Annotated in this window: 129 protein-coding genes and 11 pseudogenes (1 of these 140 only partly in view); 76 read left to right on the top strand and 64 right to left on the bottom strand. The window is 71.3% G+C overall.

From position 1 onward, the window contains the following. Positions 1–110: 110 nt before the first annotated feature. The 3 genes from ACZ470_RS13765 to ACZ470_RS13755 form a co-directional block, all read right to left on the bottom strand. Positions 111–545, bottom strand: coding sequence for a DUF2267 domain-containing protein (locus ACZ470_RS13765; RefSeq protein ID WP_468427069.1), 435 nt, complete (start codon positions 543–545; stop codon positions 111–113). Between the two features lie 68 nt (positions 546–613). Further along, positions 614–1,009 carry a DUF2267 domain-containing protein gene (locus ACZ470_RS13760; RefSeq protein ID WP_468427068.1) on the bottom strand — a complete coding sequence of 132 codons (396 nt, stop codon included), beginning with the start codon at positions 1,007–1,009 and terminating at the stop codon, positions 614–616. A 99-nt stretch (positions 1,010–1,108) separates the two neighbouring features. After that, complete coding sequence (locus tag ACZ470_RS13755; protein ID WP_468427067.1) at positions 1,109–1,540, bottom strand: Hsp20/alpha crystallin family protein; 432 nt, start codon at positions 1,538–1,540, stop codon at positions 1,109–1,111. 127 nt (positions 1,541–1,667) lie between these two features. Between ACZ470_RS13755 and ACZ470_RS13750 the strand changes: the two genes are divergently transcribed. The 3 genes from ACZ470_RS13750 to ACZ470_RS13740 all read left to right on the top strand — a co-directional run bounded on the left by ACZ470_RS13750 (position 1,668) and on the right by ACZ470_RS13740 (position 8,268). After that, a complete protein-coding gene (locus ACZ470_RS13750; RefSeq protein ID WP_468427066.1) occupies positions 1,668–2,354 on the top strand; it encodes a type III effector protein in 687 nt (228 codons plus the stop codon). Between the two features lie 396 nt (positions 2,355–2,750). Continuing rightward, on the top strand, positions 2,751–7,925 hold the full coding sequence (locus ACZ470_RS13745; protein WP_468427206.1) for a DUF6531 domain-containing protein: 5,175 nt from the start codon (positions 2,751–2,753) through the stop codon (positions 7,923–7,925). Positions 7,926–7,962: 37 nt separating this feature from the next. Then, positions 7,963–8,268 carry a hypothetical protein gene (locus tag ACZ470_RS13740; protein ID WP_468427065.1) on the top strand — a complete coding sequence of 102 codons (306 nt, stop codon included), beginning with the start codon at positions 7,963–7,965 and terminating at the stop codon, positions 8,266–8,268. Positions 8,269–8,362: 94 nt separating this feature from the next. On the opposite strand, the gene ACZ470_RS13735 is transcribed toward ACZ470_RS13740, so the two are convergent. After that, positions 8,363–8,800, bottom strand: a complete 438-nt coding sequence (locus tag ACZ470_RS13735) for a VOC family protein (protein WP_468427064.1) — start codon at positions 8,798–8,800, stop codon at positions 8,363–8,365. A 183-nt stretch (positions 8,801–8,983) separates the two neighbouring features. On the opposite strand from ACZ470_RS13735, the gene ACZ470_RS13730 reads away from it, so the two are divergent. Both ACZ470_RS13730 and ACZ470_RS13725 read left to right on the top strand, forming a co-directional pair. Then, positions 8,984–9,151: a hypothetical protein gene (locus tag ACZ470_RS13730; RefSeq protein ID WP_468427063.1), complete on the top strand. Its 168-nt coding sequence runs from the start codon at positions 8,984–8,986 to the stop codon at positions 9,149–9,151. Further along, positions 9,133–10,191, top strand: a complete 1,059-nt coding sequence (locus ACZ470_RS13725; protein WP_468427062.1) for a radical SAM protein — start codon at positions 9,133–9,135, stop codon at positions 10,189–10,191. The genes ACZ470_RS13730 and ACZ470_RS13725 overlap by 19 nt, the downstream gene beginning before the upstream one ends. Positions 10,192–10,209: 18 nt before the next feature. Here ACZ470_RS13725 and ACZ470_RS13720 read toward each other — a convergent pair whose 3' ends face one another. Further along, positions 10,210–11,136 carry a helix-turn-helix transcriptional regulator gene (locus ACZ470_RS13720; RefSeq protein ID WP_468427061.1) on the bottom strand — a complete coding sequence of 309 codons (927 nt, stop codon included), beginning with the start codon at positions 11,134–11,136 and terminating at the stop codon, positions 10,210–10,212. A gap of 56 nt (positions 11,137–11,192) precedes the next feature. Here ACZ470_RS13720 and ACZ470_RS13715 point away from each other — a divergent pair, with 56 nt between their 5' ends. Further along, complete coding sequence (locus ACZ470_RS13715; protein ID WP_468427060.1) at positions 11,193–11,756, top strand: NIPSNAP family protein; 564 nt, start codon at positions 11,193–11,195, stop codon at positions 11,754–11,756. A gap of 59 nt (positions 11,757–11,815) precedes the next feature. On the opposite strand, the gene ACZ470_RS13710 is transcribed toward ACZ470_RS13715, so the two are convergent. After that, positions 11,816–12,412: a TetR family transcriptional regulator gene (locus tag ACZ470_RS13710; RefSeq protein ID WP_468427059.1), complete on the bottom strand. Its 597-nt coding sequence runs from the start codon at positions 12,410–12,412 to the stop codon at positions 11,816–11,818. A 93-nt stretch (positions 12,413–12,505) separates the two neighbouring features. Between ACZ470_RS13710 and ACZ470_RS13705 the strand changes: the two genes are divergently transcribed. From ACZ470_RS13705 to ACZ470_RS13695, 3 genes are read left to right on the top strand one after another with little or no spacing between them, the layout of a single operon-like run. Continuing rightward, on the top strand, positions 12,506–13,438 hold the full coding sequence (locus ACZ470_RS13705; RefSeq protein ID WP_468427058.1) for a zinc-binding dehydrogenase: 933 nt from the start codon (positions 12,506–12,508) through the stop codon (positions 13,436–13,438). 26 nt (positions 13,439–13,464) lie between these two features. Next, positions 13,465–14,001 (top strand): DUF3500 domain-containing protein, encoded by a 537-nt coding sequence (locus ACZ470_RS13700; RefSeq protein ID WP_468427057.1) that lies wholly within the window; start codon positions 13,465–13,467, stop codon positions 13,999–14,001. Continuing rightward, on the top strand, positions 13,998–14,483 hold the full coding sequence (locus ACZ470_RS13695; RefSeq protein WP_468427056.1) for a YjfA family protein: 486 nt from the start codon (positions 13,998–14,000) through the stop codon (positions 14,481–14,483). Before ACZ470_RS13700 ends, ACZ470_RS13695 begins: the two co-directional genes overlap by 4 nt. Before the next feature lie 19 nt (positions 14,484–14,502). Here ACZ470_RS13695 and ACZ470_RS13690 read toward each other — a convergent pair whose 3' ends face one another. Together ACZ470_RS13690 and ACZ470_RS13685 are read right to left on the bottom strand one after the other, a co-directional pair. Then, a complete protein-coding gene (locus ACZ470_RS13690; RefSeq protein ID WP_468427055.1) occupies positions 14,503–15,651 on the bottom strand; it encodes a chymotrypsin family serine protease in 1,149 nt (382 codons plus the stop codon). Positions 15,652–15,843: 192 nt separating this feature from the next. Then, positions 15,844–16,410, bottom strand: a complete 567-nt coding sequence (locus ACZ470_RS13685; protein ID WP_468427054.1) for a TetR/AcrR family transcriptional regulator — start codon at positions 16,408–16,410, stop codon at positions 15,844–15,846. Between the two features lie 77 nt (positions 16,411–16,487). Between ACZ470_RS13685 and ACZ470_RS13680 the strand changes: the two genes are divergently transcribed. Continuing rightward, complete coding sequence (locus ACZ470_RS13680) at positions 16,488–17,183, top strand: alpha/beta fold hydrolase (protein WP_468427053.1); 696 nt, start codon at positions 16,488–16,490, stop codon at positions 17,181–17,183. Between the two features lie 31 nt (positions 17,184–17,214). Here the strand turns inward: ACZ470_RS13680 and ACZ470_RS13675 are convergent, their stop codons facing one another. Further along, complete coding sequence (locus ACZ470_RS13675) at positions 17,215–18,144, bottom strand: ADP-ribosylglycohydrolase family protein (RefSeq protein WP_468427052.1); 930 nt, start codon at positions 18,142–18,144, stop codon at positions 17,215–17,217. A 9-nt stretch (positions 18,145–18,153) separates the two neighbouring features. Continuing rightward, positions 18,154–18,603 carry an SRPBCC family protein gene (locus ACZ470_RS13670; RefSeq protein ID WP_468427051.1) on the bottom strand — a complete coding sequence of 150 codons (450 nt, stop codon included), beginning with the start codon at positions 18,601–18,603 and terminating at the stop codon, positions 18,154–18,156. A gap of 46 nt (positions 18,604–18,649) precedes the next feature. Here ACZ470_RS13670 and ACZ470_RS13665 point away from each other — a divergent pair, with 46 nt between their 5' ends. After that, positions 18,650–19,297, top strand: coding sequence for a TetR/AcrR family transcriptional regulator (locus tag ACZ470_RS13665; RefSeq protein WP_468427050.1), 648 nt, complete (start codon positions 18,650–18,652; stop codon positions 19,295–19,297). 227 nt (positions 19,298–19,524) lie between these two features. Here the strand turns inward: ACZ470_RS13665 and ACZ470_RS13660 are convergent, their stop codons facing one another. The 8 genes from ACZ470_RS13660 to ACZ470_RS13625 all read right to left on the bottom strand — a co-directional run bounded on the left by ACZ470_RS13660 (position 19,525) and on the right by ACZ470_RS13625 (position 29,809). Next, positions 19,525–20,040 (bottom strand): GNAT family N-acetyltransferase, encoded by a 516-nt coding sequence (locus ACZ470_RS13660; protein WP_468427049.1) that lies wholly within the window; start codon positions 20,038–20,040, stop codon positions 19,525–19,527. Between the two features lie 358 nt (positions 20,041–20,398). Then, positions 20,399–24,241 carry a tetratricopeptide repeat protein gene (locus ACZ470_RS13655; protein ID WP_468427048.1) on the bottom strand — a complete coding sequence of 1,281 codons (3,843 nt, stop codon included), beginning with the start codon at positions 24,239–24,241 and terminating at the stop codon, positions 20,399–20,401. A 643-nt stretch (positions 24,242–24,884) separates the two neighbouring features. Further along, on the bottom strand, positions 24,885–26,711 hold the full coding sequence (locus ACZ470_RS13650; RefSeq protein ID WP_468427047.1) for a glycoside hydrolase family 3 protein: 1,827 nt from the start codon (positions 26,709–26,711) through the stop codon (positions 24,885–24,887). Between the two features lie 337 nt (positions 26,712–27,048). Next, entirely contained in the window at positions 27,049–27,504 is a 456-nt protein-coding gene (locus ACZ470_RS13645) for a hypothetical protein (protein ID WP_468427046.1), read from the bottom strand. Positions 27,505–27,880: 376 nt separating this feature from the next. Beyond that, a complete protein-coding gene (locus ACZ470_RS13640; protein ID WP_468427045.1) occupies positions 27,881–28,291 on the bottom strand; it encodes a DUF6069 family protein in 411 nt (136 codons plus the stop codon). Next, on the bottom strand, positions 28,288–28,899 hold the full coding sequence (locus ACZ470_RS13635; RefSeq protein WP_468427044.1) for a TetR/AcrR family transcriptional regulator: 612 nt from the start codon (positions 28,897–28,899) through the stop codon (positions 28,288–28,290). The genes ACZ470_RS13640 and ACZ470_RS13635 overlap by 4 nt, the downstream gene beginning before the upstream one ends. A 56-nt stretch (positions 28,900–28,955) precedes the next feature. Next, positions 28,956–29,237, bottom strand: coding sequence for a hypothetical protein (locus tag ACZ470_RS13630; RefSeq protein WP_468427043.1), 282 nt, complete (start codon positions 29,235–29,237; stop codon positions 28,956–28,958). Positions 29,238–29,242: 5 nt separating this feature from the next. Then, a complete protein-coding gene (locus tag ACZ470_RS13625; RefSeq protein ID WP_468427042.1) occupies positions 29,243–29,809 on the bottom strand; it encodes an RNA polymerase sigma factor in 567 nt (188 codons plus the stop codon). Positions 29,810–30,099: 290 nt separating this feature from the next. Between ACZ470_RS13625 and ACZ470_RS13620 the strand changes: the two genes are divergently transcribed. Continuing rightward, on the top strand, positions 30,100–30,990 hold the full coding sequence (locus ACZ470_RS13620; RefSeq protein ID WP_468427041.1) for an aminoglycoside phosphotransferase/kinase family protein: 891 nt from the start codon (positions 30,100–30,102) through the stop codon (positions 30,988–30,990). Positions 30,991–31,035: 45 nt separating this feature from the next. Here the strand turns inward: ACZ470_RS13620 and ACZ470_RS13615 are convergent, their stop codons facing one another. After that, the gene (locus ACZ470_RS13615; RefSeq protein WP_468427040.1) at positions 31,036–31,479 is read right to left on the bottom strand and encodes a hypothetical protein; all 444 of its coding nucleotides are present in this window, start codon (positions 31,477–31,479) and stop codon (positions 31,036–31,038) included. Positions 31,480–31,963: 484 nt separating this feature from the next. Here ACZ470_RS13615 and ACZ470_RS13610 point away from each other — a divergent pair, with 484 nt between their 5' ends. The 4 genes from ACZ470_RS13610 to ACZ470_RS13595 all read left to right on the top strand — a co-directional run bounded on the left by ACZ470_RS13610 (position 31,964) and on the right by ACZ470_RS13595 (position 36,397). Further along, positions 31,964–32,482, top strand: coding sequence for a hypothetical protein (locus tag ACZ470_RS13610; protein WP_468427039.1), 519 nt, complete (start codon positions 31,964–31,966; stop codon positions 32,480–32,482). 102 nt (positions 32,483–32,584) lie between these two features. Then, positions 32,585–34,102: an ABC1 kinase family protein gene (locus ACZ470_RS13605; protein ID WP_468427038.1), complete on the top strand. Its 1,518-nt coding sequence runs from the start codon at positions 32,585–32,587 to the stop codon at positions 34,100–34,102. A gap of 80 nt (positions 34,103–34,182) precedes the next feature. Continuing rightward, positions 34,183–35,256 (top strand): polyprenyl synthetase family protein, encoded by a 1,074-nt coding sequence (locus ACZ470_RS13600; protein ID WP_468427037.1) that lies wholly within the window; start codon positions 34,183–34,185, stop codon positions 35,254–35,256. A 55-nt stretch (positions 35,257–35,311) separates the two neighbouring features. Then, a complete protein-coding gene (locus ACZ470_RS13595) occupies positions 35,312–36,397 on the top strand; it encodes a terpene synthase family protein (RefSeq protein WP_468427036.1) in 1,086 nt (361 codons plus the stop codon). Between the two features lie 7 nt (positions 36,398–36,404). Here ACZ470_RS13595 and ACZ470_RS13590 read toward each other — a convergent pair whose 3' ends face one another. Then, positions 36,405–37,913, bottom strand: a complete 1,509-nt coding sequence (locus ACZ470_RS13590) for an MFS transporter (RefSeq protein ID WP_468427035.1) — start codon at positions 37,911–37,913, stop codon at positions 36,405–36,407. Between ACZ470_RS13590 and ACZ470_RS13585 the strand changes: the two genes are divergently transcribed. Then, the gene (locus tag ACZ470_RS13585) at positions 37,912–38,871 is read left to right on the top strand and encodes a helix-turn-helix transcriptional regulator (RefSeq protein WP_468427034.1); all 960 of its coding nucleotides are present in this window, start codon (positions 37,912–37,914) and stop codon (positions 38,869–38,871) included. The genes ACZ470_RS13590 and ACZ470_RS13585 overlap by 2 nt on opposite strands. Before the next feature lie 438 nt (positions 38,872–39,309). Here the strand turns inward: ACZ470_RS13585 and ACZ470_RS13580 are convergent, their stop codons facing one another. After that, a complete protein-coding gene (locus ACZ470_RS13580) occupies positions 39,310–40,299 on the bottom strand; it encodes an NAD(P)H-dependent oxidoreductase (protein ID WP_468427033.1) in 990 nt (329 codons plus the stop codon). 169 nt (positions 40,300–40,468) lie between these two features. Here ACZ470_RS13580 and sigJ point away from each other — a divergent pair, with 169 nt between their 5' ends. Together sigJ and ACZ470_RS13570 are read left to right on the top strand one after the other, a co-directional pair. Beyond that, positions 40,469–41,416, top strand: coding sequence for an RNA polymerase sigma factor SigJ (gene sigJ / locus ACZ470_RS13575; RefSeq protein WP_468427032.1), 948 nt, complete (start codon positions 40,469–40,471; stop codon positions 41,414–41,416). 227 nt (positions 41,417–41,643) lie between these two features. Next, complete coding sequence (locus ACZ470_RS13570; RefSeq protein WP_468427031.1) at positions 41,644–42,306, top strand: 4'-phosphopantetheinyl transferase family protein; 663 nt, start codon at positions 41,644–41,646, stop codon at positions 42,304–42,306. On the opposite strand, the pseudogene ACZ470_RS13565 reads toward ACZ470_RS13570, so the two are convergent. The 3 genes and pseudogenes from ACZ470_RS13565 to ACZ470_RS13555 form a co-directional block, all read right to left on the bottom strand. Beyond that, positions 42,284–43,081 (bottom strand): annotated as a pseudogene (locus ACZ470_RS13565) (pentapeptide repeat-containing protein); the annotation flags it as partial. The gene ACZ470_RS13570 and the pseudogene ACZ470_RS13565 overlap by 23 nt on opposite strands. Positions 43,082–43,601: 520 nt before the next feature. Beyond that, a complete protein-coding gene (locus tag ACZ470_RS13560) occupies positions 43,602–45,026 on the bottom strand; it encodes an amidase (protein WP_468427030.1) in 1,425 nt (474 codons plus the stop codon). Positions 45,027–45,139: 113 nt separating this feature from the next. Further along, complete coding sequence (locus tag ACZ470_RS13555) at positions 45,140–45,898, bottom strand: thioesterase II family protein (protein WP_468427029.1); 759 nt, start codon at positions 45,896–45,898, stop codon at positions 45,140–45,142. Between the two features lie 365 nt (positions 45,899–46,263). Between ACZ470_RS13555 and ACZ470_RS13550 the strand changes: the two genes are divergently transcribed. Genes ACZ470_RS13550 through ACZ470_RS13500 form a run of 11 tightly spaced genes read left to right on the top strand, consistent with a single transcriptional unit; the run spans position 46,264 to position 120,208 of the window. Continuing rightward, the gene (locus ACZ470_RS13550) at positions 46,264–60,087 is read left to right on the top strand and encodes an SDR family NAD(P)-dependent oxidoreductase (RefSeq protein ID WP_468427028.1); all 13,824 of its coding nucleotides are present in this window, start codon (positions 46,264–46,266) and stop codon (positions 60,085–60,087) included. Next, entirely contained in the window at positions 60,084–81,863 is a 21,780-nt protein-coding gene (locus tag ACZ470_RS13545; RefSeq protein WP_468427027.1) for an amino acid adenylation domain-containing protein, read from the top strand. Before ACZ470_RS13550 ends, ACZ470_RS13545 begins: the two co-directional genes overlap by 4 nt. A gap of 20 nt (positions 81,864–81,883) precedes the next feature. Then, complete coding sequence (locus ACZ470_RS13540) at positions 81,884–95,752, top strand: SDR family NAD(P)-dependent oxidoreductase (protein WP_468427026.1); 13,869 nt, start codon at positions 81,884–81,886, stop codon at positions 95,750–95,752. Then, positions 95,749–103,299 carry an amino acid adenylation domain-containing protein gene (locus ACZ470_RS13535; protein ID WP_468427025.1) on the top strand — a complete coding sequence of 2,517 codons (7,551 nt, stop codon included), beginning with the start codon at positions 95,749–95,751 and terminating at the stop codon, positions 103,297–103,299. Before ACZ470_RS13540 ends, ACZ470_RS13535 begins: the two co-directional genes overlap by 4 nt. Then, the gene (locus ACZ470_RS13530; RefSeq protein ID WP_468427024.1) at positions 103,296–112,475 is read left to right on the top strand and encodes an amino acid adenylation domain-containing protein; all 9,180 of its coding nucleotides are present in this window, start codon (positions 103,296–103,298) and stop codon (positions 112,473–112,475) included. The genes ACZ470_RS13535 and ACZ470_RS13530 overlap by 4 nt, the downstream gene beginning before the upstream one ends. Positions 112,476–112,522: 47 nt before the next feature. Next, the gene (locus ACZ470_RS13525; protein WP_468427023.1) at positions 112,523–112,777 is read left to right on the top strand and encodes an acyl carrier protein; all 255 of its coding nucleotides are present in this window, start codon (positions 112,523–112,525) and stop codon (positions 112,775–112,777) included. 1 nt (position 112,778) lies between these two features. Then, on the top strand, positions 112,779–114,014 hold the full coding sequence (locus ACZ470_RS13520) for a beta-ketoacyl synthase N-terminal-like domain-containing protein (RefSeq protein ID WP_468427022.1): 1,236 nt from the start codon (positions 112,779–112,781) through the stop codon (positions 114,012–114,014). 5 nt (positions 114,015–114,019) lie between these two features. Next, complete coding sequence (locus ACZ470_RS13515; RefSeq protein ID WP_468427021.1) at positions 114,020–115,282, top strand: hydroxymethylglutaryl-CoA synthase family protein; 1,263 nt, start codon at positions 114,020–114,022, stop codon at positions 115,280–115,282. Continuing rightward, positions 115,270–117,495: an enoyl-CoA hydratase/isomerase gene (locus tag ACZ470_RS13510; RefSeq protein WP_468427020.1), complete on the top strand. Its 2,226-nt coding sequence runs from the start codon at positions 115,270–115,272 to the stop codon at positions 117,493–117,495. The genes ACZ470_RS13515 and ACZ470_RS13510 overlap by 13 nt, the downstream gene beginning before the upstream one ends. A 4-nt stretch (positions 117,496–117,499) precedes the next feature. Further along, positions 117,500–119,368 carry an ACP S-malonyltransferase gene (gene fabD / locus ACZ470_RS13505; protein ID WP_468427019.1) on the top strand — a complete coding sequence of 623 codons (1,869 nt, stop codon included), beginning with the start codon at positions 117,500–117,502 and terminating at the stop codon, positions 119,366–119,368. 36 nt (positions 119,369–119,404) lie between these two features. Beyond that, the gene (locus ACZ470_RS13500; protein WP_468427018.1) at positions 119,405–120,208 is read left to right on the top strand and encodes a hypothetical protein; all 804 of its coding nucleotides are present in this window, start codon (positions 119,405–119,407) and stop codon (positions 120,206–120,208) included. Between the two features lie 184 nt (positions 120,209–120,392). On the opposite strand, the gene ACZ470_RS13495 is transcribed toward ACZ470_RS13500, so the two are convergent. Beyond that, positions 120,393–120,956 carry a GNAT family N-acetyltransferase gene (locus ACZ470_RS13495; RefSeq protein ID WP_468427017.1) on the bottom strand — a complete coding sequence of 188 codons (564 nt, stop codon included), beginning with the start codon at positions 120,954–120,956 and terminating at the stop codon, positions 120,393–120,395. Positions 120,957–121,059: 103 nt separating this feature from the next. On the opposite strand from ACZ470_RS13495, the gene ACZ470_RS13490 reads away from it, so the two are divergent. After that, positions 121,060–121,545 carry a WapI family immunity protein gene (locus tag ACZ470_RS13490; RefSeq protein WP_468427016.1) on the top strand — a complete coding sequence of 162 codons (486 nt, stop codon included), beginning with the start codon at positions 121,060–121,062 and terminating at the stop codon, positions 121,543–121,545. Between the two features lie 117 nt (positions 121,546–121,662). On the opposite strand, the gene ACZ470_RS13485 is transcribed toward ACZ470_RS13490, so the two are convergent. Next, positions 121,663–122,805 (bottom strand): serine hydrolase domain-containing protein, encoded by a 1,143-nt coding sequence (locus ACZ470_RS13485; RefSeq protein WP_468427015.1) that lies wholly within the window; start codon positions 122,803–122,805, stop codon positions 121,663–121,665. Between the two features lie 314 nt (positions 122,806–123,119). After that, the gene (locus ACZ470_RS13480) at positions 123,120–124,199 is read right to left on the bottom strand and encodes an alkene reductase (protein WP_468427014.1); all 1,080 of its coding nucleotides are present in this window, start codon (positions 124,197–124,199) and stop codon (positions 123,120–123,122) included. A 347-nt stretch (positions 124,200–124,546) separates the two neighbouring features. On the opposite strand from ACZ470_RS13480, the gene ACZ470_RS13475 reads away from it, so the two are divergent. Further along, positions 124,547–124,978: a MarR family winged helix-turn-helix transcriptional regulator gene (locus ACZ470_RS13475; protein WP_468427013.1), complete on the top strand. Its 432-nt coding sequence runs from the start codon at positions 124,547–124,549 to the stop codon at positions 124,976–124,978. A gap of 157 nt (positions 124,979–125,135) precedes the next feature. Here the strand turns inward: ACZ470_RS13475 and ACZ470_RS13470 are convergent, their stop codons facing one another. Beyond that, positions 125,136–126,614, bottom strand: coding sequence for an MDR family MFS transporter (locus tag ACZ470_RS13470; protein WP_468427012.1), 1,479 nt, complete (start codon positions 126,612–126,614; stop codon positions 125,136–125,138). Positions 126,615–126,750: 136 nt separating this feature from the next. Then, entirely contained in the window at positions 126,751–127,104 is a 354-nt protein-coding gene (locus tag ACZ470_RS13465; RefSeq protein WP_468427011.1) for a DoxX family protein, read from the bottom strand. A 391-nt stretch (positions 127,105–127,495) separates the two neighbouring features. Between ACZ470_RS13465 and ACZ470_RS13460 the strand changes: the two genes are divergently transcribed. Together ACZ470_RS13460 and ACZ470_RS13455 are read left to right on the top strand one after the other, a co-directional pair. Next, on the top strand, positions 127,496–128,623 hold the full coding sequence (locus tag ACZ470_RS13460) for an LLM class flavin-dependent oxidoreductase (RefSeq protein WP_468427205.1): 1,128 nt from the start codon (positions 127,496–127,498) through the stop codon (positions 128,621–128,623). Further along, positions 128,620–129,252 (top strand): CE1759 family FMN reductase, encoded by a 633-nt coding sequence (locus ACZ470_RS13455; protein ID WP_468427010.1) that lies wholly within the window; start codon positions 128,620–128,622, stop codon positions 129,250–129,252. The genes ACZ470_RS13460 and ACZ470_RS13455 overlap by 4 nt, the downstream gene beginning before the upstream one ends. A gap of 36 nt (positions 129,253–129,288) precedes the next feature. Here ACZ470_RS13455 and pqqB read toward each other — a convergent pair whose 3' ends face one another. From pqqB to pqqC, 4 genes are read right to left on the bottom strand one after another with little or no spacing between them, the layout of a single operon-like run. Continuing rightward, positions 129,289–130,188: a pyrroloquinoline quinone biosynthesis protein PqqB gene (gene pqqB, locus ACZ470_RS13450; protein WP_468427009.1), complete on the bottom strand. Its 900-nt coding sequence runs from the start codon at positions 130,186–130,188 to the stop codon at positions 129,289–129,291. Then, complete coding sequence (gene pqqE / locus ACZ470_RS13445; RefSeq protein ID WP_468427008.1) at positions 130,185–131,279, bottom strand: pyrroloquinoline quinone biosynthesis protein PqqE; 1,095 nt, start codon at positions 131,277–131,279, stop codon at positions 130,185–130,187. The genes pqqB and pqqE overlap by 4 nt, the downstream gene beginning before the upstream one ends. After that, positions 131,272–131,595 (bottom strand): pyrroloquinoline quinone biosynthesis peptide chaperone PqqD, encoded by a 324-nt coding sequence (gene pqqD / locus ACZ470_RS13440; RefSeq protein WP_468427007.1) that lies wholly within the window; start codon positions 131,593–131,595, stop codon positions 131,272–131,274. The genes pqqE and pqqD overlap by 8 nt, the downstream gene beginning before the upstream one ends. After that, the gene (gene pqqC, locus ACZ470_RS13435; RefSeq protein WP_468427006.1) at positions 131,592–132,332 is read right to left on the bottom strand and encodes a pyrroloquinoline-quinone synthase PqqC; all 741 of its coding nucleotides are present in this window, start codon (positions 132,330–132,332) and stop codon (positions 131,592–131,594) included. Before pqqC ends, pqqD begins: the two co-directional genes overlap by 4 nt. An 865-nt stretch (positions 132,333–133,197) precedes the next feature. Between pqqC and ACZ470_RS13430 the strand changes: the two genes are divergently transcribed. Next, positions 133,198–135,693, top strand: a complete 2,496-nt coding sequence (locus ACZ470_RS13430) for a SpoIIE family protein phosphatase (protein WP_468427005.1) — start codon at positions 133,198–133,200, stop codon at positions 135,691–135,693. Between the two features lie 18 nt (positions 135,694–135,711). Here the strand turns inward: ACZ470_RS13430 and ACZ470_RS13425 are convergent, their stop codons facing one another. Beyond that, a complete protein-coding gene (locus ACZ470_RS13425; protein ID WP_468427004.1) occupies positions 135,712–136,476 on the bottom strand; it encodes a hydrolase in 765 nt (254 codons plus the stop codon). A 474-nt stretch (positions 136,477–136,950) separates the two neighbouring features. Then, a complete protein-coding gene (locus tag ACZ470_RS13420; protein WP_468427003.1) occupies positions 136,951–137,625 on the bottom strand; it encodes a lytic polysaccharide monooxygenase auxiliary activity family 9 protein in 675 nt (224 codons plus the stop codon). A 902-nt stretch (positions 137,626–138,527) separates the two neighbouring features. Between ACZ470_RS13420 and ACZ470_RS13415 the strand changes: the two genes are divergently transcribed. Next, positions 138,528–139,298: a calcium-binding protein gene (locus ACZ470_RS13415; RefSeq protein WP_468427002.1), complete on the top strand. Its 771-nt coding sequence runs from the start codon at positions 138,528–138,530 to the stop codon at positions 139,296–139,298. Positions 139,299–139,521: 223 nt separating this feature from the next. Continuing rightward, complete coding sequence (locus tag ACZ470_RS13410) at positions 139,522–140,352, top strand: tetratricopeptide repeat protein (RefSeq protein WP_468427001.1); 831 nt, start codon at positions 139,522–139,524, stop codon at positions 140,350–140,352. An 86-nt stretch (positions 140,353–140,438) separates the two neighbouring features. Here ACZ470_RS13410 and ACZ470_RS13405 read toward each other — a convergent pair whose 3' ends face one another. Then, positions 140,439–140,747: an ATP-binding protein gene (locus ACZ470_RS13405; protein WP_468427204.1), complete on the bottom strand. Its 309-nt coding sequence runs from the start codon at positions 140,745–140,747 to the stop codon at positions 140,439–140,441. Between the two features lie 411 nt (positions 140,748–141,158). On the opposite strand from ACZ470_RS13405, the pseudogene ACZ470_RS13400 reads away from it, so the two are divergent. Both ACZ470_RS13400 and ACZ470_RS13395 read left to right on the top strand, forming a co-directional pair. Continuing rightward, positions 141,159–141,692, top strand: a pseudogene (locus ACZ470_RS13400) (MMPL family transporter); the annotation flags it as partial. Between the two features lie 328 nt (positions 141,693–142,020). Further along, positions 142,021–142,548, top strand: a complete 528-nt coding sequence (locus ACZ470_RS13395; RefSeq protein ID WP_468427000.1) for a peptidoglycan-binding domain-containing protein — start codon at positions 142,021–142,023, stop codon at positions 142,546–142,548. Here the strand turns inward: ACZ470_RS13395 and ACZ470_RS13390 are convergent. Then, positions 142,530–142,838 (bottom strand): hypothetical protein, encoded by a 309-nt coding sequence (locus tag ACZ470_RS13390; protein ID WP_468426999.1) that lies wholly within the window; start codon positions 142,836–142,838, stop codon positions 142,530–142,532. The genes ACZ470_RS13395 and ACZ470_RS13390 overlap by 19 nt on opposite strands. After that, positions 142,831–143,028, bottom strand: a pseudogene (locus tag ACZ470_RS13385) (hypothetical protein); the annotation flags it as partial. The pseudogene ACZ470_RS13385 and the gene ACZ470_RS13390, both read right to left, overlap by 8 nt. A gap of 72 nt (positions 143,029–143,100) precedes the next feature. Between ACZ470_RS13385 and ACZ470_RS13380 the strand changes: the two are divergent. The 3 genes and pseudogenes from ACZ470_RS13380 to ACZ470_RS13370 form a co-directional block, all read left to right on the top strand. Next, positions 143,101–143,410: pseudogene (locus ACZ470_RS13380) on the top strand (helix-turn-helix domain-containing protein); the annotation flags it as partial. 164 nt (positions 143,411–143,574) lie between these two features. After that, the gene (locus tag ACZ470_RS13375; RefSeq protein WP_468426998.1) at positions 143,575–144,255 is read left to right on the top strand and encodes a hypothetical protein; all 681 of its coding nucleotides are present in this window, start codon (positions 143,575–143,577) and stop codon (positions 144,253–144,255) included. A gap of 122 nt (positions 144,256–144,377) precedes the next feature. Then, positions 144,378–145,004 carry a nucleotidyltransferase family protein gene (locus ACZ470_RS13370; RefSeq protein WP_468426997.1) on the top strand — a complete coding sequence of 209 codons (627 nt, stop codon included), beginning with the start codon at positions 144,378–144,380 and terminating at the stop codon, positions 145,002–145,004. A 339-nt stretch (positions 145,005–145,343) separates the two neighbouring features. Here the strand turns inward: ACZ470_RS13370 and ACZ470_RS13365 are convergent, their stop codons facing one another. Further along, positions 145,344–145,763, bottom strand: coding sequence for a hypothetical protein (locus tag ACZ470_RS13365; protein WP_468426996.1), 420 nt, complete (start codon positions 145,761–145,763; stop codon positions 145,344–145,346). Between the two features lie 135 nt (positions 145,764–145,898). Next, positions 145,899–146,519: a CGNR zinc finger domain-containing protein gene (locus ACZ470_RS13360; RefSeq protein WP_468426995.1), complete on the bottom strand. Its 621-nt coding sequence runs from the start codon at positions 146,517–146,519 to the stop codon at positions 145,899–145,901. A gap of 212 nt (positions 146,520–146,731) precedes the next feature. Between ACZ470_RS13360 and ACZ470_RS13355 the strand changes: the two genes are divergently transcribed. From ACZ470_RS13355 to ACZ470_RS13335, 5 genes are all read left to right on the top strand, one after another. Next, the gene (locus ACZ470_RS13355) at positions 146,732–147,034 is read left to right on the top strand and encodes a carboxymuconolactone decarboxylase family protein (RefSeq protein ID WP_468426994.1); all 303 of its coding nucleotides are present in this window, start codon (positions 146,732–146,734) and stop codon (positions 147,032–147,034) included. 135 nt (positions 147,035–147,169) lie between these two features. Then, positions 147,170–148,120 carry a pyridoxamine 5'-phosphate oxidase family protein gene (locus tag ACZ470_RS13350; protein WP_468426993.1) on the top strand — a complete coding sequence of 317 codons (951 nt, stop codon included), beginning with the start codon at positions 147,170–147,172 and terminating at the stop codon, positions 148,118–148,120. Positions 148,121–148,140: 20 nt separating this feature from the next. Then, entirely contained in the window at positions 148,141–148,608 is a 468-nt protein-coding gene (locus tag ACZ470_RS13345) for a nuclear transport factor 2 family protein (RefSeq protein ID WP_468426992.1), read from the top strand. A 182-nt stretch (positions 148,609–148,790) separates the two neighbouring features. Continuing rightward, positions 148,791–149,264 (top strand): hypothetical protein, encoded by a 474-nt coding sequence (locus ACZ470_RS13340; protein WP_468426991.1) that lies wholly within the window; start codon positions 148,791–148,793, stop codon positions 149,262–149,264. A 351-nt stretch (positions 149,265–149,615) separates the two neighbouring features. Further along, positions 149,616–150,362, top strand: a complete 747-nt coding sequence (locus ACZ470_RS13335; RefSeq protein ID WP_468426990.1) for a dienelactone hydrolase family protein — start codon at positions 149,616–149,618, stop codon at positions 150,360–150,362. Between the two features lie 54 nt (positions 150,363–150,416). Here ACZ470_RS13335 and ACZ470_RS13330 read toward each other — a convergent pair whose 3' ends face one another. Both ACZ470_RS13330 and ACZ470_RS13325 read right to left on the bottom strand, forming a co-directional pair. Then, positions 150,417–150,860, bottom strand: a complete 444-nt coding sequence (locus tag ACZ470_RS13330) for a hypothetical protein (RefSeq protein WP_468427203.1) — start codon at positions 150,858–150,860, stop codon at positions 150,417–150,419. Between the two features lie 79 nt (positions 150,861–150,939). Then, the gene (locus tag ACZ470_RS13325; RefSeq protein ID WP_468426989.1) at positions 150,940–151,569 is read right to left on the bottom strand and encodes a hypothetical protein; all 630 of its coding nucleotides are present in this window, start codon (positions 151,567–151,569) and stop codon (positions 150,940–150,942) included. Between the two features lie 333 nt (positions 151,570–151,902). Between ACZ470_RS13325 and ACZ470_RS13320 the strand changes: the two are divergent. Then, positions 151,903–152,055 (top strand): annotated as a pseudogene (locus ACZ470_RS13320) (IS1380 family transposase); the annotation flags it as partial. Positions 152,056–152,508: 453 nt separating this feature from the next. Continuing rightward, the gene (locus ACZ470_RS13315; RefSeq protein ID WP_468426988.1) at positions 152,509–153,222 is read left to right on the top strand and encodes a Crp/Fnr family transcriptional regulator; all 714 of its coding nucleotides are present in this window, start codon (positions 152,509–152,511) and stop codon (positions 153,220–153,222) included. Positions 153,223–153,235: 13 nt separating this feature from the next. Here ACZ470_RS13315 and ACZ470_RS13310 read toward each other — a convergent pair whose 3' ends face one another. After that, the gene (locus ACZ470_RS13310; protein WP_468426987.1) at positions 153,236–153,754 is read right to left on the bottom strand and encodes a Pycsar system effector family protein; all 519 of its coding nucleotides are present in this window, start codon (positions 153,752–153,754) and stop codon (positions 153,236–153,238) included. Between the two features lie 217 nt (positions 153,755–153,971). Here ACZ470_RS13310 and ACZ470_RS13305 point away from each other — a divergent pair, with 217 nt between their 5' ends. The 4 genes from ACZ470_RS13305 to ACZ470_RS13290 all read left to right on the top strand — a co-directional run bounded on the left by ACZ470_RS13305 (position 153,972) and on the right by ACZ470_RS13290 (position 160,680). Further along, complete coding sequence (locus ACZ470_RS13305; protein ID WP_468426986.1) at positions 153,972–154,817, top strand: hypothetical protein; 846 nt, start codon at positions 153,972–153,974, stop codon at positions 154,815–154,817. Further along, positions 154,814–159,346: a hypothetical protein gene (locus tag ACZ470_RS13300; protein ID WP_468426985.1), complete on the top strand. Its 4,533-nt coding sequence runs from the start codon at positions 154,814–154,816 to the stop codon at positions 159,344–159,346. The genes ACZ470_RS13305 and ACZ470_RS13300 overlap by 4 nt, the downstream gene beginning before the upstream one ends. Further along, positions 159,343–160,287 (top strand): tetratricopeptide repeat protein, encoded by a 945-nt coding sequence (locus tag ACZ470_RS13295; protein ID WP_468426984.1) that lies wholly within the window; start codon positions 159,343–159,345, stop codon positions 160,285–160,287. The genes ACZ470_RS13300 and ACZ470_RS13295 overlap by 4 nt, the downstream gene beginning before the upstream one ends. Positions 160,288–160,365: 78 nt before the next feature. Next, complete coding sequence (locus ACZ470_RS13290) at positions 160,366–160,680, top strand: DUF2742 domain-containing protein (RefSeq protein ID WP_468427202.1); 315 nt, start codon at positions 160,366–160,368, stop codon at positions 160,678–160,680. Here the strand turns inward: ACZ470_RS13290 and ACZ470_RS13285 are convergent. After that, positions 160,575–161,423 (bottom strand): alpha/beta hydrolase, encoded by an 849-nt coding sequence (locus tag ACZ470_RS13285; protein WP_468426983.1) that lies wholly within the window; start codon positions 161,421–161,423, stop codon positions 160,575–160,577. The genes ACZ470_RS13290 and ACZ470_RS13285 overlap by 106 nt on opposite strands. Before the next feature lie 203 nt (positions 161,424–161,626). After that, complete coding sequence (locus ACZ470_RS13280) at positions 161,627–161,872, bottom strand: hypothetical protein (RefSeq protein WP_468426982.1); 246 nt, start codon at positions 161,870–161,872, stop codon at positions 161,627–161,629. A 133-nt stretch (positions 161,873–162,005) separates the two neighbouring features. Between ACZ470_RS13280 and ACZ470_RS13275 the strand changes: the two genes are divergently transcribed. Then, a complete protein-coding gene (locus tag ACZ470_RS13275; protein WP_468426981.1) occupies positions 162,006–162,785 on the top strand; it encodes a hypothetical protein in 780 nt (259 codons plus the stop codon). 586 nt (positions 162,786–163,371) lie between these two features. On the opposite strand, the gene ACZ470_RS13270 is transcribed toward ACZ470_RS13275, so the two are convergent. Continuing rightward, positions 163,372–164,292 (bottom strand): NADP-dependent oxidoreductase, encoded by a 921-nt coding sequence (locus ACZ470_RS13270; protein ID WP_468426980.1) that lies wholly within the window; start codon positions 164,290–164,292, stop codon positions 163,372–163,374. Positions 164,293–164,965: 673 nt separating this feature from the next. On the opposite strand from ACZ470_RS13270, the gene ACZ470_RS13265 reads away from it, so the two are divergent. The 8 genes and pseudogenes from ACZ470_RS13265 to katG all read left to right on the top strand — a co-directional run bounded on the left by ACZ470_RS13265 (position 164,966) and on the right by katG (position 174,371). Further along, positions 164,966–167,089: a HEAT repeat domain-containing protein gene (locus ACZ470_RS13265; protein WP_468426979.1), complete on the top strand. Its 2,124-nt coding sequence runs from the start codon at positions 164,966–164,968 to the stop codon at positions 167,087–167,089. Between the two features lie 467 nt (positions 167,090–167,556). After that, positions 167,557–168,168: a hypothetical protein gene (locus tag ACZ470_RS13260; protein WP_468426978.1), complete on the top strand. Its 612-nt coding sequence runs from the start codon at positions 167,557–167,559 to the stop codon at positions 168,166–168,168. Positions 168,169–168,528: 360 nt separating this feature from the next. After that, complete coding sequence (locus tag ACZ470_RS13255) at positions 168,529–168,714, top strand: hypothetical protein (protein WP_468426977.1); 186 nt, start codon at positions 168,529–168,531, stop codon at positions 168,712–168,714. 223 nt (positions 168,715–168,937) lie between these two features. Further along, positions 168,938–170,002 carry an alkene reductase gene (locus tag ACZ470_RS13250; protein WP_468426976.1) on the top strand — a complete coding sequence of 355 codons (1,065 nt, stop codon included), beginning with the start codon at positions 168,938–168,940 and terminating at the stop codon, positions 170,000–170,002. 253 nt (positions 170,003–170,255) lie between these two features. After that, positions 170,256–170,669: pseudogene (locus ACZ470_RS13245) on the top strand (carbohydrate kinase family protein); the annotation flags it as partial. A 3-nt stretch (positions 170,670–170,672) separates the two neighbouring features. After that, the gene (locus ACZ470_RS13240; RefSeq protein WP_468427201.1) at positions 170,673–171,266 is read left to right on the top strand and encodes an orotidine 5'-phosphate decarboxylase / HUMPS family protein; all 594 of its coding nucleotides are present in this window, start codon (positions 170,673–170,675) and stop codon (positions 171,264–171,266) included. Positions 171,267–171,335: 69 nt separating this feature from the next. Then, positions 171,336–171,698: pseudogene (locus tag ACZ470_RS13235) on the top strand (SIS domain-containing protein); the annotation flags it as partial. Positions 171,699–172,181: 483 nt separating this feature from the next. Next, a complete protein-coding gene (gene katG / locus ACZ470_RS13230) occupies positions 172,182–174,371 on the top strand; it encodes a catalase/peroxidase HPI (RefSeq protein ID WP_468427200.1) in 2,190 nt (729 codons plus the stop codon). Positions 174,372–174,496: 125 nt separating this feature from the next. Here the strand turns inward: katG and ACZ470_RS13225 are convergent, their stop codons facing one another. Further along, positions 174,497–175,417, bottom strand: coding sequence for a hypothetical protein (locus tag ACZ470_RS13225; protein WP_468426975.1), 921 nt, complete (start codon positions 175,415–175,417; stop codon positions 174,497–174,499). Between the two features lie 577 nt (positions 175,418–175,994). On the opposite strand from ACZ470_RS13225, the gene ACZ470_RS13220 reads away from it, so the two are divergent. Further along, the gene (locus ACZ470_RS13220) at positions 175,995–176,234 is read left to right on the top strand and encodes a hypothetical protein (RefSeq protein ID WP_468426974.1); all 240 of its coding nucleotides are present in this window, start codon (positions 175,995–175,997) and stop codon (positions 176,232–176,234) included. Between the two features lie 17 nt (positions 176,235–176,251). Here ACZ470_RS13220 and ACZ470_RS13215 read toward each other — a convergent pair whose 3' ends face one another. Beyond that, on the bottom strand, positions 176,252–177,103 hold the full coding sequence (locus tag ACZ470_RS13215) for a helix-turn-helix domain-containing protein (RefSeq protein WP_468426973.1): 852 nt from the start codon (positions 177,101–177,103) through the stop codon (positions 176,252–176,254). A gap of 94 nt (positions 177,104–177,197) precedes the next feature. Here ACZ470_RS13215 and ACZ470_RS13210 point away from each other — a divergent pair, with 94 nt between their 5' ends. Continuing rightward, complete coding sequence (locus ACZ470_RS13210; RefSeq protein WP_468426972.1) at positions 177,198–177,956, top strand: SDR family oxidoreductase; 759 nt, start codon at positions 177,198–177,200, stop codon at positions 177,954–177,956. Positions 177,957–177,976: 20 nt separating this feature from the next. Continuing rightward, complete coding sequence (locus tag ACZ470_RS13205) at positions 177,977–178,750, top strand: SDR family NAD(P)-dependent oxidoreductase (protein WP_468426971.1); 774 nt, start codon at positions 177,977–177,979, stop codon at positions 178,748–178,750. A 114-nt stretch (positions 178,751–178,864) separates the two neighbouring features. Here the strand turns inward: ACZ470_RS13205 and ACZ470_RS13200 are convergent. Beyond that, a pseudogene (locus ACZ470_RS13200) lies at positions 178,865–179,104 on the bottom strand (dihydrofolate reductase family protein); the annotation flags it as partial. A 190-nt stretch (positions 179,105–179,294) separates the two neighbouring features. After that, positions 179,295–179,834: a GNAT family N-acetyltransferase gene (locus ACZ470_RS13195; protein ID WP_468426970.1), complete on the bottom strand. Its 540-nt coding sequence runs from the start codon at positions 179,832–179,834 to the stop codon at positions 179,295–179,297. Between the two features lie 179 nt (positions 179,835–180,013). Between ACZ470_RS13195 and ACZ470_RS13190 the strand changes: the two genes are divergently transcribed. Further along, a complete protein-coding gene (locus ACZ470_RS13190; protein WP_468426969.1) occupies positions 180,014–180,583 on the top strand; it encodes a DUF3885 domain-containing protein in 570 nt (189 codons plus the stop codon). 588 nt (positions 180,584–181,171) lie between these two features. Here the strand turns inward: ACZ470_RS13190 and ACZ470_RS13185 are convergent. Together ACZ470_RS13185 and ACZ470_RS13180 are read right to left on the bottom strand one after the other, a co-directional pair. Then, on the bottom strand, positions 181,172–181,417 hold the full coding sequence (locus tag ACZ470_RS13185; protein ID WP_468426968.1) for a hypothetical protein: 246 nt from the start codon (positions 181,415–181,417) through the stop codon (positions 181,172–181,174). A 13-nt stretch (positions 181,418–181,430) separates the two neighbouring features. After that, positions 181,431–182,120 (bottom strand): TNT domain-containing protein, encoded by a 690-nt coding sequence (locus ACZ470_RS13180; RefSeq protein WP_468426967.1) that lies wholly within the window; start codon positions 182,118–182,120, stop codon positions 181,431–181,433. A gap of 418 nt (positions 182,121–182,538) precedes the next feature. Between ACZ470_RS13180 and ACZ470_RS13175 the strand changes: the two genes are divergently transcribed. Continuing rightward, positions 182,539–183,438: a DUF8189 domain-containing protein gene (locus tag ACZ470_RS13175; protein ID WP_468426966.1), complete on the top strand. Its 900-nt coding sequence runs from the start codon at positions 182,539–182,541 to the stop codon at positions 183,436–183,438. A gap of 173 nt (positions 183,439–183,611) precedes the next feature. Continuing rightward, on the top strand, positions 183,612–184,208 hold the full coding sequence (locus ACZ470_RS13170) for an isochorismatase family protein (protein WP_468426965.1): 597 nt from the start codon (positions 183,612–183,614) through the stop codon (positions 184,206–184,208). 140 nt (positions 184,209–184,348) lie between these two features. Here the strand turns inward: ACZ470_RS13170 and ACZ470_RS13165 are convergent, their stop codons facing one another. From ACZ470_RS13165 to ACZ470_RS13135, 7 genes are all read right to left on the bottom strand, one after another. After that, a complete protein-coding gene (locus ACZ470_RS13165; protein ID WP_468426964.1) occupies positions 184,349–184,702 on the bottom strand; it encodes a hypothetical protein in 354 nt (117 codons plus the stop codon). 674 nt (positions 184,703–185,376) lie between these two features. Then, positions 185,377–186,870 carry a class I adenylate-forming enzyme family protein gene (locus ACZ470_RS13160; RefSeq protein ID WP_468426963.1) on the bottom strand — a complete coding sequence of 498 codons (1,494 nt, stop codon included), beginning with the start codon at positions 186,868–186,870 and terminating at the stop codon, positions 185,377–185,379. Continuing rightward, positions 186,863–188,407 (bottom strand): NAD(P)-binding domain-containing protein, encoded by a 1,545-nt coding sequence (locus ACZ470_RS13155; protein WP_468426962.1) that lies wholly within the window; start codon positions 188,405–188,407, stop codon positions 186,863–186,865. Before ACZ470_RS13155 ends, ACZ470_RS13160 begins: the two co-directional genes overlap by 8 nt. Before the next feature lie 49 nt (positions 188,408–188,456). Beyond that, entirely contained in the window at positions 188,457–189,800 is a 1,344-nt protein-coding gene (locus tag ACZ470_RS13150) for a cation:proton antiporter (RefSeq protein WP_468426961.1), read from the bottom strand. A gap of 64 nt (positions 189,801–189,864) precedes the next feature. After that, positions 189,865–191,235 (bottom strand): cytochrome P450, encoded by a 1,371-nt coding sequence (locus ACZ470_RS13145; protein WP_468426960.1) that lies wholly within the window; start codon positions 191,233–191,235, stop codon positions 189,865–189,867. After that, positions 191,232–192,302: an alpha-hydroxy acid oxidase gene (locus ACZ470_RS13140; RefSeq protein ID WP_468426959.1), complete on the bottom strand. Its 1,071-nt coding sequence runs from the start codon at positions 192,300–192,302 to the stop codon at positions 191,232–191,234. Before ACZ470_RS13140 ends, ACZ470_RS13145 begins: the two co-directional genes overlap by 4 nt. After that, entirely contained in the window at positions 192,299–193,876 is a 1,578-nt protein-coding gene (locus tag ACZ470_RS13135) for an NAD(P)-binding domain-containing protein (RefSeq protein ID WP_468426958.1), read from the bottom strand. Before ACZ470_RS13135 ends, ACZ470_RS13140 begins: the two co-directional genes overlap by 4 nt. Positions 193,877–193,939: 63 nt before the next feature. On the opposite strand from ACZ470_RS13135, the gene ACZ470_RS13130 reads away from it, so the two are divergent. Further along, positions 193,940–195,457, top strand: coding sequence for an aromatic amino acid ammonia-lyase (locus ACZ470_RS13130; RefSeq protein WP_468426957.1), 1,518 nt, complete (start codon positions 193,940–193,942; stop codon positions 195,455–195,457). Here ACZ470_RS13130 and ACZ470_RS13125 read toward each other — a convergent pair. Next, positions 195,435–196,691 (bottom strand): sensor histidine kinase, encoded by a 1,257-nt coding sequence (locus ACZ470_RS13125; protein WP_468426956.1) that lies wholly within the window; start codon positions 196,689–196,691, stop codon positions 195,435–195,437. The genes ACZ470_RS13130 and ACZ470_RS13125 overlap by 23 nt on opposite strands. Beyond that, positions 196,688–197,368 carry a response regulator transcription factor gene (locus ACZ470_RS13120; RefSeq protein ID WP_468426955.1) on the bottom strand — a complete coding sequence of 227 codons (681 nt, stop codon included), beginning with the start codon at positions 197,366–197,368 and terminating at the stop codon, positions 196,688–196,690. Before ACZ470_RS13120 ends, ACZ470_RS13125 begins: the two co-directional genes overlap by 4 nt. A gap of 387 nt (positions 197,369–197,755) precedes the next feature. On the opposite strand from ACZ470_RS13120, the pseudogene ACZ470_RS13115 reads away from it, so the two are divergent. After that, a pseudogene (locus ACZ470_RS13115) lies at positions 197,756–197,984 on the top strand (hypothetical protein). 308 nt (positions 197,985–198,292) lie between these two features. Then, positions 198,293–198,700 carry a hypothetical protein gene (locus ACZ470_RS13110; protein ID WP_468426954.1) on the top strand — a complete coding sequence of 136 codons (408 nt, stop codon included), beginning with the start codon at positions 198,293–198,295 and terminating at the stop codon, positions 198,698–198,700. 822 nt (positions 198,701–199,522) lie between these two features. Here ACZ470_RS13110 and ACZ470_RS13105 read toward each other — a convergent pair. Both ACZ470_RS13105 and ACZ470_RS13100 read right to left on the bottom strand, forming a co-directional pair. Next, positions 199,523–200,434: a hypothetical protein gene (locus ACZ470_RS13105; RefSeq protein WP_468426953.1), complete on the bottom strand. Its 912-nt coding sequence runs from the start codon at positions 200,432–200,434 to the stop codon at positions 199,523–199,525. Beyond that, positions 200,431–201,468 (bottom strand): SPFH domain-containing protein, encoded by a 1,038-nt coding sequence (locus ACZ470_RS13100; RefSeq protein ID WP_468426952.1) that lies wholly within the window; start codon positions 201,466–201,468, stop codon positions 200,431–200,433. Before ACZ470_RS13100 ends, ACZ470_RS13105 begins: the two co-directional genes overlap by 4 nt. A gap of 79 nt (positions 201,469–201,547) precedes the next feature. Between ACZ470_RS13100 and ACZ470_RS13095 the strand changes: the two are divergent. Together ACZ470_RS13095 and ACZ470_RS13090 are read left to right on the top strand one after the other, a co-directional pair. After that, positions 201,548–202,066 (top strand): annotated as a pseudogene (locus tag ACZ470_RS13095) (serine hydrolase); the annotation flags it as partial. A gap of 70 nt (positions 202,067–202,136) precedes the next feature. Beyond that, positions 202,137–202,487 (top strand): transposase, encoded by a 351-nt coding sequence (locus tag ACZ470_RS13090; RefSeq protein ID WP_468426951.1) that lies wholly within the window; start codon positions 202,137–202,139, stop codon positions 202,485–202,487. 476 nt (positions 202,488–202,963) lie between these two features. On the opposite strand, the gene ACZ470_RS13085 is transcribed toward ACZ470_RS13090, so the two are convergent. After that, positions 202,964–203,236, bottom strand: coding sequence for an Atu4866 domain-containing protein (locus ACZ470_RS13085; protein ID WP_468426950.1), 273 nt, complete (start codon positions 203,234–203,236; stop codon positions 202,964–202,966). 61 nt (positions 203,237–203,297) lie between these two features. On the opposite strand from ACZ470_RS13085, the pseudogene ACZ470_RS13080 reads away from it, so the two are divergent. The 3 genes and pseudogenes from ACZ470_RS13080 to ACZ470_RS13070 form a co-directional block, all read left to right on the top strand. Then, positions 203,298–203,922, top strand: a pseudogene (locus tag ACZ470_RS13080) (amidohydrolase family protein); the annotation flags it as partial. Between the two features lie 61 nt (positions 203,923–203,983). Then, the gene (locus tag ACZ470_RS13075; RefSeq protein WP_468427214.1) at positions 203,984–204,124 is read left to right on the top strand and encodes a hypothetical protein; all 141 of its coding nucleotides are present in this window, start codon (positions 203,984–203,986) and stop codon (positions 204,122–204,124) included. A gap of 892 nt (positions 204,125–205,016) precedes the next feature. Beyond that, positions 205,017–205,045, top strand: partial view of a PP2C family protein-serine/threonine phosphatase gene (locus ACZ470_RS13070; RefSeq protein ID WP_468426949.1) — the beginning only. 1,192 nt of this gene lie beyond the right edge of the window; only the first 29 of its 1,221 coding nucleotides appear in the window; its start codon is at positions 205,017–205,019; its stop codon lies beyond the right edge, outside the window.

Raw genomic sequence — 205,045 nt, 5'->3', positions numbered from 1 at the left:
TTCTTCCCCCCCCCTCCCTCCCCCTTTTTTTTTCCTTTTCTCCCCCCCCCCCCCCCCCCCCCCCCCCCCACGGCCACGGGCGTGCCGTGGTGGTGGAAGGACCGGCCCGCCTATGCGGCTCGGGTGAGTTCGGCACGGCCGAACAGGAGCGCGTAGCCGGAGGGGAGTTGGCGCAGGATACGGGTGAGGAGATCGGGGCCGGCGTAGGCCGCGACGGCCGAGAAGACGGAGCCGGTGTCCCAGCGGGTGGTGGCCTGGGAGGCGCCGGCGCGGGCGGCGAGGTCCTTGACGAAGGCCCAGCCGGTCAGCGGCTGGGTGTCGGGGATCTGGGCGGTGAGGATGCGCGCGGCTTCGACGGGGAGGCGGGCGGCGAGCTCCACGCGTTCGTCGCCGGTCAGCTGGCGTCCCAGTCCGCCGAGGACGAGGCGGACGGCTTCCGCGGCCTTCTCACGGGTCGGGTAGGCGCCGTCGTAGCGGACCTTCTCCAGCATCTGCTCGTACGCCCTCCCGTAGGAGTGCTGGAGTGGCGCGCTCTGGTCGGACATCACTGCGGTGGTTGCCTTTCTGTCACCAGGGTAGTGGTGGCCGGTGTGCGGTCACCGGGGGTGGGTGGTCAGGTGGGCTGAGGGCGGCCGAAGAGCAGGTCGTAGCCCGCGGGGAGCTGGAGCAGGATCTGCGTGAGGAGGTCGTCGCCGGCGGCGTCCGCGGCCGTGGACAGGACGGCGCCGACGTCCCAGGCCGCGGTCTGTTCGCTGGCCCCTTCGATCCAGGCCGCGGTCGCGCGTACGAACCGCTCGGGTGACAGCGGCTCGGCGCTCTGCAGCGGGTTGAGCAGGATCAGTGCGAAGTCGTCCGGCAGGCGCGCCGCCAGCTGGGCGCGTACCTCGCCGACCAGGTGCGCACCCAGCAGGGCGAGCACCACGCGGGCCGCGCGTTCGGCCTCCTGCGGGGTGTCGTACTCACCGCGTTCCTTCACATGGTCGAGGAACGCTTCCCGTCGCACAGTCACGTCGGCCGCCACCTTCTTCGGTCCACGGGGCGGAGGACGGGCGAGAGGGGGAGATCGGATACCCGTCCTCCGCGGCTGTTCAGCCCTTGTCCGTCCGGCTCAGCCGGCGATCTCCTTGCGGCCGGAGCCGACGCCGATGGCGATCTTGCGGGGCTTGGCGCGCTCGGCGATCGGGATGCGCAGGGTGAGCACGCCCGCTTCGTAGTCGGCCTGGATGTGCTCGGTGTCGAGAGTGTCGGCGAGCACGATCTGGCGGGAGAACACGCCCAGCGGCCGCTCCGACAGCTCCATCTGTACGTCGTCGGCCTTCGTCGCGGGCCGGCGCTCGGCCTTGACGGTCAGCATGTTCCGCTCGACGTCGATGTCGATCGCCTCGGCGGTGACGCCGGGGATGTCGAAGGCCACCACGTACTGGTCGCCCTCGCGGTAGGCGTCCATCGGCATCGGCGACGGCCTCGACCAGGTGCCCGGACCCACCAGCTGCTGTGCCAGCCGATCCAGCTCACGGAAGGGGTCAGTGCGCATCAACATCGTGAAACACCTCCAGCGGTTTCGGGCAGTTGCTGCCAATGCGCCTCACTGACACCGTTGTAACATGTCATCGAATGGATGACAAACAAGATGTCGTCGAAACGATGACTCGCCCAGGGAGGTGCTCATGACCCAGGCCGACCAGCCGGCGGCGGCCGGCGCCGACGCGCCGAATCCGGCGTCGTTCTTCGCCGCCGCGGCAGCCCTTGAAGCCATAGACGACGCCCTGAACGCCGCCCGGCACGAGGTGCCCGGCCCGTCCGGGACCCACGAGGTCGGCCCGGAGCAGGCCCTGGCCTCTCTCGTGCTGCTGCGGCGGGTCCGCGAGGAACTCGCCGGATGGGAGACCGGCCTGATCGAAACCGCCCGGAAGGCGGGTGCCAGCTGGGCGGACCTCGCCCACCCCCTCGGCGTCTCCAGCCGCCAGGCCGCCGAACGCCGCTATCTGCGGGGCCGCCCCGGTCCCGCGGGAACCACCGGCGAACAACGCGTCCAGGCCACCCGCGAGCGCCGTGCCGCCGAGCGCACCACCGCCGTCTGGGCCCGCCGCAACGCGGCCGACCTGCGCCGCATCGCCGGCCGGATCAGCGCCCTCACCGACCTGCCCACCGCTGCCCGCCACCCGCTCAGCCAACTCCACGAGGCCCTCGCCCACGACGACCCCGCCGCCCTCATCCACCCCCTCAACGCCACCCGTGCTCACCTGACCCCCGCCCATCCCGAACTCGCCGCCCAGCTGGACGCCTTGACGAGCTCCGCCGCGAACCCGGCGGCCCCGGACCGGCCGGATCCCGCGGAGCGGCAGGACTCGTAGAGCGATGCCGGTCGGCAGTCGGCGTGGCGGTCGGCCGGTGCAACATCGTCGCGTCCACGCCAACTTGAGCGCCCGCCCGTCCTCGCCCACTCCCGTGACCAGGCGCTTCCCCTCGGATTCACTTCGGCCTCGCCGCCGTAATCCAGCCGCATTTCACACCGCGCGTTACTGCGGACCCTTGGTGGATCAAGATCAACGAGTCTCTGCTCACTGCCGCCTCACAGGTGATTCACCATGCGCACACAAGCGCGAAGACTCGTCACGGCCTTCCTGGCCTTCGTCCTCCTCGCCATAGCGGGCGCCACCGCCCCGTCCTCGGCGGCGCCCCGGGACCGGCCGGGCGGTGCCCCGGTCGAGGCCCGTACGGCCGCCGATCTGCCCAAGCCGCCCAAGGCCATGACGCTGGCCGAGCGCCGCAAGCAGGTCGCGAAGGACCGGCACGAACGGTCGCCCATGCGCGACTACATGAACGCACCCGACCGGAAGCCGAAGGACAAGCCCCACAGCCGGCCGGACAAGAACCGCGTCGAACGCGGCCCCGCCGCCGAGTCGAAGGTGGCCCTCCAGCCCCTCGTGGCGGCGGCCGAGAACCCGACCTGGGTGTCGTCCTGGGCCACCGCCTATCCGGGCATGCTGTCGATCGGTGGGCAGGTGAAACTGCCCAAGGCCGGGTCGTCGTACACCGGCATGTGGCTGTACGTCCTCGACGAGGGCGGCTCACCCGTCGTCCAGCAGGAGATCAAGAGGGCCACCGACGATCCCAGCGGCGACACCCCGGACACCGGCGCCTGGTGCTACGACTGGTGGTCGAGCAACTCCTACCCCACCGACCAGTGCTTCTGGTGGGCCGGAAGCGAACTGGGCGGAATCCTGGCGGACGGCAAGAAGTACTACGCCTGGGTCTTCCTCACCAGCGCCGACGGCACGTCCAGCCCGGGCGGTACCACCTCGCCGCTGGTGGAGGCCTTCTACACACCCGGCATCCCCGGCGCGGCGGCGGGCATCTGCACCTGTTACGCCCAGGCCCACCGCGCCGACCCGGTCAACACGGCGACCGGCATGTTCTTCGAGCAGCTCACCGACGCCTCACTGGTGAGCCCCGGGGTGCCGCTGACCCTGGAGCGCACCTACCGCTCGGACTCGACCGCCACCGGCCTGCTGGGGCGCGGCTGGGCGACGCCGTTCGACGCCCGGCTGACCCTCGCGACAGGGAAGGCGACGTACCGGACGGGTGACGGCGCGTCATTCGTGTTCACACAGGCGAGCGACGGCACCTACACCGCCCCGGCGGGCACGACGGCCAAGCTGACCAAGGGCACGAGCACCTACACGATCACCACCCCGGACCACACCGTGCGCACCTTCGACAGCGCCGGTCTGCTGACCTCCGTGGTCGGCGCGGCGGGCAAGGGCCTGAGCCTGACGTACGCGTCGGGCAGGCTCGCCTCCGTCAAGGACGCCGCCGGCCGCACCACCTCCTTCACGGCCGGCACCGACGGACTGCTGTCCAAGGTGGGCCTGCCGGACGGCACTTCGGTCTCGTACGGCTACACCGCAGGCCTGCTGACCTCGGTCACCGACCCGGCCGGCCGGACATCCTCGTACGCCTACGACACGAACAAGCGGCTGTCCTCCTACACCGACCCGGCGGGCGGCAAGGTCACCAACGTCTACGACACCACGGGCCGCATCAAGTCCCAGACCGACCAGAACGGCAAGACCACCACGTTCACCTGGGACGGCAGGAGCGAGTCGCACACCACCGCGCCCGACGGCGGCGTATGGACCGACGTCTACGCCAGCAACGTCCTGATGGAGACGATCGACCCGTACGGGAAGAGCATCACCTACGACTACGACCGTCACCTGCGCCCCGCCGCCATCACCGACCAGCGCGGCAACACCACGGAGATGACGTACGACACCGCGGGGCGGATGCTCACCCGCACCGCCCCGGCCGCGCTCGGCTACAAGGAGAGCTGGGGCTACGACACCGCGGGCAATCTCACCAGCCACACCGACGGCCGCGGCAACAGGACGACGTACGCGTACAGCGCGAACCGCCTGGTGTCGGCGACGGACCCGCTGGGCGGCAGGACCGCCTACACGTACACCGCGCTCGGCGCACTGGCGACCGTGACCAGCCCGCGCGGCAAGGTCACCACCTACGGGTACGACACCGCGGGCAACCGGACGTCGGTCACCACGCCGCTGGGCGAGAAGACGACGTTCACGTACGACAAGGCGGGTCGCGTACTGACCAGGACGGACCCGCGCGGGAACGTCTCCGGCGCCGACCCGGCCGCGTACACCACGAAGTACACCTATGACGGCCGTGGTCTGCTCAGCTCGGCCACGGACGCCCTGGGCCGTACGACGACCTACGAGTACAACGGCGCCGAGCAGTTGGCGTCCGTGCGCAACCCGGCGGGCGACACCGTCACGCTCGGCTACGACGACGCGGGGAACCCGACCCGCACCACCGACCCGGCGGGCAAGTCCCTCACCCGCACCTACGACGCGAGCGGACGGCTCGCCTCCGAGACCGACGCGGCCGGGGGCAGGACCACCTACACGTACGACAAGGTGGGCCGACTGCTCAGAAGCGTCTCGCCGCGCGGGAACGTCTCCGGCGCCGACCCCGCTGCCCACACCACGTCCTACGTCTACGACGCCGCCGGAAACCTCATCCAGACCACCGGGCCCACCGGCGCGACGACGAAGACCACCTACGACGCGATCAACCGCCCGCTCGTGGTCACCGACCCGCTGGGCCGCACCACCGGCTACACCTACGACGCCAACGACAACGTCACCAGGACCACCGACGCCGCGGGCAAGGCCACCACCGCGGCCTACGACAAGAACAACCGCCTCAGCAGCAGCACGGACCAACTGGGCAAGACCACGACCTACGCCTACGACGCCGACGGTAACCTGCTCAGCCGCACCTCCCCGCTCGGCCACAAGGCGAGCTGGACCTACGACGGGGACGGCCGCCAGGCCACCGCGGTCGATCCGCGCGGCAACGCCGTCGGCGCCGACCCCGCCCAGTACACGACGACGTACGGCTACGACCCGGCCGGCAACCCCACCAAGGTCACCGACCCGCTCGGCGGGGTGACCACCACCGCCTACGACGCCGTGGGCAAGGTCGTCGAGCGCGAGGACGCCGACGGGCGCACCACCTCCTACGGCTACGACGAACTCGACCAGCTGACCAAGGTGACCGCCCCCGACGGCGCGGTCACCACCTACGGCCACGACAACGTCGGCAACCTCGTCCGGCGCACCGACGCCAACGGCCACGTCACCGCGTACGGCTACGACGCGGTGCACCGCCTCACCTCGGTGACCGACCCGCTGGAACGGAAGACGACCTACGCGTACGACGCGGACGGCAACGTCACCGGGAAGACCACGCCCCGCGGCACCACCGGATACACGTACGACCCGCGCGGTCTGCTCACCAAGGTCGACTACTCGGACACCACGCCCGACGCGACCTTCGGCTACGACGCCGCCGGGCAGCTCACCTCCCGCGCGAACTCCAAGATCTCCGAGGATTTCGTCTACGACGCGGTCGGCCATCTGACCAAGACGCGCGGCTTCGCCTACACCTACGACGCCGCCGGGCGGATGCTCACCCGCAAGTACTCCGACGGCAACACCATCACGTACACGTACGACGCCGACGGCCGCACCGCGACGATGGCGGCGGACGGCAAGACGACCACGTACACCTGGGACCCGGCGGGCCATCTGGTCAGATCGGCCCTGCCCAACACCGAGACGGAGGACCGCACATACGACCGGGCGGGCCGGGTCACCGCGGTGACCGCGAGCAAGGCGGGCACCACGGTCACCAGGACGGCGCTGACGCTGTCCCCGGCGGGCCTGCCCTCGCGCGTCGACGTCACCCGGGCCGGTGTCGGCACCGGCGGCTACGACCTCACCTATGACGCGGCCGGCCGGCTCACCTCCGGCTGCTTCCCGCAGCCCTGGGTCACCGGCTGCGCCGCCTCCCGCACCACGTCCTACACCTACGACAAGGTCGGCAACCGGCTGACCTCCACCCTCGGCACCGTCTCGACCAGCTACGCGTACGACGCGGCCGACCAGCTGACCTCGACCACCACCGGAACCACGACCACCGCCTTCGACCACGACGCCGAGGGCAACCGGACCAAGGCCGGCGCCGACACCTACACCTACGACCTGGCCGGACAGATCTCCGCCGCCACCGTCGGCGGCACCGCCCACACCTACGACCACGACGCCAGCGGCAACCAGGTCGCCACCCTCAAGGACGGCGCGGTCACCCACCGCACCCAGTGGGACCCCAACGCGCCGCTGCCGATCCTGGCCACCGAGTACGACAGCGCCTGGACGGTCAAGCAGTCCTACCGCTACGACCCGCTCGGTCAGCCCACCGCCACCAAGACCGGCACCGGCGCGCTCTTCTACTACCACCACGACACCCAGGGCTCCCCGGTCGACGTCGCCGGCAGCACCGGAACCCTCCACCAGCGGTGGGCCTACGACTCGTTCGGCACCCGCGTCCTGAACACCACCACCAGCGGCGCGCCCGCGAGCACCCCGTCGTACACCGGCGCCCGGTACGAGACCACCACCGGCAATCTCGACCTGCACGCCCGTCAGTACGACACCGACACCGGCCGCTTCACACGGCCCGATCCGGCCGCGCGGGACCTGACGACGCCGTACGTCTCCGCGTACGCCTACGCCGACAACGTCCCCAGCGTGCTCACCGACCCCAGCGGTCTGACCCCCGACGACCCGAACGACGACCGGGTCGACAGCTTCGGCGAGGCGCTCGGCATCTTCGGGGACGCCTTCGTCGACGTCGCCAAGTCGCCGTTCGTGTTCCTCGGGGACCTGGAGAACGCGTTCACCGGCGAGAACGGCGGCGCGGGCGCGTTCATCGACAAGTACCTTCCCGTCCGGCCCGCCTACCGGCTCTACCGCGCCGAGTACATGCTCCGGCAGCAGGGCTGCGACGCGCTCGCCGATCTGTACGCCGAGACCGCCGACGAACTCGCCCAGCAGCTGGTCCTCACCGGGGTCGGCGGACTGACGGGGTGGCGGCGGACCGCGGTGGCCACCGAGCGGGAGCTCCAGTCCGGCGGCTCGGCGTTCCGCCGGCCGCGCAGCGAGATGGACTTCGAGCTGGAATGGGCGGACCACGCCTACAACGCGATCCGTGCCGACGCCCAGCTCGACCGGGTGGCGCAGACAGCGGCGTCGCGCGGCTATTCCGCGGCCGACATCAATCAGATCTACAACCACCTGTTCATCGAATCGCACCAGCTCGACGCGGGTATGATGCGATTCGACGCCAATCCGCGCATCGCCAGGGCGTGGGAACGCCTCCAGAACGGAAATCCGCACCCCAGCGATTTCGATCTGCTGGCGCATGAATTGTACGAGTCGAACTGGATGCGCCAGCACGGCGACCAGAACTATCGCCGCGCCCACCAGGCAACCCTGGACGCCGGCCACACCTGGGACGAGCATGCGCCCGCGGCGGACGGTATAGGATTCCGGTGATCGAAGACCTGGCGCGAGCGAAACTGGTGGAAAGTCCGTGACAGCATCACTGACGTGCAGGAGGATCCTTACGTTCGAATCGGGATCCGTCTACGCCTGGGAAACCGCGGAAGGCGCCACCGGGAACATTCTCATCGACCCGGAGGAATCGGTCGCCCGCCCCTGCACACCGGAAGGGAAAATCCTCGGCGACATGCTTCTCGACAAAAGCGTCGGAAACGTGGATAACCCCGACCCGGACCCGAAAATCCGCCGCGCTTTCCTGATCGCGGCATCGGTGATCTTCCAGGAGGGAAAGCGGCAGGGACAACTGCCTGACAGGATCACGCGCACCTACTGGTAGACGCCACGTCACCACCCGAGAGGCCGAGCTCTCCCGGAGCCCGGCCTCTCGGCTTTCCACTTCGGACCCCTGGAGGAATGGACCGGGGCAGCGGTCAGTTCTTCTTCAGCTCCTCGGCCAGCATCACCAGGATGCCGCTGGGACCGCGGAGGTATGTGAGCTTGTAGAGATCCTGATAGGTCGCCACACCGCGCAGCGGACGGCATCCGTGCTTTGCGGCCGCCTCAAGGGCCTTGTCGATGTCGTCGACCGAGAAGGCGACGCGATGCATGCCGATCTCGTTGGGGCGAGTGGGCTCCGTCTCGATCGCTTCGGGGTGGATGTACTCGAAGAGCTCGAGGCGCCCCTGACCGTCCGGCGTCTGGAGCATCGCGATGTTGGCGTGATTGCCGTCGAGGCCGACGGCGGTTTCGGTCCATTCACCACTGACCGTGTCACGGCCGATGACCGTGAGGCCGAGGTCGGTGAAAAAGGAGATCGTTGCTTCGAGGTCGCGCACGGCGATTCCGACGTTCTCAAGTTTGATGCCCATGCGGTGCATGCTAGCGAGCCGGGCCGGTTTGGTGCTTCCGGCAAGGACGCGGCCGCAATCCGGCCGACCGGGCCGGGCCTCCCTCCGTCACCCGTTTGCCCGGCAGGGGTCGCGACCCCTCGGACCGCGCGCAAGGATCGGTGCCGCAAGCTTCTGCCATCCCCTGCCCGTAGGAGACGCACCATGGCCGAGAAGGAGCCCACGAAGCCCGCGAGCGGCGTGGAGATCGACGACGAGGGACGCATCATTCTCGGTCCCGAGATCACGGAGAGGTTGGGGGGCCTCACTCCCGAGATCGCTCGTCGCCGACCCGTGATCAACATCAACTGCCCGTGCACGCGCGAGATGTAGTCCGCCCGCCGGGGACCGTATTCGAGGAAGAACTCGCCGCGGCGCTGACGGACGAGTCCCTCCACCTGATCCTGCTGCCCACGGAGCAGTGCAACTTCCGTTGCACCTACTGCTACGAGGACTTCCAGATCGGGCGCATGGCCGACGACACCGTGACGGGCGTCAAGCGGCTCGTGGGCCGACGGCTGCGTGGGCTCCGGCAGTTGAACGTCTCCTGGTTCGGCGGGGAGCCGCTGTTGGCCCGGACGGTGGTGGAGGACATCTCCTCGTTCATCGTCGACGCGGTCGCCGCCGCGCCGGAGACGCGGTACGCCGCGGACATGACGACCAACGGCTACCTGCTTGATGCGGAGAGAGCCCAGGAGCTGGCCCGGCTGGGGATCGGCTCGTACCAGATCTCCCTCGACGGCCCGCAGGAGGTCCACGACACCACGCGGCTGAGGGCCGACGGCGGCGGATCGTTCGAGCGCATCTGGCGGAATCTGCTGTCCATCCGCGACAGCACCGCCGAGGTCCGCGTCCTTCTGCGCCTCCATCTGACCCCGTCGAACCTCCCGTTCATGCAGGAGTTCGCCTCTCGGGTGCGCGACACCTTTCTGGGCGACAGCCGCTTCTCCGTGCACTTCAAGGCGGTGGAGCGGTTGGGCGGACCCCATGACGAGGAACTCGAGGTCCTCGCGCACGAGGTCCGGTCGCGGGTACAGGAAGAACTCGGAGCCCTCGTGCGGACCGAGGGCGCGCCGGGCTCGAACGCCCCGGGGGAGGGGGCCTGTTACGCGGCACGCCCGAATTCCCTGGCGATCCGCGCCGACGGCACCGTCGCCAAGTGCACGGTGGCCCTGGGCGATCCCCGTAACACCGTGGGCCGGATCATGCCCGACGGGACGCTGCGCATCGACGGCGACCGCTTCGCCCCCTGGGTGCGGGGCTGGGCCGCCGAGGACCGGGCCGCCGTGCGGTGTCCGTACGTCGGTCTGCCGTCAGACGGGCAGCGCCTTCTTCAGATCGGGCCTCGGCGTCCCTCCACGGTGTCCGGCTGATCGCCGGCGCCTTCGGCGTCAGTCGTCGTAGCGGGTGGCCAGGGCCCGTACGGTCGCGGCGATGCGGTCGCGGAGTTCGGCCGGCGCCACGACGTCGATGTCGGTGCCCAGCCGCAGGAATTCCCCGTGTGCGTGGTCGATCGACTCGATCGGTATCCGGGCCTCCGTCCATCCGTCGCTCGTGGGCGTCACCCCGAGACGGCGGGCACCCTCCGGAGTGAGCCGCACCAGGGCTTCCCCGGTGTGGAGCCGGGCCCGGAAGTCGGCCAGGTAGCCGTTCCAGTGGGCGGCCAGGTCGAACCCGTTGGGAGCGGCGAATTCCTCCGCCGTCCGGAGGTCGAGGATCTGGTCGACCCGGTAGGTGCGGATGCCGGACGGGCCACCCGCGACCAGATACCAGCGGCCCGCCTTGAGCACGAGCCCGTACGGCTCGACCCGCCGCTCGATCTCTTCCGGCGCCCGCCACCGCCGGTACCGCAGGACCACTGCCCGCCGCTGCCACACCGCGGCGGCGACCGCGGTCAGATGGGGCGTACGGTCGGCGTCGCCGTACCAGCCGGGCGCGTCGAGCAGGAAGCATTCCTGGATCCGCGTGGCATGCTCACGCAGCTCCTCGGGAAGAGCGGCCCGTAGCTTGAGCTGGGCGGCGGCGAGCGCCTCACCGAGGCCGAGGTCGGCGGCGGCGCCGGGAAGCGCGGCGAGGAACGCGGCCTGCGCCTCGCCCGCGGTCAGTCCTGTGAGCCGGGTCCGGTACCCGTCGACCAGCCGGTAGCCGCCCGCGTGTCCGGCATCGCCGTACAGCGGGATGCCGGCGGCGCCGAGCGCCTCGACGTCCCGGTAGACCGTACGGACGGAGACCTCCAGTTCCTCCGCCAACTGCCGCGCCGTCATCCGGCCCCGGTTCTGGAGCAGGAGGAGCAGGGTGACCAGCCGGCTCGCGCGCATGCCGCTCAGTATCCCCTGACAGCGGATGTCAGGGGACCGTCCCTAATCTGCGGCGCATGACAATCGTCGAACTCCGGCAGTACACCCTCCGACCCGGAGCCCGGGAGACCCTGATCGAGCTGTTCGAGCGCGAGTTCGTGACCGGACAGCAGGCGGTCGGCATCACCGTCGGCGGCCGGTTCCGCGACCTGGACGACCCGAACCGCTTCGTCTGGCTGCGCGCCTTCCCCGACATGGCCGGTCGCCGACGCTCGCTGGAGTCCTTCTACACCGGCCCGGTCTGGCGGAGGCACCGCGACGCGGCCAACGCCACCATGACCGACAGCGACGACGTCCTGCTGCTGCGCGGCCCGGGCTTCACGCCTCCGCCCGGCGCCCGTGAGGTGCTCGCGACCGTCTGCCGTCCGTCCGGGGCGGCCGCCTTCGACGCGTACGCCGCCCGGCACTTGAACCCGGGCCACGCCTTGCACCGCACCGAGCACGCCGAGAACGACTACCCCCGCCTGCCGGTCCGCACCGGGGAGGACGTCCGGGTCTGGTTCGGACCGGCGGAACCACCGCCCTGGCCGAGCCGGCGACTGCGGCTCGAACCGGTGACGGCGGCGGCGACTTCCGCGTAGTCCTCGAGAATGTGCAGCAGGTGAGGCAGCGGGACCCCTGTTCGACGGACCCCCGTCGACTAGACCTCGATGCCCAGGCTCCGGGGCATGACGGCGAAGGCGTGTCGCACGCACCCGGGCAGTTCTCCGGGGGAGCAGTGGGGCAGCCACTCGTCCAGCGCACAGCGCCACGTGGCCACACAGAACTCGGTGAGCAGCCGCACCTCGAGGCTGTCCGGGACGCCGAGCCGACGGGTGATCTCGGCCTGGATCTCGGCGCAGTGCCGCAATGAGTGCCCGTTCAGGGCCGGCGATCGCTCGATCAGTCTCAGGGTGGCCGGGAAACGCGAGTACCAGTCCTCGTCCATGCGGTCGAGCGTGGTCAGCATCGCATCCCGGAACACGTCGGCCAGTCGTCCGGACTTCTCGGTCCCGTCCAGGACCAGCAGGTAGGTGCTCCAGAGCTCCTTGACGGCCGTGAGTGCCACGTCCTCCTTGGAGCGGAAGTTGCGGAAGAAGGTCCGCCGCGACACCTCCACCGTCTCGAGGAGCGCATCGAGCGGCGTGTCGTCGAAGCCTCGCTCAGTGAACAGCGAGACGGCCGTTTCGGCCAGGGCCTGGCGGGTGCGCAGCTTCTTGCGCTCGCGCAACGAGGTGGGCTGTGGGGCGGTCGTCATCCACGCCAGCCTAACGGACACGCTCGTTCCAGGCATGTGCTTCAATGAGGCAAACGCTACTCTGTGGCACTTTGATGCGGAGGAGACGGACCTATGCGGGCACTCGTCGTGGACCACAGCGCGGCAGCGCACCTCTCGCTGGTCGAAGCGGCCGATCCGACACCCGCACCGGGCGAGGCCCTGGTGCGGGTCGAAGCGGTGTCGCTGAACTACGGAGAGGTCAAGGGCGCCACCGACCCGACGACACCGGACGGCACCGTGATCGGCTGGGACGCGGCGGGTGTGGTGGTCGAGGCGGCGGCCGACGGAACGGGGCCGGCCGAGGGGACCCGCGTCGTCACCCTGGGCGAGGCGGGCTGGGCGGAACTCCGTGCGGTTCCGGCCGCCCTGCTCGGTGTGGTGCCGGACGACGCCGACCTCGGCGCCGTCAGTACGGTGCCGGTTGCCGGGCTGAGTGCCCTGCACGTGGTGCGCGGCTTGGGCCCGGTCCTCGGCCGCCGAGTGATGATCACCGGCGCCTCCGGCGGGGTCGGCCGCTACGCGGTGCAGCTCGCCGCCCGTGCGGGGGCGGAAGTCGTGGCGATCAGCCGGAATCCCGCCCAGGCGGACGATCTGCGCTCGCTGGGCGCGCACGAGGTCCACGCCGATCCGGCCGCCGTGGACCGGCCCGTGCGCGCGGTGCTGGACAACGTCGGCGGTCGGCACCTGGTGGACGCCTTCGCTGCTCTTGAGGCCCACGGCGTGCTGGTGAGCGTGGGCCGGTCGTCCGAGGCCGAGGTGGTTCTCCCGCCCGAGGCGTTGCTGGGCAACGACGGGCGGCACGACAGGTCCATCCGCACGTTCTTCCTGTTCGGCGACCCGGCGACGGACTTCTCCGCCGACCTGACCTGGCTGGCCTCCGAGGTCGTCGCCGGGCGCCTCGACCCGGGAATTCGGTGGCGGGGCCCTTGGACCCGCTACGACGAGGCGGTGGAGGCTCTGATCGGCCGCCGCTTGCACGGCAAGGCGGTACTGGACATCCACTGACCCGTCGGCTGCGACACGGTCTGTGCATGCGCCATGACTTGGTGATACCGGCCCGCTTCCGGGGACTTGGAGCCGGCGTGGCCCGTGGTGACAGCCGCCCAGCGGCTGAGGCGATGTCAGGTGCGGGCGGGGCGACGGCGGTCGCCACGACCGGCGCCGCCTCCGCCTGGCTGAGCACTCCGAACCACGACCAGCTGTCCCTCGCGGCGTACGCCGCGCACTACTACCGGATTCACGGCCCCGGCATCCTCGCCGAGTACAACGACACCCAGCGAAACGGCAACCACGCCCACTCGGTGTGGCGCGACCCGCACACGGACTTCGGCTTGAACGAGCCGGCCGAACACCGCGCAGGCACATGCACCCGCCCTCACCGACGTACGGCAGGGGACGGGGTCGCCCGGGGTGAACAGGATGGCCGCCGCATGACCCCCGGGGCGATGGGTGCGCGTTCAACAACACGTCGCGGGGCACCGGTTGCACCCCATGGTCGGCGGGTGTGTCCTGGGATTCCGGGAGTTGGTCTCCCACGCACCACCCCTCACCGGAAGGGACCGTCATGATGAGCACACGCCGCCCGGCGGCGGCGCTCGCCGCGGTGCTGATCACAGCGGCGACCGCCTCAGCCGTCTCCGCCCCCGCACAGGCCGCGCCGGGAGCGGCGGCGGGGACACCGGCGCAAGCACCGGCGACCTGCTTCGCCACCTCGTGTGAGGGCCTCGACCCCATCGAGACCCACTGCGTCGATGACGCCGTGACGATCGACGACGTCGCACTGGACGGCCGCATCGTACGACTGCGGTACAGCGCGCAGTGCCGGTCGGCCTGGGCACAGCTCTGGTTCGGAAAGCCGGGTGACAGGGCCTACGTGCGCACCGTGGGCAACGGGCAGACCGTGGCCGTACGGAGCATCACGGTCATGCCCGGTGACGGGGCCAGTGTGTACACGCCCATGGCGAACGACAAGGACCTGAAGGCCACCGCGTGCACGGAGTTCGACCACCTTCCCGGCGACACCGGAACGAAGTGCACGATCTTCTTCTGAGATGCGGACCGGGTGGGTTTCAGGCCGTGATGAAGACGTCGAGGGCCTGGGTGACGATGTCGATGGGGTTCGCGAAGCTCCTGGACCCGTTCGTCTCCCCGGCGAAGACCAGGCCCACCGGATGACGGATCAGGTCCAGGGTCCACACGATCGCACCGGAGTCGCCCAGCGCGGTGAAGGGACCGGCGTCCCCCTCGATGACGATCGAACCGGAGAAGAACGCCTGGGCGCCCGAGGGGTATCCCGCCCAGTGCGAGGCGCCCACTTCCCGGACGCGGCCCGTCGTCACCTCCGTCGTCCGACCGCTCTTGCCGACGGGCATGTCCACCGTCGCCGCCGTGGTCGTCGAGCTGATGGGGATCTCGAGCGGGCCGAACGGCGTAGGCGTCAGAACCCTCGGGCTGACATTGGTCGCGACCGCCCACGCCGTCGCGCAGTCGACGACGTTGACCGGGCCGCCGAACTCCACCGGCACGAAGCGCTCCAGGACCGCCACGAGGTCCGACTCACAGTTGCCGAAGTCACCGGAGGCCGGCTGGACGACGCAATCGCCGAGCGAACCCTGGTTGCTGTTGGCGAGGATGTGGTTGCAGCCGATGATGAGCGCACGCATGTCCCGGGGGGCCGACCGGCCCGTGGACAGACAGCCCAGCGTGCCGAGGTTGAGCGCGTTGGGCACGCTCACGAGCGAGATTCCCCCGGGCGCCGGGCGCTGCCTGAAGGTGAACGACTGCGCCAGGATCGGGCCGGTGACGACCGGAACGACGGGGACGCCCGACGAGGCGGCCGCCCGTATCCCCATGCGCTCCACCAGGACCGCTTCGACGTCCTCGGGATTCCTCGGCCGCTCCAGGTAGACGGTGAGGGTCCATTGCCCCGGCTCGACGGCATCGTGCCGCGCCACGAAGTCCGACGGCCTCGCCCGCCCGATGCCGACGCCCTGGATGTTGGTCGTCTCGGTCAGTTGCTCGGGGGACTTCACCCCGCTGCGTTCGTCCCCTTGGCCGGTCAGCGTCTCCTCGATCCCGGCTCGCGCCTCCAGCAGATCGGCCGGGAACACGTCCGGGTCGGGGGCCACTCGGTCCGGCAGATCCCCCAGGTTCCTGATCTCCGCCTGTTCGCCCGACCGTGCGAAGTCGTCCGGTGGCGGTTGCGTGGTCCGTGGCACGGGACACCTCCTGCCACCCCCACTGCCGATGCTCGCACAGCCGAGGGGACCGCGCGCGGCGGCGGAACGAGGCACCGCGTTCAGTGGGGTGACGGTATCGGGTCCAGTGCGTTGGACTCGTCCTCGGAGGACTGCGCCACTCCGCAGTCGGCGGCGAGCGGCATGGCGGCAGCCGGGAGAAGGAGCACATTTTCAAGTTCCGTGAGCCCGGGACGAGTTGTCGAGCGAGCCGAGGAAGTCACGGAAGGCCTGGTCGGTGCGCGCTGTGTCGCCGGTGGCGTCGAGGTCCATCAGGAGACCGCGGATGACAGCGAGCACGAGCGTCGCGAGATCCGGCCGGCCGATGCTGCGCAGACCGTCCTCGAGCGGCCCGAGCCAGTCGGTCGTCGCCGTGCGCCGGAAGTCGGGCCACAACTGCTGCTCGGCACTCTCGCGCAGCCGACCGAACATGCGCAGGTACGGCCGCCCATCCGGGCCGGTGATGGAGGTCCAGGCGCGCTCCAGTGTGGCCGTGTAGGGCTCCTCCGGTCGCGCCCGCAGGAGGTCGCCGAAGGTGTCGAGTTGACGTTGGCGCGCCCGCACGAGGACGGCCCTGAGCAGGGCGTCGCGGGTGCCGAAGTGATAGATCAGCATGCGTGCCGAGGTACCGGTGGCGGTGGCCAGCGGCTCGAGCCGGTCGGGGAGGCCGTGCGCGAGAGCGTGATCGGCGCAGGCGTCGAGCAGCCTCTCCTTGATGTGCGGTTGCGGTCGTCTGCCCACGCCCCTCACTTTTTCACGTAATAAACGTTACGTCTACCGTGGTCGAGTAGGCAGTCGAGGCACACATGGAGGCAACGATGAGGGTCGTGTTCGTGCACGGGGCGTGCGTTCGGGACGGGTCGTGGTGGTGGCACCGCACCGCAGAGCTACTGCGGGAGCGAGGCGTGTCGAGCGTGGCCCCGGCGCTGCCGAGCTGCGGTGAGGCGGACCTGCCCGGCGGGGCAGGCGGTCCTGGGCTGTCCGAGGACGTCGCCGCGGTGCGGCAGGTGCTGCGGACCGGAGACGAGCCGACCGTCGTGGTCGCGCACAGCTACGGCGGCATCGTCACCGCGGAAGCCGCCGCGGGGATCGAGTCGGTACGTCACCTGCTGCTGATCTCCAGCTACCTGCCCGAGGTCGGGCAGAGCCTGTCGGAGTTCGGGGACGGCGACCCCGCCCCGTTCCTCGACGTCGACCCCGACGCCGGCACCTTCGGGGTGCGCCCCGAGCTGCTCGTGGAGACGTTCCTCCAGGACTGCGACCCGGAGGTCCAGGCGCAGGCGGCGGACCACCTCGCCCGGCAGAGCGTGCGGGTGACCGGGCAGCCGGTCGGGGCGGCCGCATGGCAGCAGGTGCCCTCGACGTATCTCGTCTGCGCGCAGGACCGCGGCACTCCGCCGCGCCTCCAGCGCGAGTTCGCCCGGCGGGCCGACAGCGTCGTCGAACTCGACACCGGCCACCACCCGTTCCTGTCCCAACCCGCCGCGGTCCGGGACCTGCTGCTGAGCCTGTGACGACAGCCGCGTACGCGCCGGGCCGGGGCGTTCAGCCTGCGAGGCGGTGCGCGAGGTCGAGCAGATCCGCCAGGCGCAGCACCCGTCCGTCGAAGCCCGGGAGCGGGACATGGAGCGGCCGGGTCCAGGGGGCGGGGATCGCGTCCAGCCCGTAGTACGCCCCCGCGAGTCCTCCGGTCACCGCGGCGACGGTGTCCGTGTCACCGCCGAGGTCGATCGCCGCGCGTATCGCCTCCTCGAAGCCGGTGGTGGTGCGCAGGGCCCAGACGGCGGAGCCCAGGCAGGGCCAGACGGCACCGTTGAACTCGGTCGCCTGATCGGGGTGCCAGTCGGGCGCGAGCACTGTGGCGTAGCGGTCGCGGTGGTCGGGGTGGACACGAGTCAGGATGTCCGGGAGCGCGGTGAGGGGGTCGGTGTCCTCGAACGTGACACGGATCAGTTCATGGAAGATCGCGGTGCCTTCCCAAGCCGCGCGGTCCCCGTGGGTGAGGGCGGCGATGCGGCGGGCCGCGTCCATGGTGGCTTCCTGGCCGGCGGCCGCGAAGTGGACCGCGGAGGTCGATGCCCGCATCAAGGAGCCGTTGCCCGCCGCTCGTCGGTTGACCTGGAAATGGATGGCGGCGGCGAGGTCCCAGGGCATGCCGTTCGTCAGGACGTCCTCGGTCTGCAAGCCGATGTCCTTCGGTTCCGATGCCGCCCACCGCTGAAAGCGGGCGAAGATGTCCGGCAGATCCAGCCCGCCCCGCTCCAGCAGCGACTCCCCGACCAGGACGGCCATCTGCGTGTCGTCAGTGGCCTCGCCGGGATCCCAGCCCCCGCCTCCGCACATCTCGCCACCGGCACCGGGCGCGGGAAACCGTGCGGAGAACGCTCCCCGGGGACCGAACTCGAAGGGGCCGCCCAGGGCGTCACCCACCGCTGAGCCGACGACCGCGCCGGCGGCCCGCTGGATCCGCTCCATCCGCGTAGGCTATCCGTGCCGCGCCAGCTCGGTGGCCAGGCGTCGCATGACCGTGCGGTTGGCGCGCCGCATCGTGATCCGCACGACGGGGGACAGCAGTCGGTCGGCGAGCGGGGCGCTCACCCAGGCGTAGGTGAACGAGATGTGGGCCCCGCCGGTGGGCAACGGCTCGATGGCATAGGTGCCGTGGGCCAGGCGCCGACCACCCGCGCTGACGTTGCGTTCGACGATGCGCCGAGGCGCGTCGGCGTCGACGACCTCGATGCTGACGTCGGTCTTCGTGCCGCCCAGCGCGGCGGTGACCGCGGCGCACGAGCCGATGCCGCGGGGCGGGCCGCTGTAGCGCCAGTTGGACAGGTAGTGGTTGGTGAACCGCTCGTGGTGGGCCATGACATCGAGGAAGTCGTAGACCTGCTCGGGCGTCTGAGGCACGTCGATCGACACGGTGACAGGCTGCATGTACCACAAGGTACATGCGGCATGTACCGATTGGTACACTCGCGATGTGGTGACAGCGGACGACTCGCATTCCGAGGGGGAGCCCAAGCGAGGCACGCCCGGGGACCGGCGCGCGCGACTGGTGGACGCTGCCGTCGACCACGTCGCCGCACACGGCATCGCCGATCTGAGCCTGCGCGGCCTGGGCGCCGCGATCGGCGTCAGTCATCGCATGCTGATCCACTACTTCGGCTCCAAGGAACAGCTGCTCGTCGAGATCGTCCGGAGGTCGGAGCGACGCCAGCGCGAGGTGCTGTCCCGGCTTCGCCTCGAGCCCGGCCTCTCGCCCGCCGATGTCGCGCGGCTGCTGTGGCGGCAACTGACGGACCCCGGGGTGGCCGGTCAGGAGAGGCTCTTCTTCGAAATCTGCGGGCAGGCGCTGCGGGGCCGTCCCGAGGCCGCCCCGGTCCTCGAAGGGCTCGTCAACGACTGGCTGGAGCCGCTCGTCGCCGCCGAGGTCGAGGCAGGGGCGGACCCCGCCTTGGCCCGCAACCGGGCCAGGCTGGGACTCGCCACCGTCCGCGGACTGCTGCTCGACCTGCTCGCCACCGGTGACCGGGCCGGCGTCGACTCGGCGATGGAGGAGTTCCTCCGGCTGTACTACGGCTCCGACTCTTCAGCAACAACCCTTCGCCGGACCGGATCGCCGGGCTGACTGACCCGCTTCACCGAAGAAGGAAGCGTCCGGCCACGGGTCACTCGTGGCCGGGAGTACGCGGCGCGGATGCTCCATGCGGGAGAGCCAGGTGGTGAGCAGCGTTTCGAGCGACTCGGCCTCGGTGGGTGTCAGTAGATCCAGCAGGTCTGGCCCTGGTCCTGGCCGGAGTCGTCCTGGGCAGACCCAAACGGGCGGGCGGACGCGACGTGAGGGCGACTCTGTGATCAGCGGTGGCCGCTCCGCGGCTGGGGCGCCAGGTCGCGCTGATACCAGGTGCCCGTCTCGCCGTCGAGGTGGGCGGGGTCGGCCGGGCCGACGGGTACGAACCCGGCCTTGGTCAGCACCTTCCGCGATGCTGTATTCCGGTGGGTCACGGCCGCCCGCAGTGTGCGCAGCCCGTGCCGGGCCGCCGCCAGTCGGCACAGTTCCCCGACGGTCGTGGTCGCCACGCCGCGGGCGGCGACGTGCTCCGCGACCCGGTAACCGAGTTCCGCGCCGCCGTCCTTGATGTCGACCAGATTGAACCTGCCGAGTACGGAGCCGTCCTCGGCGACGAGCACGTGGAAGGCGCAGATACCGGCCTCCTGCTCGGCCAGCAAGGCGTTGAACCGGTCGGTGAACCGGTCGAAGAAGTCGTCCCCGCGGTCGGGGACCGAGGCGGCGAAGTAGGTGCGGTTCGCCAGCTCGAAGGCCAGGACCGCCTGGGCGTGACCGGCACGAAGTTGCTTCAGCTCGGGCATTGCCCGACCGTACCCGGATGGTGCGCTGGGGGCACCTGCTTTCTTTCGGCGCCGGACAGCCCGTGCCGACTCGGAGGTGACGGTCCGTCACGCCGTCAGAAGTTCGCCGGTAACGGGGATTTCGGGGGTGTCCGTGTTGGTGACGATGCCCAGACGGGGCCTCGCGGGCCCGGGTGCCACTGGCCACCGGACAGGTGAAGGAGCGCGACGTTGGGGTTCATCCGCACTTGATTCCTTCCCATGCGGATCCCGGCCGTCTCGACCGGTTCACCAGTCGTAACGACGACGCGGCTGATCGGCATGGGGGGAGCCACGGTGAACCATCGGCACGTCAGTTGATCGGCTACTCCGATGGAGTTCACTCCGCGGGCCGCTGACAGCGGAGGGCGGCCTGCACAAGGGCGGCCCCGCGCAGATCGTCCTGGACGTCCTCGGCGGCGGAGGCGAGTCGGGTGAACGTCGTGATCGCCTCGTCGATGGCCGTCGTCGCCCGCTCGATGTCGGTGCCCGCGGCGGCGCGGATCGCCGCGAACACGTATTGAGCACGGGCGTGAGGCGTCACGTCGCCAGTACGCGCGGCGAGCGCGCCCAGCGTCGTGACGGCCTCCTCGCTGTGCGCCAACGCGTCGTCGACGCGGTCCAGCGCCTGCTCCAGAGGCGCCAGGCCGGCAAGGACGACCGCCCGTTGACGGAGCAGGCTGTAGTGCGTGGTGGGGCTGAGGGACGGGAGGCGTCCGTCCTGGGTCGCGGCCAGGAGACGTTCCTGGGCGGTCACCTGGTCCCGGTACAGGGCAACGGCCTCCTCGAGCCGGCCCTCCTCGACCAGGGACGCCGCCCTCTGGGCGAGCACCTCGGTCGCGAAGTCCACACTCTGATCAGGGAGCAGGGTTTCGGTCAGGAGGCCGCGCTCCCGGGCGGCGCGCACCAGGGGATGCTCGGGTTTCGGCCGGGGCGGGGGCGGCGCCTCGCTGGACGAATCCCCGCGGACGCTGCTGATGCGCCACCAGCGCTGGGCGTCGGTGACCCGGCCGTCCCGCATCCGGTGATCCGCCAGGGACCGCATGGCCTCGGCGTGTCCCGACTCGGCGGCACGCTCGAAGGCGGTCTCGGCCTCGATGGGGCGGCCTTGCTCCGTCATCAGCAGGCCCAGCCGGTGATCACCGTCGGGATCGCCGGCCTGTGCGGCGGTGCGGAACCAGTGTTCGGCCGTCAGGAGGTCCCCGTCGTTCCACATGGCCGCGCCCAGTGACACCATGGCGTTCGTCGCGCCCGCTTCGGCGCCTTGGCGGAACCAGCGCCGTGCCGTCTCCCGGTCATCCAGTTCCCAGTGCAGAACCCCCAGGTCGTGGCACCCGGCGGTGACACCGGCGGCGACGGCCCGGGTCCACCAGGCCTTTGCCTCCGCCGTTCGCCCGAGATCCCGGAACACATGACCCAGGTTGTACATCGCCTCGGGCAGCCCGGCCTCGGCCGCGCGGCGGTAGAACCCGGCCGCCTCGACGGGGTGGCCGGCCTTCACCAGGCGCACGCCCTCGTTGAAGGCGTTCACCATCTCGGCGTCGCGTGGGGCGGGGGTCGGCGGACCGTCGGTGACGCCGAGGGCCCGAAGGTTGCTCCGGGCGGTCTCCAACGGAGACGCGTATGCGTCGGAGACGAGCATCAGCCGTTCGTAGAGCTCGACCGCCTCACGCAGTGGTGCCACCGCGTCGTCCCGGCCCACCTGCGCGAGTACTGCTCCTTGACTCGCGAGCGCGTGCGCCAGAACGGCCCCATGGGCGACGCGGTCGGCCCGGAACAGCTTTCTGGCCAGCCGCACGGCCTCCTCCGCCGCGTCGACCGCCTCCTCGTCCCGGCCGACGTCGGACAGCCGACCCGCGTAGTTCAGCAGGGACAAGCTGAGGTCGGAACTGTGGCCCTGTGGGTTCACCGCGACCAGATCGCGGCGGATATTCACTGCCTCCTCGGTGAACCGCAGTGCCTCGGCGCCGTGCTGGAGCCGGAAGTGTGCGCTGCCGAGGTTGGTCAGCGCCCGCGCCAGACCCGGCAGATGTGTCTGCCGGGCGGCGTCCGTCAACTCCCGGTACTTGGCCACGCTGCTGGTGAAGGCATCCAGCGCGGCCTGGTTTTGGCCAACGGCGATGAGCCGGGTGCCGAGTCCATTGAGCGCGAACGCGAAGCGCGGGGGGTCGGCCAGGTCGGTGCCCGACAGCGCGTGGTGGAGAGCGACGGCTTCCTGGGCGGCCTTCAGCGCCGCAGTGCGCTGCCCCGTGTTCTGCAGCTGGTTTCCGTAGTTGGCCAGGGCCAGAGCCAGCTGAGGCCGGCACTCCTGCCGCCCCTCGCGCACCGACGCGCGCAGCAGTTCGGTCGCCTGTCGGGTGAAGCCCACGGCCTCTTTGTGCCGCCCCAGGTCCGAGAGATAGCCGCCGATGTCCATCGTGCACAGCGCGACCTCGCTTCCGTACGTCCGCGGGTCGAGTTCCTCGAGTCGGTGCAGGGCGGCGAGAGCGTTGACGTTGGCGCGGATCGCCTCTTCCTTGCGCCCGGAGTACGCCAGGCGCACACCGAGCCGGGAGTACCAGGAGGCGGCATCCTGAAGCCGGGTCGTGTGGTCCACACGTTCCCGGACCAGCCGGTCGGTCACCGCCGCCGTGCCGACGTCCAGCTCGACCTGACGCCCCTCGGGCAACCGCATCTCGATGTCGAACAGTACGTCGGTGTCGACGTAGGTGGCCTCGCTGAGAGCGACCAGGGCCGCGCTGCCCGCCCGGACGGCGATGTCCGGTCGTTCCCCGAGCAGCGCGCTCAGCGCCGCGCCGACATGCGGCCAGCGATCGGCGGCCGACGCGAGTACCGTGACCGTGCGGCCCGCGGAAGCGGGAACCGGCGATTCCGGCTCGTCGATGCCGAGCAGGGTACGGGGCACCGTGGTGGCCCAGGGGTCCGGGTCGTAGCCGGAGATGTCATGGCCGGGCATCAGGAGGGCGACGAAGTCCTCGGCCAGCCGGTCGGGGAGGAGCGGCTCCAGCACCTGGGCCCGGTCCAAGGGCGGGTAACAGAACCGGTGGTCCGTCAGGACTCGGTCCACCGGCGTCAGTCCGAGTCGATCGAGCCGGGCGACACCATGGTCGTACGGGACCGCGCCGCCGAGGACCGCGGCGAACACCGCGCGTGCCATCACCGTCGGCGAGGTGTCGAACTCCTCTCCCTGGAGCCGCGAACCGTAGAGCCGACGCCACCCCATGCGCTCACGGTCCAGCAGGTACGCGGCGATGCCCTCGACACTGTCCGGCATCGGGCCCCCGGGCCAGCGGGCGTTGAGCGCCGCGACGAGGGCGGCCATGTGCAGCGTCAGCACCTGACCGTAGGCGCGACCGTCGAGTCCTCGTACGCTCTCGGTGACCGGGCCGGTCACGCCCAGCACCGCGCCGAACCGGTCACGGGCGGTTGTGAACGCCCGCTCGCGGTCCGGCACGGTGTCGGCGAACTGGCCCAACGGCAGATCCGTCACCGCGGCGCCGAGCGACCGCAGTTCCCCCCGTAACGCAGCCCACCACTGCACCGTCCGGCCGATCAGCAGCACCCGCACGGCCGGACCGTCCAGCAGCGGATCACGCAGCAGTTCCAGCAACTCCGGGTGCGCCCAGCGGTCGGCGTAGTCCACGACCACCAACAGTCCGTGGGAACCGTTACCGCCCGGCTCCTCGCCGGGGCGCTCGGCGGTGGCGTGGTGACGGGCCTGCACCACCTCCCACCCGGCAGCGGCCGACAGCTCGGCGAACCGCGCCGCGAGCCGCGTCTTCCCCTCACCACCGGGGCCGTGGAGCAGGAGAGCGGACAGCGCGGCGGTACCGGCGTCGCGCCAGTCGGCCAGCGCGGCCAGTTCCTCCTTCCGGCCGTCGAACGGGACGATCTGGCTGCGCGCGTCGAGCAACCGGCTCGGCTGGTCGGCGAACCGGTCGACGTCCACCACTGGTGCGAAGGAGAACCGCTCAAGCCGGTACGCCGGCGCTGCGGCGGTGGGGGTCACGTTGATGTGCAGCACACCGGAGTTGGCGATCCCACCGTGGTCGGCCTGCGCGGGTCCTGTTCCGGACACCTGGACGGAACCGCCCGGGGCACTGCCGGCGCCCGGTGCGGGCCCCCGGTACCCGGTTGCTGCCGTGCCTCCGGACTCGGCCGTGGCCTTCCCGGTGTCGCGCACGTCGGTCCTTTTGCGAGCCTTTGCTGTCCAGCCCCACCGACGCCTGTCCGGTGCGGTCATGCGGCCCCCTTTCGACGCAAGGCGTCACCCGGCCGCCCTTGGTCGTCGGCACTCCGGTCGTTCGGGCGGTCAGCCGGTGTAGTCGACACCGCTGACGGCTCTGCTTCCGGCACCGTCCGCCGTCGGATCTCCCGTCCTCACCGCCCTGGCCGACCCGTTGCCCCTTCCCGCCCGACGCCGGATACCCGAGACAGCGATTCCCCCGCGGCTCGCCCGTGGCTGTCCCGTCCTCACCGCGGTGTCGTCCGTACGGCGGTCCGAAGACTGGAACAGTGCCCACACCAGGGCGCCCACACCCACGGCGGCCTGAACCGATGCCCCGACCAGCTGTCCCGCATCAGGACCGTTCAACAGCCAGACCAACGGCGTCGAGACGACCACGACCGCCGCCAGCACGCTGACCGTGATTTTCCACCCCTGCGTCACGCCACCCCTCCCGCACCCCAGCCCCCGGCCACGCACGACGGACCGCGCTGTCCGTGGTAACACGACGTTACCGTCTGTCACAGCACGCATCAACGCGGTGTCATGGGTTCCGGTTCCTCCTTGGTGCGGGGCCGAAATCTGCGCGGGGGCGCGGATGTCAGTCGTCGTACGACAGGCCGTGCCCGGTGGGGAAGAGGACCTTGGCCGGGTCGTCGGCCCGCTGGATGGGCACGGGCAGCTTGCCGCGCGGTTCGACCCGGCCGGCGATCACCCGGGCGGCGGCGCGTAGTTCGGTCTCGGTCCAGCAGTAGGAGACCAGTGAGGCGGGGACGTTGCCGAGGTGGGCGATGTCGTAGGGGTTGCGCACCGCGAGGTGGACGACGGGGACGCCCGTCGCGAGCAACCGGGAGACCAGGGTGCGCTGGGCGCTGGTGGCGCTGACGTTGTCGGTGGTGACCACGACCGCGTCCCGCCCCTGTGTGGCGGCCACGGCCTCGTCGATCTTCGCCGCGTCGGGCGCCCGGCCGGTGGCGAGGTGGGTGGTGGTGTAGCCGAGTTCGTCGAACGCGCCGGCCAGCTCGGGCACCGTGGTGCGGGTGTCGTCGGTCGGGAAGGCCGGGCTGGCGCCGACCACGAGCAGCTTCTTCTGTCTGCGGCGCAGCGGGAGCGCTTCGTCCTCGTTGACCAGCAGGGTGGTGGTGCGCTCGGCGATCCTGGCTGCGGCGAGCCGGTGCTTGCGGGCGCCGACGACCCGGTCGACCTCCCTCGGGGAGACGTAGGGGCTGCCGCTGAGCAGGCCGACCTTGTCCTTGATCCGCAGGATGCGCAGCACCGATTCGTCGAGGCGGTCCTCGGTGATCTCTCCGCTGCGGACGGCGGCCAGGACGCCGTTGTAGGCGACGTCGATGTTCGGGGGGAACAGCAGTTGGTCGGCGCCGGCCTTGAGGGCGAGGACGGGCACGCGGTCGTCGCCGTACTTGGTGCGCACGCCGGCCATGTTGAGGGCGTCGGTGACGATCACGCCGTCGAAGCCGAGTTCGTCGCGCAGCACGCCCTGGAGGATCGTGGGCGACAGGGTGGCCGGTTCGTTGCTGGGGTCGAGCGCGGGGACCTGGAGGTGCGCGGTCATGATCGAGTCGACGCCGGCGGCGATCGCGGCCTTGAAGGGCGGGGCGTCGATGCGGTCCCACTCCTCGCGGGTGTGGGTGATCACGGGAAGTCCGGTGTGGCTGTCCTGCCCGGTGTCTCCATGTCCCGGGAAGTGCTTGGCGCAGGCCACGACGCCGGCCTGCTGATAACCCGTCACCTGCGCCGCCACCATGCGGCCGACCTCGTGGGCGTCGGCGCCGAAGGAGCGGACGTTGATGATGGGGTTGGCCGGATTGACGTTGACGTCGGCGACCGGGGCGAAGTTCTGATGGATGCCCAGGGCGGCGAGTTCGGTGCCCGAGATACGTCCGGCGGTGCGCGCGTCGGAGAGCGAGCGGCCCGCACCGAGCGCCATCGCGCCCGGCAGCTGGGTGGCGCCGCTGCCGATGCGGACGTTGACCCCGTGCTCCTGGTCGATGGAGATCAGGGACGGGATGGGGGTGGGCAGGGCGAGCGAGGCCCGCTGCACACCGTTCGTCAAGTCCGCCACCTGGCGGGGGTCCTGGATGTTGTTCGCCCAGCCGTGGAAGTAGATGACACCGCCGATGTGGTACTTGGCGATGAGCTCGGCCACGGTGCGGACACCGAGTTCCCTGAGGTTGCGGTCCTGGTCGAACTGGCTGGGAGAAGTCGCCGACGTACCGTAGAAGTACGGCACGAACAGCTGGCCGATCTTCGCCTCGATGCTCATCCTGGAGATGATCTTCTTGAGGCGGTCGTCGCGCTTGTGCGCGACCGCGGGGGTGGCCGCCACGCCCACGACACCCGTCGCACTCGCGGCGACCACGGTCGCGGAGGCGAGAACGGTTCGTCTGGACAGACTCCGGTCCTGCATGCGGACATGCTCCTTCCAGCCTTGCCCATCAAGGGAATTGAAGGAAACGCCAAGGACTCCGAACAGCGGGAAACGTAGCCCGCGGCTCACGGCAGGGCAAGAGGTCTAGACAAAATAGGTCTAGACAAAGCGAGGACTCTCCCGCCGTGTGTGTGGGTTCCCTGAGCAGCGCTGATACGTGAGACACGCCGCTTCCTGTGGCCGGCAGTCGCGCCGGATCTTCCACGTCATCTGTTGCGTGCCCCCCTGACCCGACCGCCGCGGCCGCGACACCCGAACCGGCCGACCAAGCCGGGCATCGGCACGGGCGCGCGCCTGCGGCGGACGACCGCCCGGCTCAAACGCCGGTTCCCTCTTGGGCTTTCCGGAGTTTCACGCGCAGCCACTCCGGGATGTTCTTCTCCTCACGAGGAAATCGCTTCAGGTCCTCGACGAAGCTCGCGGGAGTAATGTCCATAGGGAAGTTCGGTTCGGATTCGTAGTCGAAGTGCGTCTCGCACTTCAGGGAACTGTGAACCGTGAAGGTTGCCGTGAACCACGTTCCCACGCCTTCCTGATACATGCCACGGCGCAGTCTCATCAACGCACGCACACTGGTCAGCGGGACGTCGTTCACCTGCGTACTCGTGCCGTCGACCATCGTGACGCCCAGCTCGTAACTGCTTGTGCCACCGGCCGCCACATACGTGAACTCGGCCTTGGACCAACCTCCTGGAAGCCACCGCACAAGTCCTTGCGTGACGTCGTTCACGTACTGTGACTGCTCGTCGAGTCCTATCTGGAGACCTGCCACTGCCAGCCTTCTTACGGAGGATTCGCCAGGACCCGTCGGACCCTAACATCGCGGGCAGTCGTGACGCCGGTCAGCGCCGAGTCACATTCCTTCGCTTCCGCAAGGGCCTTCTTGATCGATCAACCTCCACCTAAGACTGTGCCCTACGTGGTGAGGCGGATGAGCCCCTCGTGCAGCCTGTCCAGCAGCGCCTCATCATCCGCAGCAGTGCGGCGGGCAGTAACGATCACGAGCCGGACTGTAGTACGGGACACCGACACCCCTTCTCCCAGGGCCCGCCAGGCTCAGACCGCCAGCTGTACCGGCTCCGGCCGGGCGGACGTCGGGCAGGGCTGCCTCCATCTGATGCTGTTGGCGGCGCACTTGGTGCCAGCGGTCATCTCCTGGCGGCTTCGACCGGTGTCTCGGGTGACCTGCCGGCCAGACCCGGGATCAGCACCGCCGCCACCGCCGCGTGCATCAGGGCGAGGGTGACGCGGGTGCCGCCGTCCATGCCGTCGCCGAGGAGCGGCAGGAAGGACACGGCCAGTACGGCGACGGCCACGCCGGTCCAGATGGCGCGGGCGCGCCGCGCCTTGAAGCGCTCCAGGGCGGCCAGCAGTCCCCAGCCGGACAGCGACGCGAGCAGGGCGACGACCGCCACGGGCGCGGCGCCGATGTCGAGCGTCTGCTCGCCGTCGGCGATCCGCAGCCGGTGTCCAAGGAGTGGGTCCGCGGCCAGCCACACCAGGACGGGGGCCAGGACGGCCAGGGCCGTAACCCTCATGCGCCTTCCCCTCGCGCTCACTTGGCGCCCCCCGAGAGCGCCCCGTGCAGGAAGACCTCCACCAGCTCCTGCGAGGTCAGGTCGGGCTCGTCCTCCGTACGCGGCTGGGTGAAGAGCAGTCCGAAGAAGAGGGCCGCGATCTGCTCCGGTGGCCGACGGAGGGCGGCCCTGTCGGGCTCCAGCAGCTCGGCGAGGGCCGCGCGGATGCGGGTCGTCGACTCGTCGCGGCCCGCGCCGCGTACCGGGCCGGGGTGCTTGCCGCCGCGATGCCCGAGCGAGCCGGCGATCGCGCCCATTCGGGACATGTGCGCTTGCAGCGCCTCCGCCGCCTCCGCGAGCCGGTCGGGCAGCGGCTGGGACACGTCGATCGCGTCGAGCTCGCGGACCGCGTGCTCGGGGGAGAGCGCCTCGGCCATGCAGGCATTCAGCAGCTCGTCCTTGTCGGCGAAGACCCGGAAGATCGTTCCCTCGCCGATGCCCGCGGCGCGGGCGATCTTCGCCGTCGTCACCGCGGCGCCGTACTCGGCGATCAGCGGGATCGCCGTCCGAATGATCATTTCGCGGCGCTGCTCCGGCGACATGGCGGGGGCGCGGCGGCGGGTGGTCTGGTTCTCCTTGGGTGCTGTCATGACCCCAGGGTACGGAGTGAGTACTCACTCCGTCAATGAGTGAGTACTCACTCCGCTCACCTCTCCGGGGTGGCCCTGGTGAGGGTGCAGACGCCGTCCGCACAGTTGCGTTCCAGACGGCCGTTGGAGATGGTCTGCGCCAGGCCGACCATCCAGCAGGTGGGGCAGCCGCGGAAGGCGATCAGGCCCAGCGGGGCTGCCAGCAGGGTGGCTGGGCCGGCGACGGGCAGCAGGGCGATCGAGCCGATGATCAGTCCGAAGCCGATGATGCCGCGCGTCACGTGGCGCAGGACGGACTTGCTGGCGAAATTCCTCTCGGTCGATCTGACGGCGTTCATGTTCGTCACTGTCCTCCGGCTGTTCGGTCGGTCAGTGCCAGTGAGTGACGCAGCGCTGCGCGGGCTCTGTGCAGCCGCGACTTCATGGCGGCGTTGCTCAGGCCGAGTGATCGGGCCACGGTATGGCCCGGCAGGCCCTGGACGTCCCGCATGATCAGGACCTGCCGCTGGTCACGGGGAAGGGCACTGACTGCGGCCGCGATGCGCTCCACTTCCAGCCTGCGCAGCACCGCTTCCTCGGCGGACTGCTCCGCGCACGCCTCCGGTTCGGCCGCTGCCTCGCCCCTCCGCGCAACGAGCAGGCGCACCTGCCGGAGGCATTCGTTGCGCACGATCCGGAACATCCATGAGGCGAGCGCGCCGGTAGCCCGTAGGGTGCCGATCTTCCGGTACAGAATGATCAACGCCTCCTGCGCCGCATCCTCGGCGTCCTGCGGTGAGGCACACAGCGACATGGCGAACTTGCGCACATGTGGCTGTGATTGAACGACGACAGTGGTGAGCGAAGTGACGTCGCCGTCCTGGGCCGCCCTGATCAGCCGATCGTCCGGCCAAGGGAAACGTCGTGTCATGTGTCCGTCTCCTGAATGGAAGTAGCCATGTGTGAAGGCCTCGTCAGCTACGGCTCTTCCTCCGGCGCCTCATGAGGTGCACGCCGCACGCGCACACCAACAGCACGCCAACAACTACGATGCCAACGACCATGATGTCCTCCCGAATCCGCCGGCCCACGCGGCCGGTACAGGGACAAGAGGCGGCGGAGTCCGGAAAGGATTCACCCCGGTGAGGCCCCTCGGCGCCGGTCACCTGCTCGCAACCCATGGAAGGGAAAGCCGTGTCGGAAGACTTCGACGATCGAGCAGTGAGCGACTGGTGCCTTGAACACCTGGGGTACCCGGTCGTCGAGCGCACCTTCGCGGCGGGAAACCTGTCCGTGGTCCACGGCCTACGGCTGGCAGACGACCGCGAGGTCGTGCTGAAGATCCGCGACGACGACGCACGGCTGGGGTCCTGCACATGGGTGCAACGCCGGATGTGGCAGGCGGGCTTCCCATGCCCCCAGCCATTGACCGGCCCCTTGCCGCTGGGCAGGAAGGTCGCCAGTGCCGAGACTGTTCTGCCAGGGGGTGAGACGCCCGAACTCGCTGATTCTCCACGGCTGTTCGCCGGCCTCCTGGCCGACTTCGTGACCCGCGCCGAGGGATTCGAACCGCAGCCGCTGCTACGACCCGCCCCCGCTTGGGTCCACTGGTACCACGAGGAGGACGGCGTCTGGCCCGTCCCGGACGACCGGGACACCGACCTCAACGCCGAGCGGTGCTCCGCCACGGCGTGGGTCGATGAGCTCGGCGCGGCCGTGCGCGAGCGGCTTGAAGAGATCCGGGACACCGCCTGCGTCTTCGGGCACGGGGACTGGGACGGCCGCAATGTGAAGTTCCGCGACGGCCGGCCGCTCGCCGTCCACGACTGGGACAGCGTGGTCTACGAACCCGAGGTGGTGATCATCGGCCAGGCCGCCGCCATGTTCGAGGGCGGCCCCACCGGTGCAGGGGCCTCGATCGAACGGACGATGGCCTTCCTGGAGGAATACCAGACAGCGCGCGGACGCACGCTGAGCGACAACGAACTCCAACTGTGCTGGACAGCGGGCCTGTGGGTGCGCGCCTTCAACGCCAAGAAGTTCCACCTGGACAACTTCGACGCGCTGGCACGCGACGAAGCCGAGACGCGAATGAGGCATGCCGGGATCTGATGTAACGACGGCCGATGGCGAGGCCCAGGCCCCACGATCTGGTGATCAGCCGTCGTACCGCTTGAGGTACAACTGCTTGCCGTACTCCTGGTCCAGCCACAGGCGCCGGTCCTCCCCGAAGTCGGCCAGGCTGGGGTTGTCGAAGGTGTGTGGGTGGTCGGTGTCGGCGTTGACGTTGACGACGACGCGTTCGAGGCACCACGCGGGGTCGGGACCCACGGGCTCGAACCTCAGATAGACGGGGTAGCGATCGAGGTCGTCGGTGTCCAGCTGCGGCCTTCGCGGATCGTTGTAGGCGGGGTTCTCGACGTTGGCGTCCTCACCGAGCACGAAGGTCCAGTTGTCGCCGGTCCGGGTGCCGTTGCCGGTTCCGGAGGCGTTGAGCGCGAACTCGCGGCCGGCGATGCCCAGGAAGACCCATCCCTGTGTCCCCCCGTGCGGCACGTCGGCGGTGCGGACATGCGCCTCGATCCTCGTAATCCTTGCCATGGGAGGTTCTCCCTTCTCCCGCCGGCTTTACCCGACGAGGAATTTCTGAGTCCTTCTGGATCGATCCCCCAAGGAACGTGGCGCTGAACCTGCTCGGGATGCAGTGACCTTTTCCTTGCCGGGTCAATTGGTCTCTTCTTCGTTATTGTCAAGAATTCGCTCGATTATTTGTTCCTTGTGATCGTATTCAAGTAGAGGGTGGGGTGGCTGTGGTTGAGCCCCCTCCGAGTATCCGGCGTGCGACGGCGCACGGAACCTGCGGGGAAAAGCGCTTCGCTCAATTGAATGAACCCGTGACGGGTGGTGTTTCCGCCTGACGTCATGGGTCAGGATGAGGAAAGTCGGCAGGAAGTGACCTGGAAATTCCAGTGCGAGTGATTTCTCTCCCTTAGGTCTCGGAAAGGTGCATTACATGTCCCGTCGTCGTTCCCGTACGTCGTTCAGTCATGCGTTGCGCAGAATTGTGCGTGCCACGGAGGATCTCGTGGACGACGCCCTGGACCGGACGGGGGATTTCGAATGCGGAGTGCGGAGGTCGGTCAGCCGGGCGCTGGATGACGACGACTACGACGACCGCCGCGACCGTGATGACTACGACTGCGACGGCCGCCGCGGCCGTGACTACGACTGCGACGACTACGACGATGACGACTGGGACGGGCGCCGAGATCGTTGGCGTCGGGGCGGCCGAGGCCGTCGCCGGGGAGACGAGCCCCGTCGCCGGCTCGGACCGGACGAGGGGGAGCCCTACACATCCGGCCCCCGGCCGGGTTCGCGCCTCCGCTCGGACGACCACCCGGACAGCGACCCGGACGAACTCACTGCACTGAAGGACCAGTTGGAGCTGCTGCGGGGGCGGGTGAACAGGCGCTGGGGCGAGGAGGATCACCCAGGGGGACGGGGGAGAGTGCCGCGGGCCCGGGAGGCGCAGGACGCGGAATCCCTGAGGGACGAGCTGGCGCGGTTGGCCGATCGCATCGACCGTGTCCGCGATGAGCGCTGACCCTGGGCGGGGCCGCCGCCGGCCGTCCCCGGCCCGAATGTCGCCGGCCCGGCCGTCCCCCGACTGGGCCGGGAACACCGCGGGCGGTTCAGGGCAGGAGCGGTGAGCGCGGGTCGTGGGCGTGTGCTGATGCGGGTGCTCACTCACCTGGTCCGCCAGGAGGCGGCGCTCGCGGCCACGCCCGCGTCCGGGGCGGCGGAGACAGGGGACCCCAGGGCCGTACGCCGGGCCCGTAACGTCCGCCGTGCCCTGGAAAGCCTCGGGCCCTTCTACGTGAAGGTCGGCCAGATGCTGGCCACCCGGCCCGACATCGTGACCCCCGAGATGATCGACGAGTTCGAGAAGCTCCAGGACGAGGCGTCGCCCGCCCCCTTCAGCGACTTCGAGCCCGTCCTGCGGCAGGAGTTGGGAGCGGACTGGGTCGCGCGGTTCGGCGACTTCGACACCGAGCACCCCCTGGGCACGGCATCCCTGGCCCAGGTGTACCGCGCCCGGATGCCGAACGGCCGACCGGTCGCGGTGAAGATCCAGCGGCCCGGTGTGCGCGAGACGGTCATGGCCGACATGAAGCTCATGGGCTCTCTGTCCCGCCTCGCCTCCCGTCGGACCTGGCGCTTCAACGAAGTCATCGATGTCGAGGCCATGCTCAACGTGGTCTTCGACGCCATGCGGCCCGAACTCGACTTCGTCATGGAAGCCCGGAACATGACCGAGGCGGCCAAAGCGGCCGAGGACTTCGACTATGTTCAGGTCCCCGAGGTGGTCGAAGCCACCGGACGGGTCCTGGTGCAGAGCCTCGCTCCGGGCAAGCCCATCCGGGAAGCGGACAAGGACCAGTTCGACGCCGAGGAGCGCAAGGCCATCGGGCAGGACCTGCTGGCCTTCATGTACCGGGGCTACTTCGTGGACCGCATCTTCCACGCGGACCCGCACCCGGGGAACATCTTCGTCGCACCCGGCCACCCGGCCACCCTCATCGACTGGGGCATGGTCGGGCGCATCGACCGGCCCATGAGCACCAGCATCCTGCTACTGCTGCTCAACCTGGCGATGAACGACGGAGCCGGTACCGCCCGGGCCTGGATCGACATGGGCAGCGCCACCTCGTGGGCGAACACCTCCGCGTTCGCCGGGGACATGGCCTCGCTGGTGCCGCAGATCGCCACGGCCTCGCTGGAGGAGCTCAACTTCGGGGTGACACTCACCGCCGTGTTGCAGCACTCCACCCGCCGTGGCATCCGCACCAGCCCCATGGTCTCCATCCTGGGCAAGTCCTTCGCCAACATCGAAGGGTCCATCCGGCACCTGTGCCCGGAGCTCTCCCTCATCGACGTCTTCTCCGAGGAACTGGTCGGCATCGTCACCGACCTGGTCAAGGAGTCACTCTCTCCCCAGCAAGCAGTCCGGACCGCACTCGAAGTGATCACGGCCGGGACCGCCGCACCCCAACAGCTGCGAGGGATCACCAAGGACCTGTCCAACCGGGACATGACCATGCGGATGAACCTCAACGGCTCCCGCTCGGACCGACGTTCCACCGGCTTGCGCAGAGGAGCCGCGGACGTGTCGTTCGCGCTCGCCACCGCGATGCTCTGGAACCACTACGCCAAGGACCGTTGACCGGTGCGTCCCCCGCCCTCCAACCCCTACCCCTCACCCACTCCCGCCTGACGGCCTGCCCGCAGGGAGGAAGAACTCCCATGAGCACTGACCTCGCCCCCACGCTCGACCTCGACGCCCTCCGCGACCGCGTCGACACCGTCCTGGCCGAGTTCCTGCGCCGCCCACCGGCCGGCTTTCCCTCCCCACGGGACCACACCGGCGAACTGACCGATGCCCTCACCGATTTCGTCCTCGCCCCCGGCAAACGCATCCGGCCCCTGCTGTGCATCCTGGGCTGGCACGCGGCGGGCGGCGCGGACGGTGAGGAAAGCCTGTGGCAGATGGCGGCGAGCCTGGAGGTCTTCCACGCCTTCGCTCTGATCCACGACGACATCATCGACAACAGCCCCACCCGCCGGGGCCGCCCCAGCGTGCACCGGGCCTTCGCGTCCCGGCACCGGGCCGGGCCGGACGCCGACGCCTTCGGTGTCCATGCGGCGATCCTCCTCGGTGACCTCGCCCTGGTCTGCTCCGACGCCCTGATGAACTCGGCCGGACTGAGCACGCGACAGCGGCAGACCGTGCTGCCGCTGCTCGACGCCATGCGCGGCGAGATACTGCTGGGCCAGCACCTGGACCTGCTGGCGACCGGCCGGCCCACCGGTGACGTCGACGAGGCGATGGCCATCGCCCGCCTGAAGACCGCCAAGTACACCGTCGAACGGCCCCTGCACCTGGGGGCCGCCCTCGCCGGCGCCGACCGGGACCTGCTCGCCCTGTGCTCCGCCTACGCGCTCCCCCTGGGAGAGGCCTTCCAACTGCGGGACGACCTCCTCGGCGTCTTCGGCGACCCCACGCTGACCGGCAAGCCGGTCCTCGAGGACCTCCGCTCGGGCAAGGCCACCGTACTCATGGCCATCGCCACCCGGCGGGCCACGTCCGGGCAGCGCAGGACACTCGAGGCAACCGTCGGCCGGGCGGACCTCGGTGAGGAGGACGCCGCCGACATCCGGCGCATCCTCCAGCAGACCGGCGCCCGCGACACCGTCGAAGCCATGATCACCGAGCGGTACGACAGGGCGCTGGCCGCTCTCGACACCGACCTGCTCGCGCCGCCGACCGCCACCGCGCTACGGCAGATCGCGGATCGCGCCGCCGTCCGGACCGCCTGACCACCTCCGCCGCACACGCCGCCGCCGTGCGCCGAGTGAGAGAGGAAGAAGACCTGTGGCCGGTACGGCCGTCGACATTCCGCCCTTCTACTGCCCCATCGAATCCGCCATCCACCCCGAGGTCGCAGAGACCGAGCGGCGCGCTCTGGCGTGGATCGACCGCAGCGGTCTGTGTCGTACCCCGACCGAACGCGCCCGGTACGCCGGCACGCGCAGCGCCGACTTCTACGCCCGCTTCGCTCCGCACGCCGACCCCGACCGGCTGTGGATCGCGGCCTGCTGGGTCTACTGGGGGTTCGCCTTCGACGACGCCCGCTGCGACGAAGGGCCCTTCGCCGCCGACCCCGCGGCCTTCGCCGCGATGGCCTTCTCGGTGCACCGGGCTCTGGAGGTACCCGGACGTCTGCACTGCGCCGACCCCTACGCGGCCGCTGTGCACGACATCGGGGAACTCTTCCGCGCAGCCGCCGGCCCCGTACAGAACCGCCGCTTCCAGCAGGCCCACCGTGCCTGGCTCACCGGGGTCCAGTGGCAGATCGGCAACCGGGCCGCCAGCCGCATGCCCGATCTCGACGACTATCTCAGCATGCGCCTGCACTCGGCCGGCGGCGGCCCCACCTACGCGATGCTCGAAATCGTCAACGGCCTCGAAGTGCCGGACCGCGAGATGGACTCTCCCGCCGTCCGTGCCCTGACCGAGATGGCCATGCTGGTCGCGGCACTCGACAACGACCAGCATTCACACGTGAAGGAGGCCGGCCGCCGGCAGACGGAACAGAACATCGTCAACGTCCTCAAGACACACCACCGTTACACCCCACGCCAAGCCGTCGACGAGGCCGTCGCCCTGCGTGACGCCGTGCTGGAACGGTTCCTCGGTCTGCGCGACCAGGTCGCTCCACGCGGCGGCAGTTCCCTGCGCCATTACCTCGCCGACCTCGGGCACGGCATCCGGGGCAACATCGAATGGGGACTGCGGGTCCCCCGCTACCTCAGTCCGGACGGCACGGCGTCCGGGCTACAGGCCCGCATCCCCGCCCAGACCGCCGTCGGCCCCTGGACCGACGCCCCCCGCACCAGCCGGCAGGACCCACGGCGACTGCCGTCCATCGCGTGGTGGTGGAGCGACCTTTCGCTCTGAGCAGTCGTCAGCGCCGGGGCAGGGCGAGTGCGCAAAGGGCGAACGCGAGGGCGAATGCCGCCTGGACGAGCATGCAGACCGCCAGCGCGCTGGTGTAGGCCTGACCTGTGGGGGCTGTGGAACCGGCCAGGGCCGCACCGAGCAGGCCTCCGGCGACGGCGACACCGAGACCCATCGCGGCTTGCTGTGTGGTCTGGAGCACACCGGACGCGGCTCCCGCGGAGGCGGGAGGAACCTCGGCGATCATCGCTCCCACGAGCGGCCCGAACATGAAGGCCTGCCCGACACCGACCCCGACGAGGAGGGCGGCGAACATCCACGAGTTCAGGCCGGCACCCTGGAGGAACACGGAGACCGCCGTGATGCTCAGGAGTGCGGCTTGGACCAGTCCGCCGATGGCGAGGAGCCTGCGGAACCCGAAACGGGGCGCGAGCTTCCCCGACCATATCGACACGCCGAGGAAGCACAGGGAGAACGGCAGCAGCACGAGGGCCGCGTGCATGGAGGACCAGCCGAGCCCCGTCTGCGTGGAGATCGCGTAGAGGAACGTGAACGCGCCGAACGCGGACTGGAGCATCAACGCCATCACCAGCCCGATCCGGTAGGAGCCGAGCCGAAACAGGGGCGGCGGAACGAGCGGAACCCGGTCACCGCGGTGCAGCCGCAACTGCCGCCGCCAGAATGCCGCGAACAGCAACGGCGTCGCCCCCAGCAGCGCCCAGCACCAGACCGGCCAGCCCAGTGCGCCGCCCTGGGAGATCGGGATCATGAGTGCCAGCAGGGCCAGTCCGAGCAGTGTCGTCCCGATCAGGTCCAGCGACCGGTGGCCCGGCGCACTGGTGTCGGGCAGCCGGCGCAGCGCGGCACAGAACGCGATCACGCCCATGAGCACGCTCATCGCGAAGACCATTCGCCAGGGAGCACCGAGCAGGGGGACGGACAGCAGTACGCCGCCGAGGACCTGCCCGATCGCCGTGGCCCCGCCCGCGGTCGCGCCGAACAGCGCGACGGCGCGGGCACGTTCGGGCCCCTGGGTGGACGCCGTGATCGTCGCCAGTACCTGCGGAACCATGGCCGCGGCGGAGATCCCGGTAAGGGCCCGCGCGGTGATCAGCACGGTGATGCTCGGGGCCAGGGTCGCGACCAGGGAGAACAGGGTGAAACCGGCCATGCCGGTCAGGAAGAGCCGGCGTCGCCCGTACAGATCCCCGAGCCTGCCCCCGAGGACCATCGGAACGGCGAACCCCAACGCGTACACCGACACCACCAACGACTGTTCGGCAGCCGTGGCCCCCAGAGAAGCGCCGATGTCGGGCACGGCGATACCCGCCGCCGCGAAACTGACCACCGACAACAGCAACGCCGACAGTGTCGTCAGGAGCCGGCCCGTCCCCAGACCCGGAGCCGGAGGCTCCGACGGACCCGGTGCGGGCGGCGGCGCGGCGTGGTCGTTCTCCCTGTCAGGGACGCCTGTACGGGAGGAGGGACTGTCGTGCGGTGCGGAAGACGTGGTCATGCCGTCGATCATCAAGCGCCGCTTATCCTGGCACCAGGAGTCCATTTATGGGGGTACTGGTCACCACCTGGATACCGGGTTCTCCGTACGGGAGGATGACGAAATGAAAGAGACCAGGCCCGCCGCGATCCGGCGCGAGCTCGGTGACTTCCTCCGCAGTCGACGCGAACGAGTAACCCCGCAACAGGTGGGTCTCCCGTCCACTGGGCGACGGCGGACACCCGGGCTACGGCGCGAAGAGGTCGCCGTCCTCGCGGGGGTCGGCGTCACCTGGTACACCTGGCTCGAACAAGGCCGGCCCATCAACGTCAGCACTCAGGTCCTGCAAGCGGTCGCCCGAGCCCTGCGACTGGACGACACCGAAAGACGGCACCTGCACCGGCTCGCCGGATCACGGGTGCCGAAATCCGGGCCCGCCGAATGCGACCCGGGACTCACCGCGGCGCTTCAACCTGTTCTGGACAAGCTCGACCCGTTCCCCGCGTGCCTGCAAACGCCGTTGTTCGACGTGGTGGCATACAACCGTGCCTACCGATTTCTTTTCACCGACATGGACCTCATCCCGCCCGGTGAACGCAACTGCGCGGTGCAGTTCTTCACCGACCCCGACTGGCGCAGCCGCTACATCGACGGTGAGCTGGTTGCCGCCCGGATGGTCGCAAGAATGCGCGCCGAAGTGGGCACCGACATCGGCGCTGCCGCTGCCGGGATCGTTGACGAACTCAGGGAAAGGTCCGAGGAGTTCGCCCGACTGTGGGCTCGTCACGACGTACTGCCCCAGCAGTACGAGACGAAACGCCTCGAAAGCCCGCTTGTCGGGCAGCTCCAGCTGAACTTCGTCTCCACGAGTGTTTCGGAGACGGGACACCGGATGACCGTGATGACGCCGGCCGATGAGTCGACCGCCCTGCGTCTGACCCGGATGGCAGACCTCACTGCCGCGACTACGCGGACGTAACTTCCGACTTCAGACGGGTACAGACCCCCGTCGCCTCAGGGCGGCGGGGGTCTGCCGTGTTGTCACAGAGTGAGGCAGCCCACCAACGGAACTTCCGGAGGAACCACAACGGCGCCGGCCGGATCAGCCACCGACCCAGTCGCGCAATTGGCCATGAGGATTGGATCCGCTCTCTGGATGGATTCCAGAACCGCGACTTTTGCGGGGTCAACGACGGCAGAGGCCGCTGGGGCGGTGACCACATGGGTGCCTACGGCCGTACCCGCCAGGAGCAGGAGGGCGGTACAGCGTCGGGAAATGGACATGTGAACCTTTCCTCAGGGAGGGGAGCGGCGATGAATGTCAGTGTTCCCGGATGTGCGAGCCGTTGTCGTGTCACACCGTGCGGATGGGTGACTGCTGCTGGTCGAGCACGAGCCCGCTCAGGGCCCGCCGGTGTCACGGTTCGAGGTCGACGACCCCCTTGCCCGTCTGGATGTCCAGCGGCACGGAGACTTGGTCGTGTGTGGTCAGCCATTGGCCGTCGATCTTCCGGAAGCCGAAGGTGAACCGGACCCACATGCCGCCCGTCGCCGTTCCGTCGGGCAGTGTGCCGCTGAGGCGGCCGAAGCCGTGTGCGAACGCCACGTCCTCGCCGACCGTGGACATCAGGTCGCGCACCTCGTAGGTCACTTCCTTGAAGAGCGTGAACACGGTCGCCCAGTTCTTGAGCTTCGCGTCGATCCCCACGTGCTGGAGCGGCGGGTCGATGTCGAAGGACACGACGTCCGTCGAGTAGAACCGCCTGAGGCCCTCGAGGTCCCTGGCCTGGATTGCGTCGATCATCCCGTCGATGTGACGGCGGATCGCGGCTTCGTCCGTCTCGCGCTGTGTGGGCATGGCTGTCCGTCCTTCGGTGCTCTGGGCGACGACGTGGTCCAGCAGTGTGTCGAGGGCGCCGGCGTGATGGGCGCCCGGCTTGAGTGTCGCGTGGTCCTCGAAATCGGTGTGCAGGGACAGCGAGACCTGCGGGGGCACCGCACCCATCTGGAGGAGCTCACACAGCGCCCGCAACTGCCGGGCCGCAAGGGTGCCGCCGGCGACGCCGTAGGAGACGAACCCGACGGCCTTGTGGGCCCACTCCGCGTGCAAGTAGTCGATCGCGTTCTTGAGTACGCCGGGGATGGAGGCGTTGTACTCGGGGGTGATCATGACGAATCCGTCGAAGCGGGCGATGGTGTCCGCCCAGGCCCGGGTGTGCCCGTGCTGGTACCGCCCGGCGAGCGCGGGCAGCGGCTCGTCCAGATGCGGCAGCCGGTGGTCGAGCAGGTCGATCAGCTCGAATTCGGCGTCGCCGCGGAGGGCCGCCCGCTCGTGAACCCACCGGGCGACCTGGTCGCCCTTGCGGCCGGGGCGGGTGCTGCCGATGAGTATTCCGATCCTGGTCATCGCTGTCTCCTGAGGTACTCCGCCCGGGTTCTCCGGGCCGGTGGCGTCTCCGAGCGGTACGACGACGTGACCCCGCGGAACGTCAGGGCGAGTCGCGGAGCTGACAATCGGACGTGCTGTCTCGTCGGACCGGCGAGGGACGATCCGAGATCAGGGAGCCACCGGAACCATGACCGATCACGCGCAGCCACCACACGACGAGTCCGACGCGGGCCTGGACGCGATCATCAGCGAGCGGCGGCGGCTGGTCGGTCTCGCCTACCGGCTCCTCGGTTCCCTGGCCGAGGCCGAGGACGCGGTCCAGGAGACGTACACCCGCTGGTACGCCATGTCCCGACAGCGGCAGGACGCCATCGAGTCCCCCGGCGCGTGGCTGACGACGGTCGCCACCCGCGTGTGCCTGGACCTCCTCGGCTCGGCGCGGGTACGGCGCGAGCGCTACGTGGGCTCATGGATCCCCGAGCCGGTGCCCGAGCGGACCGACTGGATCAGCGGGCGCCCGGGCACCACCGCGACCGACCTCGCGGACCCGGCCGACCGGGTCACACTCGACGAGTCGGTGAGTATGGCGTTCCTCGTCGTCCTCGAATCCATGACCCCGGCCCAGCGCGTCGCGCTCATCCTGCACGACGTCTTCGGCTACCCGTTCGCCGAGATCGCCGCGATCACCGGCCGCACCCCGGCGGCCTGCCGCGAACTGGCCTCCGCCGCCCGGCGGCGCGTCCGCGCCTCCCTCCCCACCGAGGCCCCGGCAGCTCACCAGGCGGACCTCGTCAGGGAGTTCAAGCAGGCGTGGGACGCACAGGACATCAACGCCCTCGTCAGCCTCCTCGCCCCCGGCGCCACGTTCACGGCGGACGGCGGCGGCGTGGTCGCCGCCGCGCCCCACCCGATCGAGGGCGGCGAAGGGATCGCGCGCTACCTCACCGACCTCGCCGTCCGGGCGCCCGGCGGCCTGACGGTCCTGGAGCGCACGGTCAACGGCCGGGCCGGTCTGGTGATCGAGCACGAAGGTGTCACCGTGGCGGTGTACGCGTTCGACGTCGCCGGCGACCGCATCACGCACATCTGGGCAGTGCGCAACCCCGACAAACTCCGCCCGTGGACGGTGGGTTGACCGCAGGGCCCGGCCGCGAGCGGCGGCTTGAGCTGCTGCGCGAGCAGCCGGCGGCGGCTCCGTACGGCGGCGAGGTCATTGTGATCGACGACCCCGGGGGACCGCCGGCCAAGTCCATTGGGGGCATAGGGTGGCACCCGGTGCCGCTGTTCTGCGCGGGAGGCGATGTGTTCACTGCTACGGCGTCTGGCGGGCTTTTGGGGGGACTGCTCCCCGAGGACGTTGCCGTGGCCGAGTTGTTCGACGCCGTCGCCGGGGTCGAGCTGTTTCCGCAGGAGGCCGATGCCGTGGCCGCCGCGGTGGACAAGCGGCGGCGGGAATTCGGCGCGGTCCGGCTGTGCGCGCGCCGGGCGATGGCGCGGCTCGGTGTGGCACCCCGGCCGCTCGCGCCCGATGGACGCGGCCCGAAGTGGGCCCGCCGGGCACCGCGCTGGCCCGAGGGCTTCGTCGGCAGCATGACCCACTGCGCGGGATACTGCGCGGCCGCCGTCGCGCGCGACTCGTCCGTCGCGGCACTCGGCGTGGACGCGGAGCCCAACGAACCCGTTCCCGAGGGTGTGCGCGAGCTGATCACCCTGCCCGAGGAGCGGTCCGTACTGGAGCGGCTCGGCGCCGCCCACCCCGACGTGCACTGGGACCGTCTGCTGTTCAGCGCGAAGGAGAGCGTCTACAAGGCGTGGTTTCCGCTGACCGGGCGCTGGCTGGACTTCGACCAGTGCGCGATCACGCCCGACCCGGAGCGCGGCACCTTCACCGCGGCCCTGAAGGTGACAGGGCCGGTGGTGGGCGGGGTGCGCCTGGACCGCTTCGACGGGCGGTGGCGGGTCCGGAACGGGCTGACGGTGACCGCCGTGGCGATCCCCGCGCCTACCAGTGAGCGGGCCGGCTGAGCGTGGGAGGCAGCTTGGTGGCCGTGTCGCCGTTGGCCGCGTTCAGCTGCGCCTGGGTGAGGAACAGCGCGCCGGTGAGATCGGCACCGCGCAGGTCGGCGTCGCGGAGGTCCGCCCCGATCAGGTCGGCGTCGCGCAGATCGGCCCCGCTGAGGTCGGCGGCGATGAGGTAGGCGCCACGCAGGCTCGCCCCCCTCAGCTCGGCGCCGGTCAGCTTCGCGCCGATCAGATCGGCTCCGCGGTGGTTCTTCTTACGGCCCGGGACCTGGGCCCGGACGAGCTCACTGGCCCGCAGCAGCAACGTGTTGACCTCGCCACGCAGCGTGTTCACGTCCAGCTCGGTGATCGACTCGGCGCTACCGCGGGTCAGGCCGTCGATGTGGGCCAGCGCCCGCCGCAGCTCCTTGTGGACGGGGCGTGCCGGTGCGAGGTCGAGGGCCTCGGTGACGTACCAGAGCAGCTCGTGCAGCTGCCGCATGACGGGGAAGACCTCGAACATGGAGCGCGCCGTCTTCGGCGCCCGACGCCAGTCGGTGCCGCCGAAGGTGATCTGGGACACCTTCTGCCCGGCGCCGAAGCAGTCGAAGACGGTGCAGCCGGGGTATCCCTTGTCGCGCAGCTGCGCGTGGATGCCGCAGCGGAAGTCCGACTGGAGGTTCGAGCACGGCTGCCCGGCGGCCTTGTCGGCGGCGAAGTCGGCGGAGCGGGCGAAGGGCAGGGCCACGCAGCACAGACCGAAGCAGTTGGCACAGTCGGCCTGTAGGTCCTTGCGGTCCTGGGCAGGCTTGCCGTCGTGGGGTGTCCGGCGGTCTTCGGCCTTGCGGTCCCGGGCCTTGTGCTCCCGGGCCTTGTGCTCCGGCCTGGCCTTGCCCGCCTGTCGGCCCTTCCCGGGCTGGGCCTTGCGGTCCCGGCCGGCAGCGGCGCCCTCCTGGCCCTGACCTGCGGACGCGCCACGTCGGCGGCTCTGCGCGGAGGACGGACGCCTGCGTTCGTCCTCCTGGGACGGGCGCCCCTTCCCGCCGGCGGCAGCAGACCGCTTGCGTCCTCCGGCGGAGGACGGCTGCTTGCGGTCCTCTCCCGAGGAGGGGCGCTTGCGCCCCCCGGAGGAAGAGGCGGCTTCGTGCTGTGGCGACACTGTGCGTGCTCCTGTTGGGCGACGAGCACCGCATACCGGGGCGCTCCGAGAACGGCTTCCATTCTCGCAGACGGCGCGAGATGCCCGACCGGCCGCCGGGGAGCGCGGCCGTCCGGCGCGTGCTACCAGGTCGGGCCCGGGCATCGAGGACCCGTCGCTCTCAGTCGACGTAGACCGGCGGCTGCCGGTCCTTCCACGGCACCGCCTGTTCCAATTGGGCGGCCACCTGGAGCAGCAGATCCTCTCGTCCATGGGCGGCGACGAACTGGACGCCGATGGGCAGGCCCTCCCGGCTCTGCCCCAGCGGCAGGCTGAGCGCGGGGTGGCCGGAGACGTTGAAGGCAGCCGTGAAGGGCCCGTGGGCGAAGATGCGGCGCAGCCAGGAGCGCGCGGTCTGGCCGGGGGCGTCGTAGGCCAGGGTGCCGTGCGGTGCCGGAAGGGCGGCCAGCGTCGGGGTGACCAGCAGGTCGTGGTCGAGGAAGAAGCGCCCCATGGCCCGGGTCACGCGGTTCTGGGCCTCCATCGCCGCCAGCACGTCGAGCGTCGTGAACGCCTCGGCCTCGGCGAGCACCGCACGCGACACGGCCTCCAGCGCGGCCGGGTCCGGGCGGCGGGGGGCGCCCCTGAGGACCGCTCCGCCCGTGGACACGACGCTGAGCATGGCCGCCTCGACGATGTCGTCGGCGTCGATGCCGGGCCTTTCCTCGGCCACCGAGTGCCCGATCCACTCCAGCACCTTGCCGGCGTTCACCGTGACCTCGGCGACCTGGCGGTCGACCCGGGTGCCGGACGACGGCGTGGTGGCGAGGGCCACCCGCAGCCGGCCGGGGTCGGTACGCATGGCCTCGGCGAAAGGACGCGCGGGGGCCGGCGCCCGGTACTTGTCGCCGACCGGTGGCGCCGAGACCGCGTCCAGCAGACGGGCCGTGTCCCGCACGGACCGGGTGAGAGCGAACTCCACGAGCTGCCCGAACGCGGCCTCACCGGTGAGCGGGCCGCACGGGGTGCGGCCGAGGCTCGGCTTGAGGCCGACGAGCCCGCAGCATGACGCGGGTACGCGGATCGACCCGCCGGCATCGTTGGCATGGGCCACCGGCACGGCACCGGCGGCGACGAGCGCGGCCGCCCCGCCGCTGGACCCGCCGACGCCCCGGCCCGGGTCCCACGGGTTGCGTGTCACGCCGTACCGCGCGGATTCGGTCGCGAAGCTCAGGCCGAATTCGGGAGCGGTGCTCTGGCCCAGCGCCACCAGCCCCGCCGCCCGGAAACGGGCCATCAGGTCGTGGTCGACGGCGGCCACGGCCCCCTGGATGCTGCGACTGCCCAGAGTGAACGGAACCCCCTGCGCGAACGGGCCGCTGTCCTTGATCACGAAAGGGACTCCGGCGAACGGGCCGCCGGGATCGTGCACGAGGGCCGGTTCGAAGAGCGGGCGGGTGAGGGCGCCGAGTTCCGGGCCGACCTGGTCCAGGGCGCGGCGGGCGGCCTCCTCGACCTCGTTCGCGGTCACCTCGCCCGCCCGGATGAGGTCGCTCAGGCCGACCGCGTCCAGCGAGGCGTATTCATGCAGTTCCAGCGGTCCCACTCCTCGACTCCGTGACCGACGTCAGCCTGACACACGGCGCCGCGCGGTCGCGGACCGGGTGCAGGGGCGCAGGGGTGCCGACGGTCACCGCGCCGCCGGTTGCCCCGTCGGTGTCAGCGCGTGCTCGTGGCCGCGATGTGGTCGCGGATCTCCTTCCGTACCGCGTCCGCGTGGTCGTCGAGGAAGAAGTGACCGCCGCGGAAGACCCGCATCCGGAAGTGCGCCGAGGTGTGCCGCGCCCAGAGTTCCACGTCGCCGACGTCCGCGACGGGGTCGGCGTCCCCGGTCAGGGCGACGATCGGGCAACGCAACGGGGGAGCCGACGGATTGTGGTAGCGCTCGATGGCCCGGTAGTCGCTCCGGATCGTCGGCAGCACCATGCGCAGCAGCGTCTCGTCGGCGAAGACCTGGGCGTTGGCGGCGTTGAGCTTCTTGAGCTCGGCGACCAGTTCCGCGTCGGTGGCGAGATGCATGCGCTCCTCGCGGCGGAGCGAGGGCGCGCGCCGCCCCGAGGCGAACAGGCCGAGCGGCACCACCCCGCGCCGCTCCAGCCGGAGTGCGACCTCGAACGCCACGGCGGCCCCCATGCTGTGGCCGAAAAGGACCAGCGGGCGGTCGGACCAGGGAACCAGATCGTCGACGAGTTGGTCGGCGAGCGCGGGCACGTCCTCGACGCAGGGTTCGCCGAGGCGGTCCTGTCGCCCGGGGTACTGGATCGCCAGCACGTCCGCGTCCGGAGACATCGCCTGGGAGAGCGGGTGGTAGTACGTGGCGGCGCCGCCCGCGTGCGGGAAGCAGACCAGGCGGACGGCGGCATCGGGCGCCGGGTGGAACCGTCGGATCCAGGCGCTCCTCTTCGACGGTTCGGCCACGGTCTGTTCCCTTCTTCGTCACAGTGCCGCCCTGACGGACCTTCAACACAGGGCTTGAGCCGGGCGAAAGTCCTGGCGACGACGGTCACCTTAGAGGGTGTGCGGGGAGAGGCCCGCCTCCCGGGGGGAGCTTGACTGATCTGTGGGGGGACATGAATACTCGGTGAGCCGTCAACGGCAGGGGGGCGTGTTCACCCTTGCGGTGAACATTTTTTGTTCAGGTGGTTTCACCTTCAACGGCGAGAAAGACGGTCGTTCGGACTCCGTGACAGGAGCCCGGCGCACGGGGGACGGGCTATCTCACCATGCTTCACCAGCACCATGCGTTGATTCGGCGTGCGGTCGTTTCCGACCTCACCCGGCTCATGGAACTCGAGGAGCTGTGCTGGCCTCGGGAGTTGCGGGTTTCACGCGGCACCATCGAGCGCCGGCTGGCCGTCAATTCGGCCGGGCAATTCGTCATCGAGACCGATGACGGCGTGGGCGGGGTCATCTACTCGCAGCGCATCGCCGACGTCGGCGAGCTGGGCTCCGCACGGTTCGACACCGCGGACCGGCTGCACCGCGCGGACGGTGCCGTCGCCCATGTGCTGTCCCTGAACATCGACCCCCGCATGCAGAGCCTCGGCTACGGGGACGCCCTCCTGGAACACCTCCTGACGTGGTGTCATGAGGAGGCGAAGGTCCGGACCGCGGTCGGCGTCACCCGCTGCCACGACTTCGCGCGGCACCCCGGCTGGGAGCTCGCCCAGTACATCAACGCCCTCAACGGGCAAGGGCGTTGCCTGGACACCGTGCTGAGGATGCACCAACTGCACGGCGCCGAGATTCGCCGACTCGTGCCGGATTACCGGCCCGCCGACACCGTCAACCAGGGAAACGGCGTCCTGGTCGAATACGACCTCAACGGCCGCCGGGAGCGGGTCCGTCAGTTGGCGAGCACCGCAGCCGAAAAGACCGCCGACATTCCTATTCCTCCACTTGAGGCACTGGCCGACGAGGTGCGGGAATTCCTGGTGGCGACGGCGGGTGCCGCGGCATCGGACCGGTCCGGTGAACTCCTCCTGGAAATCCCGTTGTTCGAGCTGGGAATCGACTCGGCGAGCCTTCTCGATCTCCAGGAAAGGATCGAGGGCCAATACGGCGTCCAGCTCGGAACGCTGTTCTTCTTCGAGTGCAACACGGGCTCGAAAATCGTGGATTATCTCGACGGTCTCCGGGAGGAAACCGATCCGGATCAGCAGGACGTCGGCAATGCACCGGCACCGGACGGGCAGGACATCGCGATCGTCGGCATGGCCTGCCGGCTGCCCGGAGGCATCGACCACTACACCGAACTCTGGCGCCTCCTCGCGGACCGCGGCTCGGCCGTGGGGCCGCTGCCCGACGGCCGCTGGCAGTGGCCCGAGGGCATCGGCCCGGACACCCACCCGGGCATCGACCGGGGCGGGTTCGTCACGGACGGGGACTGCTTCGAGGCCGGGCTGTTCCGGATCACGCCCAACGAGGCCCGCCGCATGGACCCCCAACAGCGCTGGATGCTGGAGCTGAGCTGGGCCTGCCTGGAGGACGCCGGACGCGCGCCGAGCGCCGTCGCGGGCGCCTCGATCGGCGTGTTCATCGGCGCCAGCGGCTCGGACTACCAGCGCGTCATGGACACCCGTCGGCTCCCGGTGCGCGCGCACGGCGGGCTGGCCACCTCCATGGCGATCATCGCCAACCGGGTCTCCTACTTCTTCGACCTGCGCGGACCGAGCATCCAGGTGGACACCGCCTGCTCCAGCTCCCTGGTCGCCGTCCACCAGGCCGTCCGGGCACTGCGCGCCGGCGAGTGCGAGGCCGCCCTGGTCGGCGGGGTGAACGTGCTCTGCCATCCGGCGGCGAGCGTCGCCTACCACCAGGCGGGCATGCTCTCGCCGGACGGCCTGTGCAAGACCTTCGACGCGGGTGCCAACGGCTATGTGCGCTCCGAGGGCGGAGTGGTCATGCTGCTCAAGCCGCTGGCCGCCGCGCTCGCCGACGGCGACCACGTGCACGCCGTGATCAAGGGCAGCGCCACCAACCACGGCGGCCAGGCGGGCGGACTCACCGTGCCCAGCGCGCCGATGCAGGCGAGCCTCGTCTCCGCGGCGCTCGCCGACGCGCGCATGACAGCCGCCGACGTGACGTACGTCGAGGCCCACGGCACCGGCACCGCGCTCGGCGACCCGATCGAGGTCCAGGGCCTCAGCCGCGCCTTCGCGGGCAGCACCACCCCGTGCGGGCTCGGCTCCGTCAAGACCAATCTCGGTCATCTCGAGGCCGCCGCGGGCATCACCGGGCTCCTGAAGATCGTCCTGTCCCTGCGTCACGGGCGACTGCCCGCGTCCCTCCACTACGAGCGCCTCAACCCCAAAGTCGCCCTCGACGGGACGCCGTTCTCCATAGTCGACCGCCTCCGTGACTGGCCGGCCGCGGCGGACGGTGTGCGCGTCGCCGGAGTGAGCAGCTTCGGCTCCGGCGGCAGCAACGCCCACGTGATCGTCGCGGAGCCCCCGGCGCCCCAGGCCCGTCCCGCCACCACCAGGACACCGGAAACCCCCGTGGCGGTCGTACTCTCCGCGGAGAGCGACGAACTCCTTGTCCGCCAGGCCGATTCGCTCCTCGCCCACCTGCGCACCACCCGGCCCGGGCCGGCCGCGCTGCGGGACCTGGCCCACACGCTCCAGGTCGGACGGGCACCCCTGACCGAGCGGCTGGCGCTGCTCGCCGCCGACCCCGCGGAACTCGAAACCCTGCTCACGCGCGTGGTCTCCGGTGAGCGGGTGGCAGCGCCCGCCGGTTTCCGCGGCCGGGCCAGGCGCACCGGCCGCGCCACCGCACCGGCCCCGGACGGGCGGGACGCGGCCCGGCTGGCCGAGGACTGGGTGCAGGGCGCGGCCGTCGACTGGTCGGCGCTGTACCGGGACGGCGTGCCGCCCCGTCGAATACCCCTGCCGACGCACGTCTTCGCCCGGACCCGCTACTGGCTGGACACCGAGGAACCCGCGCGCCCGGCGGGCGGAGGCCACCCGCTGCTGACCTCCACGGCGACCGGTGAGGACGGTGTGCGGACGTACGAGTCCGTCTTCACCCGGCAGGACTTCTTCCTGCGCGACCACCGCGTCCAGGGCGAGCCGGTCCTGCCCGCCGTCGCCTACCTGGAGCTGGCGCGCGAGGCCGTCCACCGTGCACTCCCGCCCTCGGCCGACGGTACGTCCGTACGCCTGGACGACGTGGTGTGGTCGCGTCCGGTCGTCGTCGGCGACGCCCCGCGCACCGTCCACACCACCGTGACGCACGACGCCGACGGCCGGGCCGCCTTCGAGATCCGCACCACCGGCCCCGACGGCACGACGGACACGGTGACGCACTCACGCGGACGAGGATCGCGCGCCGCGAGCACCCACGACCCCCTGGACCTGGCCGCGCTGACGGCCCGTACGGGCACGGCGGTGCTCGGCGCGGACGAGTGCTACGACGCCCTGCGCGCCGCCGGGCTGGACTACGGCCCCGCCCACCGGGCACTGCGGGAGGTGCGACTGGGGGAGCGGGAGGCGCTGGCGACCCTGGTCGTACCCGACTGTGTGGCGGCGACCGCCGGCGACTACGTGCTGCACCCCAGCGTGCTCGACGGCGCGCTCCAGGCGGTGTACGCGCCGGAGATCCACGCCGCCCGGCCCGACGCGGACGGGCGGACGCCCGCATGGACGGCGCCGCTTCCGTTCGCCCTCGACTCCCTGGAGGCACGGGGCACCACTCCCGCCACCGCCTACGCGTGGGTGCGCGAGGCCGCCGGCTCCTCGGACGACGTACGGCGCTGGGACATCGACCTCTGCGACGAGCACGGCCGGGTGTTCGCGGCGCTGCGCGGCTACTGCGCGCGCCGCCGCCCCGATTCCGCACCGCGGGCCACCGAGCGGGTCACGCTGCTCCGGCCGACGTGGAGCGAGCGCCCCGCCGCCCCGGACCGGGGGCCCCGCTACACCGCGCGGACGGTGCTGGCCTGCGGCTTCGAGGAACGCCTGGCGGAACTCCGCACACTGGCCCCGCACCTCACCTTCCTCGACCCGGACGAACCGGGGACCGGTGCCGCGTCGGACGTCCCGGCCGACCCGCCGACCCGGCCCGAACAGGCCGTCGCCGCACGGGCGATCCGGCTGTTCCAGGCGCTCAAGGGCATCCTGCTGGGCAGGCCCGCCGGCCCGGTGCTCGTGCAGGTACTGGTCCCGGCCGACGGGACCGGGCGCCTGCACGAGGCGTTGTCCGGCCTGCTGCGGACGGCACAGCTGGAGAACCCGGCACTGGTGGGCCAGCTCCTGTCCGTGCCCGCCGATGCCACGGCGGCCGCCCTCGCCACGATCCTGGACGACGACAGCCGTTCCCCGCAGGACCGGCGGGTGCGCCACGAGGACGGACGACGGCACGTCCTCGGCTGGGAGCCCCTGACCGCGCGGACGGCGGACGGCACCGCGGACGTCCCGTGGCGGGAGCGGGGCGTGTACCTCGTCACCGGCGGCGCCGGCGGCCTGGGCCTCGTGTTCGCCGCGGAGATCGCCCGCCGGGCGCCCGGCGCGGTGCTGTGCCTGACCGGCCGCTCCCCGCTCACCGCGGACAGGGAAGCGCGGCTCGCGGCCCTGCGCGACGCGGGCGCGACCGTCGAGTACCACGTGCTGGACGCCGCCGACCGGCAGGGCACCCGGGACCTCGTCGCCGGTCTCGTGGGCCGCTTCGGCGGTCTGCACGGGGTGCTGCACTGCGCGGGCGTGCTCCACGACGCCTTCCTGCTCAAGAAGTCGGCGGCGGAGTTCGGCCGGGTCCTGCGCCCGAAGCTGGACGGCGCGGTCGCCCTGGACGAGGCCACCCGGGACACGGAACTGGACTTCTTCGCCCTGTTCTCGTCGATCATGGGCACGACCGGCAACGTCGGCCAGGGCGACTATGCCGTGGCCAACGCCTTCCTCGACGCCTTCGCCCACCACCGGGACGAGCTGGTCCGGTCCGGCTCCCGCAGCGGCCGTACCGTCGCCATCGGCTGGCCGCTGTGGGAGAGCGGCGGCATGGGCGCGGACGACACCACACGCGACGCGCTCCGGGTACGCACGGGCCTCGCGCCGATGACGAGCTCGGCCGGCGTGGCGGCCTTCCACCACGCCCTCGCCTCGGGCGAGCCGCAGGTGCTCGTCGGCGCGGGGGACGAGGCGGCACTGCGCGCCCTGCTCGACGGCGCGCCCGAGACCGAGCGGGCCGATGCCTCCGAAGGCGGCACCCGCCCCGAACTCACCGAGGAGACCCTCGCACTGCTCCGGCAGACGCTGGCCCGCGTCACGGGACTGGCCGCGGACGGGCTCGACGCGGACGAACTCCTCGGCGCCTACGGGATGGACTCCATCCTGGCGACCGAGCTGACCGCCGCACTGGAGTCCACCTTCGGACCGCTGCCCAAGACGCTGATGTTCGAGTACCACACGCTGTCCGAGCTGGCCGGCTACTTCCTCGAACGACACCGGCCCGTGCTGGAGAAGTCGTTCACCCCGTCCGGCGCGGCCCCCGAGACCGCCCGCGAACCGCTGCCGGCCGCCGCCGAGCGGACGGCCGCACCCGAGCCCACACAGCCGGCACCGTCCGCCCTGGACATCGCGATCATCGGGGTGTCCGGCCGTTACCCCGGGGCCCGTGACCTGGGCGAGTTCTGGCGGAACCTGCGCGACGGCCGCGACTGCGTCACCGAGGTGCCCGAGGACCGCTGGGACTGGCGCGCCTACTACAGCGAGGACCGCACCGAGCCCGGGCGCCACTACAGCAAGTGGGGCGGCTTCATCGCCGAGGTCGACCGCTTCGACCCGCTGTTCTTCAACATCTCGCCGTACGAGGCCGACTTCCTGGACCCGCAGGAACGGCTGTTCCTGGAGCACGCCTGGTCGGCCCTGGAGGACGCCGGGCACACCCGCGAGGACCTGCGGCGCATCGACGGGCAGGTCGGCGTGTACGCGGGCGCCATGTGGAACCAGTACCAACTGCTGTTCCGGAACGGCGCCAACCCGAGCGCGGTCGGCAGCAGCTTCGCCGGCGTCGCCAACCGGGTCTCGTACGTGATGAACCTCCACGGACCGAGCATGACCGTGGACACGATGTGCTCCAGCTCGCTGACGGCTCTGGAGCTGGCCTGCCGGGACCTGCGGGACGGCCGTACCAGGCTGGCGTTCGCGGGCGGGGTCAACGTGACCGTCCACCCCAACAAGTACCTGAGCCTCAGCGCGGGCCAGTTCATCTCCGGAAAGGGCCACTGCGAGAGCTTCGGCATCGGCGGGGACGGCTACATCCCGGGCGAGGGCGTGGGAGTCGTCGTACTGAAGCCGCTGCGCGACGCCGAACGCGACGGCGACCACGTCTACGGCGTCATCAAGGGAATCGGCATCTCGCACGGCGGCCGCACCAACGGCTACACCGTGCCCAACCCGCGCGCCCAGAGGGCGGCCGTCGCCGACGCGCTGCGCGGGGCCGGGGCCGACCCCCGCGCCGTCAGCTACATCGAGGCGCACGGCACCGGCACCAAGCTGGGCGACCCCATCGAGATCACCGCGCTCAGCCAGGCGTTCGGCGAGGACGCCGAGCGGCAGTACTGCCTCCTCGGCTCGGTGAAGTCGAACATCGGCCACTGCGAGAGCGCGGCGGGCATCGCCGGACTCACCAAGGTCCTGCTGCAACTGGAACACGGCCGGATCGCCCCCTCGCTCCACTCCCGCACGCTCAACCCCGACATCGACTTCGCCGCGACCCCGTTCGTCGTCAACCAGGAACTGCGCGAGTGGGAACGGCCCGTCGTCGACGGCCATGTCCGGCCCCGGCTCGCCGGTGTCTCGTCGTTCGGCGCGGGCGGCTCCAACGCGCACGTGCTGGTGGAGGAGTACACCGACCGACGCCCGGCGCCGCCCTCCGGGCAGCCCGCGCTGTTCCCGCTGTCCGCCAGGGACACGGACCGCCTGCGCGCCTACGCGGCTCAACTGCTGAGGTTCGTACGGGAGAAGGAAGCCGACCCCGGTACGGCCGTGCCCGCCGACCTGGCCTACACCCTCCAGGTCGGGCGCGAGGCCATGGACGAGCGTCTCGCGATCGTGGCCGCCACCTGGGCGTCGCTCGCCGACAAGCTGGAGCGGTACCTCGCGGGCGACGGGGACATCGAGGACGTGGCCGGCGGCAACGCCAAGCGGGATCGCGACACCCTGGCCTCGCTCCTGCCCGCCGAGGAACTCACCCGGACCGCACGGCGGTTGCTGGAGCGGGGCGAGCTGTCCCGCCTCGCGGGCCTCTGGGTGCGCGGCGCGTCGGTCGACTGGCGCGGAGCGCACATCGTCGGCGCACCGCGCCGGATCAGCGCACCGACCTACCCCTTCGCCCGGGACCGGCACTGGGTGCCGGAGGCGCTCGCGGCGAGCGCGACCGCGACCCCGGCCGAGCCCGCTGCCACCCCCGCCGAACCCGCCCGTGGCGAGGTCCGTTTCCTCACCAAGCGGTGGCGCCCGGCGCCGCACTCCGCGCCGCCGCAGGGCGACCCGGCCGCCTTCGTCGTCGTCCTGCACGACGCCGCCACCGCGCCCCTGGCCGCCGCGCTGGCCCGGCTCTGCGACGGCGCGACCCTGGTGGAGACGGGCCCGGACGCCGAGCAGCGGCTCGGACGCGCGGCCGAGGACTGCTCCGCCTGGATCGACCTCACCGGCCTGTCCCCGCACGACCGGCCCGGCGAGTCGCTCGCGCCGCTCCAGACGCTGCTCACCGCCAAGGCGGCGCGCGACCTGCGGCTGCTGTACGTGACCCAGGGACTGGAAGCCCACCCGCGCACCCGGACCGACCTGGCCGGCGCATCGCGCGCCGGGCTCTACAGGATGCTCCAGAGCGAGTACGGCGGTCTCGTCTCACGCCATGTCGACCTGGACCCCGCGGTGTCCGGCGACGAACGGCTGGCGGCCGTCATCCGTCGCGAACTGGACGAAGCCGACGACGAGGTGGAGGTCTGCCACCGGGACGGCGTCCGCTACGCCCCCGTGCTCCGCGACCTCGAACCGGCCGCGCCGACCGCTGCCCCCACCCCCTTCGCCGAGGACGAGGTGCTCCTGGTGACCGGCGGCACGCGCGGCCTCGGGCTGCTGTGCGCGCGGCACCTGGTGCGGCGCCACGGCGTCCGGCGGCTCGTGCTCACCGGCCGGGACCCGCTGCCCCCGCGCCACCTGTGGGACGACCCGGACGCCTGCGCACCCGCCGCGCGCGGCAAGATCCGCGCCGTACGGGACCTCGAGGCCGAGGGCGTCGAGGTGCGGGTGCTCGCGCTGCCGCTCGACCGGGGCGACGAGGTCGCCGCGGGCCTGCGCGCCGTGGAGGACTCGATGGGCAGGATCGCCGGTGTCGTCCACGCGGCCGGACTGGTCGACACGGAGAACCCGGCGTTCGTCCGCAAGTCCGTCGCGGGCATCGCCCGGGTCGTCTCCCCGAAGACCGAGGGCACCCGCAACCTGCTGGCCGCCCTGGACGCCTCGGCGCCGCGCTTCGTGCTCCTGTTCTCCTCCGTCTCCGCGGCCGTGCCCACCCTGGGCGCCGGGCAGAGCGACTACGCCATGGGCAACGCCTACCTGGACTACGTGGCCCAGGCGCACGAAGGAACCCTGCCGGTCACGAGCATTCAGTGGCCCAGCTGGCGCGACACCGGATTCGGTGAGGTCACCAACCGGGCCTACACCGACACCGGCCTGCTCAGCATCACGGACGGCGAGGGCCTCGCCCTCCTCGACGAGATCCTGACGACCAGGCGCGCCCCGGTCGTCATGCCGCTGGTCGTCGACGCCGCCCGTTTCGAGCCCGCCGCTCTGCTGAGCCCCGCGCGCCGCCCGGCCGTAGCGCCGGCCCCTCGTCCCGCCCCGCACCCCGCCGACTCCGCGCCCGCCCTCGACGGCGGCGACTCCGCGCCGGCCGAGCGGCTCATGGCGTTCCTCGGCGAGACCTTCGAGGCCGAACTCCGACTGAAGCCCGGGGTGCTCGACGCGCGCACCTCCTACGCCGACTACGGCGCCGACTCGATCCTGCTGGCCCAGGTGCTCCAGAGGATCCGGCGACGCCTGGATGTCACTCTGGACCCCTCGGCGCTCCTCGAGCACCCCACGCTGGAGGACTTGACGGCCTGGCTGCTCGACGCGCACGAGGCGGAGGTGACCGCCGCGTTCGGAGCCCCGGGCGCCGTCGCGGAGGGGGTACCCGCCTCGCCGGCCACCGCGCCGCGAGCCGCGCAGTCCCCGGAGGCCGCGCGCCCGGCCGCGGACCCCACACGCCCCGCGCCCGTCGCCGTCGTCGGCATGGCCTGCCGCCTGCCCGGCGCACCCGACCTCGCCGCCTATTGGGACCTGCTGTCCGAGGGCAGGTCCGCCATCCGCCCGGTCCCCGACGACCGGTGGGGGAGCCCTGCCGGCTTCGCGGCCGGAGTCGTCGACGACGTGTACGGCTTCGACCCGGGCCACTTCATGCTGCGCCCCGAGGACGTACGGGCCATGGACCCGCAGGCGCTCGTGCTGCTGGAGGAGACCCTCAAGGCGATCCACCACGCGGGATACCGGCACGAGGACCTCGACGGCAGCAACACCGGTGTGTACGTCGGGGCCCGCGGCCGAGGCCGTGCGGAGGCCGGGCTGCTGGACGCGGCCCGCAACCCGATCATGGCGGTCGGCCAGAACTACCTGGCGGCCAACATCTCCCAGTTCTTCAACTGGCAGGGCCCGGCCATGGTCCTGGACACCGCCTGCTCCTCCTCGCTCGTGGCCATGAAACTGGCCACCGACGCCCTGGCCGCGGGCTCTGTCGACATCGCCGTGGTGGCGGGCGTCAGCCTGCTGACCGACCCCTCGGACCACGAGCTGTTCCGGCGCCGCGGTCTGCTGCGCGAGGACGGCGCGTTCCACGTGTTCGACCGCCGTGCGGCCGGGATCGTCCTCGGCGAGGGCGCCGGTGTGGTGGTCCTCAAACCGCTCGTGCAGGCGGAGCGGGACGGGGACACGGTGTACGCGGTGGTCGAGGGCATCGCCGTCAACAACGACGGACGTACCGCCGGCCCCGCCACGCCCAACCTCCAGGCGCAGCAGCAGGTGATGCGCGACGCGCTGCGCCGGGCGGGCCGCTCTCCCGGACAGCTGCCCTACCTGGAGACCAACGGCTCCGGCTCCCAGCTGACCGATCTGCTCGAACTGAAGGCCGTCCAGGCGGTCTACGGTGCCGCCGCGTACGACGCCCGCCCCGTGCTGCACCTCGGCTCCATCAAGCCCAACATCGGACATCCGCTGTGCGCGGAGGGCATCGCCGCCTTCATCAAGGTGGCGCTGATGGTGCACCACCAGCGCCTGGTGCCCTTCCTCTCGGGGCAGCAGCCGATGGAGCACTTCTCCCTCGACGCGGCCGGCCTCGCCTTCCCGCGCCGGGCCGAGGCGGCCGACCTGCCGTACGCGGCGCTCAGCAGCTTCGCCGACGGCGGCACCAACGGGCACGTCGTCGTCGGCCGGTACAGCGCCGCTCCCGGCGCGGCGCGCCGAGGGCCGGTGGCCCCTCCGGAGCTGACGCGCACCGACGTCCGCACGGCTGCCCCTGTCGAGCACGACAGCGCCACCACCGTGTGGATCAGGCGCCTCGAACCCGCGCACCCGCTCGTGGACCACCACCGGGTCCACGACCGCCGCCTGCTGCCCGGACTGGCCTGGATCGACCTGCTCTACCGGTGCTTCGCCGAGTCCGGCGAGGCACCCGAAGGGCTCGAACTGCGCAACCTCTCCATCCACCGTCCGCTCGCGGTGGACGACACGGCCGTGGACCTCCGGATCGAGGCCCGCCGGGACACCGGGGACAGTTGGCGCATCGAGGCCGGTGACGCCGCCGGTCGCTTCATCACCGCCTGGATGCACCGCGTGGCTCCCACGCCGTACGACGAGCGTGCCCGAATCCCCGAGGACGCCACGGTCAGGAGCCTCGACGAGGTGTACCGCGGCTACCGGGAGCTGGAACTGGTCCATTCGGGCCCCATGAAGGCCCACGGCACGGTCGCCGACACCTCCGGGGCCGTGTGGGTGCGGGCCGACGCGGGGCAGGGGGAGGACCCGGAGGACCACCTCTTCCACCCGGCGCTGATCGACGGCAGCGCGGTCGCGGCCACCGACGCCCTCGCCGGACCGTCCCGCGGCGAGTCACGCCTGTTCCTGCCGCTGTTCTACAAGTCCTTCCGGGCGTCCGGGCCCCTGGGGGACGCCTGTGTGACGCGGATCCGCCGGGACACGGCCGTCCTGCGCGCGGAACTCCTCACCTTCACCATGGAGTTCTTCGACGCCGACGGGCGCAAGGTCGGCGAACTGGCGGAGTACACCGGCAAGGCGGTGCGCCAGGCCGGCCACATCAACCCCGCCCGTGGAGACGCCGGCCCGGTCCTGCGGCCCGCCGCCACCGCGCCCACAGTGGTGGAAGCCGATGGCCGCCCGGTCCTCGAAGCCGTCCGGTCCGTGGTCGCCGAACAACTCGGCGTCCCCGCGGACCAGATCTCCACGACCACGAGCTACTACGAGCTCGGCCTGGACTCCGCGAAACTGCTCCAGGGGGCGACCCGCCTGGAGGAGACGCTGGGCACGCCGCTCTCCCCGACGCTGCTGTTCGAACACCCGACTGTGGCCGAGCTGGCCCGGCACCTCGTCGGTGCGCACCCGGTCACGGTGGCCGGGGCGCCGACGTCCGCCGCCGTGGCGACGGACGGTGGCGGTGACGTCGAAGAGCGGATCCTCGACGCGAGCACAGCCGGCGACATCGCCGTCATCGGCATGGCCGGACGCTATCCCAAGGCCCGCAGCCTCGCGGAGTTCTGGGAGAACCTGAGGACGGGACGGGACTGCGTCACCGAGGTCCCCAAGTCCCGCTGGGCGCACGGCGACACGCCGGACGGCTCACCCTGGGGCGGGTTCCTCGACGACGTCGACTGCTTCGACGCCGGATTCTTCGGCATCCCGGCGGACGAGGCCGCTCTCCTCGACCCACAGGAACGCCTGTTCCTGGAGGTCTGCTGGGAGACGGTCGAGGACGCCGGATACACCCCGGCCGAACTCTCCCGCGCCCGCGGCACGGGCCCGCGGCGCGCCGTGGGCGTGTACGTCGGCGTGATGCACCAGGACTACGCCCTGCTCCAGGAGGATGCGGTGCGCCGGGGGCAGCGCATGCCCCTGGCGTTCAACGCGGCGACCGTCGCCCACCGCGTCTCGCACGTCTGCGACTTCCACGGACCGTCCCTGGCCGTCGACACGGTGTGCGCCTCGTCGCTCAGCGCCGTGCACCTCGCCGTCGAGGCCCTGCGCCGCGGCGAGTGCGAGGCGGCGCTCGCCGGCGGGGTCAACCTGTCCCTGCATCCGGCCAAGTACCGGACGTACGGCGGACTCGGGCTGCTCGCACAGGACCGGCCGGCCCGCTCCTTCGGCGCCGGCGGAGACGGCTACGTCCCGGCCGAGGCCGTGGGGGCCGTGCTGCTGAAGCCGCTGGAACGGGCGCTGCGGGACGGTGACGCCGTCTACGCGGTGATCAAGGGCAGCGCGGTCAACCACTCCGGGCGCACCCCCGGCTTCCGGGTGCCCTCGGCGGCCGCGCAACAGGCCGTGATCACCGACTGCCTCGACCGGGCCGGCGTCGATCCGGCCTCCCTCGGCTGCGTGGAGGCGCACGGCACCGGTACGGAGATCGGCGACCTGATGGAGGTGCAGGCCCTTCAGCGTGCCTTCGGCACGCGGACGGAGCGGACCGGCTTCTGCTCCCTGGGTTCGGTGAAGTCCGCCATCGGGCACGCCGAGGCGGCCGCCGGCATCGGCAGCCTGACCAAGGCCGTGCTCCAGCTCCACCACAGGACGCTGACCCCGCTCGTCCGGGCGGAACGGGACAACCCGTACCTCGATCTCGACGGCTCACCGTTCCGGCTCCAGACGGAGGCCGAGGAGTGGACCGCCGGGACGTCCGGGGCGGGGTCGCCGCGCCGGGCGGGCGTCAGCGCCTTCGGCGCCACGGGCGCCAACGCCCATGTCGTCCTGGAGGAGGCGCCCGTCATCGCCGGACCCGGCGATGACACCGTCACGCCCGCCGCCGTGCTCGTCCCGCTGTCCGCCAAGGACGAGGACCGGCTGCGCGCCTACGCCGGGCGCCTGCTGGACTTCCTCGACGCACGGGACCACATCGACCTGGCGGCCCTCGCCCACACCCTCCAGACGGGCCGTGTGGCGCTGGAGGAGCGCCTGGTGCTGGCGGCCCACGACCTCGACGGGCTGCGGGACGCCCTGCGCGGCTTCCTGCGGGGCGCGCGGCCCGCGAATCTGTGGCGGGCCCGCACCGAGGATCCCACGGGGGAGACGCGGCTGCTGGACGAGGACGACGTCCTCGACGACCTGGTCTCCCGGTGGTCCGCGCAGGGCCGACTGCGCAAGATCGCCGAGCTGTGGCTGGAGGGCTACGACGTCCCCTGGCACCGCCTCCACAGGACCCCGCCGCACCGCCTCCACCTGCCCACCTACCCGTTCGCCAGGGAGCGCCACTGGATCGCCGGGGACGCACCGGCCGCGTACCCCCTGTCGCAGCGGGAGCAGCTGCCGGAACCGCCGCACCCGGCCACCCTCACGGCACCCACAGCCGCGGACACCGAGGACCGTCCGTCCCAGGCACCCGTGGCCGGCCCGGTCTGGCGTCTCGCCGCCACCGGCGAACCCCTCCCGGCGCGGGTGGAAGCGTCCGCCGAAGAACGGGCGCGCGGTTTCGTGCGGCAGCTGCTCGCGGTCCAACTCGGCCGCGCCGCCGAGGAGATTCCCGTGCACACGGGCTTCCTGGACCTGGGCCTCGGCTCGCTGGGAGCCGTCCGGCTGACCCGGGAGCTGGCCGCGACCATCGCGCCCGGCTTCGTACCGAGCACGCTCTTCGAGCACACCACGGTCGCCGCGCTCGCCGCCCACCTCACCGGCGCCCACCCGGACCGGGTGGCCCGGCTGGTCCCCGACGACCCGGGACCGCGGCCGGGCCCGGCACCGGCCACCCCGCGCCCCGAAGTCCTCGGCCTGCTGGAACGGCTGGGAACGGGCGCCCTGGACCTCGAAGACGCGATAGCGCTCCTCGACGCAGAGAGAAGCACGAAGTGAAGCACGAACTGAGCGCCCTGATCGCCGACTACCGGGCCGGGAAGATCAGCGAAGCCGAGGTCGGCGACCTGCTGAGGCGGCTCAGGCGGGGGGCACGGACGTACCCGCTCACCGAGGGCCAGCGCGGCCTGTGGGCGTTGCAGCAGGCGTTCCCCGACGCCACCGCCTACAACGTGCCGCTGTGCTTCCGCGTGCGCGGCCTGGACACCGCGGCGTTCCTGCGGGCATGGCGTGCCGTGGCCGAGGCCCACCCGGTGCTCACCACGGTGCTCGGCGGTGACGCGGACGGGCCGCACCAGTCGGTCGACCCCGACCGTGCGCCCGACTTCGCCGAGGTGGACCTGTCGGCCCTCCCGGACGCCGAAGCGCTCGCCGCCGTCGAACGCGAGCACAAGCGCCCGTTCGCGACGGACGGCGAGGCGCTGGTCCGGATCCGCGTCTTCACCCGACCGGCGGACGAGTCGATCGTGCTGGTCGGCGTCCACCACATCGTCTTCGACGGCACCTCGGCCCGCGTCCTGACGCGGTCGCTGTTCGAGGCGTACGAGCGCGTCCTGGCCGGAGCCGATCCCGCCCCGGCGGTACCGGCGGCGCACTTCCACGACTTCGTGGAGCGGCAGCGGGCCACCCTTCCCGCCCGGCGCGCCGAACTGCTCGCCCACTGGCGGCAGAAGCTGGCGGGCCCGTTGCCCACGCTGAACCTGCCCACCGACCGGCCGCACGGCCAGGTGGTGGACCGGTTCGCCGGGGACACCTGCTTCACCGGCCTGCCGGCCGCGCCGGCGGCGGGGATCGCGGAATCGGCCGCCCGATGGGGTGTGACACCCGCGGCGCTGATGCTCGGCGCCTACGGGGCCGTGCTGGCCACCTACTCGGAGGACCGGGAGTTCGTCGTCGGCGTGCCCGTGAACGAGCGTACGGACGAGGCACTCGCCGACGCCATGGGATTCATGATCAACATGGTCCCCGTGCGGATGCGCCTCGCCGACGACGAGCCCTTCCGGGAGCTGGTCGGCCGGGTACAGCGTGACCTGATCGACGGGATGCAGCACAGCTACCCCTTCGCCGCCTTGGCCGCCGAACTGCCGCAGACACCCGCCCCGGACCGCTCCCCGGTCTTCCAGACGGCCTTCGTCTACCAGGACGTCCTGGACGGCATCGAGGGCCCCGGCCTGCCGTACGAGCTGCTCCACGAGGTGCACCAGGAAGGCGAGTACGAGCTGTCGGTGGAGGCGTGGCGCACCGACGACGGCTACACACTGCACTGGAAGTACCACCCCGAGCTGTACTCGCGGGACTTCGTCGAGCGGTTCGCGGACCGCTACACGCGCCTGCTCCGGACCGTGACCGGCGAGCCGGCGGTCCGGGTCGGCGAGCTGCGCCTGATCGCCGACGAGCCCGTCACACCCCAGGACGACGGCCCGTGCGTGCACGACATGGTCGACGCGGCCGTGCGCCGCCACCCCGACGCCGTCGCGGTCGAGGCCGACGACGAGGTCCTGACCTACGCCGAACTCGGCCGCCGCAGCGACGCCCTGGCGGCGCACCTGGTGGCACGCGGCGTACGTCGGGGCGATCTGGTGACCGTCCTGATGGACCGGTCCGCGGCCGTCGTCGTGGCGCTTCTCGGCATCCTCAAGGCCGGCGCGGCCTACGTCCCCCTCGACCCCGAACTGCCCGCCGCCCGCCTGTCCGACATCGTCACCGACAGCGGTACGACCCTCGTCGTCACCCAGTCCCGCCACAAGGAGCAGGCCCGCGCCCTCCTCACCGGCACGGGCGTCCCGGCCGACGGCGGCATCCTGGTGTTGGACGAGCAGCGCGCCGAACTCGCCGAGGCCGCGGCCCGGGGCGAGCGCGCGCAGGTCCGGGTGACCGAGTCCGACCTGGCGTACGTCATCTACACCTCCGGGAGCACCGGGAAGCCCAAGGGCGTGATGATCCCGCACCGCGGCTTCACCAACCTGCTGTGCTCGCTGGCCGAAGAGCCCGGCCTGGACCGTACGGACACGCTCTTCGCCGTCACCACGATCAGCTTCGACATGGCCCAGGTGGAGCTGTTCCTGCCGCTGGTGCGCGGCGGACGCTGCCATGTCTGCGACAGCGCGACGCTCAAGGACGTCGACCTGCTCAAGGAGCGCATCGCGCGTGTGCGGCCGACCGTCATGCAGGCCACCCCGGCCGCCTGGAGCATGCTCTTCCACTCCGGCTGGCGCAACCCGGAGGGGCTGCGGGCCTTCTGCGGCGGCGAGGCCCTCTCCCGCACGCTCAAGGAACAGTTCCTGAGCACCGGCACCGAGCTGTGGAACCTCTACGGTCCGACCGAGACGACGGTGTACTCCACCGGCACACTGGTGCGCGCCGACGCCCCGATCACCATCGGGCGGCCCCTCGCGAACACCGAGGCGCTCATCCTGGACGAACGGCTGCGGCCGGTGCCCGCCGGCGAGAGCGGGGAACTGTGCATCGCCGGCACGGGACTCGCCGACGGCTACGTGAACCGCCCCGAGCTGACCGCGGAGCGGTTCGTGGACCGTCCCACCGCGCTCGGCGGCCGCATCTACCGCACCGGTGATCTGGCCCGCTGGACCGACGACGGCGAGATCGAGTACCTCGGGCGGCTGGACTTCCAGGTGAAGATCCGTGGCTACCGCATCGAACTGGGCGACATCGAGTACCACCTGGGCCGGCACGAGGACATCGCCCAGTGCGTCGTCGTCGCGCGCGGCGAGGACGCGGCGAGGCATCTCGTCGCGTACTACGTACCCGCCGGTGAGCGGGAGGGCAGCGCGGCCGCCCTGAAGGAGCATCTCCGGGCGAGCCTTCCGGCGTACATGGTCCCCGACCACTACGTCGCGCTCGACGCCGTCCCGCTGACGGGCAGCGGCAAGGTCGACCGCAACGCGCTGATGCGTCGGGAGATCTCACGCGCACCCCGGCCGGACCGGAACGCCCCGCCGCAGCCTTCCGCCGTCTCGCCCTCCTCGCGTGCCGAGACCGAGCAGCGCGTGCTCGCCTGCTGGCGTGAGATCCTCCAGATCACCGACATCGACCCCACGGACTCCTTCTTCGAAGTGGGCGGCAACTCGCTGGCGGCCGTGCTGCTCGCGCAGCGGATCAGCGGCGAGTTCCAGGTGGCGTTCGCGACCGCCGACCTGTTCAAGCACAGCAGCGTCCGCGCCATCGCCGAGCACCTGTCCACGACGGCGGCCCCGCACGAGGACCCGCCCGCCGACACCGACCGCCCGGCCGCCGGACAGGACCCGTCGGTGCCCGAGGACGCGATCGCGGTCGTCGGCATCGCCTGCCGCTTCGCCGACGCCGACGACCACTGGGAGTTCTGGGAGAACCTCACCCGGGGCGACGCCGCGACCCGCTGGTGGAGCGAGGGGGAACTGCGCGACGCCGGCGTGCCCGAGCAGCTGCTGCGCGATCCGAGGTTCGTGCCCCTGCGCTCCTCCCTCGACGGCAAGGAACTCTTCGACGGCGAGTTCTTCCGGCTGTCACCGCATCACGTCGCCCTGATGGACCCGCAGTTCCGCCAGCTGCTCCTGCACTCCTGGAAGGCCGTCGAGGACGCCGGCTACAACCATCACGACATCCCCGGCACCGCCGTCTACGTCACCCACGGCAACCACTTCTACGGCGCACCCGCCGACGGGGCGCCCACCGGCGTCGTGGAGACGCCGGAGCAGTACCTCTCGTGGGTGATGAGCCAGAGCGGCACCGTCGCCGCGATGATCTCCCAGCAGCTCGGCTTCGGCGGCCCGAGCATGTCCGTGCACTCGAACTGCTCCTCCTCGCTGACCGCCCTGTCGCTGGCCGCCCAGGCGGTGCGCTCCGGCGAGACCGACTTCGCGCTGGTCGCCGCCGCGTCCGCGGCGAGCGTCGACAGCAGGGGCTACGTCCACCAGCCCGGCCTCAACCTCTCCGGCGACGGCCGCGTCAAGGCCTTCGACGCCGACGCCGACGGCATGGCCGGCGGCGAGGGCGTCGCCGTACTGCTGATCCGCCGCGCCGCGGACGCCGTGGCCGCCGGCGACCACATCTACGGCCTGCTGCGCGACATCGCCGTGGGCAGCGACGGCGCCGACGCCACGGGCTTCTACAGCCCGAGCGTCACCGGGCAGAGCCGCGTGATCCGCAGCGTCCTCCGGCGCACGGGCATCGACGCCCGCTCGATCGGCTACGTCGAGGCCCACGGCACCGGCACCAAGCTCGGCGACCCCGTCGAACTGGCCGCGCTCACCGAGGCCTACCGCGACCACACCGACGCCACCGGCTACTGCGGCATCGGCTCGGTGAAGTCCAACCTCGGCCACCTCGACTCCGCCGCGGGGCTCGCCGGCAGCATCAAGGTCCTGCTCTCCCTGCACCACCGGCAGATCCCGCCGACCCTCCACTACACCCGCCCCAACCCGGAGCTGCGCCTCGACCGGTCGCCGTTCCACGTCGTGGACACGCTGCGGGAGTGGCCCGCCGGCCCCGCCCCGCGCCGGGCGGCGCAGAGCTCCATCGGACTGGGCGGCGCGAACGCCCACGCCGTCTTCGAGGAGTACGCCACCGACCACGCCGCCCGCGCCGACGACGGCTCCCCGCAGCTCGTGCCCCTGTCCGCACGCGCCCGCGCCGACCTGGACCGGTACGCCCGCGACCTGCTCGCGCATCTCCGCGGCCCCCGGGCGGCCGACACCCGGCTGCGGGATCTTGCCTACACCCTCCAGGTCGGCCGTGTGCCCATGACCGCACGGGTGGCGTTCGTCGTGCGGAATCTGGGCCAACTGGCCGACGAACTCGCTCTGTTCCTCGACGGCGCGGACTCGCCCCGGCGGTTCACCGGCGACCCGGCCGCCGCTGCCGCTCCCGAGCTTCCCGGGGACAAGCTCGCCCGCTGGTGGGACAAGGGCAAGCTGCGCAAGCTCGCCAAGGCCTGGGCGGGCGGCGCCGACGTCGGCTGGGCGGGGCTGGCCAGGCCCGTCGCAGGCCGCCGGCTCAGTCTGCCGACCTACCCCTTCCGCCCGGTCGCCCACCCCTGGCCGGCCCGCACCGGCGGCCCGGCACCCCGGACCGCGCCCCCCGCGCATCCGCTGCTGCACGAGAACGTCTCCGGACTCGGCGCCGTCCGCTACCGCAGCCGTTTCACCGGCGAGGAGTTCGTCCTGCGCGACCACGTGGTCGGCGGCCGACGGCTGCTGCCCGCCGTGGCGAGCCTGGAGATGGCGTACACCGCCGCCCGGCGCGCGGCACCCGGCGCCGCCCGGCGCGGCATCACCCTGAGGAACGTCACCTGGGTGCGACCGGTCGCCGTCGACGACGACGGCCTCGGCATCGAGTTCACCCTGTCCGAGGAGCGCCCGGGGACGGCGGACGGCCCGCTGCGCTTCGAGCTGACCGCCCCCGCCGACGGCAGCCCCCAGGCCCATGTGCAGGGCCGCGCCCTCCTCGCCGACGCCGCCCCCCGGCCCTCCGTCGACCTCGACGGGCTCCGGGCCGCCCTGACCCGGCGGCCGCTGACCGGCGCCGAGACCTACGACCACATCGCCCGCGCCGGCGTCGACTACGGATCCGGCTTCCGCGTCGTCCGCACGCTGTGGCGCGGCGACCACGACGGACGCCGCGAGGCACTGGCCGAGCTGCGCATCGACGAGGCGTCCCGCGACTCGCTGCGGCGGTACGCACTCCACCCGGCCTTCCTCGACGCGGCGATCCACACCTCGCTCGGTCTGCACCCCGCCCTCGACACGGCCGGCGCCCGACTGCCCGACGACGGCGCCGCGATGGCCGTGCCGTTCGCCCTCGACCGGCTCGACGTGTTCGCCGACTGCGACGAGTCGATGTACGCCTGGGTGCGCCCGGCGGCCGGGGCCCGTCCCGAGGGCGTCGCCCGTGTCCTGGACATCGATCTGACCGACGCCGACGGCCGTGTCTGCGCGGCCCTGCGCGGTCTGGCGTACCGCGCGGCCGACGCGGGGGAGCGGACCGCCGCCGAGCGCCGGGACTCGGAGCTGCGCCACCTGCTCCCCGTCTGGGAGCCGCGCAACCTCGCCCCCTCGGCGGACGACGCGACCGGGGAGCCGGGCGTCGTCCTGCTCTTCGACGCCGACCGGCGGCTGGGCGACGCCCTGTCCGCGTGCGCGCCCGGCCACCGGCGCGTCCCGCTGCCCCCCGGCGCCACCGTCGAGGAGATCGCCGCACGGATCCGCGAGGCCTGCGGCGACGACGCACCGGCGCACCTCGTGTGGGCCGCCCCGCACGACGACGGCGACCTGGTACGCGGACAGGAGCGGGGCGTCATCGAGGTCTACCGGATCGTCCGGGCGCTGCTGTCCCTCGGGCACGGCACCAGGCGGCTCACCTGGACCTGCCTGACGTACGGCACACAGCGGGTGGAGCCCGGCGACCGGGTCGCCGCCACCCACGCGAGCGTGCACGGGCTGATGGGCAGCGCGGCCAGGGAACACGCCCGGTGGACCGTACGCCTGCTCGACCTGCCCGGCGACGACCGCGCCGATGTCGCGGCCGCCCTGCGGCGTGCCTGGCACGCGCTGCCCGAACTGCGGCCCGGGACCACGCTGGCGTTGCGCGACGGCCGGTGGTTCTCGTCCGAACTCCTGCCCGTCCCCGCCCTGGAGCCGGCCGCGGCGCCGTACCGCGACCGCGGCTGTTATGTCGTCATCGGCGGCGCCGGCGGCATCGGCGAGCTGTGGAGCCGGTACATGGTCGAGCACCACCGGGCGGCGATCGTCTGGATCGGCCGGCGGCAGCAGGACGAGGACATCGAGCGCCGGCTCGCCGGCCTCGCCGCGCTGGCGCGGTCCGTCGGCGCGGAAGCCCCCCTGTACGTCCCGGCCGACGCCCGCGACGCCGACAGCCTCGCCGCCGCGCACCGCCGGATCAAGGAGAGCCGCCCGCGCATCGACGGCGTGGTGCACTCCGCCATCGTGCTGGCCGACAGGACGCTCGCCCACATGGACGAGGAGCGGTTCCGGGACGCCCTGGCCGCCAAGGTCGACGTGGGCGCCGCCATGGCCCGCGTCTTCGGCGCCGAACCCCTGGACCTCGTCCTCTTCTTCTCCTCGGTGGAGAGCCACGTCCGGGACGCGGGGCAGGCGAACTACGCGGCCGGGTGCACCTTCAAGGACGCGCTCGCCGCCGCCCTGCGCGACCAGTGGCCGGACACCGTCGTGAAGACCGTCAACTGGGGCTACTGGGGCGCCACCGGCGTCGTCAGCGGCGACTTCTACCGCAGCCGCATGGCGGCCGAGGGCATCGACTCCCTCGACCCCGAGGAGGCCCTGCGCCACCTGGCGCACTTCCTCGGCGGCGAGCACGACCAGGTGACGCTCATGCGGACCTTCGGAGAGCGGGCGCTGGACGGCCTGACCCTCGACGAGCGGCGGACGGCCGGCTCCGCCCCGCTGCCCCCCGTGCTCGACCAGGTCGTGGCGGACCACCGCCCACCGGCCGGCGAGGTCGCCCGGCTGAGCCGCTTCCTGCCCCACCCCCGCCTGTGCGAACTCGCGGAACGCCTGCTCCTCACCACGCTCCGCGACCTCGGCCTCGACGGCCTGGAGCGACGCGTGCTCGGCAAGTACCGTCCCTGGCTGGAGGAGAGCGACCGCGTGCTGACCCGCGCCGGGCTGCTCCGGATCCAGGACGGGCGCCGCGTCGCCCTCGCGTCCGGCCTCGACAGCGCCGAACTGTGGCGCCAGTGGCACGACGAGCGCGAGCAGTGGCACCATGGCGCCCACCAGCGAGCCCACGTCGACCTCGTCGAATCCTGTCTGCGCGCCCTGCCCGACGTCCTCGTCGGAGCCCGGCCCGCCACCGAGATCCTCTTCCCCGGCTCGTCCATGTCCCGGGTGGAGGGCATCTACCGCGGCGACCCCATCGCCGACTACTTCAACGACCGGCTCGGCGACCTCCTCGCCGACGCCGTGCGCCGGTGGGGTACGGCCGACCCGGCACGACGGCTGCGCATCCTGGAGGTCGGCGCCGGGACCGGCGCCACGAGCGCCCGGGTCCTGGAGGCCCTCGCACCGCTGCGCGACCACGTCGAGGAGTACTGCTACACCGACCTGTCCAAGGCGTTCCTGTTCCGGGCCGAGGAGCAACTCCTCCCGCACCACCCCTACCTGACGACCCGCATCCTCGACGCCGAGCGCCCGCCCGGCGAACAGGGCCTGGAGCCGGGCTCCTTCGACATCGTCGTGGCCACCAACGTCCTGCACGCCACGGCCGACATCACCCGGACCCTGCGCAACGTCAAGGCGGCCCTGCGGCCCGGCGGGCTGCTGTTCCTGAACGAGATGAGCCGCAACACCCTCCTGGCCCATCTCACCTTCGGGCTCGTCGACGGCTGGTGGCGGACCCGGGACGCCGAGCTGCGCATCCCCGGCAGCCCGGTGCTCAGCCCCGACCGCTGGCTCGACGTGCTGGCCCGGGAGGGCTTCCGCACGGCCGCTCAGCCGGAGCGGGAGGCGCACGCCCTGGGCCAGCAGCTCACCATCGCCGAGAGCGACGGGCTGTTCCGGGTACCGCGCACGGAGGCCGACACCGGCCGCCCCGGCGCGGAGCAAACGCCGCCGGTGTCCGCCGGCACCGCTGCGGACGGCACGCTGCGGGCGCGGACCACCGAGTACTTCGCACGGCTGCTGCGCGAGGCCCTGCGACTGCCGGACGGGGACCTCGACCCGCACAAGGACCTGCACCACTACGGCCTGGACTCCATCCTGGTGTCCGGCCTGAACAACGCCCTCGCCCGGGACTTCGAGGACGTGGGCAGCACCCTCTTCTTCGAACTGCGCACCCTGGACGAGCTGGTCGACCACTTCCTCACGACACGGGAGGGCGAGCTGCGCGCGCTCTTCGGCGGAGCACAGGCCGAACAGCCGGTCCCCGCCGTGGAGTTGGAGTCCCGCGTCGACCGCACCACCCGGCGGGTCACCGAACTCGTCGCGGCCACCCTGCGGCTCGCCCCGGGCGAACTGTCGCCCGACGCCAACCTCTTCGACCTCGGCCTCGACTCCATCCTCGTCGTCCAGCTCAACAACGCCCTGAGCCAGGACTTCGAGGGGCTCAGCAGCACGCTCTTCTTCGACTGCCCCACCATCGGGGACGTCGTGGCGCGCCTCGGCGCGGAACACCCCGAAGTCGCGGGACCCGCAGAACCCGCCGAGTACGCGGCACACGCGGAGTACGCCGAACACCCCGAGCGCTCCGAACACGCCGGACCCGCCGCCCGGCCCTCCGGCGACATCGCCGTCATCGGCCTGGCCGGCCGCTATCCGCAGGCCGACAGTGCTTCCGAACTCTGGGAGAACATCCGCGGGGGCACGAACTGCACGGCCCCGTACCCGGCCGACCGCTGGTGGGTGAACTGGGACGCGGAAGGGCGCCGTCGCCCCTGGGGCGGCTTCCTGGACGACGTGGCCTCCTTCGACGCGGAGTACTTCGGCATCCCCGCGGACGAGGCGGCGGCCATGGACCCCCAGGAGCGGCTGTTCATCGAGACGGTCCACAGCTGCCTCCAGGACGCCGGCTACACGGCCGACGCCCTCAACCGGCACGGCAGGGTCGGTGTCTTCGCCGGCGTCATGAACTCGACGTACAACGGCCGCACCGCCTACTCGTCCATCGTGAACCGGACCTCCCACCTGTTCGACTTCCAGGGCGCCAGCATCGCCGTCGACACGGCCTGCTCCTCCTCGCTCACCGCCGTCCACCTGGCCGTGGAGAGCCTGCGCGCCGGCGACACCGACTGCGCCGTCGCGGGCGGGGTCAACCTGCTGCTCAACGCGGACCACTTCGACGTCCTCGCCGAGCACGGGCTGCTGTCCGACGGCGACCGGTGCCGGCCCTTCTCCGAGCACGCGGACGGCTTCCTCGCGGCCGAGGGCGTGGGCGCCGTACTCCTGCGACCGCTCCAGGACGCGCTGGACAACGGCGACCACGTGTACGCGGTCATCAAGGGCACCGCGGTCAACGCGGGCGGACGCACAAGCCGTTACAGCATGCCCAGCCCGCGGGCACAGCAGGACGTCGTGGCGCGCGCCCTGGAGAAGGCGGGCGTGGCCCCGGCCACCGTCAGCTACGTCGAGGCCCACGGCACGGCCACCGCTCTCGGCGACTCCATCGAGATCTCCGCGCTGTCCCGCGCGTTCGGAAGCGACCGGGCCGGCCAGTACTGCGCGGTCGGCTCGCTCAAGTCGAACCTGGGGCACTGCGAGAGCGCCTCCGGCCTCGCGGGCCTGACCAAGGTCCTCATGCAACTGCGGCACGGACAGCTCGCGCCCTCGATCAACGCCGAGGAACTCAACACGGGCATCGTCTTCCACCGGTCGCCGTTCCGCGTGCAGCGCGAACTCGCCCCCTGGACGCCGACCGACGCCGAGGGACGGCCCCTTCCACGCCGCGCCGGCATCTCCTGCTTCGGCGCGGGCGGCTCGAACGCACACCTGATCATCGAGGAACACAGTGGAGGCGGCGACGTGGCCCCGGCGCTGGAGCACACGCACGACGAGCCCTGCCTGGTGCCGCTGTCGGCGCGGACCCCGGAGGAACTGCGCGCCGTGACCGGGCGCCTGGCGGACTTCCTCGCCGACCCGGCCCGCGCCGCCCACCCGGTGGCGCTGCGCGATCTCGCCCACACCCTCCAGGTCGGCCGTGACGAACTGCCCGTCCGGCTGGCGTACGTGGTGCGGTCCACCGCGGAACTCGCCGCACGCCTCACCGAGTTCCGGGAGACGGGGAGGGCGGGCGCCGATGAGTACGCCGACCTCACCGCTGAGCCGCGCCCCGCGCCCAGCCCCTCCGACGGGCCGGCGGCCCTCGGCGCCGACCCGCACCGGACGGCCCGCAGCTGGCTCGCGGGCGCCGAGGTCTCCTGGGACACGCTGTACGCCGGCCGCCCGGCCCGGCGCGTCAGCCTGCCCACGCACCCCTTCCGGCGCACCCCGCACTGGTACACCCGGCCGAGCACGGCGACGGCCCCAGCCCCCGTGCCCGCCGAACGGGAGACAGCCGCCTCCGCGCCCGCGGAACAGGAGGGCGTGCGCCACTGGCTGCGCCGGACCGTCGCGGAGCACCTCGGCTGCGACCCGTCCCAGGTGCCCACCGACCGCGACTTCACCGCCGCCGGCCTGTCCTCCATGGCGCTCGTCCGGCTGGGCAGGCAGATCCAGGACCTCGACGCGGACTTCGACACCGCGCTCCTCTTCGAGTACGGCACCGTCGAGGCACTCGCTGCCCATCTGACCGGGCGGGGCGTCACCGCCCCCACCGCGCGGCAGATCGACGACGCCGACGTACGGCACCGCACCACACTCGACGCCGTGCTGCGGCACCCGCTCACCGAGGGCCAGCAGGGACTGTGGGCCCTGCACCGGGCGGCACCGGAGGCCGGTCTCTACAACGTGCCGCTGTGCTTCCGGGCGACCGGGCTCGACGTATCGGCGCTGCGCGGCGCCTTCGACACTGTGCGTTCCCGGCACGGCGTCCTGCGCGGCGCCGTCCGGGAGGAGCACGGCCGCCTGCTGCTCGTGGAGGCCCCGGCGCGCGGGCCGTGGCTGACGGAGCACGACCTCACCGCCCACGACGAGGCCGAGGTGCTGGAGCGCGTCCGCGCCTCCGCCAAGGCACCGTTCGACCTGGAGCAGGGCCCCCTGTGCCGGATCGACGTGTTCCACGGGCCGGGCGGTGACTCCTGGGTGCTGCTGAACGCCCACCACATCGTCCTCGACGGCGCCTCGGCCGTCGTCCTCGTGAAGGACCTGCTCACCGCCTACCAGGAACGCCTGGACGGCACGGCGGCCGACACCTTCCGGACCACCGCGGGCTACGAGGAGTTCGTCGCGCTGGAACAGGCCGGTCTGCGCTCCCCGGACGCCGGGGCCCGGCTCGCCCACTGGCGCGACCGGCTGACCCCGCCGCTGCCCGCGCTCGCGCTGCCCGCCGACCGGCCGCGCTCCGCGCACCCCGGCCCCGTGCGCGGGGCCACCGCGACCCGGCGCATGTCGCCGGAGCTGGGGGAGCGGATCACGCGGGCCGCCCGCGACCACCGGCTCTATCCGTCGGCGCTGTTCCTCGCGGCCTACAAGGTGCTGCTGAGCCGGTACACGCAGCAGAACGACGTGATCGTGGGCGTGGCGGTGAACACCCGGCCCGCACAGGGATTCGCCGCGACCGTCGGCCACTTCGTGAACATGATGCCGGTGCGCACCACCGTCCGCCCGGCCGAACCCTTCGCCGGCCTCGCCGCCGACGTCCAGAAGTCCCTCGTCGAGGGCCTCGCCCACACCTACCCCTTCCCGGCCCTGGTACGCGAACTCGGCCTGTCCGGCGCCGGCACACCGGTCTTCACCTGCGCCTTCATGTACCAGGACTGGTACGAGGACGTGACCGCGCCCGCCCCCTCGTTCCGGTACGTCGAGGGCATCCACCAGGAGGGGGAGTACGAGCTCGTCCTGGAGGTCGTCGAACCCGGCGGAGAGGGGCCCGGCTTCGCCGTCAACTGCAAGTACGACGCCGCCCTGTTCGACCCGGAGACCGTCGAGCAACTGCTCCGCCAGTACGAGCAGTTTCTGCGCACCGCGTCGGAGGCACCCGGCCTGCCGGTGGACGAGTGCTCCCTGCTGTCGCCCGAGGAGCGGCACACCCTGACCGTGGAGTGGAACGCCACGCGGGTGGCACAGCCCGACCGCTGCGTGCACGAACTCTTCGCCGAGCAGGCCGCGCGCACCCCGGACGCCGTGGCGGTGGTGAGCGGCGCGGACACGCTCACCTACGCCGAACTGGACGCCCGCACGACCCGGTTCGCCGGCCGGCTGGCCGCGCTGGGTGTCGGCCCCGGCAGCCTCGTCGCCGTCCACATGGAGCGCTCCGCCGAACTGCTGGTCGCACTGCTGGGCACGCTGAGGGCGGGCGGCGCCTACATCCCGCTGGACCCGGGCTATCCCGGTGAGCGTCTGGCGTACATCCTCGCCGACTCCCGGCCGCGGGTCGTCGTCACCGACTCGGGACTGCGCGACCGCCTCCGGGAACTGACGACGGAAGCGTCCGCGCCGCACGTCGTCCTGATCGACGAGGAGGACGGCGACGACGTCCCGTGGGCCGGCCCGCGGCACGTCGGCGGAGCCGATCTGGCCTACGTCATCTACACCTCCGGCAGCACCGGCGACCCCAAGGGCGTGATGGTGCCGCACCGGGCCCTCACCAACTTCCTGTGCGCGATGGCCCGCAGGCCCGGTCTGACGGCCGACGACCGGATGCTCGCGGTGACGACGCACAGCTTCGACATCGCCGCGCTCGAACTGTTCCTGCCGCTCGTCACCGGCGCCCGCTGCCACCTGAGCGACGCCGCCACCGCGCGGGACCCCGAACGCCTCAAGGAGCTGATCGGCACCGTACGGCCGACGGTGATGCAGGCGACCCCGTCGACCTGGACGATGCTGTTCCACGCCGGGTGGGCCAACGAGGAACGCGTGCGCGTCCTGTGCGGGGGCGAGGCGCTGCCGGAGACCCTGCGGGAACGGCTCGTCGCACTCGGCTGCGAGGCCTGGAACCTGTTCGGACCGACCGAGACCACGGTGTGGTCCACCGCCGGGCGGATCGAGCCGCACCGGCGCGTCACCATCGGCCGGCCCATCGACAACACGCAGATCCACATCCTCGACGAGCAGGGGCGCCTGGTGCCCGCCGGCGTACCCGGCGAGCTGTGCGTCGCGGGCGACGGACTGGCCCTCGGCTACCTCAACAAGCCGGAACTCACGGCCGAGCGCTTCCCCGACAACCCCTTCGCGCCCGGCACCCGGCTGTACCGCACGGGCGACCTGGCGCGCCGGCTCAGCGACGGCTCCCTCGAATGCCTGGGCCGCATCGACTCCCAGGTCAAGATCCGCGGCTTCCGCGTCGAACTCGGCGAGATCGAACACGTCCTGGCCGGTCACCCGGCCGTACACGAGTGCGCGGTCGTGGCGCGGACGCAGTCCGTCAGCAAGCAGCTCGTGGCGTACTACACCCGAGCGGTCCAGGCCGAGGTGTCCGCCGGTGAACTCTCCGCGCACCTGCGGCGCCGGCTGCCCGACTACATGGTGCCGCCGTTCCTCCTGCCCGTCGACCGGCTGCCCCGGACGCCGAACGGCAAGGTGGACCGCAAGGCGCTGGAGGAACGCGACGTGACGCTGCCCGAGGGCGCCGGTCCCGCCGTACCGGCCTCCGTACCGGACGGGCCGTCCGGCGCGCGGCCCACCGCCGCGCCGCACGAGGCCGACGTGCTCGCGCTCTGGCGCGACGTCCTCGGCGTCGGCAACCTCCGTCCCACCGACGCGTTCCTGGACGCCGGCGGCAGCTCGGTGCTGGCCGCCGTGCTCGCCGACCGCGCGGGCAAGCGGTACGGGCTGCCCTTCGGCGCGGCCGAGGTCTTCAAGTGCGTCAGCGCGCGCGGCATGAGCGAGCACCTGACCGCCCTCGCCCCGGCCCCCGAGCAGCCCGGCCCAGCCGCGAGGCGCGCCCCGGCGGCCGTCACCCCCGTGGCCCCGCCGCCCGCCCGGCTCGCGGACAGCGTCGCCGTCATCGGCGTCTCCTGCCGGCTGCCGGGCGCCGACGATCATCACGCGTTCTGGCGCAACCTCGTCGCCGGCCAGGAGAGCGTGGAGTTCTTCTCCGAGCAGGAACTGCGCCGCCTCGGCGTGGACGAGGACCTGCTCGCCCACCCGGACTATGTGCCCGTGCGGTCCGCGATGCGCGGCAAGGGGTTCTTCGACCCGGAGTTCTTCCAGGTCACGCCCCGGGACGCCGAGCTGATGGACCCGCAGCTGAGGCTGTTGCTCCAGCATTCCTGGAAGGCGGTGGAGGACGCCGGCCACCTGCCTGGCGACATCGCCGACGCGGCCGTGTACATGTCCACGAGCAACGCCCTGTACCAGGCACCGCTCGCCGGCCCCGGCGCCCGGCGCGACTCCGAGGGCCTCGTCGCCTTCCTCCAGGCGCAGCCCGGCACCATCCCCACCACCATCTCGCACCGGCTCGGACTGCGTGGCCCCAGCCTGTACGTGCACAGCAACTGCTCCTCCTCCCTGGCCGGCCTGGCCCTCGCGGTGCAGTCCATCCAGTCCGGGCAGACCCGGCACGCCCTGGTCGGCGGCGCGAGCGTGTACGGCGAGCAGGCCGTCGGCTACCTCCACGAGGAGGGCATGACGCTGTCCGCCGACGGGCACTGCCGGCCCTTCTCGGCCGACGCCGACGGCATGGTCGGCGGCGAGGGCGTCGTCGTCCTGCTGCTCAAGGACGCGGCCTCGGCGGTGCGCGACGGCGATCACGTCTACGCGCTGCTGCGCGGAGTGGGGATGAACAACGACGGTGACCGGAAGGCCGGTTACTACGCCCCCAGCGTCAGCGGCCAGACCGAGCTGATCTCGGCGGTCCTCGACCGCACCGGGGTGCACCCGGAGACGATCGCCTATCTGGAGGCCCACGGCACCGGCACCCGCCTCGGCGACCCCATCGAGGTGATGGCGGTCTCCGAGGCCTACCGGCGGCACACCACCAGGACGGGGTTCTGCGGCATCGGTTCCGTCAAGTCCAACCTCGGTCACCTCGATGCCGCCGCGGGTCTGGCGGGCGTCCTCAAGACCGCACTGGTCCTGGCCAACCGACTGGTGCCCCCGACCGTCAACCACCGTGCGTCCAACCCGCGGATCGACTTCGCTTCGTCGCCGTTCCACGTCGTGGACCGGCTCACGGAACTCACGCCTGCGCACGGCCCGCTGCGGGCGGCCGTCAGCTCCTTCGGCATCGGCGGCACCAACGTCCACGCCATCCTGGAGGAAGCCCCGCCCACCTCGGGGGACGAGGGCGCCCCGGCCGGCGGGCCGAGGCTCGTACCGCTCTCCGCCGCGAAGCCGGAGAACCTCCGACGGTACGCCCGTGACCTCGCCCACCGGCTCGCCGAACCGGCGGGCACCGGGCTCGACCGACGGCTCGCCGACGTGGCGTACACCCTCCAGGTCGGCCGTACCGCCCTCGCGGAGCGTGTCGCGTTCCTCGTGCACGACCTGGGCGAACTCGTCGAGGCGCTGACGGACTTCGCCGCCGGCCGCGACCACGCCGCGTGCGTACGCGGCTCACTGAGCGCGTCCGCGGACCTGCTCGACCAGGACGACCTGCGCGAACTCACCGGCCGCTGGCTCGCCGAGGGCCGGCTGGACAAGCTGGCCCGGCTGTGGGCCGACGGCGGCACGGTGGACTGGCACGCGCTGCACACGGGGGAGCACCGGCCGCACCGGATCAGCCTGCCGACGTATCCCTTCAGCGAGGAGTACCACTGGCTGGGCGCGGACCCGGCAGAGGAGCGCGACACGGCCGACGACGCCGAGGTGCACTTCTTCACGGAACGCTGGGTACCGCAGGCCGCGGCCGGCACCCCCGCGGCAGGTGATCAGGTCGTCCTGTGCTTCCTGTCCGGACAGGCCGCGCAGCGGGAGTACGCACGGGAACTGCGCGAGCGCGCCCCGGGCGTACGGCCCGTGTTCGTCGGCCGCACGGGCTCCGGCGACGACGGCACCGACCGCGTGGCGGATCCCGCGGACGAGGACGATCTGCGGCGCGTCCTCAAGGAGGTCGACGGCGAGTACGGGCGCGTCGACGCCGTCCACTACCTCCTGCCGGCCGACCATCCGAACGAGGCGTCCCTGCTGGAGGAGCCCTGGCGCGTGGCCACGCTGGTGCGCGCCCTGGCCGGCGCCCGGCCGCAGGTCGCCCATGTCCTCGTCGCCGGGCACTACCGCGACGCGGTGGAACAGGCCGTCCTCGACTCCCTGATCGGCTACGAGCGGTCCCTCGCCGAGCTGCTGCCCGGCACCTCGCTGCGCGTCGTCCTGCACGACGGCGAGGCGTCCGCCGCCCGCTGGGCCGGCCTGCTGCTCACCGAGCAGCTCCAGGAACGGCCGGTCAGCGCCCTCTACCGGGCCGGTGCACGCCATGTGTGCACGGTGGAGCCGGTCGACGTCGCCACGGCGCCCGGGGCACGCCCCGGGCTGCGCACCGGCGGCACCTACCTCATCACCGGCGCGTTCGGCGGGCTCGGCCGACGCGTCGCCGAGCACCTGGCGCGCACGTACCGCGCGAACCTCGTCCTCGTCGGCCGCTCCGCGCCCCGGCCCGCCGACGAGGACTGGGTCCGGACGCTGGCCCGGCACGGCGGAGACGTCGTCCACCGCCGGCTCGACATGAGCGACCCGCACGCCGTGACCCGGCTGCAGGCCACGCTGCCCGCGCTCGACGGGGTCCTGCACGCCGCCGGCGCGGCGGACGCCGTGCCGCTGCCCGACAAGACCCGAGCGTCGTTCGACAAGGTCCTCGGGCCGAAGCTGCACGGCACCCTCGCGCTGGACCGCGCGCTGCGCGGCGCCGCGCAGCCGCCGTCCTTCGTGTGCCACTTCTCGTCGAGCGCCGCCGTCCTGGGCGACTTCGGAAGCTGCGACTACGCGGTGGCCAACCGCTTCCAGGCGGCCTACGCGCGCGCCCTGTCCGACGACGCGTCGCCGGTCACGACGATCGCCGTGCAGTGGCCCCTCTGGACGGAAGGCGGGATGGGCGCGGCGGCCCAGCGCGGCAGCGGCGCCGCCCACGCCGACACCTACCTGGCCGCCACCGGGCAGCGGCCCCTGGACACCGCGCGGGGTCTCGCCGTCCTCGAGCGGCTGCTGACGGCGGGACATCCGGCGCCCCTGGTGCTGCACGCCCCGGCGGCGCGGGCATCGTCGCTCGTCCGGCGCGCGCTCGAGCCGGCCGTCCCCTCCGATCCCTCGCGCGCGGCGGCGGAGCGTGCCGACATCCGGCCCGCCCCGGCCGCACCGCGAGCGGACCTCACCGAGACCGTCCGTGCCGTCGTCCGGGAGAGCCTGAAGCTTCCCGCCGACCGGCTCGACGACCGCACCGCCTTCGTCGACCTCGGGGTGGACTCGCTGCGCCTGACCCGGCTCGCGCACGAGCTGTCGGAGCGCCTCGGCGTGCGGCTGCTGCCGACCGTGCTGTACGACCACCCGACGGTCGAGCGCCTCACGGAGCATCTGGCCGCACACGTGCCCTCCGACGCACAGTCCGGCACCGCCTCCACGGGGGAGGCGGCCGCGGAGACCGTCGCCGTGGAACCGCCGGCGCCGGTGTCCGCCGGACGCGACGAGCCCGTCGCCGTCATCGGCATGAGCGGCATCTTCCCCGGCTGCCGTTCGGTCGCCGAGTTCTGGGACGCGCTCGCCGAGGGCCGGGACATGGTCAAGCGGCTGCCCGCCGTGCGCTTCGGCGACGCCCCGGCACCGGACGGCCCCGACGACCGCTACCCCTGGATGGGCAGCATCGACTGGGCGGACGAATTCGACGCCGGCTTCTTCGAGTTCGCGCCCAAGGAGGCCCGCACCCTCGATCCGCGCCAGCGCCATCTGCTCCAGGAGTGCTGGAAGGCGCTGGAGGACGCCGCCCTGGGCGCGGAGGAACTCGAGGGCCGCCGCGTGGGCGTGTTCGTCGGCGTGGAACAGGGCGACTACCAGCTGCTGGTGAAGGACGGCGGCAACGTCACCTCCAACCACGACGGCGTCCTCGCCGCCCGGCTCGCCTACTTCATGGACCTCAAGGGCCCGGTACTGGCCGTGAACACGTCCTGCTCCTCCGGCCTCGTGGCGCTGCACCAGGCCTGCGCGAGCCTGCGGCAGAAGGAGTGCGACATCGCCGTCGTCGCCGCGGCGAACCTCGTCCTCACCCCCGAGGCACTCGCGGCCATGGACAAGGCGGGCATGCTGTCCCCCGAGGGACGCTGCTTCACGTTCGACCAGCGCGCCGACGGCATGGTCCCCGGTGAGGCGGTCACGGCCCTCGTGCTGCGCCCGCTGGACGCGGCCGAGGCACACGGCGACCCGGTGCGCAGCGTGATCGTCGCGAGCGGCCTCAACTACGACGGCCGCACCAACGGCATCACCGCGCCCGCCGGGGAAGCCCAGCGCGAGCTGATCGAGTCCGTCCACGAGCGCGCCGGAATCGATCCGAGGGACCTGGGCCTCGTCGTCGCCCACGGAACGGGCACGAAACTCGGCGATCCGGTCGAGGCGAACGCGCTGCGCGCCGCCTTCCACGCCCGCGGTGCCGCGGGCGCGGGCCGGTTCTGCGCCCTGACCTCGACCAAGACGAACTTCGGCCACACCTTCGCCGCCTCCGGCCTGGTGGGTCTGATGTGCCTGTCGGAGTCGGTCCGCAGGGGCGTCATCCCGGCGAGCCTGCACTACCGCGACGGGAACGAGTACATCGACTGGAGCGACAGCCCGTTCTACGTCAACACCACGACCAAGCCGTGGGTGACGCGGGGCCGCCCGCGCATGGGCGCGGTCAGCGCGTTCGGCATGAGCGGCACCAACGCCCACGTCGTCGTACGCGAGCACACCGGCCCCGCCCCGGTGCCCGCCCCGCGCGCCGCCGGCCATCTGCTGCCCCTGTCCGCCAAGACCCAGGAGGCGCTGGGCGAGCTGGTGGACCGCCTGCTCGACCGGATCGACACCGGCGAGCTGCGGGACGCCGACCTGCCGCAGCTGAGCCGGACCCTGTTCAGCGGACGCCACCACTTCCGGCACCGCTGCGCGGTCGTCGTCGCGACCCTCGACGAGGCCGCGGCACTGTGGCGCTCCTGGCGCGCCGACGGGAGCACGCCCGACCCGGCCCGGTTCGCGGGCACGGTGGCCCGTGACTTCTCGGCCGGCACGGACGGCGAGTCCGTCGCGGCCTGGACCGCCCGGGCCAGGGACGGACAGCAGGACGCCGAGGAGCGCCGAACCGCCCTGACCGCACTGGCACGCCTCTACGTGGCCGGCCACGACGTGCCCTGCCCGGACGCACCGCCGGCCGCCGGACCCCGACCGGTCCGGCTGCGCCTGCCCGCGTACCCCTTCGCCCGGACCCGCTACTGGGTACGGCGGGAAACCGCCGCCCCCGCACCGCAGGCCGCTCCCGAGCCCGTCGTGCCGAAGGCTTCCTCCGCCCCCGCGGGTGTCCCGGCCGGCGGGCGCGTCGTGCTCACCGACGTGACGCGGCTGCCGCACCGGCTCGACGACGTCCCCGCACAGCCCCGGCGCACGGTGGCACTGACCGCGCCGTCCGCCACCGTCGCCCCCGCCACGGAACGGCCCACCGCGCCGCGACCGGTCACCCTGGAACACGACATCCTGGACGATCTGAAGTCGGCCGCGGACATCGACTTCGGCGGCATGGTGGCGACCCTGAACCGCACCGGGGTCATGGTGGAGCACCTGATCCCCTACTCCTCGGACTTCGCCGAGTACGCCGGACGATGCGGCGGCGAGGTGGTCGACCTCGGCTGCGCCTACGGCATCGCCAGCATCGCCGCGCTGGAGCGCGGAGCCCGCGTCGTCGCGCTGGACATGGAGCGCAAGCACCTGGACATCCTCGGCCAGCGTGTCACCGACGAGGCCCGGCAGCGGCTGACCCTGCGACAGGGGGTACTGCCCGACGTCGACTTCGCCGACGGCCGCTTCACGGCGGTGCACGCCGGGCGCGTCATGCACTTCCTCGCCCCGGACGACGTCCGGCTGACGCTGCGCAAGATGTTCCGCTGGCTGGCTCCCGGCGGGAAGGTGTTCCTGAGCACGGACTCGCCCTACTTCGGCTACTGGGCCTCCAAAGCGGCGGAGTACGAGGAGCGCAGGCGGGCCGGTGACCCCTGGCCCGGCTACATCCCGGACGTCGCCGCCCACTTCGACCCCGCGCACGTCGTCGGCGGACCGAGCCTGATCAACGCGCTCGACCCCGAGGTGTTCCGCAGGGAGTGCGAGGCCGCCGGGTTCGTCGTGGAGCGCGCCGGGTACTTCGGCGCGGTCGGCGTGGACCAGGGCGCCTACGGGGCTCCCGGCCCCGACATGGAGCACGTGGGGATCATCGCGCGCAAGCCGGACCACACCGCTCCCGACACGGCCGGAGCGGTCGTGCGCAGCGCCGACGGTCTCCCCGTCCACCACCGCGTACGACGCGGACGCCCCGGCGCCCCCGCCCTGGTGTTCGTCCACGGCCTGGGCTGCGACCAGTCGTACTGGGACCGTCAGGCCGAGCACTTCGCCCCGGACTTCACCGTGGTCACCCTCGATCTCGCCGGGCACGGCCGGTCCGGTCGTGACCGGCGGCGCTGGACCGTCGAGGCGTTCGCGGCCGACGTGGCCGCCGTCGTGGACCACGTCGGCGCCCAGGACGTGATCCTCGTCGGTCACTCGCTGGGCGGGCCCGTCATGCTGGCCGCGGAGCCGCTGCTGGACGGGCGGGTCCGGGGCATGATCGGCGTGGACACCCTGCACACCTTCGACCCCCGGCCGATCGGCGAGGACCGGATCGACCGGTTCGTCCGGTCGTTCGCCGAAGATCCGGTACGTGCCGAGGAACTGTTCCTCGACGCGCGCCGCGCGGACCTGATCGAGCTGGTGGAGCGGACCCGCGCGCACGTCGGCGCGGAGATCGTGTCGGCGGCGTTCCGGGAGATGCTGACGTACCTTCAGCGGCTGCCGCGGAACCTCGCCGTACCGCTGACCCTGGTCAACTCGACCTCGTGGATGCCGACGGACACGGAATCGGCCGCGCGCCGCGGCGTCGAGGTCGAACTCGTCGAGGGCGTCGGGCACTTCGCGATGCTGGAGGACCCCGACGCGCTCAACGCGTCGCTGACCAGGCACATCCGCCGCATCACCGACACCACCGGGCGCGCCGCGGCGGACGGGGGCGAGGAACGATGAACCGGCCCCCGGGTACTAGGATGCGCAGCGAGAGTGACCTGCGGCGGTTCTTGCAAGAGACGCTGGGCGGCGTCCTGGGAACCGATGTGACCGCCGGCCCCGACCACCTCCCCCTCGGTGAGCTGGGCCTGGACTCGATCTCCTGCGCCGTGTGGCTGCGCGAGATCAACCGCACCCTCGGGCTGTCCCTCACGGTGGCCGAGGTGTGCGGTCACCCCACGTTCGGCGAGCTGGCCGCCCTGATCGAGGGCGTCATGGGAGATCAGATGAGTGCCACCACCCCCGGGTCCTCCGCTGCCCGCGTCGACGTCCCGCGTGGGCGCGACGACATCGCGGCCCATCTGCGGCAGAGCCTCGCGGAGGAGCTGGAGCTGCCCGCCCCGGACGTCCCCGACGACGTGCCCTTCGTCGAACTCGGCCTGGACTCCATCACCGGCGTGACCTGGACGCGCAAGCTGAACACCCACTTCGGCCTCGCGCTCTCCGCCACCCAGGTCTACAGCCACCCCACGGTCGCGGAACTCGCCGCGCACGTCGCCGCCTGCCTGGAGGACACCGACGGCGCCCCCGAGGCGGTGTCCGAGGCCCCGGCCGCCGCCCGGGCGTCCGACGCCACACCTGAGTCCGCTCCCGCCGAGGACGCGCTGACCGGCTGGCTTCGGGCGAGCCTCGCCAGGGAACTCGAACTCGCCGAGTCCGCCATCGACGACGACACCCCCTTCGTGGAACTGGGTCTGGACTCCATCACGGGCGTCACCTGGACCAGGGCCGTCAACACCCACCTGGGGCTCTCGCTCTCCGCGACCACGGTCTACGGTCACCCGACCATCGCCGAGCTGGCCGCGCACCTGACGGGGGAACACGGCGCGTCGCTGCCCGAGCCGGCCACTGACGAGGAGAGGGCTCCGGCCGACCCTCTCGCCGAGGACAAGGCCCCGGCCGAGCCCTCGACGCCCCCGGCACTCCCGACACCCCCGGCCCCGGTCCCCGACCGCGCCCCCCGCCCGTCCATCGACCTCGTCGACATCGCCGTCATCGGCATGTCCGGCGCCTTCCCCAAGGCCGCCGATCTCGACGAGTTCTGGGCGAACATCGTCACCGGCCGGGACTGCGTGACCGAGGTGCCGGCGTCCCGCTGGGCCGTGGACCGGTTCTACGACGAGCGGCCCGGGACGCCCGGCAAGTCGTACAGCAAGTGGATGGGCGTCCTGGAGAACGCCCACCACTTCGACCCCCTGTTCTTCAGCATCTCGCCCAACGAGGCCGAGGCCATGGACCCGCAGCAGCGCCTGCTGCTTCAGGAGAGCTGGCGCTGTGTCGAGGACGCCGGGCACAACCCCGAGACCCTCTCCGGCACACGCTGCGGCGTCTTCGTCGGCTGTTCGGTCAACGGCTACGGCGGCAGGGTCGACGAGAGCGAGCTGAGTGCCCACCAGAACCTCGGCACCAACAGCGCGATCATGGCCAGCCGGATCTCGTACACGCTGAACCTCAAGGGCCCGTGCCTGTCCATCGACACCTCGTGCTCGTCGTCCCTCGTGGCGCTCGCCGCCGCCTGTGACAGCCTCTGCCTGGGCGACAGCGACACCGCGCTGGCCGGCGGCGTCTGGGTCATCCCGGGCCCCGGCGTCCACGTGGCGATGAGTCAGCTGCGGGCCCTGTCGCCCACCGGGCGCTGTCACGCCTTCGACGACCGGGCGGACGGCTTCGTCCCCGCCGAGGGTGTCGGCATGCTCCTGCTGAAGCGGCTCCCGGACGCCCTGGCGGACGGCGACCGGATCCATGCCGTCATCAAGGGCTGGGGTGTCAACCAGGACGGCCGCTCCAACGGCATCACCGCTCCCAACGCCGAGGCGCAGGCCGCACTCCAGGGACGGGTGTACGACAGGTTCGGCATCGACCCGGCCGACATCGAACTGGTCGAGGCGCACGGCACGGGAACGGCCCTCGGCGACCCCGTGGAGATCGACGGCCTCGTCCAGAGCTTCGGCGCCCGCACCGACCGCACCGGGCACTGCGCCATCGGCTCGGTCAAGAGCAACATGGGCCACAGCGCCTGCGCCGCGGGCGTCGCCGGCACCCTCAAGGCCGTACTCGCCCTCAAGCACAGGACGCTGCCCCCGACCATCCAGTACGACCGGTTGAACCCGCACATCGACCTCAGCGGCACACCGTTCTACGTGAACACCGAGGAACGCGCGTGGCCGGACCGGGGCAGGCCCCGCCTCGCCGCGGTGAGTTCCTTCGGCTACAGCGGGACCAACGCCCATGTCGTCCTCGCCGAGGCCCCGTCGAGCCCGGCGCACCCCGACGAGCCGGAGGCACCCGGCGCCCGGCTCGTCGCCCTGTCCGCGCGCACCGACGCGCAACTGCGCGAGCAGGTCCGGCGGTTGCTCTCCCACCTCCGCACGCACCCCCAGGAGAGCCTGCGCGCCCTGAGCTGCACACTGCTGCTGGGCCGCAAGCACTTCCGGCACCGTCTGGCCCTGGTGGCCCACACCACCGCGCAGGTGACCGAGGCGCTGGAGAACTGGCTCCGGACCGGCGCCGACCCCGCCGTACGCAGCGGCGACCGCAAGCCGGAACGGCCCGCCGGCGGCTTCGGCGGGCAGCCGTCCGGCGCCGCCGACCAGGTCGGCCGGCGGCATCTCGAAGCACTGGCCGAGCAGTACGCCGAGGGCCGGGCCCTGCCCTTCGACACCCTCTTCGAGACCGGCCGGCCCGCGAGAACCTCCCTGCCCACCTACCCCTTCGCGGCCGACCCCTACTGGCTCGACCCCGAACCCGCCCGCCCGGACGCCACCGCGCCGCAGGGCGAACCGCTGTGGCTGGAGCCCCGCTGGGAGCCGGCCGGAAGCGTCACCACGGAACCGGGCGACGCCCCGGCCGGCGGCCACGGGCACACGGTGTGGCTCGTCGGCGACGACCCGGACGGCACACTCGCCCGGGCGCTGCCCGCCCTCCTGCCGGCCGGGACCGAACTGCGCACCTTCCGCACCGGGACCGGCGCGCCGGACGAGGACTACCTGCGGCTGACGCGCACCCTCCTGACCGGGATACGCGCCCTGACCGCGACCGACCACCTCCTCCAGGTCGTCGTGGCCGGCCACGACGCGCCGGAGGCCCGCCTCATGGCCGGCGTGTCCGGACTGCTGCGCACGGCCCACCTGGAACACCCCCGCCTGCGCACGCAGTACGTCGAACACCTCGACGCCCCCACGGCGGAGGCCCTCGACCGGACCGTCCGCGCGGCCCTGCTCCACCCCGACGAGGCCGAGATCCGCCGCACCGGTGGCGAGACCCACGTACGACGCCTGGCCGAACTCCCCGTGACCGCCTCCGCGGACACGGCGGACCTGCCGTGGCGCGACGGCGGGGTCCACCTGATCACCGGCGGGCTCGGCGGGCTCGGGCTGCACCTCGCCCGCGACCTGTCGAGCGGGCTCGCCGAGGGCGTGCTGGTCCTCGTGGGCCGCTCCGCGTCGACACCGGACACCGAGCGCACCCTCGCCGGCCTGCGCCGGCCCGGCCTCACGGTCGAGTACCGCCAGGCCGATCTGACCCACCGCGCCGCCGTCCGGGACCTCGTCGACGGCGTGCGACACCGTCATGGCGCGCTCCACACGATCGTGCACTGCGCGGGCGTCCTGCGCGACGGTCTCATCTCCGGCAAGCCGGACGCGGACGTCCACGCCGTCCTCGCCCCCAAGGTGTCGGGCCTCGTCCACCTCGACGAAGCCACCCGCGACCTGCCGCTGGACCGGTTCGTCGTCTTCTCCTCCACCGCGGCCGCGCTCGGCAGCGCCGGGCAGGCGGACTACGCGGCGGCCAACGGGTTCCTGGACGCCTACGTCGCCCACCGCAACGAACTCGCCGCGCGGGGCCTCCGCTCCGGCCGGGCCGTCAGCGTCGGCTGGCCGCTGTGGGCCGACGGCGGCATGCGGGTCGACGCCGCCGGCCTGGACCGGCTGGCCCGGCTCGGCGTGACTCCGCTGGCCACGCCGGACGGACTGCGCACGCTGCGCGAGCTGCTCGCCTCCGGCCGGGAGCGGACCCTGGTGCTGCACGGCGACCGGGAGACCCTGCTCGGCCGCCTGGCGCCGCTCACCCCCTCCGAGCCGCGGACCGCGTCCCCGGCCGGCCCGGCACCGGATGCCGCCGGCCCGGACGCTGCGGTCTGGGAGCACACTCTGGTCGAGGAGATCGCCGCACAACTCGGCGTCCCCGCCGCCGAGATCGAGCTCGATGCCGAACTGGGGGAGTACGGCTTCGACTCGATCAGCCTCACCCAGCTCGCGGAACGCCTGAACGACCAGCACGGCCTGGCACTCGCCCCCACGGTCTTCTTCGAGCACCCCACACCCCGCGCCCTCGCCACCCACCTCGCGGACCGGAACACGCCCGCCCCGTCCGGGCCGGCCGCCGAGCCCGCACCTCGCGGCGCGGCGGATCCCGCCGCCGTCACGGCGGGGATCGTCGCGGAGGTGTCCGCCCAACTCGGCCTCCCCGCAGAGGAGATCGACGCGCACGAGGAGCTGGGGGAGTACGGCTTCGACTCGATCAGCCTCACCGAACTGGCCGGACGCCTGGGGGAGCGCTACGGACTGACGCTCGCCCCGACCGTCTTCTTCGAGCACCGCACCGTGGACGCCCTCGCCGCCCACCTCGTCGACACATACGGGGAGGAGACGGCGCGCTTCCACGGCACCCCTCGTACCGAGCCCGCCACGACCCCCGTAGAGGCTCCCCGCGAAGGACACGAACCGTCCGTCGCGAGCACCGGGCGCGAGACCGAGCCGATCGCCATCATCGGCATGAGCGGCAGCTTCCCGCAGGCCCCGGACCTCACCGCGTTCTGGGACAACCTCCGGCAGGGCCGGGACTGCGTCACCGAGATCCCGGAGGACCGCTGGGACTGGCGGGCCCTGCACGACGACCCGGAGCAGCACGGGTCAGGCCCGGGGGCCGTGCGCTGGGGCGGGTTCCTCGACGCCGTGGACCGCTTCGACCCGCTCTTCTTCGGCATCTCGCCCCGCGAGGCGACCGCCATGGACCCGCAGCAGCGCCTCCTGCTCACCCATGTGTGGCAGGCGCTGGAGGACGCGGGACACGCGCCGTCGAGCCTGGCGGGCAGCAACACCGCCGTCCTGATCGGCACCGCCCCCAGCGGCTACGGCGACCTGCTGCGCGACGGACAGCTCACCGGGGACGGTTACGCCGCCACCGGCGTCTCCGGCTCGATCGGACCCAACCGGGTCAGCTACCTGCTCGATCTGCACGGCCCCAGCGAGCCCGTCGAGACCGCCTGCTCCAGCTCGCTGGTCGCGGTGCACCGCGCCGTCGAACTGCTCCGCGGCGGAGCGAGCGATCTGGCGCTGGCGGGCGGGGTGAACACCATCGTCAGCCCGGACCTGCACATCGGCTACAGCCGCGCCGGCATGCTGTCCGAGGACGGCCGCTGCAAGACCTTCTCGGCACAGGCGGACGGCTATGTGCGCGGCGAGGGTGTCGGCATCCTCGTCCTCAAGCCCCTCTCCCTCGCCGAACGCGACGGCGACCGCATCCACGGGGTCATCCTGGCCACCGCGGAGAACCACGGCGGCCGGGCGCACTCGCTCACCGCGCCCAACCCCCAGGCACAGGCGGACCTGCTCACCACCGCCTACCGCCGGGCCGGGATCGACCCGCGCACCGTGACGTACGTCGAGGCGCACGGTACCGGCACCGAACTGGGCGATCCCGTCGAACTCGGCGCCCTCAAGACCGCGTTCGCGGCACTCCGCGACGAAGTCCCCGACAGCCTCGGCGAGTTCGCCCGCTGCGGCCTTGGCTCGGTCAAGAGCAACATCGGCCACCTCGAACTCGCCGCCGGCGTCGCGGGCATGATCAAGACCCTGCTCCAGATGCGCCACGGCGAGCTGGTCGAAAGCCTGCACTGCCACGATCTCAATCCCTACCTCGACTTCGCCGACAGCCCGTTCGAGGTCGTACGTGAACGCCGGCCCTGGCAGCGGCCGCGGGACGCCGCCGGCGCCGAGGTGCCGCGCCGCGCCGGAGTCAGCTCGTTCGGCTTCGGCGGGGTCAACGCCCATGTGGTCCTGGAGGAGTACCGGGGCCGGAACCGCCGTGAGGAGCCCGCCGTCGACGCGACCCCGGAGCTGATCGTCCTCTCCGCCCGTACCGCCGGCCAGCTGGCCGCCCAGGCCGGCAACCTGCTGGCCCACCTCGACGACGACCGGGTCGCCACGCCCCGTCTGACCGACCTGGCGTACACCCTTCAGACGGGCCGTGACGCCATGGAGGAGCGGCTCGCCACCCGGGTGTCCTCGCTCACGGAGCTGCGCCGGCGGCTCGCGCAGGTGACCGACGCGGGCACCGCCCCGGAGGGCTGGCACCGCGGTTCCGTGCCCCGCGGAGCCGCCGTGGCCGCGTCCCGCGACACCGAGCGGCTCGCCGCGTCCCGCCGGTGGATCGACGCCGAGCAGTACGACGAGGTGCTCGAACGGTGGGCGGACGGACACCCGGTGGACTGGGAGCGGCTGTACGAGGGCCGGACCCGTCCGCGCCGCACCGGCCTGCCCACCTATCCGTTCGCGGACGAACGGTACTGGGCGGGCCGCGGCACCCACCGGCCGACGGCCACGGACCCGGCCGGACCGGCCGCCCCGGCGGGCTCGCACCCCCTCCTGGGACGTGCCCTCCCGGACGGCGGGACGACCCGCTACGAGACACGCCTGGACGGCAGCGAGCCGTTCCTGCGCGACCACCGGGTGCGGGGAGCCAAGGTGCTGCCGGGCGCGGCACATCTGGAGATGGCGCACGCGGCGGTCGCCCGCCTGGTGGGCGAGGACCGCGCGGACCGCGTACGCCTGGACGACGTCGTGTGGTTGCGGCCCGCCGTGTGCGGTGCGGACGGGCTGCACCTGAGCCTCGACGTGCGCCGGGGGTCCGACGACGTCCACGAGTACGCTCTGCACAGCGTCGACGGAGACGGCGAGCGCGTCCTGTGCAGCCAGGGCCGGGCCCGGCTCACCGACACGCCCGGCACCTCGGTCCCGCCGCTGGAGGAGCTGCGGACCGCCTGCTCCGACACCGTCTTCACCGCGGACGAGATCTACGACCGCTACAGTCGCGTCGGCATGGAGTACGGCCCGGCGCACCGCTCCGTGACCTGGCTCGGCACGGGCAAGGACACCGACGGCCGGCCCCAGGTGCTCGCCGCACTGCGGCTGCCCGAGGCGGCGGAGCACCCGGCGTCGTACCACCTGCACCCGAGCATCGTGGACGGCGCGTTGCAGGCCACCCTCGGCCTCGGACTGACGGCCGACCGCGCCGACGACCAGGGCGGCAGGCCCGCCCTGCCGTTCGCCCTGCAACACCTGCGGGCGACCGCGCCGACGCCGGTGACGGCGTACGCGTGGATCAGGCACCAGGACGGCAGCCGGCCGGACGCCTCATCGGCCAAGCTCGACGTGACCCTGCTGGACGAGCGCGGACGGGTGTGCGCGGAACTGACCGGGCTGAGCGCACGCGTGCTCCGCGGTGAACCGGGCGGCGACGGCCCCGCTCCCGCGCGCACGGAGGAGCCGTTCGGAGTCCGCGCCCTGCGCTACGTGCGCGAACAGCTCGCCACCGCGCTGGAGGTGGCACCGGACCGTCTCGACGTGGACACGCCGCTGGAGCACTACGGCATGGACTCCATGATGGCGATGGAACTCACCCGCCATCTGGAGGGACCGTTCGGCCCGCTGCCGAAGACGCTGTTCTTCGAGGTGCGCACCATCCGCGCGCTCAGCGACCACTTCGCCGAGGAGTACCCGCGGCAACTGCGCGCCGCGCTCGGTGCCGAGGCCGTGCGGACGGACGCGCCCCACCGGTCACCCGCCGCCGCCCGGAAGCCCGCGGACACCACCGCCCCGGCCACCGCCGACATCGCGATCATCGGTGTCGCCGGGCGCTACCCGGAAGCCGCCGACCTCGACGAGTTCTGGCAGAACCTGCGCTCCGGACGGGACTGCATCCGCGAGGTGCCGGAGAGCCGCTGGGACCACCGCCAGTTCCCGGCCGGGGGCCGGTGGGGCGGATTCCTCGACGGCGTGGACGAGTTCGACCCGCTGTTCTTCCACATCTCCCCGCGCGAGGCCGAGTACCTCGACCCTCAGGAACGCCTCTTCCTCCAGTGCGTCCACCACACCCTGGAGGACGCCGGCTACACCGGCGAGCTGCTCGCCCGGCGGTCCGGGGACGACGACACCACCGCCCTCCAGCCCCACGGCAAGGTGGGGGTCTTCGTCGGCGTGATGTACGAGGAGTACCAACTCCACGGCGCCCAGGCGCAGGCCCGCGGCCACCAGGTCGCGCTGTCGGGCAACCCGGCGTCCATCGCCAACCGGGTCTCGTACTTCTTCGACTTCCACGGGCCCAGCATGGCCGTGGACACCATGTGCTCCTCCTCGCTCACCGCCATCCACCTCGCCTGCGAGGCCATCAGGAGCGGGCAGTGCGCGTCGGCGATCGCCGGCGGAGTCAACGTCAGCGTCCACCCGAACAAGTACCTGATGCTCGCCCAGGGCAGGTTCACCGCCGGTGACGGCCGGTGCCGCAGCTTCGGCGAGGGCGGCGACGGCTACGTCCCCGGCGAGGGCGTGGGCGCCGTCCTGCTCAAGCCCCTGGACCGCGCGATCGCCGACGGCGACCACATTTACGGCGTCGTCAAGGGCAGCGCACTCAACCACGGCGGACGCACCCACGGCTTCTCCGTGCCCAGCCCCGTCGCCCAGGGCGACGTCATCGCCCGCGCGCTGGCCGAGGCCGGGGTCGAACCCCGGGAACTCGGCTATCTGGAGGCCCACGGCACGGGCACGTCCCTGGGCGACCCGATCGAGATCGCCGGACTGGTCAAGGCGTTCCGCAAGACGGGCGACGGCACGTTGCCGGACCACTGCGCGATCGGCTCGGTCAAGTCCAACATCGGCCACTGCGAGAGCGCGGCGGGCATCGCCGCCGTCACCAAGGTGCTCCTCCAGATGAAGCACCGGGAACTGGTGCCCAGCCTGCACTCGGCCACCCTCAACCCGCACATCGACTTCGAAAGCACCCCGTTCCGGGTGCAGCAGCGTCTGGAGCCCTGGCAGCAGCCGACGGTCGTGACCGGCGGCGAGCGGCGCGCGCTGCCCCGTACCGCCGGCATCTCCAGCTTCGGCGCCGGCGGCTCCAACGCCCACCTGGTCATCGCCGAGTACGAGCCGGCGCCCGCCCGGCGCCCGGCGGCGCCCGAGGACCCGCGGCCGGCCCTGATCGTGCTGTCCGCGAAGAGCGAACCCCAGCTCGTCGAGCAGGCCCGGCGCCTCGCCGCCCGGACCGCCGAACTGACCGACGACGACCTCACCGCGATCGCCTGGACGCTCCGGACCGGGCGGGTCGCGATGGAGGAACGCCTCGCCTTCACGGCGGACTCCCTGGCCTCGCTCCGCCGCAAGTTGCACGCGTTCGCCGACGACCCGGCGCGGCCCGGCCCCTGGCAGCGCGGCACCGTCCGCCCCGGCGAACCGGCACCGCTCACGTCCGACGACGCCCGGGATGCCGTACGCGAGCTGTGGGAGCGCGGCGACCACACGGCGCTCCTGCGCCACTGGGCCGACGGCCTCGCCGTCGAGTGGGAGGCGCTGCACCCGGCCGGCGCACCCGGCCGGCGCATCAGCCTGCCCGGGTATCCGTTCGCCCGTGAGCGGTACTGGCTGGACATCGACACCGACAGCGGCAACGGCGGTTCGTCCGCCGTTGCCGAGCCGCCCGCCGACCTGCTGCTCCTGCGCCCCGTGTGGGACGCAGCCGAGCACAGCGGCGCACCCGGCCACGCGGGCTTCACCGCGCACCACGTCGTCCTCGTCGGACGCCTCGACACCGCCGCCCGGGACGCGCTGGCACGGGCGCTGCCCGAGACCGTCTCGTACGACCTCGTGGACCTCGGCACCGGACCGCTGGACGAGCAGTACCTCGGGGTGAGCCGGCATCTGCTCGGCCTGCTGCGCGGCATGCTCGAACCCGGCCTGCGCCACGAGGCGCTGCTCCAGGTCGTGGTCGTCGGCGACCCCGGCGACGACCACGACCTGGAGTGCTTCGCCGGCCTGACCGGCCTGCTGAAGACGGCACGGCTGGAGAACCCGCGACTGCACACGCAGTACCTCGACTGCCTCGACGGCGCCGACCCGGACCTGGTCGTCACCCGCCTGCGGGCCGAGGCGGCCCACCCGGCGGAGCAGGAGATCCGGTACCGGGACGGCCGGCGCGCGGTGCGGCGGCTCACCGAGGTGACGCCCGCCCGCCCCGCCACCACCCCGTGGCGCGCCGGCGGCGTCTACCTGATCACCGGCGGCACCGGCGCCCTGGGCCTCATCACGGCACGCGAGATCGCCGCGTCGGTCGACCACGCCACCGTCGTCCTCACCGGCCGCTCGCCGCTCGACGAGGACAGGCGGCGCGCGCTGGACGAGCTGCGGGCGGCCGGACTGCGGGTGGACCACCAGCGGATGGACGTGACCGACCCGCAGGCCGTCCGGGAGCTGATCACCCACGTCACGGACGTCCACGGTCCGCTGACCGGCATCGTGCACAGCGCCGGTGTGATCGGCGACGGCCTCCTCGCCGGCAAGGAACCGCAGCACGCCGAGCGGGTGCTCGCGCCCAAGGTGCGCGGGCTGGTGAACCTGGACGAGGCGAGCCGGGACCAGCCGTTGGAGCTGTTCCTGTGCTTCTCCTCCACGAGCGGCGTCTTCGGCAACCCGGGCCAGGCCGACTACGCGGCGGGCAACGCCTTCATGGACGCGTTCGCGGCCCGGCGCAACCGTCTCGCGGGTCGCGGCCTGCGCAGCGGCACGACCCTCTCCGTCAACTGGCCGCTCTGGGAGGACGGTGGCATGCAGGTGAACGACGCGACCAAGGAGCAGCTCCGGCGGATGGACCTCGCACCGCTCGACACCGACAGCGCGCTGCACGCCCTGCGGGTCGGTGTCGCCGCACAGGACAACGGCCTCGACGAGGGACGGCTCGTGGTCGTCTCGGGCCGGCGCTCCGCCCTGCTGCCCAGGCTGACGGAGCGTGCGGACACCGCACGCCCCCAGCCGCGGGCCGCCGCGGAGGACGCCGAGGACACCGGGCCCGCCACGGACGAGGCCGCCGCGACCGCGGGCCTGGAGGAGCGGACGGTGCGCCACCTCCGCCAGCTGATCGCCACGGCCCTCAAACTCGGCCCCGACCGTCTCGACGCCGACACCCCGCTGGAGCGGTACGGCATGGACTCGGTCGTGGCGACCGACCTGATCGCCGGCCTGGAGAAGACCTTCGGCCCCCTGTCCAAGACGCTCTTCTTCGAGCTTCAGACCGTGCGGGAACTGGCCGCGCACTTCGTCGCCGGGCACGCGGACGTGCTGCGGGACCTGGTCGGGGAGCCGGTCGCCCCCCGGCCGCGGGCCGCGCGGACCGCGCCCGCCACGGTGACGGACGCCGAGACCGGTCCCGGGCCGTCCGCCCCGGACCCGTCACCTGTCACCGGAGCCGGCCAGGACATCGCCGTCATCGGCGTCGTCGGGCGCTACCCGCAGGCCCAGGACCTCGACGCCTTCTGGAGCAACCTCCGCGCCGGCCGGGACTGCGTCACCGAGGTGCCCGGCGACCGCTGGGACCACGACGCGCTGTTCGACGCCGACCGCGACGCGGTGGGCACCAGCTACTGCCGCTGGGGCGGATTCCTGGACGGGATCGACCGGTTCGACCCGCTCTTCTTCGGCATCTCCCCGCGCGAGGCCGAGGCGATGGACCCGCAGCAGCGGCTGTTCCTGGAGACGGCGTGGGACCTGCTCGAACAGAGCGGCGTCACACAGGAGACCATCGAGCGGCGCTACCGGCGCCGGGTCGGGGTCTACGTCGGCTCGATGTACCAGATGTACCGGGCCGAGGAGGCGGACGCCGCCCGCGCGGCGCTGACCTCGGCCACCTCGTACAACATGATCGCCAACCGGGTGTCGTACTTCTTCGGCCTGGAAGGTCCGAGCCTCGCCGTCGACAGCATGTGCTCCTCGTCGGCCCAGGCCGTCCACCTCGCCTGCGCCGACCTGCTGCGCGGCGAGGCGGAACTCGCCATCGCCGGCGGAATCAACCTCACCGTCCACCCCGACAAGTACATCGCCCTGTCCCAGGCACAGATGCTCGGCAGCCACCCCGGCAGCCGGAGCCTGCGCGACGGCGACGGCTACCTGCCGGCCGAGGCGGTCGGCGCCGTGCTGCTCAAGCCGCTCGCCGCGGCGCTGCGCGACGGCGACACCGTCCACGCCGTCATCAAGGGCAGCGCGTCCCTGCACGCGGGCCGGGGCGGCGGCTTCATGGCGCCCAGCCACCGCACCCAGGTGGCCGTCATGCGCCGCGCCCTGGAACGCGCGGGCGCGACGCCGGAGTCCGTCGGCTACGTCGAGGCCGCGGCCAATGGCTCGGCACTCTCCGACGCCGTGGAGATCAGCGCGCTGCGCGAGGTCTTCGACGGCGTGTCCGAACCCGTCGTGATCGGCTCGGTGAAGTCCAACCTCGGCCATCCCGAGGCCGCCTCCGGCATCGCCCAGCTCACCAAGGTCGTCCTCCAGCTGCGGCACGGCGAGCTGACCCCGCTCGCGGCGGTGGGCGCGCCCAACCCGAACCTGCGCTGGGACGACACCCCGCTGGAGCCCTGCGAGCAGCTGACGCGATGGCGTGAGCGACGGGCGGACGGCACGGACTCCGGGCAGCCGGCGCCCCGCCGCGCGCTCGTCAACTCCGTGGGCGCGGGGGGCAGTCATGTGAGCCTGGTGATCGAGGCCGCCCCGCAGCCGCGCGTGCCGCGCTCGGCGCCTGAGCCCGCCGCCCAGCTGATCCCGCTGTCCGCCCAGGGGCCCGAACGGCTGCGCGCCACGGCCGGGCAACTGCTCGACTTCCTGGAGCGCGACGACGCGACGGACCTCGCGGACCTCGCCCACACGCTTCAGACCGGCCGGGAGGCGCTGCCCGAGCGATTCGCCACCGTCGTCGCCTCCAAGGCCGAACTGCGTGACGCCCTCGCGCACTTCCTGGACGCCGGCGAGCCCGGACGGCCCGGCACGACGGCGGTCCACCACGGCAACGCCGAGAGCGGCTCCCACCCCCTGTCGGCCGTCCTGTCCGGAGCCCACGGTGAGGCCTTCCTCACCGCCCTGCTCCAGGACGGCGACCTCGACCGGATCGCCGCGCTCTGGGCCGCCGGAGCGAAGGTGCCGTGGCACGCGCTGCACCAGGGGCACAGCCGCAGGCTCGTACCGCTTCCCGGCGCCGCGTTCCTCCGCGACCGCTACTGGATCGGTCGTAACGGGCACCCCCGGACCCCGGCGACACCGGCCGCACCGACCCCACCCGCGGCAGATGCCACGCCGACCGTCAGCGCCGTCCCGGCCACCTCGGAAGGGCCCGCCGCGCAGGCCCCCGCCAACCGCCTCACCGCCTACCTCGCGGGCTTCTTCGCCGAAGCGCTCGGACTCGACGCCGGCGAACTGCCGCTGGACAAGGACCTGCACGGCTTCGGCGTGGACTCGATCCTGTGGTCCAGGCTCCAGCGCAGGCTCCGCGCCGACCTCGGCCTGGAACTGTCCACGCGGGACATCCTGGAGTGCGGCACCCTCGAACGCCTCGCCGCGCACCTCGCGGCCGACCACCCGGGCGGGCCCGCGTCCAGCACGGCGGAACCGGCGGCCGACGCCCCGCGTCCGGAGATCCCGGGGGAGGACGGCGACGGGCCCCGGGCCGCCAAGGCCCGGGCGCTGGAGCAGTTCCGACAGGGGCACGTCAGCCTCGAAGACCTCAAGGCACTCATGAAGGAAGCACCGCGCGCGTGAACGAGGACCAGATACTCGCAGGGTTCAAGGCAGGCGTCTTCTCCGCGGACGACGTGCTCGCCTTCTACGAGCGGCCCCCGGCCGGGCCCGGACGGCGGCGCCCGCTGTCCGAGGGACAGAAGGGCCTGTGGCTCCTCCACAGGCTCCAGCCGGACTCGGACGTGTACAACGTCCCGGTCTGCTTCCGCCTGGTCGCGCCGCTCGACGTCGCCCGCTTCCGGCAGGCCTTCGAGCTGGCCGTCGCGCGCCACAGCCCCCTGTGCGGCGCCGTCGTGACCGAGGACGGCACCCCCTACCTGGAGACGCGGCCCGACCGCCCGGCGGACTTCCGGCACGAGCGGCTCCCCGGCGCGTCCGCCGACGCACTCCTCGCCGAGGCGCGCCGACAGGCCAGGGCGCCGTTCGACCTGGCCGAGGACCCGCTCGCGCGGGCGCACGTGTTCGAGGCCGACGGCGCGGACACCCTCGTCCTGCTCGTCTTCCACCACCTGGTGTTCGACGGCGCCTCCACGCCGCTCTTCCTGCGCGACCTGATCTCCGCCTACGAGGCCCTGCGCACCGGCACCCGCTGGACGAGCCCCGCTCAGGACAACTACGACGAGTTCGTCCGCTGGGAGGAGGACTTCCTCGCCGGTCCCGCGGGCGCGCGGCACCGCGCGTTCTGGACGAAGACGCTCCAGGGCCCGCTGCCCACCCTGCGCCTCGGCATCGAACGCGACCCCGCCCCCGGCACTGCACCCGCCGGAGAGACCGCCCGCCTGACCCTGCCCGCCCCCACGAGCGCCCGCGTACGCGAGTGGTGCGCCTCCCACGGCGTCCGGCCCGCGGTGTTCTTCCTCGGCGTGTACCAGCTGCTGCTGCACCGCTACAGCGGGGAACGCGACCTCGTCGTCGGCGTGCCCTCGATGGGCCGCCCGGACCTCGCCTTCGCCGACTCCGTCGGCTACTTCGTGAACATGCTCCCGGTGCGGTCCGCCCCGCGCGAGGACCTCACCCTCGCCGCCCACCTGCGGGAACTCTCCCTCGTCCTCGCCGACGGACTCGACCACGCCGCCTACCCGTTCCCGCGCATGGTGCGGGACCTGAGCCTGCGGACCGACCCCGCCACGTCACCGGTCTTCCAGGTCTCCTACGTCTTCCAGAACCAGCGCATGATGCATGTGGCCGACGAGGTCCTGGAGCTCGGCCTGGCCCGCGCGGTGCGCTTCGTGGAGGAGATCTCCCAGGCAGGCGAGTTCAAGCTCCACCTCGAGGTCTCCGAGAACACCGACGACCACGTCCTGCACCTGAAGTACGACGTCCACCGCTTCGACGCGGCCGACGTCGAGCGGTTCCTGCACCACTACGCGCAGCTCGTCGAGGCCCTGCTGGCCGCCCCCGAGGGAGCGCTCGCCGACGCCTCGCACCTGTCCGGCGAGGAGCGCCGGCGGCTGCTCGTGGACTGGAACGACACCCGGGCCCCGTACTCCGCCGACCGCACCCTGCCCGACCTGCTGGCCGCCGCCGCGCGACGGCACGCCGACCGCACGGCCGTGGTCTTCGGCGACCGTGCCCTGACCTACGCCGAGTTCGACGCCCGCACCGACGAACTCGCCGACCAGCTGCGCCGGCGGGGCGTCTCGCCCGACACCGTGGTCGGCGTCCACATGGAACGGTCACTGGAGATGGTGATCGCCCTGTGGGCGGTCATGAAGGCCGGCGGTGCCTATCTGCCCCTCGAACCGGGATACCCGGAGGCACGCCTCGCCCACATGCTCCAGGACTCGGGCGCCCGGCTCGTCCTCGGCCGGCCCCACCTCCCCATCGAGGCGCCGGAGCTCCTCCACCTCGACGGCGACGGCCGCCCGCTCGCCGCGGCGGACCTCCCGCCCGTCGCCGAGCCCGCCCCGGCCGGCCCCCGCGACCTGGCGTACGTCATCTACACCTCGGGTTCCACGGGCCGCCCCAAGGGCGTCATGATCGAGCACCGGGCGGCCGTGAACCGCATCGAGTGGATGCAGAACGAGTACCGGCTCGGCGCGGACGACGTGGTGCTCCAGAAGACGCCGTTCAGCTTCGACGTCTCCGTCTGGGAGTTCGTCTGGCCGCTGATCAGCGGCGCCCGCCTGGTCGTCGCCGAGCCGGAGGCCCACAAGGACCCCGACCGCCTGGTGGCGCTGATCCGGCGGACCGGCGTGACGACGCTGCACTTCGTGCCGTCCATGCTGCGGCTGATGGTCGAGAACGACGGCTGGGCGGACTGCACCTCCGTCCGACAGGTCTTCTGCAGCGGCGAGGCCCTGCCGCCGGAGCTGCCCCCGCGCCACTACGCCGTGCACCGCGCCCCGCTGCACAACCTGTACGGGCCGACCGAAGCGGCCGTGGACGTCAGCCACTGGACGTGCCCGCGCGACGGGGCGCCCGGCACCGTCCCCATCGGCCGCCCGATCCAGAACATCCAGCTGCACGTCCTCGACGCCACGGGCGGGCCGGCCGCCGTCGGCTGCCCCGGCGAACTGCACATCGCCGGCGTCGGACTGGCCCGCGGCTACCTGGGCAACCCGGACCTCACCCGGGAACGCTTCGTACCGAACCCGTTCGCCGACGAACCCGGCGCCCGCATGTACCGCACCGGGGATCTGGCGCGCCGCCGCCCCGACGGCGTCCTCGAGTTCCTCGGACGCGTCGACAACCAGGTGAAGCTGCGCGGTTTCCGCATCGAACTCGGCGAGATCGAGGCCTGTCTCGGCGCACATCCGCGGGTGCGCGCCTGCGCCGTCGCGGCCCGCGAGGACGTGCTCGTCGGGTACGTCGTCCTCGGACCCGACGACGCCGCACTCACCCCGGAGCTGCACGACGACCTGGCCGGCCACCTCCGGCGGGTGCTGCCGGACCACATGGTCCCCACCGCCCTGGTCCGGCTCGACGCCCTGCCCCTCAGCGCCAACGGCAAGCTCGACCGTGCGGCGCTGCCCGCCCCGGACACCGCCGCGTACGCCGTCCGGGAGTACGTCGCCCCGCGCACCGCCACCGAGCGCACGCTGCTCGCCGTCTGCGCCGAGCTGCTCGGCCTCGACGCCGACCGCGTCGGCGTGGCGGACAACTTCTTCGCGCTGGGCGGCCACTCCCTGCTCATCCCCAAGCTCACCGCACGGCTGCGGTCCGCCGGCCTGCACTGCGACCTCCCCGAGGTCTTCGCCGCCGCCTCGCTCGCCGAGCTGGCCGCCGGCATCGAACAGACCACCGAGGGGGAGGCGTTCACCGTTCCAGAGGCCCGCATCCCCGAAGGCTGCACCCGGGTGACCCCCGACATGCTGCCCCTGGTGGAGCTGACCGAGGACGCGCTCGCCACCGTCGTGGCCGCCGTGCCCGGGGGCGCGGCGAACCTCCAGGACGTCTACCCGCTGGCGGCACTCCAGGAAGGCATGCTCTTCCACCACCTCAAGGAGGGCGGCCGCGACCCCTACGTGCTCTCCGGTGTCTTCGCCTTCGAGAGCCGGGACCACCTGGACCGGTTCGCGGGCGCCCTCCAGGCCGTCATCGACCGGCACGACGTCCTGCGTACGGCGGTGCTGACCGAGGGACTGCCCCAGCCCCTCCAGATCGTGGTCCGCCACGCCGAACTCACCGTGGACGAGCGGGAGCCGGCGCCGGGCGTCGCCGCGGCGGACGAGATCCGGCGGATCCTCGCCGAGGACCAGGCGATGCGCCTGGACCGGGCGCCGCTGATCCGGCTGCGCGCGCTCCGGGACCCGGACACCGGCCGGTGGAGCGCCGTCCTCAACCTGCACCACCTCATCGACGACGCCACCTCGCTGGGCTTCCTGTTCCGGGAACTCGTCGCCCACCTCACCGGCCGGCAGGCGGAACTGCCCGCGCCGGTGCCGTACCGCGACTTCATCGCCCACACCGCGCACCGGGCCCGCACGCTCGACACCGAGGGGTACTTCGGCGCCCGGCTGGGCGACGTCACCGAGCCCACCGTCCTGTTCGGTCTCCAGGACGTGCACGGCGACGGACGCCGCGTCCTCGACCTGCGCCGGCCGCTCGACCCGGAGCTGGGCCGGCACGTCCGGGCCCGCGCCAAGGAGCTGAAGGTCAGCCCGGCCACGCTGTTCCACGCGGGCTGGGCCCTGGTCGCGGCGGCCTGCGCCGGGCGGGACGACGTCGTCTTCGGCACCGTGATGTCCGGCCGGCTCCAGGGCCCGCGGGGCATCGAGCGGATGCTGGGCAACTTCATCAACACCCTGCCCGTACGCGTCGACCTGACCGGCCGGAACGTCCGTGAGCTGGTCGAGGAGACCGACCGGGCGCTGCGCGAACTCGTGGCCCACGAGCAGACCCCGCTGGCCGCCGTCCACCGGCACAGCGGCGTCCCCCGCGACACCCCGCTGTTCAACGCGATCTTCAACTTCCGGCATCTGGAGGCGGGGGACCGCATCGACGACGCCGAACTGGAACGCGTGGGCGTCACCTCCCTGGCCGGGGTCATCGAACGCAGCAACTACCCCGTGGCCGTGTCGGTGGACGACCTGGGCCACTCCTTCTCGATCGACGCGCAGATCGACCGCGCCCAGGACGCCGGCCTGGTCATCACCTACCTGGAGACCGCCATGGCGGGCCTCGTGGACGCGCTGGCCGACGCACGGCCCCGCCCCGCACTGGACGTCCCCGTCCTCCCGGAGGAGCTGCGCCGCCGACTGCTGGACGACGGCGACCGGCCGGCGCTCCCGGCGGCGGGCCGCTGCCTGCACGAGTGGTTCGAGGAGACGGCCGCCGCCACCCCCGAGGCGGTCGCGCTCTCCCACGACGGCACCACCCTCAGCTACCGGGAGCTGAACGCCCGGGCCAACCGGCTCGCCCGCCATCTGCGCGAACTGGGCGTCGGCCCCGACGTCCTCGTCGCCCTCTGTCTGCCCCGCAGCGAGACGATCGTCGTGGCCCTCCTCGCGGTGCTGAAGGCCGGCGGCGCCTATGTGCCGATGGATCCCGCCTCCCCGGTGGACCGGCTGCGGCACCTGCTGACGGACAGCGCACCGCGGGCCCTGCTGGTCGACGGCCCGCTCCCGGACGGGCTCGACGCCCCCGGCGTCCCCGTGATCGACGTACGGGCCGACGACGCCCTCTGGCGCGGACTGCCCGACACCGACCTGCCCTCCGGCACCACGGCCGTCACCCCCGCTCACCTGGCGTACGTCATCTACACCTCCGGCTCCACCGGAACACCCAAGGGCGTGATGGTCGAACACCGCAATGTCACGCGGCTGTTCACCGCCACCGCACCCTGGTTCCACTTCGACGGCGACGACGTGTGGACCCTGTTCCACTCCTTCGCCTTCGACTTCTCCGTCTGGGAGATCTGGGGAGCCCTGCTGCACGGCGGCCGCCTCGTGATCGTGCCGCAGACGACGACGCGCAGCCCCCAGGACTTCTACCGGCTGCTGTGCGACGAGGGCGTCACCGTGCTCAACCAGACACCCAGCGCGTTCCGCCAGCTGATCACCGCCCAGGGCGAGGACCCCGCACCGCACCGGCTGCGCACCGTCGTCTTCGGCGGCGAGGCCCTGGACGTCACCTCGCTGCGGCCCTGGATGCGGCGCACCGTCAACCGCCGCACCGAACTGGTCAACATGTACGGCATCACCGAGACCACGGTGCACGTCACCCACCGGCCGCTGACCGAGGCCGACGCCGACAGCACCGTGAGCCCCATCGGCGAGCCCATTCCCGACCTGCGCGCCTACGTCCTGGACCGGCACGGCCGGCCCGCCCCCGTCGGCGCCATCGGCGAGCTGTACGTCGGCGGCGCGGGAGTCGCCCGCGGCTATCTGGGCCGCCCCGAACTGACCGCCGAACGCTTCCTGGACGACCCGTTCCGCCCGGAACCCGGCGCCCGCGTGTATCGCACCGGGGACCTGGCCCGCATCCGGCCCGACGGCACCCTGGAGTACCTGGGACGCAACGACGACCAGGTCAAGGTGCGGGGCTTCCGCATCGAACTGGGCGAGATCGAGGCCCGGCTCGGCGCCCACCCGGGCATCGACGACGCCCGCGTGGTCGTCCGGGAGTACGGCGAGCACGACCAGCGGCTCGTGTCCTACCTGGTGCCCTCGGCGAGCCACGCCCACGCCGTCCGCGAGCTGCTGCGGATCGGACGCGAGGAGCCGGAGGCCCTGGAACGGACGTACGAACTCCCGAACGGCGTGACGGTCTTCCAGCAGAACCGCAGCGAGACCGACTTCGTCTACGAGGAGATCTTCACCAACCTCGAATACCTCAGGAACGGCATCACCCTGCGCGACGGCGACTGCATCGTGGACGTCGGCGCCAACATCGGCCTGTTCACCCTGTTCGCGGGCCTGCGCTGCCCCGGCGCCCGGATCTACGCCTTCGAACCCATCCCGCCGGTGTTCGACTCGCTGCGGCGCAACGTCGCCCTGCACGGGCTGGACGCCACGGTGTTCGACTGCGGACTCGCGGCCGAGGCCGGGGAGGAGACCTTCACCTTCTACCGGCACAACACCGTCATCTCCAGCAGCCGCACCACCGCCGAGCAGGCGCACGAGATGGTCCGCTCCTACCTGCGCAACCAGGAGGAACTGACCGAGGACGGCTCCGTCGCCGGTGACGAACTCGTCGACGAGGTCGTGGACGCGCGGCTCGACAGCGAGCAGTTCACGTGCCGCCTGCGGACGCTCTCGGAGATCATCGCCGAGCGGGGCATCGAGCGCATCGACCTGCTCAAGATCGACGTCGAGAACGCCGAGTACGAGGTCCTCAAGGGCATCCACTGGCGCGACTGGCCCAAGATCCGCCAGCTCGTCGTGGAACTCCACGACATCGACGGCCAGCTGGAGAAGGTGGAGACCCTCCTCCGGGCCCTCGGCTACACCGTGGTCAGCGAGCAGGACAACCGGCTGCTGCGGAACACCACGCTGTACAACGTCTACGCCGTACGCGAGGACGACGGGCGCCCCGACCGGCAGGAGCCGGCCGCCGAACCCCGCTGGTCCGGACAGGCCGCGCTGCTGGCCGACGTCCAGGCGGCCCTGCGCGACGCGCTGCCCGAGTACATGCTGCCCGCCGCGCACGTCCTGCTGGACGCGCTGCCGCTCACCCAGAACGGCAAGCTGGACCGCCGCGCCCTGCCCGCCCCCGACAGCGGACAGCAGCGCCGCGAACGCCTGGTCGCCCCCCGCACCGACGCGGAGCGGACCGTCGCCGAGGTCTGGGCCGAACTGCTGCGCACCGACGCCTCCCGGCTCTCGGTGGACAGCAACTTCTTCTCCCTGGGCGGCAATTCGCTCCTGGTGAGCCGACTGGTCAACCGGCTCAAGCAGCGGGTCGGCGCGGAACTGCCGATCCAGGCCGTCTTCGAACATGCCACGCTCGCCGACATGGCCGCTGAGCTGGAGCGATGCGCTCCCGCGCGGGCACAGGGAGATGCGTTCGATGTGGATAGGATCCGCGAGAGCCTCGGACTGATCGAGAGCCTGAGCGACGAAGAGCTGGACGCTCTGGAAAGCCAGCCCGCCGCGCGAGTACAAGGAGCCCGGGGCCCACGATGACCACCGTGAACGAAGACAGCACGCAGGACCTGATCCGAAAGATCAGATCGCTGCCGGCCAAGCGGCAGCGTGCCCTGCGCGCGCTGCTGGAGCAGCAGGGCGTCGACCTCTCCGCACTCGACGGCATCCCGCGCGCCGCCCGCACCGCGGACGAGCCCGTCCGGCTGTCGTACGCCCAGCAGCGCCTGTGGTTCCTCGCCCAACTGGACGGGACGAGCGCGTACTACAACATCCCGATGGCCCTGCGGCTGCGCGGCCCGCTGGACCGGCCCGCCCTCCAGCGCGCCCTGGAGGAGATCGTCCGCCGGCACGAGGCGCTGCGCACCCGGTTCGTGGACCACGACGGCGTGCCCCACCAGCACATCGGCGACGGCGCCGACTTCCGCGTCCCCTACGAGGAGACGGCCGACGCCGCCCAGCTGCGGTCCGTCTGCGAGCGGGAGGCGGTGACCCCCTTCGACCTGGAGCGCGACTGCCTGATCAGGGTGAGGCTGCTGCGCCGGGCGGAGCGCGAGCACGTCCTGATGGTCACCATGCACCACAGCGTCTCCGACGGCTGGTCCCTGGGTGTCTTCCTCACCGACCTGGTCGCCCTGTACGAGGCGTACTCGACCGGCAGGCCCTCCCCGCTCCAGCCGCTGCCCGTCCAGTACGCCGACTACGCCGAGTGGCAGCGCCAGTGGCTGGACGACGAGGTGCAGGAACGCCAGATCCGCTACTGGACGCAGCGCCTGGACGGCGTCGACGCCCGCGTGACCCTCCCGGCCGACCGGCCGCGCCCGGAGACGAAGACCTACCAGGGCGCCCACGAGCGGTTCAGCTGCCCGCCCGACCTCATGCGCCGGCTCCAGGAGCTGAGCGAGCGGCACGACGTCACCCTGTACATGACGCTGCTCGCCGTCTACCTCATCGCCCTGCACCGCTACAGCGGCCACACGGACCTGGCCGTCGGGACACCCGTCGCGGGCCGCAACCGCCTGGAGACCGAGTCCCTCATCGGCTTCTTCGCCAACACCCTCGTCCTGCGCACCGACCTGGCCGGCGATCCGACGTTCGCCGAGCTGCTCACCCGGGTCAGGAAGACGGCGCTGGAGGCCTACGACCACCAGGACGTGCCCTTCGAGGCGGTGGTCGACGCACTCCGCCTGGACCGCAGCCTCAGCCACTCGCCGGTCTTCCAGACGATGTTCGTGCTCCAGGAACGGCAGACCCGGCGCGACGTCCGGCTCGGCGAACTGGACGTGTCACTGGTCGAGTTCGACTTCGACATCACCAAGTTCGACGTCACCCTCGACCTGCGCGAGACTCCCGACGGCCTCATCGGTGCCGTCGAGTACAACACCGGCCTCTTCGAGCGCTCCACCGTCCAGCGCTTCGTAGGGCACTACACCCAGCTGCTCGCCGCGGTCGCCGACGCCCCCGAGGAGCGGATCTCCCGGCTCGGCATGCTCGACGCCGCCGAGCGCCACCAGGTGCTCGACGTCTGGAACGACACCCGGCGCCCCTACTCCGACGACCGCTGCCTGCACGAGCTGGTCGCACGGGCGGTGGCCCGCCACCCCGAGCGCACGGCCGTGGTCTTCGGCGACCGTGAGTGGAGCTACCGCGAACTGGCCGGCCGGGCCGAGCGCGTCGCCGACGCGCTGCGCCGGCACGGCGTCGGCCCGGACAGCGTCGTGGGCGTGTACATGGAGCGCTCCGCGGAGATGGTCGCCGCGCTCCTCGGCATCCTCCGGGCCGGCGGCGCCTACCTGCCGCTGGAGCCGGCCCACCCGGCCGAGCGCACCGCCTACGTGGTCGACAGTTCCGGCGTCGAGGTCGTCCTGACCCAGCCGCACCTGGCCGACCGGCCCCCGGCCGGCGTGCGCCGGCTGCTGACCCTCGACACCGACGGCCGGATATCCGGCCCCGACGGGGAGACGCCCGCCGCCGAACCCGCCGCGGCCGGCCCCCGCGACCTGGCGTACGTCATCTACACCTCGGGTTCCACCGGCCGCCCCAAGGGCGTCATGGTCGAGCACCGGGCGGTGGTCAACCGCATCGAGTGGATGCAGAACGAGTACCGGCTCGGCGCGGACGACGTGGTGCTCCAGAAGACTCCGTTCACGTTCGACGTCTCCGTCTGGGAGTTCTTCTGGCCGCTGATCGCCGGCGCCCGACTGGTCGTCGCCGAGCCCGAGGGCCACAAGGACCCCGACTACCTCGTCTCGCTCGTCCGGCGGACCGGGGTCACGACCCTGCACTTCGTGCCGTCCATGCTCCGCTCGGTCGTGGACGAGGCGGACTGGGCCGCGTGCACCTCCGTCCGCCAGGTCTTCTGCAGCGGCGAAGCCCTGCCCGCCGACCTGTGCGCCCGCCACTACGCCCGCCACAGGGCACCGCTGCACAACCTGTACGGCCCGACCGAAGCGGCCATCGACGTCAGCCACTGGACCTGCCCCGACGACCGGCCCCTGCACACCGTCCCCATCGGCCGGCCCATCCAGAACATCCAGCTGCACGTCCTCAACGAGGCCCTGGAGCCCCAGGGCGTGGGCTGCGTCGGCCAGTTGTACATCGCCGGCGACGGCCTGGCCCGCGGCTATCTCGGCAACCCGGACCTGACCCGGGAACGCTTCCTGCCGAACCCGTTCGCCGACGAACCCGGCGCCCGCATGTACGAGACCGGAGACCTGGTGCGCCGCCTCGCCGACGGCACCCTGGAGTTCCTCGGCCGCGCCGACGACCAGGTCAAACTCCGCGGGTTCCGCATCGAACTCGGCGAGATCGAGCACCGCCTGGCCCAGCACCCCGCCGTGCGCTCCTGCGCCGTGCTCGTCCGCGAGGACCAGCCGGGCAACCAGCGGCTGGTCGCCTATGTCGTCACCGAAGACGCCGAAGACGCCGAGGCCGCCGACCGGGACGCGCTCGTCGCCCACCTGGAACGCACCCTGCCGGAGTACATGGTCCCCAGCGCCTTCGTCACCCTGGAGGCCCTCCCCGTCACCGCCAACGGCAAGCTGGACCGCAAGGCCCTGCCCGCTCCCGGCATCGACGCCTACGACCGGCACGCCTACGTAGCACCGCGCCCCGGCACCGAGCAGCTGCTCGCGGAGATCTGGGCCGAGCTGCTCGGCTTCGACCGGGCCCGCATCGGAGCCCAGGACAACTTCTTCGCGCTCGGCGGCCACTCCCTGCTGATCACCGTCCTGATCGCCCGCCTCAAGGCCCGCGGCCTCACCGTCACCGTGCGCTCGGTGTTCAACGCCCCCACGCTGGCCCGCCTGGCCGAGGAGATCGACGCGGCCGGCACCGGCACCGCCTTCACCGTCCCGCCGAACCGGATACCGCGGGGGTGCGCGCGCATCACCCCGGACCTGCTGCCCCTGATCGACCTCACCCAGGAGCAGATCGACACGGTCGTGGCGACGGTGCCGGGCGGCGCCCCTAACGTGCAGGACATCTATCCGCTCGTCCCCTCCCAGGAGGGCATCCTCTTCCACCACCTGATCGACCCGGACAACGACCCCTACGTCATCCCCATCCTGCTCGCCGCCGAGGACGAGGAGGCCGTCAGTAGGTTCGTCGCCGCCCTCCAGTCGCTCGTCGACCGCCACGACGTGATGCGCACCGCCGTACTCACCGCCGGCCTGCCCGAACCCGTCCAGGTGGTCCACCGGGAGGCCCGCCTGCCGGTGCGGCGGCACCCGCTCGACCCCTCCGCCGACGCCGAGTCCCAGGCCCGGGCCCTGCTGGAGCGCCCCGAGCGGATGGACCTCGCCACCGCGCCGCTGCTCGACCTGCTGATCGCCGAGGACCCGCACTCCAGCCGCCGCTTCCTGCGGCTGAGCGCCCACCACCTCATCGAGGACGCCACCTCGCTGCGGCTGATCCTCGAAGAGCTGGTCACCCACATGTCGGGACGCCTGGAGCGCCTCGCGCCGCCGGCCCCGTACCGGGACTTCGTCGCCCACACCCTGCACCAGCTGGCCGCGGGCGAGGCGGAGACGTTCTTCCGGGACCGGCTCGCGGACGTGACCGAGCCGACGACACCCTTCGGCCTGACCGACGTCCGCGGCGACGGGCGCGGCGTGCGCGAACTGCGCCGCTCGCTGCCCCCGGGCCTCACCCGCGACCTGCGCGCCGAGGCGCAGCGGCTGCGCACCAGCCCCGCCACGCTGTTCCACGCGGCCTGGGCCGTCGTGGTCGCGGTGTGCGGCGGACGCGACGACGTGGTGTTCGGCACCGTCCTGTCCGGGCGTCTGCAAGGCGTTCCGGGCGTGGAGCGGATGCTGGGCAACTTCATCAACACCCTTCCGCTGCGCGTCCGACTCGCCGGCAGGAGCGTCGGTGAGCTGGTGTCCGACATCGACACCGCCCTCAAGGAGCTGATCGACCACGAGCAGACCTCACTGATCCTGGCCCAGCGCTCCAGCGGCCTGGACGGCGACGTCCCGCTCTTCAGCTCGATGCTCAACTTCCGCCACTTCGAGCCGGGGCAGGACGACACCGGCATGCCCGGCGCCGAGGCCCAGGGCGTGCGCTGGCTCGGCTCGGTGGACCGCACCAACTACCCGGTGGGCCTGTCCGTCGACGACACCGGCGCCGAACTCTCCCTCAACGCGCAGGCCGACGCCTCGATCTCGGTCGACGCGGTCATCGACTACGTCGAAGCCGCCGTCTCCGCCATCGTGTCGGCGCTCGCCACCGACGACGGCGCGGGCACCCCCGCCCTGTCCATCGACATCCTGCCCGCCCCCGAGCGCCGGCGGCTGCTGACCGACTGGAACGACACCGACCGGCCGTACCCGCACGAGAGCTGCCTGGCCGACCTGTTCGAGGAGCAGGTGCGGCTGCGGCCGGACGCGGTCGCCGTCGAGCACGGCTCCCGGACCCTGACGTACGCCGAGATCAACGCCCGGGCCAACCGGGTGGCGCACTACCTGCGCGAGCAGGGCGTCGGCCCGGACACCCTCGTCGGCCTGTGCGCCGAGCGGTCCCCGGAGACGGTGACCGGCCTGCTCGGCATCCTCAAGGCGGGCGGCGCCTACGTGCCCATCGACCCGGGCTACCCCGAGGAACGCGTCCGCACGATCGTCCGCGACTCCGGCGCCCGCATCGTGCTCAGCCAGTCCCACCTGCCCGCCGCACTGCTCGACGACGCCGGCCACGTCGTGCACCTCGACACCGGCGAGTCGGCCGGGGACGGCACCCAGGTGCTCGCCGGCCGCCCCGACACCGACCCCTCCCGTGCCGAGGTGGGCACCACCCCCCGACACCTCGCCTACGTGATCTTCACCTCGGGGTCCACGGGACGGCCCAAGGGCGTCCTGGTGGAACAGCGGGGCGTGGTCCGGCTGGTGCGCAACCCCGACTACTTCCCGACCGACGAACGCGCCGTCGTCCTGCACCACTCGTCGATCTCCTTCGACGTGGGCTCCCAGGAGGTGCTCGGCCCGCTGCTGAACGGCGCCCGGCTGGTGCTGCACGACGGCGACTCCAAGGACGTCGTCCAGCTCCTCGACCGCATCGAACGGTCCGGGGTCACCATGCTGGCCCTGTCCGCCGCGTTCCTGCCCGCCTTCACCGAGGCCTCCCTGCACCGGCGGCTGCCCCTGACCTATCTCGGCGTGGGCGGCGAGGCCTTCTCCGCCAAGGACGTACGCGCGCTGTACGCCGCCCACCCCGGCCTGACCGTCGTCAACGCCTACGGCCCCACCGAGAACAGCATCGCCTCGACCTGCCACGTGATCCCCCGGGACCTCGCCGAGGACGCGGTCGTCCCGATCGGCCGGCCCATCGCGCAGGCGACCGCCCATGTCACCGACGACCGGCTGCGGCTGGTGCCCCGCGGAGTCGTCGGCGAGCTCTGCGTCGGCGGCGTCGGCGTGGCACGCGGCTACCTCAACAACCCGGAACTCACCGCCGAACGGTTCGTCCCCGACCCGTTCGACCCCGCTCCCGGCGCGCGGCTGTACCGCACCGGCGACCTCGTGCGCCGACTCCCCGACGGCACCCTGGAGTTCGTCGGCCGCGTCGACGACCAGGTGAAGGTGCGCGGCTTCCGCATCGAACTCGGCGAGATCGAGAGCGCGCTGCACACCCACCCCGCCGTGCACAGCGCCGTCGTCACCACCCAGGTCCACGGCGACGGCGGCAAGCTGATCGCCTACCTGCGTCCGACGGACGCCTGGCTCGACAGCGCCGCCGAGGAGCAGAACGCCGAGCAGCTCCAACAGTGGCAGCGGCTCTTCGAGGACCAGTACGCCGAAGCCGCCGACGAAGCGGCCGACGGCACCGACGCCGAGCTGAACCTCGTCGGCTGGAACAGCAGCTACACCGGCGAGCCCATCCCCGAGCCCGAGATGCGGGAGTGGATCGACGGCACCGTCGATCTGGTCCGGGAGCTGCGCCCCAAGCGGCTGCTGGAGATCGGCTGCGGCACCGGTCTGCTGCTCTACCGCTACGCCGACGCCTGCGAGGCGGTGCACGCCGTCGACATCTCGGCGTCCGCGCTCGCCGGAGTGCGCCGGGGAGCGGAGCGCCGCGGCTGGTCCCACGTCACGCTCGCCCAGGGCGACGCCCTGTCCGTGACGGCACCGGACGGCATGCGGTTCGACACCGTCGTCCTCAACTCCGTCGTGCAGTACTTCCCCAACCGGCAGTACCTCCAGGAGGCCCTCGCCCGGATCCTGCCGCTCGTCGAGGACGGCGGACGCGTCCTCGTCGGCGACGTGCGCAACCTCGACCTGTTCTCCGCCCACGCCGGCGCGGTGGAACGCAGCCGCACCCCGGCCCGCATGTCCGCCGCCGCGCTCGCCGAACAGGTCCGGCGTCGGCGTCGGCAGGACGGCGAACTCCTGGTGAGCCCCACCTTCTTCGCCGGCCTCGGCGAACGCTTCCCCGAGATCGGCGCCGTCGACCTCCGCGTCAAGCGCGGATTCGGCGAGAACGAGATGATCGCCTACCGCTACGACGTCGTGCTGACCAAGGGCGAGGCCGCCCCGGACGGGCCGTCCACCTGGCTGGAGGCCGACACTCCCGCCGCCCTCCGAGCACTGCTGGACGACGGCGCCCCCGAACGGTTCGGTGTCGCCGGCCTGACCAACCCGCGCATCGCCGACGACGTCGCCGTCGCCGAGGGCCTCGCCCGCTGGTCCGCCGCACACCAGGTGGAGCCCCTGCCCGCCGGGGCCCGGCTGTCCGCCACGGCCACCGCCGCGGTACGCGAACTCGAAGAGGTCCTCCGCCACGCCGAGAGCCTCGGCTACCGCGTCGCCGCCACCTGGTCCCAGGACCGCCCCGACGGCCTGGACCTGGTCCTCGGCAAGGGTGAGCTGCCACGGGTCCGGGCCCGGGCACCGTACCGCCGCTCCCACCTGGCCAACACACCGCAGATCGGCCGGACGGGCCAGGCGCTGGCCCGCGTGCTCAAGGAGCACCTGGCGGCCAAGGTGCCCGACTACATGGTGCCGAGCGTGTTCGTGGCCCTGGAGGAACTCCCGGTCACGCCCAACGGCAAGGTCGACAAGAAGGCCCTGCCCGCCCCGGACGAGACCGACGTGACCACGGAGGCGTACGTCGCACCGGGCACCGACACCGAACGCGCACTGTGCCGGCTCGTCGCGGACGTCCTCGGCCTGAGCCGGGTGGGCCTCCAGGACGGCTTCTTCGACCTGGGCGGCCACTCGCTGCTCGCCACCCGTCTGACCATCCGGGTCAAGCAGGAGACAGGCCACGACCTGCCGCTGCACATCATCCTCGGCGGCGCCACCGTGGCCGAGATGGCCGCGGCCCTGGACGAGCAGGGTCGGCCCGCGACCTCACCGGCCCGGGCCCCGGTCCCGCTGCCGCGCGGCGGAACCGCCCCCGAGGCGCCGCTGTCGCTCCAGCAGCGGGAGCTGTGGTTCCTGAACCCGCGCGAACACCTGGGCTCCGCCTACGACAACGTGCAGATGGCCTACCGCATCGTCGGCAGGCTGGACCGCCGCGCCTACGCCCGCGCCTTCGAACTCCTCGTCGAGCGGCACGCGGTGCTGCGCACCAGCTACCACACCGACGCCGGCACCACGGTGCAGCGGGTCAACGACGACAGCGGGTTCGCCGTCGCCGTGGAACAGGTCGACGGGGACGCCGCGGTCGCCGAACTGCTGCGCGCGGAACGGGCGCGGCCGTTCTTCCCGGAGGACCGGTGCATGCTGCGCGTCCAGCTGCTGGCCCTGTCGGAGCACGAGCACGTGGCCGTCGTCACCCGCCCCTGGGGCATCTTCGACGGGTGGTCCACCGGCACCCTCCTCGCCGAACTGAACACCGCTTACACCGCCCTCGCCCGCGGCGACGAGCCGGAACTCCCCGAACCACCGCTGCGCTACGCCGACTTCGCCCACTGGCAGCAGGAGGCCGTGGGCCCGGCCGAACTCGACCGGCAGACGGCCTACTGGCGGCGGCAGCTCGCCGGCCTGCCCGACTGCGTGTCGCTGCGCACCGACTACCGATGCCCCCCGGTCAGGTCCCACCAGGGCTCGACGGTCGAGGTGACGGTCCCCGCCGAACTGCTGGCACAGCTCCAGCGGTACAGCCAGGAACGCGGTGTCACCCTCTACATGACGCTGCTGTCGGCGTTCGGTGTGCTCCTCGGCATGTACACCGAGGACCGCGAGCTGGCCATCGGCTCCCCGGTGACCAACCGCCCGCACCCCGACCTGGAACGCCTCGTGGGCTACTTCGTCAACGTGCTGGTGATGCGCCTGGACGTGGCACCCGCCCGGACCTTCGACGACCTGCTGGACCAGGCCAAGCGGGTCACCGCCGAGGCCCACGAGCACAAGGACGTGCCGTTCGCCGCCCTCGCCGAGGCACTGGCCGGGGACCCGGACCCCGCCCGCACGCCGCTGTTCCAGGTGATGTTCAATCTCATCCCGGCCCCCGCCCCGGCGCCCCGCGACAGCACCGCCCCGGACCTCGCCACACTGCCGGTGCGCTCCGGCGACGGCCCGGCGAAGTTCGACCTCAACCTGGTGCTGCGCGAGACGCCCACCGGGCTCCAGGGCCACCTGGAGTACAGCGGCGACCTGTTCTCCAGGAGGACCGCACGGACGATGGCGGCGCTCTACGAACGGCTGCTGCTGAAGATCCTGACCAGTCCCGCGGCCGACCTGGCCGCACTCCGCGCCGCGGCGCGGGACACGGAGTTCTGACCGACGACCCGCCGCGACCCGGCGGCCTGTGGCAAGTGATGGTGGAAATGACAAGCGAAGAGATCCTGCCCCTGATCACCGAGGCGATCGTGGAGGTCCTGCCGGAGCTGGACGGCCACCCCTTCACCGAGTCCGACTCGCTGGAGGACCTCGGCGCGGACTCGATGGACCGGGCGGAGATCGTCATGACCGTGCTGGAACGGCTGGACCTGGAGATACCCCTGGTCGACACGCACGGCCCGCGGAACCTGGGCGAACTCGCCGAACTGCTCGGCGAGAAGACCTCCGCGAGGGCCCGGTAACGTGCGTGACGTCGCCGAGATCGTGGTGACCGGGCTGGGCGTCACCACGGCCGTCGGGCAGGGCAAGGAGCAGTTCGCGCGGGCGCTGTTCGCCGGGGAGCACCGCTTCGGCGTGCTGGAACGCCCCGGCCGGCAGCTCGACAGCGCCTTCGTGGGCGCGGAGATCTCCGCGTTCACTCCGCCCACCCGGGTGGCCGCCCGCGATCTGCGTACCGCCTCCCTCACGGCCCGGGTGGCCCTCGCCACCCTGGAGGAGGCCTGGACGGAGGCCGGCCTCGACGAGGCCGACCCCTCCCGCGTCGGCCTCGTCGTCGGCGGCAGCAACGTGCAGCAGCGGGAACTGGTGCGGGCCCACGACAGGCACCGCGCCAAGCCCCGCTTCCTCCGGCCCGGCTACGGCATGTCCTACCTGGACACCGACCTGTGCGCCCTGGCCACGGCGACCTTCGGCATCCGCGGCCTGGCCCACACGGTCGGCGGCGCCTCGGCCTCCGGCCAGCTCGCCGTCATCGAGGCGGCCGAGGCCGTAGCGTCCGGCCGGGTCGACGTGTGCGTCGCGCTCGGCGCCCTGGCGGACCTGTCGTACTGGGAACTCCTCGCCCTGGAGTCGATGGGCGCCATGGCGCCCGAGCACTGCGCCGACGCCCCCGAAGCGGCCTGCCGCCCCTTCGACACGGGCCACAACGGCTTCGTCTTCGGCGAGGCCTGCGCGGCCCTCGTCGTGGAACGCCGCGGCGCCCGCCCACCGCGCGAGCACGCCCCCTACGCGCGGCTGGCCGGCTGGTCGGTGCAGCTCGACGGCAACCGCGGCCCCAACCCCTCGCTGGAGGGCGAGGTCCGGGCGATCCGGCAGGCCCTCGGCACGGCGGGCCTCACCGCGGCGGACATCGACTACGTCAACCCGCACGGCACCGCCTCGCCCGTCGGCGACCGCACCGAGGCCCGGGCGCTCAGGGAGAGCGGACTCACCCGGGCCGCCGTCAACGCCACCAAGTCGATCACCGGCCACGGACTCAGCGCGGCCGGCGCGGTGGAGGCGGTCGCCGCGCTGCTTCAGATGCGGCACGGCCGGCTGCACCCCACCCGCAACCTCCACGACCCGGTCGACGACTCCCTCAACTGGGTGCGCGGCGCGGCGGTCGAGGCGCGGGTGCGCCACTGCCTGAGCCTGAGCATGGGCTTCGGAGGCATCAACACGGCACTGTGCATGAGCGCGTGCGAACCAGGGAGGGCGTAGAGGTCATGTCCCGCGTCGGAATCGAAGCCATGAACGTGTTCGGCGGCTCGGCAGTGCTCGACGTCGCCCAACTGGCGCAACGCCGGGGGCTCGACCCCCAGCGGCTGGACAACCTGCTGATGCGGGAGAAGACGGTCGCCCTGCCCTTCGAGGACCCGGTGACCTTCGGCGCCAACGCGGCCCGCCCCCTCCTCGACCGGATGACCCCAGAGGACAGGGACCGCATCGAGCTGCTGATCACCTGCACCGAATCGGGCATCGACTTCTCGAAGTCCGTGAGCACCTACCTCCACGACCAGCTGGGCCTCACCCGCAACTGCCGCATGTTCGAGCTGAAACAGGCCTGCTACGCGGGCACCGCCGGACTCCAGATGGCCTGCAACTTCATCCTGTCCCAGACCTCACCGGGCGCCAAGGCGCTGGTCGTCGCCACCGACATCTCGCGCTACCTCCTCGAGGACGGGGCCGACGCCTCGGCCCAGGACTGGTCCTACGCCGAACCCAGCGGCGGTGCCGGCGCCGTGGCCATGCTGATCAGCGACGTCCCCCACGTGTTCCAGCTCGACGTGGGCGCCAGCGGCTACTACGGCTACGAGGTCATGGACACCTGCCGCCCCGCGCCCGACAGCGAGTCCGGAGACGTGGACCTGTCGCTGATGTCGTACCTGGACTGCTGCGAACAGTCCTACCGGGCCTACGAGCGCAAGGTCGAGGGCGCCGACTACCGCGACTCCTTCCAGTACCTCGCCTTCCACACGCCGTTCGGCGGCATGGTCAAGGGCGCCCACCGCACGATGATGCGCAAGGTCGCGGGAGTGAGGGGCGGTGAGATCGCCGAGGACTTCGAGCGCCGGGTGGCGCCCGGACTGACGTACTGCGGCCGCGTCGGCAACATCATGGGCGCCACCGTGTTCCTGTCACTGGCGAGCACCGTGTGCAACGGCGGCTTCGACAGCCCCCAGCGGGTCGGCTGCTTCTCCTACGGCTCCGGCTGCTGCTCGGAGTTCTACAGCGGCGTGGTGACACCGGACGGCGCGACACGGCTCAAGGAGATGGGCATCGAGGCGCACCTCGACGCCCGCTACCGGCTGACCGTCGACGAGTACGAACACCTGCTGTCCGAGAGCGACTTCGTCCGCTTCGGCACGCGGAACACGACGGTCGACCAGAGCCTCGTCCCCGCGACCCGCCCCGCGAACGGCGCGGGACCGCGGCTGGTGCTCCGGTCGATCAAGGAGTTCCACCGGGAGTACGCATGGCTGGACTGACCTACGACACGCTGAAGCTGCGCGAGCAGGACGACGTCTGGTTCGTGCGACTGCACCGGCCCGAGGCGGGCAACGCCCTGAACACGCCGATGGTGCGCGAGTTGACCGACGTACTGGCCCGCGCGGCGGCCTCACCGGCCACCGTCCTGGTGCTGGAGGGGCTGCCCGAGGTGTTCTGCTTCGGGGCCGACTTCGACGCCATCGGCCGGGCGGCCCGCGAGGGCGGACCGACCGCCGCCGATCCGGAGCCGCTGTTCGAACTGTTCCGGTACCTCGCGTACGCGGACCTCCTCACCATCGCCCACGTGCGGGGCAAGGCCAACGCCGGCGGCGTCGGCATCGTGGCGGCCTGCGACCTCGTCATCGCCGACGAGGGCGCCACCTTCAGCCTCTCCGAGCTGCTGTTCGGCCTCATCCCCGCCGTCGTCCTGCCCTTCCTGATCCGGCGCACGGGATTCCAGCACGCGCACTACCTCGCCGCCACCACCCGGACCGTCGACGCGGAACGCGCCCGCGCCTGGGGGCTGGTCGACGAGTGCGGAGAGGACAGCGAGGGCCTGCTGCGCACACACCTCAAGCGCCTGACCCGGCTCTCGAAGCCGGCCGTCGCGCGCTACAAGGCGTACCTGCGGCAGCTGTCCCCGATACCCGAGCGGACCAAATCCGCCGCGCTGGCCACCAACCGAGAGGTCTTCGAGGACCCGATGAACGTGCGCGCCATCCAGCGGTACGCGGAGGAGGGCCTGTTCCCCTGGGAGACCGGCCCGCGGCCGAACCCGGGGGAGCCCGGCCCCGGCACGTCCCCGGCCCCCGCGACGACGGGGACCGGCGTGCGCACGCCTCCCGCCCCACAGGAGCTCGGCAACCCCCGCTTTCGCGCGGCACACGGCGTCACCCGCGCCTACGTGGCCGGCGCCATGTACAAGGGCATCGCCTCGGTCGAACTCGTCACCGCGATGGGCCGGGCCGGCATGCTCTCCTTCCTCGGCACGGGCGGGCTGAGCCCGGAAGCCGTGGACGACGCGCTCGGCCGCATCCGCAAGGAGCTGGACGAAGGACAGCCGTTCGGCGCCAACCTGCTCAGCTCTCCGCAGGAACCCGGGCTGGAGTCCCGGCTCGTGGAGCTCTATCTGGACCACGGTGTGCGCTGCGTCGAGGCCTCGGCCTACATCCGGCCGTCACTCCCGCTGATCCGATACCGTCTCGCAGGACTCTTCAGGGGGCGCGAGGGCGAGGTGCGCGAGCATCACCGCGTCATCGCCAAGGTCTCCCGCACCGAGGTGGCGGAGCGCTTTCTCCGACCCGCGCCGCCGGAGCTGGTGCGCCAGTTGCTGGACGCCGGGCACATCACCCCCGAGCAGGCCGAACTCGCCCGGCGGATACCGCTGGCCTCGGACCTGTGCGTGGAGGCCGACTCCGCGGGCCACACCGACGCCGGCAACGCCTACGTGCTGATGCCCGCGATGAGCGAACTGCGCGACCGCGTCACGCGCGAGGAGGATTACGCGGAGCCGGTACTGCTCGGAGCCGCCGGCGGCATCGGGACCCCACAGGCCGCACTCGCCGCGTTCGCCCTCGGCGCGGACTTCATCGTGACCGGGTCCATCAACCAGTGCACGGTCGAAGCGGGCACCAGCGACGCGGTGAAGGACATCCTCCAGGACCTCGGCGTGCACGACACCGACTACGCGCCCGCCGGCGACATGTTCGAGGTCGGGGCGAGGATGCAGGTGGCCAGGAAGGGCCTGCTGTTCCCGGCGCGTGCCCAGAAGCTGCACGAGCTGTACGTGCGCCACGACTCCCTCGACGACCTGGACGCGAGGACCCGCGCCACCCTGGAGCAGAAGTACTTCAAGCGCCCGCTCAAGGAGGTGTGGGAGGAGACCCGGGCCCATCTGGCCCGCCGGTTCCCGGAACGCCTCGCGGAGGTCGAGCGGAACCCGAAGCAGAAGATGGCCCTGGTGTTCCGCTGGTACTTCGTCCACTCCACCCGGCTGGCGCTGGCCGGCCGCCCCGAGCACAAGGTCGACTTCCAGATCCACTGCGGCCCGGCGCTGGGCGCGTACAACGCCTGGGTCCGCGGCACCCCGCTGGCCTCGTGGCGCGAGCGGCACGTGGCCGCCGTGGCCGACCACCTGATGCGCGAGACCGCGGCCCTGCTCGGCCGCACGCTCGGCGCCCACACCGGCACGTCACACGACACTGCGAAGTGAGCACATGAAATCGGTTTACGTCTTTCCGGGCCAGGGCTCCCAGCACAAGGGCATGGGTGCCGGACTGTTCGAGAAGTTCCCGGAGTTGGTGGCCCAGGCCGACGACGTGCTCGGCTACTCCATCGAGGACCTGTGCCTGCGCGACCCGGACCGGGTGCTGAGCAGGACGCAGTACACCCAGCCGGCGCTGTACGTGGTCAACGCGCTCACCTATCTGGACCGGACCACCGAGCACGGTGAACTGCCCGCTGTCGTCGCCGGGCACAGCCTCGGCGAGTACTGCGCGCTGTTCGCCGCCGGAGCGTTCGACTTCGCCACCGGCCTCAGGCTCGTCGCCAAGCGCGGGGAGCTGATGAGCCAGGCCCCCAAGGGCGCCATGGCGGCCGTCGTCAACCTCGACCAGGAGCGCGTCCGCGAGATCCTGTCCGGCCTGCCGTTCCGGAACATCGACATCGCCAACATCAACTCGCCCAAGCAGTGCATCCTGTCCGGCGAGTACGACGAGATCCACGCCCCCGAACTCCGCGCCGCCTACACCGGGGCGGGCGCGAGCTTCATCCCGCTCAATGTGAGCGCCGCCTTCCACTCGCGCTGTATGACGGCCGTGCAGCGGGAGTTCGCGCTCTATCTCGCCGGCTTCGACCTCGGGGAACTCACCCTCCCGGTGGTGGCGAACTACACCGCGCGCCCGTACCCCACCAAGGGCTACGCGGACTACCTGGCCCACCAGATATCCAGCCCGGTCCGCTGGTACGAGTCGATGTCCTGGCTGCTGGCCCAGGGGCATCGGGACTTCCGCGAGATAGGTCCGGGCAACGTGCTCACCAAGCTGAGCGCCCAGATCCTCGAGAACCCGCTGCCCGTCGAGCCCGACACCGAACCGCGGAAGGTTCCCGCGGTCCGGGCCCGCCCACGCACCGAACTGGTCTTCATGTACGGCGGCCAGGGCACCCAGTACCACCAGATGGGCCGGGGACTGTACGACACCGACCCGGTGTTCCGCGACGCCATGGACCGCTGCGACGCGGCACACCGCGCGACGGGCGGCACCTCGCTCCTCGACGCCGTCCACGACGACTCGCGCAAGGGCCGCCCCCTCGACGACGTGCTCACCTCGCACGCCGCGCTCTACAGCATCGGCTACAGCCTCACCGAGATGCTCCGCGCCGAGGGCATCCGCCCCGACGCGGTGCTCGGACACAGCCTCGGCGAATACATCGCCGCGACCGTGGCGGGCGCTCTGTCCTTCGAGGACGGCCTGCGGCTCGTGACGCGCCAGGCCCGGCTGCTCCACGAACGGTGCCCGGACGGCGCCATGCTGTCCGTTCTGGACTCCCCGGACCTCTACCGGACCCGCCGCGACCTCTTCGGTGACATCGCCCTCGCGGCCGTCAACTACGACCGCAACTTCGTCGTCAGCGGCGCCGAAACCCGGCTCGCCGACCTCCAGCACGCCCTGGACGCCGAAGGCGTGATCACGGTCCGCCTGCCGGTGCGCCACGCCTTCCACTCCGCCCACCTCGACACGATCGGGACGGACTTCCTCTCCCTCGCCGGAGACATCGCGCCCGAAACCCCGCGACTCCCGATCCACTCCTCGATGCTCGCCGCCCGCCTGGGCACACCGCAGCGCTGGGACACCTACCTCTGGGACGTGATCCGCCGCCCCGTCCGGTTCGACGAACTGATGGCGTCCGAGTTCACCCAGCCCGAGCGCCACTTCTTCGTCGACCTCAGCGCCAGCGGCTCGTTCGCCAATTTCCTCAAGTACGGCTATGCGCCGGCATTCCGCGGCACGGCTGCGATCAACCAGTTCGGCAACAACACCGCGACGATCGGAAACCTGTACAACGCAATACGAACCCTGAGCTGACCCATTGAACAAGCTAGGCTGTGGTTCCTCTGGCGGATGGGGCATGGCATGTGGCGGCGGGGGACAGGCCTGGTGGTGCTCGGCGCGGCCCTGGTGGTCCTCACCGGCTGCGGTTCCCAGACCGCCGAGACCGACGAGGGGCCGGCAGGCGCGGCGACGGCCGCCGCTTGGACGCTCGCGGCTCCGATCCGCATCGACGGCGTCCGTGCCGCCGACGGCGGCCGGTCCCTGGTGGTCGGCGCCGAAGTGCCCGACGGCGCACGCGACTGCGTGCGCAAGCTGCGCGGTGAGCTGGAGACCGTCGAACACGGCACGTTGTACGTGAAGGTCACGTACGAGACCCGCTCCCTGGACCGGGACTCCGGCTGCACGGGGACGCGGCGGGTCTCGGCGACCGTGAAGCTGGACGAGCCCTTGGGCTCCCGCACGGTCATGGTGAACAGCATGGACGTGTACACCCCCGTCGGTGCCACGCCGCCGGCCCTGCGGGAGTGCGGTGAGAACGGCTGCGACCCCACGCCCCCGCGTTGCACCTCGTCCTCCTACCGGCAGGCGGTCAACGACACGGACATCCCCGAGCACACGAGCTGGGAGGAACGCGGCTGCGACGACACGTGGCTGGTGCTGGACCTGTCGACCCGGATGGGCCCGGCATGCGGTGACGCAGGCGACGGATGTTCCTCCTCCGCTGTCTCCCAGCGCTGGTTCTACCGAGCCGAGCCCTCGGGCTGGCGCCCGGCCGCCACGAACGGCGACGCGGGTTGTGCGGGCATCCACAAAGTCCTGCCGGAACTGCCCGAGCGCCTCTGCGCGTCACTACCACGGCTCGACCGCGGCTGATGTCGAAGGCAGCGGTGGCCGATCGTGGTCATGCGCCGTTCCTCGGAGGGGAGACGATTGACGGCGCTGCACGACTCGTCCGACCTACTACGGCAGCTGACCGCCTGACTCGCCCGGCTCCGGCGCGGCGCCCCGGGAACCCCGGGGCGCCGCGCTTTCTCGGTGTCGTCCGCCAGGACCGGGGTCAGCCTTGCCGGCGGAGGTCCAGCAGGTAGAAGACCTTGTCGTAGCGGTGTTCGCCGACGGCGACGAAGCCGGGCAGACGGCCGTATTCGGTGAAGCCCAGCGACCGGTAGAGGTGCAGGGCGTTGGTGTTGTCGCCGCGGGCGTCCAGAGTGAGCACCTCGATACCCGTCTCCTGGGCGTCGGCGATCAGGGCAGCAGTCAGTGCCCGGCCGACACCACGGCCATGGGCAGCAGCATCCACCGCTATCTTCTCGAGGTCGGCGTGTGGCCGATGAGTCGGTCGGGCGTAACGCAGCCAGTACCCCAAGCCGACCAGCCGACGATTGAGGTAGGCGGCACGCAGGGCCGCATCCCCGGCCCGCACTGCGGAGACGACGTGGCCGAGAAGTTCCTCCACCTCATCCCGCGAGGGCGGTTCGACCCAGCCCAGCGCGGCACCTCCACTGACCAGATCCGCCAGGATCCGGTGGGCCGACTCCGCAAACCGGGCCTTCAGCTCCGGATCGGAACCCAGCGCCTTGGCGTCGAGGACGGCGGGCTCAGAGGTGACACTGCTGGTCATGGCCGGCAGCATAGCCAGCACCGGGCCCGCCGGGCCCGCTACCCTGCTCCCAGGGCTGGAAGGCACAGTCCGCCTGCCGGCCGGCGCATGACATCCTGGCCCAGTGCTCCTGAACGATCCTGCCAGCAGTGTCGACCTGCGCCCAGTGCGCTATCAGTTCGCCACGGTCCTGGGCGACTCGTACGACGACAACTGGCTGGTCATCGATGGCACGGTGACGACTCCCGAGGGAAGCTGGTCCTTCACCGATCCGTGTTTGCTCACCGATGAGGCCCGCCAGGTGTCCGCGTGGCTGCGCGCGGTCGCCGCGGGGATCGTGGACGTCACCGAACCTGATGCCGAAGGTGAGCTGTCGCCGGACACGTGGTTCATCGAGCCGGTCGTGGCTTTCAGCCTCGCTGATCGAAGCGAGGACGGGACCGCGGTGATTCGGGTTCACCTGTCCTTGGAGGCGGCGCCCCCGTGGCAACAGGGTGACGACGGGGCCGACATCTACCAGTACGTCGTGGAGGTCAGGACGGACGCCGCCGCGCTGCTCCACGCGGCTGACCAGTGGGACCTCTCTCTGGTTGCCTTCCCGCCCCGGTGATCCCGCAGATTCATCTCAACCGGGGCGTCAGCAAGGCCCGCTGGGCCGGCGGCAGGCGCCACGGACAGCCGCCGGTCCGGCCCCGGGTGCAGGGCGGGACCGGCCGCTGACGACGTGCTACTGAGGCTCGTCGGCGCACAGTTGCTCGTCGATCAGGGTGTTGGTGACGTGCATGGTGTCGAGGTCGGGTGCGGAGCCGTCGCCTGTCGCCTCCACGACGACCACCTGTCGGCCGTCCTCGCTGAAACCGTTGCGGGTCATGTAGCCGGGGATGTCTCCGGCATGGCTGTAGTAGCTTCCGCCGCAGGTGAGGTCGACCTGCATCAGACCCAGCCCGTAACGCGCTCCGGGCCAGACGTCATCGAGTTCGCCGGCCCGTACCGTCGTCTTCATCGCGGCCAGCTCGGCGGGTTCGAGCAGCCTGCCCTTCATGAGCGCCGAGTAGAACCTGGTCAGGTCGGCCGCCGTGCTGATCATGCCGCCGGCCGCACCGGCGCCGCTCGGGTTGAAGGCGGTGACGTCGATCGACCGGCTGCCGCCGAAGGCGGAGTAGCCCCTCAGGTGCCGCCCCGGAATGCCGGGGTAGGTGACCGGCGCGTAGGTGTTGTGCAGGCCCAGTGGCCGGATGATGCGGTGGGTCACCTCACGCTGCCAACTGCGCCCCGTAGTCCTCTCGATGATCATCCCCGCGAGGGTGTAATTGGTGTTGGAGTATTCCCACTTGGCGCCGGGTTCGAAGTTCGGCGCGTGCCGCATGGCGATGGCGACGAGCTGGGAGTCCGTCCAGGTGTCGAAGCGCCCTGCCCGATACGCCGCCGCGTCGGTGAGAACGGGGAAGTCGGCGGTGTAGTTGAACAGGCCGCTGGTGTGGTTCAGCAGTTGTCGTACCGTGATCCTGCTGCCGTCGTTGCCGTTGCCCGACACCACTCCCGGCAGCAGGTCCTCGACGGTGTCGTCCAGTGAGAGGCGTCCCTCGCCGACCAGTTGGAGCACGACCGTGGACACGAAGGTCTTGGTGGCACTGGCGATGCGGAACTTGTCACCGGGGTGTACGGCGCGGCCCGTCCGCCTGTCGGCGACCCCGGCGGTGGCGTAACGGGAACCCTGCGGGCCGGTCGACCGGGCGAGCACGCCCACGGTTCCCGTCCGCTGGATCGCGTCCGCCTGCTGCTGTAATGAGTCCTTGGCAGGCTTCGTCGCGCCGGCCGCCGGCGTCATCAGGCCGAGGCCTGCGAGCGCGGTGACCAGGGTGGTGGTCATGACGCGGTGGCTGATCGGGCGTCGGGTTCGTGGCTTGGTCGCAGGTGCCATGGCCGTCCGGCTCCTTGGGAGTTGGGAGACGCACCGTCGATCGGTGCGTCCACCAACGTAGGAAGCGGGGCGGTGCCGCACGATGGGGCTGGCAGGTCTGTCAGGGGTGCAGCCTGCACCACCACACGCGGGTCACAGGGGCGCGAAGTCGCTCCCCAAGCAGGCGCCGTCGAGCAGGATCCGGCCCGTGACCCCGTTGGAGGAGCCAGGCCCTGAGGGACCCGGCTCCTCGGCGGCGGCTGACCGCCGCCCTCATGACCGGGTCAGGCTGCGGACTCTCCCAGAACCGGGTAGTCGATGTAACCCGCGTCACCACCCCCGTACAGGCCCTCGGGGTTCAGCGCGTTGAGCGCTGCGCCGGTGCGGAACCGGGCGGGCAGGTCGGGGTTGGCGAGGAATCCCCGGCCGAAGGCGATCAGGTCGGCACCCCGGCGCAGCCACTGCTCGGCGTTGCCCAGGCCGCCGTCCTCGGGCGCCTGGGGGAAGGTGTTGAGCGGGTTGACGACGAGCACACCCGGCCAGGCGGCGCGGATCTTGTCGTTGACCTCCTCCTCCGCGGCAGCCACCAGGTGCAGGTGAGCGAGACCCAGCGGCGCCAGGGCGGTCAGAAGCGCGGCGTACAGCTCCAACGTGTCGCCCTCGACGATGTCGTTGATCGGCTTGGCCGGGGAAATGCGCAGCCCTACTCGGTCGGCGCCGATCGCGGCGGCAACGGCCTCGACGACCTCGACGACGAAGCGGATGCGTCCCTGGACGGAACCGCCATAGGCGTCTGAGCGCTGGTTGGTGTTGGCAGCGAGGAACTGGTGGAGCAGGAACCCCATGGCCCCGTGCAGTTCGACGCCGTCGAATCCGGCCTCGATCGCGCGGCCGGCGGCGCGTGCGAACTCCGCTACGACCTCCTCGGCCTCGGAGGTGGTCAGGGCACGCGGCTCGACGTAGTCCTGCGGGCCCTCCGGCGTGAAGATCTGCCCGTCGGCACGGACGGCGGACGGGGCGACCGGCGTCAGACCGTGGACGCTGGGGTGGCCCACCCGTCCCGAGTGCTGGATCTGGCTGAAGATGCGCCCCCCGGCGTCGTGCACGGCGTCGGTCACCCTGCGCCATCCGGCCACCTGCGCGTCAGTGTGGATGCCCGGAGTCGCCGGGTGGCCCTGCCCCAGGAGCGACGGCTGGGTGCCCTCGGTCAGGATCAGGCCGGCCGACGCGCGCTGGGCGTAGTAGGTGGCCATGCTCGGCGTGGGGACACCTGCCCGGTCGGCACGGCTGCGGGTCATCGGCGCCATCACCATGCGGTTGGACAGATCCATCCGGCCGAGGCGGACGGGCTCGAACAGGGACATGCGGGCTTCTCCTTCGTACTGTGCAAACAGCGCACCGATGCCTGGTCGACCGCGCTGCACCAAAAAAGATTGGTCGACCAAGTTTCGGTACGGATTCTGCAACACAACGGAGCACCGAGTCATTCCGCGTCCGGCACTGGATTGGGAAGGGGATCGCGGCAGCACCTTCGCAGCGCCCGCAGACGTCGGCGTACCTGCTCGCTCACCTAGGGCAGGATGGAGCCAGCCCGTACAGCACGGTCCCCGAGAAAGCGATTGATGTGACAAGCGCCGACCAGTCTCCCCGCCGACAGCAGACACAGATCGGAGCCGTGGGGGTGCCGCCCTCCGGTGCGGCCTGGGGCAGGGTGAGCCACGCTCTCTTCCGCGCCGGCCGCCTGCACCGCGTAGCGGCGGGAGCGCTGCTGCGTCGAGTCGGCCTCTACCCGGGGCAAGAGCTGCTGCTGATGCTGCTGTGGGACGAGGACAACCGCGCGCAGGCGGATCTCATCCGTGCGCTCGAGGTCGATGCCTCCACCGTCACCAAGATGCTCCAGCGCTTGGAGCAAGCCGGATTCGTCACCCGCTGCCCTTCCCCGACCGATCGGCGGGCAGTGGTCGTGTCCCTCACGGACTCCGGGCGCGCGCTGCGGGAGCAGGTCGCGGAACTCTGGCACGAGCTCGAGGAAGCCGTCACCGCCCTGCTCGATGAGGACGAGGCGGAAGTGGTGACGGCTCTGCTGGACCGGATGGAGGAAGGGCTCCAGCAGCGCCTGTCCGGCATGCGGGGCACCGCATAGCGTCGCCCCGCACGGCGGACAGCGGGCCGGCCGCGGACTTTTCGCGGTGGACCCGGGGGAGTGGGCGGCCCGTGAATCCTGCCGGCCCGAAGCCCTTGTTCTGGAAGAACTCGGACATGCGGCGCCACCGTCGTGGTGGGCACGAACCCGAGGACGGCTATGCGGGGCGCTCGCTGACGGCCGCATCCGCCTGGTTGGCGCCTGCCGCCGGTGCGGAGCGCATGCTGGCCACGGCGTCGGCATCCCGGACGCGCAGGGCGATCAGCAGGCCGAGCACCGCAACCGCGGTGGTGACGAGGAAGACGTCGTGGTAGGCGGCGAACAACGCTTCCTGCCGGACGGAGCCCTCGGCGCCCGGTCCCAGGGCACCGACCCTGGAGTCGGTACGCGAGGTGAGCAGGGTGGCGACCACCGCGACGCCGACGGCAGCGGCGACCTGCCGGGTGGTGGAGAGCACCGACGAGGCCCGCGCGATCGCCGGCGGGGCGATCGTGGCGAAGGTGGCGGCTTGCAGCGAGACGACCGTGAGCGCCATACCCGCGCCCATGGCGAAGAGCGGCAGCCGGACCGCCCACAGGCTGGTGCCGGGTCCCACCAGGAGCAGCGCCGCTTGGGAGATGGCGATGAGGGCGAATCCGCTCAGCAGCATGCGGCGAGGTCCAACCCTGGGATACAGACGGCCCGCCAGCGGCAGTAGCGCCACCATACCCAGCGCCTGGAACATCGTGACCAGGCCGGAGCCGGTCGCGTCGACGCCCATGTGGTACTGCAGAAGCAGCGGCACCACGAACAGTGCGCCCATCAGCGCTCCCGAAGCCGGGAGCATCAGCATGTTGCCGGTCCGGAAGAGCCGGTCCTTCAGCAACCGCAGGTCGATCATCGGCTCCGCGCGGGACAGTTCGATCGCCGTGAACGCGGCCGCCAGCGCCAGGCCGACGCCCAGCGGTACCAGCACCGCGGCCTCACCCCACCCTTCTCGCGCGCCGCCGTCGAGACCGAAGAGCAGCAGTGCGAGCGCGGCGCCACCGGACAGGAACCCCGCCACATCGAACCGGCCGGGGTGGTCGGCGCGTTCCTCGCGCAGGGCCACCGCGGCGAAGACGAGACCGAGCACACCGATCGGCACCTTGAGGAAGAAGATCCACCGCCAGCTGACGTTGTCGACCATCCAGCCGCCGAGCACCGGACCGAAGGCCGGCGCGATGGTCGTGGGAATGGACAGCACCGCCGACGCCTTGGCCCTCTCGTCCGGTGGAAAGGCGCGGAACAGCATGGCGGTTCCCACGGGGGTGAGCAGCCCACCGCCGACGCCCTGCACGACCCGTGCGGTGATCAGCTCGCCGAGCGAGCCGGCCGCACCGCCCCACGCCGAGGCGGCGGTGAAGACCGCGAGCGCGAACAGGAACGTGCGCTTGGAGCCGAACCGGTCGGAGACCCACCCGGAGACGGGGATGAACACCGCCATGCTGACCATGTAGCCCGTGAGCAGCCACTGCAGAGTCTCGGTCTCGGCGTCGAAGTGCCGGCCGAGCGCGGGCAGTGCGGTGTTCAGCACGGTCATGTCCAGGATCTCCATGAACAGACCGAACACAAAGGCGGTGGCGACCAGCCACTTGTAAGGCGGCTTTCTCAGCATGGTGCGACTCCAGTTGGGCAGCCGATCGGGTTCCGGCTACCGGCCGGCCCGGAACGCCCGGGTGGATTGACGTGATCGCCGCACGACGTGCCGCCCGGCGCGGCAAACGGCTCCGGGCGAGCGGCGTCGGCGTCGGTCAGAGGCTCGCCGCCCGCAGGGCCAGCGTGCTCAGAGTGAGCAGGAGGACGATCACCGCGCCGGACATCTCCTGGGCGGAATCGCCGGCCCGGACGTGGTAGACGACGGCGCCGACCATCATGACCGTCAGGCCGAGGGCTGCGGCGACTCCCAGGGGCCCGAACCACAGACCGACCAGGACTCCCGCGGCGCCGAGGATCTGAGCTGCGCCGATGAGACGCATCAGTCCCGGACCCACGCCGAGGTGAGCGAGCTGGTCGGTCATCTTCTTCGACCCGGAGAGCTTGGCCGAGCCTGCACCGCAGAAGACCAGGGCCAACAGTGAGGAGAACACGACGGCGGCGATGAACATGACGGATCGGCCTTTCGAGGAAGAACACGGGGAGGTCGGGCTGGGGTGGCGGCGAACAGAGGCGTGGTGGATCCCTGTCGCCTGAGTTCAGCGGCCCGGGCCGGGGTGGAGTGGTTGACGGACCGCGGAAGGGTCCTTGGGACAGCCACTGCGACCGCGGGCCTGGCAGCTGGACCTCCCCGAGAATACTTGGCTAGCCAATTAATAGCAAAGTGTGCCCTGCGTCTCCTCGCGGTTCGGTTCCGGAAGGCCGGGTAGTCGGAAGCGGCCTGCGGTGAGCCGTGGGCCCGAGCCGGAGACGCGGGGACCGTCACGGAGCCCGTGGGAACAGGCAGGCGTACCGGTCGCCGGGTGCCACGACGTGAGTACGGAGGGCAGCTCCATGTCCGCCATGCAGTTCGGGATATTCACCGTCGGTGACGTCACCCGCGACCCCACCACGGGGCGTACGCCCTCCGAGGCGGAACGCATCCAGGACACGGTCGCCATCGCCAGGAAGGTGGAGGAGGTCGGCCTGGACGTCTTCGCGACCGGCGAGCACCACAACCCGCCGTTCGTACCCTCCTCACCCACGACGCTGCTCGGCCACATCGCCGCGTTGACCGAACGCGTCATTCTGTCGACCTCGACCACGCTGATCACGACGAACGATCCAGTCAAGATCGCCGAAGACTTCAGCGTGCTCCAGCATCTGTCCGCCGGACGGACCGACGTGATGCTCGGGCGGGGGAACACAGGACCGGTGTATCCGTGGTTCGGACAGGACATCCGCCAGGCCATCCCCCTCAGCGTCGAGCACTACGGTCTGCTGCGCCGGCTGTGGCGCGAAGAGGTGGTGGACTGGGAGGGCAAGCTGCGCAGCCCGTTGCAGGGCTTCACCCTCGCTCCCCGGCCGCTGGACGGCGTACCTCCCTTCGTGTGGCACGCCTCCATCCGCACCCCCGAGGTCGCGGAGCTGGCGGCCCACCACGGGGACGGGTTCTTCGCCAATCACATCTTCTGGCCCTCGTCGCACACGCAGAGAATGGTCGAGCTGTACCGCCGGCGATTCGCGCACTACGGCCACGGCACCCCCGCCGAGGCCATCGTCGGACTGGGCGGACAGGTCTTCATGCGCCGCAACAGCCAGGACGCCGTCGACGAGTTCCGCCCCTACTTCGACAACGCCCCCGTCTACGGTCACGGCCCGTCGCTGGAGGACTTCACCGCCCTGACACCCCTGACGGTGGGGTCGCCCGCACAGGTCATCGACAAGACGCTGGGCTTCCGCGACTACGCCGGCGACTACCAGCGCCAGCTCTTCCTCATGGACCACGCCGGGCTGCCCCTCAAGACGGTGCTGGAGCAACTGGACCTCCTCGGCGAAGAGGTGGTGCCGGTGCTGCGCAAGGAGTTCGCCATCGGCAGGCCCGCCGAAGTGCCGGCGGCTCCGACCCACCAGTCGCTGCTGCGGGCACGTGCCGCGAACGAGGCGGCGACGCCGGAACCCACGACCACCGAAGGACTGACGGAGCAATGACCGAACTGGCAGTCATCAGCGGCGGACTGCGCGAGCCGTCCTCGACACGTCTCCTCGCCGAACGCCTCGAGGCCGCGGTACGCGGTGAACTCGGCACCTTGGACATCACGGCCGCGTCGTCGTTCGTGGAACTGCGCCCACTGGGCCACCCGATCATCGACGCGATGATCACCGGTTTCGCCACCACGGCACTGGAGGAGGCGTTCGAGACGGTTGCCGAGGCAGACGGCGTCATCGCCGTGACGCCGGCCTTCAACGCCTCCTTCAGCGGACTGTTCAAGTCGTTCTTCGACGTACTGCCGGAGGAGACACTGTCCGACATGCCCGTGCTCATCGGTGCCACCGGAGGAACCGAGCGGCACTCGCTCGTACTCGAGCACGCGCTGCGGCCGATGTTCTCCTACCTGCACGCGATCGTCTCGCCCAGAGGCGTCTACGCCGCCACCGAGGACTTCGGCAGCCCCGCCCAGGAGGGCTCCGCCCTGGGCCGGCGCATCACCGCGGCGGCAGCCGACTACGCGCGCCTGGTCCAGGGATGCGGGTCCCACCAGAGGCGTGACGCCTTCACCGAAGAGCTGGCCTCCATGGAGCAGCTCCTGGGCGGCTCGGACGGCGACTCACACCGGTAGCGGGACGTCCATTCGCACCCGCGGACGGGACGGTGCTCAGAGCGTGAACTCCGCACCGTCCGGGAGCACTTCGACGCCGTGGGCGGAAACATGGGCCCAGGCCTGGGAAGAGGGGTCGGCCAGGGGGTTGGTGTTGTTGAGGTGGGTGTAGACGCGACGGACGGCCGGATGAGCCGCGAGGCGGCGCAGAGAGCCGTCCGCCCCGTCGACCGGCAGGTGCCCCATGGCCGGCTGCTCGCGGCCCGGCCGCGCGCCGAGCCCCGAGCCCATCTCGTCGGCGGTGTAGAAGGTGCCGTCCACCAGGGCGCAGTCGGCTCCTGAGAGCAGGCGGTCCAGCATGGGGGGCCAGACGGCGAGACAGGGAGCGTAGACGAGCGTGCTCCCCGAGGCGGTGTCCTCGATCCGGTACGCCGTCACCCAGCGGTTGTCGGACGAAGCGGTGCCGACGTACCTCGGCGGCTTCGGGCCCACCGGGTGACCGGTCACTTTCAGACCGCCGGCCAGCGCGGTGCCGTCGGCGTCCGGAGCGTCCCGCCATTCCCAACGGGCGTACCGGTCGCTCATGCCCCGGAGGGGCAGGTCGTCGGTCAAGGCACCCATGACGGGTGGACTGGCGTGGACGGTCAGCCCGGTGTGGCCGCGCAGGAGGGCGAGGCCGAGGACGTGATCGGCTTCGGCGTCGGTGAGCAGGACACCGCGCACCGGGGTGTCGCGGGGGCCCGGGCCGGCGGCGAGGCGGGGAGAGGCCAGCAGTTGCGTACGCAGATCGGGAGAGGCGTTGAGCAGCCACCAGTTCCTGTCGTCCCCGGTCACGGCCACGCAGTCCTGGGTACGGCAGGGCAGTCGGCCGGCGCGGGCGGCCGCGCACCGGGCGCAGGCGCAGTTCCACTGGGGCAGGCCACCGCCCGCGGCCGTGCCGAGCAGGATGACTCTCACGGGGCCGTCCGGTCGCGCATGACGAGGAGAGGCTGCGATTCGGCTTCCTGAGCGGCGTCTTCCGTGAGGAGGGCGTCCACCAGCCCCCGGTGCGGTGACAGGGTGCAGACCGGATCGGTCGCCGTCGCGTCCCCGGTGAGCTGGAACGCCTGACAGCGGCAGCCGCCGAAGTCGGTGTGCCGCTGCGGGCAGGTGCGGCACGGGTCGGCCATCCAACTGGTGCCGCGGAACGCGTTGAACGCGCGGGAGTGGTACCAGATCCGGGCCAACGGGCGTCGCAGCACGTTCTCGACGGGCAGCGTCGTGATCACGCCAGCGGCAGGACAGGGCAGGACGTCACCGGTGGGGGTGATGGTCAGTTGCCGGCTGCCCCAGCCGTGCATGCAGGGCTTGGGCCGGTCGGCGTAGTAGTCGGCCACGACGTACACCAGTTCCGGCCCGCGGCCGGCGTATCGGGTACGGGCTTCTTCGACGGCCTGCCGGGCCACCGCCAGCTGGCGTGGTGTCGGCAGGAGGGCGCCGCGGTTGCGCAGTGCCCATCCGTAGTACTGGGTGTTGGCCAGCTCGATCCGGTCGGCGCCCAGGTCCGTGGCCAACTCGATGATCTCGCCGGTGTGCTCGATGTTCGCCCGGTGCAGGACCACGTTGACGGTGAGCGGCAGTCCCGCGGCGAGTACCGCCTGCGCGGCTCGACGCTTCGCGGCGTGCACCCGGGCACCGGCGATCCGGTCGGCGCGCGCGGGATCGGCGTCCTGCAAGGACAACTGCACGTGGTCGACTCCGCAGTCCGCGAGTTCCCGAGCCCGGTCGCCGGTGAGCCCGACTCCGCTCGTCACCAGGTTGACGTACGCGCCGAGGCCGTGGGCGTGGCCGGCCAGCTCGGGCAGATCACGCCGGGCCAGCGGCTCGCCCCCGGAGAAGTGCATCTGCACGACCCCCAGCTCGTGGGCTTGGCTCAGCGCGTCCCGCCACTGATCCGTGGTCATCTCCGCTGAACCGGCGGCCAGTTCCAGCGGATTGGAACAGTAGGGGCAGTGAAGGGGGCAGCGGTGGGTCAGCTCGGCCAGCAGGCCCAACGGCGCCTCAGTCATCGGAACGCGCCCCCTCGCGGTCATCGTGGTCGAGGCCCTGTCGATCGCCGAGGCTCACCACGCGCCGCTCGGCGAGATCGGCCAGCAGTCCGGTGACGTCCTCGGCACGCACTCCTTCGTACCGCCCACGCAGAAGACCGGTGATCTGTGCGACGGTCCGCTTGCCGTCGCACAGTTCGAGCACTGCGGCCGCCGTCTCGTTCAGCACCAGGACACCCTCGGGCAGCAGCACCATGTCCGCGTCCCGGACGTGATCACGAGTGAGCCGTACGCCCGGCCGCAGCCGGGGCGATCCGATGTCCAGCGGTCGGGTCACTGCCGTGTCACTCCCCTCGGGCCGGTGCCGCCGCAGTAGTAGTCCACGGTGTCGAGCACCGCCCACAGCACATCGCACTTGAACGCGAGGGCACTCACGCACGCCTCCTGCTCGGCACGCGTCCGGGCGCTTCGTACGACCAGGTCCAGCAGCGCCTCTCCCTCCGCCGCCACGACCTCGATGCGGGCGGTGAAGTACGCGAGTCCGTCCTCCGCGACCCACGGATAGTGCTCCCGCATCCGGTGCAGCCGGTGGGTGAGCAGCCCCGGGGAGAACAGCTCCGTCAGACCCGAGGCCATCGCCTCCAACCAGGGGCGACGCAGGGCGAAGCCGACATAGGCGTCTACGGCGAACCTGACCCCCGGCAGCACCAGTCGTTCCGAGAGGACCTCGTCCCGTTCGAGACCGACCGCCTCCGCCAGCCGCAGCCATTTCTCGGCACCGCCGGAGCGGGCATCGGTGCCATCGTGGTAGACGATTCTCGCCAGCCACTGCCGCCGCACCTCGGGCAGGGGGCAGTTGGCGATGATCGCCGCGTCCTTCTGCGGCAGGCACCGCTGGTAGTACCAGCGGTTGGCCGCCCACAGGCGGAGCTCCTCGTCACTCAGCGATCCGTCGTGCAGCCGCTGATGGAACGGGTGCCGGTCCCAGTAGCGGGACTCCAGCGCACGCAGCGCGCCCGCGAACTCGGCTTCGCTCCAGGGTTCTGCCGTTTCACGGGCCAGGGTCACTGCCATCGATACGATGCCATCCCTTCAGTGCGCCGTTCCCGCCCGGTCGGCGGTCGGATCAAGCAGCCTGGGCCAGCCGGATCCGGCCACCGGTGCGGGCTCCGTCGCCGTCAGGCACGACCGGCGTAGGCGGTCACCTCCAGGGGTGTGTCGAACGCCTGGTACTCAGGACGGATCCACGTCCTTGCCACGGGACGAGCCGGGCTCTGGCGGCGCACGGGGCGCTGCACACGGACACGAGGCTTCATGGTGGAACGCATGGGCACTCTCCTTCCTGGGCGGGAGGGGGCGCGTACCGGGCCGACACGGGCTCGGCCGTGGAAGACCTCGCCCGGAGACATGCCATCGGGGTGTCGTCGAGGAGTCCGGTCCCGGTTCGGCACGCCCTAGTGAGCAGGCTATGCCCGACACATCCGCCCCGCATATCGAGTAGCGGGCGGAGCCGTGCCGGCGCCTGCACGTGCTGGCCCCCGGCGCCATCGACAACGGCGAGTCCACCGTGGACGAGCAGCCCGCCCGACTCCTTCGGACGAGTGGGCCACGGCCCACCACCGAAGCAGTCCCGACCTTCTCTTTGCAACCCCCGATCCTGATGAGCCCCGCGATGCCCGCTCCTTCCCGTCCCGGCCCGCCGGACCAGGACCGGCGGGCATCCCGAGAAGTGGCCCCGGCCCCGAATCGCCTGCTGCGTGCGGAAGTTGTCCTCATCGCGGGTCGGCCCGTCGCCGAAGTCGTACGCGCCGGATGTGTCCAGGCATGCCCCGCCCGGAGCCCCTGCCGCGTCCAGCGTGCTCGACGTGGATGACCTGGGGGATCCTGGAAGCGGTGAGGATGCCAAGGAGAAAGGTCCGGAAGGGACAGATGATCGATCATGACTGGACCGGCGACCGGCGACAGTCCCGAACCCGGGGATCCCTTCATCGACAGTGACGCCGTGGCCGTGATGGCTCCGGACGGGGCACTGTCCGCCTGGAGTCCCGGTGCGCAGCGCCTGCTGGGGTTCTCCGCCGCCGAGGCCGTGGGCCGGCCGGCGGCGGAACTGCTCGCATCCCCCCTGTCCAGCGCTGCCCGGGAGAGGCTGGCCGGGCAGCAGGGCTGGACCGGGCCGGTGGTGCTCCGCGACCGCGACGGCGCGCTGGTGGAATGCCGGCTGCGGACGCGTCCATTGACCACCGCGGACGGGCACACCGGCTGCTTCCTGGAGGCTGCCCGGCAGGTACCCGCCTCACCGCCCGGCGATCCGGCTCCCTTTCCGGAACTCGCTTCACCGCAGCAAGGGGAGGAAGAGGGCCACGACGAGGACCTGCTCCTGCGCTGGGCCTTCTACCAGTCCCCGTTCGCCCTGGCCATCCACGACACCAACGGCCGGTTCCTGCGGCTCAACCCCGCGATGGGGCGGCAGTGGGGAGCAACGGAGTCCGAACTCCGGGGACACCGGATCGCCGAGAACCCGCCGCTCCCGCAGTTCGAGGTGTCGGGGCAGACCGTCGAGCGAGTGCTGGCCACGGGCGTCCCGGAGCACTTCGAGCACCATGTGCGCGTACCGGGGGAGCAGTACCCGCATGCCTGGATCGTGCACGTACTCCCTCTCAAGGACCGGACCGGGGCCGTGCACGGTGTCCAGGCCGCCGCACTCGACTTCTCGGAGCAGGCCGCGGCCCGCGAGCGGCTGGCCCTGCTCAACGAGGCGAGCAGACGGATCGGCAGCACCCTGGACGTCGCCCGCACCGCCCAGGAGATGGCCGACGTGGCGGTGCCCGGCTGCGCGGACTTCATCTCGGTCGAACTCCTCGACGCCGTGCTGCACGGCGACGAGCCCACGCCGATTCCCGTAGACGGCCCGATGGAACTGCGGCGTACGGCTGTCCGCTCCGTAGCGCCGGGCGCGGTGGCGGTGGGCGGTCCGGCCCACTCCCCGAAGTTCTCGCCGCTCGAGCGCTGCCTTGCCACCGGCCGTGGCAGCGTGCACGGAGTCACCGATCCCGAGGTCGTCCACTGGCTGGACCAGGACCCCGACAACGCCGCCTGGGTGCGGCGCCACCGCCCTCATTCGCTGCTCGCGGTGCCACTGCGGGCCCGCGGGGTGAACCTCGGTGCCGCCCTGTTCACCCGAATGGACCCGTCCATGCCGGCGTACACGGAGGACGACCTGCGCGTCGCGGAGGAACTGGCGGCACGTGCGGCGGTCTGTATCGACAACGCCCGCCGCTATACACGCGAGCGCACCACCACCCTGGCCCTCCAGCACAGCCTGCTGCCGCAAGGGACCCCCGAGCAGGCCGCCGTGGACGTCGCCGGGCGCTATCTGCCGGCGGGGTCGCCGGCAGGGGTCGGCGGCGACTGGTTCGACGTGATCCCGCTGTCCGGCGCCCGTGTCGCCCTCGTCGTCGGTGACGTGGTCGGTCGTGGGCTGCACGCCTCCGCCGCCATGGGCCGGCTGCGTACGGCCGTACGCACGCTCGCCGACGTCGATCTGGCTCCCGACGAGCTCCTGGCGCACCTGGACGACCTGGTCATCCGCCTCAGCGCGGGTCTGGAGACCGGGGCCGACCCGCCGACCGCCGACCTCGGAGCCACCTGCCTGTACACGGTCTACGACCCCGTCTCCCGAATGTGGGTGCTCGCCAGCGCCGGGCACCCCTGGCCCGCCCTGGTGACCCCGGGCGGGACGGCGGAATTCGTCGAACTGCCCACCGGTCCTCCCCTGGGCCTCGGCGGGCATCCCTTCGAGTCCGTCGAGATCCGACTCCCCGAGGGCAGCCTCCTCGCGCTCTACACCGACGGCCTGATCGAGGGCCGCAGCCGTGACATCGACGCCGGCCTGCGGGCCCTGAGTACAGCCCTCGACGCAGCCGTTCCTTCGCTCGAGACCACCTGTGACAACGTCCTCAAGACATTGCTCGACGAGCGGCGGCCCGCTGACGACGTCGCGCTGGTCGTCGCCCGCACGCGCGCCCTGGACAGCCGGGCCGTCGCCCAATGGGACCTGCCCGCCGATCCGGCTGTCGTCGCCGAGGCCCGAGCCCTGGCAACCGCCCAACTCCATGCCTGGCAACTGGACGAGGCGGCCTTCGTCGCCGAACTCGTCATCAGCGAACTGGTGACCAACGCCATCCGTTACGCCGCGCCGCCCATCCAACTGCGGCTGATCGTGGACAGAGCGCTGATCTGCGAGGTGTCCGACGCCAGCAGCACCGCCCCGCATCTGCGCCGGGCGCGGACCTTCGACGAGGGCGGACGCGGCCTGATGCTGGTCGCCCAGCTCACCGAACGCTGGGGCACCCGCTACACCGGCACCGGCAAGATCATCTGGGCGGAGATGCCCCTTCCAGCGGGAGGGGGGACCGATGCGCAGCCACGAACGTGACGGGCCGGACCGAAGAGTTCAGCGTTGGTCGAGGTCGTTGGCGAACTGCAACCCCGCTGTGCCACCGGTCTCGATGAACAACTTCATGAACCGATCGACGGTCTCCTTGCGGGACCAGTCGCGTTGCAGCTCACACAGGAGCTGAGGCCACGTGATCAGTCGTGCGCCTGCCTGTTCGACACGGCGAAGTGCGGCCTCGTGCGCCACGAGGGAGGTGCCGCCCACGGCGTCCACCACGGGGTACACCTCGTAGCCTTCGCGCAGGGCGTCGAGAGTGGGAAACGTCAGACAGGCCTCCGTCCACAGTGCTGCGACGATCAGTTTCCGGCGGTTCGTGTCCCTGACCGCGTCGACGAATTCACGGTCCTCCCATGCGTTGATCGAGGTCCGGTCGTAGGTCGGCAGTCCGTCGAGCACCTGCCTGAGCTGCGGTATCGGAGGCTTGTTGAGTCCCGTTTCGACATTCACAGTCGAGTGGACGATCGGCAGTCCATAGGCCCGTCCGATCTTCGCCAGACCGACGACATTGTTGACCAGCAACTGCCGGTCCATGGAGGCGATCGAGCTCACTTGGACCGGCTGATAGTCGATGACGACGAGCGCGGCGTTCTTCGGCGTCAACAGGTCATCGGTCTCCTGGTCGCGGATCGGTTCGCTGGTCACCTTGTACTCCCTGAGGTGCTGGCCGATCACAGGCCACACGTCGATCAGCAAAACCTGCATTGCTGAGCAAGTGATCGGCGAAAGGCTCATTCCTTGCGGCGGCACCAATCGGCCTTCCACGCCCGCAGATCCCACGGTGTGCCGAACAGCAGGTGGTGCAGGAGGACCCGCGCCGAGGCGCAGTGCGGTCCTCGGGCTGGCGGCAGCATTCGATTGTGCTGGACGATTCGATTCGACCACCCGGCACCATGTCCCGCAACGCGAGCTACGAGGCGGTTACCCGGCGGCGATCTCGTCGCAGCCGGCAGAGGGCCGGCGCTCCGCCAGGGGCTCCGGCCGGAGGCGGCCCGGGTGACGGCCCCCCGGTATCACCGGAGGGGGCAAGTCCCACTCACGGTCGGTGATTTCATGACGCCGTATCACCCCACCGTGATCCACCGCTCAATGCCCCTTGAGAACGGACCCCAGGAGCGCAGGAAGCCCCGTCGGGGCAGGGTGACCCAATGGGTCCCTTGCCCCGACGGAGCTCGGTCGGCCGGGCGGCGGGTTACCGGCGCCCGGCAGAGGCCGGTGCCGCGTGCGACACTCCCCGGCTCAGCCGAAGTTCACGTCGCTGCACCACATGTAGGCCTGGTCGAGGTGCGAGGCCTGCCAGATCACGAACACGATGTGGTGTCCGGTGTAGCCGGAGGTCTGGACGGGGAACGTGATGTTCTGCGCCGGGGCGAAGCGGCCGGTCTGCGTGATGAAGTCGAGGTTGCCCCAGCCCAGGGTCTGGGTCTTGGGGTCGAAACCCTGCTTGCTCACGTAGACCTTGAAGTAGTCGGCACCGTGGGACGCCTGGTCGTACAGCTGGACCGAGAAGTTGTTGCCGACGGTGGTGGTCTTCCACGCCCCGGGCTTGTTCAGGCTGGCGTTCCTCGACAGGTTGTTGCTGCAGAGCGTCCCGTCGGGGGTCTTCGCCTGGAACTGGCCACCGAGGCCGTCGCGGAGCGCGCTCATCCAGTTCCACATGGTGTCGGCGTTGGCCTGGAAGGCCTGCCAACACATGGGGTCCTGGGTCTGCATGGCCGGGTTCGTGTGGTTGCTGCCCCACGTCTTCCAGCACTGGTACGCACGGGTGGCGGGGCCGACGACGGTGCCGTGAGCCTGGGCGGGGGTCGACCAGGTCAGTGCACCGACAACCACGGCGAACAGCATGACGACGGCCTGGAGAGGCCGGCGGAGGAACGTCCGCGAACGCCCGGTTAATGGACTCGTTTTGCGCATGTGGGGGGAACTCCTTCCAGTTGCAGGGCTGTCATGGGAGCGCTCCCAACGGTACGGCTGCTGAGTGAAATGTCAATGAAACAAACAAAGTTGATTACAGGGGCGGGCGGCGAGCAGGGAATCTGCCGTGAGCCGGGAGTCAGGGCGAGATCCCAGGTCCCGATGGTGCGCCTCCGCACACCCGAGTGGGCCTCGCCGGGCAAGTTGCCTGGTAGGGGCTGTGGCTGTCTGGCGTATCGGGCGGGGAACGCTGCCGATGGCACACAGCGGGAACGTGCGTACTCCTCGGATCTGAACCGACGGCACTGGCGCATGGATGTCGTGGCGAGGACAGGGCTGCCCCGCGGTGAGCGGGCGGCGTGGGCTGCGGCTCGGCCGTCGCCGGTTCCCCACCGATGATGGTTCCCCGTCGCGCCCTCCGCCCCCACCGACGTAGCGGCACCAGCTCGACGATCCGTCGGTGGTCCACCGCGAGCAACTCCACGGTCGCCGCTTCGTGCCAGTGCGGCACGGCTGCGCCCCCCTCGCGCCACGGGCCTCCTTGACCACCGCCGATGCCGCCCCGCGCACCCGCAGCGGGGCACTCCCCGCCTGAGGGTGAAGGCCCTCCACCCGCACCCCGGGCAGCTGCCCTTCCGCTCATCCGGCAACCAACGCCCCCACACTGAGCTGGAATTGAGCTGACAAGCCCGGTCACTGCGACACCGGTGAACATGCCTGGCCAAAGAGCCCATCCATCCCATCCGGAGGGACGTCGGCCTCCCATGACGCTGCGTCAATTCGCGGTCTTGCAGATCCGGACCAGCAGGGAATACTGCGTTCACGACCGGGCCCCGTCCGATCCCCGGCAGCACCACGCCCAGCAGGTCGGCCCACCGTCACTCCACCCGAGATGAGGTCTCATGAACCGAAATCGAGCCACCGTCAGCGCGGTCGCCGTGACCCTGTTCACCGCCGGTCTCGCCGTCGGCCCGGCAGCCGCCGCCAATGCCACCGAGGCGAAGGCCCGCGTCGGAGCCGACTGGGCAACTCAGTCGATCGTCTTAACCGCCGCCGCAGGGCAGACCAACAACCTCAACATATTCTCGATGTACACCAGCGACGGGATCCGGCGGATCGGCTTCAGCGACGTGGTCCCGCTCGAACCGGGCGACCACTGTGCGTACTCCAGAGCCGAGGACACCACCTCCGTCGTCTGCGAACTGCCCACCGACAGCCCCCGCCCCGACAGGATCGACGTCTTCCTCGGTGACGGCAACGACACGATCGCCGCCTTCGCCCCCGGGATCGGCACCGTCAGCGGCGGCCCCGGCGACGACGAACTGCACGCCCACACCGCACGCACGGTGCTGGGCGACGCGGGGAACGACATGGTCATGGGACCCGCCGCCCTGCACGGCGGCGACGGCATGGACCACCTGATGGGTGACAGCGGCAACCAGCAGATCTGGGGCGGCCGGGGCGATGACATGATCGAGGGTTACGGCGGTGACGACACCGTGCACGCCGGTCCCGGCGACGACCACGCCATGGGCGGGGACGGCCGCGACATCATTCTCGGCGGCCCCGGCAACGACACACTGGACGGCGAAGGCGGCGACGACCTCGTCTGCGGTGGCACCGGGAAGGACACCCTCGAAGGCGGACCCGGCCGCAACATCGTCCTCCCGTAAGTGCGCCTCCCTGCCCGAAGGCCCTGACCCGCGGCGCGAACAGCGTCGCGGGCGCCGAGCCACCGCCGTCGGCGACGAGCCACCCGAGCCGCGTCAACCGCGAACGCCGCGAGGTGACCCGGCGGAACCGGACCGTCGAACCTGTCGGTCGGCGCGGGCGCGAGTCTCCAGGCTGCTCGGCCTCACGGCCGAGCAGCCTGCGCGGCATCCGTATGCTCCGGTCATGAGATTCTTCCGGTCGCGCGGCCGAAGCGACGCCGAACGCATGACGGGAACGCCCGTCGCTGAGGCCAAAGCCCTGTACGAAGCCGGGCGTTACGCCGAGGCGGAGGCCGAAGCCCGCGCCGTGGCCCGCTCGCGGCCACGCGACGACGAATACGCGGCCGTGGCGCTGAACATCGCCGCGATCGCGACGGGCGCCCAAGGTCGCCACGCCGAGGCACTCGCCGCCTACGACGAAGCGCTGGCCGCCTTCAGGCGGGTATTCGGTGCCGATCACTGGCTGACCCTGAAGCTGCGCTCGGACCGCGCCCAGCAGATGGTCTTGTCCGGTCAGCACGCCGAGTGCGAGGCAGAATGTGCGGCCGTCGCCGAGGCAGCGGGCCGCGGTACCGGCCCGGAAATGGCACGCTTGGCCGCGGCCGCACGCAATGGCCTGGTCTTCGCGCTCAATGCGCAGGGGCGCCACCAGGAGGCCGAGGCACTCGCCCGCGAGGCCCTGGCCGCCCATCGCGCACGTGACCGGGCGTCCCTCGTCCTGCGACTCGGCCTGGCTCGCAGCCTCAACGGCCAAGCCCGCCACGAAGACGCCCTGACCGAGGCGCAGAGCGCCGAAAAGCTGTACCGCGCTTTGCCCGAATACCAGCGCCATCCAGATAAAGGCGCCGTCGAACTGGCCTTCGCCACTGCCCTGTTGGGGCTGCGCCGCGCTCCCGAGGCCCGTCGCCGGGCTGCGGCCGCTCACGATGCCTGCCTGGCCTCCTTCGGCCCGGACCACCGCCGCACCGTCGAAGCCCGAACGCTGCTCGAGCGCATCGACGGCACTCGACCGTAACCGGCACTTCCCGTCACCGCCGGCTCGTTCCGCCGCTCGTGCTCGAACCGGAAGGGTGCCGGCCAGGAGCCCTTCTGTGGGCGGGGTCAGGCTGCGGAGCTGTGATCGGCTTCAGGCTGCGGGAAGGCGACGCTGACGCGTGTTCCATGGTCCGGCCGACTGTCGAGATCGATGCGGGCGTGGTGGTGTTCGGCGATGGCGGCGGCGATGGCCAGGCCGAGGCCGGTGCCACCGTGAGCGCGGCTGCGGCCTCGGTCGGCGCGGTAGAAGCGATCGAAGACAAGGCCGACGGCGTGGTCGGGGATGCCGGGTCCCTTGTCCTGGACGGTGAGGACGATCTGGCTCTCGCGGGTGCGGAGTACTACGGTGCAGGGTGCGGTGGGAGGGGTGTGCATGCGGACGTTGCTCAGGAGGTTGGCGAGCAGGCCGCGCACTTGCGCCTCGTCGCCGAGGGCGGTGACGTCACAGCTCCGCCGGTCGCGCCCAGAAACTGATCGACGACAGCTTCGGCCCCGGCCACAGCGGCCCCCTGGTCGTCCTGGCGCAGGGTTCCGACGAGAAGGCCACGACCGCGGCCGCACAGCAGGCAGCCGACCGGATCACGGACCTGCCCGGCGTCGTCTCCGTCTCCCCACCCATCGCATCCGACTCGGGCGACGCCGTCCTGCTCCAGGTCACCCCCTCCTCCGGCCCCGACACGCAGGCCACCGCCACCGTCCTGTCCGAAATCCGCAGCGCGCGCGACAGCATCGAGCGGCAAACAGGCACCCAACCTGCTCTCCCTCGGCGCCTCCCTGGGCGTCCTCGTGGCGGTCTTCCAGTGGGGCTGGCTGTCCGGGCCCCTCGGCATCGCGGACACCGGGCCCGTCCTGAGCTTCCTGCCCATGCTGCTCGTGGGCATCCTGTTCGGCCTCGCCATGGACTACGAGGTCTTCCTGGTCTCCCGCATGCGCGAGGAGTACACCCACGGCACGCCCCCCACCGAGTCGGTCGTCCGAGGCTTCGGCCACAGCTCCAAGGTCGTCACCGCCGCCGCACTCATCATGATCGCCGTCTTCGGCGGCTTCGTCCTCGCCGAGATGCAGGTCATCAAGGGCATGGGCCTGGCCATGGCCGTCGGCGTCCTCATGGACGCCTTCGCCGTCCGCATGACCCTCGTACCGGCCGTGATGACCCTGCTGGGCCACAAGGCATGGTGGCTCCCGCGCTTCCTCCATCGCGTCCTGCCCAACGTCGACGTGGAGGGCGAACAGCTCATGCGCCACGCCACCACCCCGCGGACCCTGCCCCACCAGACGCCGCAGCCCGTCCCCGCCCTGCACGACAGGCACGACCAATAGCGCGGTCCTGAAAATCCGAGCACCGTGCCGCGCCGACGTCACATCCGCACCCGAGCCACGTCGGCGCGGCCCGGAGCCCAAGCGAGCCGCACCAGCGGGAGAGGAGTCAGGGCGTGCCCGGTGCCGGCGCGCAGAGTGCCGCCACCAGTCACTTCCAGGCGTTGGTGGCTGGTGGCCCGCCCTTTGAGGCAGCCCTTCCCGTACCCCTATGACTTTCCAGTGCCCTCCGGCGTCCCTCCCGTGTGACCGTAGGCATGGCAAGCGCACCACGACATGGGGGAACCACATGAACTTTCACGGGAAGCGTGCCCGGACGGTCGCAGCGGTCATGGGCACCGCCATTGCGGTCACGCTCGGACTGGCGGCCTCGCCCGCCTCGGCGAAGGCATCCGACGGCTGGGTGCGCGGGTACGACAAGTTCTCGGACGACTTCGACGACGAGGGCGTCCTGAGCAGGACCAGTCACACCTCGTCCAACGCCGCCTGTCTGTGGCAGAGGATCCTGTGGGCCGAAGGAGCCATTTACCGGCCCAGCGTCGACGCCGCCGATCGGAAGTTCGCGAACAGCCAGGTCACCGGATACTTCGGCGACGCCACCTACCGGGCGACCCGGTCACTCCAGGCCCGCTGGGGCCTGAGCGTGGACGGCGAGGTCGGAAAGGCGACCCTCGCCAAGGCGGGTACACACCTGCGCAAGAAGTCCGGCAGTACGGCGCGGGGGGAAACGCTGGTTCTCTACTACACGGGCAACGACCACACCGTCACCTTCGAGCGCAACACCCAGGGAAAGTACCTCTTCAAGGACAAGAACCAGGACTGGCGGCAGGCCGGGTACGACTACCGCACCTGCTCCTGACGACGCCGTCCGGCCGCCTCGTCCCTCGGTTGTGGCTGCCCGGCGTCAGCGACTGCGGACGCCCTGGGCGGCCTCGTGGGCTCGATGGTGGTGGCGGCCTCGCCGATGACGCGGGCCGGGGTGGTGGCGTCGTTCCGGTCGCGCGCCATCCGGTCCACGGCGGCGGAGTTTTGCAGCAGGGCTTGGGGCAGGTGCTCGGCGAGTTCGTGCCGCGTACCGCCCGGCATCCGGCCGAACGGCAGTGTCACGGAGCAGGCCATGCCCTGTCGCCGGCTTGTCGCGTCACCCATTGCTCAGGCTTCCCAGCGAGCCGTATGAAAAGTTCAATACCAGGCTGGTGATGCGGGTGGTAGAGCATCGCAGCTTGCGCAGGAGCCGCCAGGTCTGGAGCGTGGCCATGGCTTGCTCGATGAGTGCGCGGATCTTCGCGTGCGAGCGGTTGACGGCCTGCTGGCCTGCGGACAGGGTCTCCGGTCTCCCAGTCCGGGCGGGGTCGCCAGACCTCCATGGTGCGGGCAGGCTGTGGTCGACCGGTAGCGGAATGATCTTGACGTGGTTGATGTGATCACGGTGTCGGAGCCCTCCTGGATAGCCCTGTTCACCGGGGTGAGCCCGCGCGCATTCGGCCAGTTGGTGGGGCAGTTGCGCCGGTAGCCTGCGGGCACCCCAGGCCGTGGCCGACCGTGGAAGCTGCCACTGGAGGACCGGGTGCCGCTGGTGGCTGCGTGTTGGCGGACGAATCACACGTTGCACCAGTTGGCCCCAGTGTTCGGGGTGTCGAAATCGGCCGCCAGACCGCGTGATTCACCATCACGGGCCGAAGCGGGCCCTGGAGCCGCGCGGGCGATTCGCGAAGGATGCGAGCAAACCGGCGAAGGCCGGCTCAGATCTGCCGCTACCTGACTCGCAGCCTGCGGCCTTGACGGGCGGCTGGCGGTTCCGCGTCCTGCTGTCCTGCTTCAGCGAGAGCATGCGGCTCAAGGATGGGCAGCTCACGGGACAGAAAGCATCGTCCAGAATCGAAGCATGGACGTTCCTCAGCTTCTGGAAGCTGCCTCACTGCTGGTGCCCGAAGCCGTCGCCACCGAGAACGACCTCACGGTGAACGACGTCTGGGATTACCTCGCTGACGATGAGTGGGAAGTCGCTCTCGGCCTGTTGGAGGAGCTTGGTGCTGTCCCCCCGCTTCCGCTCACCTTCTGGCAGACCCTCGCCACCGCCGCCGAGCAGATGCGACTCGACAGGAGCGCGGCCTGGTGCCACTGGCGCTGTTTCGAAACCCGCAACGGCATCATCCGAGCCGACCTCACCCTCAGACCAGCCCACGAGGCCCGTCGGCAGGCACCCTTCTCCGGAGCCGGCGTCCTACGACCGATGTGGAACATCGGAGGGAAAACCTCGACAGGCGAACCTGACCTCTACATAGCCGCCCTTTGGGTGGAGTTCACGCCCTTCATGGCGCCCGGAGGGCAGGCCACGGTGCGTCTCGCCCCGCTCTCCCCGTCGAAGTGGCAGCAGCTTCAGCCCGGTCAAGTGATCACCATGCACGAGGATCGGACTGTTGCTGGAACGGCGGTCGTCCTGGAGATCCAGGGCCCATCAGTCCCGCCTGCTGCCGCTCCCGATTCGACTGCCCTCGATCGACGAGGACCTCGATGGTGCACACGTTGCGAGCGAAGTCCTCGGCGTCCTTGTAGGCCTTGGTGAGCGTGCTCGGGCTGGTTTCAATGGTGGAGTCGGGTATTGAAACTGTCCGAATACCCCTGTGCCCGACGGGCCTTGAGCTACACATCGGGCCTGCTCCCGACGTGTTGTGGTAGGCAGGGTCGGTGATCAGCCGACTCCCTATCGACCAGCAACTTGAGTCCCTGCGCGCGGTGCTGTCCCGCAACGACGTGCTGACGGAGGTGCTGACGCGGACTGCGACGTTGGATCTGCCTGAGTGGTATGTGACGGCAGGATGCCTGTTCCAGACCGTGTGGAACGTGGTCACGGGCAGGCCACCGACCAGCGGTATCAAGGACTATGACGTCTTCTACTTCGACGGCGGCGATCTGTCCTGGGAGGCGGAGGACACGGTGATTAGGGCCGGTCGGGAGGTATTTGCCGACCTGCCTGCAGAAGTTGAGATCCGGAACGAAGCGCGCGTCCACCTCTGGTATGAGGACAAGTTCGGGGTGGCGTGCCCGCCGTATGAGTCCACCGAGGCGGCGATCGATAGTTTCGCCGCGACGACGTGCTGTCTGGGAGTACGTGTGGAGACGGGCGGCGGGTGGCGTGTGTATGCGCCGCATGGGCTGTCGGACGTGTTCAACCTCGTCGTCCGCCCGAACCCGGTACTGGCCCCGCGGTCGGTCTATGAGACCAAGGCGGCACGGTGGCAGGAGCAATGGCCCGAGCTGACCGTGTTGGACTGGCCGTCCACCGGCATCACGAGGATCTCGGCCGACGGCTGACCTCGGTGGCGTAAGCGGCCCAGTCTCCGGCAGCGGCTCGCTGCCACTGGACGGCGACGGTGATGTCGATGCCGAGGGTGAGGGCGAGGACTGCAGCGGGCAGTTCGGTGGCGAGTCGGCAGAGCGCGGTTCAGCGGGTCTCGGCGAGGCGGATGACGAGTTTGCGGAGCCGTTCGCCCATGGCCCAGGCACTGATCGGTCGGCCGGGCTGGTCTCCGGGGAACAGCCAGGGAGAGTCCGTCTGCCGCGGGAACGCGACCCGTAGGAAGGCCAGTTCAGCAACGGGTGTGGGGAGAGCTCGACCGGGACGGCGCCGAGGCAGGTGCTTTCCGGATGGGCTTACGCCGCTGGTTCAACACTCACCACGATGGCTCGTCTCCGAAGGTGAATCGCCAGGATCTCCATCTCGACGAGCGTGCCGATGAGACCCCTCTCGGCGAGCTCCGCGGCCTGTGCTCGTGCTTCGCCCAGGGTTAGTTCCCGCGCATTGCGGAGGGCCTGCAGCACAGGAGCGAGGTTCGGCATGTCTCCGGAGAGGTGAAGCCGCGCGGGCCCGTGCGCTTGCAACAGAGCCTGTCGAATGTTCTCGGGCGTGACGGGGCCGCTGTCTTGCCAGCACCACCGATTCAGGCAGTCCGCGCAGCGTCCTTCGGTGCCCCAGCGGAGCATGCCGCGGTCGAAGAACTGACCGACATCGCAGGTCGTCGTGCCTCCGCAGTCACTGCACCGGCCTGTGACCTGTACTCCTTGCGTGATCACAGGGGCTCCTCGGCGTCATGGGTCAATTGCTGGCGGGATCGTCCCTGCTTCATCCGGCGGCTGGGTGTCCCGGTTGGCGCGGGGGACGTTCTGTGTCCGGAGTGGGGGACGTGTGTCCTGGCAGGGTGGGGCCCGTCAGCTGTCGGTGCGCCGGTGGCGCTGGTAGTGGCGGGCGGAGCGGGCTCGGTTGCCGCAGGCTGCGGAGCACCATTCCCTGCGAGGGTGGTCCTTGAGGAAGTACAGGACGCATCCCGGGGCCAGGCAGGCGCGCAGCCGGCGGCGGGTGTCCTGGCTGAAGAGTTCGATGGATTCTTCAGCGATGAGGGAGGCGGCGGCGGATGCCGCCTGGCCGCTGGTGCGGGTGTGGCGTGAGGGTGCCTGGCCGGGCGTCCAGGACAGCGCCGACCAGTGAGGTGTGTCGCCGGCGGCCTGGTTGAGCACGGTGACGGCTGCCTGCAGATCGCGGGTGCTGGACACGGCTGTGGGGCGCGGATCCTGGACGGCCTCGGCGGCGAGCCGGCGCAGAGCGTCGCGCAGCTTGATCAGCCGGTCGCCGAGGCGGTCGAGGTCGGCGGTGGTGAGGGCGTCGAGGTCGTCCGGCGTCATCAAGTCGACGCGGGGGGAGACCGCGTGCAGCCAGGACCTCGTGCCGTCCGGATCGCGCAGCGCGTCGTGCACGCCGTCCCGGTCGGCCCAGACGGTGTTCATCAGCTCCACTGGGAGCGGCTCGTCCAGCAGCGGGGCGTTCGTGGTCATGCCATCGATGCTAGCGCAGTTCTAACGGTTGTCATCACTTCCATCCGTTGACATGAGGGCGGGTGCGTGTCATGGTTCATCTAATGGTTGGAAGCGCATACAAGCGTCAGAATCAGCGGGATGAAGGAGTGCTCCTGTCATGACTGGTTTCGCTCCCGTCGAGCCCGCCACCGCCACCGCCCACCGGCAAGGCCGGCGAGCTGCTTGCCGACGTGCACAAGACCCTCGGCCTGACGCCGAACATGACCAAGGTGATGGCCAACAGCCCCGCCGGGATCGACGCCGACGAGCTGGAGGCGGCCCGGGACGCCAAGGCCTCCGACACCCACACCCAGGCACTGCTGCCTCTGCCCGACGCCATCGCCCGCGGCCACGGCCAGGTCGACGACGACGCTGTGCAGGCCGCGTGTGACCTCGGCGCCACCGACGTTGAGATCGGCGAGGTTGTCGGCCACCTGGCCCCGAACGTCCTGACCAACCACTTCAACATCCTCGCCAAGGTCGACAACGACTGACCCGTGGTCACCCCGCATTGCGGCACGACTCGCGCCCGCCCCGCCGGCCCATCCCCACTTGCCGCCCAGGACGGGGCCGACGGCCACCCACTCGCCCGCCTTTCGGCGCCCACGGCAGCATCTGGGAGGAACAAAATGATGACCGACCCGGCACACACCACCACCGCGGGGTTCCACGAGGGTGAGCTGGCCGTGCAGCGTCATGCGGGCGTGGCCAGGGAGGCAGCCCGGCTCTCCGGCATGCTGGCCCCCGCCCGGCTGAGCGGCGGCGTGACGCGGTTCCTGGCGGAGAGAACCTACGCGGCGATCACCGCCCGCGACGCGGCCGGCGCGCTGTGGATCTCCCCGCTCACCGGCCCGCCCGGGTTTCTCCGCGTCACCGCGCCGGCGGCCCTCGATGTGCAGACGCTGCCCGCCGAGGGCGACCCGCTTCACCAACTACCGACGGATCAGCCGGTGGGGCTGATCGTGATCGAGTTCGCCGCCCGCCGGCGCCTGCGGATCAACGGCACTCTGTCCCGCACCGGGAGCGGCGGGCTGCGCATCGACGTGGAGCAGGCGTACGGCAACTGCCCGCAGTACATCCAGCGCCGCCACCTCGAACCCGCACCCGTCATGCCCTACGGCGCGGAGCCGGTGCGGCACGGCATCACCCTCACGCAGGACGACGTCGATCTGATCCGCCGGTCCGACACCTTCCTGATCGGCACAACCCATCCCTCCCATGGCAGCGACGCCTCGCACCGCGGTGGGCCCCCCGGGTTCGTCCGCGTCGAGGCGGGAGGCCTGTGGTGGCCCGACTACCGGGGCAACAACATGTTCAACACACTCGGCAACCTGGAGACCGACCCCGCGGCCGCCCTGCTCTTCTGCGACTTCACCACCGGTCGCACCCTGCACCTGTCCGGCCGGGCCGCCCTGGAATGGACCCGGCCTGACACCCCCGGCGACGACGACCGCACCCGCCGACGCGTCCACTTCAACCCCCAGCGGCTGGTGGCCGGCCGGCTGCTGCCGCTGCAAGCCGGCACCGTCACCGCCGCCCCCGACAACCCGCCGCTGACCGACCAGCCATCCGCACCGTGAGTGAAGGGACAGCTCTCCCCATGACCGAAGCGCGCCCGCCCTTTCCGCCGTTCGACCTCGACAGCGCCCAGGCCAAGGTCCAAGCCGCCGAAGACGCCTGGAACACACGCGACCCGCACCAGGTCGCCCTCGCTTACACCGAGGACTCCGTCTGGCGTAACCGGGACGTGTTCCTCACCGGCCGCGACGAGATCGTCGAGTTCCTCACCGCCAAGTGGGAGCGCGAACTCGACTACGCCCTACGCAAGAGCCTGTGGGACTTCCGCGAGAACCGCATTGCCGTCCGATTCCAGTACGAGTGGCACAACACCGAAGACCAGTGGTTCCGCTCCTACGGCAATGAACTGTGGGAGTTCGCCGACAACGGCTTGATGCGCCGCCGCGAGGCCAGTATCAACGACGTGCCCATCAAGGAGGCCGACCGCCGCTACTTCGGCCCCCGCCCCGAATCCGAGCGCCACCCCGGACACAGCCTTCCCCTGGCCTGAACCACCGCACGGCCGGGCGGGCCGAGTGGATCGTCGACAGTCATCACGAGCACCGCACCGACCACCGAGGCCCGCACCGACCGCGGCCAAGAACTGGGCAACGGCCTCGACACGACGGTCCACCCGGTGCGCCATGCTTTGGGCGGCTGGCATGTCGGCAGCGGCCAGTAGCCTCACGCACCATGGGCATTCAGATCGATGTAGTGGTGGGTTACCCGATCAACGACGAGATGGAGAGGGTGCTCGGGTTGGCCGAGGCGGTCGGCGAGCCCGTCACCGTCACGTTCATGCGGGAGGGGCGTGAAGAGGCGGAACGCGCGGTGCTGGTGCCCGCGGCCACACTGGCGCTCTGGGAGCATTGGGCCCCCAGCGCCTACCCGACGAGTGTCCCGGGGGAAGAGAACCGGGCTGTGGCGGAGGAGCCGGAACTGGCCCACCCAGCGGAATTCGGTGCGTTCACGCTTTTTCTTCGTCGCGTAGGAGGGCGTACGGCGGTTGCTCGCAAAGGCGTGGTGGTCGCCGAGCTACTGGACCCCGACGAGGCGCACTGGCTCCAGGAGAAGGCCCGCAATGTCCGCCAAGGCTTCATGGATCCGCAGCAGAAGGCTGCGTTCGGGGAGTTCCTTGCCCGGCAGGCATCCCTCGACGATCAGTGACGCGAAGCCTCACGCTTCGCGGAATGATTGATCTTCGGGCTCAAGCTTCGAACTCCCCTGCAGCGTGTCCGCCTCGCGGTGTGGCAGGAGATCGATCGGGCGACACGTCTCGACGTCAACACACACCGCCCCACTTCCCGAGCGGCTCTGCGGCGGCACCACGGAGACTCCACAAAACCCGTTGGCGGACGAGGGCGACCACTGCTACGTTTCCGGAGGCCGTGCGAAAGATCGAGGAGGTGGTACCCGTGAACGCAGCATCGACATGGGTGCTCCCCTCCGGGGCCACGGTCGGGCGATAGGCAGGTCGTCCGGGAGCGCCGTTCCAGTGCACTCCCGAAAGGCACGACCATGCATTTCACTTCCGAGCAGCGCCTCGACGACGGCGCCCTCGAACGCGAATTCACCCTCAATGAGATACCCGGCATCCTGTGGACACCCGCGTCGGCATCCGCATCCGCATCCGCACCGGCACCGCTGATCCTGCTCGGCCACCCCCCGCTCGGGCTGCGCAAGATGTACCCCCGACTGGTGGCACGGGCCAAGCATGCCGCGGCGGATGGCTTCGCCACGGCCACCATCGAGCTCCCCGGAAGCGGTGACCGACCCCGGTGGCCCACCGCCGAGCAGGCCCGCGCCGACCTTCGCCGGGCGATGGAAGCAGGCGAGCCGGTCAGCGACGAGATCGTCGACGCCCTCACCCTCCCGCTGGTCGACAAGGCGGTCCCGGAATGGCAGGCCGCGCTGGACGCCCTCCTGCAGCTGCCTGAACTCGGCGGTCCGGTCGGGTACTCGGGGGGCGTGATCTCCATCGGCATCCGGCTGGCGGTGGTCGAGCCGCGCATCTCGGCCGCTGTTCTGTTCGCCGGGAGCTTCATCCCCCGCGCCATCTTCGAGGAAGCCCGACTGGTCACCATTCCGCTGCACGTCCTGCTGCAATGGGACGACGAGGGCAACGACCGGCAGGCGGCCTTGGACCTGTTCGACGCCTTCGGCTCCAAGGAGAAGACGCTGCACGCCAACATGGGCGGACACACTGGTGTCCCGCAGTTCGCGGGAGACGCAGCGGACCAGTTCTTCACCCGACACCTGAGGTGAGGCCGGGCCGTCGGACCGGCAGCAGACGCCAGCTGATGTCGGCCGGCCTGCCGCTTATCGAAGACAGGTAACGGCCCTCCACAGCTCTCTGCGTCCACAGGCTCTCGATCCTCGGGCCTGAGTGGGTGGGGCAGCGGGTGGCGCATGCGTCGGCGGTGCTCCCTCCGGCCGCCGGCCCTGACTCCTTCGGAGGGCCGGCGGTATCCGCGCGCCGTCAATGGTCATTGACGAGCAGGGTCTGCAGCACCGGCCGCAGCCTCCTGCCCGGTCGTACAGCGGGCCCGTGGCCAGTCCCGATCCGTGCGGACTGGCCGCGGTGACCGAACGCAGGCACAGCCAGGCTCCGTCCGGTTCACGGTGCAGGGCCAGCGTCACGTCGGTGTTGATGACCAATCGGCTTCGATGGTCCAGTTCGAACGCCACGGCCCAGTTGCAGCCCGGCAGGTGGGCGACCTGGCAACCTGTGTCGCGGGCGACCGCCGATGGCAGAGCCCTCATGGAGGCCAGCTGGTCGACGACGACAAGCACGGCGGTGCATCGGATCTTCGCATCGGCCGGTCAGGGGGGCGTGCGCTGCTCACTCCTGTCCCTCTTCGGTATCGGATGGAACAGGGTCAGTCTGGTCCAGGTTTTCGTTCGGCGGCGATTCCGCGCCTGGGCCGGGGGCAGTGCCGGCCTCCCCGGTGTCTCGAGGGGCGCCAGGTTCTACGGTGTCGCGGATGGTGCCGGCCCCCGCAGGGCTGGGCCGAGTCTCGGGGAAGAAATCGGTAAGGAGCTTGCGGGCCTGCTTGTCTGAGACGCCTTCTATCTCGATCTCCCGCTCCCCGTGCCGAATGACGAGCCGCTTACCCCGGTTGCGATAGAGGAAGGCCGTCAGGACTGCGATCAACCCCGGCAGCCCGCCCGGAACCATCGCCACGACCCACTCGGCGACCCAGGTCCCGGTGGGGTGCTGCGCAGGAGGCACATAGCGTGGCCCTCCGGAACGTTCAATTTCTGCTCCGGACTCCTGAAGTTGGGTAGCCATGATGGGATGCAGCCCATAAGTAATGGTTGAAGGCTGAACGACTAACCGATGTGAGCCGTCCGGTTGTGTGTCGACCTTGATCTCATAGACGGACGGCCAGATCTCGCCGCCTGGGCCATCGGACATGCGAAGGTCCCCCTCCTTCTCCATCGTGAGCCTTTCCAACGTGATGCGAGCCATGCATCGACCCTTCCTCCTCCACGTTGCAGCAGCCCCTCGGCGACTGGGAGCGCGTCACCGCGGACCTGGCCGTGCTGATCCGCCGCCGGAAGTGTGACGCGCTGCGCCGGCGGCCCCTGCTGCTGATGCCTTTCACCGCGGCGGGCATCCGGGGCGCATACCGGATCCGGCGCGCCGTCAAACTCCGGCGCCTCGCGGCGCGGACGGCGGCCTGGCAGCACACCACCCTGACCCGGTTCGACGCCATGGACGACAGCAGTTCGAAGCCGCTGGCCGCAGGCCGCCGAGCACGGCAAGGACATCCCGGCAGCCCGGGCCGCGGGACGCCGGCTGCACGGTCTGGCCCTGGACCTCGACGCCACGCTGGTCGCCTGCCGCTCCGGGAAAGAGCAGGCCGCACCCACCTACAAGGGCGGATTCGGGTTCCACCCGCTGCTGTGCTTCCTCGCCAACACCGGCGAGGCACTGTCCGGCCGGCTGCGCCCGGCAACGCCGGAACGGTTCGACCGCCGTGACCGCCGTACCCAGCGCCTCGTCTGCGGTGTCGAGCAGGCGCAGCGCGTACTGGCCGTAGGGGGCCGCAGCATGTGGTTGTGCTTCGCCTGCGCCAGGACCTGCGGCACGTGGCCGAGGAGCGTCACGATCTCCCGGCCGCGGGTGCCGGGGCCACTGCGGTGCCTGAAGAAGCAGGTTGTAGAGGGGCACCAGGGCCTGGTCGACGTAGCGCGGCCGGCAAGGTGCCAGGCGAATCCTTGCTGTGCATCGATGAAAGCGATCTTGCCGCCATTGCTATGACATTGAAATGGGTGGGTGCCCGCCCCTGCGAAAGCGTGGGACGACGGGCGAGCGGCAGCTGTCGTGTGGAGCGGGACACTCGTTCGACGGATGGTGGTAGGTAGGTTGAGCTATTCGATGATGCTCGGCGAGGGGTGAGTGCTGGTGGAGTCGGGTCAGCGGATCGAGTCCGAGGGGTGGCCGGCGCGCAGCCTGCTGGGGACACTGCCGGAGCCGGAACGGAGGGAGCTGCTGAACCTGGGCACCCGGACGCGTTTTGAAGCCGGGGCCGTGCTGCTCCGGGAGGGGATGCGGGATCAGCACGCGCTGCTGCTGTTGTCCGGCCTCACCAAGGTCACGGCGACGGTGGAGAATGGCGAGAGCTCCCTGCTCGCGGTCCGGGCCGCCGGGGACACGGTGGGCGAAATGGCCGCCCTGGCCGGCACACCCCGCTCCGCGACCGTCACCGCCTGCGGCCCCCTGACGGCCCAGGTGCTGTCGAGCGGCGCGCTGCACGGACTGCTGTTGCGCCGCCCGCAGATCTCCATCGCCCTGACGGGTCTCGTCGCCGACCGGCTGCGCTGGGCGAACCGGCGCCGGCTCGATTTCCGCGGCTACCCGACGAAAGTGCGGCTGGCCCGGCTGCTGGTGGAACTGGCGGTCGCATACGGCTCGCCCGGACGCGGCGGTGTGGTGATCGGCTGCCGGCTGACGCAGCCGGAGCTGGCCACCCTGGTCGGCGCCGCCGAGACGACCATCCACAAGGTGCTGCGCGACCTGCGCGAGGAGGGCCTGGTCGAGACGGGTTACCGGGCCACCACCGTGCGGGACGTTCCCCGCCTCAGGCTGCTTGCCGACCTGGCGCCCGGCCGGCCGTAACCGGCACAACCCTTCAGACCAGGGGCGGTAGCAGGGTCATGCCGAGGCCCGCGGCCACCCCCACGACAGCGGTGCAGGCCACCCCGGCCCGCAGCCAGCGGTGCTTGCGCACGGCGACCTGGGCGAGGAACCGTATCGTGCGCGACAACTCCCCGCTTGCCGATGTTTCTCGGGCATCCGCGGCATCCGTCGGCTGCTCCTCGGAAGCGGCGGCCAGCTGGAGGAAGCTGTAGCGGTTGGCCGCCGGGTCCTGTAGTAGGCGCGGGGTCAACGCCGCGGCCAGGCTCACCGCGCCGCCGGCCAGACCGCAGACGAACGCGGCGAGCAGCACGCCGGCGAGCAGCCCGGCCGCCCCACCGCGCTCCCACAGGAGGACCGCGGGGTGGCTCCACCCGCCTGCCGTGCTGGTCAGCGCCGCCAAGGCCGCCGCCAGCACGCCGGCCTTGGTGTCCGCCTGCTGGTGGGTCGCGTGCAGCACGGTGAACATGTCCCGCTCGGGGCTACGGTCGGCTGCCGGCCCGATAAATGTCATGGCGTCTCCTCGGTCCGGGATGGTGCGTCCCGTCCAGTAGTGGCCGTTGTCCGGGACGACACCAGTCCCTTCTACGCCTTTCGGGAATCCCCTACTTCTACGGGGTGTGAGCCGGGACGCGGGTGTACGACTGTGGCAACGGCGCCCGCCCGGGGTGCGTGTACGGCGCACGCCTCGGGGGCACATCCGTTGTGACGCAGGCGAGTTGAGAGGTGTTATGACGGCACATGGGGCGAACTCGCCGGATCACCAGGCCGCGTTCGCGCGCCGCCTGCTGCTCGCGGTCGACGCGAAAGGGTACGGCACGGCCGACACGGTGACCCAGCGCCAACTCCAGGAGGGCATCACGCGCCTGGTGGCGGAGGCGGCCGGTACCGCCGGGCTGGAGCGCGCACGCTGGGCGACCCAGGAGGGCGGGGACTCCCTGTTCGCCGTGCTGCCCGAGCAGGCCTTCGAACCGGACCTGGTCGACACCTTCATGCGCGCCCTGAACGCGGGGCTGCGCGCCTTCAACCGCGACCGGGTGCGGGAGAGAAGACTGCGGCTCCGCGCCGCCGTCCACTTCGGCCCGGCCTCCGCGGCCGCCAACGGGTTCGTCGGCCGGGCCCCGGTGGAAACGGGCCGCATCCTGGACTGCGCCGCCCTGCGCACAGCCCTGGTCCGGGCGCCGGAGGTGGACCTGGCCGTCGCGCTCTCGGCGGTCGTCTTCCGGGACGTCGTACAGAACGCGCATACGACCATCGACCCGGAGGCGTTGCGGCACGTTCGGGTCGAGGAGAAGGAATACCAGGGGGAAGCGTGGATCTGGCTGCCGGACGCCGACGCCCGGCAGTTGGACCTCGAACCGGACCGGCGGCGCGAGCCGGCGGAGACGGCGGGCACTGCCGAAGAGGCGGCCGCGGTCCGCGGTGACATCAACGTGGACGAGGTGGCGGGAGACGCGGTCGCGGTGCGTACGGACCGCGCCGTGGGCAACCTCGAGGGCACCGCCAGGGTCGGCCGGGTGGCCCCCGGCGGCACGGTGATCGGGGTGGACATCCGTACCGCCGGAGGCGAGAAGTGACCGCTGACCGCGGCCGGAGCGGCCGTGCCTTCGAGGACGTGGTCCGGGACCGGACGGGGACGGAATACGTCGAGCGCGCGTGGCTGACCGAGGAGATCGAGCGGGCCCTGGAGTCGGAGCGCGGCCAGTACGTGCTGGTGACGGGCGAGCCCGGCGCGGGCAAGACCAGCCTGCTCGCCGGAATGGCGCGATCCCGCCCCGACCGGCTGCGCCATTTCTTCCGGCGGGACAGCCGCACCGCTCTCACCGGCGGGGACGTCCAGGCTTTCCTGCTCTCCATCGGGCATCAACTCGCCCGGGTACACCCGGAGATCTTCGCGCAGGACCGGCTCTCGGTGGTGATCGAGCAGCACATAGAGTCCGTCCAGGTCGAGGGCCGCGTCGTCGGCCTCAGGATCGAGGACTTGCAGGTGTCGCCGTTCCAGCACACCGCGACGCTGGAAGTGCAGCAGCGGATCGGTGACGTGGGTGGGTCGGTCAGCGGCATCGAGATCGGCACGGCGCAGCTGGAACCCCGCCTCCTCGATCCGGACAACCTCGCCCACCTCGCGCTGATCGGTCCCGCGCAGGTGCTGGCCGAGCAGGACCCCGGGGCCAGGATCGTCATCCTGCTCGACGCCCTGGACGAGATCGCCGACGACGACCTGGCGGCGCCGAGGGACGGACTGCTGCGCTGGCTGGCCCGCTCTCCCGAACTGCCGGAGAACATCAGGATCGTCATGACGTCCCGGCCGCACTCGAGACTGCGGCTGCTCCGGGCGGCCCGCGAAGAGCGCCTCACCGAGGTGGTCATCGACCCCGGATCGGCTCAGGTGGCGGACGATCTGCGCCGGTACGCGGACCGCGTCCTGGAGACGCCCGCGGTCGTCGCCATGGAACGGACCCGGGGTCGGCTCGTGGGCCACACCAAGCACCACGCCGTCCGCAGGGCGGCAGGGAACTTCCTCTATCTGGCGACGTACGCCCGCGCGCTGAACGCGGCCGCCGTGGAAGGGAACGACGAGCTGACCGACCGTCTGCTCGCCTTCAGCGACATACCCGGGAACCTGGTCGGCCTGTACGGCTTCTTCCTGGAACTCGTCCGCGAGGACATCGCCTCGTGGCCACGGAGCAGGGCCGGGGCGCCGGACGACTGGGAGACGGGGGCGCTGCCGCTCATCGGCGTGCTCACCGTGGCGAGGGAAGCCCTGACGGAGGAGCAGCTCGCGGCCCTGTCCGGGACGTCCCTCCGCGAGGCGCCCGTACGGCAGGTGCTGGGCAGCCTGCGCTGGCTGCTGGACCGGCGCGAGCACCGCATCGGCTTCTTCCACACCTCGATCGGTGAATTCCTCACCGCACCCGAGACCCGCGAGAAGCACCCGGAGTGCTGGGTCGACGCCGCCGCCTGGCACCGGCGCATCGCAGAGCACTACCGGGGCGCCGCCCCCACCTGGGCGGACGTGGACTGGCCGGCCATGGACCGCTACGGCCTGGCCCACCTCGTGGCGCACCTCCTGAAGTCCGGGTCACCACTGTCCGACGACGCCGCCCACGTGGTCTGCCCCGGCCTGCGACGGGCCGCCAGGATCGAGTTCGGGTCCGACGGCCGCTTCCAGGACATGGTCGACCACATCGCCCATCAGCTGGCGGACCGTGGCTCCGTCGCCGAGTTACCCGCGCTGACCTACCTGGGCGTCGTCCGCCGGCGGGCCAGGCGGTCCAGCGACGCGCTGCCGCCCCGGGTGATCGGACTGCTGGCCCGTACCGGCCGGCTCAATGAGGCCCTGGAGCGGGTCGCGGCGATCACGCCGTCGCAGCAGCGGATCACGGCCGTGGAGGAGATCCTGCGGTACGCGCGGCCAGGCCCCGGCGAGCCGACCACCGCGGAACTGCTGGATCTTCTGGTCGAGTGCGCGCTGATCATGCCGCGAAGCGGCACCGACCGGGACATCGAGTACGACGCGTACTCCGCGACTCGGCGGGCCGCGAGGCTGCTGGCGCCGTACGACCTCGAGCGCGCGCTGCGCTTGTGGCAGCACGCGCAGGACACGGTGCGGCAGAAGTTCCGCTCCGAGACGGAGCCGGACGTGGTGTACCGCGCGGCCGCGGCCGCCACACCGGACGTGGCCGAGGCCCGCACCCTCATCGACAGGATCAGCGGCGAGCGCTGGGCGGACCATCTGGATCTCGCGGAGCGGGCAGGCCCCGGCTCAACGGCGATGGAACTGCTGAGCGAAGCCGAGCGCGGGCTCCGGGCCGCCCGGCATCCGCTGGCGCTGCCGGCGCTGGCCCGGCTGGCCGCCGCATGGACCGGGAACCGGCCGGACGAGGGGCGGCGGCTCCTCGCCGAGGTCCGCGCCGAGGTCTTCGCCGCGGGTGAGCACAAGGAGCTGGCGGGGCAACTGCCCGCGGCGGCCCGCGTGCTGGCCGACGTGGACCGCACCACGGCACGATGCCTGCTGGCGCGCCTCGATACCGGGTTCGAGAAGGGAAACGTGGCACCCCGCGCCTTCCTCGACGCCGCCCGCCTCTGGATCCGTTGGGGGGAGTACTCGCGCGCCGGCGACTGCGTCGACCGGTACCTGGCGAGGACCCCGGCCCACGAGCAATGGGCGAACCTCGACGCCAGGGAGGCCCTCGGCCACGCGGACCCGGAGGAGGCGATGAGGACCGCCGAACACGTCCACGCCCGGGTCACCGGTCGGGGGACACCCCCGGATCCGGTCCACAGCCTCAAATGGGACGCCGAACTGATCGAGGCCGTCCGCCGCATGGCCGCCCACGACCTCGGCCGGGCGGCGCGGATGGCCGGGGACGTGCGGCAGACCGCGTGGTTCATCACGGACTGGTCGTGGCGGGACAAGGCCATGGCTGCCGACGAGGCCCCGGTGCGCGAGATCTTCGGGCTCGACCGGCTCTCGGTCCGCGCTGGGATCGGCCATGTGCACGTCGCGCGGGGGGAGATGACCGAGGCGGTCGCGATTCTCGACGCCGTGCTCAGTGAGACGGAGAACCCCGACACGGTCGGCTGGGGCGGCGTCGGCTACACCACGTACGCTCAGGTACCGGCCGGAGCGTCCGCGTCCGCCGCCGAAGCCTCCGAGGCCGACTCGCAGCCGCTGAACCTGGGGGGAGCCCAGTACCGGTTCAACTTGAGCGAGTACTGGGCCGCCCGCGTGCGCGAGCGCTTCTTCCGCACGCCCGCGGACATCGTGCGCGCTGTCGAGGTCGAATCGAACAGCAGCCTGGACCGCGTGGTGTACCGCTTGGCGGAGCGCGTCGCCTCGCAGGACCTCGCCCGGGCGGGCACCCTCGTCGGGGCCCTTGACGATCCCGGGGAACGAGCGATCGGGTACGCGATGCTCCACCGGCTCGCGCATGGCCCCGACCTCGTGTCCCATCACGGCCCCGAGGCGGACGCGTTCTCCCAGGAGATCGACCGGGCGCTCGGCGACCTGTCGCGCTACCGGTGGACCGTCCGCGGCGCCGGCGACGAGGAGATGGGGGCGTGGGTGTACACACGCCCCGACCACCGGGTCCGTTTCGAGCTGGCGGTGCGTGCGCTCGGGTGCCGGGAAACGGACGTACAGGCGCTACAGCGGCTGCCTTATCTGGCCCGCGCTCATCGGCACACCTTGGCGGCGTGGGTGTCCTCCCTCCACGCCACCCTCCTCATCGACGGGCAGCCCTCCATTGCCGACTGCGAGGAGATACACCGCCGAAATCTCACGTCGGTCGGTGCCAGGCAACGCCTCGATCCGGCGGCCAGGGAGATGTTCATCCGCGCCTTCCAGCCGTTGCAGTCACCGGAGTTGACCGACATCCTGGCCCAGAGCGCGGCGGCCGCGGCCGCTTACCACGAATACCGGATTGCCGGCTCGGTCCCCGGACACGTATCCCGCGTGGCGGACATGCACATCGACGACCCGGTCTACGGCGCGGCCGTCGACCTCGTCAAGCCCGCCCCCGGAGCCCCCGTCAGCCCAGCGTTCGTACGACGGCTCCGGGAGCTGCTGGACAAGTCCCAGCTCGCGGCGGCAGCCGAACTGCTCGCCTACGCCGCGGAGATCCGGCCCGATCAGCGGCCCGGGATCCGGGAGCTCGCCGCGGAGGCCGCGGCGCGGGCCGACGACCGTTCCGCGACCGGCGTGGAGGCGCTGAGCGTCCTGGCGTCCTCGCCCAGTCTCGGCGAACTGGTGGACCCCGTACGGCTGCTGCACGCCACCGACCGCTGCGTCCTCGGCTCTCCGAACGAGAACTGGATCCCTGGCGTCGTCACCGCCCGTCTGTTTCCCGTGCTGCTGGAGCGTGCGCCGGCCGTCGCGCTGCACAAGTTCTACGAGATCGCCTCAACGAACTGGGGCTTCGCCACGGGCCTGCTGGAACACGCCACGGAGCCGCTGACCGACGCGTTCGGCGCCGACGCGGCCGCCGCCGTGTGCTCAGCCGCCGCCCGCGGTTTCGCCTGCACTTCTCCGAAGGGCAGCGCACCGGACGTCGTGGACGGGGTCCGGCTGGAGCGGCTCGTCGGGGAAGGGCGGCGACCGTGACGCAGCCCGTCGACGTCGCGGTGGCACAGGCGCACGCGGACGTCCTGGCCCTGTTCCGCGACACCACTGTCACGGATGCCTCCGGGCTCGCGGCGGTGTGCCGGTCGGCCCGGGACCGGCTCACGGCGATGCCGGTCCCCGACCCGCACGATTCGCACCACTGGGACGCCTACCGGGTGCTCACGCCGACCGTACAGACCCTCCTCGGCTACGCGCGCGAGGCCGGCGTTCCGACCGGGGAAGCGGAGCCCTTCCGTGCCTTGCTCATCGGCGTGCTCCACTATCTCCACGATTCCGACCGGGCAGAGGTCGGCGTCCCGTTGGCAGAACTCGTGCAACGCGACTGGGAGGAGCAGCTCGGGGAGACGCACCCGGACACGATCGTGGCGTTGGAGCGGCTCGCCGCGTGCCGGTACGAAGGGGAGGGCGCCGAAGCGTCCCGGCCGCTGCTGGAGCGCATCATCGAACTGCGGTCGCAGAGCCTCGGCGCCGATCATCCGGACACCCTCCACTCGCTCTGCAACCTGGGAGTCTGCCTCAACAAGCTCGGCGACCACCAAGAGGCCCTCCGGCTGAGCTCCGAGACCTTGCGGCGGTGCGAGCGCCGCCTCGGCACCGGTCACCGGACCACCAACCGGACGATGGCGGTCACCGCAGCCAGCCTCTTCGGTCTGGGCGAGCACCGCAGCGCACTCGGGATGTACTGGGCCGTACACGACTGGCACCTCCAGAGGTCGGGCGTGGCCTCCCTGGACACGCTCGACGCGGCGGCCGACATCGCCCACACGCTCCACGCCATCGGCGACTACGAGGCGGCCCGCACCCTCAACACCGACCTGCTGCACCGCTACGAGCGCACGGCCGGTGAGGATCACTACGGCACGAAGGAGACGCGCGCCCGGCTCACACAGAACCTCGAGGCACTGCGGCGCGACACCTAGCCTCGCCGTTTCGACGACGGCTGCTGAGACGGAAACGCCAACGTGCCTTCGGGACGGATCGCCACCGACCTGGCGGTAATGCTCGCCGACGGCGGCGAGGCCATCGCGGACCAGGCCGAAGTGTTCGGCCCGGTCGCCTCGACACCGACGGCCTGGCGGCTGCTCGCCGACACCGACGACAGGACACTGACTGCTCTGCGCTCGGCAGGGAGTTTCACGCCTTTATGTGACCAGGGTGCAGCCCTCCACGTCGCAGCCGGCGCCAGGTTTGATGGCGCGTGTATCGATCAATCCGCGTTGGGCCGCCACAGCCAGCGCAGAGCGTCCGGCAGCAGGACGCCGCCGTGGTTGGGGCTGTGTCCGCCGTCTCCCAGGACAACGCGGAAGTCGTAGCCCGCTTCGGCGAGAGCGGCTGCCACCCGCAGGTTTTCGGCGAGCCAGTTCCGTTGCGGCTCATTCCAGTGCAGGTCGCGGTGGCCGCCTTGCATGAAGATGCGCAGCGGCTTGCGGGGGACGCGGGAGATGAGGTCTGGGTAGGGGTTGCCGTCGGGCATCTGGGCGAAGCTGGACAGGTATCCGATGACGCGGCGGAACTTGTCCGGGCGCAGCCACGCGGCGGTAAAGGCGCAGTTGCCGCCGCTGCTCCCGCCGCAGATGCCCCACTGTTCGGGCGACTGGGCGATGGTATAGCGCTCCGCGACCTGCGGGATGATCTCGGTGAGGAGAAAAGTGACGTACTGGTCGTCAAAGGCGTCGTACTCGTTGTTGCGGTTCTTCGGGTTCTCCGCATGGGGGAAGACGCCGGGATCGACGAATACGCCGATGGTGACGGGGATGTCGCCGCGGTGAATGAGGTTGTCCAGGACGATCGCGCCGCGTACCTCCCCTGCGGGGTCCAGGTACCACCATCCGTCCTGGAAGACCATCAGGGATGCCGGGTCCGCTGGGTCGTACCGTGCAGGCACGTGTACCCAGAACTTCCGGAAGGTTCCCGGGTAGACCTCGCTGTTCCTCCACTCGAACACGACGGTCTCACCAGCGGGCACACCCGGCTGTGGAGCGGAATCGGGCCCGTGGACGTAGCGCACGTCCGACTGGTCGATCGGAAGTGGCTGGTAGGGCATCTCGATGGTCACGGGGAGAAACGGTAGGTCGATCACCGCCCTTGGCCGCAAGGGCTTTTCGTCCAAACGTTCCACCTCGGAGCATCAGCGCGAGGTCGGAAAGGGCTCACTACTTCCGATTGACGTTGATCGGGTCCTGGAGAGCAACGCCGAAGCAGGACCAGCGCGTCGAGCTGACGGCACGTGAACTGCGGGTGCGGCGCAAGCGGCTGCCGCTACGGGACGGCCGGGCATTCGGCGTGGAGTTCCGCGACCCGGCCGCGTTCGCCGAACTTTCTGGCGCCGTCGCGGTCGTGGCGTGCGGTGGGCCCGGCATCGTCCGCGCGGGCCGCAGCGGAGAGGTTGGTGGCGACCTTGTCGGCACCGGCCGCTCCTCCTCGTTGGCAGGGGCTGGGGAGAACGCGGCCGGACGGGGAACGCAGGTGCCACGGTACGCAGGCGGGCGGGAGGTGGCTGATCATTGGCTCGGGCGTCGGGACGTGCCCATCAGGCCCTTGACCGGGTGCCGTTTCGACGGAGGATGGGGGAAGAGAGCGGGTCTTCGTGGTGAAGTGTGGGCCTGCGACAACTCCGAGAGCAGGGAGCTTTCCTCCGGTGACCACACAGCCCGCAAGCCCTGATCGCAGCGGTCCGAAGACTGCCTCGGTCATGGATGTCTCGCCGTTCAAGTCTTCTCTCGTCAAAGCGGTGTTCAGGGACGTGACCTCGATGCACGTCTCTCGGCCGGCTGCGTGGGCCGCCGCGTCGGTGACGCGGACGGTGCTGACGGAGATCATCGAGGGTGCGAGGAGAGTGGCGGCGGAGGAGGACCGGAAGAAGCTGGTTCCCGGGGACCTTCTTTCGGCGATCGACCGGAACGTCGAGCTGGAGGTGGGGAGCAAGTGGTACGACCACAGCCCGACGTTTCGGGGCCTGACCGGTGTCCTGTACGACGCCGGGGGTGTCATCGTGCCGTCTCGTAAGCGCAGCAGGTCGCGCAAACCGAGTGCGGTGGTCGGCGCGCACAGGTTCGAGGCTGGGGTCAAGAAGCTGCTCCGGAGTCGGGGAGTGACTGCCGTCCCGGCGATGGTCCGTGACCTGGACGGAATTGCGAGCGTGTTCCTGACGGGCCTCGCCCGGGACGCGGCCGTGGTCGTCCGCGAGGGCGGAGTCAAGCGTTTCGGTGCGGTCACCCCAGTGATGTCGGGCGAACCGGCCCCACCCCCGTTTCCCAAGGATTCCCTTGGGGCCCCATCCGCCCGCAGGGGTGACGGGCGGACCATCGGCAGGGATGACATCCTGTCCGCCACCACGGTTCAGCTGTTCGGCGGCAACCTGAGGCAGCGAGCCCTCACCGAAGCACGTGAGGCGACACGGAACATGTCGGCCGGCTGAGCGGGTGTGAACAGCGTCGCCGCCTGCACTCTCATCTACTACTGCAGACGGGGACGCCCGAGCCGCGTTTGATGAGGGCGTCGAAGGCCTTGTCGGCAGCAGGCGGCTGAGTCGGATCATCGGCTTCGCGCCGGTGCCGACCGCATAGCGGGTCCTGGGCGGCGTGCAGTGGCGGCCTCTCACCCTGCGCTTCGCCGACGGCACCGGCTGGGAGAAAACCCGCTGCCTGACCGAGTCGTCCGCGCACGATGACGACCCGCGCGCCCTCGCCTCCAGCTGATCGACGCCGCCGGCCCGCAACGCGGCCGCCCCATCGGCCTCGCCCGCAAGGGCGAGGACGTCATCGACGCCGGCCAGGTCGCCCCGCAGATCAGCCTGGACACCACCCACGAGGCCCGCCTCGACGCCGAAGCGGCCACGGACCGCATCCGCGACAAGTCGGGACCCGGCGCCATACGCCCCCGCCGCGCGCCGTGAACCCGCCACGGTCCACCCGCGAGGCAGGCCTGTGCCCGTGCTGCTCCAGCCGCCGGGATAGTCCGGTGGCGAGCGCCGCCGAGCCGATGCGGCTCGATCGCTCGCTGGCTCAGTCCTCGGCGACGCGGATGATCGTCCTGCCGTGAGTGCGCCTGTCCGGTGTGAACGCGGCGACCGCTTCGGTCAGCGGCCGAACGTCACCGACGACCGGCTTGAGGCGTCCGTCCCGTACCCGTTGGACGAGGTCTGTCAGACGGGCGCGGTCGGGTTCGACCACGAAGAAGACAGCGCGTCCGTCGCGAGGGTGGACGGTGACGGGCTCGGCGATGGTGACCAGGGTGCCGCCGGGGCGGACCAGGGCGGTGGAACGCTCGAGGATGTCGCCGCCGATCACGTCGAACACCACGTCGACGTCGCCGATGTCCTCCAACTTCTCTGCCTGGAGGTCGACGAAGGCATGGGCGCCCAGACCGAGTGCGGCCTCGCGGTCGTCGGCCCGTCCTGTGCCGATCACCCGGGCGCCCGCCGCGCGAGCCAACTGCACGGCGATCGAGCCGACGCCGCCCGCGGCGCCGTGGACAAGGACGCTCTGCCCGGTCTGGAGGTGGCCGTGGTCGAACAGACCCTGCCAGGCGGTGAGTCCGGAGATGGGCAGCGCGGCGGCCGTGACATGGTCGACGTCCGCGGGGAGCGGGGCGAGGTTGCGGGCCTCGACCGCGGTGTACTGGGCCAGCGTGCCGTTGCGGGCCCAGTCGGTCAGGCCGTACACGCGCTGCCCGACGGTCAGGCCGGTGGTGCCGTAGCCGAGTTCGGTGACGACGCCGGACAGTTCGTGGCCGGGCACGCTCGGGGTCCGGTCGCGTCCGGACCGGTCGGTCCAGGTGGCGGGCCAGTCCAGCTCACCCGGTGTGAAGCCGGCGGCATGGACCTTCACGATCACGTCGTTCTCCGCAGCGTGCGGGTGGGGCAGCTCAGCCAGGGCGAGGCCGCTGGCACCGGCCTCGCGGTCCTGAACGGTGACGGCTTGCATGAGTGGTTCCTCCGAGGTACGGGAGGCGGACGCGGGCGTGCGCCGCAGTGGTCACCTTCGACCTTAGGGTTCAGGCGGCCCAAGCACGTGGGCCACTCCGTCCCGCTTCGAGTGGGCCATTCATGAGGACCGTTCTTCCGGGGCCGCAAGTCCGGCCCAGGCAGGACGATCGCCACTGTACTGCCCGCCGCGTCCAAACCTCCGGTCCCACCAGCACTGCATTCGTGACGGTCGGGCCGCCAGCGACGAGACGCGGGCCCACGCCGGCCGCACACGGCCTCGCGGCGGGTGGCCGGGGGCGGTGTCGGACGGGCGGGGCTCCTGGAGGCGACGCCGCGCTGCACATCGCGCTGTGGGTGGGAGAGGGAGACTTTTGAGCGAGAACGAATTCTGCGGCCGAATCCGGGCTCGGTAGGGCTCCGCCGGCCCGTAATCGTTGGCGTGGTGACCCCTTCGCCAACGGCCACACCCGCCGACTGCCCGGCTCATCGCAGGCCGGTTTCGGCGGAGGCCGGTTGCCCCTTCACGTACCAGCGGCGGCCCTCGCGCTTGACACTGAAGTGGCCGACGTCCTTGACGCCAGACCCCAGCTCACGCTGTCGAAGCCAGGTGTCGTACGGCCCCGGGCCCGAGACGGCTCCTGTTGTCAGTGGCGCCTGGCATGGTTCTGATCATGTTCGACGGACTTCATGACATCGACTGGGCGTCGCTGGAGCACGCGTACGGCTCGGCCGAGGAAGTACCGGCGCTGCTGTGGGCGCTGCGCTCCCCGGTCACGGAGGAGCGCCGCAAGGCCCTCGACCGCTTCTACGGCGCGGTACACCACCAGGGCAGCGTGTACCCGCCCACGGCAGCCAGCCTGCCCTTCCTGTTCGAGCTGGCCGTCGACGGCGCCACGCCTGAACGGGCCGCTGTCGTCGCGCTGTTGGTCAGCATCGGCCGGGAGTCCCTGGAGCGGGGCTTCGAGGACGACGGCACCGAGATCGAGTACTACCCACCGACGGGCTGCGGGCAGGCCGTCGCCTTCCTGCGCGAGCGGGGTGCGGAGTTCGCCGAACTCGCCTTCGACCCCGACCCGGACGTGCGTCTGGCCGCGATCCCTGGGCTCGGGCTCTTCCTGGACGACACCGACCGGGCCGCCGCGGTGCTGCGCGAGCGGCTGGCCGCTGAACATGACATCGCGGCGCGGTTGCGCATCGTGGAGGCGGCGGCCACCCTGGCGCTGCGCGTGCCGACGGCTTCGCAACAGGTGATGGACTGGCTCTCCGAGCTCGCCGCCGACCCGGCCCGGGGCCCGGTGACCCGGCTCGCCGCCGTGGTCCAGCGGGCCCGCTGCGCCCCGGATGAGATCGGCGAGGACGTCGTGTCGGCCGCCGTCGGCCTGCTGCGCGAGAGTGCCCGCGCCATACCCGTGCGGCCCGTCGCACCGGCCCCGAGCCGCCCGGCGGCACCCACGGACACAGTTGCGCCCCAGGTCGTCGCCGCCTTCGAGGACCTCGACCGGCACACACGCGTGTACGCACCGACTACGGGCCTGTTGCGTACGTTCCACGAAGCCCTAGGGGCCCGGGTGCCCCAGCGCACCGCGGTGCTGGCCGAGCAGCTGAGCAGCCCCGACCCCGGCTCGCGCCTGGATGCGGTCCGTATGAGCGGGGAGCTGATGCGCGCCTGGCGAGGGGACCACACCCGGCTCCTCCTGCTGGTCACCGGCCAGCTCACCACGGTCGACCAGGAGGTCGCCGCCGAGGCTGCGGCTGTCCTGGAGTCCTGCCATCCGATCGCCGCCCCGGCCCGGGAGGCACTCGCCGCGCACGTTGACGCCCAACGGCGGGTGCACGGCCCGAACGTGTGGGCCGCACCGCAGGCAGGGCTGCGCAGAAGCCACCAGGAGGCCGTCCGGGTCTTGGCGCGCCTGGGCGACGCACGCGCGCTGCCGAGTCTGCTGGCCGCGCTGGACAGCGACAACGACGCCTGGCGTGCGATCCAGGTCGCAGGGCATCTGCCACAGGCGGCGGACCAGTTGGTGCCTCGGCTCTGCGACCACGTGCGCCGGTTCGACCTTTCCCAGCAGTGGAGCGAGATGAGCGCCAACGCGATCCTCTCCGCCCTGGCCGCGCTGGGCGACCCGGCTGCGGTTCCTGTGGTTGTGGACACGCTCCGTGCCGCGGTACGCCATGAGCAGCACGGCATCACGCGATCGGCTCTGAAGGCACTGGGGGCGTTCGGCCCGGCGGCGACCGGCGCACGCGACACGATCCGGTCGCTGACCACCGCCACCGACGCGCACGTACGGCCTGCCGCCGTCGCCGCGCTGTGGGCCGTCGGCGGTGACCTGGCCGAGGTCATGCCGCTCCTGCTCGGCCTCCTCGACGACCGCATCACTTTCCGGATCGGTGACGCGGCTGATGTGCTCGGGGAGATAGGCCCGCCCGCCTCCGTCGCACTGCCGCGCCTGCGGGCTCTCCTGACGCACGACTACGAATGGGTTCGGGTGCATTGCGCGGTCGCGCTCTGGGAGATCGGCGGTGAGGCCGAGGCACCGGCCGCCCTCGACGCCCTGCTTCAGGCCATGGCCCAGAACCCCGCGACGGCCAACCACGTCGTGACCTGCCTGGACCGCATGGGCCCCCTCGCGGCACCAGCTCTGCCCCTGCTCCGCGAGCAACTGGCCCAACCCCGGCGCGGCGGCAGGTTCCAGAGCATCGATCACGACGAGGAACTTCAGCGGGTCGGCCGTCGCCTCATAGCCCGGCTCGATCCTTCGGCGCCGTCAGCACCCGCCCCGGGAACAACCTGAGGCGGCGCCCCCGCGTTGGAGCGGGCCACGTCGAGGCCGGCCTCCCACGCGGCCGCATGCACCGACCAGACCATGTCCAGCGCTCCCAAGTCCGCCACACGCGCCGCCTCCAGGGCGCCAGTGGCGTAGCACCGGTGCTGATCAGCCACCCATACTGCCCGTCTTGCGCAGCCACCGCGTCGCAGCCTCGATACCTCGCTGCCAGTACGCCCCTTGCGCGCCAGGAGCGTGCGGGCCGGCAGCCCTGCGCAATGACCGGCGCAGGGCTGTGGCTCGCGTAATCGCAGGGCCGTGGCCGACTTCGGCTGGTGCGCGGTCAGGGTCCCGTGGCGCAGTTCCTGGCCGATCCAACCGCGGCGCGCTCTGACCAGTAGTGGTCGGGCCGCGTGTTTGGCGTTGAATCGCCCGTGACGGGCGGCGCCGAACTCCGTGGATCGCCCCGCGCCCCATCCAGCATGATGATCACCATGACTCCGATTACTGGGCTGGACCTGACGGGCTTCACCGAGCGTGAGGCGGGCGTGTGGACCGACGAGGCCGGGCTCGTCCTCTCCGTGCACTTCTTTCCTCTCGTACCGGACCTGCCGGGCAGGCTGGAGGAGCCGGAGGGGCTGCGGACTGGGCTGGCACGGGTCGCGGCGGGGGCCGGGGGCGGGCTCATCGAAGCAGTGATCGGCGGGGTGGACGGGGTCCAGGCGGTCCGTCAGCTGATCAAGGTACCGCGGCCTGGCGGGCGCGGGCAGGTCTTCCTCGGCACCTGGACGGTGCCCCGTAGCGGGTGCAGCACGGTCCTGAAGGTGCAGGCCGCCGAGGGTGGCATGACCGGGATGCGCGAAGCCATGATCACGGCCGAGGTGGGTCCGGACCAGTACTTCCGGCCCCACCCGTACGGGGACGGCGAGCAGTTCGGCGGGCTGCCGTACCACGTCGCTGATTACGAGGAGTGGGACGACCGGTTCCCGGAGCACCCGCTGACCCGGGTCCGGGCAACCCTCCGCCGCCTCACTCCTACGATCACCCTCGACGACCGCTTCAAGGCGCTGCCCCCGTTCACCGGACCGGCCGCCACTCCTGCCTGATCCCGGGCGGCGAAGATCAGCAGTGCCGCTTGCCCAGCGGCACTGGCCTGGCGCCCCCTGGCGCCCCCTGGGGCGTCGGGGTACGACAAGGGGCTCATGCCCCAGTCCTCGACCGTCGTGGTCGTCGTCGGCGGCTAGGCCGGCAACTCCGCTGCCAACAGGCGCAGCGGCAGCATGAGGTGCGTGGTGCGGGGCTGGAGATCGTGCCGGCTGGCAGGAGGCGTCGAGTTCCTGATGTCCCGGACAGCAGCCGGTTTTTTTTGGGGGGGAACCAGGGGCCGGACGAGGGACTTGGCGCTGGGGCTGCTGTCGGACCTGCTGTGCAAGAACTCTGGATCATCGCGGAGTGGGCGACGGGGCATGCAGCACTTGCTCGACCGGGCCAAGTGGGATGCCGACCGGGTACGCGAGTACGTGCTGGAGCACCTGCACGACGCGGACGGGGTGCTGACGGTCGACGCGACGGGAGATGTGTCCGTTCCGTGCCGGACCCTCGTCCGCAGGCGCGTCACGCCAGCTCCCGGCCCGGAGCCCCATGCCGCGTAGCGGTCCCCCCGCCACGTGACGCGGCCGTGCCCTCCGGTTCGGCGCACGGCCGATCGGACCGCCCCCGGCGGCGGGCCGCGCGCAGATGCGGCCCGCCGCGTCATCCTCCGCCTTCCCTGGTGGCATCCATCGCCGCTCCCGCAGCCTTCCGCCTTCCCGGTGATCACCTCGGACACCCGTCCTATATATTTGGTCGACCAATTAATTCTCCCGAGGAGACTCAGTGACCACCGCTTTCGACCCCATAGACCTCTCCGGCCTCCGCCTTGCCAACCGCATCGCCATGGCCCCGATGACCCGCAGCCGCGCCACCGACGACGCCCTGCCCACCGCCCTCACCGCCGAGTACTACACTCAGCGCGCCTCGGCCGGCCTGATCGTCACGGAGGGCATCCAGCCCTCCGTGATCGGCCAGGGGTACCCCAACACGCCGGGGCTGCACACGGCCGAGCAGATCGCGGCCTGGCGCACCGTCACCGACGCCGTGCACACGGCCGGGGGACGGATCTTCGCCCAGCTCATGCACACCGGCCGCATCGGTCACCCCGACCTGCTGCCCGACGGACTGGTCAACGTGGCACCCTCCGCGGTGGCCGCCACCGGCCAGGTCTTCACCCACGAAGGCCCCAAGGGCTTCGTCACTCCCCGCGAGCTCACCGACGAGGAGATCCGGGCCACCATCGCGGACTTCGCCGCAGCCGCTCGCAACGCCGTCGCGGCCGGCTTCGACGGCGTCGAACTCCACGGCGCCAACGGCTACCTGATCCACCAGTTCCTTGCTCCCAACAGCAACCGGCGCGGCGATTGGTGGGGCGGTTCGGTGGCGGGCCGCGTCCGTTTCGCCGTGGAGACCGTCAGGGCCGTCGCCGAGGCCGTCGGCCCCGGCCGCACCGCCCTGCGGCTGTCGCCGGGCAACCCGTTCAACAGCATCGAGGAACCCGAGCCGGAGCCCACGTACACCACGCTCGTCGACGCGCTGGACCCGCTGGGCCTGGCTTATCTGCACGTGGTGGAGGTCGCCCCGGAGGCCCGGGAGGTGACCACGGTGCTGCGCAAGCGGTTCAGCGGGGTGTTCGTCCTCAGCCCGGCGACCGAGGGGCCGACCGGCCCCGAATCGCTGGCACTCGTCGAGGACGGCACGACGGACGTGATCGCCTACGGGCAGCTGTTCCTCGCCAACCCCGACCTCCCTGCCCGGCTGCAGGCGGGCGGCCCCTTCAACACGCCCGATCAGTCGACCTTCTACGGAGGCGGCGCCGAGGGATACACCGACTACCCCACGCTGTGACACCAGGCAGGGGCCTCCGCGCCGTACGCGGAGGCTCCTGTGCCGTACGTGGCTCACCGCATCGCCGCGAAGACGTCGCCGGCCCCGGGGAGGAATCGAGGCCCCGAAGGGACGTCGTCCCCGCACGGCCCACGGCTCCCATTGCCCCGTCCGTCCGTGACGACGCGTCAGTACGTCCCCGTCGGCAGCGCGAACGACAGTTCCTGGGCCGCGTTCGTGAGGGCCGGCTGGAGGCGCCCGTGAAGCGGGCCTCACCATCTCCTTCGACCCCAACCTGCGCCCGGCCCTGTGGCCGGACCGGGACGAAATGGTGCGGGTCGTCGGCGACCTCGCGGCCCGCGCCGACTGGGTGCTGCCCGGTCTCGGCGAGGGCAGGCTGCTCACCGGCCGGGACGACGCCGAGGGCATCGCGCGCCACTATCTGGCGGCCGGAGCCCGCCGCGTCGTCGTCAAGGACGGCGGGCACGGCGCGACCCGGCTGTTCCAGGACGACGGCTCCTGGGTCCAGCCCCTGTTCGCCGTACGGTCCGTCGACCCGGTCGGCGCCGGCGACGGCTTCGCGGCCGGTCTCATCAGCGCCCACCTCGACGGGCTCGACACACCCGACGCACTGCGCCGGGCCGCCGCCGTCGGCGCGCTGGCCACCACACGGCGCGGCGACAGCGACGGCCTGCCCGCCCGCGCGGCGCGCGTCGCCGCCGACGTCGCCCCGCACACCGACTGGATCGAGGTCGGCACCTCCCTGATCAAGCAGTACGGCATGGAGTCCGTACGGCAGGTCGTGGATGCCGCCGGCGGCGTGCCCGTCCTCGCCGACCTCAAGACCGCCGACGACGCGGTCTTCGAGTTCGGCCTCGCCTACGAGGCGGGCGCCTCCTCGGCGACCGTTCTGGGCGTCGCCGCCGACGCGACCCTCGACAAGGCGGTGCAGCTCGCGGCCGAACGCGGCAAGGAGGCCGTGGTCGACCTGATGGAGACCACCGGGCCACGGCGTACGGACCTCGCCGCGCGGCTGTCCACGTCCGTGGTCCTCGCCGCGCACATCGGCAAGGACGCCCAGCACGGTGGCAACGGCCCCGCCGCCCTGCTCGGCGCGTGGAGCGCGGGCCGACGGCTCGCCCTCGCCGGGGGACTGACCGCCGAGGACCTGCCCGGCCTCGCCGGTGCGGGCTACCTGCGGGTGATCGTCGGCTCGGCGGTGACGGGCGCCGCCGACCCCGCGGCCGCCGCCCGGCGCCTGGCGCGCGCGGCCGGCCGGGACTGACGTACGCCCCGCCGTACACACCGCGCACCACACCAGTACCACCCGAGAACGAACGGAAGACACACGACCATGACCGACCACACGACCACGACCGACGCCCTGAAGACGCGGATCCTCGCCGAGATCGAGGGCGTCCTCGCGGCCCTCGACGACTCCGCCCCGGAGATTCTGGCCCAGGTGCTCCTCGACGCCGAGCGCATCTTCGTGACCGGCGAAGGACGTTCGGGGTTCATGGCCAAGGCCTTCGCCATGCGGCTGATGCACCTCGGCCTGCCCGTGCATGTCGTCGGTGAGACCACGACCCCCGCGGTCGGCGCCGGCGCCACCGTGGTGGCGGTCTCCGGCTCCGGCACCACGGCGGGCACGGTCCGCGTCGCCGAGCAGGCGGTCGCGGCGGGCGCCCTGGTACACGCCATCACCACCGCGGCCGACTCCCCCTCGGCGAACTGGCCGCCACCACCCTGGTGGCCCCGGCGGCGACCAAGTACCGGCGCCCCGGTGAGGCCGTCAGCGTCCAGCCCTTGTCGAGCCTGTTCGACCAGGCCACCCACATCGCCCTCGACGTCGTGGCACTGCGGCTGGCCGGGCTGCTCTCGGTGGACAACGAGGCGGCGCGGAAGGCCCACGCCAACACGGAGTGACGGCGGGAGCCCCCGGTCCGACGGTCGTGGGACCGGGAGCCGGCGCGATGGGCGGGAGCGCGTGTTCGGCCGGATGCATGAGCGCAGCCGACGAGGCCGAACGCGCGTACCCGTGGTCCATCGCTTGCGCGGACAGCGTCACGACCTGGGTGGAAACGTCGAATTCACATTGGGCGGGGCATTCCCTGCGTGTTCTCACGGCGGCGCGGCACCCGGCGCGCGACCATTCCCTTTGGATTCCGGCAATGGAAGCGAGACAGGAAGAAGGGTGGCCGTGTCGGCCAGCGAAAGCGAGAACCCAGCGATCCCCTCCCCGACCCCCACGTCGACTCGGCCCAAAACGAATCGGGACTGGTGGCCGAATCAGCTGGACCTACAGGTACTGCATCAGCACTCGCCACGGGCCAATCCGATGGAGGAGGACTTCGACTACGCAGAGGAATTCTCGACCCTCGACCTCGACGCGCTGAAGCAGGACGTCTTCGAGGTGATGAGGACGTCCCAGGACTGGTGGCCCGCCGACTACGGCCACTACGGACCGCTCTTCATCCGAATGAGCTGGCACGCGGCCGGGACGTACCGCATCGCCGACGGCCGGGGCGGTGGCGGCTCCGGCGCTCAGCGCTTCGCCCCCCTCAACAGCTGGCCGGACAACGCGAGCCTCGACAAAGCCCGCCGTCTGCTCTGGCCGGTCAAGCAGAAGTACGGCCGGAAAATCTCCTGGGCCGACCTGCTGGTCTTCGCCGGCAACTGTGCCATGGAGTCGATGGGCTTCAAGACATTCGGGTTCGGCTTCGGGCGGGAGGACATCTGGGAACCGGAGGAAATCTTCTGGGGTCCCGAGGACATCTGGCTCGGGGACGAGCGCTACAGCGGCGACAGGGAACTCGCGGGTCCGTTGGGCGCCGTCCAGATGGGACTCATCTACGTCAATCCGGAAGGACCCAACGGCAACCCGGATCCGTTGGCTGCCGCCCGGGACGTCCGCGAGACGTTCGGGCGCATGGCGATGAACGACGAGGAGACGGTCGCGCTCATCGTCGGCGGCCACACGTTCGGCAAGTGCCACGGCGCGGTCGATCCCTCGTACATCGGCCCGGAGCCCGAAGCCGCCCCTCTCGAGCGGCAGGGCCTCGGCTGGCGGAACACCTACGGCAGCGGCAAGGGCGCCGACACGCTCACCAGCGGGCTCGAGGGCGCGTGGACCTCCGAGCCCACGAAGTGGGACAACGGATACCTGAACAACCTGTTCGGATACGACTGGGAGCTGACGACCAGCCCCGCCGGCGCGCATCAGTGGACTCCCACGGACGCCTCGGCCCAGGGCACCGTGCCCGATGCGCACGATCCGTCGAAGCGGCACGCTCCCATGATGCTGACCACGGACCTCGCGCTGAAAGTGGACCCGGTCTACGGACCGATCACGAAGAGGTTCCACGAGAACCCGGACGAGCTGGCGGTGGCGTTCGCCAAGGCGTGGTACAAGCTGCTGCACCGCGACATGGGCCCCCTCTCGCGCTACCTGGGCCCGTGGATCGCCGAGCCGCAGCTGTGGCAGGACCCCGTCCCCGAGGTCGATCACGAACTGGTCGCCGACGAGGACGTCGCCGCCCTCAAGAGCAGGATCCTCACCTCGGGCCTGTCCATCTCCCAACTGGTCGCCACCGCATGGGCGTCGGCGGCGAGCTTCCGCGGCACCGACAAGCGCGGCGGGGCCAACGGCGCACGGATCCGACTCGCACCGCAGAAGAACTGGGAGGCCAACGACCTGCCCGAAGTGACCCAGGTGGTTCGGGCCCTCGAGCAGATCCAGCAGGAATTCAACGGCTCACAGACCGGCGGCAAGAAGCTCTCGCTCGCCGACCTGATCGTCCTGGGCGGATGCGCGGCCGTCGAACAGGCCGCGAAGAACGCCGGGCACGACATCACGGTCCCCTTCGCACCGGGGCGTACGGACGCCTCGCAGGAGCAGACCGACGTGGAGTCCTTCGCCGTTCTCGAACCCAGGGCGGACGGGTTCCGCAACTACGTCCGGGCAGGGGAGAAGCTGTCACCCGAGACCCTTCTGCTCGACCGCGCCAATCTGCTGACACTGACCGCTCCCGAGATGACAGTCCTGATCGGCGGTATGCGGGCCCTGAACGCCGGCTTCCAGCGGTCCCCTCACGGCGTCTTCACCCACCGGCCGGAGATGTTGACCAACGACTTCTTCGTCAACCTGCTCGACATGGGCACGGAGTGGAAGGCGTCCACCTCGGACGAGAACGTGTACGAGGGCCGGGACCGGGTCACGGGCGAGGTCAAGTGGACCGCCACCGCCGTCGATCTCGTCTTCGGCGCGCACTCTCAGCTCCGAGCCCTGTCGGAGGTCTACGCGTCCCAGGACGCGGGAGAGAAGTTCGTGCGCGACTTCGTGGCGGCGTGGGACAAGGTGATGAACCTGGACCGGTTCGACCTCCGCTGACCCGACGTCCCGGTCGGCCGCCGCCCGGCCGACCGGGACGCCCTCGGATTGCTGACGCGCTGGGCCGGCAGACGGTCGCCGGCGTGGTCTCCGGCCACCCACCTCAGTACCTTGCGAACCGCCCCTCAGAAGCTGATTCCGACTGAGTCGGCAGCGCCGGTGACCCCACCTTCGGACATCATTTGCGTGGCGAACCCAGATATTGCACCTGGAGGAGGCGTGCCGATGGTAACGATCGAGCTGTACTCGATCCCCTTCTGCGTGAGGACCCCTACCACCTGGTCGAAAAGGTTGACGACCAGAGATCCGCTGTCGCCGCGTTCCGCAAAGATCGGCTGATTGGCTACGTCGTCGGTGTAGATTTCGAATGAATTCGGGGGAGTTCCGATACCGAGCGGTTGTAGCCCCACCGCGCTCACACGGCCGGTAGTGAGCAGCGTTGTTTTACCGCGTTTCCGTACTGGATCTCCCAGTTTGGCTCTAGATATACCGCTGTAAGCCCCGATCTCGGTAATGATCCGATCGAAGGCAACGCCATCATCGAACTTGAATGCAGCTGTGTCGGTGGTGTCTTGCCAGCGGTGGAGCCTACCGATCTTGCGGTTCAGGCCGGGCTGGTATATCGGGTCACCCTGGAGGATGTTCACCGGCTCTGTGCTACTCGCGATCACGTGCGCGCAGGAGACCCCAACTTGCCCACCGAACATCGCGTCGTTCGCAATGCCACCCAATGTACCTCCTGGGGACAGGAATCCACCATGTTCCGCCTTTATGGTGCCTCCACCGATTACTGGGGCGTACGTGGTGTCGTCCGCCAACGGGGTGAAGTCGTGTTGCACAACCGCCACAGGAAAAGGAGTGTCGACTGTCAGGGCTTCCAGCTGGCTGGGCACATTGTTCTCGTCAGTGACCAGGACGCGAATGACGACTTCGTCCGTCAATTCGACCCCGTCCTGTCGAAAGCCAATATCGACGCCCACAACGCCAGGGAGGAAGGGCAAAGCCTGCCCCAAAACGGCCGCAAGTACATCCTTGGCTTCCAGCATCTCAGGTGATACATCCATTCCAAAGCGGCCTTTCTCATCTCGTAGTGGATGCCGAATCGCCGTGGTCCTTACCTGTCGCGCGAGCAGGCTCTGGGTAGGCGCGGGGGGTGAGTTTGCGGTGCTGCAGTGTCGGCATCCTCGACCGACCTGGCCCGACCGGTCGGCGGACAACCAACCGAACGGCGCGAAAACTGTCCGTACTTTCAGCGTGCGCCTGCTCGGCCTGGGCTTCAACCGCTGATGCGAAGTTGCGAAGTGCCCCAGCGGAGTTGACAGTCAAAGTGTGATCTTGAATGGCCGGCCTGGCTCTCCAGTCGTCGTCCAGAGGGGCACCCCGCGCTAGATCCAGAGCTCGTAGAAGCTGCGGATCACCGCGTCGCTTCAATCCGCTGAACGGGGTTGTCCAGGAGGGCTGCGATGCCGAAGGCAGCTCCAGGCAGGTGAGTCCGGGCGTTGGGAATCTCAGCCCACGCGGCCGCCACTGGGACGGGCCGTACCTCTGTGGGCCCGCTGCCGTCTCGCCCGGCGGATCCGGTGCGGTCAGCGCGGCGAGCTGCGGCAGGACTACCGCGAGGGCATGGAGTACCAGGCCGGCGGCCTCGGCCTGGCCCTCAGCCCTGTGGTCCTCTGTGCGGCTGGTGCCCGGGTATCGGGTATCGGGTATCGGGAGGCAAGGATCGGCAGTACGGAAAGGGCGTGCAATGCCGAGGAACAGGTGGTTGCCCTGGTCGATGGTCATGTGCTGCGCCGGCGGCTCAAGTCGTCACAGACCTCGGACGACATCGGCGGTGGTGGAGCTGCCCGCTTGCGCGGGTAAGCGGGTATCCAGGCCCCTCAGACGGCTGGCCTCCGGACGGATGGGCTGGCGGCCAACGAGCCGAGGAGGGTGAGAGCGTCGCTGCTGGGGGAGGCCGGCTCGGCGTGGTAGACGACGAGTTCCTGGCCCGGCGCTGAGCGGATGTCGAAGGTCTGCATGGTCAGGGTGAGCGGGCCGACGTCGCGGTGGGCGAAGCGCTTGAGCTCCAGAGCCTTGCCGCGGGTGTCGTGGCGGGACCACAGGTCGGCGAATTCCGGGCTCGAGTCGAGGAGTTCGGTCAGTACCTGGCGGACGCGAGGGTCGTCCGGTGCCGCGCTGTGGCCGAGGCGGAAGCCGGCGACGGAGTTGCGGGCGACCTCGTGCCAGTCCCGGTAGAAGGTGCGGGCGGCGGGGTCGGTGAAGACCACGTGCATCAGGTTGCGGGAGTGCGTCCAGCCGTGGAAGAGCGCGTCGGCGATGGCATTGGAGGCGAGGACGTCGTACGCGCGGTTGTAGACGATCGCCGGGTTGTGGGGCCAGGCGTCCATCAGTGCCAGCAGGCTCGGCTCCACGCGGTCCGGCACCGCGGCTGCCGTGGCGCGTGGGCCGACACCGGCGAGGCGATACAGGTGCTGCCGGCCGTCCTCGCCCAGCCGCAGCGCGGAGGCCAGCGCGTCGAGTACCTGGGCCGAGGGGGCACGCTCCCGGCCCTGCTCCAGGCGGGTGTAGTAGTCGGCGCTGACACCGGCAAGGAGGGCCACCTCCTCGCGCCGCAGCCCGGGCACCCGCCGGTATCCGGTGGCCGGGAGGTTCACATCGACCGGGGTGACCTGGGCGCGGCGGGCGCTGAGGTAGGCGCCGAGCTCGGAGCGTGCTGCCATGCGCCCCATCGTAAATCCGTGGCCGGCCGTCTTCCTGGGTGCGCTGCACCCAGGAGAATCCCGCCCCTCCCGCGGCGACGGCGGTCCGGCCAGCCTTGAGGCCATGACCACACCACTTGACCAAGCCGCCGGGCAGCCCAACCCCAAGGTCGTCCTCGTCACCGGAGCCAGCAGCGGCATCGGCGCAGCCGTCGCCGAACGGCTCGCAGCGGAGGGCCACCACGTGGTGGCCGGCGCCCGGCGCACCGACCGGTTGCGCACGCTCGCCGAACGCGCCGCGGCCTCGCCCGGGAGCTTGCACCCGGTCCGCCTGGACGTGACGGACCGCGCCGACGTCGCTGCGTTCGTCGCCGCCGCCCGCGAACGCCACGGCCGCGTCGACGCCCTCGTCGCCAATGCCGGCGTCATGCCGCTCTCCCGTCTGGACTCCCTGCTCACCGACGAGTGGGACCGGATGATCGACGTCAACATCCGCGGCCTGCTGCACGGCATCGCCGCAGCGCTGCCGCTCTTCACCGCGCAGCGCGCGGGCCACTTCGTGACCATCGCCAGCGTCGGCGCCCACGAGGTCGTGCCCACGGCAGCCGTGTACTGCGCAACGAAGTACGCGGCCTGGGCCATCACCGAGGGACTGCGCCTGGAGTCCGACCCCGCGATCCGGGTCACCACCGTCTCTCCCGGAGTGGTCGCCTCCGAACTCGCCGACACCATCACCGACCCCGGGGCCGCCGAAGCCATGCGCACCTACCGCGCCCACACCATCGGCCCCGACGCCATCGCCGGCGCCGTCTCGTACGCCCTCGCCCAACCCCAGGACGTCGACGTCAACGAGATCGTCGTCCGCCCCACCCGCCAGCGCTGAACTCCACCGAAGGAACCCGCATGACTGCGCCCCTGCCCACCCCCACCCCATGGGACCTCACCGGCCGCGTCGCCGTCGTCACCGGCGCCGCCCGCGGGATCGGTCACGCCACCGCCACCCTGCTGCACGCCCGTGGCGCCCGCCTGGTCGTCACCGACCGCTTGGCAGCAGTCGAAGACCTGGTCGCCAAGGACCCCGACAACATCGCCGCACTCGTCGGCGACGTCGCGGACGAGGACCACGCCCGTGCCACGGCGACGCTGGCCACCGACCGCTTCGGCTCCCTCGACATCCTGGTCAACAACGCCGGCCGCACCCTCAACAAACCCATCACCGAGACCACCGCCGACGACTTCGACGCCATCCTGAGCGTCAACGCCCGCGGCAACTTCCTCCAGGCACGGGAGGCCTTCCGTGCCATGGAGGCGGCCGGCCGGGGCGGCGCCATCGTCTCCGTCGCCTCCGTCTCGTCCGTCGTCGCCTTCGCCACGCAGACCGCCTACGCCGCCTCCAAGGGCGCCCTGGCCCAGATCACCCGGGTCCTGGCGATCGAGGGCGGCCCGCTGGGCATCCGCTCCAACGCGGTCCTCCCCGGCGTCATCGACACCGACATCATGGAAGGCGTCGTCGACAAGGGACGCGAGATGCTCGCCTCCTTCGGCCCGGCCCACCCCCTCGGACGTATCGGCCGCCCCGAAGAAGTCGCGGAGTCCATCGCCTTCCTGGCATCCGATGCGGCGTCCTTCATCACCGGTGCCCTCCTGACCGCCGACGGCGGCTGGACCGCCCAGTGACGCGTCGCCCCGGCCTGACGGGGAGTCGTCGGGCCGCCAGTGCTGACACTGCGTAGACACGCCTGGGGCTGCATCACGGCGGCGCGGGCTGGTAGCGCAGGAGCACGGTCGGGAGCCGACGAGTTGATGTTTCGGCCGCTCCGCGGACTCCAGGAGAGTGCCGCTGCCGCTGCGGCTGCCGAGGACGACTGGATACACAACGACCTGGTGCTCGTCGAGCACGCCGTGGGCTGTGAGCTCGTCAGCCAGGGAGGCGCCACCCATCAACAGCAGGTCCTTGACCGTTTCGGCCTTTTGGGCGGCGGACCGGCACCAGCCCGCCCGCCGTCGCTCGCCACCGCGCCGCTCATCCAGTTGCCAACTCCTCGATCAAACCGCCGAGATGCGCACGGGAGACGCCGCAGAAGACAGGATGGAACAAGGCCGCACGGGCTCACTTCTTGGTCACACTGGAATGAACCCGTGCGGACGCTGTCACGTCACGGCCGTAGCAGACGGCCTCGCGGACCGAGTCGAGTGTGGGTGGCCGGCGCGCCGTCGCATGTCAGGCTTTCGCAGGAGTGCGCGCCGTCGCCCCCGGCGGGCGCACCATGAAGACGTCGATCGAGTCCTGGGCTTCCACGACGAATCCGTGGCGCTCGTAGAGTCGACGGGCCGCACTGCCCTGCAAGACGTTCAAGCCCATGGTCAAGCCCTGCGCGTCCGTGCGCTCCAGTACTGTGCCCAGCACAGCGGATCCGAGCCCCCGGCCCTGACGGTGCGGAGCAAGGTAGAAGTGCTCCAGCCACTGCCTGCCTTCGGCGGGCCGGACCGTGACGCATCCTGCGAGTTCACGGTCGATCATGATGATCGACGTGTGCTGTGGGCTGAAGGAGTCCCGCAGCCGCTGTCGTACCCGGTGCTCGTCGTAGCGTCCAAGGCGTTCCAAGTCCGCACGCATGACCGTGGCCCGCAACTCTGCGATCACCTCGATGTCCGCTGCCACCGCAGAACGCAGCACCCAGCCCGCGGCGTGCGCCGACGTGTCCCTTGCAGGCATTGCCGTGCCCGATCGCGTCCCGCTCCCCATCACCCCAGCATCCATGACCGGAGTATCTCAGTCCGCCTGCCCCGAACAGGTACATGGGCATCTCACTCCTGACTGTCCGATCCCACCGCGACCTCACTCGTGGACCGGGTCGTAAGAAGTCGGTGTCTCTCGTTCATGGACACCGGCATCATGGTCGTCGGCAACATAGGGGCGGGAGAGGACGAGTGCGGTGGGTGTCCGGAGACGAGCAGGCGGATCTGACGAAGCTGTGGCAGCAGCGTTGGCCCAGTTGCCCTCCGGTCGGGTACAAGCTCCGCGACCCGTATCGGGATGTCTGGGTACGTCTTCACAGCCTGCCTGAATCGAAGCGGTACGCGGAGAGCGAGAGCGAGTACACCGTCGTCCTGGAGCGTTACAACACCGTCCTCGACGAGTTGTTCGCAGGCGCGGACGTGTACGTCATCACTCCGCTCTGGACGACCGAAGCCGACGTTCCGTCAGTGGAACCCGGAACGGGGTATTGGCAGAGCCTGCTGGTGGAGGACGATCCCGACCCTGAGTTCCGCACGTACTGCCACCTCTTCGCCGCACGCCGGCCCTGGCAGCGCGGCTGCATCGACGACCTGCTCCGAGATACCGCCGACGACAAGGTGGCGGGAATCCTCATCACCGACACCCGTATGCGGCGTATCCACCACCCCTACGACGGTGGTGCCGACGTCTTCCTCACGACACCCGAAGAACGCGACCGAATGCGCAACCGGCACGCCGGATGGCTTTCCGCTCATCCCTCGGGTCTCTGACCGGCTCGGATCGCCGCCCCGCTCAGAATGGCCTTCACCGCGAGCACAGGCAGCCTCTGGCGCAGTGTCCGCACACCATGCGTCCGTCCGCGAGTAGCGGACCAGCTAGACGTCTGGGGACCCAACTACGCCGTACTGCACCTTCAGGCAGCAGTCGAAGTGCTCCACAAGGGCCGCCTCCGGCGTGAGCATTGGCCGTTCATCTTCAAGAACCCCGGGCTGGCCACCGCAAGAACGCGGTCTTGCCGGCCAGCTTGACGGCCGACTTGGGCCTGCCCGCCCCCTCGGCTCGGCGAGGAGGACCTCGTGCAGCCGCGGCCACGCCCCAGCCTCAGTCCATTCAGCCAGCGGCGCCAGCAGGTCATCCCCGTACCGAACCGAGTTCCTGCGGCGGGTGCTCCCAGGCGATCCCAGTGTGCAGCACGAACAGGATGCCCTTGGGGGCTTGTCCTACCTGAGCGGCACGCCCACCAGGCCGGCGAAGCCAGCGACTTCGGCTACGCCGCCGTCTTCGCCCTGGTCGAGTGGGACGTCCCGGCCTGAACGCTCTGCTGGATTCGCGGCGGGTGGTGGGGAGGTCCTTGCCGGTCATGTGGTGGTGAGTAGTCGGAGGAGGTGTGTGCAGGCGTCTGCTTCGTGTGCGTGCTGGGTGATGGTGTCCCAGGTGCCCCGTTCGCAGGCGCCGACCTCCCACATGCCCGGGGTGGTGGGGGAGGGGCGCAGGTAGAGGAAGTCGGTGGGTGGGGGCGACGGTTCGTGGACGCCTTGGATCCAGTAGTGGCCGCCGGCCACGCCCGCGGCGCGCAGTGCGGCGTGCAGGGCGTGGCGGTCCATGTAGGCGTCTCCGCTATCCGGCGGCGCGGGCGAGGTAGCCGTGTTCCAGGAGCCATTTGACGTTGAGCCGCTCTCCGTCGCCGGGCGGAAGCAGGGCGGGGTCGAGCTTGATCTGCTGGCCGCCGCCGGGCTGCTCGAACCAGGGGGCGATGCGGCCCTGCCACACGGGGAAGGGCTGCTTGACGGTGTAGCGGTGATAGTCGCACGGGTGGGCGGGCTCGCGGGTGTTGAGGTTCTGCGGCGGCAGGGCCCGCTTGGCGTAGGGGTCTCCGGCGGGGGCGAGGTAGGAGCCGTACTCGGAGCCGAAGCGGTCCAGGTCCTCGCCCACGTCGAGGACCTCGACGTGCTTGTCGACCTCGCCGTTGGTCTCGGCGAATCCGTCGTTGGGCGGGTACTTCCAGCCCGCCGGCCCGCTGGCGTCCTCGTCCTTCCAGTACTTGACCAGGAACGCGCGCGGGGACAGGCCTCCAGTGCGCTGGTAGTTCTTCAGCAGCGGCCCCACGGGCGCTTCCCAGGAGCGGGGCAGGTTTTCCGGACCCAGCCGGGCGTCACCCTGGTAGGCGCCGGTGCACGGGGCCGGGCGCGGTTCCGCCTGCGCCGCGCGGCGAGGCCCGTCAGGGGCGGCGGTCGCGGCAGTCGGGGTCAGCGCGGCGGTCAGAGCCAGGACGAGGGCGGACAGGGCGGCGCGCGGGCGGTTGTTCACGTGTCGTACTCCTGTGGGTGGCGACGGCGGAGCCCTGCTCCCTGCCCGGGGCCGCGCCTTGGCGAAAGGCCCCCGGGAACGGGCGCTGCCACTGACGTGCAGGGCTGTGTGTTGCCGGGGCGCAGTCGTTCGCCCGACTTCAGCATGGGGCCCCTCGGATCCGTTCGGTGTGCAGTTCAACGATCGGGCGACAGCGCGGACTTGTGTTCCCGTAAGCCGGCGACGGGTGCGGCCGTCCGGCACCGCCCACGGCGCCGGCTAGCAGCAGCTACAGCGGCACCGGCGTGATCCGGGAGATTTTCACTCGCCTGAATGGATCACTCCGTTTCCGCGGTTTGTCCCAGCGCGGCGCGGCGCAGCATCGCTTGCGGCGGCGTCCGTGACCGGGACGCCGGCGGCACACGGTGCCGTACACCGCATGAAGGGGAGCGCACCCATGGGGACTTGGAGTGACTGGGAAGACGTCGGCGGGACGATCCTGTCGGCGCCGAGCGCGGCATCACGGACGGGCGACCGTATCACCGTGGTGGCGCGCGGGACGAGGAACCAGATCGTCTACCGCTCCTGGAACGAGTCCAGCGGCTGGGGCGACTGGGGCGATCTGGGCGGGGGCCTGGTCTTCGACCCAGCGATCATCTCCGGCAAGCCCGACCGGTACACCGTCTACGGGGTGGGGGGCGGATTCACCGTCTACCGCAAGTCCTACATCGACGGCAGCGGCTGGGACGGCACCTGGTCCAAGACGAACGAGGCCACCGAGATCCGCAGCGGCGTGGCGGCGGCATCCGCCCGCGAGGAGCGCATCGACCTGTTCGGCCTGAACAGTGTCAACCAGGTCCAGCACGCCACCGCCCCGCCCGGCTCGGGCTGGCAGCCGTTCAACAACATCGGCGGCACGATGCAGGGCACCGTCGCCGCCGCCTCCTGGGGAACCGGCCGCGTCGACCTGGTCGCCCGTGGCGCGGCCAGCAACACCCTGTGGCACCGCGTCCTCAACGGCTCCACGTGGACGAACTGGCGCGATCTCGGCACTGGCTTCGTGTCCGGGCCGGCCGTCTCCACCTGGGGCCCGGACCGCCTGGACGTCTTCGCCAAGGGCCACGAGCACCAGATCCAGCACCGCTGGTGGGACGGGCAGACCTGGAGCGAATGGCAGGACCTCGGCGTGGTGAACACCGACGACAACCTCGCCGCCGTCTCCCGCAGGCCCGGCAACATCGAACTGTTCGGCCGCGGCCGCGACAACCGCCTCTACCGCCGCACCTACACCGCCGACTCCAACGAACTGGACAACGGAGGTGTCACCGACCCCAGCTGATCCCCCGCAGACCCCGGCGCTCGCGGGACGCCGTCCCGCGGCCGCTGTCCGGGCGGATCTCGAACGCGATGATCGGCTTGCCGGTCACCTCTCCAGCACGGACAGTGGTCAGCGAGCGCCCTGACGCCACGAGTGAAGGAGCCTGCAGATGAAGCGGAAGCGGAGGCAGTGACATGGGACGTGCGCTGATCGTGGTGGACGTGCAGAACGATTTCTGCGAGGGCGGCAGTGTCGCCGTGGCCGGCGGAGCCGAGATCGCCGCGAAAGTCCGCGATCTGGTCGAACGGGCAGCGGAAGCCGGATACACGAAGGTGGTGGCGACGCGGGACCACCACATCGATCCGGGAGACCACTTCTCCGACACCCCCGACTTCAAGACCTCCTGGCCCGTGCACTGTGTGGCCGGCACACAGGGTTCCGACTTCCACCCGAAATTCACCCCCGCGGTCGATGCCGGAGCCATCGACGCCGTCTTCTACAAGGGGGCTTACGCCGCCGCCTACAGCGGCTTCGAGGGCGCGGACGAGGACGGGCGCGGTCTGGCGGAGTGGCTGCGGGAGCACGGCATCACCGCGGTGGACGTGGTCGGTATCGCCACCGATCACTGCGTGAAAGCCACCGCCCTGGACGCGGCCCAGGCCGGCTTCGCCACCCAGGTGCTGCTGGACCTGACCGCCGGGGTGGAGCACAGCACCATCCGGCGAGCCTGCGAAGAACTCCAGCGGGCCGGCGTGGACCTGTCGGGCGCGCCGGTGGTCGCCGGAGCGTAGGGACGCTGCCTCCTGCGGTCCGGCCCGTGCACGGGGTGCACGGGCCGGACCCGCTGCCGTCGGCAGCTCCCGCGCTCGCCTGCCCCGAAGGGCCACCGTGCCCGGTGGCCCTTCGGGGCGGCTGTTCAGGAGAAGACGACTCAGGAGAAGACGACGGAGCGCAGGAGCAGACGCTCGGACGCACCCGCGCCCGGGGACAGCGTGTAGTAGGTGTCGCCCTCGCAGTCGGCGTCGAGGAAGACGGTCGCGGTGGCGTTGGTGTAGTTCTTGGGCGCCCTCGAGGCCGCCCCGGGGGCGGAGCCCGGCGCGGGCAGGTTGACGCACTCACCGCTGGGCGGGTTGTTGAGGAAGCCGACGGCTTCGTATCCGTCGGCGGTCGTGTAGGTGTAGCGGAACTGGCCGGTGGCAGCGGAGGCTGAGCCGGGTACGGCCACCAGCAGGAGGAAGGCGCTGCAGGCGGCGCCGACGGCCGCCGTGATGGAGCGAACGGTCACGGTGTCTCTCTTTCGGGAAACCGGTGCGGTCAGTGCCAGCGATTCCCCGATGGATGCCGTATAGGCGCTATGTCCCTCGAACGAGGACGCCGAATCGTTTTCGCTGTCGAAGGCAGGCAGCCCACGCCACCGTGACCGCCCCGGCGTGCGGAAAGTCAGCCCGGCAACGTCGATGCACCCTGCTGCCGGAATGCTCCGAGTCCCTGGCTGCCCATGCCGACCGCACAGCCGGCCAGCCCTCAGGCAGTCGGCCAGGGGTCGTCCGGCCGATCACTTCTGGCCGTCGTGTTCGGGCTCCTCTCGCAGGTCCTCGGTATGTTCGCGGGCATGGGAGCGAGTAGCTGGTTGTACTTCACGCCTTTCCTGCAGAACGAACAGGCCGCGCTGGACTGTCTCGGTGAGGCGGTCTTCGCTCGGCCGCGGCTCCGGCTGTTGCACGGTCGTCCATGGCGGCGACGGCCGTCCAGAGGAACTGTGCTTCTGGGGGACCACCGGCGATTGATCCTGGAGCGCCACGTGAGCCCTTGACTGAACGGACCACTCCCTCAGGTGCCGAGCCGGATGACCAGGGCCGCCGCAGTGACGGTGCCCAGGAAGACGTAGCAGCGCTTGTCCCACTGGGAACGCGGCCGATTCGTTGCAGCGGGACCAGCGGCCCAGGGGGGCGACTGCCTTCATGCCTCGGCCCCACCTCTCTGATGCCGTCCCTGCGACGGCACCTCACGTTCCATGACAAGCCGCCCTTTGTCGGGCTTGCCCCCTGGTGTGAGCGGCACTTCCTCGATGAGGGTCAATCGGGTCGGCGCGCTTGCCTCCTCCAGGTTCGCCGACACCAGGGCGCGCAGTTCCCGCAGGTCCGGGATGTGTCCGGGAACGGGGACGACGAAGGCGTGAACGGCTTCGCCGGTGTCGTCGTCGGGCACGCCGACGACGTACGCCTCGGCCACCGACTGATGGGTGGCGAGCAGTCGCTCGACAGGACCGGCGTAGTAGAGGTTGGCGTTGACGATGATCACGTCCCGTGCCCTGCCTGTGAGCCACAGCCTGCCATCGGCGTCGAGGCGGCCCAAGTCGCGGGTGCGCACCCATCCGTCGACGAAGACCTCGGCGGTGAGGCCTGGCTCTCGCCAGTAACCGGCGCTCTGTCCCGGGGTCCGGACGAAGAGCTCGCCCTGGGTGCCCGCCGGCACGGGCCGGCCCGAGGCGTCCCGGATCTCCAGGTCGACGGGCGGCACGCCCAGCGAACCCGGTGTGTCCCGCGGAGTGGCCATGGAGATCATGCCGGTCTCGGTCTGCCCGTACCCGTGGAAGACAACGGGGCCGAGTACGTCCAGGGCCTCGCTGAGCCGTCCTGGCTCCAGCGGGGACCCGGACACCATCAGCGCGCGCAGGCTGCGCAGGTCCGCGGGTGATTCCCGCTGTCGTGCCGTCAGTTGTGTCAGGCGTGCCACGGTGGCGACGCTCGCCGTCGCACGGTGGCGCTCGATGCTGTTGGCCAGGCCCGGCTGTTCGGCGGTCACCAGGGTGCCTCCTGCGGCGAGGGCGAGGAGACCGTATTCCATCATCACCTGGCTCGCCAGGGTGCCGAACACGAGGAAGCGGTCGAGGCGTGCGGCGAGTTCGCAGACGGCGGGGGGCCAGTCCTCCGGCCGCAGTGCCCAGGCGGCGGTCATGGCCTGGTAGGTCTGGGCGCATGCTTTCGGAAGTCCGGTGCTGCCGCTGGTGTGGATGAGCCGGGCCACGTCCTGCGGGCGGGCCCGGGGCGTGGGCCGAATGCCGTCGTCCTCGGCCTTCAGCAGGTCGCCGAGGACGAAGACCTTCCCCGACCGGCCGGTGTCGGCGCCGTACGCGCCGTCGGTGACGAGGAAGTCGGCCTCCGCGAGGACGTGTTGGCGCTGATGCGCGCTCAGGCCGGGTCGGAGCCCCACGACACGGGCGCCGAGGACGTGCGCCGCGACGATGGTGGCGAACGCCTCGGGGCTCACACCGAGAAGCATGGCGACGCCGTGTCCGGGCTCGATGCCGCGCGTGCGCAGCGCCTTGGTCACCCGTCGTACCGTCCCGAGGAGTCCGGCCCCGGACACCACCCGGTCGCCGTGCTCGAACACCGGACGCGGGCCCGCCTGCTCGAGCAGGTCCAGCAGGCGGCCGGGGAATTGCTCAGCCAAGGCACGCCTTGACGAACGCGGCCAGCGGCTGCTGGTGGACCGCCGGGATGTCCCACTCGTTCTCCAGGTTCTCCGCCAGATGATGAGTGGCCTCGAGGACACCGTCCCGGTAGTGACGTACAACGGGGTGGAGGTAGCTGGACTCCATCGCGTGCTCGACGTCGTTCTCGGTCACGCGCGGGACGGTGACGTCGAACGGGTCGACGTCGTCGTGGTCGGGTCCGTACTCGAGATCGACGACGAACCGGTGCCGGGCCGGCCCGAGGCCGCCGTCGGCCGCGTATTCCAGCGGGACTTCCTCCTGGTAGAGGGCGCCGTCGCCGTCCACGGTGATCACGTCGCCCAGGACGCCGAACTGCTGCCACAGGGCGGAGGACCGGTTGACGCGGGCCACGATGGCGTCGGCGATCTCTTCCGGTGCCGTGCCGAGCGGCCGGGCGGGCCAGGGCTCGCCGTGGTGGCGGGCACCCATGATGCGGTACAGGGCACGTGCCCCGTAGCGGAAGCCGTGGATGAAGCCGCTGGTGCCCTTCTTGAAGTCGCGCTGTTGCGTCAGTGTGCCGGCGAAGTGGAGGCCGGGTATGTTCACCGACTCGTAGGCGGAGTTCTGGTGCGGGAAGCGCCCGTCGATGACGAGGGTGGGACGGCAGGTCTCGTCGAAGACGTCCGCGTCGAACCGGAATCCGGCGCACAGGATGATGCGGTCGTAGTGCAGTTCGCGGAGGCGTTCCGTCGTCCGTGCGTAGCGGAAGGTGACACGGAACCCTCCGTCTGCCGTCCTCTCGACGTTCTCCACGGTTCCGTCCAGGACCGCGTTCTGCGATTTGAGCTGGTAGCTGTCCAGGAAGTTGTTGTTCACTGCGCGAAGATGCCCCACGAAGTGGGTCTTCCAGGCCATTTTGACCGAGTGCGGGCCCGCGACGTGGATGACCGCGGCGTTCGCCATGAGGGCCTCCGCGGTTTCGAAGGCCGAGTTGCCCTTGCCGATGATCAACACGCGCTGATTGACGAAGGACCCGGGGCGCGTGTCGAACTCGTCGTATCTTTCGGCGAGTTCGACACCGGGAATGTTCGGCTCGTTGAGCCGGGAGACACCGGTCGCGACGATGAGCCGCCGAGCCTGCCAGGTCCGTCCGGCGGCGTCGCGGACCGTGAAGAGGCCGTCGGCGCGGGAGACGCGAACGACCTCCGTCCCGTACTCCACGCGGACGCCGGTGCGGTCCGCGAAGTCGGCCAGGTAGCGCACCAAATCGTCGGCCTGGGGGAAGTACTCCTGGGTGTACCGGGTGAACAGCAGTTCCGGATCGTCGCTGAGCAGCGAGTTCCAGTCCATCCGCAGGTTGAGTTCCGGATCGGAGTATCCGGTGTTCACCTTGTTGATCGAGATCAGCTGTCGATGTCTGGGGTACCTGGTGAAGAACGTGCCGGGCCTGTCCCCGCGCTCCAGGACGACGTAGTCCCGTCCGTCGCGTTCCATGAGGGCGGCGAGTTGGAGTCCGGCAGGCCCTGCCCCGATGATCAGGTAGTCACGCACCATGTGCGGAACGCTAGTGCCGCCACATCAGAAGGCTCTGAGATTGGGCGGCTCAGGCAGGCACGGCATCCTCATCGGTCGACGAGGAGCCGGCGGCGGTGGCCTGGTGCGGCCGGGCCATGCCGCGTTCGATGCGCTCGGGCAGCGCCAGACGGTACAGCGGCACGGCGCCCGCGGTGGTGAGGACCGCGACCAGGACGAGCATGGCGAAGACATTCTTGGTGATCATGCCCTGGGCGAGTCCTATGTTGATGAAGATCAGGATCATGAGGCCGCGGGCGTTCATCAGTCCGCCCACGGCCCAGGATTCGCGCCAGCTGAAGCCGGTGGCGCGCATGGCGAGGCCGCAGCCGAGGTACTTGCCGGCGAATCCGGCCGCGAAGATCAGCAGGAACGGTCCGATCATGCCCCAGCCGGCGACTCCGCCCAGTTCGGTGTTCAGGCCGGAGAAGGTGAAGAAGATGGGCAGGAGCAGCACGCAGACGACGTCCATCATGCGGCTGTGCAGGGCCAGGCGAAACGCCGGATCGCGGGGCATGGCGAGCCCGGCGACGAAGCCGCCGAATACGGAGTAGATGCCGATGAAGTCGGTGAACAGCCCGGCCAGCAGGACGATGCCCATGACGACGTACAACTGGTCGAAGCCGAACAGGCCGGTGCGCGCGACCCTTTCGCCCATCGGGCGCAGCAGCCGCGACACCACGGTGAGCATGACGGCCGTGAAGACGATGGTGAGCCCGATCGTGCGCAGGGCGTGCGGCAGGCCGGCACCGGAGTGCAGAGCGGAGAGCACGGCGAGGAAGCACCAGGCCGCCGCGTCGTCGATGGAGGCTCCCAGCAGGGTCATGCGGCCCAGGGACGAGTTCTCCAGTCCCCGTTCGTAAAGGATGCGGGCGAGCATGGGGAATGCGGTGATGGACAGGGCGCCGCCGAGGAAGAGGGCGAACTCGAAGGACGTGACGTCGGACCGGGAGAGCCGGCCGTGGAGCAGGTAACCGCAAGCGGCGCCGAGCAGGAGCGAGGGGACGATGCCGGATACGGCCAGCACGGCCGCGTTCTTGGCGTCCTTCCGGCTGTTCTCGGCCGTGTGGTCGAGGCCGGCCCCGACCAGAAACATGAAAAGGGTCAGGCCGATGGTACTCAGGACATACAGGACGGGTTTGACCTCGGAGGTGAAGACGGCCTTCTGGGCGCCGGGAAAGAGGGCGCCGAACAAGGTGGGGCCCAGCAGGACGCCGGCCACCATCTCGCCGAGCACGCGCGGTTGCTTCACCCACAGGGCGAGTCGGCCGCAGACGGCGGACGCCGCAAGGATGATCACGACGGCGGGCAGGACCCGCAGGACGAGTTCGAGGTTCTTGTCGGTGGTGGCTGCCAGGAAGGTGGTGGGGGGCACGGCGGGCTCCTGTATGCGTCAGTGACGTGTGGGCAGGTGCGGCGGCGACGGAGGGTGCCGTTCGTCATCGCCCGGTGCCGTGTGCGACGGGGCACTCGCTGGGCGGGTGCTCCTCGAAGTAGCGGCCCGCCAGGCGCTGCCGGCGGGCGTGGAGCACCATGACCGTGCCCAGCACCAGTTGCCGCAGGCCCCGTGTGAGGTCTTCCACGCCGTTGCGTATCCGCACGTAACGGCGCAGAGCCCGAAGCCGGCACGGCTCGGGAGACAGGCCGCGCGGGATGAGCAGACAGGGCGCACGGTGCGGTAAGGAGCGCGTGTGCGGTGCCGTCGAGTCCAGCCTGAAGCGGCGCAGCACCTCCCGAACCGCGGCGCGCAGGACCAGGGGAGACACCCGCCATGCCGGGCACGGCCGGTTGGCGGCCATGCCGTAGGGGATGTGGTGCGCGTCCTTGGCGGAGAGGGTGGCCCAGCGGTCCGGGTCGAACGCCTCGGGCCGGTCGTAGCCCGTGGCGTGGTAGCCGGGGTAGCTGAAGCACACCACGGAACCGGGCGGCAGTACGGTGTCCGCATCGAGCGGGATCTCGCCTGTGGTGATGCGGTGCGCGATGCCGAACAGCGGATACAGCCGCATCGTCTCGTCGAGGACCTGTATGAGATACCTGTCTTCGTCGGTGTCGTCCACGACGCGCTGCTGTACCTCGGGGTGGCGGGCCAGGGCGAGCAGGACGTGTGCGGTGGCCTCCGACAACTGCACGACGGCCGTGTTGAACATCGTGCCCTGGAGGTAGTGGACCTGCTCCGTGAGGGACAGCGTCGCGGGCAGCGGGTGCGGCACGTCACCCGCGGCGACCCTGCCGCGAAGGTACTCGGTCAGCCGGGCCCGTCGTCCGGGGTGGCGCAGGCTGGTGCATTTCAGGGCGCTGATGACATCGTCGGCGTGTGCGGTGATCAGGTCCCGGGCGTGCGGAGGGCACGATTCCTTGAACACCACCTCGTAGCAGAACTCGGCCCAGGCGGGCATCACCAGGTCACGGAGGCGTACGAGACTGACACTGCTGTCCGAGACGTCGTCCAAGGTGCGGGCGATGGCGCGGGTGGCCGCCGCCGTGAGGTCTTCCGAACGCCCGGCCAGTATGCGCCGGGTCGTCGCGGCGACGTCTTCGTACCGCTCACCGGGCTCCAGGTGCTCCTGGTGCACCTCGGGTCCCGGCGACAGCCAGTACCAGAACAGGTCGGACAGTCCTGCCCCGGCGCTGCGTCCGTTCGCCGCCGGGTGGGCGTAGACCCGTTCGAACACCTCCGGCCCGTGGGCCTCGCTGGGCAGGGTCACCGTACGGTCGCCGTTGACCTTCTCGAAGATGCGTCCCCGCAGGGCCACCACCCCACGGGGCAGCCACCACGTATCCCCGGCGGTCTGCTTCGTCGTCCGTCTCACCGCACGTCTCCCTTGCGGACGACCATGTCCCCCGACAGATCGGCGTTGCGGCGCCCCCCGCACAGCGCGAGCGTGTGGTCGTACTCGTCACGCAGTGCCGTCAGTACCTCCCGGACCCCCACCTCTCCCCCCGCGGCCAGGCCCCACAGCACCGGGCGCCCCACCCCCACGGCCGTGGCGCCCAGCGCGATGGCGATGGCGATGTCGCTGCCGCGGCGCACCCCGCCGTCCACCAGCACCGGTGCGCGGTCCGCGACCGCGCCGACCACGGCCGGCAGACAGTCCAGCGCGGCCGGTACGGCGTCGCTTTGACGGCCCCCGTGGTTGGAGACGATCACCCCGGCCGCGCCGTGTTCGAGCGCCAGCCGCGCGTCCGCCGGGTGCAGGATCCCCTTGGCCAGGACGGGACGATCGGTCATGCGCGCGACCTCTTCGAAGTCCCGCCACGTCGGGGCCGCGGACATGGGGATGTCCGTGAGGGCGCCCGGCGGAGCACCGGGCAGATCCCTCATGTTCTCTGCGGCACAGCCCGCCGGCAGGTCGGTGAATCCGTTGCGGAGATCCCTGGTGTGCCGGCCGAACACCGGCGAATCGACCGTGACCACCAGCGCGGTGCAGCCCGCTCGTTCGGCCCGCCGTATGAGCGCTTCGGTCACCTCCCCGCGGGGGTGCAGATACAGCTGGAACCATACGGCCGGGTCCGGGGCCGCCTCGCGGGCCGCGGCGACGACGGCGTCGACCGCCGTGGTCGCGGCCGTCCCCGTCACGAGGACGGCTCCCTCGGCCGCGGCGGCACGGGCCGTGGCGCGCTCGCCGTCGGGATGCATCAGCCGGTGGAACGCGGTGGGCGCGACGATCACCGGCGCGGCCCGCGGGGCGCCCGGCAGACGGGCGGAGGTGTCCCGCGTGTCGTTGCCGCGCAGCGTTCGGGGCAGCAGCGCATACCGGTCGAAGGCCTTCTCGTTGGCGATGAGGACACGTTCCTCACCCGCCCCGCCCGCCACATAGTCGTAGTGGACGGGATCGAGTGTCCTTCGTGCCGTGTCGTGCAGGGCGCGCAGCGTCACGACGTCACCGGGGTGACGGAGTCGAGGTGGTCGGCGAGGAACGCGCGCAGAGGGGCACGGTGGAATTCCTCGCTGTCCCACTCGTTCTCCAGATTCTCGGTGATGTGGTGCTCGGCCACGAACTCGCCGGCCCGGTACCAGCGCACGACCGGGTGCAGGTAGCGACCGTCGAGCCCCGCCACGTCCTGCTGCGACGTACGCCCCACGGTGACGTCGAAGGGGTCCACCTGGTCGTGGTCCGCGCCATACTCCAAGGTGATCACCGCGTGTGCGTCCACCGGCCCGAAGTCCTGCTCGCGCACGGCATCCGGTACGTGGCGGACGGGAACTTCCTCGGCGTAGCGCAGGCCCCCGTCCGGGGCTACGAGCAGCAGGTCACCCAGGACGGCGAACTGCTGCCACAGGGCGGAGGACCGGTTGACGCGGGTGATGATCGCGTCCGTGGCCTGCTCGACGGCATCGCCCAGCTCCGTCACCGGCCAGGGCTCGCCGTGGTGGCGCCGTCGCAGCACGCGGTGCAGGGCGCGGACCGTGTAGCGGAATCCGTGGATGAAGCCGGTGGTGGACTTCTTGAAATCGGGTCCCTGGGTCAGCGTCCCGGCGAAGTAGAGGCCCGGCACGTTGACCGATTCCCCCACGGGAGTGAGCGCGGGGAAGCGGCCGTCGACGATGAGGTGCGGGGCACAGGTCCCGTCGAAGATCGAGGCGTCGAACCGGAAGCCGGCCGCGACGATCACCCGGTCGTAGCGGAGGTCCTTGACCACTTCGTCGACCCGCTCGAACGACACCGGCACGCTGAAGCCGCCCGCCTCCCGGCGGATCTCCAGCACTCTGCCGTCGAGGAGCGCGTTCTGCGACTTGAGCTGGTAGCTGTCGAGGAAGTTGTTGTTGACCGCGCGCAGGTGGCCCACGTAGTGGGTCCTCCACGCGAGAGGCAAGGAGCCCGCTCCGACGATGTGGATGACGGCCGCGGTCTCCATCAGGCTGTCGGCCGTCTCGAACGCGGAGTTGCCCCGCCCGATGATCAGCACGCGCTGGTCGGTGAAGGACGCCGGGTCCGGGTCGAACGTGTCGTAGCGGTCGGCCAGTTCAATGCCGGGGATGGCCGGCAGGTTCGGTTGGAACAGGCCGGTGGCGATCACCACACGCCGAGAGCGTCTCACCCGGCCGGTGTGATCGGTGACGGTGAATGACCCGTCATCGCCGCGCGACACCCGCGTCACCGCGGTGTCGTACCGCACCCGCACCCCTGTCCGGGCGGCGTAGTCCGACAGATAGCGGACCAAGTCGTCGGCCTGCGGGAAGTAGCGCGGACTGTAGCGGGTGAACAGCAGCTCAGGATCGTCACTCAGGAGGGAGTTCCAGTCCATGCGCAGCCGCAGTTCCGGGTCGTCGTATCCGGTGTGCACCTTGTTGATCGAGATCAGTTGGCGGTGCCGGGGGAAGCGCGTGAAGAACGCTCCGGGAACACTGCCGCGCTCCAGAACCACGTAGTCCGCACCGTCACGCTCCAGGAAGTGAGCGAGTTGCAGTCCCGCGGGCCCTGCTCCGATGATGAGGTAGTCGTGCGCCATGGCCCGGAAGCTATCCACCCAATTTCAGAGTGCTCTGAGATGCGCCGCCTATGTTCTTCGGCCGTGCTCACCACCACGGACACCGTCTCGCTGACCGGACCCATGGATTGTGCAGTCCTGGCCCGCGCGGCCCTGCCGCTCACCGTCACCGTGGACGCGGCAACCCGCGCGCGCGTTGACCGCAGCCGGCTGCTCTTCCGCGGCCTACGGCACGGCGACAGCGGCGAAGAGAGCCGCATTTACGGCGCCACCACCGGCTTCGGCGCACTGGTCGGCTACGCCGGCCGTGCGGACGAGGCCGATCAGTGCGACAACACGCTGGCCCATCTCGGTGCCGGCCAGGGACCGGATCTGCCCCAGGGGATCGTCCGCGCCGCTCTCCTGCTGCGCGCCCGGTCGCTCGCTCAGGGGTTCTCCGGCGTGTCCGCCGAGGTCGTCGAGCGGCTCACCGCGATGTTCGCCACGACGTTCACGCCTGCCGTCCCGCGCTACGGCTCGGTGGGGGCCAGCGGTGACCTGATACCGCTGGCCTACGCCACGCAGGCACTGCGCGGCCGCGGACACGCCTATGCGGACGGCCGCCGCCTGCCGGCCGCCCGGGCCCTGACCGTCACAGGACTGCGTCCCCTCGCCCTCGACGGCCGCGACGCGCTCGCCCTTGTCAACGGTACCTCCGTCACCACCGCCGCCATCGCGCTGGCCCACGATGCCGTCCGCGCCGCACACCGTGCTCTGTCCGACCTCACCTGCCTGCTGGCCGACCTCCTCGGATGCGACCCCGGCTTCCTCGACGAGGACCTGCTGCGAGCCTACGGCCACCCCGGCGCGGCCCGCGTCGGCGCACGCATGCGAGACGTCCTCACCGGCACCACGCCTTCCGGCACCCGGCCCCTTCAAGAGCCCTACAGCATCCGCTGCGCCCCGCAGTTGCTCGGCGCCGCGGAGGACGCGCTGCGCTACGTCGACGACGTCGTCACCGCGGACCTCCGCGGCGTCAGCGACAACCCGCTGTTCTTTCCCGGCGACGGCGCCCCAGGGACGGGCAAGGTGGTGCACGGCGGGAACTTCTTCGGCCAGCCGGCCGCGTTCGCCGCCGACCTGCTGGCCTCCGTCACCGCCCAACTGGGCAATCTGGCCGAGCGCCAGCTCGATCTGCTGGTGGACCCCGCGCGCAACGGCGGGCTCCCGCCGATGCTCGCCACCGCGCCGGGACTTCAGCACGGGCTACAGGGTGTGCAACTGGCCACCACGTCCTTCGTCGCGGAGATCCGGCGCGCGGCGACACCGGCCGGCATGCAGAGCCTGCCGACCAATCTGCACAACCAGGACGTCGTCCCGTTCGGCACCCAGGCCGCCCTGCGTTCCTACGACATGGCGCAGCTGCTCGGCCTGCTGGTCGGCTCGCTGGCCGTGGGTCTGCGCCAAGCCGCACACGTCGGAGCACGCCGGCCTACCGCGCCCCGGTGCGGCAGGTTGCTCGATGCCCTCATCGAGACCATTGACGCGGTCGAGCAGGATCGTCCACTGGATGCCGACGTCCGCGCCGCGGCACGGTTGCTCACCACGACCGACCTCCCTTGACCGCACGGGCCGAACCCGCTGCGGTCGACGGGTGTTCCGGAAGCCTGATGGTGAACCGGGCGCCGCGCCCCGGCCGGCCCGTGGCGACGACCGAACCGCCGTGATGTTCCACGACCTCGTGCAGCAGCGCCAGGCCCAACCCGTAGCGACCGTCCGCCTCGCCACGGTGGAACCTCTCGAACAGACGCGCGGTGTCAGCCGGTTCGAACCCGGACCCGGTGTCCGAGACGGTCAGCTCGACCACGCCGCGGGCGTGCGCGAGGCCCACCGTGATCCGCCCGCCCCTGGGGGTGTGACCGATCGCGTTCACCAGCAGCTCGCCGACAGCGCGGCGCAGTGCGGACTCGATTCCTCGGACAAGCAGGGGATACGGGGGACCGTCCACGACGACTGTCAGGCCTCGGTCCTTCGCGCGGTCGAACTCATCGGCAACCACCGACTGCGCCAACCCCACCAGTTCGACGGGGTACAGCCGCGACTTCCGTGCCGGGTCCGCCGCAAGACTCGCCGACATCAGCAGGTCGTCCAGCACTTCGCCGAGTCGGCCGGCCGAGCCGACCAGGCGGGCCAGCCCGTCCCGGTGCGAGGCCGGCAGGTTGGCGGCGGCTGCCTGCCGCGAGAGCATCTGCGCTCGCGTGTACACCTGGGTGATCGGGGTCCGCAGCTCGTGGCTGGCGTCCGCGACGAAACGGCGCTGCCGGGCAAGTGCCTCGGCCAGGGGGGCCACGGCCCGGCGTCCCAGGACCGCACCTGTCACGGCGGCGGCGATCAGCCCCACCGCCTCGGCGATGCCCAGTGCCCACCACAGGTACCTGCGGTCAGCGAGCTGGTAACGCATGTCGAATACCGCCTGCACCACCGCTTCGTCCGCCCTGACCTGCGTACGCACGAGGTAGACCGTGCCGTTGCGCCGTACTGTGCGCTCAACGGCCCGCCGGTCGCGACGCACCCGTTCCATGTCGCCACGTATCGGGAAGCCCGCTGGAGCGTTCGCGAGTGGCGTCACATCGGGCGCGTACAGCCAGGTGCACGCCGGAGGGCTTGACAGGTCACCGCGTGCAGCGCCGTAGCGCAGCTCCCGCCGTACCTGTTCGTTCTGTGCGTGGATCATCGCCGTCTGGGCCACGCCGCCGACCACCGTGACCAGGAGGGTGATGATGGCGCCGGTGATCAGGGAGATCCTCAGACGCGCGCGCCGTACCGCCGCCCCTTCCGCCGGCGCCGACGACCTCACAGCGCCCCCAGGCGGTAGCCCAGGCCACGGACCGTGCGCACGACCTGCCGACCCAGCTTGCGACGCAGGTAGTAGACGTAGGTGTCGACGATGGACGACGCGGGCGCCTCGTGGAAGACGGCCCGTCGCAGTTCCGCCCGGGAGTACACGGTGTCAGGGCGGGAGGCCAGCACCCAGAGCAGCTCGAACTCCCGTGCCGCCAGAGCGATCCGCTCCCCGTCGGCGAGTTCCACCTCCCGGCGACCGATGTACAGACTCGCAGAGCCGATCCTCAGCCGATCGGCCGTCTCGAGTGCCCTGCGACGCAGCGCCCGTAATCGTGCGCTGAACTCATCGAGTTCGAAGGGCTTGACCAGGTAGTCGTCAGCTCCGGCATCCAAGCCGTCGACCCGATCGTGCACGGATCCCATGGCGGTCAGCAGCATGACCGGTGTACGGACCGCACGGGACCGCAGACGACCCAGCAGGTCCAGGCCGTCGAGTCCCGGCAGGCGTCGGTCGACGACCAGCACGTCGTACCGGCGGACCAGTCCCAGGTGCAAGCCCTGCTGACCGTCCGTCGCGACGTCGACCGCGTACCCCTCGCCCCGCAGTACCTCGGAGAGCATGACACCCAGCTCCCGGTCATCTTCGACCAGCAGCAACCGCCAGGTTTCCTGCGTGTGAACCTGCGCCACGGGTTCCGCTCCTCACTTCCGCCACCTACCCCCCAACGCCCCCAGCACAACGCCTAGTTCCCCGATGTGAAAGGTGCGGCCGAACACGGATGCGATCGGCGGAGCCGAACCGCGCGACCGATCGCCCAGCGCGCCCGGACCGTCCTGGACGGGGCTGGGGCCCGTTGCGAAAGTGACGGTGGTTGCCGCTGTGAGTGCGCCGATGCATTTCAAGGACGCCTGAAAATCCTCGGCACAGCGAGGACTTGGAGATGAAATGGGGTGTCCACCCGCAGGGCGATGAGGGAGCGCAGTGGGTGACTGGCGAAGAGCGCACCGACCGGTTCGCGGACGACCGTGCCGAAGGCAACCGAGCCGAGGACCTGACCCGGACCTTACGATCGAGGAGTGACGATCGAGTACGAGTGGCGGGGCGACTTCGACAACGCCGCCCTTGACGCCCTGCATGCTGACGGCTTTGGTCACCCGGTCGGTCGGTCGGTCGGACTGACTGGCAAGAACGACTTGTGCCGCTGAGTGTGAGTGGCTCCACGTTGACTTCGAGGAGCACCTTCGTTCGTTCTACTTCGACGCCTGCGGCTTCAAGGAGACGACAGCCGGACTGATCGCCCTGTAGCACGGTGGACCAGGACGCTCAAGGCCAGATGGGGTACCAACAAGCCCTCGCCGGATCCTGACCCAGTCTCAGTTTTCATCGGGAGTGACCGCACCGCACAAGTTGGACCAGCGCCCGATCTCATGACAAAGCCACCCGGGTGTGCCGTGCTGGACTGGGATGACGAACGGCGGCGGCCCGGGTGCGCACTTCAGCCGTCTACGGCCACTGGGACGCGCGATGAGGCCGGCGAGCCGGAGCCCCCGTCTCGTCGTCGAAGCAGGGTCACCGCGAGGAGTTTGTGGGTCCGGCCACGTACCCTCTGCTCCGTGCCCCGCCATCCGAGGAAGGCCCGTCGGCTGATTGCTGACGGGCGCGCGTATCTGTGGACGCTCCGTCACAGCCACAGCCTGGTGGACAGCGGCCGGTCATGCTGCGAGACCCTCACGCTGTACCCGCAGCCGGCCGGCACCGGCGGCCCCCTGCGCATCGTCTTCACCGAGGGCTTGGGCCGGTACGTCCCAGGCGGGGCTCCCTTGGGCTCTGGAGACGTGGGGTTCACCCGGGGCGCCTCCCTGAACCTGCACGAACCCGGTGCCGTCCGGGCCCTGCTCGACGCGGCGTTGACCCGTGGGTGGCAGCCGGAAGGGCGGCGGGTGGTGGAGATCGACGGCTGGTCCCTGCTGGAGGCGGCAGTCGCCGTGCGGGCCGGGGTCACGGCCCCGCGGGTTCGTTGAGACTGGGCAAACTCCGCTGAGACGGGACACGTAGTTGCGGGCCGAGTTCTTCCGGAGCAGGAATTCGAGGACAGGCGGATCCGGGCTCTCGGCTTCACTGGCACGTTCGTCGGCATATGGGCCCGGGATCTCACCGGGGGCGGCCTGCCCGCCGACTTCGACGAGGCGACCTGGCACGCACTTCGTCAGCACCGCGAAGCGCCGTCATCGCTTCCGGGGGAGGCCGTCAGGGGAGGGCTGCCCGTGCCCTTCCCTTCGGTCCGGTCCCACCCGCGACGCCGCGGCGGCATGAGCCGTGGCGTGCCGGCTGAAGTTCTCGGGAGCAGGGGCCGTCACCAGGCGCGTACCGGCCTCGGTCGCGAGTCCGGCGCCACCGACGTCGTCCCCGCCCGCGGGGAAGAAGACGTAGAGGCCGTCCGGTGGTCACGGTACGCACGTGGCCCCGGAGGTCGGCAACATGCCCGCCTACGAGCAGGGCCCTCGGCGTCGTCCGCCCCGACGGCGTGATCAGCCGCGTTGGCATGCCCCCGTACGAGGAGGCACCCCTCGGCTTCGGCAGCCTGTTCCGCCACACCCTCCCCGCCCGACCGGCGGCCCCGCACCGGTCCGCGCCCACATCGAGGAACCGGTGCCCGCCGTTCTCGACGGCGTCCTGGCCGGCCACCAGGACATGGCCGACCGCAAGAGCCTGACTGTCCTCATCGGGCCCTGAGGCGGGAACGCCGCCCGTCCGCCTCCCGTACGACCGACTCGCCATCCGGCGCGGTGGCGCCGGACAACTGTGCGCCCCCTCTCGCGTACCTGCCGTTCCGCCTCGTTGATTCACCGCTGCCCCGGAACGTGCGCCACCAGCCGCAGCCGCTGCTCGCACCTGCCCACCCGTACCGTCTGCCCCCACGTCAGCTCCAGGGCATCGCCCTCCACGCCGTCCCCGAAGGCGACGAGGCGTTCGGACTCGACGGTGAGGCGCAGCCGGCCGGTGGCGGCGAGTTCGCCGGCCACCAGGGACGTCCCGGTGGCCGGCGACGGCCAGGCCTCGCGGACGAACCAGAGCAGGCGGTCCTCCGTGGGGCGTGGCAGGCGCAGGGCGCTGCCCCGCTCCTGCCACACCGACCGGAGCCAGCCGGTCGCGCCGGTGCCCGTGCCCACCAGCACCCCGGAGGAAGCCTGGGCCTCGACGACACCCCCGTCGCCCTCCAGGCCCAGGCGGTATCTGGCCGTCTGGTGTCCGACGGCGCCGAGGTAGATCTCGTTGAGCGCGACCAGCCGCTGGGTGTCGTCGGCGACGGCCTCGACCATGGTGAGATCATCCGTCCGGGCCGTGGACGCGCCGCGCAGCAGCGCCGCCGCGTCGGCCGCCCGGTGCCGCACCAGTACGCCGGGGTTGCGCCCCGGCTCGGGATCGACACCGATCACCGGCTGTCCGGCGAGGTACTTGGCCACGTTGGCCACCAGTCCGTCCTGTCCCACCACGACCACGATGTCCTCCGGGGCGAACAGGAAACGGTCCAGGTCGCTCCGTTCCACCCGGGCCTGCCGCCAGGTCAGCGGGACCGCGGCCGCCACCTCGGCCAGCGCACGGTGCGCGCGGCGGTGGCGTTCGGCGACTTCCCCGAGGTCCCGGCCCCGCGAGGAGAGGAAGAAGGCGGCCTGTCCATGGGTGCCGTGCCGGGCCACCAGTTCCTCGTACTCCGTGGTGCGGTGGACCAGGACGGCCCGCGGGGCGAGACTCATCCCCGAGCCCCGTCGCCGAGCCGGGCCAGCAATCCGGTCAGCACGTCCGGCGAGACGGTCACGCTGTCGATGTGCGGCAGGTTCTCCGCCAGTCGTGTCCCGGTGAGCGCGTGCAGCGTCGCCACGTCGACATCGCCGTGGACGCGCAGCCAGGCCGCCTGGGCCTCGGCCCGGGCCTCGCCGACCTCGCGCGCCGCCTGGGCCTCCGCGCGGGCGAGCGCCATCGAACGGGCGGCCTCGGCCTCGGCGAGCTTGACCGTGCGCGCCGCCTCGGCCTGTGCGCGCACCTGGTCCGCCGCCGCACCCTCCTCCGCCTCACGGCGCGCGTTCGCCCCGCGCTGTTCCACCAACCGTTCCTCGCGGCGGGCGAGTTCGATCTGGCTGGCCAGTTCGTTCTCGGCGATGGCGCGCTCGCGTATGACGGCGACGGCCCGCCGTTCGTACGTCGCCCGGTCGGCCTCCTGCTGGATCAGTTCCCGGGCGGGCGTACGCAGCGCGCGCTCCACCTCCGCCTCGGGACGCACCGCCATGACCCGTACGGCCACCACCTCGATCCCGGTGGCCGGCAGCCGCGGCTCGGCGCCGAGGCCCGCCGCGATCCGGTCGCGCACCGCGGCCACCCCGTCGACCAGCGCCGCGGACAGCGGGGTGCGGGCCAGCACGTCCAGCGCGTGCTGCTGGGCCGTCTCGGTGAGCAGTGTGCCCAATTGCTCCAGCGGGGCCCCGCGCCAGGCTCCGGTGTCGGGGTCGACGGAGAAGTCCAGGCGGGCCGAGGCGAGTGCCGGGTCGCCGATCCGGTAGGTGACGGTCGCCTGCACCGACACGTCCTGGAAATCGGCCGTACGGGCGCGGAAGGCCATGGCCAGCTCCCGGTCCTCGACCGGCACCTCGGAGAGCGCGGCGGTCAACGGACGGAACCAGAAGCCGAGTCCTGGCCCGTCGTGCACCAGCTTGCCGCCGCGGTGGTGACGGATGTGAGCCGTGGGCGTGGAACGCAGGTGTCGCCAGCCCAGACGCCGGGTGATGTCGGCCATGGGATCTCCTTCTTTCTCGTCTTGCTGACGATAACGTGGAGTCTCTCTTATCGTCAAGAGGACGAGAATGGAGACCATGCAACTGGCGCACGGGGTGTTGGACCTGCTCAGCCTCCCCACGTACGGCCGCTACCAGCACACCTACGAGGAGATGCTCGCGGCGCAGGACGAGCTGATCGCCTCGGCGGGCGACCGGGTGACCGTCCTGCACCTCGGGCGGGACCTGGACGACGAACTCACGGACCTGTACCTGGCCTTGGCGGGCAGTACGACGCCACTGGGCGAGGACCACCTGCGCGACCGGCTCATCGGCTCGCACCAGCTCCAGGAGTTGGTGGCCGTGTCCTTCGAAGGCACCGATCAGGTCTTCGGTAACCATGTGCGGATGGCCCTTGGTTACCCGCTCGGCCGCGTCGGTGCTCGGCCGGACGAGGCACCCACGACGTTCGGCTGGGTCGGTGGTGGCGGCAGCTACGTCTATGCCGACACCGCCACCGGCACCTCCTTCGCCATGACCAAGACCCGTCTCACCTCCCACTTCAACACCGCACAACGACTCGCGGACGTGATCACAGCCGAGATCGGCCCACCTGCCTGAGTACCAACACCGCGAAGCCTTTCGCTTACCGTCCGGCAGACCTGATCAGGCGAACACGGCTCCTCTTCGGGTGGTCTCCCGGCAGCCGAGGCACAGCGGCTGGGACGTCCGCAAGCGGCACCTCGTGGTGGACTGGCTCGGCCCGGTTCTGGCCGTGATGGTGACCGCGGCGAGCGTGCGGGACCGGGACGCGGGAGCACCGCTGCTTGAGCGGCTGCGCACGCTGTACTTCTCCGTCCGCCTCGTCCGGGCGGACGGCACGTATGCGGGCCGGCTGGTGGACCGGTCGGCCGAGCAGTGCCGGCTCACCCTTCGGATCATCAAACCCTCGGACGACACTGCGGGGTTCGCGGTGCTGCCGCGCAGGTGGGGGAGAGGGAACGCTGAGCCGGCTGATGCGTTCGCGCCGTCCGGTGCGTGACTACGAGACGCTGCCCGCCGTGCACGAGGCCATGGGTGCGGTGCCCCATGGCCATGCTGTCGAGGACCACGGCCGGCTGCAGACCGAGCACCGACGCCGCCACTGCCTCCGCGAGCCAGGCGAACGGACGAAACGCATCCATCTCTCCCGCCACCGGCCAGAGAGGCGTCCCTGTGGTGGCTCGCTCCCGCGGGAAGGGTCCGCCGGCCTGCTGACGGACTCTTCCCGCTCGTTCGGAGCAGGGCTCTTTGCTTGTGGGCAGGCCGACGGCGCGAGTACAGGGCACATCGCAGTGAGCCCTGGCCATGTCAGGACCGGGCCGTGTGGCACGGCCTGAAGCGGTTGCCGTCCCACGGACGCCGCCGCGAACGCGCGTCCGCCGGCAGGCATACCGCACCTCATGCCGTCGGCCGCTCGCTCCTGACGCCGGTGCCCGCAACGAGGAGCGGGCCCCGGCGAGAATTCCGCGTGACCTGTCAGCCGCGATCGTGGCCCTCGCGGTAGAGCACCAGGTGTTCGTGGAAGAGGACACCGTCGTGGACGTCGCCGGTGGCGGTGAAGCCGGTGTCGTCGACGTAGTCGATGTGGTCACCGGTGACGGTGTAGCGGCCGGTGTAGGCGCTCTGACGTTTTCCGCGGGCCTCGTCGTAGCGGCCGTTCGGCAGTAGTTCCTGGCGGATGAATCCGTCCGCGGTCACCCACATCCCGACGTACGGGTGCGGGTCGCGGGGCGTGTCGTTGCTGGTCATGGCTCCACCCTCGAGCCCGCGAAGCGAAGGGACCAGGCCGCGGTCTCCCCAGGTGCGGACTTCCTGGGAGTCGCGCACCCCCGGACACTCCGACGCCGCCGTCGAGGCCCTCCTCGAGACCGGCATCCGCGGCGTGCACGCCTCCAAGGGCCCGCACTTCGGCGACCGGGACAAGCAGTGGCCCGGCGACCTGACCCGCCTCAAGGAGCAGTACGTCAGCACCGACGACCAGCTGCTGACCCTGCGTCTGGCGACGCTCGCCACCGACGATCGCCGGCCCGGCGCTCGCCCACGGTCCCGACCTCGACCGCGTCGCCGAGGACCTGGGCATCGGAGTGAACGTGGACGCGGTCTTCGGCACGGCCTCTTCAGCGCAGACATCACCCTCATCCATGCCACCGGACTGACCCCCGAGGCATGGGGGCGATGGGGGAGACCGGCACCACTGTGGCCCTGGCCCCCACCTCCGACGCCCAGCTCGGCCTGGAGACCGCAATCCCCGCTGTCGACGAGCCCTTTCCGTCGGCATCCGCCCGGGATTGAGCATCGACGTCGAAGTAGCCCTGGCCGGCGCAATGTTCACGCGGATGCGGGCCGTCAACGCCGCACACGGCACCGACCGGCAGCCCCGCCGCATCACCACCTACGACGTCCTGGACTTTGCCACCCTCCAGGGCGCCCGCTCAGCCCGCCCCCGCACTGCTTCGCCCGTGTCGCCGGACGCCCGGCCCCGCCGACACCCCGGCCGTGCGTCTCTGGACCTGGGCGCAGTCGCCGGGGGCGGCCGTGGCGCTGGTCCCGATCGACGAAACGCTGTCGGCCACGACCTCTCTGGACCGGCTACGGCCCGAAGAACTGGGAGCGGCCGCCGCCATGGCCTCATGGTGAGCCCGGGGGCACCTGGCCGGCCGAGCTCTGCCGCGGCACCTCCTCGTAGGCCCGCTCGGAGAGGAGGGCGCCCGGTCGCCACTCGTCCCGGAGCCCACGGCCGGCCCCGGTTTCCGGCATCTCCCCGCACCGGGGTCAGCGTTTCGCACAGCGGCCCGTACGCGGCTGCCGCGATCGGTAGGGGTCTGGACGTCGGTGTCGACCTCCAGACTCCCCGGGTACCGCTGCTGACTGTCCCGGACGGCGGCACAGCCGGCGAAGACGACGCCCGACCGTGCCGCGTGAGCCTTCGCGGAGGTGTGGACCCTACAGGAGTCGTGCGTGACGGCACACGGCACCGGGCTGTCCGGGGCGCCTTGCGGGGTGCCCGCCGAACCGGACCAGCCCACCGCGCCTGGGGATGCCTGCGCCGGCAGCGCCTGGCTTTGCCGGCTGCGGCAAGCACCCGGCACCCTGCGGCCCTGGCCCTCGCCTTCGGACCACCGCTCGATGACACCCGAGCGGAGCGGAAAGCGGGCGGCCCACCGGCGGATGCCGGCTCCGCCGCCAGTTCACCGGCCGACATCCGTCCAGTCGCGACCTGTCGCAACGCGGCGGCCCGGGAGCAACGGACGAAGAGGCACCTGGAAGGGACACGCGGACGCAGCCCGAGGACCGGGGTGCCTACTTCGTGCCGCGTGACGGCGAGACCGCCGCACCGGTACGTCCGCCGAGCGACGGGCTGTGGGAGGAGGCGGGATGCCGGCCGCGCGTGCTGTCCGGGAGCGGGTACCCGCGCGGTGCCCGAGGATGGGTACTGCATGAGCAGCCATGAAAGAGGCGGGCGATGAAGGAGCCCCGAAGCGGCATATCCGCCCATGGCGTCGCGCTGCCCGGCGAGGGGACCAGGGATGTGACTGAGAGCAGCGTGTCGCTGATGCG

The organism is Streptomyces sp. NPDC031111 (assembly GCF_055570675.1).
This window is presented reverse-complemented; position numbering and strand designations above follow the sequence as displayed.

Bases quoted from the DNA above. Each gene is read 5' to 3' on its own strand.
- ACZ470_RS13765 (WP_468427069.1), bottom strand. From the start codon at position 545: ATGTCCGACCAGAGCGCGCCACTCCAGCACTCCTACGGGAGGGCGTAC.
- ACZ470_RS13755 (WP_468427067.1), bottom strand. From the start codon at position 1,540: ATGTTGATGCGCACTGACCCCTTCCGTGAGCTGGATCGGCTGGCACAG.
- ACZ470_RS13750 (WP_468427066.1), top strand. From the start codon at position 1,668: ATGACCCAGGCCGACCAGCCGGCGGCGGCCGGCGCCGACGCGCCGAAT.
- ACZ470_RS13745 (WP_468427206.1), top strand. From the start codon at position 2,751: ATGACGCTGGCCGAGCGCCGCAAGCAGGTCGCGAAGGACCGGCACGAA.
- ACZ470_RS13735 (WP_468427064.1), bottom strand. From the start codon at position 8,800: ATGGGCATCAAACTTGAGAACGTCGGAATCGCCGTGCGCGACCTCGAA.
- ACZ470_RS13730 (WP_468427063.1), top strand. From the start codon at position 8,984: ATGGCCGAGAAGGAGCCCACGAAGCCCGCGAGCGGCGTGGAGATCGAC.
- ACZ470_RS13720 (WP_468427061.1), bottom strand. From the start codon at position 11,136: ATGCGCGCGAGCCGGCTGGTCACCCTGCTCCTCCTGCTCCAGAACCGG.
- ACZ470_RS13715 (WP_468427060.1), top strand. From the start codon at position 11,193: ATGACAATCGTCGAACTCCGGCAGTACACCCTCCGACCCGGAGCCCGG.
- ACZ470_RS13710 (WP_468427059.1), bottom strand. From the start codon at position 12,412: ATGACGACCGCCCCACAGCCCACCTCGTTGCGCGAGCGCAAGAAGCTG.
- ACZ470_RS13705 (WP_468427058.1), top strand. From the start codon at position 12,506: ATGCGGGCACTCGTCGTGGACCACAGCGCGGCAGCGCACCTCTCGCTG.
- ACZ470_RS13700 (WP_468427057.1), top strand. From the start codon at position 13,465: ATGCGCCATGACTTGGTGATACCGGCCCGCTTCCGGGGACTTGGAGCC.
- ACZ470_RS13695 (WP_468427056.1), top strand. From the start codon at position 13,998: ATGATGAGCACACGCCGCCCGGCGGCGGCGCTCGCCGCGGTGCTGATC.
- ACZ470_RS13680 (WP_468427053.1), top strand. From the start codon at position 16,488: ATGAGGGTCGTGTTCGTGCACGGGGCGTGCGTTCGGGACGGGTCGTGG.
- ACZ470_RS13675 (WP_468427052.1), bottom strand. From the start codon at position 18,144: ATGGAGCGGATCCAGCGGGCCGCCGGCGCGGTCGTCGGCTCAGCGGTG.
- ACZ470_RS13670 (WP_468427051.1), bottom strand. From the start codon at position 18,603: ATGCAGCCTGTCACCGTGTCGATCGACGTGCCTCAGACGCCCGAGCAG.
- ACZ470_RS13660 (WP_468427049.1), bottom strand. From the start codon at position 20,040: ATGCCCGAGCTGAAGCAACTTCGTGCCGGTCACGCCCAGGCGGTCCTG.
- ACZ470_RS13650 (WP_468427047.1), bottom strand. From the start codon at position 26,711: ATGCAGGACCGGAGTCTGTCCAGACGAACCGTTCTCGCCTCCGCGACC.
- ACZ470_RS13635 (WP_468427044.1), bottom strand. From the start codon at position 28,899: ATGACAGCACCCAAGGAGAACCAGACCACCCGCCGCCGCGCCCCCGCC.
- ACZ470_RS13630 (WP_468427043.1), bottom strand. From the start codon at position 29,237: ATGAACGCCGTCAGATCGACCGAGAGGAATTTCGCCAGCAAGTCCGTC.
- ACZ470_RS13625 (WP_468427042.1), bottom strand. From the start codon at position 29,809: ATGACACGACGTTTCCCTTGGCCGGACGATCGGCTGATCAGGGCGGCC.
- ACZ470_RS13615 (WP_468427040.1), bottom strand. From the start codon at position 31,479: ATGGCAAGGATTACGAGGATCGAGGCGCATGTCCGCACCGCCGACGTG.
- ACZ470_RS13600 (WP_468427037.1), top strand. From the start codon at position 34,183: ATGAGCACTGACCTCGCCCCCACGCTCGACCTCGACGCCCTCCGCGAC.
- ACZ470_RS13585 (WP_468427034.1), top strand. From the start codon at position 37,912: ATGCCGTCGATCATCAAGCGCCGCTTATCCTGGCACCAGGAGTCCATT.
- ACZ470_RS13590 (WP_468427035.1), bottom strand. From the start codon at position 37,913: ATGACCACGTCTTCCGCACCGCACGACAGTCCCTCCTCCCGTACAGGC.
- ACZ470_RS13580 (WP_468427033.1), bottom strand. From the start codon at position 40,299: ATGACCAGGATCGGAATACTCATCGGCAGCACCCGCCCCGGCCGCAAG.
- sigJ (WP_468427032.1), top strand. From the start codon at position 40,469: ATGACCGATCACGCGCAGCCACCACACGACGAGTCCGACGCGGGCCTG.
- ACZ470_RS13550 (WP_468427028.1), top strand. From the start codon at position 46,264: ATGGAACTCGAGGAGCTGTGCTGGCCTCGGGAGTTGCGGGTTTCACGC.
- ACZ470_RS13540 (WP_468427026.1), top strand. From the start codon at position 81,884: ATGCGCAGCGAGAGTGACCTGCGGCGGTTCTTGCAAGAGACGCTGGGC.
- ACZ470_RS13530 (WP_468427024.1), top strand. From the start codon at position 103,296: ATGACCACCGTGAACGAAGACAGCACGCAGGACCTGATCCGAAAGATC.
- ACZ470_RS13525 (WP_468427023.1), top strand. From the start codon at position 112,523: ATGACAAGCGAAGAGATCCTGCCCCTGATCACCGAGGCGATCGTGGAG.
- ACZ470_RS13515 (WP_468427021.1), top strand. From the start codon at position 114,020: ATGTCCCGCGTCGGAATCGAAGCCATGAACGTGTTCGGCGGCTCGGCA.
- ACZ470_RS13510 (WP_468427020.1), top strand. From the start codon at position 115,270: ATGGCTGGACTGACCTACGACACGCTGAAGCTGCGCGAGCAGGACGAC.
- fabD (WP_468427019.1), top strand. From the start codon at position 117,500: ATGAAATCGGTTTACGTCTTTCCGGGCCAGGGCTCCCAGCACAAGGGC.
- ACZ470_RS13500 (WP_468427018.1), top strand. From the start codon at position 119,405: ATGGGGCATGGCATGTGGCGGCGGGGGACAGGCCTGGTGGTGCTCGGC.
- ACZ470_RS13495 (WP_468427017.1), bottom strand. From the start codon at position 120,956: ATGACCAGCAGTGTCACCTCTGAGCCCGCCGTCCTCGACGCCAAGGCG.
- ACZ470_RS13485 (WP_468427015.1), bottom strand. From the start codon at position 122,805: ATGACCACCACCCTGGTCACCGCGCTCGCAGGCCTCGGCCTGATGACG.
- ACZ470_RS13480 (WP_468427014.1), bottom strand. From the start codon at position 124,199: ATGTCCCTGTTCGAGCCCGTCCGCCTCGGCCGGATGGATCTGTCCAAC.
- ACZ470_RS13470 (WP_468427012.1), bottom strand. From the start codon at position 126,614: ATGCTGAGAAAGCCGCCTTACAAGTGGCTGGTCGCCACCGCCTTTGTG.
- ACZ470_RS13465 (WP_468427011.1), bottom strand. From the start codon at position 127,104: ATGTTCATCGCCGCCGTCGTGTTCTCCTCACTGTTGGCCCTGGTCTTC.
- ACZ470_RS13460 (WP_468427205.1), top strand. From the start codon at position 127,496: ATGCAGTTCGGGATATTCACCGTCGGTGACGTCACCCGCGACCCCACC.
- ACZ470_RS13455 (WP_468427010.1), top strand. From the start codon at position 128,620: ATGACCGAACTGGCAGTCATCAGCGGCGGACTGCGCGAGCCGTCCTCG.
- pqqE (WP_468427008.1), bottom strand. From the start codon at position 131,279: ATGACTGAGGCGCCGTTGGGCCTGCTGGCCGAGCTGACCCACCGCTGC.
- pqqC (WP_468427006.1), bottom strand. From the start codon at position 132,332: ATGGCAGTGACCCTGGCCCGTGAAACGGCAGAACCCTGGAGCGAAGCC.
- ACZ470_RS13430 (WP_468427005.1), top strand. From the start codon at position 133,198: ATGACTGGACCGGCGACCGGCGACAGTCCCGAACCCGGGGATCCCTTC.
- ACZ470_RS13420 (WP_468427003.1), bottom strand. From the start codon at position 137,625: ATGCGCAAAACGAGTCCATTAACCGGGCGTTCGCGGACGTTCCTCCGC.
- ACZ470_RS13415 (WP_468427002.1), top strand. From the start codon at position 138,528: ATGAACCGAAATCGAGCCACCGTCAGCGCGGTCGCCGTGACCCTGTTC.
- ACZ470_RS13410 (WP_468427001.1), top strand. From the start codon at position 139,522: ATGAGATTCTTCCGGTCGCGCGGCCGAAGCGACGCCGAACGCATGACG.
- ACZ470_RS13405 (WP_468427204.1), bottom strand. From the start codon at position 140,747: ATGCACACCCCTCCCACCGCACCCTGCACCGTAGTACTCCGCACCCGC.
- ACZ470_RS13395 (WP_468427000.1), top strand. From the start codon at position 142,021: ATGGGCACCGCCATTGCGGTCACGCTCGGACTGGCGGCCTCGCCCGCC.
- ACZ470_RS13390 (WP_468426999.1), bottom strand. From the start codon at position 142,838: ATGGGTGACGCGACAAGCCGGCGACAGGGCATGGCCTGCTCCGTGACA.
- ACZ470_RS13375 (WP_468426998.1), top strand. From the start codon at position 143,575: ATGGACGTTCCTCAGCTTCTGGAAGCTGCCTCACTGCTGGTGCCCGAA.
- ACZ470_RS13360 (WP_468426995.1), bottom strand. From the start codon at position 146,519: ATGACCACGAACGCCCCGCTGCTGGACGAGCCGCTCCCAGTGGAGCTG.
- ACZ470_RS13350 (WP_468426993.1), top strand. From the start codon at position 147,170: ATGATGACCGACCCGGCACACACCACCACCGCGGGGTTCCACGAGGGT.
- ACZ470_RS13345 (WP_468426992.1), top strand. From the start codon at position 148,141: ATGACCGAAGCGCGCCCGCCCTTTCCGCCGTTCGACCTCGACAGCGCC.
- ACZ470_RS13340 (WP_468426991.1), top strand. From the start codon at position 148,791: ATGGGCATTCAGATCGATGTAGTGGTGGGTTACCCGATCAACGACGAG.
- ACZ470_RS13335 (WP_468426990.1), top strand. From the start codon at position 149,616: ATGCATTTCACTTCCGAGCAGCGCCTCGACGACGGCGCCCTCGAACGC.
- ACZ470_RS13330 (WP_468427203.1), bottom strand. From the start codon at position 150,860: ATGAGGGCTCTGCCATCGGCGGTCGCCCGCGACACAGGTTGCCAGGTC.
- ACZ470_RS13325 (WP_468426989.1), bottom strand. From the start codon at position 151,569: ATGGCTCGCATCACGTTGGAAAGGCTCACGATGGAGAAGGAGGGGGAC.
- ACZ470_RS13310 (WP_468426987.1), bottom strand. From the start codon at position 153,754: ATGACATTTATCGGGCCGGCAGCCGACCGTAGCCCCGAGCGGGACATG.
- ACZ470_RS13305 (WP_468426986.1), top strand. From the start codon at position 153,972: ATGACGGCACATGGGGCGAACTCGCCGGATCACCAGGCCGCGTTCGCG.
- ACZ470_RS13290 (WP_468427202.1), top strand. From the start codon at position 160,366: ATGCTCGCCGACGGCGGCGAGGCCATCGCGGACCAGGCCGAAGTGTTC.
- ACZ470_RS13280 (WP_468426982.1), bottom strand. From the start codon at position 161,872: ATGATCAGCCACCTCCCGCCCGCCTGCGTACCGTGGCACCTGCGTTCC.
- ACZ470_RS13270 (WP_468426980.1), bottom strand. From the start codon at position 164,292: ATGCAAGCCGTCACCGTTCAGGACCGCGAGGCCGGTGCCAGCGGCCTC.
- ACZ470_RS13265 (WP_468426979.1), top strand. From the start codon at position 164,966: ATGTTCGACGGACTTCATGACATCGACTGGGCGTCGCTGGAGCACGCG.
- ACZ470_RS13260 (WP_468426978.1), top strand. From the start codon at position 167,557: ATGACTCCGATTACTGGGCTGGACCTGACGGGCTTCACCGAGCGTGAG.
- ACZ470_RS13255 (WP_468426977.1), top strand. From the start codon at position 168,529: ATGCAGCACTTGCTCGACCGGGCCAAGTGGGATGCCGACCGGGTACGC.
- ACZ470_RS13225 (WP_468426975.1), bottom strand. From the start codon at position 175,417: ATGCTGGAAGCCAAGGATGTACTTGCGGCCGTTTTGGGGCAGGCTTTG.
- ACZ470_RS13220 (WP_468426974.1), top strand. From the start codon at position 175,995: ATGGAGTACCAGGCCGGCGGCCTCGGCCTGGCCCTCAGCCCTGTGGTC.
- ACZ470_RS13215 (WP_468426973.1), bottom strand. From the start codon at position 177,103: ATGGGGCGCATGGCAGCACGCTCCGAGCTCGGCGCCTACCTCAGCGCC.
- ACZ470_RS13210 (WP_468426972.1), top strand. From the start codon at position 177,198: ATGACCACACCACTTGACCAAGCCGCCGGGCAGCCCAACCCCAAGGTC.
- ACZ470_RS13205 (WP_468426971.1), top strand. From the start codon at position 177,977: ATGACTGCGCCCCTGCCCACCCCCACCCCATGGGACCTCACCGGCCGC.
- ACZ470_RS13195 (WP_468426970.1), bottom strand. From the start codon at position 179,834: ATGGATGCTGGGGTGATGGGGAGCGGGACGCGATCGGGCACGGCAATG.
- ACZ470_RS13185 (WP_468426968.1), bottom strand. From the start codon at position 181,417: ATGGACCGCCACGCCCTGCACGCCGCACTGCGCGCCGCGGGCGTGGCC.
- ACZ470_RS13175 (WP_468426966.1), top strand. From the start codon at position 182,539: ATGAAGGGGAGCGCACCCATGGGGACTTGGAGTGACTGGGAAGACGTC.
- ACZ470_RS13170 (WP_468426965.1), top strand. From the start codon at position 183,612: ATGGGACGTGCGCTGATCGTGGTGGACGTGCAGAACGATTTCTGCGAG.
- ACZ470_RS13155 (WP_468426962.1), bottom strand. From the start codon at position 188,407: ATGGTGCGTGACTACCTGATCATCGGGGCAGGGCCTGCCGGACTCCAA.
- ACZ470_RS13135 (WP_468426958.1), bottom strand. From the start codon at position 193,876: ATGGCGCACGACTACCTCATCATCGGAGCAGGGCCCGCGGGACTGCAA.
- ACZ470_RS13105 (WP_468426953.1), bottom strand. From the start codon at position 200,434: ATGAGTCTCGCCCCGCGGGCCGTCCTGGTCCACCGCACCACGGAGTAC.
- ACZ470_RS13100 (WP_468426952.1), bottom strand. From the start codon at position 201,468: ATGGCCGACATCACCCGGCGTCTGGGCTGGCGACACCTGCGTTCCACG.
- ACZ470_RS13085 (WP_468426950.1), bottom strand. From the start codon at position 203,236: ATGACCAGCAACGACACGCCCCGCGACCCGCACCCGTACGTCGGGATG.